Origin of the sequence: Dyella sp. S184, assembly GCF_009766065.1 — a bacterium.
Lineage (GTDB): Bacteria > Pseudomonadota > Gammaproteobacteria > Xanthomonadales > Rhodanobacteraceae > Rhodanobacter.
The window spans coordinates 556,514-787,199 of sequence record NZ_LMUE01000002.1 but is presented as its reverse complement, the minus strand read 5'-3'; the positions used below and the strand labels follow the sequence as shown (position 1 = coordinate 787,199).

Genomic DNA, 230,686 nt, shown 5'->3' with positions numbered 1-230,686 from the left:
ACCCGCGCCCAGCGCACCGATCGCCGCACCGAGCATCATCGAGCTGACGATCCACTCGATCATGTGATCGGAGATCTGGAACTCTTTCTGGATGAACTGGGTGGCACCGGAAATCACACCGATGTCCAGGCCGAACATCAGCCCGGCCAGCGCGGCCAGCATGCAGGTGAACAAGGCCGTGGTGCGGGACGGATGGAGCGGGGATGTCGCGACAGTAGTCATGAGGGAAATCCTGCAGGCCGCGGACGGCGATGAGCGGTTGGGTGAGCAGCGGTTTTCATGGGGTGATTCTCACGCCGGCATGCCGGCGAAACGTGGCTCGGGCAGGCCGCGCACGCCGACCCGGGAACGGAACAGCGCACCGGCGTGGGTGTCGGCATCCAGCTGCGCCGCGGACAATCCATCACGCGCGCTGGTGACATAGAGCGTGTCGAGATCGGGGCCGCCAAAGGCGGGCCGGGTCGGCTGGCGCGCCGGTACCGGCAGCAGCTGGCGCACCGAACCGTCGGCGGCATAGCAGACCACGCGAGCCAGGCCCCATTGCGCGTTCCACAGCGAACCATCGGCGTCGATACACGAACCGTCTGGTTCGCCGGCAAGCTCGCCCAGGTCCGCGAATAGTTGCGGGGTGTCCAGCACGTCGCCGTATTCGCAGCGCTGGATGCAGCGTGCCAGCGAGTCGCAGTAGTACATCGTGGTGCCGTCGGGACTGAAGGCGATGCTGTTGCTGATGGCTACATCAGGCAGCCCAAGCTGTTCCAGACTGAGGTCGGCATTGAGCCGCCAGAAACTGCCGAGCGCCTGCTTGCTGCCCTCGGCGGGCTCGTGCATCGTGCCGAATACGAAGCGGCCCTGGCGATCGCAGGCGCCGTCGTTGCAGCGCGTGGGCAGCCCGGGTTCGATCTCGTGCCGCGTTTGAAGGTGGCCATCGGCAAGACGGAAAAACGCCAGCCGCGAGGCCAGTGCCAGCAGCAGCCAGCCGTCGGCTTCGCATAGCGCGAACGAGGCGAGTCGTTCGGGCATCGGCCAGTGTTCCAGCGCGCCGCTGGCGGGGTGAAGGCGGTAAAGGGTGGCGCGCTGGATGTCAGTCCAGTAAAGCGCCTGCGCTCGCTCGCACCAGACGATGCCTTCGCCCAGGGTATTGCCGGCGTCCAGCGCGAGGTCCATCGGCGCCAGTACGGTCGGAGTGGTCATACCCAGCCGCCGTCCACGATGAAGTCCTGCCCGGTACACATGCGGCTGTCGTCGGCGGCGAGGAACAGGGCGGCGCGTGCGAGATCCTCTGCCATCAGGAAGCCGGGCATGCATTGCGTACGAGCAATTTCCTCACGGCCGGCGTCGTCCAGCCACAAGCGTGCTTGCTTGTCGGTGATCGCCCAGCCCGGTACCAGGCTGTTGATGCGAATATGCTGCTGGCCGAGTTCGCGCGCCATGCCGTTGACGAAGCCGCGTACCGCTGCTTTGGCCATCGCGTAGAGTGGGTAGCCCGCATTTTTTTTCATCCAGCCGGTAGAGCCCAGGCAAATGATCGAGCCGCCACCGAGCTGGCGCATGTCGGGAATCACCGCCTGGGTGGCGAAGATCTGGTGACGCAGGTTCACTGCCACGTTGCGCTCGAAATCGGCCGAATCAATTTCCGCCAATACATGGCGCGCGTCGTTGGCCGCGTTGTTGACCAGCACGGCGATGGGTCCGATCCGCGCGCGGACTGCGATGATCGCAGCCTGCAGCGCGTCCAGGTCGGTGAGATCACAATGCAGATAATGCGGTGCATGCGGCACGTCGGCTAGCGATGCACATAACGACGAGGCGCTGGCATCGTCCACGTCGAGAAGCGCCACCCGTGCACCCTGGCGAGCGAAGCCTTCGACGAAGGCCGCACCGATGCCGCTGGCGCCGCCAGTGATCAGCACGCTGCGGTCGACCAGGCTGGGGTAGGTGGCGAACGAGGGCATCAACAGACTCCGGGGTTACGAGTAGGCGCGGTCACGATGCTCACCACTCGGCGACGCTGCCATCGTCGTGGCGCCACAGCGGATTGCGCCAGCGATGACCGACCTCGGCGCGCTCGGCGACGTAGGCTTCGTTGACCTCGATACCGAGGCCGGGGCCACCGGGAATCGTGACGTAGCCATCCGCGTAGGCGAATACATTGCGGTCGACGACATAGTCGAGCAGGTCGTTGGCGGCGTTGTAATGGATGCCCAGGCTCTGTTCCTGGATAAAGGCGTTGTGGCACACCGCATCGAGCTGCAGATTTGCCGCCAGCGCAATCGGGCCGAGCGGGCAGTGCAGCGCCAGCGCCACGTCGTAGGCTTCCGCCATCGCCGCGATCTTGCGGGTTTCGGTGATGCCGCCGGCATGCGAGGGGTCGGGCTGGATGATGTCGACGCCGCCCATTTGCAGCACGCGCTTGAAGTCATAGCGCGTATACAGGCGCTCGCCCAGCGCGATCGGTGCCGGCGCGATGCTGGCGAGCTCCGGGATCGCATCCAGATGCTCGGACAGCACCGGCTCCTCGATGAACATCAGCTTGTACGCCGCCAGCTCGCGCATCAGCACCTTGGCCATCGGCTTGTGCACGCGGCCGTGGAAGTCGATGGCCAGCCCGATGTGCGGGCCGACCGCCTCGCGCACCGCCTGCACGTTCTCCAGCACGCGCTCGACCTTGGCGTGACTGTCGACGAAGTGCATCTCCTCGGTGCCATTCATCTTGACCGCAGTGAAGCCGCGTTCGACCGCGGCCCTGGCTGCCTTGGCCGCATCCGCCGGACGGTCGCCGCCGATCCACGAGTACACGCGAATGCGCTCGCGTACCGGGCCACCGAGCAGCTCGTGTACCGGCACACCGAGATGCTTGCCCTTGATGTCCCATAGCGCCTGGTCAACGCCGGCGATGGCGCTCATGAGGATCGGGCCGCCGCGGTAGAAGCTGCCGCGGTACATCACGTTCCACAGATCCTCGATGTGGCGCGGGTCCTTGCCGATCAGGTAATCGGAAAGTTCATCGACCGCGGCGGCCACGGTATGTGCGCGACCTTCCACCACGGGCTCGCCCCAGCCGCAGATACCGGCATCGGTGTCGATGCGCAGGAAACACCAGCGTGGTGGCACCAGGAAGGTGGTGAGTTTGGTGATCTTCATGCACGGTGTTCCTGAGACATTGGAGAGACGGCTGCCCACGCTTGCGCGAAGGCGTGGGCACGACTGGCGACTTCATTGGCATCGAGGCCGGGCGCATACAGCGCGGAACCGATGCCGAACCCCTGTGCGCCGGCGGCGAGCCATGCCGCCATGTTGTCGGGCGTGATGCCGCCGACCGGCAGCACAGGCAGTTCCTTGGGCAGGACGGCACGCCAAGCTTTGAGTGCTGCGGGCGACAGCTGGTCGGCAGGAAACAGCTTCAGCCCATCGGCTCCGGCTGCCAGCGCCGCGAAGGCTTCGGTGGGCGTGGCGACGCCAGGCACACAGACCATGCCGGCTTCCTTTGCGGCGCGGATCACGCTGGTATCTGCATGCGGCATCACGATCAGTCGGCCACCGGCGGTAGCGATATCTTTCACTTGGGCCGCAGTCATCACGGTACCGGCGCCAATGAGGTAATTGTCGCCCAGGGAACGGCTGAGACGGCGGATGCTTTCCATCGGCTGCGGCGAATTGAGCGGCACTTCCAGCACGCGAAAGCCGGCGTTGGCGAGCACGTGGCCGATGGCAACCGCCTCGTCGGGACAGATACCGCGCAGGATCGCGACGAGGGGCAGGGGATTGAGCCATGAGCTCAGCATGAAGAAGTTTCCTTGGATGCCGTGGACGAGCCGGCGCTGACCAGACCGATATGGGATGCGATCTGCCACAGCCCGTACGCGGCGGCGTCTGCCAGGGGTTCGGCAAGATCGATGTCAAAGTGGGATGCGGCCAGCCGATAACGTGTGCACAGCGCAGCATCACCAATCAGCTGGATCGGTGCGTCGTGGCGGAAACGATTTGAGGCAAGGCTGGAGCGCAGCTCCTCTCCGATCAGCAGGCCCGAGAGATACTCGGGTACGGAGTCCGACGCGAGCGCACCGTCGAGCATCAATGCGCGGGCGGAGAATAACCGGCTGAATGCTCCTGCGTTGCCGCTATCGCGCGCTGCGATGACGCCACGCGCGAACGCGTCAGTATCCACCGTGGCATCGCCTGAGCCGGCGCAAAGCATCGAATGCTGCCGCAGCAATGCAAATAGTTCGCCCGTCATCACGGTGCAGAAATCGATTACAGCGCCATCGCGCACGCGGGTCCACTTGCTGTGCGTGCCCGGCAGGAGCCAGGTGGAATCGGCGGCCAGTGCAGGACGTAGTGCAAGGGCGCCAAGCAACTGAGTTTCCTCGCCGCGCATCACGTCGGGGCCCTGCGGGTTGCGCAGACCGGGAACGATATGGACGTCCGAACCATCCTTTGCGCGCAAGCTACGGACGGCACTGCCAAGCTCCGTGGTGTCGGCGGGAAGGTTCATATATGGAACCTCGAGCCAGCCCTGACGGCTGCCGACCATGCCGCAGGCCAGACGGGGCAACCGCGGCCAGCCCGCGATGATCTCGGTCAGTGCGGTATCGAAGCCGCCGTCCGGCAGATGGCGAATGCCCCATGGGCGCGCCCGTGTCTCGCGGATGGCACCAGCCTCATCGAGCCAGTAGGCGCGCAGGCCGGACGTACCCCAGTCGAGTCCGATCAAGCCGTTCATGGATTCAGGCTTTCCCCATAGGACACCGATACGGATGTTATGCGCATCACGGCGTGGTGTCCTTCCAGATCAGCGTCTGCGCGGGTGCCAGCGGCACCTGGCCGTGCACGATCCTCGCGGTTGCCGGAAGCACGGGGGCAAACGGCTGCGGGTTGTAGTTCACCATGAAATCAAATCCGCCGCGCCAGTCGATGAACACGCCCTTCGGCAGGTCCTCGATCGCCACGCCCGCACGTCGATAGACGCTACGCACGATCTCGCGTTCCAGTTCGCCGTCATCGGTCGATACGCCGATCATGGTGACGCTGCCCTTGCCCAGCTTGCGGGTGGTCGCCGCTGCCTTGCCGGCATAGTAGTGATCGGCATACGTGGCGAGCACCTGGGTGCCTGGGCGTGGTGTGAGTATGTCGGCCCAGCGATGCCAGTCATGCGTCTTGCCGTCCGCGGTGACATGCCCGCTGGCACTCGGCGGCAGCATGTCAAAGCCATCGACATCGTCGCCGATCAGATCGAGTATCGGTGCATACCACGGACCTTCATGGAACTGGCCGAGCTCGTTTTTCTGTCCGGTGCGGCTGGTCAGGATCAGATGGCCACCCTGTTCCACATAGCGCCGCCATTTGTCCGCCAGCTGCTTGCTGACCATCTGGTAGGCCGGCGCGATCAGGAACGGATAGCGGCTGAAGTCATCGTCTTCCGCAATGAAATCCATCGGCGCGCCGGTGCTCTTGACGGCCAGCGTGTAGCCGTTCCGGTAGGCCCAGCTGTTCCACAGCGTGGTTTGCGGCTGGATTTCCAGATCCCAGAAAACATCCTGGCTCCACAGATAAGCGGTGTAGCGCGCCGCCAGTTCTTGCGGCAGCCGCGCCTTGCTGTCGAGTTGCGATTCGAGCGCCTTGATCTGATGCAGGGTGTCGACGAATTCACGCCCGGTGCGCGAGAGCGTCACGCCATCGGTGCTGACGATGCCCTCGTGATACATCTCGCTGCCGCGCAGCGGATGGCGGTAACGATAGGTGCTCAGCAAGGAAGCGCCGGAAGCGAAGGCATGCCACATCCACATGCTGACAGCGCCGGGCATCGGTTGCGGATTGATCTCGCCCCAGTTGACCTGCCCCGGCTGCAATTCCATCACGCCAAACGTGCCGTTGATGGAGCGGAAATACGCCGCGGCTTCCATCAGGTTGGCGGGTTTGCCGATTTCGTAGCTATCGCCCCCCAGCACGTTTGCGCCGGCGACCGGATAGAGCGTGAAGGTCGGGAAATCCAGATCTTGTGTCCGCCGCGGATCGGTGGCGGTGGAGACATTGGTGTAGTTGGTGGTCACCCATTGCCCCGAGCGGGCGTACTTCTTGATGATCAGCGCCTGGGTATCGAGAAAGTGAGCGGTGGTGTCGGCCTGGAAGCGGGCGAAGTCGAGCTGTGCATGCGGGCTGAGCTTGTCTTCGGCCGCGAGCGTGGCATTCGGGAGGTGCACCTGCTTGAAGCTGCCGTAGCGGGTGCTCCAGAACGAACCGGCCCATGCGGTATTCATCGCATCGATGCTGCCGTATTTCTTCTGCAGCCAATCCTGGAACGCGGCCCGCGCGCTGTCGCTGTAATCGAGGAAGCTGCCGGGCTCGTTGTCGACCTGCCAACCCCAGACGCGCGGATCGTGGCCGTAATGCTGGGCCATGGCGGTGACCAGTCGCGTCACAAAGGCTTCGTACTTCGGATTGGCTAGGGATACTTCCGCGCGGATGCCGTGTTCATGGCGCTGGCCGTGCTCGTCCACCCGGTATACCTCGGGGTAGCGCTCGTCCATCCAGCTCGGCGGAGCCCCCGAGGGCGTGCCGAGGATGACGCGCAATCCGGCCTTGTTGGCCAGGTCAATCGCATGATCGAGCCATTCGAAATCGAAGTGGCCTTCTTCCGGTTCCAGGTAGGTCCAGTCGAATTCGGCCATGTGTGTGAAGTCGAAGCCGAGCTTGGCCATGCCGCCGAAGTCACGTTGCCATTGGCTGCGTGGCCATTGCGTCGGGTAATAGAACACGCCAAAGCTCATCGGCTCGCGCTGGTGCAGCAACGCCGCGCCTTGCAGCGGGGCCGGAGACGGGCCGCCGGCATCGACCGGGTTCGCATTGGCGGCGGTGATCATCATGGCAGCGGCCAGTACCGCCGCCAGCAAGGGCCGAAACATGGGATGCGCCTGTGTGAGATTCAAATGTCAACTTATACTACAATTAAGACTCCCGCAATATTTGTGCGCGACCCTATGGACATACTGACTCCTGACGCGGCGCTGGTGCTGGCTGACCGGCATTGGCGCATCCACGGTGATATTTGCGCACTGCCATCCTATGCCGATCAGAACTTTCGCATCCGCACCGATGATGGCGAGTATGTGCTGAAGGTGGCGCACCCGTCATGGTCGCGCATGGACCTGGATCTCGAGAACCAGGCCATGATGACGCTGGCCGAGCGCGAGCCGGCATTGCAATGGCCGCGGGTGCAGCTCGCCGTGGGCGGCGAGCACCTGCTGACCTTGCCGATTGCGGGGCAGCCATGCCAGGTGCGCATGTTGAGCTTCGTGCCCGGCACGACGTATGCGGATGCCATCGGGGCAGTCCCACAGACCCAGTGCGCGGCGTTGCACGAGAGTCTCGGTAGTGCGGTCGGTCGGCTGACACGTGGGTTGCAAGACTTTCATCATCCGGCGGCCGATCGCCAGCACGACTGGAATCTGCTGCGTTTGCAGACCCTGTGTGGCGAAATCGTGCATATCGAAGATGCCGAGCTGCGCGCCATGGTGCAGACGCACGTCGAGACATTTTGCGCGCGCCTGCCGTCATGGCGAACGCAGCTGCCAATCACGGTGCTGCACAACGATGCGAACGATCTGAATGTGATCGTGGCCGATGATGGCGACGGCCAGCGCGTCTGCGCGGTGATTGATTTCGGCGACATGTGCACCAGTTTCCGGCTGGCTGACCTGGCGATCGCCTGCACCTATGCGATGCAGCATGAAGCCGATCCGGTGGCGTGCGCGCGTACCATCGTTCGCGGCTATCTGGCGCAGTGCCCGTTGCTGCGCTTCGAGCTCGAGCAACTGCATGCCTTCATACTCGCGCGCCTTTGCCACAGCGTGCTGATGGCGACGCGCGCGCATCGGGAAGAGCCCGACAACCCGTTCATCCTCGTGTCGCAGCAAGGCGTGCGTGCGCTGTTGCGCGAACTCGCCGAAGTCGACCACGATGCCATCGTCGGCCCCTTTCTGGAACCAAGCCATGACTGACCCCACCGCTTCCGGCCCGACCGCCGGCGCCACCTTCAGCAACGTGCCGCAACGTAGCAATGCCGACATTCTGCTCTTGCGCAAACGACTGCTGAATCCGACCCTCAGCGTGTCGTACAACGAGCCGCTCAAGATCGTTCGCGGTGAAGGTGTCTGGTTGTACGACCAGCACGGCCAAGCCTACCTGGACATGGTCAACAACGTTTGCCATGTCGGGCATTGCCATCCGTGCGTGGTCGCAGCCGGGCAGGCGCAGATGGCGCAACTCAACACCAACACCCGCTATCTGCATGACAACATCGTCGAGTATGCGCTGCGCCTGACGGCCACCTTGCCCGAACCGTTGTCAGTCGTGTTTCTTACCAACTCAGGCACCGAAGCGAATGATCTGGCCTTGCGCCTGGCGCGGGCACATACCAGGGCGCTAGGTGTGGTTGTTGTTGATCACGCCTACCACGGCCATTCACCGTCGATGGTCGAACTGAGCCCGTACAAGTTCAACGGCAAGGGTGGAGCCGGGCAGAGTTCGCACGTGGGTGTGGTGGCGATGCCCGACACTTATCGCGGGCCTTTCCGTGAAGCTTCCGCGGCCGGTCGGCAATATGGCCAGCTGTTGCCAGTGGCCATCAAAAGTCTGCTTCAGCGTGGTATCGCGCCTGCAGCGTTCTATTGCGAGTCGCTGCTGGGTTGCGGCGGCCAAGTCGTGCTACCGGAAGGCTACTTGCCTGAAGCCTACGCGGCGATGCGCGCGGCCGGGGGCGTGTGCCTGGCCGATGAAGTACAGGTTGGCTTCGGCCGGGTCGGCGACCATTTCTGGGCGTTCGAATCCCAGGGCGTCGTGCCGGATATCGTCACCATCGGCAAGCCGATCGGCAACGGCCATCCGATGGGTGCCGTGGTGACCACGCCGGAGATCGCCGCCAGCTTTGTCAGCGGCATGGAGTACTTCAATACGTTCGGCGGCAATCCGGTGTCCTGCGCGATCGCGCTGGCCGTGCTGGATGTGATTGCGGACGAACAGTTGGAGGAGAACGCGCGTCGCGTCGGTCTGTTCCTGATGGACGGACTGCGCGAATTGCAGCAGCGCCACGATTGCATTGGGGATGTGCGTGGGCGCGGCCTGTTTGTGGGTGCCGAGCTGGTGCGTGATCGCGAGTCGAGAACTCCCGACCAGCCGAAAGCCAAGGCCGTGGCGGAAGCGATGAAGGCACGTCACGTGCTGCTTTCCACCGAAGGCCCGGACGACAACGTGCTGAAGATCAAGCCGCCGATCGTGTTCAGTCAGGCCAACGCCGAAGAATTTCTGGACAAGCTCGATCAGGTGTTGCGCGGGTCGTAGCCCGGTTGGGTGGACTGGGCGTTGCTGACGCCTGGTCCAATACCAGATGCAGCTCAGGAAGCTTTTTTGGAGCCTCCCTTGCGCTTTTTGTGAAGATTGGCCAGCGAGTCCTCAATCATGCTTTGCATCGCCTTGCGAGCGACCTCGGGCTGTTTGCGGCGGATCGCTTCAAGCACTTTCAGATGGTGTGGCAGTGAATAGCTGAAGTTTCCGGCCGTTTTCGCCGACAACACGAAGAACATCCCGAGCGCGCTTTCGACCACCGAGAAAAGCGAGATCATCAACTCGTTGCCGGTCGCCTGAAGCACGGCATCGTGAAAGCTGAGATCCGCTGCCGCCCACTCTTCAGGGTCTCGGGCCGCCTCCATTTTTCGGTAGGCGAGTTCCACGTTGGACAGCTGGGTCGCGGTGCGTCGGCGCGCAGCTGCGGCCGCGGCCGCCGGCTCGATGATTTCGCGCATCTCGACGAGCTTTTCGATGAAGTCGTCGGTCGGCATCGAGGCGCAGCGCCATGAAAGGACATCCGCATCAAGCTGGTTCCAGAAGTGCGTCGCACGTACGCGCGTGCCCACTCGCGGGCGAGACTCGATCAAGCCCTTGGCGGACAACACCTTCAATGCCTCGCGCAGGGCCGTGCGGCTCACATCCATGCTTTCGGCCAGCACCTCTTCACGCGGCAATATATCGCCCGGACGCAAGTCGCCGACAACGATCCGCTTGCCCAATTCACGGATCACATGGCCGTGCAGATTGCGTGAGTCCGTAGCCTTCATTATCAACTTCTCTCCGCAGTAAGGGCGCTTTCCGGATGGTCACGCAGTCATTGCGTGAAGCCGTATGGATCGGGTGTCGTTGGATGCTGCGGTGCGGTAACGCTCGAAATTTATCATACAAATGCACCGTGTGAATTCTGCACGGTACTCAGAAAAATATTCGGCGGCATGGAGTAGAAGATCTGCTGCAGCGGCGCACGGCCATTACCACCAGCACCTTGCTGCTGGGCTACGTCCGCGCACTGCGTTGAACCGGCCATCCGCCGTGTAGCCAATGCATGCCGGCAGGCGATGACCTCGCCGATGACTCGTCCCCGCATGCTTGTCGAACTATCACCCTGCGGACAACTTTCTGCAGCGCGTGATCAGGCGCGTCTTCATCGCGCTAGTTCGTATTTTATACTATGGTAGTACAAATGGAGTTTTCTGGGCTACGATGTGTCCTCGCCGCGCCCTGCCTGGTGCAGGGATAGCGGAGAAAGGACGAAACGGTTTCAAGCAGCGGATGGGCCTGACCACGCGCAGGCGCAACGGCATCGAATCCAGCCAAAAAACAATGATTCATATGTCTCGGGGAGGAGAATTCATCATGAGAAGTTGCACGCAGATCAATCGACGGGCTCTAAGCGTTGCCATCGGCGTCATGCTGGCGACCGGTGCAGTTCAGGCCCAGGACGCGGCGTCCCAGGTCACATCGCCGCAAGCCACATCGCCCCAAGCTGCGCCATCCACAGACCACAGCAAGCAGAAACCCGCTGAGTCGGCATCGGTGCAGACACTCAACCAGGTCGTGGTTACCGGCAACTCCGCCTTCGGCGGCATCAAGAAGATCGATGCCAGCTATTCGATCACCACAGCCACGAGCGAGCAGATCAGGGAGCTCAACCCGGTCAGCACGGCCGACCTGCTGAAGTTGTCGCCCGGCGTGTATCCGGAATCGTCCGGTGGCGAGACCGGCGCGAACATCGAGGTCGCCGGCTTCCCGTCGGACAGCGGCGCGCCCTTCGTGACGCTGCAGATGAACGGCTCGCCGCTGTTCCCGAAGTGGGACTACTTCACCGACGCGATGTTCCGCCTCGACGACACCATCGATCGCGTCGAGGCCGTGCAGGGCGGCACCTCGGTGCTCTACGGCAACGGCCAGCCCGGCCTGATCGCCAATTTCATTCTGAAGGAAGGTTCCTCGACGCCTGGCGGCGACATCGGCGTGACCTACGGCTCGGAAGGCATGGAGCGGCTGGACGGCTTCTACGGCTTCCCGATCGGCGGCAAGGATAGCGGCTGGTATGGCAGCGTGGGCGGCTTCTGGCGCAAGTCCGACGGCGTGCGCGATCCGCAGTTCGCCTCGGACAAGGGTGGCCAGCTCACCGCCACGCTCAGCCACGACCTGGAACATGGATCGCTGATGTTCTACGCGCGTGACCTGAAAGACAAGAACCAGTGGGTCACCGACACGCCGATCTACAACCCGTCTGCGGGCAAGTTCTCGCCCTATCCGGGCTTCAGCCCGCTCACCGGCACCTTCGGCAGCAACGCCGACCGCTATCAGTTCCTGCAGACCACGCCCTGCTTCACCAGCGGCTGTACGCCTGGCGGGCAAAACATCGACATGGCCAACGGCCAGGGCGGTGACATGCACGTGGTCGGCGCCAACCTCGACCTGCAATTCGACAATGGCTGGTCGCTCTCCGACAAGGCCATCCTTGTCGGCGGCGACATGGACACCACGGCGTTCTTCAGCACCGGCGCCAACCCGACCTCGCTGGGCGAGTTCATCACCAGTTCCGTCTCCGGCTTCGGCCTGCCGTCCGGCGGCACCGCCACGGCGGTCTATACCAACAACGGCAAGCCGGCGGACTTGAACCAGAACGTCTCGGTACAGAACCCCGAGTACATCCACAAGCGCATCCACTCGCTCAGCAACGAGTTCCGGCTGAGCAAGGAACTCTTCGACGGCAACACGCTGACCTTCGGCAACTACACCGCGGTGTACGGCATGGACCACTCCGAAGACGATGGCCTCAACATGCTGTTGCAGGCGCAGAACAACCCGACCCCGATCGCGGTGGACTACAGCGTCGGCGGCAACGTCTACCAGCTGACCGACAAGCAGGGCCTGTTCTGGGCTCCCGGTCCGCAGTCATGGATGGCGTTCAACGAGGATTGGCACGCCACCACCACGGCGTTATACCTCGCCGACGAGTGGACGGTGGGCAAGTGGCGCTTCGACGGCGGCGTGCGCTGGCAGCACGACAACATCGGCGGCAACTTCCAGAACACTTCGTCGGGCGACCTCGACGCCAACCCGAACACCGTCTACAACAACAACGCCGAGTACCTGATCGACAGCTGGACCCATTACGGCCAGAACCGCGGCGCGGCGTCGTGGACATTGGGCGCCAACTATTTGCTGGCCGACAACATGAGCATGTACGGTCGCGTCAACAATGGCGCGTTCCTGCCCAGCTTCGACGACATCGTTAACCTCGGCGATCCGCCGACCGAGCACATCCACAACTACGAGATAGGCTTCAAGTATCAGGCCTCGTGGATCTACGCGGATATCGGTGCGTACCATCGCCAGTTCATCGGCGTGCCGTACTCCATCCAGCTGAGCACGGGGCTGGTCAGCCTCGTCTACGGTTCGATGACCAATGGCGTCAACGCACAGGTGATGCTCAAGCCGTTCGAGCGCTTCTCCGTTGCGCTCAGCGGCAACTACATGCACGGCCATTACAACCGTTACGCGGGCTGCGTGACGTATCAGGCGCAGGACGGCAGTTACCAGTGCAGCAGCATCTCCGGCATGACGGTGGATCGCCAGCCCGAAATCCAGTACCGCGTGACGCCGGCCTACGAAGTGCCGACCAGCTGGGGCAGCCTGAAGTTCTGGGCCACCTACGAGCACATCGGCAACCGCTTCAGCGACCAGCTGATGCAGCAGCCGATGGGCAGTTATTACGACGTGAGCTTCGGTACCAACGCCAACATCGGCGAGAAGTGGGTGCTGAGTCTGCGCGGTACCAACGTCACCAACCAGATTGGCATCACCGAAGGCAATGCCCGCCTGTTCGGCTTTGCCAGCAGCGGCGGGGTGATTCTCGCCCGTTCGATCGAGGGGCGTGAAGTCAACTTCCAGGTCAAGTACAAGTTCTAAAATCCAAGGGAACGAAACCGTTGCCATCCGGGAACCTGCGTCGCGTCGGCTGCTTCCGTGGCCGACGCGACCCCCTCACCAGCGGTCCGTACCAAGGAACGATACGTCATGCGCCCACCCGTCAAACTCCTGATCATCGCTGCGAGTATCGCGGTCTTTAGTCTCGACGGCGTGGGCGCATGGGCTGAGCCAGTCACCCATCAGGCCGATGCTGCTACCAGCTATCTCGATGTACTCGACCTGCATGGTGCGCCGCAGACGGCGACGGATCGAAGCTTCAATATCTTTTTTGACGCTGGCTCGTGGCATGGTTACAGCCTGCCTGTTGCCGGTGATCTGGCGACCGGATTTTCCGGCCCCTTCGTGCACAGTCTTGGCGATGGCCAATGGGTCGGTGCGCGCTTCGCCCAGGTGGCTTTAAGGGATGTTACCAATAACCAGAACATCACCCTGAACCCGGTCGATAGCCACGCTGCACCGGGCTATCTGGTACGCCAGTTTTCCGGCCCGGACCTGACGGTGCGTCAGACCTTGTTCTTTGCCGATTCCTGGCATGCACTGGTGCGCATCGAACTGACCGCGACGACCTCGCATGACGTAGATTTTTCCGTCGCAGGGCGCGTGATGCCCCAGCAGCAGGCCGGGCTGGTCAAGAACGGCGATACAGTGGCGCAAACCTTCGCCAACTCGAACTCGAAGCTGACCACGCGGCTTCATGCTGACGGCACTCCAACTTACCGGGTCACGCTGTCGGGAGCCGACTATCGCATCGCGTTGAACCAACCTCTGCATCTGAAGCGGAATCAGACGGCGACAATCTTTGTCGAGCAAACACTGATTTACGACGTCCATGCTGATAAGCCAACGCCGGTCGATGTCGCTACGGCCTGGACGCAAAATCGCGCACGCTGGGACAACTATCTGCGGTCCGTGAAATCGAGTCATCTCGCGGGCCTGCCCGACGCGACCGCACAGCGCGTTTCCGTCAAGGCCATGCTGACCTTGCTGGGCAACTGGCGAGCAGCGCGTGGCGACCTGCATCACGACGGTGTCATCCCCTCGTATTCCAACCCCGACTTCAACGGATTCTGGGCCTGGGATTCGTGGAAGCATGCAGCGGCACTGGCGCAGTTCGCGCCGGAGCTCGCGCGCGATCAAATGCGCGCGATGTTCGACTATCAGGCCGCCGGCGGCATGGTTCCGGATTGCATCTATCTCGACAAAGCGGGCAACAACTGGCGCGACACCAAGCCTCCGCTGGCGGTGTGGGCAGCGCTGAAAATCTACCGAGCCACCGGCGACAAAGCCTTTCTGGCCGAGATGTACGACAAGCTGGTGCGCTATCACCGCTGGTGGTTCACCGCGCGTGATCACGATCGCAACGGTCTGGCCGAATATGGTTCGACCGACGGCACCAAGGTCGCCGCCAAGTGGGAAAGCGGCATGGACAACGGCGTCCGCTTCGACGCCATCACCATGCTCAAGAACGGCAACAGCGCCTGGTCGATGGACCAAGCATCGGCCGATCTCAATGCTTACCTGTACAAGGAAAAACTGGATCTGGCGCAGGTCGCGGCCATCCTCGGCAAGACCCAGGATCACGCGCAGTGGCTGAAAGAGGCTGCGACGATGAAGACCATCGTTCAGACACAGATGTTCGACAAGAAGCGCGGTTACTTCTTCGATGCCAAACTGGGCAGCGGCGATCCCGTTCGCGTTTATGGCTCGGAAGGCTGGACGCCGCTGTGGGCTGGTGTGGCAAGTCCCGATCAGGCCAAGTCCGTGATCCGGATCATGCTTGATCCGAGCAAGTTCGCCACCTTCATGCCATTCCCAACCCTCGCTGCCGACGACCCGCACTTTTCACCGATCAAGGGTTACTGGCGTGGCCCGGTATGGCTCGATCAAGCCTATTTCGGCGTGGAAGCTCTCCGGCATTACGGCTATGACCGGCAGGCCGATGAGATGGCGCGCCGTCTGGTACTCAACGCCAAGGGGCTGACGCAGCAGGCGCCCATGTACGAAAACTACGATCCGTTGACCGGCCAGGGCTATCAGTCGCCCAATTTCAGCTGGGCTGCCGCCAGCTATCTATTGCTGTTGCAGAACAGGACGGGTGAGCAGAGCGCACGGTGATCGAGCACGCCCTGATCTTGGTCGTGAGCGCCGCCCTATCAGCGGGATAGCTGCAGCCAACACAGGAACCGTTCCGATACGGATTTGATGGGTAGTTAAACGAAAGGCGGCAGTCGCAGGATCGCCGCCTTTTTCGTTCACGCGCGCATGCTTACGGCATCACGAAAGTATTATTGCTGCGGTCGTGGTCAGGCAGTGCATGGGCCGGATCAATGGTGGCGGACTTCACCCTGTGCGTGCCGTCCACATGGATCACGTAGCCGTGGTGCTGCTGCCAGGTTTCCCACGGCACGCGCACGTCCTGCTTGCTGCCGTCGTCGTAGACCACCTCGAGCGTGGCGGGCAGCACCAGCTGGTCGAGATTGGCCACGGTGACATCGACACCCTTGCGGTAATCGCCATCGGTATAGGCGACCTTCTGCACGGCCAGGTCGAGCTGCCAGTTGTGCTGGTACCAGCCGCGCCAGAACCAGCCCAAATCCTCGCCGGTTTCGCTTTCCATGAAGCGGAAGAAATCCGATGGGCTGGGATGCTTGTACGCCCAGGTGGCGATGAAGCGGCGGAACGCCGGATCGAAGCGTTCCGGGCCGATGATCTGCTCGCGCAGCAGCACCAGGCCGTAGGCGCTCTTGAAGTAGGTAATCGGATGGCGGTACTTCTCCGGCACCATGTCGGCACCGATCAGCATCGGCGGTGCGGCGGCATCCGCCAGCACCTTCGCCATCTGGTCGCCCGGGCTGCCATTGCCGGGTGCATATTCGTTGTCGCGCTTGGGCGCGTATTCACCATGATTGAAGTGATCCGCTTCGTAGACGTCGATGAAGGTGTTGAAGCCTTCGTCGATCCAGGCATCGCGACGCTCGTTGCTGCCCACGATCATCGGGAACCAGCTGTGGCCGATCTCATGCGCGATCAGTGCATGCAGTTCGCTGCCACGGGAGGTCTTGTCATCGAAGGTGATGGCCGGGTACTCCATGCCGCCGGCGGTGCCGGCCTCGTTGATCGCCACCGGCCACGGGTAGGGATACCACTGCTTCGAGAAGTACTCGGTCGAGGCCTTGAGGTATTCGGTGGCGCGTCCCCACGCCTCCTTGCCGGCGCTTTCGACCGGATACGCCGACATCGCCAGCGCGATTTTTCCTGCTGGAAGATTCATTCGGGCGGCGTCCCACACGTATGCCTTGGAAGCGCCGAAGGCGACGTCACGACTGTTCTGGATACGGAAGTGCCAGGTCAGCGTGCCACCCTGCTTCGGACGGCTGGACGACTGGGTGACTTCCTCTGCCGTGCGGATCATCACGGTGGTGTCGCTGTGGCGTGCCTGCTCCAGTCGCTGCTGCTCGGTCTTCGTCAGCACCTCGGCGGGATTCAGCAATTCGCCCGAGCCGACCACGATCATGTCCGATGGTACGGTGACCGAATAATCGAAATCGCCGTATTCCAGATAGAACTCCTGGTTTAGGTAGGGTGCTGTATCCCATCCACGCAGGTCGTCGTAGACGCACACGCGTGGGTACCACTGCGCGATCTCGAAGATGTCGCCGTTCTTGCTCGAATTCACGTCGGTGCGGCCGCCGAATTCGCCGGGTACCGTGTAGCTCCATGCGATATGCACGCGCAGGCTGCCGCCGTTGCCCTTCAGCGCCTCGGGCAGCTGCACTTGCATGCGGGTATCGGATACCAGCCATTTCACGGCCTGCTGATGGCCATGGGCGTCTTCCACTTCGACCGAGGCGATGGTGTAGCCGTCGGTGAACTCCTTCGGGAAGCTTTCAGTGAATGCGCCGCGCGCATCCTTGCGATAGCGGTTCTGATCCAGTTGCAACCACAGCACATCGAGTGGGTCCGGGCTGTGGTTGGTATAGCTGATCACTTCGCTGCCGCTGAGTTTTCGGCTGACGGGATCGAGCGTAGCCTTGATCTGGTAATCGGCATGGTTCTGCCAGAACAGCGGATCCGGCTTGCCGCTTGCCGAGCGGTACGCCGTCGCCGGCTGCGGATAAGCGAACGGGGCGAACGTCTGCCGCGGATCGAAACGCGCAGAGGTGCCGGTGTCCGTCGCATGGGATGGCAGGGCCGCTGCGGACAGTAACGAGAGGCAGGTGGCGAGACATGGGAGCGTGAGGTTTTTCATGCATCATTTCCAGGGGATGGGGCTTGGGGCATCAGGCGTGTAATAGGGGAAATGATCGCAGCGCGCCGCCGGGAGTATCAGCGTGACGGCATCACGTGCAGCAGTTCGTAGCATGCGCCCATGGTGTGGTAGTCGGTCTTGCCGGCCGGGCTTTTCTCGTCATCGACCTTGCCGTTTTCACGCGTGAGGATGCGGTACCACGCGCCGTACTGGTGATCGACGAAATGCTGCCACGCGTACGCCCACAGTTTCCCGTACCAGTCGTCATAGACGGGCAGGCCGGTACGCGCATGTAGCAAGGCAGCGGTGACCAGCGATTCGGCTTGCACCCAGAAATACTTGTCGCCGTCGCACACGCTGCCGTCGGGTGCGAAGCCGTAGCAGATGCCGCCGTATTCCTTGTCCCAGGCGCGTGCGAGCGCGGTGTCGAAGAGTCGCTTCGCGGTCGGCAGCAGCCAGTCTTCCTCGCGGCCGCGTTCGAGCAGCAGCGGCTCCAGGATCAGCAGCAGTTTGGCCCATTCGGTCTGGTGGCCCGGCTGGAAACCCCACGGGCGGAACAGGTGCTTCGGATCGTCGCGGTGGTAATTCCAGTCGATGTTCCAGTCGCGGTCATAGTGCTCCCACACCAGGCCGCCAGTCTGGGCGGTCTGGCGGCGGGTCATGTGATCGGCAAGCGTGAGCGCGCGTTCCAGGTAGCGTGGCTCGTCGCTGGCCTGGTAGGCCGCCAGCATCGCCTCGCACATGTGCATGTTCGCGTTCTGCCCACGGTAGTCGCTGAACTGCCAGTTGGCATCGGCTTCATCGCGGTACAGCCCCGCAGCGGCATCCCAGTATCGCTGTTCCAGCAGCCGCCAGGTTTCGTCCATCCAGGCTGCGGCCTCGACGATGCCGGCCCGGTAAGCGGTGGCATAGGCGAGCAGCACGAAAGCGACGCCGTAGGCGTGGTTGGTACGATCCTCCGGCTGGTTATCCAGCAGCGTCCAGGCATAGCCGCCGCTGCGCGGATCGCGATGCACCTCGCGCAGATAGCGCAGGCCATGCCGCGCGGCATCGAGGTACTCGCTGCGGAGGGAGGCCGACGCATTGAGTTCGGTCGCCGCCATCGCGTAGTTGAAGATGAAACGCGTGCTGCTGACCAGATGACGATGGCGGCGGTTGTAGATCGTGCCATCGTCCTTGAAGTAGTGGAAGAAGCCGCCAGTCGGATCGATCGCGCGCGGGTGATAGAACGCCATCGTCTGTGCGATGTGGTTGCGCAGGAACGCGACAGAGCGGAAATCGGGTGCGGTGGTGTTCATGCCTGCTGCTCCATGAAGGCCAGCACTTCGTCGCCGCGCGGCATCGCGGCGAACGAGCCCTGGCGGGTCACGGTCAGCGCGCCGCAGGCGGCGGCGAAGCGCAGCATGGCGTGCAGGCGCGGCAGTTCGGTCACCAGTCGCTCGATCCGGTCAGGAGTGGCCGCAAGCTCGGCCAGACAGCACAACAGGCCGCCAACGAACGCGTCGCCGGCCGCCGTGGTGTCGACGACTTCGGTGGAATAGCACGGCAACTCGCCCTCGGCATCGGGATGGAACCAGCGCAGCGGCTTCGCGCCATCGGTCACCACCACCAGCTTGGTGCGGCCTAGCCACAGCCGGTCGAGCGCGGCCTGCTCGCCATCCACCGCCAGCCAGGCGAATTCCTCGGCGCACATTTTCACCACGTCGGCCAGATGCAGGGCCGGCCACAACAGCGGCCGTGGATCGACTCCGGCAGGCCACAGCGCCGGGCGCAGGTTGACGTCGAAACTGACCAGCGCACCGGTGCCATGCGCGCGTTGCATGCCTTCACGGGTGGTCGCGGCCAGCGTCGGATCGGTCATGCTGTTGGAGCAGACGTGGAACACCGCGATATCGCGGAACGTGTCGGCGCGAAAGTGCGCCGGCCGGAACAGCAGGTCGGCCGTATGCTCACGGTAGAAACTGAAGCTGCGCTCGCCATGCGCATCCAGCGTGACGAAGGCAAGCGCAGTATTCGCCGCCTCGGTTCGTGCGATGTCGTCGGTGCCGACGCCGGCCTGCTGCAGGCTGTGCAGCAGGAAGTCGCCGAAGCGGTCACGCGACAACATGCCGGCGAAACGTGCCAAGCCACCGAGTCGCGCCGCCGCCACGGCGACGTTTGCAGGCGCGCCGCCGGCAAACGGCGCGAAGTGCTGCGCAAAGCCGGAGCTGTCGCCGCCCTCGGCATGGAAGTCGATCAGTGCTTCACCGAAGCACAGGATGGGTCGCGTGGACATGGTCTGGATTTCTTGGGTGAGGAGTGAATCGCCATAGCAGCAACGCTTTCGATGGCGACTTACGGGATGGTGCGAAACCGGGAGCCGCTGACGCCGTAGAACAGGATGTACAGGTAGCAGAGCAATGGCAGAAAGAAGGCATGCTGCAGGCCGATGTGGTCGGCGAACTTGCCTTCAGCCCAGGGAATCAGCGCACCACCCACGATCGCCATGATCAGCAGGCTGGAGGCCTTGCTGGTCATCGGCCCCAGCCGCTCGATGCCGAGCGCGAAGATGGTCGGGAACATGATCGAGTTGAACAGGCCGATCGCGATGATGCTGTACATCGCCACATCACCGCTGCTGAGCATGGTGGTCAGCACCAGCAGCGCATTGATAGCGGCAAAAGTCGCCAGCAGCTTGCGCGGCGAAAATTTCGCCATCAGCGCGGAGCCTAGGAAGCGGCCGATCATGGCGCCACCCCAGTAAAAGGAAACGTAGTGCGCAGCCTGCTGCTCGCTCATGTGGCCGATATCGGGCATCGACAGGTAGTTGACCATGAAGCTGCCGATCGATACTTCCGCACCGACATAGAAGAAGATGCCCAGTACGCCGAACAGCACATGCGGATGGCGCAGAACCTCGATGAAGCCATGCTTGTCGTGGTCGTCCTTGTCGGTGGTTCCGGTCAAGGCGGGCAGGCGGAACAGCCACACGAAGAGCGCCAGCAGGAACAACACGACGGCCAGTCCGATGTACGGGAATTGCACGGCCTGCGCCTGCTGGGTTTCGTAAAGCAGTCGCTGGGCCGGCGCCAGCGCGGTTAGTTCGGTCGGATCCTTCACCACGTTGGACAGGATCAGCAGGCCGCCGAACAGGGGAGCAAGCGTGGTGCCGAGGGAGTTCAATGCCTGCGCCAGGGTCAATCGACTGGAGCTGGTTTTCTCAGGACCCAGCAAGGCCACATAGGGATTGGCAGCTACCTGGAGCACGGTGATGCCGGTGGCCAGCACAAACAAGGCGCCGAGGAAGGCCGGGTACAGATGCAGGCTTGCAGCTGGCCAGAAGCCCAGCGCACCCAGTCCGGCAATCGCAAGCCCGGCGACGATACCTTTCTTGTAGCCGAGAGCTGCGATCAGCCGGCCAGCCGGCATCCCCATCAGGAAGTACGCGCCGAAGAAAGTGAACTGCACCAGGATCGCCTGGGCGTAGTTGAGCTGGAAGATCGACTTCAGATGCGGAATCAGGATGTCGTTGAGGCAGGTCAGGAAGCCCCACATGAAGAAGATCGTGGTGAGCACGCCCATCGCCATCGGGTAATCGGTGTAGCGCTCTTTGCCACTGCCGGAGGTGGTCGCGAGAGGTGCTTGCGGTGGAGTAGCAAAGGCCATGCGGATTCCCCGGGAAAGGATCAGGTGGTGGGAGGTGGACAGCTGCTTTCACGCACGATCAGTTGCACCGACGCGATGGTCTTGCGGCTATCGGCCTGAGGCTCATGCAGCCGCTGCAGGATCAACTGCGCCGCCTGCTGCCCGCGCTCGCGCGGTGCGGCCGACAGAGTGGTCAGCGGTGGCATGCCCAGTGCGGCTTCGGCGATGTCGTCGAAGCCGGTCAGCGCGAAATCCTTGCCTGGACGCAACCCGCGCTGGTTCAAGCCAAGCATCAATCCGAGTGCCACCGCATCGTTGTAGCAGACGGCTGCGGTGGGCGCGGGTGTGCTGCTGAACAAGGCGCTGGTCTGGTGGGCAGCTTCCAGTCGGGTCGGCGCACACTCGATTCGCCAGTGCGGCTCGATCGTCAGTCTGGCGGCCTGCATCGCCTGCACATAGCCGGCATGGCGCTGGCGGCACGAGCTGGAATCAAGATGACCGCCGAAGAACGCGATGCGCCGATGGCCGCGCGCGATCAGGTGTTCGGTGGCCAGACGGGCGCCATGCTGGTTGTCCAGCATCAGTTGGTCCCAGTGGGCGAACTCGGGCATGGTGCCGCCCAGTTCGCGATTGAACAGCAGCAAAGGCGCCTGCGTGCCGACCGCGGCCAGCACATCATGGGCGTTGCTGTGCTCGGCCGGCGACAGGATGATGCCGCCGGGGCCGTGTTCCAGCAGCGAACTCAGCACGGCCTGCTCGCGCGTGGCCGATTCGCTGGTGCAGCCGAGCAGGGTGACGAAGCCGGCTTCGCCCAGCGTCTGATCCACGCCGGCGGCGAATTCGGCGAAGAACGGATTGGTCAGATCGTTCAGGACCAGCGCAATGCTGGATGAGGTGCGACGGCGCAGGTTGGCGGCGGCACGGTTGTAGACGTAGCCTTGCCGACGCAGTTCCTCTTCGACCCGTGCGCGGGTGTGCTTGTTGACCAGCGGACTGCCCCGCAACACCAGCGAAACGGTGGCTCGCGATACCGAGCAGCCGGCGGCGATGTCATTCAAGGTCACCTTGCGGCCGATCGGGGTATGGCTGGACATCAGGTTATACCGAATTAGAACGATCCAAAGGTAGCTTATCGATGCAGATGCGCACGTCGCGGCGCAGCATGCGTTAGCTTGTCGTGGATGTTAGCGTGCCGACCTAGATCGATCCAAATCCGAGGTTCACAATGACCGTCCGCTTGCGTCATGTACTCCCCTGGCTGGTTGGTGCCACGTTCGGCATCGCTACGGTGACCCCGGGGTTTGCCCATGCGGCGAATCCCTTGAACGACCATGCCGCGGAGGTTGATCCACGCATTGGTACTGGTGGCGATGGTCATGTCTTTCCCGGGGCCACGGTACCGTTTGGAATGATCCAGTTGTCGCCCGACACCGCGGTGCCGGACTTCAAGCACGCTTACAAGTGGGCCGCCGGCTACCAGTACGGCGATCCCACCATCATGGGCTTCTCGCATACGCACTTCTCCGGTTCGGGCCATTCGGATCTGGGCGACGTGCTGGTGATGCCGATCGCCGGCGACGTGCGACTGGAACCGGGTGATGCGACCAAGCCCGGCAGCGGCTACCGCTCGCGCTTCAGTCACGACAGCGAAGTGGTGCAGGCCGGCTACTACGCGGTGACGTTGAGCGATTACGGCGTGCGCGCCGAACTCACCGCCGGGCGTCGGGTGGGCTGGCATCGCTATACCTTCCCGGTCGGTAAGCCAGCGCATGTGCTACTGGACCTGCGCCCGAGCATCTATGACTACCCGGGCAAGGTGCTGTGGGCCAACCTGCGCGTGCAGCCGGATGGCACTGTCACCGGATGCCGCACCACCCGCGGCTGGGCGCCGGGACGCGAGCTGTGTTTCGCGATGCGGTTCTCGCAGCCGATGACTTCGCGCGAGCTGTACAACCGCGAGACGGACGTCGTCTACAAGGGTTTCGCAGGGCCAGGCAATCAGCCGGAAGACCAGCATGCGCAGAACGGTCGTGCGCTGGTTGGCGTGTTTGATTTCGGCGAGCTGAAGCGGCCGCTGGAAGTAAAGGTGGCGATTTCCCCGGTGAGCCAGGGGAACGCGATCGCCAATCTCGATCAGGACGGCGCCGGCTGGGACTTCGATGCGCACCATGCCGAAGCGACAGCGGCCTGGAACAAGGCGTTGTCGGTGATCGACGTCGCGGGGTCGCCGGCGCAACGCACCGGCTTCTACACCTCGCTGTACCACGCGATGCTGGCGCCGACGCTGAGCATGGACGTCAATGGCGACTACCGCGGCCCGGATCATCAGGTGCATCACGCCGATGGTTTCGAGTTCTATTCCAGCTGGTCGATGTGGGATGTCTATCGCGCCGAGGAACCGTTGATGGTGCTGCTGCGTCCGGATCTCAGCACGCAGTTCATCCGTTCGCTGATCGCCGCGCAGCAGGCCAGTCCGTTCGGCATGCTGCCGGTATGGGCTTATCAGGGGCTGGAGACCTGGTGCATGACCGGCTATCACGCGGTGGCGATCATCGCCGATGCCTACGTCAAGGGCGTGCGCGGCTTCGATCCCGACCAGGCGCTGAAGGCGATGGTGTCCACCGCCACCTATGGCAATTACGGTGACCTCGCCGATTACATGAAGCTCGGCTATGTGCCGATCGACAAGGAAGTGGAGGGTGGCTCCAAGACCCAGGAGTACGCCTATGACGATTGGACGATCGCGCAGATGGCCAAGGCGATGGGTAAGCGCGATATCTACGCCACCTTCGAGAAGCGCTCCACCAATTGGCGCAACGTGTGGGATCCGAAGACCGACTTCATGCGCGCGAAGTTGAGCAACGGCCAGTTCCGCGAGCCGTTCGATCCGGCCTCGGCCGCTTATGGCAGCGATTACACCGAGGCCAATGCCTGGCAGTATTCCTGGTACGTGCCGCAGGATGTGGCGGGGCTGATCAGCGCCTATGGCGGTGACGCGAAGTTCGTCACCAAACTCGACCAGATGTTCGACGCCAAGGTTGATCCGGCCATCTTCAAGAACGTGGAGGACATCACCGGCCTGATCGGCTGGTATGCGCACGGCAACGAACCCAGTCACCACATCGCCTATTTGTACGACTATGCCGGCGCGGCATGGAAGACACAGCAGCGGCTGAAGCAGATCATTGACAGCCAGTACGACACGCGGCCGGACGGCCTCGTCGGCAATGACGACCTCGGCCAGATGTCGGCGTGGTACATCTTCACGGCGCTGGGCTTCTATCCGGTGACGCCGGCCAGCGACGAGTACGCGATCGGGCGCCCGTTCGTGCCGAAGGCTGCGATCCATCTTCCGAATGGCCACACCTTCACCGTGGTGGCCGATCATATGGACGATGCCCATCCCTATGTCGGTGCGGTGACCCTCAACGGCAAGCCGCTGGATCGCGTGTATCTGCATCACGCCGAGATCCTCGCCGGCGGCGAACTGCATTTCACCATGCAGGCTGCGCCGAACAAGCAATGGGGAGAGGCTGATTCGGCGCGACCGACCGCGATGAGCCGCTACCGCCAGTGAGCAGCTGCCAGCGGAGGCCCGGTTGCAGAAAACCTGGCCTCCGCAATGGGCCCGATGATCCGTACGAAGCCCCATCACGGGCCTGACTGACGACCCGTCAAAACATGCCAGAATGCGACCTGTGCTTCACCACCCATCAGGTTCGCGGATGCGCTTTTCCACATGAAAGTCGGGGCTGTCACGAACTGGCGCGTAGCCGGCTTGCTGCTTGCGATGCTGATCATCGTCGGCTTGCCGTATGTGGTCACCCTTGCCAATACGCGCGATACACAGCTGGCCACTACATGGGTGGCCCATTCGAACTCGGTGAAAGCGGTGACCTATCAGGTCGCCTATGTGATGCGCGACAGTGAAGCGGCCGCCTATCGGTTGCTGACCGGCGATGGCAATGAGCTGACGCGCAAGCGCGCGGGCCGTGCCGGCAGTGAAGTGCCGCCATTGCTGCAGCAATTGCGCGTGATGACGATAGACAATCCCGATCAGCAGATCCAGATCGGGGCGCTCGAAAGCGACATCAATGGCCGCCTGACCATGATGAACCAGGCACTGTCACGCGTGCAGCAAGCCGATTTGGCCGGTGCCCGGCAGTCGCTGCGGGACGCCGGTGACTTGTTCAAGATGAACACGCAGATCGCGACCATGATTCAGAACGAGGACAACCTGCTGCGGGGTCGCCAGGAGGCAGCGGCACGGGAGGCGCTGGACGGCCGTATCGTGCTGAGCATTACCGCGCTGGCGCAGTTGCTGCTGCTGACCATCATCGTGATCACGTCCGAACGGCAGATTGGCCGGCGCGAAGTGGCCGAGACCCGCGAGAGCCGTGCGGTGCAGCGTTCGCAATTGATCCTGCAGGCGGTGCGCGAGCCGATCGCGTTGTTCGACGAAAATCTTCATGGACTGCTGGTGAATGCAGCCTTCAGCGAAATGTACGGGCTGGATCCGCAGCGGCGTACACAGCCGCTTGCACAGATGGGCGAAGGTGCCTGGAGCGACAGCGTGCTGCTGCAGCGGCTCAACGACGTGTTGCTGCGCGATCGGGAACTGTGGGATTACGACATGATCCAGCGCACGGTCGACGGAGTCGATCGGCATGTGGTGATCAATGCGCGTCGCCTGCAGCAGAGGGAAACCGATGCGCCCGCGTTGCTGCTGACGGTGAGCGACGTCACCGTGCGTGCGCTGGCCGAGCAAAAGGTGAACGAGCTCAATCGCCAGCTCGAGGGCAAGGTGACCCAGATTTCCGACGTCAACCGCGAGCTCGAGGCATTCAGCTATTCGGTGTCGCACGATCTGCGCGCACCGCTGCGTCATATCGCGGGATTTTCGCGCAAGCTCGAGCATCATCTGGGCGAGCGCGTTGATGACAAGGCTGCTCACTATCTTGAGGTGATCTCTGGTTCCGCGCAGCGAATGGCGTTGCTGATTGATGATCTGCTGGTGTTCTCGCGACTCGGTCGGGGCGCGCTGCGCCTGCAGGCGGTGGACATGCAGTCGCTGGTCGATGAAGCGTGTGCTTTGGCCGAATCGGGGTTGCAGGAGCGACGCATCGTGTGGGCTGTTGCGCCGTTGCCGATGGTCATCGGCGACGAGAACATGCTGCGCACGGTATGGCAAAACCTGCTCAGCAATGCGGTCAAGTACACCGGCCACTGCGAGGTAGCCCGCATCGAGGTGAGCACGCAGAAGGGCAGCAATGGCGATTACGAATTCACCGTGGCCGACAATGGCGCGGGCTTTGACATGCAATATGCCGACAAGTTGTTCGGTGTTTTCCAGCGGTTGCATCGCGCCTCGGAGTTTCCCGGCAACGGCATCGGTCTGGCCAATGTTCGGCGGATCATAGTGCGTCACGGTGGGCGCGTCTGGGCTGATGCCGAGCTCGGAAAGGGTGCCCGCTTCCATTTTTCGCTGCCGGCCACCGATCTGGCCGGGGCACGTACCTGAGACCGACATGATCAAGAAAGAGCTACGCACCATTTTACTGGTTGAAGACAGCCACGCTGATGCCGAGATGGCGATCGATGCGCTTAACGAGGCTCATCTGGCCAATCCGGTCGTGCACGTGGAAGACGGCGTGGAATGTCTGGACTATCTTTACTCGCGTGGGGCGTGGGCCACGCGCGAGCCAGGCGATCCTGCCGTGGTATTGCTGGACATCAAGATGCCGCGCATGAACGGACTCGACGTGTTGACCCACATGCGTGATGACGAGCGGATGCGACGGATTCCGGTAGTGATCCTGTCCTCCTCGCGCGAGGAGAGCGATTTGGCGCGCAGTTGGGACCTGGGCGCCAATGCGTATGTGATCAAGCCTGTTGACGTAGATCAGTTCTTCGAAGCGGTGCGCACATTGGGACAGTTCTGGGCGGTGCTGAATCAGGCACCCGAGAAGGATTGAAAGGGTTACGATGTTACAGGGGACGTGAGCAGCGAAGGTGCGGCTCGCGAGAGGCGCATAGCGCCGATACAGGCAAGTGAAGTCGTGAGAATTACCATGCCAAACCGGCAGCTTCGTACCATGCCGACCATCCGGGTGTTGCAGGTCGAGGATAGCCAGCTCGATGCCGAGCTGGTGCTGGCTGAGCTCGATAACGATGGCATCGCCTACGAAGTGCAGCTGGTCGACGATGAGGCGCGCTTCGTCGCTGCGCTGGATGAGTTCAAGCCGCATATCGTGTTGTCCGATCTCAGCATGCCCGGCTTTTCCGGCGAGCATGCGCTCGAGCTGTTGCGTCAGCGCGACGAGGAGCTTCCATTCATTTTCGTCTCCGCAACCCTGGGCGAAGAGGCGGCGATCGCGGCGTTGCGCAAGGGTGCCACCGACTACATTCTCAAGCAGAATCCGGCCCGACTGGCCAGTGCGGTGCGTCGTGCGCTCACCGAAGTCGAGGCACGCAAGGCCAATCGTCGCGCCGAGGGGGAACTGATCCGCGCGCAACGCTTCGAGAGTCTGGCGATGCTGGCTGGTGGCCTCAGTCACGATCTGCGCAACCTGCTGCAACCGCTGCTGCTGGCTGGCGACAGCCTGCAGGATTATCAGGACGATCCCCGCTTGGCGCGGCTGGGCAAACTGGTGCGTGATTGTGGCAAGCGCGGTCTGGACATGGTGCAGTCGATGCTGTCGTTCGCACGTGGTGCGCGACGCGCGGAGCAAGTGCGGCTGGGTGCGCTGTTCAGTGCGTTCGACCTGCTGATGCAGGGCAGCGTGCCACGTACGGTGGCCATGGAAATGGTGATCGAGGATCCGGAACTGTCGTTCGAGGGAAACCATACCGAGCTGCAGCAATGCCTGCTCAACCTGTGCCTGAATGCGATCCAGGCGATGCCGGATGGCGGCAACCTGCGCATAGAGACCTCGCAGACGCAGCTGGCAGCAGACTTCTTTATGCCGGAAGAGCAACCGCGACTGGGTCACTACCTGCGGATCAGCGTGATCGACAGCGGCCCAGGCATGGATCAGTCCGTGCTGGAGCATCTGTTCGAGCCATTCTTCACCACCAAGGAGGCCGGTACTGGACTGGGCCTGCTTTCATGCAAGCGCATCGTCAGCAGCCACGGTGGCGTGATGCGGGTAGACAGCGGCCCAGGCCGTGGTACCCGTTTCGACCTGTATATCCCGTTGGAGGAACTGGTCACCGATGCCGACCAGTTGGATGAACAGGACGGCCTCGAAGGCGCGGCTGAGCGCGTACTAGTGGTAGTGGAGGAAGCGGGCCAGCTGTCACTGTTGACCGATACGCTGGATGCCTACGGTTACCAGACGCACGCCAGCCAGAGTGGCACGGCCGCGCTGCAATGGATCGAGGCCGGTGGTCTGCCCGACCTGGTGGTGCTGGATGCGGACATGAACCTGTTCACTGGCGTGCGCACGCTGGCTGCGTTGATCGAACAGGGCTACAGCGGTGCCGTGATACTGCTGGCGCGTCCCGGCGAGCCACCCGACCTGCACGAACTGCCGCCACTGGAACATCTCTATGTGATGGACAAGCCGGTTACCACCTTGGTGTTGTTGCGTACACTGCGCAAGGCACTGCGGGCGGCCAACAGCGGTAGCTAGACCGGCCGTCTCGTACGTGCGCAGACGAGTCATCCAGGGAGCTGTGCTTGTTGACCTACTACTTCGATCTGGCCCTGCGCAGTTGTCGGCGCAGCAAGGCCCTGACGGCACTCGTGGTGGTGCTGATGGGTCTAGGCGTAGCCATCTGCATGGTCACTTACGCGGTCTTTCGGGCGACCGCGGGTGACCCGATCCCTTGGAAATCGAGCCAGCTGTTCGTGCCGCAGGTCGACAGTTTCGGCCCCGTACACGACTGGAAGGGCGAGCCTCCCATGCTGCTGAGCTACACGGATGCCGTGGCGTTCCTGCAGGCACGGCAGGCGCGGCGACAGACGCTGATCTATCCGGCCAGATGGACCGTATTGCCGGATGACGTCCAGCGACAGCCGTTCTCGCAAGAGGGTGATGCGATAAGCAGCGATTTCTTCGCGATGTTCGATGTACCGTTCCGTTTCGGCGGCAGTTGGGCAGCGACGGATGACGATCATCGCGCCGCGGTGGCGGTCATCAGTGCGGCACTCAATCAAAAGTTGTTCGGGGGCGTCAACAGCGTGGGTCGCGAGATCAACCTGGACATGCATAACTATCGCATCGTCGGTGTGCTGGACGAGTGGAACCCGCTCCCGCGGTTTTTTGATGTGAGCAGCGCCTTCTATCCCTTCAGCCATCCCAGGCAGATCTACATCCCGTTCAGTCGTGCCATCGACCTGCAGAAAGACACCAGCGGCAACTTCTATTGCAGTGCGGATACCAGTAATCCTGATTTTGCGGATTGGAACAGCAAGCTGCACAGCGAATGTGCGTGGATCGACGCATGGGTAGAACTGCCCACGCGTGCTGACGCCGAGCGTTATCGCGAGTATCTGCACAACTATGCCGCCGAGCAGCAACGCATTGGCCGCTTCACTTGGGCGCCCAACGTGCGGCTGAGCAACGTCAGGCAGTGGCTGGGCTTGTATCTCAATCATGTGGTGCCGCAGGCGTCCTGGTTGTCGTTGATCGTCTCTGTAAGTTTTCTGCTGATCTGCCTTGTCAACGTGGTGGGGTTGATGTTGGCCAGATTCATGCGCTGCGCGCCGGAAATCGGTGTGCGTCGTGCCCTGGGTGCATCGCGAGGGGCAATCTATCGCCAGTTTCTGACGGAGGCGGCGGCGATAGGGTTCGTTGGCGGCCTACTGGGATTGCTGCTGACGGCGCTGGGCATGGCCGGCATCGGTCTGGTGTTCGAGCCGCAGATTGCCAGGCTGGCGCATCTGGATGCGTCATTGCTGCTGTTGACGGTGCTGGTCGCGGTGGCCACCACGTTGATCGCGGCGCTTTATCCCACCTGGCGCGCCGCACAGGTACAGCCGGCGTGGCAGCTGAAGTCCAATGGATGACCGCGCCTCGACGAGCCTGCTTCGATCCCGCCTGCAGATCCGGCCAATTCTTGCCGCGCTGCGCCGGCACAAAATGGCTACCGCGCTTATCGTGCTGCAGATCGCCCTGACCCTTGCGGTCGTCAGCAACGCGCTGTTTATCGTCAAGACACGAGTGGTGCACCTGTCACGACCGACAGGTACCGACGAAGCACATCTGCTAGTCATCAAGAACGAATGGATCGGTCACCCGGACGGAGCGCATATCGATGCGCAGATGCGTGCCGACCTGGCCACGTTGCGTAACCTGCCGGGCGTGCGCGATGCGTTTGCCAGTCAGGCTTACCCGTTCGGTGGCTGGGGTGGACTGGTTCGCATCAAGCATCAAGTGGACCAGACGAGAAAACCACAGTTCGCAATCTCTTATTTTGCGGATCAACATGCACTGGATACTTTCGGTATAGCCGTGGTGGCCGGCCGCAATTTTCGCGCCGACGAGATCAGCAGCCTCGGGCCTTACGACAAGTTGATTCCTGCGGTGATCATCATTACGCGCGATCTGGCCTACAAGCTTTTTCCGGATGGATCGGCCTTGGGCAGAACGATCTATCTGAGCGACGATGGGCCGAGTACGATTGTCGGCATCGTCGATCGACTGGAAGGTGCCTACGTTGGCAGTACCACGCGTTCGATCGACGAAGATACGGTCCTGCTGCCCTCGCGTTACGACAATCCCGATGGGGTGATTTATCTTGTGCGCACGCAACCGGAGCAGCTACCTGCGGTGATGCATGCGGCGCCCACGGCTTTGTTTGCACAGAATCGCCTGCGTCTGATCAGCACCGATGACGGAGTGATCGCACTGGCCGTGGCCCGCGCGCAGGGTTATGCCACCGATCGTGGCGTGGCGATCATGATGGGCATTGTCTGTGTGCTGCTGCTGTTGGCGACAGCCGGTGGCATCGTCGGGTTGAGCAGCTTCTGGGTGGGCCAGCGCCGTCGTTCGATCGGTGTCCGACGGGCACTCGGCGCGACGCGCGGCGACATCCTGCGCTATTTCCAGGCCGAGAACTTCCTGATCGTCAGTGGTGGTATCGCGCTGGGTACGCTACTTGGCGTGGCGGCCAACCTGTCGTTGATGACGTATTGGGAGCTGCCTCGGATGCCGCTGTGGTTGCTCGGGATCGGGGCGGTGCTGCTATGGCTGCTCGGCCAGTTGGCGGTGCTTGGTCCGGCGCGGCGTGCGGCCGCCGTAGCGCCGGTGGAGGCGACACGTTCGATGTGAGCAAGGGTGGTTCGGACAGAACCGGGAACAACCTGCTGCGCATCAGTCGATGCCGAGCTTCTTCAGCTTGTAGCGTAGCGCGCGGAAGGTGATGCCGAGTTTTCGTGCGGCGGCGGTCTTGTTGTAGCGCGATTCTTCCAGTGCCTTGACGATGGCGGTGCGCTCGATATTGCTGATGTAGTCGTCGAGGCCGCCATCGGCACCGGCGGCGGGTGGTGCGACCGGAGCCTCACGGCTGGCGCCATGCACTTCCGCAATCGACGGCTGGCGTGCGCCACGTTGCGGCAGCATCAGGTCGACAGCATCGATGTTGCTGCCGTCGCACATCGCCATCGCGCGCTCGAGGATGTTTTCCAACTCACGCACGTTGCCGGGGAATTCATACGCGTCCAGTGCTTCGCGTGCCGCCGGCGACAGCTGGCCGATGCCTTCGCCGCTCTTGCCGGCCAGCGCCTGCAGGATGAAGGCGGACAGCTGCGGCACATCGCCGCGACGCTCGCGCAGCGGCGGCACGCGCAGCTCGATCACGTTGATGCGATAGAACAGATCCTGGCGGAACTGGCCCTGCTCGACCAACTGTCCGAGGTTCTTGTGGGTGGCGGACAGGATGCGCACATCGACCGGAATTTCGTCGCGGCCGCCGATCGGGCGCACGGCTTTTTCCTGGATGGCGCGCAGCAGTTTCACCTGCATGTGCAGCGGCAGTTCGGCGACCTCGTCAAGGAACAGCGTACCGCCCTGGGCGGCCTGGAACAGACCTTCCTTGTCGGCGCCGGCGCCGGTGAAGCTGCCCTTGCGATGGCCGAAGAATTCGCTTTCCATCAGCTCGGAGGGGATCGCGCCGCAGTTGACCGGCACGAACGGACCGCTTGCGCGTGGGCCTTGCTCGTGGATCAGCCGGGCTACCAGTTCCTTGCCCACGCCGGATTCGCCCGCGATATAGACCGGTGCCTGGTTGCGCGCCAGCTTGGCGATGGTGGCGCGCACCTGCTGCATCGCCGCCGAGTTGCCGATCAGGCGCTCACTGGAATCGCCGGTCTTGGCCGCGCCGCCACCGTTGCGCTTCTCCTCGGCCAGCCGCAGCGCGGTTCGCACCAGTCCGCGTAGCATCTGGATATCGACCGGCTTGGAGACGAAGTCGAACGCGCCGGCCTTCAGGGCATTCACTGCGGCATCGACATTGCCGTAAGCGGTGATCATCGCCACCGGGGTATCCGGACAGGTCTCAGCGATCAGTTCGATCACCTCCTGACCGTTGCCGTCGGGCAGTCGCATGTCGGTGAAGCACAGATCGTAGCTGCGTTCGGCCAGTGCGCGGCGTGCTTCGGTCACGGTGCCTACGGCGTCAACCTTCAGGTCCATCCGGCCCAGCGTGATGGTCAGCAGCTCGCGGATATCGCGTTCGTCATCAATGACCAGGACAGTCTGTGGGTTCATGGCACTGCGCGTGGCTGTCGATACACCAGAGAATACCCGGCCACACGCCGCGGGGCAAAGGCTGTCGTCGTTGGCCTGGTGCCCTAATGCTCCAGCTCGCGGTCGAAGAATCTCGCCGTCACGGCATAGGCTTCGCGGGATTCAGGCAGCTCCGGGTCCGAGAAGAACGAGTGCCACATGCCTTCCCACACATGCAGCTCGGTCTGAACCCCGGCACGGTCGAGCAGCTGCTGGCTATGGACCACCGAGCTCATCGCCATGTCGCGGGTGCCGGTGATCAGCAAGGTGGGAGGGAATTTCGCCAGCAACGCCGGAGAAAGGCCCGGCTGCACCAGCGGGTCCCTGGGATTGGCACCATGGAAATAGGGCAGATCAATCAGGCCGAGTGGGTGCGCCGGGACGCCTTGGCCGTTCAACAGTGGAGCGATGTAGGAGGAATCGCCGCCCAGGTCGGTCAGCGATCCGCAGAAGGTACCGATGGCGCCCGGCACCGGCAGCTTGTCGGTGATGAAGCGGGCGACTGCTTCGGCGGTGAGCACGCCGCCGGCGGAGCATCCGTAGATGCCGATCTCGGCCGGCTTGTACTGTTTGAGCAGCGCGCGATAGACCGCCTCCACGTCGTCACTGGCGGCGGGGAAGGTGTACTCCGGGCCTTGCCGATAGTCGACACCGATGACCTTGATGCGGCCGATGCTGGCGATCGGGATGGATTCGACCAAGGCGCCACTGTGCGCACCCCACAGGAAGGCACCGCCATGCAGATTGATCAGCACACGGTGCGCATTCTCCGGGGCCACGCCTTGCACGGGAAGCACGACATCGGTGCCGACGCCGGCGATGACTTCGGCATGGATCTTCACCGGGTACAGCTTTTCCATGCGCGCGGCCCGATCGCTGTTCATGCGGTCGTAGAACGCGCGGCTCTGCGCGATCGGCGCCGTCAGCGGCGGCGCCTTGCTGCCGGCGGCAAGCATCTTCGGAAAGAACGCCCGCGCTTGCGGGGATGCGAGATCCGAATAAGGCACGGTTCCCGTGGGCGAGGTCACACTACCGTCGGCCTGCACCCCAGGCGGCGAAGTCTGTGCGAGCGCTGCCGTACCCGACATGCCTGCGCACAGCATGATGCCGGACAGGATGCGTGGAAGACGTGGTGCATGCATGGTGTTTCCTCCCGTGTCGCTGGTTCGATGTAGTCGCGCCGGATGATGAGTAGTTGTCGCGGGTGGATCGGGTGAGTGTCACTTCATCGCGTTGTCTGCCGGTACGGAAGGCGTGGGTGTGGCGTCGCCATGCAGGAGCTCCTGCAGCTTCAGGTACACACCATTTGTCCAGCCGAAGCCGACGACGTTTTGGGTATAGCCGGCGCTGATATGGACGTCCGCATTGCCGAGCACCATGTTGTACTTCTCGCGAATTGTGCCGTCCGCGGCAACGCCACGATCGATGGTTGCGCAGAACTTGCTGGCGATGCGGCGCGCGTCGTCGTGGAAGCCATAGGCATCGAGGCCGGCGACAGCGAGCCAGTTGGTGGGTGCCCAGCCGAAGGGTTCGTCCCATTGCGCGCCGCTCGGCTGATCGTCCATGGAGAGGCCGCCTGATCGCTCGAAGATCGAAAGATGGTCGCGCACCGCGCTGGCCTGCTGAGCGGAAGCCGTGTGTGCCCAGAGCGGATAGAAAGTCGTGATGTAAGGGTGGGCCGCCGGTTTCCCGGCAACGAAGTCGTAGTCCATGTAGATGCCCGCATCGGGGTGCCACAGGTAGCGATCCATGGCCTGCTTGCGCGCCTGTGCGACGTTTGCCCAGTGCGCGGCCTCGGCCGGCTTGCCGAGTTGCAGCGCAAAGTCGTGCAGATCCGTTTCATAGCGATAGAGCAGGCTGTTCAGGCCCACCGCCGCGTAGTGATGAGTGGATCCGGCAAATGGGCCGAAGTGGAAATTGACGTCGAAGCCCGATTCGCGCATGGCGCGATCACCCAGGTAGTAATCGGCGCTCAACCGAAAGCCGCTCAGCCACGCATCGGCGCATACCTTCGAAGTACGCACATCACAGCTCTCCGATTTCAGCTGCGCGGCTTCGGCGTCATCGGGATGTTGCGATGCTTTCACCAGGTAGCTGGGATTATCCGAAGGATGCGCCAGCAGCCACTTGATCACGCCACGGTAATAGTCGGCGTCGCGTGCTTCAAGCACCGGGCCACTGCCCAGGTCGAAGTAGCGTGCCAGGCCGGTATCGCCGGCACGGTGATCCGCGCGCGTCCAGATATCGTGGTTGCGCACGGCCAGGGGGTACGCCTGCGCCAGCCATGCCTGCCCATCCGCTTTGCTGTGAAAGCTGGCCGGATCGCCGAGTACCGCGGACATCATGGCGCCAAGAAAAGGTGGCTGCGAACGACTGAGGTAGTAGGTGCGGTTCGCATTCAGGACTCCGCCGTAGTACTCGACCTCGAACAAGGCGTTGTCGACCATGTCGCGGGCGAGTTCGGTGCGGTGGTCGGCGACCAGTCCCAGCACGATGAAATAGCTGTCCCAGCCGTACATCTCATTGAAGAAGCCACCGGGCACGACGTAAGGATGGGGCAGATAGAGCAACCCCTGTACAGGCAGTTGCGCGGGGTCGATGTCGCCGAGCTTGTCGATGACGCGTGGCAAGGTACGCAGGGCGACACCGCAGCGCTTCACGATTCCGCGCAGCTGCTCCGGCACCGGCATCTGCGCGGGCAGATAGAGCACCGAGTGCGTGCCCACCTTGCTGTCGGCCAGCGCCGAGCAATCATCCAGCGAGCGCGTCAGGGTGTCCCACGCGTGATCGATATAGGCGCGGGTCTTGACCGCATCGGGGCCGGTTGCTGCGGCTGCGCTGGTCGCGAATGCGACTGCCACCAGCAGCACGAAGATGCGCAGCCCACCCCACGCTGACCGACAGAGCGTGCGGATACGCGTATGGGCTGCTTGGCTGTGCTTCCGGGACGAGGCTTGTGTGTTGGTCATGTCTTGCGTCCGGTTCGTCAAATGCGAAGTGTCCAGGATGCCGGGGTAGCATCGGTGTGTCGGGTGGCGAAGCATCAAAGTGCTTTCCGCGTCAGGCGGGTCTTCCCGCTGGCATCGCGATCAAGGGTGATGTCGTAATGCTTGCCGCGGAACGTGATGTCCTTCAGCGTCATCGATTTCCATGTCGGCGGCAGCACTGGCGGATAGGTTTCGAGCAGGCCGTTCGGTTCGATGCGCAGCCCGGTCAAACCGTAGAGCAGGCCCTGTACGAAGCCACCCGAGCCGGTGAGGAAGTAGCCGGTGTTGTTGGTGGCGGTCTCGGGGCGCACGTTGAACGGCGGCTTGAACATGTCATCGGCGGCATTGCGCGCGATCCAGCGCGCCGCTTCGGCTGCGTTGCCATTGGCTGCCGCAGCGATCGGCGCCGGGCCAAGTCCCATCGTGGTGGGGATCCGCTCCGATGTTTCCATCGGCTTCATCGCGATCGCGTAGTCGTTGCGTCGTACCTGCTCGCTCATCGGCAGGTCGAGGGAGGGGAACGCAAGGAAGGTAAGATCGCTGCCGCCGAGGTCGTGTTGCACCGTCTCATCCATGTCGAGGTAGTGCTGCCCGCTGGCGGAAAACGGCAGGTAGAGTTTCGCGGCGATATCGGCCCAGCGTGGATCGGGCTGCTCGCCGACCACGGCCGCGGCGGCAGTCGCGATCCGCAAGGCCTTCGCTGCATCGGCATTGGTGAAGGTGTCGTTGGGCACGTCGTTGTAGTTCTCCTCGACCGAGGTGACATGGAGGATGTCGTAGCGCTGCTTGCCCGGGTTCCAGTTCACCCGGCTGGTCCAGTAGCGCGCGACGTCGCGAATCACCGGCCAGCCATCCGACTTCAGCCAGGCCTGGTCGCCGCTGGCGAGGTAGTACTGCCATTGCGCGATCGCCACGTCGGCATTGACATGGATCTCGCGCTCGCCCAGCACCCAGGCGGCATGCACGACCTGCTCGGTGCCGTTTTCAGGATCTGCTTCCCATGGGTACATCGCACCTTGCAGGCCACGCGCACGTGCGCGCTGCTGCGCGGCGGGCAAGGTACGGTCACGGAACATCACCAGCGACTTGGCGTAGCGTGGATGCAGCAGCACCAGGGCCGGGAAGATCCACGAATCGCTGTCCCAGAAGATGTGACCGACATAGCCGGTGGTCAGGCCGCAGGCACCGATCGCCCACGCGGTGTCGGGTGCCGCGTTGGCAAGCAGGTAGTACAGGTCCGAATGCACGACCCGTTGCGTGTTCGGATCGCCGTCGATGCGGATGTCGGTCTTCCACAGATTGGCCCATGCCGCCTTGTGCGCATCGAGCAGGGCGTCGAAGCCTGCAGTGCGGGCAGCCTTGGCCAATGCGAGATCGGCCTTGGCATCGCCGCCCCAGTCTTCACGTGATGTCGCGACGTATTTGGTGAAGGTATAGGTCTGGCCCTTGCGCACCTGCACGCGAAGATCGAGCGAGAGTCGATAGATACCCTTGTTCAGCGTGACCTCGACCGGCGTGAGTCCCGCCGGCAGGCTGATCGCGGCCGCCTCGGCCATGCCGAGACCCTGCTCGGCGCGACCATCGAGCCACAGGGTCAGGTTCTTGCTGTCACCGTCATCGGCCAGCACATGGGTATCGCCGTGATACCACACGGCAGCCCGATCCGGCGTGGCTGGCGGAACCGCCTGCAGGGTCAGGTTGTGCGCGGCCACGGCGATCTGCATTTCGTCGCCGCTCAACTTCGCCAGCGGCAACCTGGGCTGGTACTGTGCCCACAGGTTGAACGCGAACGACAGTTGCACCACGCCGTCGAAGTCGGGTGTGATCGAGATCTGGCTGGCGGCCAGATGCGGTGACGCCTCGCTGACCAGGGTCACCACCTTGATCCGCGTGGCTTTGCCGTGATCGAGGTAGCGATAGCTGGTGGTCAGGGTTGCGTCGTGCAGATCCAGCACCTGCTGGTAATCCTGGAACACCGAAGAGTCCAGGTCGACCTGGTTCATCCAGAAATGACCCGCGTCGGACTGACCGGTGCTGTAGTCGATCTCGGTCCAGCCGGGAATGGCGGCGGGCCGGGACATGTCGTCCTTGGCATAGTCCATGAAGGCGACCAGGTAGGCCAGGTTGCCCTCGGTGCCGCGCGGCGCGGTCATGGTGGACAAATAGCCGTTGGCCAGCTGGCCGGGGAAGTAGTTGGCGAAATCCTTCGAGGTCGCGGTCAGCAGAAAGCTTGGGTCGGTGGCCGCCTGCGCGATCGTTGCAAAGCAACCGATCACTGCCGCGAGCAGCAGGACGAAGTTCGGGATCGGATGTTTCATCTGACCTCTCCAGGGCGCCGCGCCGGGATGCCCGACGCGACCTCTATTTCGCTATTCCGCGTGACGGGTGAGCGTGACCTTGCCGCTGGCATCGCGTCCGATCGCGACATCGAAGTGCTTGCCGCGGAAGCTGACATGCTTGAGGGTCAGCGACTTCCAGGATGGCGGAAGTACCGGGGCATAGGCCTCGACCAGCCCCTGGTCCTCGATGCGCAAACCAGACAGGCCGTAGATGAAGCTCTGCACGAAACCGGCCGAGGTGGCCAGGATGTAGCCCGCGTTGTTGGCGACGGTCTCGGTGCGCACGTTGAACGGCGGCTTCAGGAAACCGACCAGGTTGCGCTGGATCCAGTCGCCCGCGGCCTTGCCATCGCCCAGCTCGGCCTCGCCGACGGCGAGCATCACCATCATCATCTCGTTCGGGTCGTCGCCGTGGGTCTTCAGCTCCTGCAGCTGGAATGAAAAATCGTTGCGGCGAATCTGCGCCGACATCGGCAGATCGAGGTTCGGATACATCAGCCAGACCAGCGATGAGCCCATCCAGGTGATCTTGTCGTGTGGCACCGAGGCATCGAAATCGAGATGCCGCTGATTCGCGTTGTCGAACGGGATGTACATCTTCGCCGCGATCGCTGCCCACTTCGGGTCGGCCTCAGCGCCGACGACCTTGGCCGCCTTGCTGGCAATCTCCAGCGCCTTGCGCGCCGCGGCGTTGGTGAACGAGTCGTTCGGCACGTCATCGTAGGCTTCGTCGGGCGACGTGACGTGCATGACCTCGTAACGATCCTCGGCCTTGTTGTAGGTCACCCGGCTGGTCCAGAACTCGGCGATCGCCTGGATCACCGGCCAGCCATCCTTTTTCAGCCATGCGTCATCGCCGCTGGCGAGGTAGTACTGCCATTGCGCGATCGCGATGTCCGCGTTGACGTGGATCTCGCGGAATACGCCGTAGGCGAAATGGGGTGTGTTGTCGACCCCGGTCTGCGGGTCGGCCTCCCACGGGTACATGGTGCCGCCGGCTCCGTATTGCTTCGCGCGGGCGCGCGCCGGCTCCATCGTGCGGTCGCGGAACATCGCGATCGGCTTGGCCCGTTCCGGATGCAGCAGCAGCAGCGCGGGGAACACCCACGAATCACTGTCCCAGAACGCATGCCCGGCGTAGCCCGGGGTCAGCGCGCAGGCGCCCATCGGCCAAGCGGTGCCGACGGTGGTGTTGGACAGCAGGTAGTACAGGTCCGAATGCACGGCTGACTGCACCTGCGGGTCACCCTCGACCACGATGTCGGACTTCCACAGCTCGTTCCACGCGGCGACATGGCGGGCGAGCAGGCTGTCGAAACCGGTCTTGCGCGCTGCCTCGGCGAGTGTCACGTCGGCCTTGGCGTCGCCACCCCAGTCCTGCCGCGACGCGGCGATGTACTTGGTGAAGGTGTAGGTCTTGCCCTTCTGTACGCTGACGATCAGGTTCAGCGACAGCTTGTCGGGCCCCTTTTCGAGCTTCACTTCGTCGACCTGGATCCCGGCCGGCAGGCTGATCGCGGCGGCCTCGGCCATGCTCAGTCCCTGTTCGGCCTTGCCATCGAGCCACAGGGTCAGTTCGCGGGTGTCGCCATCGCTGGACATCACCTTGGTATAGCCGGGATACCAGACCGCCGCCCGATCCGGTGTCGGTACTGGCTTGTTCTGCAGGTTCTGGCCGCTGGCGATCACAGCGTCGATCATCTCGTCACCGGTCATGCTCGCGATCGGGAAGCGCGGCTGGTGTTCGGACCAGAGTCTGATCGGGAAGGTCAGCTGTACCTTGCCGTCGAATTGCGGGGTGATCGAGAGCTGGCTGGCGGCGAGGTGCGGATCGGCCTGGCTGACGAAGGTGGTCACCTTCACGTCCGTGGCCTTGTTCGCGTAGACGAAGCGGTAGCGGGTGGTCAGCGTGCCGTCGTGCATGTCCAGCGTCTGCGCGTAGTCGACGAAGATCTTCGGATCGAGGCGGATCGCATTGAGCCAGCCGCCGCCCGGGTTGTAGTCGATCTCGCTCCAACCGGGGATTGCTGCGGGTCGCGAGATATCGCCCTTCGCATAGTCCATGAACGCGACCATGTAGCCCATGTTGGGTTCCGTCCCGCGCGGCGAGGTCATCGTCGAGAAGTAGCCATTGGCCAGGTAGCTGGGGAAATAGCTGTCGAAATTCTTCGCTGTGGCGGTGAGCAGGAAGCTCGGATCGGTCTGGCCGAATGCGGGCGCCGCGACCATGGCGGCGATCACGGAAAGACAGACAAGCTTGATGAGACGAAATGTCATGGTGGCTCCATCGTGGCGACGTGCGCGTTCCCCCTCCGGGAGGACGCCTATTTGGCGGCAAGACCGACCTTGACCGGGGTGACGGCGGTCGAGCGATCGGTCTCGCGCTTGAACAGGAACAGCAGGATCAACAACAAGGTCATCGGGACCAGCGAGAAGTAGAAGGCATGGATGCCGTCGAAGCGCGCGAACACGATCGCGGTGATGCGCGAGCCCAGCGTGCCGCCGAGCGCGGAGAAGATCACGATCAGCCCGGTCATCGCTGCATGCGAGGGTTTCGGTAGGGAACTGAGCGCCACCGAATTGATCACCGGATAGATCGGCGCCATCAGCAGGCCGATCAGCGGAATCAGGTAGGCCGCTGCCGGTGCGTTGAACCAGTCGATGTCAGCACGTGCCACCACGTTCCTGGCCAGCGGCAGGACCACAATGACCAGCAGGCCCATGCCGATCACGCAGATGTTCAGCAGCACATGCCAGGGCATCCGCCGCAGCACCTGACCGGCGAGCAGGCGACCGATCGCGGTGGTCCCGGCGAGGATGCTGGCGACCTGGATGCTCATCGCGTTGGGCAGTTTGAGCACCTCGTTGTTGAACGTCGGCAGCCAGGTGCCGAAGCTCTGTTCGATCAGCACATACAGGAAGGCGGAGATCAGGAACACGTAGACCAGCGGGCGCAGGAACAGCTGCAGCATCTCCTGCAGTGAGCCGCGCATCGAGTTGGTCTTCTCGCTGTGTGCCGCCGATTCGTCCAGTTGCGAGCTCGCCAGCAGCACGATCACCAGCGCGCAGATCCCAGCGAGCAACCAGTAGACATGCAGCCAGGACGGGTTCGACGGGTCGGCATGGTCGATGAAGGCACTGAAGATCCAGCCGCCGGCGAGTACGCCGACCATGAAAAGGCCCTCGATGGTGTTGGTCAGCCGGCCATGTTCCGCCTTGTCGCGAGTCAGCAGTCCGATCGACGAATAGACCGCGACCTTGGTCAGCGCAAACGAAATGCCGATGCAGGTGAACAGCAATTCGGTGGTATGAAAACCGGGATACAGCGGCATCAGCATGCACGCCGCGCCGACGATCACCAGCGCAAGCATCATCGCTCGTCGGTAGCCCAGCAGGGGCAGGAACGAGGCGACCAGCAACGAGGTCACCGCGATGGTCAGATCCTTGAACAGTTCCAGCAGGCTGGCCTGTGGCTTGTCCACGCCGAACGTGTGGATCGCCTGCAGGATCACCGTGCCGACGCTGTTGAGCAGGATCGCGAACACCATGTAGATCAGTGCCAGTGCCGCGATCATGCGCAATCGGTTCATGGACGCCTGCTTCGTGTGAGTTCGCGGATTTCGCGGATGAAGAACGATCTGCGTCGTCTCCGGATGTACTTCAGCTCATTTATGCGTATCGAATCGGGGTGTGTAATCACAGTGTGCCGAAAAATGATATCGGTATCAATCCGTGCTGACGGTATCGTTCAGGGCAGGGCATCCTGCGGTAAATCGCAGTGACGGCATGCCGCAGTCATGCTCGGGCCATTGATCGGCGGACTCACCTCGTGATCCTATGCAGGCTTGGTGATCGGGGCTTCCCCGGACGGGCAAATCCTGGAGGCGTGCAGGTTTGCAGCCTGAAAGTCGCGGCCGCCCAGCCGCCGGCTCGACGGCATCAAGGAAGCGGTCACAGGCCGATGAGGATGGGTCTGCGATCTGACGTTGCCAACAAGAGGGTCGGGAATTGAGTCGGACTGGCAAGAAGCAGGTAGACAAATTGCACTCGACCGGACCGACCATGGCCGACCTGGCCGAGCTGGCCGGCCTGTCGAAGATCACCGTGTCGAGGGCCTTGAGCGACAGTCCGCTGGTCAATCCGGAAACGCGTGAGCGGATTCGCGAGCTGGCACGGGAGCACGGCTACAAGCTCAATATCAGCGCCCGCAACCTGCGTCTGCGCCGTAGTCACACGGTAGCGGTGATCGTCGAGATGAAGCCGTCCTCGGATCGCACGATGTTCGATCCTTACCCCTTGGGATTGCTCGGCGGCATTTCGCAGGAGTTGACGGCGGCAGGCTATAGCGTGCTGCTGACTACGCGACAAGGCGCCAACGCCGCCGCCGTGCAGGCAGCCGACGGGCTGATCCTGCTCGGTCAGGGTGTGCATCAGGATGCGGTGCACCGGTTCGACAAGCTGGGCGTGCCGATGGTCGTGTGGGGAGCTGGCCTGAAGGACGACTCGCATGTGGTGGTCGGTAGCGACAACCGACTTGGCGGCGCGGTGGTGGCTGATCATTTCTTTGGCCTGGGCCGACGGCGACCGGTATTCATCGGCAATCCCAGTCACCCCGAGATCTATGACCGCCTGAATGGTTTCGTGGATGCGCTGGGGGTGCATGGCATCAAGCCCCTGCTGATGCGGCGCGATGAGTTCACCCCGGACTCCGGGACCGATGCGGTGCGCTCCCTGCATGCGCGCTGGGTCGATTTCGATGCCATCTTCGCCTGCAGTGACTTGCTGGCGATGGGTGCCATCCGCGGCATCCAGGAAATGGGTCGTTCCGTGCCGGGCGATGTCTCGGTCGTGGGTTACGACGACATGCCGCTGGGGGCCAGCTTTCTGCCGCCGCTCAGTTCGGTACGGCAGGACTGGCAGGAGGGCGGCATCCTGCTGGCGCGCAAGGTGCTGGCGTTGATTCGGGATGAGCCGACCGAGTCGGAGATCCTGCCCGTGAGCCTGATCGTCCGCGCGACCTAGACTTCGGCGGCAGGTTGTCCTGATGCGGGCTGGGCATTCTGTCGCGCAGGCGAAACGGCCGTAACAACGCGTCTTCATCGATCAGGGCTGCCGCAGCGACTGCGGTCTGGTCGCTGTGCCTTAGTGTCAATCCTGCCCCGAAAGCGCCTCGTACTTTAAGTGTGCTCGGTGAGCTCGCGGGTCATCGCGACACGACATTTGTCCCGACTGTTTCTGCCTGATCGTGCGCCGGGCAGCGCGCATGTCGTGGCGACGACGGCTGCCTGCGGAGAGGAATGGATGTGCATCCGCAGCAAATGTTATCGGTATCTTGATACCGATAACATTTGCTGTTAGGTTCGCGCCAAGATCTGTCAGGGGGCGGGTCGAAACACTGCGATCCATGCGTGTGCCAGTTGGGAGGGGATGCTTGTCACTGGGGAAATCCATCATTCGAGATCAAGCATGGCCATGCCGACCCAAGGCGTTGTCACGGGCGGCTAACGGCCGGGTTCACCGGTTCCCATGAGCGGCGATCATCCACACACGAGCCCGAAGGCTGCACGACGTGTCGACTTCGCGGGGGAAGCGGCGCATCCCGACGGGTTCGATAGGCCAATGGCAGATGCCGATACATGGCGGCTGAGCCAGTCGCATTGGCAGCCTGCCCACGCCGCGCGCGACGAGACCCTGTTCGCGCTCGCCAATGGGGTGCTCGGCATACGCGGCGGTTTTGAGGAATCCTCCAGCCCCACCCAGGGGAGCTTTCTCGCTGGCTTATGGGAACGCACGCCCATTCACCATCACGAACGCCACTTCGGTTTTGCACGTAACACGGACACGCGCCTGCCCGTCGCCGAGGCGACGGCTATACGCATCCGTCTGGGTGATCTAAACATCGACCCGGCGCAAGGCGAAATACTCGCGTTCAAGCGAGAGCTCGATCTGCGTGCAGGAAGGCTGTCCCGCCTTCTGCGCTGGCGCACCACCCAAGGGCATACGTTCGAACTCGAGACAGAGCGCGTGGTGCCGATCGCGCACCCGGGTCTGCTCTGCATCCGCATGCGCCTGCGCTCGGTCGACTATGCCGGCCCGGTGGCCTTTGAGTCATCGATATCCGGCGATCGGGCGGCGGCGGCGCAGGGTGACGATCCACGCTTTGGCGCCGGCAGCGGTCTGGCCTTGCACGTATCGCATACATTCGCCACGGAAGACGAGGCATGGCTTGCGCAACACACCGGTGAAATTGCGATTGGCGTGGTCTGCATGCAGCGCCATCGGGTCAGCGGGCTCGCTTTCTCCAGTGCCGCAGCGGACGCTGGATGCGTGCAGCAGAGCTATACCGGGCATCTCGCTGCAGGCGATGCGGTGGTGATCGAGAAATTTGTCGCGTATGCGTGGAGCCAGCCGCAACAGGATATCTCCGCCGCCGCCCTGCATGTGCGTGCCGCGAGCGAGCTTGCCAGCGCCGTCGACGACGGTTTCGACGCGTTGCTGCAGGCGCAGGCGCGCGATTGTGCCGTGTTCTGGGAAAGCGCCAGCCTTTCGATCGACAACGACCGGCGTAGCGAACAGGCGCTGAAGTTCAATCTGTTTCACATCTTTCAGTCCGCGGCGCGCGACGGACATGGCGGCATCGCCGCGAAGGGCCTGACTGGCGAGGGCTACGAAGGCCATGTGTTCTGGGATTCGGAGACCTTCGTGCTGCCTGCGCTCGCGCTCACCGCGCCGGCGCTGGTAAAGCCGAGCCTGCTCTTTCGCCTGCACACGCTCGATCGCGCGCGCGCCCACGCTCGCGAGATGAATCATGTGCGTGGCGCGCTGTATCCATGGCGCACGATCGGCGGTGACGAATGCTCGGCACATTACCCGAGCGGGTCGGCGCAATATCACATCAATGCCGCGATCGCTTTCGCGATCAAGCTCTATGTTGAGGCGAGTGACGATCGGGCTTTCCTCGCCGAGGGCGGTGCGGAAATGCTGATCGAGACCGCACGCATCTGGCTGCAGGTCGGGCATTTCAATCAGCGCCGTGCTGGTGCGTTCTGCATCAACGACGTGACCGGGCCGGACGAATACACCGCGCTGGTCGACAACAACTACTACACCAACCGGATGGCGCAGGAGCATCTGCGCTATGCGGTCGACGTGGTGCGCGAGCTGGCCGAGAGCTCGCCGGCGACTTTTGCCGCGCTCCAGGAGAAACTCGAGTTGTCAGAACATGAAATTGCCGACTGGACGCGCGCGGCCGATGCAATGTATCTGCCGCATGACGAGCGTCTGGGCATCGTCGCGCAGGACGACACCTTTCTGGACAAGCCGCGATGGGATTTCGCCGGCACTCCGCCGGAAAAATATCCCCTGCTGATGCACCATCATCCACTGACGCTATATCGGCACCAGGTGTGCAAGCAGGCGGATGCGGTGCTGGCGCTGGTACTCGCGGGCGGCAACGTCGATCGTGCCACCAAGCGGCGCAGCTTCGACTATTACGAGGCGATCACGGTTCACGATTCGACGCTGTCGGCGTCCACCTTCGCGGTACTCGCCGCTGAAATCGGTTACGCCGAAAAGGCGCGTGACTATTTCATGGAAGCCTTGCGTGTCGATCTCGACGATCTGCACGCGAACACCAGCCATGGTGCACACATGGCCGCCATGGCAGGAAGCTGGCTGGCCCTTGCGTGGGGATTCGGCGGCCTTCGCATCACGGCTGGCTGCATCGGGTTCGATCCGATCCTGCCACCGGGATGGCGTGGCTACCGCTACGGCGTGGTCTGGAAGAGCCGAAACATCACCGTTGCCGTGGACGCGCAAACGGTCCGTTACACCCTGACCAGGGGCGCACCGTTGAGCATTCTGCATGCCGGCAAACTACTGCCGCTGACGGAAGGCGTCACGCAGTTGCAGGCGCTGGACAGGCGACAGCCACTCGTCGATGCGCCGCAACCTCCCGCGGTGGTGTTTCCGCGCGCATTCCAGGCGTTGATCTTCGATCTTGACGGCGTACTCGCCGATACCGCACATCTGCATCATGCCGCCTGGAAACGGCTGACGCAGGAGATCGGTCTGCCGTGGAACGAGGGTATCGGCGAGCAGCTCAAGGGCGTCGATCGCGCCGCCTCGCTTGAAATCGTGCTCGGTGAAGCCGCTGCCGGATACACGCGCGAGCAAAAGCAGCAACTTGCCGATCGAAAGAACACGTATTACCGCAAGGCCATCGAGACCTTTTCGGCCCGAGATCTTCTCCCGGGCGCGCTGGCAACGCTGAAGGCCGCGCGCACGGCCGGTTTGAAGATCGCCCTGGCGTCGGCCAGCCGCAGCGCGGGCGAGCTCGTCGAGCGCATGGGTATCGGTGAATTCTTCGATCACATCGTCGACGCCTCGACGATTGCGCGTGCGAAGCCCGATCCGGAAATTTTCCAGCGCGCCGCCGCGGCGCTGGGTGTCAACGCTGCCGACTGTCTCGGTATCGAAGATGCGCAAGCTGGCATAGCGGCAATCAAGTCTGCGGGCATGGCTGCCCTGGGCATCGGCGATGTACGGATATTGGGGGAGGCGGATGCAGTACTGCCCGATCTGGCGTCATTCAGGCTGGAGCACTTTGTCGAGCCGGGCTGAGATCAGCGCTATCGCGGTGTCATCAATCGATAAATCAGAACGAAAACAACTTTGAGATGAAAACCGGTGTTCGAACACCACCTTGAGGAGGGAGTACCATGAATCACCCCGAACTAGTCAGACTGGCACTTGTGACCGCGATCACGGCGGCGCTCCCGCAGATGGTCTGGGCAGCCGGTCAGGATGCATCTGCGCCGACGGCGCAGGCCGATACCCAGACCAATACGGCGCCTGCCGCAAAGAAACAGCCCACTACTGGACTCAAAGACACCAAGTCCCTGCAGACGGTCGTCGTGACCGCCAATGCGGGCGGCGTCAAGAAAATTGACGCGAGCTACAACGTCGTCACCGCCGATCTTCAGCAGATCACGGACGCCAATCCGAAGAGCACCGCCGACCTGCTGAAGATCTCGCCGGGAATCTGGCCGGAATCCAGCGGCGGCCAGACCGGCGCCAACATCGAAATCGCCGGCTTCCCGGGTGGCGGCGATGCTCCGTTTTTCACCATGATGGTCAACGGCACCCCGCTGTATGGTTTGCCATCGCTGTCTTTCATGGACAGCAGCTCGCTGTTCCGTCTCGATGACACGATCCAGCGCGTCGAGATCGTGCAGGGTGGCCCCGGTGCCATCTTCGGTCCTGGCCAGATGGGTGCCACGGCGAACTTCATCCTGCGTCAGGGTACGGAGGTGCCGTCGGGTGACATCGGTGTGACTTACGGCAACGAAGGCTTGTATCGCGTGGATGGCTTTTACGGCTTCCCCATCGCGGAAAACTGGTACGGCAGCATCGGCGGCTTCTACCGCAAGTCCGATGGCGTACGCGATCCGCAATACACCGCCGACGATGGCGGTCAGTTGACTGCGACCCTGACCCACGACCTGGACAACGGTACGCTCATGTTCTGGGCGCGCGCGCTCGACGACAAGAACCAGTACATCACCCCGACGGCGTTGATCCAGGGCAGTGGTTCGAGCTACACCAGCTTTCCTGGCATCAATGCGCTGACCGGCACCTACTACAGCGATGCGATTCAGCACGTCCAGGTGCCAGGGCCTTACGGCAACATGTTGAACGCGAATCTTGCCAACGGCCGCGGCGGCAAGCTCAATTACTTCGGTGGCACCTACAGCGCCGATTTTGGCAACGGCTGGACGGTGGACGATCACTTTGTCGTGGGCGGCGGCCAGCTCAATACGAATGCCCTGTTTTCAGGTCCCAACCCGAAGCCGCTGAGTTACTACCTCTACGGCTGCAACATTGCGCAGCCTGCCGGTTTCTGCAATGGCGGCAAAGCGGTGGATAGCGACAACCTGGGTCTGCCGGCCGGCACCAACGTCCAGGCCAATTATGTCGGCGGCGGGGCGGTACCGCTCAATCAAAGCGTCATCCACCAGGGCTGGTGGTACATCCAGAAGGAGCTGCATACCTTCAACAACGATTTCCGGCTGAGCAAGGAACTGTTCGACGGTAATACCCTGACCATCGGATACTACTTCGCGCGTTCGACCGACAACGACAACTGGTCGCTCGGCAATCAGATGCTGATGACCAACACGAACAACGCCAAGCCGATCACGGTGAGCTATGTCCAGAATGGGCATACCTACTACGTCACCAACCCGCAGGGCTTCACCGACTTCAACGACAATTTCGATATTTCCGAAAATGGCGTGGCGACCAACAATGCGTTCTACCTTTCGGACTCCTGGAAAACCGGTCCTTGGCTGCTGGATGCTTCCGCGCGGTTGGAAAACATTCATGCGGTCCAGAACACCTGCAATTTCATGACCGTCGATCTGGATGGCAACCCGTACACCCTGTATGACAACAAGGTCTCGGTCTGCAACGGCACGTTTACGCATCTTGACTACAACAAGACCCATCCGTCGTTCACGGTCGGTGCGAACTACGAGCTGGCCGACAACATGAGTCTCTACGGGCGCGCCAACACCGGCGGTCATTTCGACGATTTCGACAATGGTATTCGTGGGACCAACGGCAATTTCTCGCCCATGGAGAAAATCCGTAACCTGGAATCTGGTTTCAAATACCAGTCGCCGGTTCTTTACGTTGATGCCAGCGTTTACTTCAGGAAGTTCACCGGGCTGCAGTACCAGGAAACCAATGGGGCTGGCGTTCCGATCGGCGGGATCTCAAATTACGGATCATCGACCAAGGGTCTGAATCTTAATGCCACCTGGTCGCCGATTGAAAACCTGAAATTTGCGTTGGTTGGCGATTATATGGATGGCCATTACACGAATTACAACGGCTGTGCGCAATACACCGATATCAATGGCGGTGTGGAATGTGTCGGCCTTGACGGTGAGCCTCTGCAGCGGCAACCCAAAGTGCGTTACATGTTTACGCCGAGCTACCGGATCGTGACGAGTTGGGGAGACATTACCCCATACGTTACCTATACCCATATTGGTCAGCGTTATGAAGATCAATCCGGACTGCAGCCGTTGGGTACGTACTACACCCTGGACGCCGGCATCGTCGCCAATTATCAGCGTAGCTGGCAGTTCACTCTGCGCGGAACCAATCTGACCAATCAGATTGGCCTTACCGAAGGCAACTCGCGGATCTTTGGTGTCAATACCGGTATCGGCGGCGTCATCATGGCCCGCTCCATCGAAGGGCGTGAAGTGAATTTGCAGGCAAAATATAGTTTCTAGGTCTCTTTACCTGCCTCGCTTGCAGTACTGGGTGGCCCGGATCGTTTCCCTCGACGATCCGGGCCATTTCGTTTGGCAACCTGGCGCGCTAAATTGGTACTTCATTATCGCCTTTTCGGCAGTGGCGCATTCCGCGCATCAACCCTCAATGAGCGGGAAACCTGCAGGCAAATGTCGATCTCGAACGAGTCGTTTTGACGATGAATCAATCAAGCCAGTTTGCCGATGGATACCCATGATTTCGTCCGCTGTCATTGAATCCCTGCGGCGCATCAGCCTGCTGTTGCAGGCGGGGGATTTCCGGGTTGCGCATGAGCAACTCGAAGCGGTGGTAAGCCAGAACCCCCAGTTCGCCGAAGCACGACGACTGCTCGCCGGTACCAAGCAGGCGCTTGGGGACGCCGCCGGTGCGGAAGCGACCTTGCGTGAAGCGCTTGCGCTCGATCCTGGTTGGACTCCCACGCTGGCAACCCTCGGCGAGCTTCTACTGAACAGCGGTCGGGCCGGCGAAGCCGAGCCCTTGCTGCAGCGAGCCTGTGCGGGATCGCCGCCGTATCCACGCGCGGCATTGGTGCTTGCTCGTTACTACAACGACACGCAGCGCCCGGCCCTGGCGGTTGAGGTGACTTCCCGCTTTTGCGCGAGCGGTCATGCAGATGCGGAGTTGGTTGCGCAGCATGTAGCCGGTCTGGCCACGCTCGGGCGTCAGGGCGAAGCCGTGGCCACGTTCCGCCAGGCGCTGGCGGCCGCGCCGGGGCATCCTCTCGCTGCTCATGCCTTGGCGATGGCCCTGGATGCAGCGAACCAGCCTGCCGAAGCGGAGCGCGTCGCCCGCCAGGCACTGGCACAGGGACAACCGAACGCGATGCTGCATTACACCCATGCCCGCAGCTTGACTGCGCTCGGCGATTTCGATGAGGCCGAGACCGCGTTGCGTGCCTGCCTGCGGCTCGATCCACGCATGCTGGACGCGCACAACCATCTTGCGCGGCTCGTATGGATGCGTACCGGCGACAGCGTTCAGGCTACCGCCTCGATGGATCAGGCCTTGCAGACGTTTGGCAATGACGATGCCCTGTGGGCAGCGAAGGCGGCCATCCTGCAGGGTGCCGGGGATGCGCGCAGCGCATACGCCTGTCTCGCTGTGCAGGCTTCACGTTCGGGTGCTTCGCCGGCGTTGCTGGTGCGGGCTGGCCTGGCGGCACTGGAATTCGATCCCGCAGCCGCGTTGGGCCTGGCCGAGCGCGCCTTGCGTGCCACGCCGAGCGACATGGGGGCACGCAAACTCCTGCTCGCCGCTCAGCTCGGTATCGGCGACGCTGCCGGCGCGTTACCTCATTGTGATGCGTTACTGGCCAGCACTCCTGATGACCAGTACCTCATCGCATTGCAGACAACGGCCTGGCGTTTGCTGGGCGATGCGCGTTACCACGAGCTTTGCGATTACCAGCGATTGGTCGTGCCGCAGCAACTCGAAGTGCCATCGGCATGGTCGGATCTGAGCAGTTTTTTCGCCGACGTGAAAAACAGTCTCGATCGTCTGCACCGCGCCCACACCCATCCGCTGCTGTTTCAATCCTTGCGCCATGGCACCGAGACCACCGAAGAACTGACGCGCAGTACGGATCCGGTGATCCAGGCCTTGTTCGAGGCTTTCGAGGCGCCCATCCGGCACTATCTGGAGCAGATCGGTCACGGCAGCGATCCGCTGCGTCGACGCAATAAGGGGGGCTGGCGCTTCAATGGCAGCTGGTCAGTACGGCTGCGCAACTCCGGCTTTCACACCAACCACGTGCATCCGCGCGGATGGATTTCCTCGGCCTGCTATATCGAATTGCCTGACAGCATGGTTGATAAGCGTAGCCAGGACGGTGTACTCACGTTCGGCGAACCCAGCATCGCTACAGCGCCGAGCTTGCCGGCAGAGCATGTGATACGTCCCGAGACCGGCATGCTGGTGCTGTTTCCGTCTTATTTCTGGCACGGTACCGTGCCTTTTTCAGGTGACCAGACGCGTCTTACGGTGGCCTTCGATGTGGTGCCCGATCGCCAATAGCTTGGTGCATCCAAGTGGATCGGCGTATCCGGTCTACGCCGTCACAGCATTGAAGGAGATCGAGATGCGCGGCTCATCGCTGTCGTGGGGTTCCACGAAGTGTTCCATCCAGCTTGGGAACAGCACCAGCAAGCCGGCATCGGGTGTCAGCTGGATGTCGCTGTAGCCGTTCGGTACCGCGCCTTTCACGTAGCCATGAATGACCCCGGGTCGCGGATCGCGAAACACCAGCTTGCCGGAACCCGCAGGCACTTTCAGGTAGAAGCATCCCGACAGCAAACAACCCTCGTGCACATGCAGAAAGTTGAAGCCACCGCGGTCATGCATGTTGATCCATGATTGGAGCTGGAACGGGATATCGCGCACGCCCATTTCGCCCAGCGCGCTGGTGCAACCCGAAAGTATCGCTTGCCGTAGCGGCGCAAACACGGCTTGCTCCAGTACCGCCATATCCTCGCTGTTCCAGCCCTGGCGGTTGGTACGCCCTGCCGGTCGGGGGCTGGCAGCGCGCAGCGCCAGCACGGCAGCTACCCATTCCTGCAGCTGCGCTGTCGGCGCGGGCATCTGCGCCTGCCAGATGCGGGTCGGGAAGAGATCGAACGAGCGCAGTGCCGGCGCCACGGGAGGCAGCACCGTCGAATGGCTGGCCGACACGCCGGAGGTCACCGCGAAACCCGTCTGACTACTGCTGTGCGGTCCCCTGAAGGTGAAGCTGGAATTGCCCGCCATCCGTCGATTTCCTGTCTTGCCCGATGATTCCCATACTGCGCGCGAGTCCGCGTGGCCCGCAAGATTTGCCTGCGCGGTCAGCGTGCAGGCCCCACGTCAAAGTGCAGGCCTGCGGTACTCGGTATCGGATGCGCTGCGGCTCCATGCAGCTTCGCGATGTATTCGGTGAAGAACGCATTGGGCCAGCCGAAATCCGCACGGGTGAATTTCGTGGGATCGTGAGGATCGAAGGATTCGTGCAACCGGTGGTCTCCCGGATCGCTGGCCAGCAGCATGGTCAGCACGCGTTGTTGCTCGGTTGGGTCATTCGTGGTGAATCCTTCGGCGAGAAGCCCCAGTGGCCAGATCATGCCCGGCGGCGTGTGCGGGCTGCCGAGTCCCGCGGCCAGCGGGCCCGAGTAGTAAAACGGGTTGGCGGGCGAAAGTACGAAATGCCGCGTGTTCTGGTAGATCGGATCGTCGATACGGACATAGCCGAAATACGGCGCGGCCAGCAGGTTCGGGATGTTTGCATCGTCCATCAGGTTCGCGTGATCGAGCCCGTCGACCTCATAGGCATAAATCGGCTTGCCGTCAGGGCCCTGCACGATGCCGTATTTCTGGATGCCCGCATGCACTTGCTGGCGCAGCTTCTCGGCGCGGGTCGCCATCGCCGGATCGTGATAGACCGCGGCAATATCCTTCAGCGCCGACAAGGCCTGTACCGCCATCATTTCGTCGGGGATCATGTAGTTGTAGATGCAGGGATCGTCCGAGGGACGAAAGCCGGTCCAGATCATGCCGGTATAGGCCACCGGATTGACGCCCGCCTCCTCGGTATCGGACTTGAAGCGGTAGCCGCTTCGATGTCGGTGATGCTGCTCGATCTTCATGACGTCGAGCACGCGCAGAAAGGCCTTTTTGACCTCGGGAGTGAACACCGATGCATCGCCGGTCACCCGGTAGTACTTCCATGCAAGCAGGATCGGATAGCACAGCGAGTCGAGTTCGAACTTGCGTTCCCACACCGTGTAGTCCTGCTTGAACGCGTTCGCATACGGATCGACGATCAGATATTTGGCCTGACGCTGGATCACGGCCTTGAACAGCGCACGGATCTGCGGATCGTGGGCGTAGTCCAGATAGGTTGCCTCGACCTGGACGCTGGAGTCGCGCAGCCATTCGGCGGGGATATCGCCGGTCCTCACGTAGGCGGTGCCGTCATCCGCCGCCACAATCTGGGTGCCGGTGTTGAGCAGGGCCGACCGCACCATCGCCTGCAAGGCCGGGTTCGGACTCTGGTACACGGCCGCCGCTGCGACGATCACCGCGGGCTGAACCACCAGCTTGCCGGACTGGCGCTGCTGCACCGCAGAGGCGCTCGTTTCGACCTGTGTCGCGACGGCTTGCCGCGGCACATACGCGGCGCAGGCGCACGCCAGGACCAGCGCTAGGCGATGCCCGATGATCATCGCAACGCCTCGATCGTCACCAGTTCGGACGAATCCGCCATCGGCAGGGCCACGGCAACGCCGGACTGCATCAACTCGCGCCCGTCGGCTTCGCGGTCGGGTGAGGAGTGATCCCTGAAATGCAGCCGATACCTGCGGTCGCTGTGCAAGCCGCGCAAGTTGAAGCGGAATTCGCCCGGTGTGGCCGCGCTGCCATGGAATGCGTAGAGCACGCCCCGGTCGTGGCTGGCATCGAAATATTCCAGTCCATCCCAGCCCTTGCCGTCCGGCCGCGGTCCCACGTGATACAGGTCGGCGTCGCGGATCAGCGGGCGCAGGGTCGACTTGTAGAACGCGATCTCCCTGGCCGCGGCGGCATGCTGCTGCGGACTCCAGCTGTTGCTGTCGATCATCACCGTAAGCCAGCCCATCATCCCGCTACGCAGCATGTAGCGGAAATTCTCGATGTGCGGCGTCGGCCATGCCTTCACATAGGCCTCGAGCATCGCCGGGGGCAATACATGGCTGGCATCGTAGAAAGCCTGCCGGTTGGATAGCGGGTCGTAGGAATCCACCATGGAAAAGTAATCGCCGTGCGCGGCGCTACCGAAGTCGACCATGCGGCCGCCGTCATTGCAGATTTCGAGCATCAGGCCCGGGTGCGCAAATCGCAGACTCGTCTGAATCTCGTAGTACGCACGCGTGGCGTGCAGGCTGACATCGGTCGAATTGGAACCGTCGACCCAGAGGAAATCATCGTCGCTGTAGCGCCGGGTCCTGGTGGGATCGGTTGGCGCGTGCGGATGATCGCTGCGCGCGCAGCCCTGGGCGACGACGTAACCATCGTGCTCAAGCACATCGACGTGATAGTCGCGCACGATGCGATTGACCTCGTGCGTCGCCCAGGCTTGTGCAGCAGGTACTCCCAGGTCGATGGTGATGCCCTTGAACTCCGCAGGTTTCCAGCCCGCTGGCGGATCGGTGGTCAGCCAGTCGCGTACACGTGGATCGGCGACGCTGAGTGCGCCATGCTGCGTGCTCGTGCCCGCCTGCGCCCAATCGACCCAGAGGCCGAACTTCAGGCCGCGGCTGTGTGCATAGTCTGAAATCGCCGCAACGCCGTGCGGAAATTTCCGCGGATCCGGATACCAGTCGCCGACCGCGCGAAACCAGCCGGCATCGAGGTGAAACATCTCGAAACCCAGGCTGCTTGCATCGTCGATCATGTGCCGGGCCTGTACGTCGGTAATCGCCATCGCGCTGCCCCAGCTGTTGATGGTCACCGTCGGATAGGCGCGATCGCGTAAGGTGGCGGGATCGTTCAATACCTCGCGCACCCAGCGCCGCAGCGTGTTGCCGGTATCGTCCACGTCGCCATTGCTGGTGCCGACGAACATGGTCGGCGTGCTGAAGGTTTCACCGGGTGCCAGGCGTGTGCGAAAAGGGCCAGGTTCGGGATTGAGGCCCGCCACGCCTTCAAGCACATCGCCGTGCCGTTTCAGCTCCATCGCGATGCGACCGCTGAATTCCACTCCGACATACCATCCACGATTCGTGGAGCTCGCATCGCGGACCAGGAAGTACGGGATGATTTCGCGCGGCTCGCCCGCAGGCGGATGCGCGTACGTACTCGATGCGCCATGCCAGTGATAACCCTCGGTGATCGGCACGAGATGTGTCCCGACGGGCGGCGCTTCGCCAGCGCCCTTGTCGATCCACAGTTGCTCCAGCGGCTGGTTCGCAGCGATCTTCCATGCAAAGCGAAAGCTGTCCTGCAACGGGATCCAGACCTCGTGCGTGCCGGGGTTTTCGATACGGATCACGTGCTCGATCGGACCATGCCGCGCTGCTGCGCGCCATTCCCAATAAAGCCGCAAGCCGGTAGACCGATCTCCATAGGCGAGGCTGGCGGAATCGTTGCGGATACGACTGGCATCAGGGTCGAATCGCCAGTGCAGCGGAACCGCCACGCCATCAACCGTCGCGCTGGCGATAAAGGTTTCGGCATCCATGCCTTGCCAGATTGCACCGTCGGTGCCGGTCAGGCGCAGCACCTGCGGGACAGACGCCGCGGATTGCAGCGTGATCTGATTGTCCGCATTCCCGATCAGGATCGGTGTGGACGCATTATCGGCGGCAACGTGCTGCGTAAAGATCAGGCCGAGCGACACGCAGATCCATGCAACGGGCTTCATCGTGCGACCTGTCCTCGGGGCTCTCCGGCAAGGTTGCAGCGGTTCATGCCCGAGACGTCAACGCGTGGCAATCTGGGCGGGTTCGGTCGCCTCAGCGGGACTGCGCGCCGGTGGCGTCAGTACCAGTCGGAAGCAGCTGCCACCGCCCGCCACGCGGACATACTCCAGCGCTGCCTGATTGGCTTCGCTCATCTGCCGCGCCAGGTACAGGCCCAGTCCGGTGCCGTATTCGTGGGTGGTGTAGAACGGTTCGAAGATCTGCGCGGCCACCTTCGGCGCGATGCCGGGGCCGCGATCGATCACTTCCAGGATCGGCACGCCGTGTTCGCCTTGACGGGTCACTACCATCACCCGCGCCGGTTCACCCGGCAGCCGGCCGTAGCGCAGTGCGTTCTGCACCAGGTTCCACAGTACCTGCTGCAGTTGCTGTGGATCGGCCACAGCTGCCACTGGGGCGCCGCTGCTGGCGATTGCCCGCAGTGAGTCGATGCCCAGGTCGTTGCCCTGGCTGTATTCCTCGACGAAGGCCTGCGCCCAGTGACCGAGATCCAGCGTCTCTGGTCGCGAGCGTTCGCGCCGGGACAGCTGCAGGATGTTCTCGATGATTTCGTTGAGGCGGATGCAGTGGTTGTTGATGATCTCGACCATGCGCTGGTCGGTGGCATCCATGCTTTGCGATTCGGCCAGCAATTGCGCCGAGTAGCGGATCGCCGCCAGCGGATTGCGGATCTCGTGGGCGATCGAGGCGGACAACCGCCCCAGCGAGCTCAGCGTGAGTTCTTCCGCCCGGCGCGACAGCAGCGAGGTATCGTCGAGGAAGATCAGCACGTGCGAGTCGTCGTTCGGTGCCAGCCGGGTGAAGCGCGGCACTACCTCGGGTACGCCATCGGCGAGCTGGGTGGCGGTCTCGTCCAGTTTTCCGGAAGTCATCCAGTGGTACAGCCGGCGCGACAGTTCCGGTGCCAGTTGACCCAGGTCGCGTTGGTCGGCGCCCGGGTTGCCCAGCAGCATCCACGCGGATTCATTGATCTGGTGGATGCGGTTGGCATCGTCCACCAGAAGCACGCCGGTCTTCATACGGCGGATGATCAGCTCGTTGATCTGCGACAGGTTGGCCAGGTCGGTGCTGCGCTGCTCGGCCAATGCCTCGGTGGCACGCAGCTGCCGTCCCAGCACATGGCACAGCGTGGTGCTGGCGAAATAGGCCAGTCCGAACAGTGCCGCTTCCAGCAAGTCGCGATCGCCGGAATTGTTTGGGGTGCCAAAGAAGGTATGGCCAAGAATGCCCAGCGTTGCCAGCGCGGCGAAGAAACTGGACAGCCGCAACGGCAGGATCAGCGCGCCGGCGCTCAGGTTCACCGCCAGCATCATCGTGATGCCGATGCGCGCATCGTGCATGGCGGCAATCGCCAGCACGGCGGCGATGATGTCTACCGTCAAGGTCACCGACACGGCCATGTTGACGTAGACCATGCTGCGCCGGTTGAACAGCAGCGCGACCAGTGCAAACACCAGGTAGCCGGCGGCTACGCCCCGGGCAAGCACGGGAGTTGCCAGTTCGGGCCAGCCCATCCAGCCCGGGCTGAAGGCCAGGGCTGAATAGACCAGCGCCTGCACCAGCCTGAATGTGTTGAGGAAGGTCAGCTCATGGCGAATCGTCGCGGTACCCGCGCGGGTAGCGGTGAAGGGTGGCGCGCTGGACACGTGGCGGGCACTCCATGGCGGTTCCGAGCGAGTATAGACGGGCTGATCGGCATTGGAATGGTGTGTCAGGGCGCCTGGAACCGGTCTGCGGAGCGGGTTGGACACGTCGCCCTTTCCATTGCCGCCCGCTTCCGCGAAAATAGGCGGCCGTATTACGCGGTTTTACTGGTTCGCAGGGCATGCGCACTGCCTTCGGCAGCGCATCACTCCGCCGTCCGACCTTCCTGACCCACGTTGTGTTCAAGCGTGCGGCCGCCATGTTTTTCCGTTCGCTCGAGGTATCGAATGAATTTCCACGAATACCAGGCCAAAGAACTGTTCGCGCAGTACGGCATCGCCGTACCGCCGGGCAAGGTTGCCAATTCCCCCGACGCCGCCGTCGACGCCGCCAAGCACCTTGGTGGCACGCAATGGATGGTCAAGGCGCAGATCCATGCCGGTGGCCGCGGCAAGTCCGGTGGCGTCAAGTTCTGCCGCAGCTTTGATGACGTGCGCGCCGCTGCCAAGGGCATGCTCGGCACCCACATGGAGACCTACCAGTCCGCCGGCCGTGCGTTGCCGGTGAACCTGGTGCTGGTCACCGACGCCACCAATATCGCCAAGGAGCTGTATCTGTCGATCCTGGTCGACCGCGACAGCAAGGCGATCTCGTTCATCGCCTCCAAGCATGGCGGTGTGGACATCGAGCAGGTCGCTAAAGAGACGCCGGAAGACATCCACACCATCGTGATCGATTTCGTCGAGGGCTTGCAGCCGTACCAGTGCCGCCAGCTCGGTTTCGCGATGGATCTGAATGGCAAGCAGGTCAACCAGCTGACCAAGATCATGCTGGGCCTGTACAAGCTCTTCAACGAGAAGGACCTGGCCCTGGTCGAGCTGAACCCGCTCGCCGTGCTGGAAGACGGCAACCTCGCTGCGCTCGACGGCAAGGTCAACTCCGATGACAACGCCGAGTTCCGTCATCCGGATCTGGCCGCGATGCGCGATCTGAGCCAGGAAGACGCCGCCGAAGCCGCCGCGGTGCAGTACAACCTCAACTACGTGACGATGGACGGCTCGATCGGCTGCATGGTCAACGGCGCCGGCCTGGCGATGGCCACGATGGACGTGATCAAGCTGGCGGGCGGCGAGCCGGCCAACTTCCTCGACGTTGGCGGCGGTGCCACCAAGGAGCGCGTCACCGAGGCGTTCAAGCTGATCCTGTCCTCGGACAAGGTGCGCTGCATCCTGGTCAACATCTTCGGCGGCATCGTGCGCTGCGACCTGATCGCCGAGGGCATCATCGCCGCGGTCAAGGAAGTGGGCCTGAAGATCCCCGTGGTGGTGCGCCTGCAGGGCACCAATGTCGATCAGGGCCGCGAACTGCTGGCCAATTCCGGCCTGGCGATCACGCCGGCCGACGATCTCAACGACGCGGCGCAGAAAGCCGTGGCTGCGGCCAAGGTTTAAGGAGCAATCGAATGAGCGTTCTCGTCAATAAAAACACCAAGGTGCTGGTGCAGGGCTTCACCGGCCAGCAGGGTACCTTCCACGCACAGCAGTGCCTCGACTACGGCACCAAGATCGTCGGTGGCGTGACCCCGGGCAAGGGCGGTTCCGAGCACATCGGTCTGCCGGTCTTCAATTCGATGGATGAAGCGGTTCTCGAGACCGGCGCCGACGCGTCGGTGATCTTCGTGCCGCCGCCGTTCGCGGCCGACTCGATCCTGGAGGCGATCGACGCCGGCATCAAGGTCATCGTGGCGATCACCGAAGGCATCCCGGTGCTCGACATGCTGCGCGTCAAGAACGTGCTGCAGCAGCATCCGGAGATCGTGCTGATCGGGCCGAACTGCCCCGGCATCATCACTCCGGGCGAGTGCAAGATCGGCATCATGCCGGGTCACATCCACATGCCGGGCAAGGTCGGCATCGTCTCGCGCTCCGGCACGCTGACCTATGAAGCGGTGTTCCAGACCACCAATGAAGGCCTGGGCCAGAGCACGGTCATCGGCATCGGCGGTGACCCGATCAACGGCCTGAACTTCATCGACTGCCTGAAACTGTTCCAGGACGATGCACAGACCCAGGGCATCATCATGGTCGGTGAGATCGGTGGCTCGGCCGAGGAAGACGCGGCTGAGTTCATCGCCGAGTATGTGACCAAGCCGGTGGTGTCATTCATCGCCGGTGCCTCGGCACCTCCGGGCAAGCGCATGGGCCACGCCGGCGCGATCATCTCCGGCGGCAAGGGCACGGCGGAAGCCAAGTTCGCCGCACTGGAGAAGGCTGGCGTCACCACGGTGAAATCACCGGCCGATCTGGGCAAGGCACTCGCGAAGCTGATGAAGTAAGTCGGCGCTGGCGCGCTAAAATACGAAGGCCGCGACTCTCAGGGTTGCGGCCTTCGTCATTTCTGGAGCAGGACCATGGCAAGGCTGCGGCTGGCGCTGGCCCAACACGATTTTCCGGTGGGTGCGGTAGCGGCGAATGCCGCGAAGGTGGGTGACCTGATCGCGCAGGCGTGCAGCGGTGGCGCCACGCTCGTGGTGTTTCCGGAGCTGACCCTGAGCGGTTATCCGCCAGAGGATCTGCTGCTGCGCCCGAGTTTTCTGGCTGCCTGCGACAGCGAACTGAATGCACTGGCGGCTGCGACCAATGGCGTTGCGGCACTGGTCGGCCATCCGCACAGCGAGGGCGAGGTGTACAACGCCGCCAGCCTGTTGCGCGGCGGCCGGGTCGAGGTCACCGCGCACAAGCAGGCGTTGCCCAATTACGGCGTATTCGATGACAAGCGCTATTTCCGCCCGGGTCATGCGACGGTCACCACGGTGATCGACGGCGTCTGCATCGGGCTATTGATCTGCGAGGATATCTGGCGCCCCGAACCGGCAGAGCAGGCCGTGAAAGCCGGCGCCGAGCTGATCGTGGTGATCAACGCCTCGCCGTGGGACGACGCCAAGCAGGCTGAGCGTGAAGCTGTGCTGGTCGCGCGTGCGCGTGAAACCGGTTGCGCGATCGTCTATCTCAACCTGATCGGCGGGCAGGACGAGGTGGTCTACGACGGTGCTTCGCTGCTGGTCAACGGCGACGGTTCGATCGCCGCGCGCGCACCGGCTTTCGTCGATGCGCTGCTATGGGCTGAATTTGACCCGGTGACGCGAACCTTGCGCGCCGAGGACTGGCCAGTGTCTGCGGATGCATGCATCGAGGCGACGCTGTACGCGGCCTTGGTGCGTGGCACCCGCGACTACATCGACAAGAATGGCTTCGGCGGCGTGCTGCTTGGTTTGTCCGGTGGCATCGACTCGGCGCTGACGCTCGCGCTGGCAGTCGATGCACTGGGCGCCGAGCGCGTCACCGCAGTGATGATGCCCACGCGCTATACCTCGCAGCTGTCGCTGGATGGTGCGCGCGCGCAGGCCGAAAAGCTCGGCGTGGATTACCACGTGATCTCGATCGAGGCGACCTACGAGTCGTTCGTCGACGCGTTGACTCCCGCATTTGCCGGAAAGGCCGCCGATACCACCGAAGAAAATCTGCAGTCGCGCACCCGCGGCGTGATGTTGATGGCGCTCAGCAACAAGCACGGCCGCCTGTTGCTGGCGACCGGCAACAAGAGCGAGATGGCGGTGGGTTATGCCACGCTGTACGGCGACATGTGTGGTGCCTACGCACCGTTGAAGGACGTCTACAAGACCGTGGTGTACAAGCTGTCGCGCTGGCGCAATGCGCAAGCTGCGCGTGCCGGCGAGGGCGACATGATTCCCGCTGCGGTGATCGAGCGTCCACCGTCCGCCGAGCTGCGCGACAACCAGACCGACCAGGATTCGCTGCCACCATACGACGAACTGGACGCAATCCTCGCGCGCTTCATCGAAGGCGAGCAGTCGCAGGCAGAGATCACCGCGCAGGGTTTCCATGCCGACACCGTGCGGCGGGTGGTGCGGCTGGTGCTGCTGAACGAGTTCAAGCGCCGGCAATCGGCGCCGGGGCCGCGCGTGACCACGCGTGCGTTCGGTCGCGAGCGGCGTTACCCGATCACGTCCGGCTGGCGCTGAGACAATCTTCGTGAAACGAGGAACGGGCGACGTCAGTGCGCCCGTTTCTGTTTTGCCAGGGTGATCACCAGCACACCAAGCAGGATGATCGCCATGCCGGCGAGGTCATACGGGCCGACGTGCTCACCAGCCAGCAACACGCCGAACAGCACGGCCACCGGCGGGTTCACGTAGGCGTAGCTGGTGGCCAGCGCCGGTCGCGCATGCTTCAGTGCATACAGATACGCGCTGAATGCGATGAGTGAGCCGAACACGGCCAGATAGACCACCGCCAGGGTTGCGCGTGTGGCTGGATGCGCGGGCAGGTGCTCGCCGCTGGCAATGCCGAAGATCAACAGGGCGACGCTGGCGCAGAGCATCTGCGCGGCGGTGTTCATCGGCCCCGGCGGCATTTCCCGGCGACGGCTCCAGGCCGAGCCAAACGCCCAGCACATCGCGGCCACCAGCAGGGCCATCGCGCCAAACCGTGAACCGGACAGGCTGCTGCCGAGGTTCAGCACGATCACGCCGGCGAAGCCGATCGCCAGGCCGACGCTCTCGCGCCGGTTCGGCCACTCGCCATACATGCCGGAGAACAACGCGGCGAACAGCGGCATGCTGGCCACCGCCACGGCGGCGATTCCGGAGCTCACCCGCTCTTCGGCAAAACAGACCAGGCCGTTGCCGAAGCCGAGCAGCAGCAGGCCGCTGAACGCCGCATTGCGCCATTGCAGCCGTGTCGGCGGCGCCATCCCGCGCAGCCGCAGGAAGCCGTACAACGCCACGCCGGCGCACAGGAAACGCACGCCGGCGAGCAGGAATGGCGGATAGCTTTCCAGTGCGTAGCGGATGCCCAGATAGGTCGAGCCCCAGATCACGTACAGCGCGAACAGCGCCAGCGGAATCAGTACGCGAGGATCGCTAAGGCGATGCGGCGTGCTTGCCGCAGGGTGGTTGGACATGGAGGGCGGATCATGTGGGGACGGCGCATTATCCGTGAGGTCGGCGGATTTTGTGAGCGCGACTTCGGCCGCCGTGCTGCCCGAATCGTGACGGCTCGTTCAGTGCGCGACCGGTCGACCCTGCTGGATCACCACGAACTCGCCTTCGAGCACATCAGGTTGATGTGTGGTGCGCGTCGCTGCGGGTTGCCGTGCCAGTACGCGGCCATGCTTCCACTGACGCCAAGCCAGCAGCAGGGCTCCACCCACCAGCAGCACGCCAGCGACCATCAGACCGAACACCAGCAGCACACCGATCAGCGCCACGCCGACCAGCAACGACAGGGCACGCACCAGTGGATGGCGGGAACGACGCATGGAGAGCATGGAGAAGTGCATGTGTTAAAAATCCGTATGGTAAAATCAACGACTTACGCTTGAAATCATGCGTGCAACCATGGGGCCATCCGGCCCCCGAGGCAAGTGCCGATGGATACAGTGACCTCCGTTCCGCCGCTGTGCCAGCTGGATGATATTCCGGACGGCGGAGCCACCGCCGTCGATGCGTTGCTGTCCAGTGGCGAAGAGAGCCTGATCCTGTTGCGGCAAGGTGACCAAGTCCGCGGTTACCTCAACATCTGCCCGCACACGGGACGCCGGCTGGACTACGCGCCAGGCAAGTTCCTGCTGAAGAACGACACGCTGATCTGCGCGGTACACGGTGCCACCTTCAATCAAGGCGATGGACTGTGCATCGCCGGCCCCTGCCGGGGCGAGCATCTGCGCGAAGTGAGCGTGCAGGTGGAGGGCGATGCCGTTCACCTGACTGCCGGCGCGTAGCCACCTATGTCATCGGCATGCAGGGTGTCGTGGGCGTGCCCAGCCAGTTGCCGCATATGGATAAATCCGCTGGTCATTACGCAAATGGCACGACCCCGACTAGAATCCGAACGGATATCAACGGCAGCAACATGACCAACATCGACGCGCTTGCATACACATCGCATCTGAAGCAGCTGGAATCGGAAAGCATCCACATCCTGCGTGAGGTGGCGGCCGAGTTCCGCAACCCGGTGATGATGTATTCGATCGGCAAGGACTCCTCGGTATTGCTGCATTTGCTGCAGAAGGCGTTCTATCCGGCGCAGCCGCCGATCCCGTTGCTGCACGTGGACACGACCTGGAAATTCCGCGAGATGATCGCGTTCCGCGATCGCCGTGCGCAGGAAGCCGGCTGCCGGTTGATCGTGCATATCAATCAGGATGGCGTGGCGCAGGGCATCGGCCCGTTCAGTCATGGTGCGACCGTGCATACCGATGTGATGAAGACCCAGGCGCTGAAGCAGGCGCTGGACAAGTATCAGTTCGATGCCGCGATCGGCGGCGCCCGCCGCGACGAGGAGAAGTCGCGTGCGAAGGAGCGTGTGTTTTCGTTCCGCAATGCACAGCATCGCTGGGATCCGAAGAGCCAGCGACCGGAGCTGTGGAACCTCTACAACGCGCGTATCGCCAAGGGCGAGAGCGTGCGCGTGTTCCCGCTGTCGAACTGGACCGAGCTGGATATCTGGTTGTACATCTACCGCGAGAAGATCGAGGTGCCAGCGCTATACCTTGCCGCCGAGCGTCCGGTGGTCGAACGTGATGGCGCGCTGATCATGGTCGACGACGAGCGCATGCCGTTGCGCCCGGGCGAGATTCCGCAAATGCGCAAGGTGCGTTTCCGCACGCTGGGTTGCTATCCGCTGACCGGTGCAATCGAGTCCGAGGCCGATACCTTGCCGGCAGTCATCCAGGAAATGCTGGTGGCGCGCACCTCCGAGCGCCAGGGCCGGGTGATCGACCATGATCCGTCCGCGTCGATGGAGAAGAAGAAGCAGGAGGGTTATTTCTGATGCGCACGGAGCATGACGCGAGCACGGCGATCGACGCCTACCTGCAGCAACACGAAACCAAGAGCCTGCTGCGTTTCATCACCTGCGGCAGCGTGGACGACGGCAAGAGCACCCTGCTTGGACGCCTGCTGTACGACAGCAAGCTGCTGTTCGACGACCAGTTGGCGGCGCTGAAAGGCGACAGCCTGCGCCATGGCACGCAGAACGGCGAGCTGGATTTCGCCTTGCTGGTCGACGGCCTCTCCGCCGAGCGCGAACAGGGCATCACCATCGATGTCGCCTACCGCTTCTTCAGCACCGAACGGCGCAAGTTCATCGTGGCGGATTGTCCCGGGCATGAGCAGTACACGCGCAATATGGCCACCGGTGCCTCCACCGCCGACCTTGCCGTGGTGCTGGTCGACGCGCGCAAGGGCCTGCTGACGCAGACGCGCCGGCATACCTATATCTGCGCGTTGCTCGGCATCCGCCATGTGCTGCTGGCGGTGAACAAGATGGACCTGATCGATTATTCCGAGGACGTGTTCCGTTCGATCGAGGCGGATTATCGCGAGCTGGCTGACTCGATGGGCATCGCGCAGGTCAGCGCGGTGCCGCTGTCGGCGTTGCGCGGCGAGAATGTCAGCAGCCGTTCGGATCGCATCGGCTGGTACGACGGTCCCAGCCTGCTGGAGCGTCTGGAGACGGTGCAGGTCGCGCATGTGGTCGACGATGTCGGCTTCCGCCTGCCGGTACAATGGGTATGCCGGCCCGATCAGAACTTCCGCGGCTATGCAGGCCACGTCGTCGCTGGTTGCATTGCGCCGGGCGATGAAGTGGTGGTGCTGCCGAGTGGCGCCCGTTCGCGGGTGGCGCGCATCGTCACGGCCGATGGCGATCTGCCGCGTGCCAGCCTTGGCGATGCGATCACGCTGACGCTGACCGACGAGCGCGACATCAGCCGTGGCGATGTCATCGTCGCGGCCGCGCAACCACCGCAGGTGGCCGACCAGTTCGCCGCACATCTGCTGTGGATGGGTGAGGCACCGTTGTTGCCGGGCAGATCCTACTGGCTGAAGATCGGTACACGCACCGTGAGTGCCCAGGTCACCGAGATCAAGCACAAGGTCGACGTCAACACGCAGGAGCCGCTGGCTGCCAAGCGGCTGGAACTGAATGAGGTCGGTTACTGCAACCTCAGCCTCGATCACGCGATCGCGTTCGAGTCGTATGAACACTGCCGCGAGATGGGTGCGTTCATCCTGATCGATCGACAGAGCAACAACACGGTGGCTGCCGGCACGCTGAACTTCGCTCTGCGTCGCGCCGACAACATCCACTGGCAGCATATGGATGTCGATCGCATGGCACGTGCGCGGATCAAGGGCCAGGCACCGGCCTGCCTCTGGTTCACCGGCCTGTCCGGCTCCGGCAAGTCGACCGTGGCGAACCTGGTGGAAAAGCGCCTGCACGCGCTGGGCTATCACACCTACATGCTGGATGGCGACAACGTGCGGCATGGGCTCAACCGCGATCTGGGCTTCACCGCCGAGGATCGCGTCGAGAACATCCGCCGCGTGGCCGAGGTGGCCAAGTTGATGGTGGAAGCCGGTCTGATCGTGCTGGTCTCGTTCATCAGCCCGTTCCGCAGTGAACGGCGCATGGCGCGCGAACTGTTTGCCGAAGGCGAGTTCAAGGAAGTTTTCGTGGACACGCCGCTGGCGATCTGCGAGCAGCGCGATGTGAAAGGGCTTTACGCGAAGGCGCGCGCTGGCGAGATCAAGAACTTCACCGGCATCGATTCACCCTACGAGCAGCCGGAGCATTCGGAAGTGCACCTTGAAACGGCTGGGCGCAGCGTCGATGCCCTGGCCCAGCAGGTGGTCGAGGCCCTCATAGGGCACACCTGAGCGGTTCGGTGCGCGCGGATGGGTGTTCTTAAGTACGCATCCGGGCGTGATTAAAGTCGTGCGTCGACGGCGCTGCCTGGCAACATGCTCTTGATATCGAATACGGCGCAGTTTTCGCGGCCATAGCGACGAATTTTTTCGTCGCCGAGGTCCAGGAAAATATGGTGCGCCACCGCCAGTATGATGGCGTCGTAGCTGTGGGCATCGGGTTCCCCGAGCACGGCGATGCCGAACTTATGCTGTGCTTCGGCGGCGTCGGCCCATGGGTCGTACACGTCGACCTGGGCATGTGCGGCCTCGAGTTCGCGCACGATGTCGATCACGCGCGTGTTGCGCAGATCCGGGCAGTTTTCCTTGAAGGTCAGGCCCAGCACCAGGATGCGTGAACCGACCACATGGATCCGCTTGTTGGCCATCAGGCGGATGACCTGGTGCGCCACGTACAGTCCCATGCGGCTGTTGATGCGGCGGGCGGCGAGAATCAGCTCGGGGTGATAGCCGAGCACGGTGGCCTTGTGCGTGAGGTAGTACGGGTCCACGCCGATGCAGTGACCGCCAACCAGGCCCGGCTTGAACGGCAGGAAGTTCCATTTGGTGCCGGCGGCGGCGAGTACGTCCTGGGTATCGATGCCCATGGTGTTGAAGATCATCGCCAACTCGTTGACTAGCGCGATATTGACGTCGCGCTGGGTGTTCTCGATGACCTTGGCGGCCTCGGCAACCTTGATGCTGGATGCCTTGTGCGTACCGGCAGTGATGATGCGCTGGTACAGCGCATCCACGAAGTCGGCGGTCTCGGGAGTGGAGCCGGAGGTGATCTTGATGATCGTGGGCAGCCGGTGTTGCCGATCGCCCGGATTGATGCGCTCGGGGCTGTAACCGCAATAGAAATCGGCGTTGAAGCGCAGTCCCGAGACCCGCTCCAGCACCGGCACGCAGATTTCCTCGGTGGTGCCGGGATAGACCGTGGATTCGTAGATCACGACGTCGCCGCGCTTGAGTACCTTGCCGATGCTGGCGCTGGCGCTTTCCAGTGGACTCAGGTCGGGTTGGTTAGCCTCGTCGACCGGCGTGGGCACGGTGACGATGAAGACATTGCAGTCGCCGAGGTCGCTGACCTCGGTAGAGAAGCGCAGGCGAACCGCAGCGGCGAGTTCCTCGGGCGAGGTTTCCTGCGTATGGTCACGTTGCTCGCGCAGCTCATGGACGCGTCCAGCGTTGATGTCGAAGCCGATGGTGTCGAACTGCTTGCCGAATTCCACCGCCAGCGGCAGACCCACATAGCCGAGACCGACGATGGCGATTTTTACTTGGGTCAGCTTGGAATTCTGCATGGGCCTGATCGGTTCTTGTCGCGGCGGTTGAGGCGCTCGCCAGTCTAAACCAACCGCAGAGTTCTTCCGCTACTGACGCCATCGAGGTCCGGAAACGCAGAAGCCCCGCGGGCATGCCGTGGGGCTTCTGGTCAACCGAAGAGGCCGGTTTACTTCAGCTTGGCATCTGCGCGCAATGCCTCGGCGCGATCGGTCTGCTCCCACGAGAACGTGGTGTAGCTATTGCCATTGGCGTCCTTGATCTTCTGCGGGGTACGACCGAAGTGGCCGTAGCTGGCGGTCTGCTGGTACATCGGGTGGATCAGGTCGAGCATCTGCAGGATGCCGTACGGGCGCAGGTCGAAATGCTTGCGGATCAGCTTCTCGATCTTCTCGTCACTGATCTTGCCGGTGCCGAACGTGGTCACCGAGATCGAGGTCGGATGCGCCACGCCGATCGCATAGCTGACCTGCACTTCGCAGCGGTCGGCAATGCCGGCGGCGACGATGTTCTTGGCCACGTAACGCGCGGCATAGGCGGCCGAACGGTCGACCTTGGACGGATCCTTGCCGGAGAACGCACCGCCACCGTGACGGGCCCAGCCGCCGTAGGTGTCGACGATGATCTTGCGGCCGGTCAGGCCGCAGTCGCCCACCGGTCCGCCGATGACGAACTTGCCGGTCGGATTGATGTGGAACTTGGTGCCTTTGTGCAGCCACTTGGCCGGCAATACAGGCTTGAGGATCAGCTCGCGCACGCCCTCGATCAGATCCTTCTGCTTCACGCTCGGATCGTGCTGGGTCGACAGCACCACGGCGTCGATGGCGGTAGCCACGCCGTTCTCGTAGCGCAGGGTAACCTGGCTCTTGGCGTCCGGGCGCAGCCATGGCAGCGGCGAGTTCTTCTTCTTGCGCACCTTGGCCTGCTGCTCGACCAGGCGGTGCGAGTAGTAGATCGCCGCCGGCATCATGTCCTTGGTCTCGTTCGTCGCATAGCCGAACATCAGGCCCTGGTCGCCGGCGCCCTGGTCTTCCGGGTTCTTGCGGTCCACGCCCTGGTTGATGTCAGGCGACTGCTTGCCGATCAGGTTCAGTACGCCACAGGTCTCGCCGTCGAAGCCGACTTCGCTGGAGTTGTAGCCGATGTCGATGATGACCTTGCGGGTCAACGCCTCGAGATCGATCCACGCGCTGGTGGTGACTTCGCCGGCGACAATCGCCACGCCGGTCTTGACCATGGTTTCGCAGGCGACGCGGGCGCGCGGATCCTGCGCGATGATCGCGTCGAGCACGGCATCGGAGATCTGGTCGGCGACTTTGTCCGGATGGCCTTCGGAGACCGATTCGGAGGTGAACAGGTAGTTGGACATCGCGGTATATATCCTTTCGTGCGGATAGAGAGATACAAGAAGCCCGACATGATACATCGACGCTCCAGGTTTTGCAGCCTGGGTTTATTTTGGGGTCATCCGGGTTAGGCGCATGTTCAGCCGTTTGGACGGCTGTCAGGGTGCCTTATCTATGTGACAGTGCGGTTTTCGGGGGCAGCAGCTTTGACGGCTATTGGTGTAAACACGCGGATACGCGTGGCCAGGTGGCGTTGCCTGCTGACGCCTCCCTGTTACGACAGGGAGGCGTTCCGATCGGCTATGCGAGGAGCGCCAGTTCGTTGCGTAACTGCTGCGCGGCGCCAACCATATGGCGCAGCGCCAGTTCCACTTCGGGCCAGCCACGGGTCTTCAGCCCGCAATCGGGATTGATCCACAGCTGATCCGGTTGCAGCACATCGAGCGCCTTGTGCAGCAGATCGAGCATTTCCGCTGGTTCGGGCACGCGCGGCGAATGAATGTCGTAGACGCCCGGACCGATGCCGTTGGGATAACGGAAGCGCACGAATGCATCGAGCAGTTCCATCCGTGAGCGGCTGGTTTCGATCGAAATCACGTCGGCATCCATCGCCGCGATTGCCTCGATGATGTCGTTGAACTCCGAATAGCACATGTGAGTGTGGATCTGGGTGGCATCGCGTACGCCGCCGGCGGTGATGCGGAAACATTCCACGGCCCACGCCAGATAGGTCGGCCACTCGCTGCGCCGTAGCGGCAGGCCTTCGCGCAGCGCGGGTTCATCGATCTGGATCACGCTTATGCCAGCGGCTTCCAGGTCATGCACCTCGTCGCGCAAGGCCAGCGCGATCTGCCGGCAGACGGTCTCGCGCGGCAGGTCATCGCGCACGAACGACCACTGCAACATGGTCACCGGACCGGTCAGCATGCCCTTCATCGGTTTCTCGGTCAGCGATTGCGCAAAACTCGACCAACGCACGGTCATCGGCGCGCGACGGGCGATGTCGCCATAGATGACCGGTGGTTTCACGCAGCGCGAACCATAGCTTTGTACCCAGCCGAGTTTGGTGAACAGATAGCCGTCCAGCTGCTCGCCGAAGTATTCAACCATGTCGTTGCGTTCGGGCTCGCCGTGTACCAGTACGTCCAGGCCGATATGTTCCTGGAAGCGCACGACGCGCTCGATCTCGGCCTCCAGCAATGCATCGTATGCGCCATCGCCCAGACGACTGGCGCGATGGGCGGCACGTGCCTTGCGCAACTCGTCGGTCTGCGGAAACGAACCGATCGTGGTGGTCGGCAATGGCGGCAAGGTCAGCGTTTCGGACTGCGTTACCCGGCGTATCGCGTAGGCGGATCGGCGCAATGGTGCTTGTGGGCCAAGCATGCGCAAACGGCCACGGACTTCCGTGTCGACCACGCCGGGTACCTGTGCCTGCGCGGTCAGCAGCGCCTGTTGTGCAGCGAGAGCAGCGTCGGCTTCCGGTATGCCGGCGAGTGCATCGGCATACACCCGCAGTTCCTCGATTTTCTGCCGGGCAAATGCCATCGGTGCGAGGCGTTGCGGATCGAGCGTGATTTCCGCCTCGAGATCGATCGGCACGTGCAGCAGCGAGCAGGATGGGGCGAGCCACAGGCGCTCGCTGCCGATGCGTGCCTGCGCCTTGTGCAGTAGCGGCAGTACGCGTTCGGGTCGGCTACGCCAGATGTTGCGGCCATCGACCACGCCGACACTGAGGACGTGGCTGGCGGGCAGAGCGTCCAGCACGGCATCGAGCTGTTCCGGTGCGCGCACCAGGTCGATGTGCAAGCCATCCACTGGCAGGGTAGTTGCCAACATCAGGTTGTCGCTCAAAGCACCAAAGTAGCTTGCAAGCAGCAGCCTTGGCGTATGCGCTGCGGCCAGCACCGCATAGGCATGGCGATAAGCCGCGTGGTCATCGCCATCCTGATCCAGCACCAGGCACGGTTCATCCAATTGCACCCAGTCGGCGCCGGCGTCAGCCAGTTGCCCGAGTAGTTCGACATAGGGCGCCAGCAGCGCGTCGAGCAGTGCCAGACGATCGCTGCCGTCCACGCTCTTGGACAGCAGCAGGAATGACACGGGCCCGAGCAGCACCGGGCGTGCCCGATGACCTTGTGCCTGAGCTTCTCGGAATTCCGCCAGCGGCTTGTCGCCGGCGAGCGCGAAGCGCTGGTCGGCGGCCAGTTCCGGCACCAGATAGTGGTAATTGGTATCGAACCACTTGGTCATTTCCAGCGCATGCAGGTCATGGCCGTCTCGCTTGTGACCGCGTGCCATCGCGAAATAACCCTCCAGAGGGTTTTCGGTGAACAGCGGTCGATAACGCGAGGGGATCGCATCGAACAGCACGGCCGTGTCGAGTACGTGGTCGTACAGGCTGAAGTCGTTGCATGGCACGACATCGGCGCCGGCATCCACCGCCAGCTGCCAATGCCGTCGACGCAGCGTGTGAGCGGTGTCCAGCAGTGCCTGTGCGCTGGTTTCGCCGCGCCAGTGCGACTCGAGGGAGCGCTTGAGTTCGCGCTTGAGGCCGATGCGCGGAAAGCCTGAATAGGTAACGAGTGACATGGAAATTCCTCTTGCAATGGGCAAAGAGGAACGAAGGATGACCAGCATGATCGCTGTGCCTTTGACCTTCGCCCCCGCGGGCGATCCGGCACTGCCGCAGGGCAAGCGAAACCAGCGCGTCTGCCGCACATGGCGACAGGCAGCGCACTGGCTCCGGTGTTCCCCCGCGGAAACGCCAAGTCGGACAGAAGCGCAAACACACGCTTCCGGCTGAGGCAGGTATTCGGGCTCGTGGACGTACGGCTCGGCCTACTGTCCGTCGCTTCCCGGGCGCCTTGCGTCCAGTGCATGTAACGGAGGTCGTTTCCACATACCGCTGCGGGGCAGCGCCGGATTCACACCGGCTTCCCTTGAGTTATCTCTTTATTCGCATGAAGAGATAATTACCATCAGCGTGGCGAAAATTAGCCGTATGGACGTCCGAAGTCAAACCACGGTCGGGTGACACAGGAACGGCGAGCCGGAGTGTTGCCCATCGACCGATCGCTATCGTCGAATCGATCGGGTGGCACAAGGCGATCAGGGTTCAGGCTGCCAGACGTTCGCCGGCGGCGAGTGCGGCGAAATACTCACGGGTCAGATGCAGCTGCATATCGGCGGATTCGGCGCGATTGACCACCTGCCGGAACGCTGCATTCTCAGGCCGGTCCTTGGCGTACCAGCCCAGGTGCTTGCGCGCGATACGGACGCCGGCCAGTTCACCGTAGAACGCGTAGAGCTGTTCGAGATGGCCGAGCAGGATCATGGCGACTTCGGCCGGCTCGGGCTCGGGCAGCAGTTCACCGGTGGCCAAGTAGTGCGCGATCTCGCGGAAGATCCACGGCCGTCCTTGCGCGCCGCGGCCGATCATCAGCGCATCGGCGCCGGTGACGTCGAGTACATGGCGCGCCTGCTGCGGTGTATTCACATCGCCATTGGCCAATACTGGGATGCGCACGGCGGCTTTCACCGCGGTGATGGTGTCGTACTCGGCGTCGCCTTCATATTTGTCGGCGCGGGTGCGGCCATGCACCGCGAGCGCGGCGATGCCGTTGTCTTCGGCGATGCGCGCGATGTTCAGCGCGTTCTTGTTCTGCCGGTCCCAGCCGGTGCGGATCTTCAGCGTTACAGGCACCTCGACGGCATCGACCACGGTCTTGACGATGCGCGCCACCAGCGGTTCGTCCTGCAGCAGGGCGGAACCCGACCACACGTTGCAGACCTTCTTGGCGGGACAGCCCATGTTGATATCGATCAGCTGCGCGCCGTTGGCGACGTTGAAACGTGCCGCTTCAGCAAGCATGGCCGGGTCGTAGCCGGCGATCTGCACGCTAATGGGCTCGGGTTCGCCGACGTGATCCATCCGCTGCAACGACTTGCGCGTATGCCACAGGCGCGGATCGGCATTGGTCATTTCCGATACGGCCAGACCCGCGCCGAGCCGCTTGCACAGCAGGCGGAATGGCTTGTCGGTGACACCCGCCATCGGGGCGAGCACCACCGGCGGGTCGATGAGGTAAGGGCCGATGCGCATCTGCGCATTGTAGCCGGCTCGGCCGCTGCTGGCCCGGCGATGTCAGTGCGTTGGCAGAACTCGCAGCGGCTGTGCCCAGTGCTTGTGCCTGAACAGCGGCACGAACAGGAGCGCCATGATCAGTGAATAGCCGGCAAAGGCCAGCCAGATGCCGTGCCAGTCCTTGCAGATGGCGACGGTGTCGTCGCAGGCATGGTTGGTGAAGAAGCGGTCGATCATCCAGCCCGCGATCAGGCTGCCCAGCACCGCGCCCACGCCGTTGGTCATCAGCATGAACAGGCCCTGCGCGCTGGCGCGGATCTTCGGGTCGGCCTGGCTCTCCACGAACAGCGAGCCGGAGATGTTGAAGAAGTCGAACGCCATGCCATAGATGATGCACGACAGTACGATCATCCACAGGCCGTCGGCCGGGTTGCCGAAGCCGAACAGGCCGAAGCGCAGCACCCAGGCCAGCATGCTCATCGTCATCACCGCCTTGATGCCGAAGCGCTTGAGGAAGAACGGGATGGTGAGGATGAACGCGGTTTCGGAGAACTGCGAGATGGAAATGATGATGGTGGAGTACTTCACCGTCAGCAGGTTGGCGTAGGCTGGCACCTTGACGAAGTCGCTGAGGAAGGCGTCGCCGTAGGCGTTGGTGAGTTGCAGCGCCGCGCCCAGCAGCATCGCGAAGATGAAGAACACAGCCATGTTGCGGTTCTTGAACAGCACGAACGAGGTGAGGCCGAGCCGATCCATCACGCTGCGGCTGTGCGCGGCATCGAGCTTGGGCGGGCACTTGGGCAGGCTGAAGGCGTACAGGCCCAGCAGCAGCGAAGCGCCCGCGGCCACGTGGAACTGCGCGGCGGAGGCCTTGAAGCCCAGCAGGCTGGTTGTCCACGTAGCGGCGATGAAACCGACGGTGCCCCACACGCGGATCGGCGGATAGGTGCTCACAACGTCCAGCCCCTCCTGCTTCAGCGCGTTGTACGCCACCGCGATGGCGAGCGAGATGGTGGGCATGTAGAAACACATGTACAGCAGCACTACCCAGAACATCTGCTGCGGATTGCCCGCATGCGGAATCGCGAGCAGCACTGCCGCACCAAGGATATGGAACAGGCCGTACAGACGTTCGGCGTTGACCCACTTGTCCGCCACGATGCCTGCCAGCGAAGGCATGAACAGCGAGGCGATGCCCATCGTCGAGAAGATCGCGCCGAAACTGGTGCCCGACCAGTGCAAGGTCTGGAACCACCACGTGCCGATGGTCAGAAGCCAGGCGCCCCAGATGTAGTACTGGAGAAAATTCATGACGACAAGGCGGAGCTTCAAATTCACGGGCGGGTATCCGGCATGTATGTCCCCTGACGCAGCCGAGGGAACTGTCCCGTGGCCACCAGCCGGGGCAGGTTAGAGGAAGCTGCGGGGAACCGGCAAGGCGCGCTGCAGCGACCGCGCGGAGCCGATGAAAAGCAGCGACTCGCGAAAATTGTTGGTCATCCCAATCATGAGCTTCCCGAATTTGGTGAGAGCGCACCCTGTGCGCGATGCTCTGGTGCTGATCGAGCGAAGGGCATCGCGCACAGGGCGCGCTCCTACAGGCGGCCTTTCAGGCTGCCGCATGTAGAGCAGCAGCCACGCGTTCGCGCAGCAGCGGCAGCAACTCGGTCTCGAACCATGGATTGCGCACCAGCCACAACCGGTTGCGCGGACTGGGATGCGGCAGCGGCAGGCGGCCATGCGCGAGATGCTCGCGCCATGCCTGCACGGTGTCGGTGAGGCGCGTGCCGCGCGGCACACCAAGGATGCCGGCCTGCGCATACTGGCCGATCACCAGGGTCAGCTGGACCTGCTTCAGCAGCGGCAGCAGTCGCGGATGCCAGGTCGGCGCGCATTCGGGCAGCGGCGGCAGATCGCCGCCGCGGCCGGTGCCGGGGAAGCAGCAGCCCATCGGCACGATCGCGACGCGGCTGGCGTCGTAGAACATGTCGTGGTCGATGCCCAGCCAGTCGCGCAGGCGTTCGCCGCTGACATCATTGAACGGGATGCCGGTGTTGTGCACCTTGCGTCCCGGCGCCTGACTGACGATCAGCAATCGTGCTGTCGACGAGGCTTGCAGCACTGGTCGCGGACCCAGCGGCAAATGTGCCACGCACAATCGGCAGGCGCGGATCTCGATGAGCAGTTTGTCCAGTTGGTCAGGCATGCTGATTCCTGGTGATCGGCTCAGGGCAGCAGCTTGCCCGGATTGAGGATGCCGTCGGGATCGAACGCGGTCTTGATGTTGCGCATCAGTCCCAGCGTGTTCGGCGACAGCGCGAGTGGCATGAATTCGCGCTTGATCATGCCGATGCCGTGCTCGCCGGACAACGTACCCTCCAGCCGGATCACCAGTGCGAACACCTCGGCGAGGCAGGCGTGCGCGCGCTCGCGCTCGGCCTCATCGCGTGGCAACAGGTTCACGTGGAGGTTGCCATTGCCTGCATGGCCGAAGGTGACGATCAGTACATCGTGCTTGGCCGAAAGCTGCTTGATGCCGTCGACCAGTTCGGGCAGATGGCTGACTGGCACCACCACGTCCTCGTTGATCTTGTTCGGCGAGATCGTGCGCTGCGCTGGCGACAGCGCTTTGCGCGCCGACCACAGCGCGCGGGTTTCCTCGGCGGTTTCGGCGAGGCGCAGTTCCTCCAGCCCGTCACAGCGCGCGGCGCGCGAAACCGCTTCCACGGCGGAGGGCAGCGTCGCCGGCTCGCCATCGACCTCGATCATCAGCATCGCGCCGGCCAGCGGCACGCTGTCACCGCCATGCGCATGCGCCAGCTTCAGCGCCACGTCGTCGATGAATTCCAGCGCACACGGCGTCACCGGCTGCGCCATGATCCGTGCCACCGCACGCGCGGCTGCACCGACATCGCGGTAGGTGGCGCGCAAGGTGCGCACCGCTGACGGTTTCGGGGTGAGTTTCAAGGTGGCCTCGGTGATCAGGGCTAGCGTGCCTTCCGAGCCGATCAGCAATCGGGTCAGGTCGTAACCGGTGGCGCCCTTGCTGGTGTAGGTACCGCAACGGAAGCCCTCGCCGTTGCCGGCAACCGCGCGCAGACCCAGCGTGTTCTCGCGTGGGCTGCCGTATTTCACGGTGCGCGGACCGGCCGAGTTGCAGGCGAGATTGCCGCCGATGCTGCACCAGGGTGCAGAGGAGGGATCGGGCGGCCAGAAGAAACCGTATGCCAATAGAGCCTGCTGCAAATCGCCATTCAACACGCCGGGTTCGACCACTGCGAGGCGGTTGTCCGGATCGATGCGCAGGATCCGGTTCATCCGCTCGAAGCTCACCACGATGCCACCGTCCACCGGCACCGTGGCGCCGGTGGTATTGCTGCCGCGCCCACGTGCAATCACCGGGATCTTGTGCGAGCGACATGCCTGCACCAGTGCTTCGACTTGCGCGTGCTCGGTCGGAAACACCACGACGTCGGGCAGCGCATGCAGGCGCGAGTTGTCGTACGAATAGGCGATCCGTTCGGCTTCGCCGCTGGCGAGCGCGTCGGCGGGGAAAATTTCGCGAAGCTGGGCGAGCAAGGTGGCTGGCAGGTGCATCGCCAAAGCCTATCCCACTTGATCACTGCACGGAATTTAAGTTGCCTCGAATGCACCGCGCAGCCAGTCGCGCCGGATGGCGTCGACCGGGCCGTCGTAGCTGATCACATCGAAACGACAGGTACGCCGTGCGTGTTGCGGATGCGCCGCCAGCCAGTGCTGGGCAGCGAGGATCAAGCGGGCTTGCTTGCTGGCGGTAACCGAAGCTGTGGCGTCACCGTGGCTGGCGCTCTTGCGATAGCGCACCTCGACAAACACCACGGTGTCGCCATCTCGCATCACCAAGTCCAGCTCGCCATGGCGGGTGCTGTAGTTGCGCACCAGCAGCTTCAGCCCGGCGCGCTCGAGTTCGGCGCAGGCGCGTTGCTCGAAGGAATTGCCAGCAGCGCGCATCAGCTCGGGATGAGTGGTGTGGCCCCCGTTGACGAGGAGCTGGCTGGCGAGAAGCTGGTCGGTGCTGGTGTGCTGTCGGCAGGTGGCGCGCCGGAGGGGACGTCATCCGTCTGCAGGCTGCCGCTCAATGGCCGTGCCAGCCCATCCTGGAATTGCGCCCAGATCAGCACGCGACGGATGCGGCCGAACTGGTCGGCCGTCAGCTGGCCACTGGCACCTGGCATGTAACTGCCCGGGTGTGTGCGTAGCCAGTCGAGATACGGCACCAGATTCCACGCATCCATGCCGAACGCGAACAATCGTGCGGCACTCCCCTGCGCAGCCGGCAACTGTGTGGCGATATCGGCATGGCTTGGCAGGCCTGGTTGGGCATCGAACAGCCACGGTGCGTCGCAGAACTCCACGCCATCCAGATCGCGGTTCGCGGTGGCATCGTCGCTGCCATCGTAAATGTGCGAGGTGGCAAACACCGGCAGGTGGATGTTGGCGATCAGCAGTTGCGGGATCAGCATGCGGGCCTGATTCGGCCGCATGCTGATGAAGATGCCGGTGTCGTTGCCGGCGCTGCTCCCGTTGTCGGTCGCTGCCGATGCGGCGTCGGTGCTGCTCGCGCTGGCAGGCGCGGCCGGGCTGCCATGCGGGATATTCAGACCACTGACCGCATTGGTGAAGCTGGTCAGGGTCAGCATGCCGTCAAGCTGGCCACCACGGGCGGCCAGTTCGGCCTTGAACGCTCCGGCGGCGCGCTGGGCGAAGTCATCGTTGGAGACCAGCACATAGGCGTGATGCAGGCCGCGCTCGATCATGTGATCGGCGGCCTGGGCGCCTTCGGTCTCCGGTAGCAGGCCGAATTCGCTGGTGTCACCCGCCGGCAACTGGCGGTCGTCGGGATGGTTGAGCGCGAGCAGCGGCACTGGCAGTTGCGCCTGGCCGAACACGGCGGCGACTTCGCCGCGGGTCAGCGGGCCAACCACCAGGTTGGCGCCGTCGCTGACCGCCTGCTGGTAGGCCTTGATGGCGCCGTCGGCGGTGCCGTGGCTGTCGTACACGCGTATGACCGGGCGAGGTGCATGGTTGCGCCCGGCATCCAGGTAGGCGGCGAAGAAACCTTCCCGGATCGGCGTGCTTGCCGCCGCGTAATTGCCATCGGCGGGCAGCAGCAAGGCCACCTGGGCAGGTACTTTGTAGCCTTCGCGCACAGTCGCATTGGCACCGGGCAGCAGGGTGCCGACCGGTTGCTGCAGTTCCGGCTGCGGACGTGCCACCGCAACGCCTTGCCGTGTCAGCGCCTCATTGACCCATGGCAGCATGCGGTCACCCGGTTTCATCGCGGCGGCGCGCTGCTTGAGCGAATCGACGTTCACGCTGGCGAGCAGATCGAGAATCTGTCGACGGTTCTGGGTGTGATCGAAGCCGCTCAGCTGGTCGTCCATCTGCACGCGGGTGCGTGCCGCGCCCCAACTGTCGCCACCGGCTTGCATGGCGCGGGCACGCAGTTCCAGCAGGCGCAGTTGCAGCGCGGCCGGGACCGTGACATTCGGCTGGGTGGTGAGTTGCAATGCGGTGTTGGCGTCATGCTGGTTGAGCGCCAGTTCGGCGCGCAGCAGGTCGAAACGCAGTGGTTCGTCATCGCTCAGGTGCTGACGATTGATCTGGGCAAGCGTCGGTGCGGCACGCTCGATCTGACCCTCCTGGCGCCACGCCTCGGCGGCCAGCAGGCGATAGCTGTCAGCGTGGCCGGAAGACTGTGCGGCCAGGGCCAGATAGGCCTGCGCGGCCTGCTCGAACTGGCCCTGCTGTGCCAGCGCGGCGGCGTTCTGCGCGGCGGCGATTTCCGCCGGCGAGCGCTGGACGTTGCCCGGCACACAGGCGGTCAGGGCGAGTGAAAGCACCAGTCCGATCGCGGCGACGCGCGAGAGGCGCATGAAGCGCATGGGAGATCCCTTGGTCGTCATGGTCATCAATGCGCGATCATAGCCGATTGGATTGCCGGCCCGCGGCGCAGGAGTATGACGATGTCATCAGTTCAGCCAGGTTGTCTGTGGGTGGTCGCCACCCCGATCGGTCACCGCGATGATCTGTCCGCCCGCGCCATCGTGACCTTGCGTGAAGTCGCGGTCATTGCCGCCGAAGACACCCGCCACAGTCGCCCGTTGCTGGTACATCACAACATCGACACGCCGCTGATCGCCTTGCATGAGCACAACGAGCGCGACGCGGTGGAGGCGATCGTGCGGCGGCTGCAGGGTGGCGACTCGGTGGCGCTGATTTCCGATGCCGGCACGCCGCTGATCAGCGATCCGGGCTTCCGCCTGGTGCGTGCGGCGCGTGCGGCCGGTGTTCGCTGCATTCCGGTGCCCGGCGCCTGCGCGGCGATTGCTGCGCTGTCGGTAGCGGGGCTGCCCAGCGATCGCTTCGTGTTCGAGGGTTTCCTGCCGCCGAAGGCGGCGGCACGGCGCAGCCGTCTGCAGGAGCTGGCCGGTGATGCACGCACGGTCATCTTCTATGAGTCGTCGCATCGCGTGGCTGAGAGTCTGGCCGATATGCGCGATGTCTTCGGTGCCGAGCGTGAAGCCGTGCTGGCGCGCGAACTGACCAAGATGTTCGAGACGGTGCTGGGCGAGCCGCTGGCGGAACTGGCGGCAAGGGTCGCGGCCGATCCTGATCAGCAGCGCGGCGAATGCGTGATCCTGGTCGCCGGGCGCGGCGAGGAGGCCGATGCCAAGCTTGCCGAAGGTCAGCGTATCTTCGCGATCCTGCGCGAGGAACTGCCGCCGGCGAAGGCGGCCAAGATGGCGGCAGCGATCACTGGCGCGCCACGCAAGCTGCTCTACGAGGGCTGAGGCCCTCGCGTGGGGTACAATCGTCAGTGGAGTCGGCCGGGCAGTCGCGTCGCACGCAAGTGCATCGAGGAAAGTCCGGGCTCCATAGGGCAGAGTGCCAGGTAACTCCTGGGCAGCGTGAGCTGACGGCCAGTGCAACAGAGAGCAGACCGCCGAACGGCATCTTCGGATGTGCGTGGTAAGGGTGAAAGGGTGCGGTAAGAGCGCACCGCGTACGGGGCTAACGTCGTACGGCACGGTAAACCCCACTCGGAGCAAGACCAAATAGGGGAACGATAACGCGGCCCGCGTTGTTCCCGGGTAGGTTGCTGGAGCTAGACGGCGACGTCTGGCCGAGAGGAATGACTGTCGCGTCGCAAGACGTACAGAACCCGGCTTACAGGCCGACTCCACCTAATTCCCGAGCAAGGCATTCCCGACGCGGTGACAAACGTGTCGGGAATGCGGTGCGGGGGCGTGCGTGATGAACGCCGATTCATCCCCGGGACGCCCGAAAACCCCGAATTGACCCGGTTTGGCGCCTTGGTAGTACAGGTGCTGAAATAAAAAATCCCTTGCTTTCAAACACCTTGAAGAGGTTCGTGAGAAAGCGCTGGAATTACCGTCACAACTTCGCCTTTCTCCTTGATTCACAAGCGATTTCCCCTTGACAGTCTCATGGTGCGAGATTATCGTGGGTACCAGTGTGAAATCGTGGGTTTTAGTGGAGTTACCTGACTGTGTTCCAGGGCGAAACCGCCATCACTGTAGACGACAAGGGCCGCCTGGCCATCCCGACCGCGTATCGCGATCTGGTGACGGGCGAGTGCGGCAACCGTCTGGTGATCACCTACAACCCGTTCGAGCCGGGGTGCCTGTGGCTGTTTCCGCATGCGGAGTGGGAGCAGGTGCGCGATCAGGTGAATGCGCTGCCCAAGGTCAAGGCCGCGCATCGCGACATGCAGATGAAGCTGGTCGGCGCTGCTGCCGTGGTCGAGCCCGATGGCGCGGCGCGGGTGTTGCTGCCGGCCAGTCAACGCGCGGCAGCGGGCATCGAGAAGAAGGCGGTGCTGCTGGGCATGGGCAACAAGTTCGAACTTTGGAGCGAACAGGCGCATCTGGCCAAGATCCGCCAGAGCATCGGCGAAGACGACATCACAAACGAAATGGCAGTTCTGCGCCTGTAACAGCCGGCAACGGGGGCGTAGTGGAATCGGGTTGGACGGGCGGGAGTGCGGCATGGCCGAGCAGTTGCGGCATATCCCGGTGATGCTGGGTGAGGCGGTGGAGGGTCTGTCCGTGCAGTCTGACGGGCGCTATCTCGATGGTACGTTTGGACGCGGTGGTCATGCTCGCGCCGTACTGTCGCGCCTCGGCCCCACCGGCCGGCTGCTGCTGATGGATCGCGACCCCACGGCGATCGCCGCCGCGCAGGCCGAGTTCGCCGACGATCCGCGCGTGACGATCCGGCATGCCAATTTCTCAGGTCTGGCCGAGTGGGACGAAACCGCGGCCGGTCTCGATGGCGTGCTGCTCGATCTGGGCGTGTCTTCGCCGCAGCTGGACGAGGCTGCACGCGGTTTCAGCTTCATGGCGGATGCGCCGCTGGATATGCGCATGGACACCACGCAAGGCGAAAGCGCTGCGGATTTTCTGGCGCATGCCGACGAGCGCGAAATTGCCGACGTGCTGTGGACCTACGGCGAAGAGCGCCACAGCCGTCGCATCGCCCGCGCGATCGTCGAGGATCGCGCGGCCACGCCATTCACCCGCACGGGCCAGCTGGCCGCGCTGATGGAGCGCGTGGTGGGTCGTCGCGAACCGGGCAAGCATCCGGCGACACGCAGCTTCCAGGCTTTGCGCATTCGTGTGAACGGTGAGCTCGATGCGTTGCAGCGGGGCCTGAATGCTGCGCTGGAGCGGCTCAAGCCGGGCGGCCGACTTTCGGTGATCAGCTTCCATTCGCTGGAGGACCGCGCGGTGAAACTGTTCATTCGCGATCATTCCGGTCGCGTGCAGAACAGCCGGCGCGGTCCGCCGGTGCTGGCGGTGGCGGCGCGTCTGGCGGCGGTCGGCAAGGCGCAGTTTCCGTCGGATGCGGAGATTGCGGTGAATCCGCGCTCGCGTTCGGCCGTGCTGCGCGTGGCGGAGAAGTTACCCGTCCAGGACCAGCTTCAGGAAGGGGGCGCATGAAGATGATTGGCGCCCTTTTCATGCTGATCCTGCTGGCAGCAACGCTGGCCAGTGCGATCGGCGTGGTGTGGACGCGCCACGAGAGTCGCGTGCTGTTCGTCAACCTGACGGCGCTGCAGAACCAGCGTGACGACCTGAATATCGAATACGGCAAGCTCGAACTGGAGCAAGCTACCTATGCGGAGCCGCGGCGCATCGACGACCAGGCACGGCAGAAGCTGGGCATGGTCGACCCGCGCCCACAAGACATCAGGTTGCTGCGTTGATGGCCTGGCGCAACCACACCACGTCCCCCAGGCAAGGTCACCGTCACGGTGCAGGTCCCAGTGCGCGCAAGCGCATGACGATCGTTATCGGGCTGCTGGGTCTGGCCTCGGCCGGGCTGGTCGCACGCGCGTTCGACCTGCAGGTCGTGCGCAAGCAGTTCTACCAGAGCCAGGGCGATGCGCGTTTCCTGCGTGAGATGAAGATCCCGGTGTCGCGCGGCACCATCTTCGACCGCAACGGCGAGCCGCTGGCGGTGTCGACGCCGGTGATGTCGATCTGGGCGAATCCATCCGAGGTGCTGGACAGCGCGGACCGCATTCCTGCATTGGCCAAGGCGCTGAATGATGATCCGGACACCATCAAGCAGTATCTCGAGCAACGTGCGGATCGCGAGTTCGTCTATCTGCGTCGCCAGATGTCGCCGACGGCGGCACAGGCCGTACTCGATCTGGACATCCCTGGCATCAATGGTCAGCGCGAGTTCAAGCGTTACTACCCATCCGGTGAAGTGACCGCGCACGTACTCGGCTTCACCAATATCGACGACCACGGCCAGGAAGGCCTGGAACTGGCCTACGACGACTGGCTGTCCGGCAAGCCGGGCATCAAGCGTGTGATCAAGGATGGCAAGGGCCACATCGTCGAGGATCTGGAGCAGGTGCGTGCACCGCAGCCCGGGCGTGATCTCACCCTGAGCATCGACCGGCGCATCCAGTTCCTTGCCTACAGCGAACTGAAGAGCACGCTGGAAAAGTCCCAGGCCGATTCCGGTTCGATCGTGATACTCGACGTGAAAACCGGCGAAGTGCTGGCGATGGTCAACCTGCCGACCTACAACCCGAATGCCGTAGGCAGCACGTCGCCGTCGAATCGTCGCAATCGCGCCATGACCGACGTGCTCGAGCCGGGCTCGACGATCAAGCCGGTGCTGATGGCCGCGGCGTTGTCCAGTGGCAAATTCACGCCGACCGGCCCGGCGATCGACACCACCGGCGGACACTGGTATTTCCAGGGCCATGACATCCACGACACGCACAATTACGGACTGCTGACGCCGACCGGCGTGATCACCAAGTCGAGCAACGTCGGCGCTGCGCATATCGCCATGCAGCTCGATACCGGGCTGATGTACGACACCTATCGCGCGTTCGGTTTTGGCAACAGCACCAACAGCGGGTTTCCCGGTGAAGCATCCGGCTACCTGAAGATCGGGCATGAGTGGCGGCCGCTGGAAAAAGCCATCCTGGGCTACGGCTACGGTCTCAACGTGACCGTGCTGCAACTGGCGAATGCCTACGCGACGATCGCCGATGGCGGCGTCATGCACTTGCCGACCTTCATCAAAGGCAACGACAGTGACGCCAAGGCGATCATAGAGCCGCAGATAGCCCAAGAGCTGGTGGGCATGCTGGAGACCACCACCCAGCCGGGTGGTACCGCAGCGCCGTATGCGTGGATTGCCAATTACACCGTGGCCGGCAAGACCGGCACAGCGCACAAGGCGGTGGCGGGCGGATACTCGAAGGACAACTACAGTGCTGCGTTCGCCGGGATGGTGCCGGCGACCAACCCGCGGCTGGTTGCGGCCGTGGTCGTCGACAATCCCAGGAAGGGCAGTTACTACGGTGGTTTGGTCTCGGCTCCGGTGTTTGCTGAGGTCATGGCCGGCGCGTTGCGACTGCTCGACATCCCACCCGACAATATCGGCCGCTGGTACGTCGGCGGCCCATTGCAGGCCGAGAACGGGCTGACTGGCAACAAGCCGCCGGTCGCACCAAACATCGAAGAAGCGCCGGCCGAAGAGGCGACGCCATGAGCACCGGTCACCTCGATCAGCTGCTGATGGGGATCGCCGACGCGCAGGTTGCCGCGGCGCCGGGTGCTGGCCGTATCGTGGTGTCCGGGCTGGCGCTCGACTCGCGCCGGGTGCGTCGCGGCGATGCATTCTTCGCCCTGCGCGGTACCCAGGGACACGGCATCGAATTTGCCGCCAGCGCGGTGCAGCGCGGCGCCCAGGTCGTGCTGGCCGAAGCGCCGGCGGTCGAGGTGGCGCCGCTCAACGTGCCGCTGCTGTGGATCGATGGTCTGCACGATCAGGTCAGTGAAATCGCTGCGCGCTTCTACGACCGTCCGGCCGAGGCGATGCGCGTGATCGGCATCACCGGTACCAACGGCAAGACCTCCTGTGTACAGCTGCTGGCGCAGGCACTGACTCTCCTTGATCATCGCACCGCCACCATCGGCACGCTTGGTGCGGGCGTGCATGGTCAGCTGCGCGAAGGCGAGCGCACCACGCCCGACGCGATCAGTGTGCAGGGCCTGCTGGCGGATTTTCGCGAAGCCGGCGTCAGCCACGTGGCGATGGAAGTGTCGTCGCATGCGCTGGAGCAGGGGCGTGTGGCAGCGGTGGACTTCGAGGTGGCGGCCTTCACCAATCTGACCCGCGACCATCTGGATTATCACGGCAGCATGGAAGCCTACGGCGCGGCCAAGGCGAAGCTGTTCGCATGGTCTGGGCTGCAGAGTGCTGTGATCAACATCGACGATGCATTCGGTCGTGAACTGGTAGCGCAGTTGCCAGCCGACGTGAAGCCGCTGCGTGTGAGCATGACTGGCGAGGCGGATGCCGAGATCGCCGCCAGCGCCATCACCACCTCGGCCGAAGGGTTGGCGTTCCACCTGCGCACGCCATGGGGCACGCGTGCGCTGAATAGTCAGCTGCTGGGCCGCTTCAACGTGGCGAACCTGCTCACCGTGGTGGCCTGTCTTGGCGCGCTCGGCGAGCCGCTCGAGCGCATCGTGGCAGCAGTCGAGAAGTTGCAGCCGGTCAATGGCCGCATGAGCCGGCTGGGTGGACTGCATGGCTTGCCGCTGGTCGTGGTCGATTACGCGCATACCCCGGACGCGCTGGAGCAGGCGTTGACCGCCGTACGCGCACATTGCGCCGGTCGGCTGATCTGTGTGTTCGGTTGCGGCGGAGAACGTGACGCCGGCAAGCGTCCGCTGATGGGCGCGATCGCCGCACGATTGGCCGATATCGCGATCGTGACTGATGACAATCCGCGTGGCGAAGATGGTGACGCGATCGTGGCGCAGATCGTCGCTGGCATGGCCTCGGCGCGTTCGATGACGGTAGAGCGCGATCGCGCATCGGCGATCAGCCATGCATTGCGACTCGTGCAGTCCGGTGATGTGGTGCTGATCGCCGGCAAGGGGCATGAGACCTACCAGGAAGGCGCCACCGGCAAGCGTCCATTCGACGATCTGGCGGTGGCGCATGCGGCGCTGGAACGGATCAGCCGGGAGCCGCGCGCATGATGCCGTTGAGCACCATCGCCGTGTGGACCCACGGGCAGTTGTTCGGCGCCGATGCCGAGATTACCGGTGTTGTGATCGATACCCGCAAGCTGAAGCCCGGCGACCTGTTCGTCGCGATCAGGGGCGAACGGGTGGATGGTCACGATTATCTGGCCGAAGCGGCCGAGCGTGGTGCGGTGGCGGCGCTGGTGACACACAAGGTCGACAGCGTACTGCCGCAGGTCGTGGTCGATGACAGTGCGTTGGCGCTGGGCGATCTGGCCAGTGCAGTGCGTGCTCAACGCAACGTGCGCGTGGTTGGCATCACCGGCTCCAACGGTAAGACCACGGTGAAGACGTTGATCGCCTCGATCCTGTCCCGGCATGGCCGCACGCATGTCAGCTCCGGCAACTACAACAACGAGTTGGGCCTGCCACTGAGCCTGCTGGCGATGCCGGAAGACACCGAGTACGCCGTCTTCGAGATGGGTGCCGGCAAGCCGGGCGACATAGCCTATCTGGCTGCCATCGCGCGGCCCGATATCGGCCTCGTCACGCTCATTGCGCCGGCGCATCTTGCGCGGATGGGCAGTGTTGAAGGCGTGGCCGAAACCAAGGGTGCGCTGTATCAGGCGCTGCCGGTAGACGGCAGCGCGATCATCAATGCCGATGACAGCTTCGCCAGTTTCTTCGGCGGCCTGGCCGGTTCGCGCAAGCAGCTGCGTTTTGGCCTCGATCATCCAGCGAATGTCGGCGCGGACATCGTGGAGCAGCGCGTGGACGGTTCACGTTTCGTGCTCAGCACACCGCTCGGCGATGCCGAGGTGGCGCTGCCATTGCCCGGTCGCCACAACATCGCCAATGCGCTGGCCGCAGCGGCGATCGCGATCGCACTCGAGGTGCCGCTCGACATCATCGTCGCCGGACTGGAACAGGCACCAGGTGTACCAGGCCGGCTGCGCCGCGAAGTGATGGAGGGCGGCTGGACACTTATCGACGACAGCTACAACGCGAACCCGAGCTCGATGGCGGCGGCGATCGACACACTGATGCTGGCCACCGGCGAACGCTGGCTGGTGCTGGGTGACATGGCCGAGCTGGGTCCGGATGCGCTTGCACTGCATGCCGGTATCGGCACGCATGCGCGCGAGCGCGGTGTCGAGCGACTGTTTGCCGTTGGTCCGCTCGGCGCGGCCACCGTCGAGGCCTTCGGCGCGCGCGGCGAACATTTCAACGACAAGGCGGCACTGATTGCCGCGCTGCAGACACAACTGCATGGCGGCGTTACCTGCCTGGTGAAGGGCTCGCGCTCAGCCGGCATGGAGCAGGTCGTTGCTGCGCTCGGCAGCCATCGGGTGCATGCAGACAAGAACCAGGGAGGTGCTTCCCATGCTGCTTGAACTGGCGGACTGGATGGCACGGCATTTCACCGCGTTGCATCTGTTCCAGTACATCACCTTCCGCACGATCATGGCCGCGCTCACGGCGCTGGCGATGTCGCTGCTGTGCGGGCCGTGGCTGATCAATCGGCTGGCTGCACTGAAGGCCGGCCAGGTGGTGCGCAGCGACGGTCCGCAGACGCATCTGGTCAAGGCCGGCACGCCGACCATGGGCGGCGTGATGATCCTGCTCTCGGTCAGCGTGGCCACCCTGCTGTGGGCCGACCTGCACAACCGTTATGTGTGGGTGGTGCTGGCGGTGATGCTGGCGTACGGCGCGATCGGTTTCTACGACGACTACCGCAAGCTGGTGTTGAAGGACAGCCGTGGGCTGGCCAGCCGCTGGAAATATTTCTGGCAGTCGGTGTTCGGCCTCGGTGCGGCGCTGTTCCTTTACTACAGCGCGCCGGCGGCTGTCGCCGGGCTGCCGGTGGCGGAGACCGCGCTGTATGTGCCGCTGTTCAAGCACGTGGTGCTCCCGCTGGGGCTGCTGTTCGTGGTGGTGGCCTATTTCATGATCGTCGGTTTCTCCAACGCGGTGAATCTCACCGACGGTCTGGATGGGCTGGCGATCATGCCGACCGTGCTGGTCTCTGGCGCGTTGGGCGTGTTCGCGTACCTCGCCGGCAACAAGGTGTTTTCCGAATACCTCGGCATTCCGTCGATTCCCGGCGCGGGCGAGCTGTCGATCTTCTGCGGCGCGCTGGCCGGCGCGGGACTGGGCTTCCTGTGGTTCAACACCTATCCGGCACAGGTATTCATGGGGGATGTCGGTGCGCTGGCGATGGGCGCCGCACTCGGCTGCGTCGCGGTGATCGTGCGCCAGGAAATCGTGTTGCTGGTGATGGGTGGCGTGTTCGTGATGGAAACCGCCTCGGTGATGATCCAGGTCGCAAGCTTCAAGCTCACTGGCAAGCGCGTGTTCCGGATGGCGCCGATCCATCACCACTTCGAATTGAAGGGTTGGCCGGAGCCGCGGGTGATCGTGCGTTTCTGGATCATCAGCGTGGTGCTGGTGCTGGTCGGTCTTGCCACGTTGAAGGTGCGCTGATGTTCGGCTTCGACACCACCCAGGCAAAACGTCGACAGGGCCCACGCGGCAGCTTCGACCTGTGGCTCCTGGTCGCCTTGATCGGACTGGTCAGCATCGGCGTGGTGATGGTGACCTCCAGCTCGATCGCGGTGGCCGACAGCCAGAACTTGGGCGCGTTCTACTTCCTGAAGAAACACTTGCTGTTTCTCAGTCTGGGCATGATCGCCGCCGGCATGGCGATGCGTACCGAGCTGAAGCTGCTGGAAAAGCATGCGTTCCCACTGCTGGCAGTGGCTTTTGTCCTGCTGCTGGCGGTGTTCGTGCCGCATTTCGGCATGCGCATCAATGGCGCGCGGCGCTGGCTGAACCTGCTGGTGACCAGCTTCCAGCCGGTGGAAGCGGTCAAGCTCATTCTGGTGGTGTACCTCGCCAGTTACCTGGTGCGCCATCGCGAGAACGTCGAGACACGCTTTCTTGGCTTGATCAAGCCGATCATGGTCGCTGGCGTGATCGTGCTGCTGCTGCTGGCGCAGCCGGATTTTGGCTCGGCCACGCTGGTGATCGCGGTGACCATCGCGATGGTCTGGCTCGGTGGGGCGCGGCCGATCTTCCTGTTCATCATGGGCCTGCCGCTGATGCCGCTGTTGTACATCGCGGCGACCGGCGAAAGCTATCGCATGAAGCGATTGACGACCTTCCTGCATCCGTGGGATCACCCGTTCGATGATGGGTTCCAGTTGACCCAGTCGCTGATGGCGATCGGACGCGGTGAGTGGGGCGGTGTGGGGCTTGGCTCCAGCGTGTTGAAGCTGTCTTATCTGCCAGAGGCGCACACCGACTTCATTTTCGCGGTGATCGGTGAGGAACTCGGCCTGGCCGGTGTGGTGCTGGTGATGGGGCTGTTCGCACTGGCGGTAGGACGCGGCCTGTATCTGGGTCTGAAGGGCGTCGAGGTCGGCCAGCGCTTTGCCGGTTACGTGGCGTTCGGTGTTTCGCTGATGCTGGCGATGCAGGCGATCGTGTCGGTCGGCGTGAATCTCGGTGCGCTGCCGACCAAGGGCCTGACCCTGCCGTTGATCAGCTATGGCGGTTCGTCGATGGTGCTGACCTGCGCGATGGCTGGCGTGCTGTTGCGCGCCACGTTTGAAATCAACCGCGCGCTGGATGCGCGGCAGATGACGACGCGCGTGCCGGCAGCGGTTGCAGCCGTCGATGCAAATGTCGTGGTCAAGCCGCGCGAAGCGGTGATTGCATGACCGCGTCGGCGCCCGTGCTGATCATGGCCGGTGGTACCGGTGGCCATATCTTTCCCGGTCTGGCCGTGGCCGATTGCCTGCGCGCGCAAGGCGTGCCCGTGGTGTGGCTGGGCGCGGCCGGCGGCATGGAAACCAAGGTGGTGCCGGCGCACCGGATCGAGTTGCACACGGTGGTGGTCGGTGGCCTGCGCGGCAAGGGCCTCAAGACCCGCCTGCTGGCGCCGTTGATGCTGCTGCGCGCGCTGATTGCATCGCTGGCCGTGCTGCGCAAGGTGAAGCCGCGCAGCGTGTTGTCGATGGGTGGCTATGTGGCTGGCCCCGGCGGCCTCGCCGCGTGGTTGCTGCGCTGCCCATTGCTGGTGCATGAGCAGAACCGCGTGGCCGGATTCACCAACCGCAAGCTGGCCGGATTCGCGAAGCGCGTGCTGGCCGGCTTTGCCGATGCATTGCCGCAGGCCGAATGGGTTGGCAACCCGGTGCGCGCCGTCATTGCCGCGTTGCCTGAGCCGATGCAACGCATGACCGCGCGCAATGGCAAGCCGCGCTTGCTCGTGCTTGGTGGCAGCCTCGGTGCGCGCGCCCTGAATCTGGCCGTGCCACAGGCACTCGCGCAGCTGACACCCGAACAGCGCCCGGACGTGCTGCATCAATCCGGCAATCGCGGTCTCGACGAAGCGCGCGAGGCGTATGCGAAAGCCGGTGTCGAGGCACAAGTAGTGCCATTCATCGATGACATGGCTGCCAGCTATGGCTGGGCCGATCTGGCCGTCTGTCGCGCGGGCGCGCTGACCCTGGCTGAGCTGACCGCCGCGGGACTCGGTGCGGTGCTGGTGCCGTTCCCGCATGCGGTGGACGACCACCAGACGCGCAATGCAGAAGTGTTGGTGGCCGCAGGCGCCGCCGTTGTAATTCAGGAGCGGGATCTGGACGTACAGAATTTGGCGCAGCGGCTGGAATCGCTGCTGGGCAACCGCACGCAGCTGCTGGCCATGGCTGAAGCCGCACGTACGCTGGCCAAGCCGGACGCGGCCGACGTGATTGCCCGCGCATGCCTGGAGGTCGCCGTATGACGCCGCGTCGCTTGCATGCGCACGAGGATCTGATGAGCACGTTCCGTCGCGTGCACTTCATCGGCATTGGTGGTGTCGGCATGAGCGGCATCGCCGAGGTGCTGCACAACCTCGGTTATGCGGTGTCCGGTTCCGACCGCGCGAATTCGTCGACGGCACAGCGTCTGCAGCAGCTGGGCATCACGGTGCATGTCGGGCATGCCGCCGAGCACATCGGCGATGCCGACGTGGTGGTGACCTCAAGTGCGATCAAACAGGGCAACCCGGAACTGGTTGCCGCGCGTACCGCGCGCATCCCGGTGATCCCGCGTGCGGAGATGCTCGGCGAACTGATGCGCTTTCGCCGTGGCGTGGCGATCGCTGGCACCCACGGCAAGACCACCACCACCAGCCTCACCGCGAGCGTACTGGCCGAGGCCGGCTACGACCCGACCTTCGTGATCGGTGGCCAGCTGAATGCTGCCGGCGCGAATGCGCGGCTGGGCACTGGCCAGTATCTGGTGGCGGAAGCCGATGAATCCGATGGCTCGTTCCTGCTGCTGTCGCCGGTGATCGCCGCGGTCACCAATATCGACGCCGATCACCTGGAGAACTACGGCGGTGATTTCGCCCAGGTGAAGAAGGCGTTCGCCGATTTCCTGCACCGGTTGCCGTTCTACGGCCTGGCCGTGTTGTGCATGGACGACCCGGAAGTCGCCGAACTGGCGAAATCCACCACGCGTCGCGTGATGACGTATGGCATCGATACGGTGGATGCCGACGTGCGCGCAGTGAACCTCACCCAGCACGGCTTCGAGATGCATTTCGATCTGCTGCTGCCGAACCGTAGCGACGCGTTGCCGGTGAAGTTGAATCTGCCGGGTCGGCACAATGTGCTGAATGCTTTGGCCGCCGCCACGATCGGCTGGCAGCTCGGCGTGGAAGCCGACGCGCTGGCGCATGCACTGGAATACTTCCAGGGTGTCGGTCGGCGCTTCCATCGCCGTGGCGAGATCGCGCTCGATCACGGCAGTGTATTGCTGGTCGATGACTACGGCCATCACCCGCGCGAGCTTGCGGCGGTGTTCGACGCCGCGCGTGGCGGTTGGCCGGAGCGTCGGCTGGTGGTCGGCTTCCAGCCGCACCGTTACAGCCGCACGCGTGACCTGCTCGACGACTTTGCCAACGTGCTGGCCGAGGCCGATGTGCTGGTGCTGACCGATGTCTACCCAGCAGGTGAGGCGCCGATCGCCGGTGCCGACGGCCGCGCGCTGGCGCGCGCGGTGCGTGCGCGCGGCAAGGTCGATCCGGTGCTGGTCGAGCATCCGCGCGATCTGAAGGAAACGCTGCCGGCGCTGCTGCGCGACGGCGATCTGCTGCTGCTGCTTGGTGCTGGCGACATCGGCACGGCGGCAGTGGAGCTGGCCCACGCAGGCCATCTGAGGACAGGCAAGTGAACGACAAGTACATCAACAAGATCACGGATCCCGCCCAGTTCGGTCGCGTCGCCGTGGTGATGGGCGGCAGCTCGGCCGAGCGCGAGGTCTCGCTCGATTCCGGCCGCAACGTGCTGGCCGCGCTGCAGGCACGCGGTATCGACGCGCACGCCATTGACGGCATCCCGGCGCTGCTCGACGCACTGCGCGCCGGCCATTTCGCGCGCGTATTCAACATCCTGCACGGCCAGCACGGCGGTGGCGAGGATGGTGTGCTGCAGGGAGCGCTGGAGTCGCTCAACGTGCCGTATACCGGTTCGGGTGTACTCGGTTCCGCGCTGTCGATGGACAAGACGCGCTCCAAGCGCGTGTGGCAGTCGCTGGGCTTGCCGACGCCGAAGTTCGTCGCGCTGCCACGCGGTGCCGATGTGTACGCGGCGGCGAAGCAGGTCGGCTTTCCGCTGATCGTCAAGCCGGCCTGCGAAGGTTCGAGTGTTGGTGTGACGCGGGTGTTCGCGGAGAAGGATCTGGATGCGGCGGTTGTGCTGGCCGAAAAGTATCCGGGCGACCTGCTGATGGAAACCCTGATCGAGGGCGATGAACTCACCGTCGCGATCCTCGGTCGTCAGGTGTTGCCGAGCATCCATATCGTGCCGAAGGCTGCGTTCTACGACTACAACGCGAAATACGTGGCCGAAGATACTCAGTACATCTGTCCGGGTCTTGAAGGCGTAGCGGGTGAAGAACTGCGCGCATTGTCGCTGGTGGCGTTCGATGCGCTGGGCTGCGCCGGCTGGGGCCGCGTCGATGTGATGCGCGACCAAGCTGGTCGCAACTGGCTGCTGGAAGTGAACACCGCACCGGGCATGACCTCGCACTCGCTGGTGCCGAAGGCCGCTGCGGTGGCCGGCATCGATTATCAGGAACTCTGCTGGCGCGTACTCGAAACCAGCATCCGGGAGGGCGCGTGAAGGGAACCATCCGCCTCGTTGCCTGGTGTCTGGCCATTGCGCTGGTCGCGCTGCCGATTGTCGGCGTGCTGCGCGGATGGTTTGCGGCCAACCGCTGGCCGGTGACCCAGTTGACGGTGCAGGCCGAGTTCAAGCACGTCAGCCCGGACGAGATCCGTGCGGCCGTGCTGCCGCGCCTGGGCAAGGGCTTTTTCGCGCTGGACCTCGATACCGTGCAGAAGGCAGTGGCGGCGTTGCCGTGGGTGGAATCGGCCGAGGCGCGCAAGCGCTGGCCGGATACCTTGCTGCTGCGCATCTACGAGCGTCAGCCGTTTGCGCGCTGGAACGACAAGCAGCTGATCAGCCGGCAGGGCCTCGTATTCGACGCGCCCGGTGCGGACGGCATCAGCACCTTGCCCGATCTGCACGGTCCGGATGCACGACTGGCCGAGGTAGTGAGTTTCTACGCCGAGACGCAGAAGGCATTCGCCGGTACCCACCTGCAGATCACGGGTGTTGCGCTGACTGAGCGCGGCAGCTGGAGCGTCACCACGGCCACTGGCGCGCAGATCGTGATTGGCGACCGTGACCAGGCCGGGCGCCGGCTGCGTCGCTTCCTCGACGTTTATCCGCAGCTGATGGCTGGCCATACCGACACCTTTGCCTACGCCGATCTTCGCTACACCAATGGATTTGCCGTGCGCTGGCCGCAAGCGGCCGCCGCCAACGCTGGAGGTTCGCCCCGCACATGAAGACGATCTGCCTATTGAAGGCCGCCCAATGAAGCCTCGCAACGACAAGCAACTGGTAGTCGGCCTCGATATCGGCACCTCGAAGGTGGTGGCGATCGTCGGCGAGTACGAGCCGGGCGAGCCGATCACCGTGATCGGCATCGGCACCCATGTATCGCGCGGCATGAAGCGCGGCTCGGTGGTCGACATCGAATCGACCGTGCACTCGATCCAGCGCGCCGTGGAAGAGGCCGAGCTGATGGCTGGCTGCGATATCCGCTCGGTCTACGCGTCGATCTCCGGCAGCCATCTGGAAACCCGCAACTCTCACGGCAACGCGGCCATTCGCGACCGTGAGGTGACCGCAGGCGACCTGGAGCAGGTGCTGGAGGCAGCCAGCGCGGTGGCGATCCCGGCCGACCGCAAGGTGCTCTACAAGGAGTCGCAGGAATACCGCATCGACGGGCAGGACGGCATCCGCTCGCCGGTCGGTATGAGTGGCGTACGGCTGGAAGCGAACGTGCATCTGGTCACCGGTGCAGCGGCTGCGGTGCAGAACATCACCAAGTGCATCCAGCGCTGCGGCCTTTCGGTGGACGAGCTGGTGCCATCCGCCCTGGCCAGCGCCAAGGCCGTACTGACCGACGACGAGCGAGAGCTGGGCGTGTGCCTGGTCGACATCGGCGCCGGTACCACCGACATCGCGATCTACACCCAGGGCTCGATCCGCTACACCGCTTCGCTGCCGGTGGGTGGCGACCAGGTCACCAGCGACATCGCCTATGGCGTGCATACGCCGACCGCGCATGCCGAGGAAATCAAGATCAAGTACGCCTGCGCGCAGACCGGGCTGGCGCATGCCGAGGAAACCATCCAGGTGCCCAGCGTCGGCGATCGCCCGCCGCGCCGGCTCGCGCGGCAGTCGCTCGCGCAGAGCGTGCAGGCGCGCTACGAGGAAATCTTCGAGATGGTGCAGGACCAGCTGCGTCGTTCCGGCTACGAGAGCTTGGTCGCCGCCGGCGTGGTGCTTACCGGCGGCGCCTCGAAGATGGAAGGCGCGCTGGAGCTGGCCGAGGAGATCTTCCACAAGATGGTGCGCATCGGCGTGCCGCAGCAGATCGATGGTCTCGGCGAGGTCGTCTCCAGTCCGCTGCATGCCACCGGCGTCGGCCTGCTGCTGCATGGCGCACGCGCCGGCGGCATGCGCGCCATGGGACCGGCTGGCGGCAGCGTCGGCGGCCTGGTCGGCAAGTTGCGTGGCTGGATTACCAAGAATTTCTGATCGCTGGTTATCGATTTTTGGGTGAAGCAGGAAGCGTCGCCCGGGGCAGAAGGATTAAGCCCACCACCATGGACCGACAGGAGTCGCGATCCCTGGTTACAACGACAACAACTCTACGGAGGACGGGAAATGTTTGAACTGATTGATAAACTCGCACCCAATGCAGTAATCAAAGTGATCGGCGTGGGCGGTGGCGGCGGCAATGCCGTGGCGCACATGCTCAACTCCAACATCGAAGGCGTCGAGTTCATCGTCGCCAATACCGATGCCCAGGCGATGACCAGCTGCAGCTCGCGCACCCACCTGCAGCTGGGTGGTAACGTGACCAAGGGTCTCGGTGCCGGCGCCAATCCGGAAGTCGGCCGTCAGGCGGCACTGGAAGATCGTGAGCGCATCGAGGCGATGCTCGAAGGCGCCGACATGGTGTTCATCACCGCCGGCATGGGTGGTGGTACCGGCACCGGCGCAGCACCGGTGGTGGCCCAGTTGGCCAAGGAAAAGGGCATCCTCACCGTGGCGGTGGTCACCAAGCCGTTCCCGTTCGAGGGTCGTCGACGCATGCAGGTCGCCCTGAAGGGTATCGAGGACCTGTCGCAGCATGTCGATTCACTGATCACCGTGCCGAACGAGAAGCTGCTCAGCGTGCTCGGCCGCGACGTCACCCTGCTGAATGCGTTCAAGGCTGCCAACGACGTGCTGCAGGGCGCCGTGCAGGGTATCGCCGACCTGATCACCGCGCCGGGCCTGATCAACGTCGACTTTGCCGACGTGCGTACCGTGATGTCGGAAATGGGCTTGGCGATGATGGGCTCGGGCACCGCCCGTGGCGACGACCGCGCACAGGCAGCAGCCGAGGCGGCGATCAAGAACCCGCTGCTCGAAGACGTCAACCTCAATGGCGCCTGCGGCATCCTGGTCAACGTCACTGCCGGTCCGAACCTGACCATGCGTGAATTCGACGAAATCGGTCGTATCATTCATGACTTCGCCAGCGAAGACGCCACCGTGGTGATCGGTACCTCGCTCGATCCGGAAATGAAGGACGACGTGCGCGTGACCGTAGTGGCCACCGGTCTCAACCGTGCCGCCGCCTCGCGTCAGCAGCCGCCGATCCGGATGGTCGAGACGCAGCAGATGCAGATGCGCCCGCGCCCGGTGGTGCTGCGTACCGGCACCGGCAACGAAGTGGTCGACTACGCACAGCCGGAGATGACGATCGGCAGCTCCAGCCGTGCGGAAGCTTCCGCGCAGGTCAAGGCAGATCCGGGCTTCGATTACCTGGATATTCCAGCGTTTTTGCGGCGTCAGGCCGACTGAGGCTGAGCCACTAAGTTAAGGAGACGCGAAATAATTGAACAAAAGCCCGTTATGCGGGTCAGTCCTCAAGCGTGGCCATTCCGGCTGTCACAGTCGGATCGGTGTCGCCCCGGTTGATTCCGGCGGGGCGGCAGGTAACTGAGGGTTGACTGCGATCGGATCGATGTTCGCTGGTGTATGCAGCAAGACTGTGCGTCCGGAGGACGCATGACCAGTCGCACGGGCTTGACTCGTGCCGGCCGGTTCGCCGCCCCATGCCGGATTCCCGTCCCTGGCATGGGGCGACGTGTCGATCCGTCAGTTACGGGAGGAGCAGCCCTGAAAGTCCCCGCGGGTCAAGGATGAAGGAAACATGAAGATTTAATCAGACTGTACGGTCCGGTTTGCTTTTGCCACAGGTTAAAACTGTGTTAGCATCCGTCCCTGATTGGCTGCTGCCTCCACGGGTACCAACAAAAATGATCAAGCAGCGTACGCTCAAAAACATCATCCGAGCCACCGGTGTAGGACTACACACAGGTGACAAGGTGTACATGACGTTGCGTCCTGCGGCGCCCAATACCGGCATCGTGTTCCGTCGCACGGATCTCAATCCGCCGGTGGACATTCGTGCACGCCAGGACAATGTCGGCGACACGCGTCTGTCGACCACGCTGGTCAATGGCGAGGCACGCGTCTCCACGGTCGAGCATCTGCTCTCGGCGATGGCCGGTCTGGGTATCGACAATGCCTATGTCGACCTGTCTGCGCCGGAAGTGCCGATCATGGATGGCAGTGCCGGTCCGTTCGTCTTCTTGCTGCAATCTGCCGGCATCGAAGAACAGAACGTCGCCAAGCGCTTCATCCGCATCAAGAAGGCGGTGAAGGTGCAGGATGGTGACAAGTGGGCCAGCTTCGATCCGTTCGAAGGTTTCAAGGTCGGCTTCTCGATTGATTTCAACCATCCGATCATCAGCAAGCGCACTTCGCGCGCCGAGATCGATTTCTCGACCACGTCCTTCGTCAAGGAAGTGAGCCGGGCCCGCACGTTCGGTTTCATGCGTGACATCGAGGCGATGCGCGAGCAGAACCTGGCGCTGGGTGGCTCGATGGACAATGCGGTGGTGCTGGACGATTACCGCGTGTTGAATGAGGACGGCCTCCGCTACGAGGACGAGTTCGTCAAGCACAAGATCCTCGACGCGATCGGCGACCTGTACCTGCTTGGCCACAGCCTGATTGGCGCTTACCACGCGCACAAGTCCGGTCACGAACTCAACAACAAGCTGCTGCGCACACTGATGGCCGATGCCACGGCGTGGGAAGAGGTCAGCTACCAGGACGATCCGGCGACCTCGCCGATCTCCTATGCACATCCCGCCCAGGCGATCTGAGTCAGCTCGCTACCGCCTGGTGCATGATCCAAATGAACGGCCGCGTCGCGAGACGCGGCCGTTCATTTTTGTGAAATGGGTCACTCATGGATGTCCCTCCATCACGCCCTGTCGACACGCCAGGGTGTTCGGAGGCGGAAGTGCATGGTATAAGTCCAGACTGCACAATCCACTGGTGACGGGTCTGGTATCTGGTCACCTGTGGGAGATGGGGTAGTGCATGGCACTCAATGTGCCCCATCGGCTCCGGAATCAGCGGTTTCGGCGAGGGACGCCAGCTCAAGGAACAGTACCCGCAGTTCGGGGTCTGAGATTGAAGCGGCAGCGGCCCGGAGATGGCTGGCTGCTGCAAGCGAAAGCGGTTTTGACCGATCCGGCTCTGTTGCGACCGGTGGTTGGGGGGCCACTTTCACGGTGACTGAACTGGCGCAGGTGCCGATGGCGCGTGCGGTGGCAAGGATCTGTGTTTGCATCAAACGCAGGCGCGATGCCCAAGCCGGTGAGGACGCCAGAAAGACGAGGCGGTCGTTGCGCAGGTCGGCGAATCTCACCTGCTCGCGCAACGGCGACGGCAACGTCTGGCGCAGTGCGCGATCCAGCGCCTCCAGCGCGCCGGCCTTTCTGGCCAGTGTCGCGAAGGAGCCGCATTCGACCAAGGACTTCGGTCCGTTGCCGATGCGGCGGGAAATGGCTGGAGAAGGGTGCTGCATGGTGCCGGAATTCGATGTTGGAAAGACATGCAAATCATACTCGTATCACGCTCCAGGAAATTGCCGAAAACCTTTGATCTGACTGACCGGCGCCTGCGCTGGAAGCTGCTTTCGGTGCTGGCCGTGGCGGTGATCGGTTGTGTCGGCGTCGGAGTAACGCTGGCATTGACGGTGGCCAGCCCGCGTGATCGGGCATTGGCGGAAATTCAAGATCTTCAACAACAGATCAAGCAGCAGAACGCACAGTTGGGTGGCGTACGCCAGGATTCCCAGCGCGGACTCGATGCGCTGGCGGTGAAGCTTGGCCAACTGCAAGCCCAGTCGACCCGGTTGAACGCACTCGGCGAGCGGCTGGTTCAGGTCGGCAAGCTTGATGACGGCGAGTTCAATTTCGATCAGCCACCGGCGGTGGGTGGCGTCGAGGATGTCAGTGGCAGCGCCTATGCACTGCCCCCGGCGCTGGACAGCAGCATCAGCCAGCTGGCCAGCCAGCTCGACACCCAGCAGGCGCAGTTGTCGGCACTGCAGAGCCTGTTGCTCGATGCCAGGATCGAATCGAATCTGAAGCCGACCGGGATGCCGGTGCAGGGCTATATCTCATCCTATTTTGGCGTGCGTGCGGACCCGTTCGACGGTCGTTCCGCGCGGCATACCGGGATCGATATCGCCGCCCCGATCGGCACCCCGGTACATGCCGTCGCCGAAGGCATGGTCACTTATGCCGGTGTGCGCAGCGGCTATGGCAACGTGATCGAAATCGACCACGGCAATGGCTACATGACCCGCTATGCGCACAATAGCGCGCTGGACGTACACCCGGGCCAGCACGTGCAGGTCGGCGACGTGATCGCCCAGGCCGGTTCCACCGGGCGCTCGACCGGGTCGCATGTGCATTTCGAGGTCTGGTACGACGGCCGCGTGGTCAATCCGCTGGCCTTTGTACGCAATCATCGGTAGGCATCGTCTCGCGGCCACCTGTCCCTTGAATCCGGCCATGGTCGGCGCCATTCACGATGGCTGAGGCCCGCGGCACTTCTGCAACGAGCCAGTGGGGCGGTGCAACGACAGGCATGGCTTGATGGGCCCGGGTTGATAGGCCTGCCTTGATAGCCATGTAGTAATATGCCCGATTGGCTCGCGATTCTAGCGGGCATCCTGTTTCCCAATTCGGAAGATCCATGTTCAACCGTGCCCTGACGAGCCTGTTCGGTAGCCGCAATGATCGTGTATTGCGCCAGCTTTCCCGGACCGTTACCCGTATCAACGCGCTGGAACCCGAGTTCGAGAAGCTCAGTGACGAAGCCCTGCGTGGCAAGACCGCCGAATTCAAGCAACGGGTTGCCGAAGGTGAATCGCTGGACAAGCTGTTGCCGGAGGCGTTTGCAGTAGTACGCGAGGCAGCCAAGCGGACGCTGGGCATGCGCCACTACGACGTGCAGATGATCGGTGGCATGGTGCTGCATTCAGGCAAGATCGCCGAGATGCGCACCGGTGAGGGCAAGACCCTGGTCGGCACCTTGCCGGTGTACCTCAACGCACTCGCCGGCAAGGGCGTGCACGTGGTCACCGTCAACGACTATCTGGCCCGGCGTGACTCCGCGCAGATGGGCAAGCTGTACAACTTCCTCGGCATGAATGTGGGCGTGGTGTACCCGGGCATGGAGCATGCCGACAAGCACGAGGCGTACGCCACCGACATCACCTACGGCACCAACAACGAATTCGGTTTCGACTACCTGCGCGACAACATGGCGTTGAGCAAGGAACAGCGCTACCAGCGCGGCCTGCACTACGCAATCGTCGATGAGGTCGACTCGATCCTGATCGATGAGGCGCGCACACCGCTGATCATTTCCGGACCGGCCGAGGACTCCCCGCAGTTGTATCTCGCGGTAAACAAGATCGTGCCGAAAATGGTCCGGCAGACAGAGGAGGAAGGCGCCGGCGACTATTGGGTCGACGAGAAGCAGAAGCAAGTACACCTGTCCGAAGCGGGCATGCAGCACGCCGACGAGTTGCTGCGCGAAGTCGGGGTGATCGAGCAGGACAGCGGCCTGTACGATTCGAAGAACCTGGCGGTGGTGCATCACCTCAATGCCGCATTGCGGGCCAATGGCATCTACCAGCGCGATGTGGATTACATCGTGCGCGATGGCGAAGTGATCATCGTCGATGAGTTCACCGGTCGCACCCTGCCGGGCCGTCGCTGGTCCGACGGCCTGCACCAGGCGGTCGAGGCGAAGGAAGGCGTGCCGATCCAGCGCGAGAATCAGACGCTGGCCACGGTGACGTTCCAGAACCTCTTCCGCATGTACAAGAAGCTGGCCGGCATGACCGGTACGGCCGACACCGAGGCGTTCGAGTTCCAGAGCATCTATGGCTTGGAGGTGGTGGTGATCCCCACCCACATGCCGATGATCCGCAAGGACAACTCGGACATGATCTTCCTCTCGCAGGATCCGAAATACCGCTCGGTGATCGAGGACATCAAGGATTGCCACAAGCGTGGCCAGCCGGTGCTGGTCGGTACCACCTCGATCGAGGTGTCCGAGCTGCTGTCCGGCATGCTGACCAAGGCCAAGGTGGTGCACGAGGTCCTCAACGCCAAGCAGCATGAGCGCGAGGCGCACATCGTGGCGCAGGCCGGTGCGCCCGGCCAGGTAACCATTGCCACCAACATGGCCGGTCGTGGTACCGACATCGTGCTTGGTGGCAGTCTGGAAGTCGCTCTGGCGGCGTTGCCGGCAGATGCCAGCGAGATGGATCGCCAGCGCGCCAAGGCCGAATGGAAGAAGTTGCACGAACAGGTGCTGGCGGCCGGCGGCCTGCATATCATCGGCACCGAGCGGCACGAGTCGCGGCGTATCGACAACCAGCTGCGCGGTCGTTCCGGCCGTCAGGGCGATCCCGGTTCGTCGCGCTTCTATCTGTCGCTGGAAGACAACCTGCTGCGCATCTTCGGTGGCGAAGGCCTGGTCCGCTGGATGAAGCGCTTCGGCATGAAGGACGACGATGCGCTGGAAGATCGCATGATCAGCCGGCAGATCGAGAAGGCGCAGCGCAAGGTCGAGCAGCACAACTTCGACATCCGCAAGCACCTGCTGGAATTCGACGACGTCGCCAACGATCAGCGCAAGGTGATCTACCGCCAGCGCGACGAGCTGCTCGAGGGCGAGGATGTGTCGGCTACTGTTGCCGATATTCGCGAGGATGTGACGCAGTCCTTGGTGCGCGCGCACGTGCCGGCCGAGAGCATCGATGAGCAGTGGGATCTGGCCGGCCTGAACCGCGAGCTGGAAGCCACGTTCGGCCTTTCGCTTGACCTCAAACACTGGGTCGAGCAGCAGCATGAAGTGGATGCCGAGATGATCCACGAGCATGTGCAGGGCGCTGTGAACGAACTGTTCCAGGCGAAAGAGGCGCAGATCGGTGTGGATACCATGCGTCAGCTGGAAAAGCACATCATGCTGACCGTGGTCGACAACGCGTGGAAGGAGCACCTGTCCAACATGGATTACCTGCGCCAGGGCATCTACCTGGTCGGCTATGCCCAGCAGGATCCGAAGCAGGCGTTCAAACGCGAGTCGTTCAGGCTGTTCTCCGAAATGCTCGACCGGATCAAGGCCGAGGTAGTGCAGATGCTGGCGCGGATCCGCATTCGCAGCGAGGAAGAAGTCGCTGAAATGGAAGCCGAACAGCAGCGCCTGGCTGAGCGCCTGCAGAAGCAGATGCTGGCGACTGGCGGTGGTGCACCAGTGGATGCGTTTGGTGGTGGAGAAGCGCTGGAGGGGCAGGCTGGCGCGCCGCGGCCTACGCAGCAAGACGGCCCCAAGATTGGTCGCAACGACCCATGCCCGTGTGGTTCGGGCAAGAAATACAAACACTGCCATGGCCAGCTGGCCTGAGTCAGCGTGATATCCATGAAAAACCCCGCCTTGGCGGGGTTTTTCATGGATGGAAGAATCAATCCTCGACGCCCGGTGGTCGCTTGCGATGCGGTTCGGCGTTGACCGTGATGTATCGCGGCTCCTCGCCGTCCAGCCGCAGCGCAGTGAGCTGACCACCCCAGACGCAGCCGGTGTCGATCGCATGCACGCCGAGCCCGGCGAAACGGCCGAGCGCTGACCAGTGGCCGCAGACGATGCGGGTGTCACGGCGACGCATGCCGGGCACCTCGAACCATGGGTACAGGCCTGGCTTCTGCGTGCCGGGAATGTCCTTGGCCTCGAAATCGATACGGCCATTGACGTCGCAGTAGCGCATCCGGGTCATCGTGTTGATGGTCGCGCGTTGGCGATCCAGACCCTGCAGCCGGCTTGACCACACCGCCGGCCGGTTGCCAAACAGGTTGCGCAGCAGCCGCGGATGACGCGGGCTGGACAGTTCGCGCTCAACGTCCTGAGCGCAGCGCTGGGCCTGGCGCAGGGTCCACATCGGTGCAAGGCCGGCATGCACCATGGTCCAGTTGAGTTGTTCGTCGTGGTGCAACAGCTTTTGCGAGCGCAGCCATTCGAACAGCACGGGCGCATCCTCGGCGAACAATACTTCGCGCAGTTCGGGGTTCACTCGTGCCTGTGCATCCGGGCGCCGCTGGGCGATCGCCAGCAGGCTCAGGTCGTGGTTGCCAAGCGTGACCACGCAGTGCTCGCGCAAGCCGTGGATCAGTCGCAACGTCTCCAGCGACTGCCCGCCGCGATTGACCAGGTCACCGCAGAACCACAGTTGATCCTGTGCCGTGTCAAAGCGCAGCTTGTCCAGTAGTCGTTGCAGTTCGGGATAACAGCCCTGCACGTCGCCTATCGCATATGTGGCCATCTCAGAGCTGGGCCATCAGTGCAGCGTACGCGGGATGGACAGGGTGAAGGTCGGGATCGGCGCATCGAACTGCGTACCGTCGTCGGCCAGCATCTGGTAACTGCCACCCATCGTGCCCACCGGAGTCTCCAGTACCGCGCCGGACGTGTATTCGAAATCATCGCCCGGGCGCATCCACGGCTGTTCGCCTACTACGCCATCGCCGCGCACTTCCTCCACCTTGCCGTTGGCATCGGTGATCAGCCAGTGGCGCGTGAGCAGGCGTGCCGGCATGTCGCCGGCATTGCGCAGGGTGATGGTGTAGGCGAAAACGTAGCGATTGTCACCGGGCTTCGATTGGTCGGGGACGAAGCGGGTTTCGACCTGCACGTCGATCGTGTAGGAAGATTTTTCAGTCATGTCCGGATTGTAAGGCCTGACGTCGCGAATGGGGTGACGTGACCATCATCCGTAGCAGATCAGGCGTGAGTTCCAAGATTGCCGTAAATCTTGGCCAATCGCACGAAGTCGGCCGGAGCGAGCGTTTCGGCGCGGGCCTTGGGGTCAACGTCGGCGCGACGGATCGCGTCGCTGTCCAACAATTGCTTTAGCGCGTTGGCGAGCGTCTTGCGTCGTTGCCCGAAGGCGGCCTTGACCACCGCATACACATGCTCGGGCCTGGCGTCATGCAGCTCCTCCGCCGGTAGTGGCAGCAACCGCACCACGGCGGACTCCACTTTCGGTGGTGGACGAAATGCTTCCGGCGGCACATTGAACAGCGGCTCGACCCGGCAGGCCAGCTGTAGCATCACGGACAGCCGGCCGTAGACTTTGCTGCCCGGCTCGGCAGCCATCCGGTCGACTACTTCCTTCTGCAGCATGAAGTGCATGTCCTGGATCGCCGCGGCATGCTCGACGCAGTGAAACAGGATCGGGCTGGAGATGTAGTAGGGCAGGTTGCCGGCGATGCGCAGGCGCGGCACGCCGTGGCTGTGCGCCAGCGCGGTGAAGTTCACCTTCAGTACGTCCGCGTGGATGATGTGCAGTTCGCCCGCAGCGGCAGCGCGTGCCTGCAGGCCGGGAATCAGGTCGGTATCCAGCTCGATCGCGGTGAGCTTGCCGGCCGCTGCCAGCAGCGGCAACGTTAGCGCGCCTTCGCCTGGGCCGATCTCGACCACGAAGTCCTCGGCCTTCGGTGCGACCGCGCTAACGATGCGGTCGATGTAACGGCGGTCGTTCAGGAAGTGCTGGCCGAAGCTTTTCTTGGGGCGGGCGTTCATAGGGTCAGGAGTGAGTGGAGAGGAGTGAGAAGTGAGTAAAGACCGGGGCGGTTCACTCGTTTCTCACTCCTCTCCACTCGTTTCTACGGCGTATTAGGTCGATGGCCATGGTAGCTGCGGCGATCAAGCTGGCCGGATCGGCCCGGCCCGTGCCGGCCAGATCCAGTGCGGTGCCGTGATCGACCGAGGTACGGATGAACGGCAGGCCGAGCGTGAGGTTCACGGTGCGGTCGAACGCTTCGCTTTTCAATACGGGTAGCGCCTGGTCGTGGTACATCGCCAGCACCGCATCGTAGTGCTGACGCTGCGCTGGCACGAACGCAGTGTCGGCGGGCAGCGGGCCGAGCAGGCGCATGCCTTCGCCGCGCAGCATGTCCAGCACCGGGATCAGCGTATCGATTTCCTCGCGGCCGAGGTGGCCGCCCTCACCTGCGTGCGGATTGAGTCCGAGTACGGCAATGCGCGGTGCGGCGATACCGAACTTGTTTTGCAGCTCGGCGTGCATGATGCGCAGTGTGCGGGTCAGTACGGCGCGCGTGATCGCGGCGGAGACTGCCGCCAGCGGCAGGTGCGTGGTTGCGAGTGCCACCCGTAGCTCCGGGCTGGCCAGCATCATGACTACGTCGGCGTGCGCGCGTTCGGCGAAGAATTCGGTATGCCCGCTGAAAGGGATGCCGGCCTCGTTGATCGACGATTTCTGCAACGGTGCGGTGACCACCGCCGCATAGCGACCGGCCATGCAGCCATCGGCTGCCTCGGCCAGCGTGGCCAGCACATGCCGGGCATTGCGCGGGTCGGGTTGGCCAGGCACCTCGGCGACTGCCAGCGGCACCGGACACAGGCGCAGCGTGCCCGCGCGGCGGGTGGTCTGCCTGCTGCCGTCATCATCGACAAGCTTGATGCTCGTGCCACAGCGTGCGGCTGCACGCTCCAGCAAGGCGCGATCGGTGATGGCCACAAGGTCGGCCGCCAGTGGACTGGCGGCCAGACGGATCAGCAGCTCTGCACCGATGCCCGCCGGCTCGCCGGCAGTGACCGCGAGCCGGGGGAGATCAGCGTTCAAGCAGGCTTACGGCGATGTGCCGGCAGCAGCCTGGTTGTCTGTATCACGCAGCTCGGGTACCAGGATGTTGATGTAGGCGTTTGCACGCAGGTCGCGCAGGAAGTCGTCATAGGCCTGATCCGCCTTGCGGTTGCCGATAGCTAAGCGCGCCTGGTCGCGTCCGAGCTGCACAGTCTGGTCGCTCTGGCGGGTGCCGAGGCGTTGCAGGATGTGCCAGCCGGCTTCGCTCTGGAACGGTTGCGAGATCTGGTTATCCTTCAGTCCATCAAGCTGCTTGGCGATGATCGAGCCCCACTGATCCTGTGCGAACCAGTTCATGTCACCGCCGGCATTGGCGGTGGTGGGATCCTTGGAATATTCCTTCGCCAGAGCGGCGAAGTCCTCATGCTTGTTGACAATGCGGTTATACAGGTCATGCGCCTGCTGCTCGGCCTGCGCCGGGGTCACCAGATCGCTCGGTGCGATCAGGATCTGCCGTGCATGGAACTCGGTGACCATCTTGCGGCCGGCTTGGCGCTGGTCGATCAGCTTGAGGATGTGGAAGCCGGTCGGGCCCCGCAGTGCCCCACTGACATCGCCGGGTTTCATCGACTCGAGCGTGTCGGCAAAGGCTGGCGGTACCTCGTCCATCCGTCGCCAGCCGAGGTCGCCACCATCCAGCGCATCGGGAGCATCGGAGTAGCGGATCGCCGCGGCATTGAAATCCATGCCACCCTTGATCGCCGCGAGCGCCTGCTCGGCCTTGGCCTGGCTGGCCTGAATCGCGGAAGCGTCGGCGCCGCCGGGAATGCTGATCTGGATATGCGCCAGATGCACCTCGCCGGCCTTGTAGGTCGGGCTGCTCAACAGGTTGTCGATCTCGCTGTCGGTAACCGAGACCGAGTCGTGCACCACGCTCTGATGCAGGCGCTGCACGGTGATCTGGTCGGCCAGTTGCTCGCGAAATGCCGCAAAGCTGCTGCCGGACTGCTCCACTTCGGCGCGCAATTGGTCGGGCGTGAGCTTGTTCTGCTGGGCTACGCTGGCAACGGCCTGGTCGACGTCCTCGTTGGAGATGCGAACGCCCTGATCCTCTGCCTTCTCGAGCTGCAACCGCATCAGCACCAGTCGATCGAGTACCTGCTGCTGCAGCACGTTCATCGGCGGCAACTGCCCGGGCTGGCTGGCGTATTGCTGCTGGATCGAGCGCACGGCGTCATTCAGCTCGCTCTGCAGGATCACACTGTCGTTGACAACGGCCACGATGCGATCCAGTGGCTGCCTGGCTGCTGCCGCTGGAGCGGCCGGTGTCAGGAGTTGAGCATGAAGGGGAAGGATGCTCGCAAGTGCGAACAGGAGAAATGCAATGGGTTGCTTCATCTGTTAAAGCCGGTGACTGCTGCGATTATTGATAGCCGAGAATATCACGGTGTAGCAGGGGATCGATCTCGCCGCCTGACGAGCCGAGTCCCTTGAAGACCACCTCGAACATGATGGCATTGTCGCGAAGGTTGATGCTGGTGCCGGTGGGAACCGGGCCTACCCCGTAGTAACCCTCGTTTACGTAATTGCGGTCGACCAATCGCAAGGTGACGCAACAGCTGTCGTATTCCACGCCAGCCATTGCCTCGGTCGTTCCCGTCGGTGCCGGGATCATGTTTTTTACAGCAACGGAATAGGTCCAGGATCCGAGCAGGCGCCAGCGCTCGGACAGCGGGTAGACCGTGGAAACGCTGTATTGTTCCATCAGGCCACGGCGGTAGTGGTACGAGAAATTGAGGATGCCGTCGTTGCCCAGCCGGTGCTGTAGCTCCAGTGAAGCCATGTCGGTCACCCGGGTGTTAGGGCTCCACTGGTATTCACTGTTCAGGCGCCACCGGTCGCTGAGCTGCAGGTCGAGCTCGGCCACGTAGTCCGAACCCGACCAGTCGGTGGCAGGGGTGACCGTGTTCGCCCCGACGGGCAGCTGTACAAGCTGCGGTGTGAAATAGTGGATCTGCCCGAAACTAGCCGACAACCGCTCGACGCCGTCGTCGTCGAGCAGGCGGGTGGTGAGTGCTCCGGTAAGGTTGTTCGCGTTCATCTGGCGATCCGCGCCGGAATATTGGTTTGGCGAGAACAGCTGCCAATAGTCGAATGACATCAGGGCGGTATCGAATAGTGGCAGATTGTTCTGGTTGCGGTATGGCACGTACAGGTAGTACACGCGCGGCTCCAGAGTCTGTGTAAAGTTCTGGCCAAACAGCGTGGTGCTGCGGTCGAACACCAGGCCACTGTCGATGCTGACGATCGGCAGAGAGCGGCTGGGCGACTGCTGGGTGAACGGCGTGGTGGTGCCACTGCCAAGCAGTCCGTAGTAACCATAGTTCTGATAACCAGCATTCAACTGGTAGTCGGTGTAGCGGTAGGCCAGTTTGGGCCGTATAAACCATGCTGAGGAACCGAAGTCGGCAGCAAGGTAGGGGTAAAGATCCAGCCGCTGGCCCTCGACGTAACCGTCCTTGCGGAACGCACCGGCAGTGTCGTTCATGCCGAATTGCAGCCAGCGCGTCAGCGGCAAGTCCACGTTGAAATTCGCGTATGGCAGCTGTTGATAAGGCAGCACATAGTCGGTCACGAATGGGTTGGTGTTCTGGTAGTACAAGCCGCCGAACGAGGCATTCCACCATTTGCCGTACCCGACGATCGCGACATTGGAGGTCAGGGTATAGATCACGGTCTTCGTCAGCGCGTTGCCGTAGTCGTAAAGGAAACTGCTGTCCGATGCATGGTTGTATGAGCCGACCAAGGACCAGCCCGACCAAAGCTTGGTGTTGTCGGTGTAGTCGATCAGGTAGCGGGACGTGCCTTGGGTATTGGCCAGGCCGTCACTCTCGCCAGAGTCGTGCGGCACGTATTCCACATTGAGCTGGCCGGTGCTGCTTGGCGCTGTGCCGGCGCTGTTTGGCACGATATAGCGGAACTCACCGGCGAGCAGCGGACCACGCGAGCTGTAGATGCGTGGATCCAGCGTAGCATCGTAGTTCGGCGCCAGGTTCAGGTAGTACGGTGCGCTGATCTCAAAACCGGAGCGGCTGGTTCTGGAGAAGGTGGGGTACAGGAATCCGCTCTTGCGCCTGTGGTCGACGGGGAAGCTGAAGTACGGCAGATACAGGAACGGCACCTTGCCGATCCGCATCGTGGCGTCGCGCGCCACACCGACGCCGGTATCCTTGTCGATCGTGATCGTCTTGCCGCGGAACTCCCACACATGGTTGCCGAGGTCGCAGGTGGAATAGGTGGCCAGCGTATAGCGGCTGTGCATGGTATCCAGCATCTGTCCCTGCTTCGCCACACCATTGCCGCGCGAATCGAGCATCTGATAGCGCACATCGTCCGCGATGCCTCGGCCATCATTGGAATTGCCGCGCATATGGGTGCCGGCCATCAGCTGGCCCGCCTCCTGGTAGCGGACGTTCCCGCGGGCGTCGTAGTCGGTGGTGTTGTCGTTGTAATCGATCGTGTCGGCCTGTATTCGCTGGTCGTCGCGAGTCAGCCAGGCATCCCCGGACAAGTGGTAAAGCACCTGGTCGGTACTTTCAAAGTACTTTGACCTGACAAACGCAGTGCTGGTATCGCGCAGGTTGGAATCCGCCGGCAGGGTCGGGTCGTAGAACTCCAGCATGGCGTTGGGTCGGCACATGGCGAAGTTGTACGGTCGCGGCTCGCAGTGAAACGATCCCAGCGGGCACACTTGTTCCGACCCGTCCAGCGAGGTTTTGGGATTCTGGCCCTTGGCTTCGGCTTGTCCACCGATCAGGGCAAGGGCTGCGGCAACCGCCAACAGGCGGCGTGGAGGGAACTTGGACGTCACAATGGAAGTCTGCCGGCTTTGAAGGCTGGTTAAGCTAGCAGAAACATCTCCTGCACGGCAGGCAAACTTTATCCGGCCAGTGCGAGGATTCAGCATGAATGGGCATAAGTTGAGCAAGACCAACTTCGAATGACGGTTCGGGCAAGCGCCGGCACCAGGTAGGTCAGGTCATCAGCATGCTGACGTGGGCCGCCACGCTGGCGGCCAGCGCTGCCAGGTCGTAGCCGCCTTCGAGGGTGGACACTATCCGGCCGGCTGCGTGCGTGCGTGCCACTCCCGTCAGTCGTTCGGTGATCCAGGCATAGTCTTCCTGGCCAAGCCGGATGTCCGCCAGCGGGTCGTTGCGGTGTGCGTCGAAGCCGGCCGAAACCAGCACCAACTGCGGTTTGAAGGCATGCAGGCGTGGCAGCAGCAGGCCATCCCACAGCTCGCGGAACTCGTGCGAGCCGGCCCCTGGCGACAGCGTACCGTTGACGATGTTGCCGACGCCGCGTTCGTCCTCGCGACCACTGTCCGGATACAACGGCGATTGATGGCTGGAAACGAACAGCACACGCGGCTCGCGTTCGAAGATGGCTTGCGTGCCATTGCCGTGGTGTACGTCGAAATCGGCGATCGCGACCCGTTTCAGCCCATGTGTCACCAGCGCATGCGCGGCACCTATGGCGATGTTGTTGAACAAGCAGAAGCCCATCGCCTGATCGCGGGTGGCATGGTGGCCGGGCGGCCGCACCGCGCAGAACGCCCGCTGGGTCGCGCCGGTCAGCACGGCATCAACGGCCGCCACCACGGCGCCAGCGGCGCGCAGGCCCGCCTCGACCGAGCCCGGCGACATCAGGGTGTCCTCGTCCAGCCGATACATACCATCCAGCGGGGCATTGGCCAGGATGTGTTCGACATGGGTGACGCTATGCACCCGCAGCAGCTGTTCACGGGTGGCCAGCGGCGCCTCGATCCGGTCGAGCGTGGCATAGCGGTCGTGATCCAGCGCCTGCAGTACTGCGCGCAATCGTGCGGGGCGCTCGGCATGATCCGGGCCGGGATCGTGCTGCAGACAGGCGGGATGGGTGTACAGCCGCAGCATGCTGCGGTTTATCCGGCAGGCTGGGGCTTGCGCCGGCGCTCGTGCTGCCACAGCACTTCGCCATGGCCGCTGGCGCGTGCCAGCACGCGTGAGATCACGAACAGCAGGTCCGACAGCCGGTTGAGGTAGCGCTGTGGCTGGGTGCGGATATCTTCCACCCGTGCCAGCGCGATCACCTCGCGTTCGGCGCGACGGCACACCGTGCGTGCCAGATGGCAGCAGGCGGCGGCCATGCCGCCACCGGGCAGGATGAAATCCTTCAGCGGCGGCAACGGATCGTTGAAGCCGTCCAGCACCTGTTCCAGCCGCAGGATGTCAGCGTCCTCGATCATCGCCATGCCAGGGATGCACAACTCGCCGCCGAGATCGAACAAGGCGTGCTGTACCTGGCCGAGCACATCGGCCACCGCGGCATCGACGCCATCGGCGGCGAGCACCATGCCGATGGTGCTGTTGAGTTCATCGACCGTGCCGTAGGCGGCCACGCGCAGCGAATCCTTGGCTACCCGTGAACCGTCACCCAGGCCGGTACTGCCATCGTCGCCGGTGCGGGTGTAGATCTTCGAGAGACGGTTACCCATCGCGCTTTAACGCGGCAGATTGGGCTGGTCGGCATGCTTGAGCGCACGCGCCATCTGGATGACCAGCACGTGCAGCACGGCGCCAATACCGACATACAGGACGGTGGTCTGCAGGAAGGGCAGGTACCAGTCGCCCAGATTGGCAAACCAGCTGGCGAAGCTGCGTGGCAGCGGTACGCTGTTGCTGAGCCAGTAGAAACTGCCGTTGGAGACCAGATAGCACGCGGCCCAACTGACCAGCAGTGCCACCAGGGCGAGCCCCAAGGTGGGCAGGCGCAGGCCGAGCTGATGCTTGGCCAGCCAGCTGCCACCCAGCCACAGGCTGAAATACGACGGGATCAGGAACCAGTAGGCCACCGATACGCAGTAGTGGCTCCAGAAATCGATGCCTTGGCCACTGATCACCAGGTAGTCGACCAACACCGCTTCGGCCATCAGCAACGGGAACGCCCAGCGGCCGGTGCCGCGCAGCCAGAAACCGGCGAGGAAGAAAATGCCCCAGGAGGCATCCGGCAGCGCATCGAAATGATGAAGCAGCGAGTGATGCGTGCGGGTGGCCGCCATCAGCAGCGCGAGTGCAAGCAAGATGCCGAGGCGTTGGGTCAGCGTCTTGACCATGAGGGGTTCCATGTGGGCGTCTGAAATAGACCGCTAGTCTAGCCGAATGCGAGGGCCGCCAGATCAACATCGGTGCGGTCAACGCGTATTATCGACGCTATGAATGCCTCCGAATCCCCTGCCTTGAACAGCCCCGGTGTACTGATCATCGGCGGTGGCCTGGTTGGCGCCAGCCTGGCGATCGCGCTGGATGCGGCCGGTATCGCCGCGACCCTGGTCGAAACCGCCGCGCCGCGTGCCGACGCCCAGCCCAGCTACGACGAACGCAACCTGGCGCTGGCACGGGCCACCGTCAACGGGCTCGACGCGATCGGCGTTTGGCGCCACGCCGTCACACGTGCTACCCCGATCCGGCATATCCATGTGAGCCGGGCCGGTGAATTCGGCAGTGCACGCATCGACGCCGACAAACACGGTGTCGACGCGCTGGGCTGGACGCTACCGGCACGTGAGCTTGGTGCGGCCCTGCTGCGCCGTCTGGATGAATGCACCCGGCTGACCCGGCTCGCACCCGCCACCCTGATGGCATTGGAACCAGTGGCCGACGGCTGGCGTGCGCAGGTCAGAACGGCGGCCGGTGTGCATAGCATCGATACGCCATTGCTGGTGGGTGCGGACGGAACCGGGTCGTTCGTGCGCGTGCAGCTCGGCATCGAGGCCGAACAGCATGATTACCGGCAGACTCTGTTCGTCTGCACGGTCACCCCGGAACGCGATCATGCCAATCGTGCCTACGAGCGCTTCGCCGATGACGGTCCGATCGCGGTGCTGCCGCTGGCCGAACGTCGTTGCGGGCTGGTGCTCACCGTGGCTGCCGACGAAGCGGCGGCGGTCGCCGCGCTGGACGATGCAGCCTTCGTCGAGCTGGCACAGCGCCGCTTTGGCTGGCGTCTGGGTCGCCTCAGTCGGCCGGGCAAACGCCATCCCTATGCGATTCAGCGCGTCGCAGCGGTGCAATTGACCGGGCCGCGCGCGGTGCTGGTTGGCAATGCCGCGCAGACCGTGCATCCGATCGGTGCGCAAGGCTTCAATCTCGGCCTGCGCGACGCGTTGACACTGGCCGAGCTGGTGGCTGACGCCCCCGATCCGGGCGCCGCGGAGCTGTTGGCACGCTACGCCGCGCGCCGCGCGCCGGATCGCGACGGCACCATGGCGATGAGCCATGGCCTGGTGCGGCTGGCCTGCCTGGCACAACCGCTGCTGGCGCCATTGAGATCACTCGCGCTGCTGGCCTGCGATCGTGTACCACCGCTGCAACGCGCATTCGCGCGACGCGGCATGGGCTTTCGCGGTGAACCGCCGCTGGCCGTGCTGGAGCGGTTGCCATGAGCACACCGCTGCAGGAAGCCTCGACCCGCCGGCGCGCACCGGCACTGGATGTTGCCGTGGTTGGCGGCGGCATGGTCGGCGCCGCTGCTGCATTGGCACTGGCGCGTGCCGGCTTCAGCACCGCCTTGCTGGAGGCGCGTGCGCCGACGGCGTGGAGCGCAGGCGACGAAGTGGACCTGCGCGTGGTCGGCCTGGCGCCGTCATCGCTGGCGTTGCTAGATGACCTGGGCGTCTGGCCGTCCATCCGCGCTGCGCGTGCGGGGCCGTATGCGCATATGCATGTATGGGATGCCGAGAGCGGCGCCGCGATCGATTTCGATGCGCCCAGCGAAGGCCGTGAACTGCTCGGCTATATCGTCGAGAACAACCTGGTGCAGTGGACGTTGTGGCAGGCGCTGGAAGCGGCCGGCGTGCGCCGCCTGTGCCCGGCGGAGGTGAAGGGTTTCGAGGCGCGCGAGGATCGTATCCAGCTGGAACTGGCGGACGGCGAAACACTGGCTGCCGGATTGCTGGTGGCCGCTGATGGCGCGGCGTCGCCGCTGCGCCAGTTGGCCGGCATCGGTACGCATGGCCGCGACTATGCGCAGCGCGCCGTGGTGGCACACGTGGCTACCGAGCGCTCGCACGAGAACACCGCCTGGCAACGCTTCCTGTCGAGCGGGCCGTTGGCCTTGCTGCCGCTGGCCGATGGCCGCAGCTCGATCGTATGGTCGCTGCCCGAAGCCGAGGCGCAGCGGGTGCTGGCACTGGACGACGCGACCTTCCTCAATGAACTCGGCATGGCCAGCGACTTCCGTCTGGGGCGCATCGTCGCCAGTACGCCGCGTGCAGCGTTTCCGTTGAAACTGCAACTGGCTGAACGCTATCAGGCGGATCGCTTCGTGCTGCTTGGCGATGCAGCGCACGCGGTACATCCGCTGGCCGGGCAGGGCGTCAACCTGGGACTGCGTGATGTGGCTGAGCTGCGCGATACCTTGCTCGCTGCGCGCGCGGCCGGTCGTGGCATCGGCGCCGAGCACGTACTGCGCCGTTACGCACGACGCCGGCGCAGTGCCGACACACTCGATGCGATGGGTTTCGACGCGCTTGCACGCATCTATGCATGGCAGTCGCCGGCGCTGGTCGCCGCGCGCGGACTCGGCGTGCGTCTGCTCGATCACCTTGCACCGCTGAAGCGGCGCATCGCCGGGCATGCTGCCGGACTTTGAGTTTCTTTTCCCGGCCGACCGGGACAAACCACAAGACTTAACTTAGGAGGAAGCCGTCATGCGCACCGCCCGACTTTGCTGCTTGCTGTTGCTGGCCGGTTCAAGCTTCGCCGCGCAGGCGAAGATGGTGCACCGTCCGGTCGAATGGACGCTGGATGGCACGCGTTTCCGCAGCGTGCTGGTTTACGACGATGCGAGCACCGCGAAACGGCCCGGTCTGGTGATGGTGCCGAACTGGTATGGCATCAACGATGCGGCCGTGCAGAAGGCCGAGATGATCGCCGGCAAGGATTACGTGATCCTGCTCACCGACATGTATGGCGCCAGCGTGCGCCCGCAGCAGGGCAAGGCAGACCAGGCGCAGGCGGCGGTGAAACCGCTGTACGGTAATCGTGCACTGATGCGCAAGCGGATAAACGAGGCGTTGGTCCAGCTCAAGGCGCAGGTGTCCAGTGCGCCGATCGATCCCGGCAAGCTGGCTGCGATCGGTTTCTGTTTCGGTGGGTCGGCCGTGTTGGATCTCGCGCGCAGTGGCGCGGATATTGCCGCGGTGGTGTCGTTCCACGGTGGCCTGACCACCGACGACCCGGCGCTGGGGAAAAACATCAAGGCACGCGTGTTGGCGATGAACGGCGCCGACGACAAGGGCACCATGCCGGACGCCGACAAGTTCCTGGACGAGATGCGCGGCAGTCCGGCTGACTGGCAGTTCGTGGTGATCGGCCACGCTGTGCACTGCTTCACCGAGGTGGGCGAGAACTCGGCCGGTTGCCGTTACGATGCGCGTGCTGCCGCACGCAGCTACCGGTTGATGCATGACTGGTTGCAGGCTGCGTTTGCCGGTACGCCGTAAGGCTCAGAGGCAGTCGTTTCTGTCCCGGCTGGATTTGCTTGTGCCCATCTAAGGGAGCGAGATCATTCCGGCTTGTCGCGCTCGCGTACCGCTTCCATCGTCAGTGTGGCGAGCTGACGCAGCCGTGTGCCGCCGGTATCGGCGAGTAGTTCCTTCAGGCGCGTGCCGGCGTCGTGCTGATCGAGTGTGTGGCGTTCGGCCAGCGACGCGGCCAGTGCGCGGCCCATCGAGTCGAAGATAAGTGCGTAGGCGAACGCGTGCAGCACGCCGCCGCCGAGTGTGCCGAGGCCGGGAAACGCCTTCAGCGCGTTGCCGGCGACGGCCAGTACGATCGAGCTGCCGGTGCGCAGCGTGAGCCTGGCCTGCTGTACGAAGTCCTCGATCTGCACGTCGCTGACTTTCACGCCGTACACCGCGGCGAGGGCGCGGGTGAGTCCGGCAGCGAGTACGCCCTGGATCACCAGGTCGCTACCTGGTGCGATGGCGGCGAGTGCGCCGACGATCGCGCGGCGTGTGTATTTGCGCACGATGCGTTGTGCTTCATCGGCGAGGGTTTGCGCTTCCAACGTGCCGGTGCGTTCGTGCAGGCCGGCCAGCACGGCGTTTTCGCGCAGATCCTCCAGCTCTCGGGCACTAGGTGCGGTGAGTCGCTCGAGTGCCTGCAACAGTGGCTCGATCACAGGCTTGCGCTGGCGTTCGACCGATTCGGTGCTGCCATCGGCAAGTTCGCGCTGGTAGCGCTCGCTGCCGCCGGCGCTGATCGCCAGGACTGCGCTGGCGATGCCGCGGGTGTGCTGACGCAGGCGTCCTAGCAATTGTTCGCGTTCGGTACTGTTCCACTGGTCGGCCTTGTTCAGCACCAGCAGCAGTGGCTTGCCGAAATCGGCAAGCCAGCGCAGTTCGTCCACCTGGCTTCGGTTGAGGTCGCCGGCGCACAAATAGATCACGGCATGCGCACGCAGGGCCTCGTCGCGGGCCAGCGTTTCGTGCGCCTCACCGCCGGCCTCGCGGCTGCCGGGCACATCCGCGATTACCAGCGTGCGGCCATCCGGCAACGCGCTGTCGTAGTGGCCGACTTCGTGGGTGGTGCCGCCGCGTGCGTCGCTGACGACATTCGCATGGGGTGCCAGCGCGCGGATCAGGCTGGACTTGCCGGTGGAGATTTCGCCGAACAACGCGACATAGATACGGGCGCTGGTGCGGCGGCGATCGAGCTCGCCGAGTTCCGAGGCGAGCGCGCCGGTATCCGCGCCGCGTTCGCGCAGTTGGTCGATGCGTTGTTCCAGACTGCCGCGATCGGGCGCCGGCAGTGGGCGCCGTCGGCGACGCGGGCGCAGCAGCCACCACAGCACCATCAGGCCGGCCGCCGCAAACAGCGTGAGCACGCCGCCCAGGGTCCATTGCAGCCACGTCGGTAGCGCCAGGAATCGCTGCGCCAGTGCCAGCGCACGCTCGGCGGCGGCAAACAGCAGCCACAGCAGGGCTGCTACAGCCAGTGCAGTGAACAGCAAGCGCAGGCGACGGGACATGCGGACAAGTGTAGCGGCTGCGACTTCGCGCTCGCCGTGGGCAGATGGTTTTGGCATCATCGGGAGAACGGGCCGGGATGAGGCTCGATTCCACTGGGCCGCCGCGCCTGGTCGGGGGCATGAAGGGGATTCATGAGAGCGGCTTTTCTGCTGTGTATGTTGATCTTGTTGGGTGCATCTGCGCCTGCGATGGGAGCGGCTGCAATTCCGGCGCTGGTTGCAACAGGTGCTCCGATGCCCGCGTTGCGGGCCGACCCGTTGCCGACACCGCAGTTTCGTCGCTACAGCACGGCCGATGGTCTGCCCAGCACCAATGTGTATGCGGTGGTGCAGGATCGCGACGGTGCAATCTGGTTCGGTACCAAGGGCGGCCTTGCGCGTTTCGATGGCGTCGACTTCGAGGTGTTCCGCCATGTCGAGAACGATCCGGGCTCGTTGTACAACAACGGTATCGCCACGCTGCAGATCGATCGACAGGGTCGCCTGTGGGCCGCCGGTCTGAATGCGGCATTGAACCGTTATGACGCATCTACCGGCCGGTTCCTGCACTGGGGGCATGACCCGGCCGATCCCGCCAGCCTCGCCAGCGACCGTGTATGGGCGGTCGCACAGACCGCCGACGACAGTCTGTGGGTCGGCAGCGCAGGTGGATTGGATCGCCTGCGACCCGACGAGCGTGGCTTCGAACACATGGTCAATCCGCTGCTGGGTACGCAGCCCGCGGATTTCGGTGCGGTCGCGGCGCTGTATGTCGATCCGCAGCAGCAGTTGTGGATCGGTAGCAGCCATGGTGTGTTCGTGCGCGCGGCCGACGGGCAGCTGCGGCGCGTGCAGTCGGACGATCCAAAGCAACGGATGGATGCGTGGCGCATCGATGGCGACGGCGACGAAGTGCGCATTGCGACCACCGATGGCCTGATGGTCGTCGGCAAGGATGGCATAGCCCATCGTTTCGCCGCATCGGTGATTCCCGCCATCGATGTGATGAGCAGCGTGCGCGACAACGCCGGTCGCCTGTGGGTCGGTACCAAGAAGGGGCTGTTCCTGCAGGCGCAGGCGGGTGGCCCGACGACCGCGATGAGCGATCGGCCGGTGCTCTATGGCAACCTGCCTGGCACTTGGGTGTGGCAGCTGATGGTCGACCGGGAGGGCGGCCTGTGGGCGGCCATGTACGATGGCGGAGTGGCCTATCTGGCACCGGGCTGGAGCCGGTTCAGCCGTTTCACCCATATTCCCGACGACGCGAGCAGCCTGCGTGATTCGGTTGCTACCACGATGGCGCGCGGCAGGGATGGCCGCCACGTCTGGGTCGGCGAGCGCAATGGCCGGATCGACCGACTCGATCCGGTGACTGGCGAGGTCGAGCATGTGCTGTCCGGCCTGCGTGGCGATGTGGTCGGCATGACTGAAGACGCCAAGCAGCGCCTGTGGGTGGCGGTGCACGGGGCGCTGTATCGGGTCACGGACGGCAAGGTCGACCAGGTCGATCCGCAGGGCAAGCAGATTGAAAGTCCGCTGGAAGTCGAGCCTGGCCCGGACGGCCAGATGTATGTGCGCACATTCGGCCGGGGTGTGTTCCGCGTCGATCCGGAGACGCTGGTGCTGACCTCGGTGCCGCTGGACGGCCCGAGCGACAAGGTGTTGTGGGGCAGCCAGATGACGCTGAAGGACGGAGTCTTCTGGTACGCCAGCGACGGCGGCATGTTGCGGTTGAACGCGGCGCATGACCGCTTCGAGATGGTGCCCGGCGCGCCGACCGGGCAATCCATTGATGCGTTCGATTTCGGCAAGGATGGCCTGTGGATGGCCAATGCCGACCAGCTCGCGTTCTACCGTTTTAGCGGGAAGGGTGTGGTACTGGATCGTCGGATTGACGCGGCACACGGCTGGCCCTCGGTCAACGTGACCGATCTGCGGGTGGATACGCTCGGCCGCGTGTGGGTCTTCGGTCATGACGGCTTGTGGTATTTCGATCCGCGCTCCGGACACTTCCGCTCGTTCGGCTTGCAGGACGGCCTGACCAATGGCGAGTTCTCGCGCGGTTACGCCTACATGCCCAGTGGCTATATCTATGCCGCCACCCTGGGTGGTGTGGCGGCCTTCGACCCGGACTGGGTGAGCCCGCAGGCCGACGAACCGCAGTTGTCGATCACCCAGGTCAGTGTGCGCCACCACGGCGTGACGCAGATGTTGCCGATCGGCGAGAAGCCGCTGGAGATCGGCTGGCAGGATAGCCAGCTCGAGGTCGAGGCGCGGGTGTTCTCCTATGTCAATCCATCGGCGAATCATTACCGGTTTCGGCTGCGCGGTTTCGACAGCAGCTGGGTCGACACCGGCGATCGCGGTGAGCGCGATTTCACCGGGCTCGGCGCCGGCGACTACACACTGGATGTGATGGCCTCCGGTGCGCGTGGCACCTGGACGCATCGCACCACGCAGCTGCGCATGCATGTGCAGGCGCCGCCATGGGCGCGCTGGTGGGCGTGGCTGATCTATGCCGTGCTGGTGGCGCTGCTGGCGTGGTTGCTGCTGCTGGCGTGGCGCCGCCGGCTGGCACACCGTCACCAGATCCAGCTGGCCGAGCAGCGCCGTAGCCTGGCCGAACAGGCCAGCGCAGCGAAAACCCAGTTCCTGGCCACGCTCAGCCACGAGATACGTACACCGATGACCGGTGTGATGGGCATGGCCGAATTGCTGCTGAGCACACCGCTCAACCAGCAACAGCACGAATACACCGATGCCATGCAGCGTTCCGGCAGCATGCTGTTGAAGCTGCTAAACGATGCGCTGGATCTGGCGCGCATCGAGGCCGGCAAGCTGGAGCTGGAGCCGGCGCCGTTTGATCCGCGCCAACTGGTGAAGGAGGTGGCGCAGCTGGAACGTGGCTTGGCGCAGTCAAGACATGTTCGCTTCGAGCTGGAGATTGCCGACGATCTGCCGATGCTGGTGGTCGGCGATGTGCTGCGGATCAAGCAGGTATTGCTGAACCTGGCGAACAATGCGTTGAAGTTTACCGAACGCGGCCGCGTGACGCTGCGCGTGCAGCGGATGGATGAGGATCTGCAGTTCAGCGTCAGCGATACCGGTCCCGGCATTTCCGAAGCGAGCCAGGCCCGGCTGTTTGAGCGTTTCGAGCAGGAGGATGGCCCGCAGCGACGCGCCGGCAGCGGCTTGGGGCTGGCAATCTGTCGCGAGCTGGTGGGCATGATGGGCGGCAGTATCGAGCTGCAGTCGCAGCTGGGGCATGGCAGCACGTTTCATGTGCGCCTGCCGCTGGCCGAGCCGATGCCGGTCGAGCCGTCGTCGTCGAAGGATGCAGGCGAAGACCGCAGTTACTGCCTGCTACTGGTGGAAGACGACACGATCGTGGCAGCGGTCATCAGTGGTCTGCTGGAACGACAGGGGCATGCGGTGGTGCATGTCATCAATGGACTGGCTGCATTGGCCGAACTGGCGCAGGTGCGTTTCGATGCGGTGCTGCTGGATCTGGACCTGCCAGGCGTGGATGGCTTCCAGATCGCCCGACTGATCCGCCAGCGCGAGCAGGCTGGACCGCACTTGCCGATCATTGCCGTGACTGCGCGTTCGGGCAGCGAGGATGAAACGCGCGCGCATGCGGCAGGCATGGATGGCTTTCTGCGCAAGCCACTCACCGGCGAACAGCTGGCTGCTGCGCTGGCACAGGTTCTGGTCGCCACAGTGCCGGTGGCAACCGACCTCGCCTGAGCCTACATGTCGTTCTTGTGCAGCTCGAAACCGCGTTGCTGGTATTCGCGCCAGCGCGTGCGCGAGCCGTCGCGCTCGGCCGGGTCGGCGGCGACCACTTCCAGCACGCGCTGGCAGTGTCCGTCAGGGCAGGTCTCGCGCAGGTTGATCACCAGAGGCCGGTCGGCGCTGTCGATGCCCGGCGGCACGATCAGTACGGCGGTCTGCGCATCGTCATCGTCGCCGGCCAGCTGATGCGGAATCAACGTGTCCTCGTCGAACGCCCACAGCAGTTCATCGAGCGCTTCGGCCTGGGCGTAATCGCGGGTCAGGATCAGCGTCGGCTGCTGCGTCGCAAACGCCTTCTTCGCCAGTTCGCACACCAGCAACAACGGCTGCTCGCGAAAGCGTGGCTTGTCGATCAGGTAGAAATCGGCACGGGGCATTGAGGGTCGGTTCCGGCGCGTCAGCCAGCGCGATCCAGCAGCCACTGCGCCAGCAGCGCTACCGGTCGCCCAGTGGCGAGGCCCTTGCGGCCTTCGTCCCAGGCGGTGCCGGCGATGTCCAGGTGCGCCCAGCGCTGGCCGTCCGTGAAGCGTGACAGGAAGCAGGCGGCAGTGATTGCACCAGCGCTCTTGCCGCCGATGTTGGCGACGTCGGCGAAGCCGGAATCGAGCTGCGCCTGGTAGTCGTCCCACAACGGCAGGCGCCAGGCGCGGTCAAGCGTCTCTTCGCCAGCGGCGAGCAGCTCGGCGGCGAGGTCGTCGTGTTTGCTCATCAGGCCGCTGGCATGCTTGCCGAGCGCGATCACACAGGCGCCAGTGAGGGTGGCAGCGTCGATCAGGGTGTGCGGATGGAAGGTCTGCGCGGTGTAGGTGAGCGCATCGCACAGGATCAGTCGGCCTTCGGCGTCGGTGTTCAACACCTCGATGGTCAAGCCGGACAAGCTGGTCAGCACATCGCTGGGGCGGTAGCTGTCGCCGTCGGGCATGTTCTCCACGCTCGGTACCACGCAGACCAGGTTGAGCTTGAGGCCCATCTTCACCGCAGCGACAAAGGCGCCGAGCACGCCGGCCGCGCCGCCCATGTCGAACTTCATTTCTTCCATGCCGGCGCCGGGCTTCAGACTGATGCCGCCGGAGTCGAAGGTGACGCCCTTGCCGACAAAAGCGTACGGCTTGTCACCCTCTTTACCACCCTTGTACTCCAGCACGATCAGCCGTGGCTTGTTGACCGAGCCGCGGCCTACTGCCAGCAGCGAGCCGAAGCCGAGCTTGCCCATCTCGACTTCGTCGAGCACGTTGCAGCTGACCTTGTCGCTGCCTTCGGCAAAGGCTTGTGCCTGCTCAGCGATATACGCAGGGGTGCAGATGTTCGGCGGCAGGTTGGCCAGGTCGCGGGCGAAGCGCACGCCTTCGGCAATCGCTCGGGCCTGGTCAAGGCCGTGTTGCGCATCGTCGCCGGCGGCAAAAGTAATGGCGTTGAGCTCTGGCTGCTTGCTCTTGTCGCGTGGCTTGAACGTAGCGGTGTAACGATAGGCGGCGTGATCACTCGCGAGCGCGGCAACGCGCACGCGCCAGGCATTGCTGCGGCCCGGCACTTCGACTTCGGTCAGATACGACACTGCATCCGTGAGCGGCAACTTGCCCATGGCACGCGCCGCCTCGATGCTGACCTTCTGGAAGCGGGCCGCGTCGAATGACTTCTGCGAACCCAGCCCGACCACCAGCACGCGCTTCGCGGTGATACCGGTCGGCGCGAACAGCAGGGTGGTGCTGCCGGCTTTGCCGCTGATGTCGCCACTTTCCACCTGGCGCTTGATCAGGCCATCAGTGGCGCTGTCCACTCGGGCGGCAGCGCTGGTCAGCATGCCGTGTTCGTACACGCCGACCAGCACGCAGGCGGCGTCAACGGTTTCGGGAGCGGCGGTGCCGAGGCTGAACTGGAGGGTCATCGGGGTGGTTCCTGCATGAGCCCGGCGATGGCCGGACAGGCTAGACTTATGGTTTGTCGGCCCGATCGGGTCAACGGGTAAGCGGACAAGTTTATCGCATGCTGAGCATTCTCGACCGCTATTTCCTGCGCGAGCTGGGGCAGACCATGCTTGCCACCGCGATTGTGCTGCTGGCGATCATGTCCGGCACCACCTTCGCGCAGGTGCTGAAGCAGGTGGCCAACGGCAGCTTCCCGGCCAGCGTGATGTTCCAGGTGCTGGGCCTGAACATGATCGAAGGGCTGCCCACCTTGCTGCCGCTCTCGGCCTTCCTTGGCGTGCTGTACGGTCTCGGCCGCATGTACCGCGAAAGCGAGATGCACGTGCTGGCTTCTTCCGGCATGGGGGCGGGTGGCCTGCTGCGGCCGATGACGCTGCTGGCGGTGCTGGTGTCGGTGCTGGTGGCGGTGGTATCGCTGTGGCTGGGACCATGGGCATACCGCACTTCCGACGCGCTGGTGTCTGCAGCGAACCGTTCGGTGATCGCCGCCGGCCTGGATGCCGGCCGCTTCACGCCGCTGCCGAGCAAGGGCGGCATCATCTTTGTCGATACCCTGAGCCGTGATGGCAGCGTACTCGGCAATACCTTCATTGCCGCCGAGCGCATCGACAAGGATGGTTCCCGCAAGATCAAGCTGATCACCGGCAAGCACGGTCAGATGTATCAGGAAAGCAGCGGTACCGATCGCTTCCTGGCGCTCTACAACGGCTGGCAGTACGAAATTCCATTGGGCGCCGACAACTGGCGCAAGATGCAGTACGAGCGCAACGACACCTCGCTGTCCAATGTGCAGTCCGACGCCACGACCGAGGATCCTGCGGCGAGCCTGGATACCTTGACGCTATGGGGTGCCGACAACGCCGATGCACGCGCGGAATTCGCCTGGCGCACCATTGCGCCGGCGATGAGCCTGGTATTGCTGATGCTGGCGCTGCCGTTGTCGCGGCAGACTCCGCGCGAACCGCGTTTCGGCCGCCTGCTGCTGGCGGTACTCAGCTTCTATGTGTATTACCTGCTGCTGGCGCTCTGTCGCGGGCAAATTGCCAAGGGCCACTGGCATCATGCCGGTCCGATGTGGTTCGTTAGCCTGTTGGTATTCGGGTTTGCCGCATGGATGTTCCGCGACCAGTACGTTGAGCGCAAACCGCGCAAGGCGGCGGCCCGATGAGTGTCATGCAGATCAAGCGGGTCGACTGGCTGGTCAGCATCACCGTGCTCAGTTCGTTGCTGATGGTCTGGCTGGTGCTGACCGGTTTCGACGCTGTGCTGCATTTTCTGCAGCAGCTCGGCAATATCGGCAAGAACGGCTACACCTTGACCGATGCCATCGTGTACGTGCTGGTGACCACCCCGCGCCGGCTATACGAAATGTTCGGCAATGCGGCGCTGATCGGCGGTCTGCTGGGACTGGGTGGCCTTGCTTCCACCGGCGAGCTGACTGCATTGCGTGCCACCGGCATGTCCAAGCTGCGTATCGCGACATCCGCCGTCGGCATCGTGGCGGTGCTGATGGTCGGAGTGGTGATTCTGGGCGAAACCGCTGCGCCATGGGGCGACCAGCAGGCGCAGGCGATGGACCTTCGGCTGAAATCGTCAGGCAGTATCGGTTCGACCAGCAGTGGCTTGTGGGCACGCGACGGCAATCGCTTCATCAATGCCAAGAGCAGCCTGCTGCGACCGGTGAATGGACATAGTTCGGTACAGCTGGCGGACGTTCGCGTGTTCACCCTGACGCCCGATGGGCAGTTGAGCCGTTTCGACTGGGCCAAGACGGCCGAACACGATGGCAAGCAATGGGTGTTCGATGAAGTGCGCAGCACCACGCTGGACAACCAGGGTACGCACACCACCACGGCAGTCAACGAGCGTTGGGAATCGCGGCTCGATCCGAATGTGCTGGAACAGTCATTGATCCAGCCGCAATATCTGGCCATGCGCGACCTGCGTCGCAACATGACCTATCTGGAGACCAATGGCGAAAGCCCGGGCGTTTATGCGATTGCGTTCTGGGGGCGTGCGCTGTACCCGCTGAACGTGCTGGTGCTGGTGCTCTGCGCGATGCCATTCGCGTTTGGTGCCTTGCGTTCGGGCGGCCTGGGCAAGCGCATGTTCCTGGGCATGCTGCTGGCGATCGGCTGGTATTTCCTGCAGAAGGCGATGGTCAGCTTCGGTACGGTCTACGGTATCCCGCCGCTGGTTGCCAATCTGCTGCCGGCCATGGTCCTGGCCCTGGCGGCGTGGCTGTATTTCCGCAAGCACGCCTGACGGTTCCGGGCGGGCTCGCTGCGGCAACCTAATCCAGCATCGCGAGTGATTCAGCGGTTTCGACGTCGATATCGGTGATCGCCTGCGCATCCGATGTGAACTTGCCGCCCTGGGCCAGTTGTGCGAACAGGCCACCCTGTGCGATCAGCTCATCGAAACGGCCCTGTTCCAACAATTGTCCCTGATCCAGCACCAGGATCAGGTCGGCATTGCGCACGGTGGACAGCCGATGCGCGATCACGAAGGTGGTGCGGCCCTGGGTCAGCGTGTCGAGTGCGCGCTGGATGCGTGCCTCGGTGGCGTTGTCCAGCGCGCTGGTGGCCTCGTCTAGTACCAGGATCGGCGCATCCTTCAGCATGGCGCGGGCGATCGCCAGACGCTGGCGCTCGCCGCCGGACAGTGAGCGGCCGCGTTCGGCGACCAGGGTCTCCAGTCCTTCGGGCTTGTTGGCGATGAACGTGGCTGCCTCGGCCGCGGCGACGGCCTTCTCGATCTCGATGAGGTCGGCGTCCGGCTTGCCGACACGCAGGTTGTCGAGGATCGAGCGGTAGAACATGCCAGGATCCTGGAACACCACGCCAATATTCTGGCGCAATGAATCGAGCGTGACGGCGCGGATATCGTGGCCGTCGATGCTGATGTATCCCTCGGATGGATCGTAGGCGCGATAGAGCAGGCTGAGCGCAGTGGTCTTGCCGGCGCCGGTCGGGCCGACCAGCGCAATCGTGCTGCCGGCGGCGGCGCGAAAGCTCAGCCCATGCAGTGCCGGCTGCACCGGGTCATAGCCGAAGCTGACCTGGTCGAATACCACCTCGCCACGCACGCGTGGCAGCACCATCGCGCCAGCCGCTTCAACGATCGCCGGATGCCGGTCGAGCACCGCGAAGTAGTCGTACAGCGACTGGGTCTGGAAGAACAGGCCGGAGATGAAGCTGGCGAACTGTTCGAGCCGACCGATCAGCATCATCGAGAAACCCACGAAGCTGACGATGCCACCCACCGTCACCTCGCCGCGCGCATGCAGTGAAGTGCCGAGCGCGAAGATCGCGACAATGGTCAGCGTGCTGGCTGCGCGGTTCAGCACCGACAGGATCGCCCAGCCGCGCAGCACCGGATACTGCGCCGCCAGCACGCGCATCATCATCTCCTTCAGTGCGGCGGCTTCGGCGCTGAGACGGGTGAAGCTCTGCACCACGGTGACGTTGCCGAATACGTCGCCGGCGCGGGTGGCGATCTCGTGATGCAGTTCTTCCACCTCGCCCTGTGCCTTGTGCGTACGCTGCACGGCGATCGCATTGGAGACCGCGAAGATGATCATCAGCGCGATCATCAGCAGCGCCAGCTTCCAGTTCATCACCAGTGCGACCGGGATCATCACGAAGATCGACAGCAGCGTGGCGAGGTGTTCGCGGAAGAAGCTCAGCCAGAGGTTGAACAGGTTGCTGACACCGTTGTTCATGATGCGCGCGAGCCGGCCGGTGTGATGCTCGCCGTGGAACGCCAGCGGCAGTGCCGCGGCATGTTCGAAGAACGCGGCGATCGCGGCCAGCCGGCGTCGGTGCGCGAGACGATCGGCATGCAGCGACACCCACACGCTCGCTATCACGCCGCCGAAGCCGGCCAGTGCCCACAGCGCGATCAGTCGCGGTGCGTGGCTCGGACCGGGTGCCGCCAGTGCGTCGACCACGCGGCCGAACAGCATCGGTTCGAGGAAGTACACGCCAGCCAGGGCGAGATTCGCCAGTGCCAGCGTGATCGCCAGTCGCCGTTCGGGCGCGAGCAGCCCGAGTACGCGCAGATAGAGACGCAGGATCGACACGACGACAGGAGCCCTTGGGTGCGTCACTGCGCACCATGAATTTGGTCATGCTACTACTGGAGCTCAGCTCACTGATCGGCTGCTTGCTGCGGCGATGGCTTGCTCGCATCCGCCTGACCGATCAAGCTGATGGGGTTTCCTGACAAGAGGGTATGCCGTGGATGTGATCGACCTGCGCAGTGACACCGTGACCCGCCCAACCGCTGCGATGCGTGAGGCGATGTTGGCTGCCGAGGTCGGTGACGACGTCTACGGCGAGGACCCCACGGTCAATGCGCTGCAGCAGCGGATGGCTGATGAGCTCGGTTTCGATGCTGGGTTGTTTGTGCCCAGCGGCACGCAGTCCAACCTGCTGGCATTGCTTGCACATTGCGAGCGTGGCGATGAATACCTGGTCGGCATGGATGCGCACACCTACAAGTTCGAGGGCGGTGGCGCGGCGGTGCTCGGCTCGATCCAGCCGCAGCCGATCGTGCAGTCGGCAGATGGCACGTTGCCGCTGCAGAGCATCGAGGCGGCGATCAAGCCGATCGACCCGCACTTCGCACGTACCCGCCTGCTGGCACTGGAAAATACCTGGCATGGCCGGCCGCTGCCGCTTGAGTACCTGACCGCTGTGCACGACGTGGCGCGTGCGCACGGACTCGGCCTGCACCTGGATGGCGCGCGCCTGTACAACGCCGCGGTGGCCTGCGGTGTGCCGGCGCGGGAGATCGCGCGGCATTTCGATACGGTATCCATCTGCCTGTCGAAGGGGCTTGGCGCACCGGTCGGTTCGGTGCTGGTTGGCTCGCATGCGCTGGTCGACAAGGCGCGGCGCTGGCGCAAGGTCACCGGCGGCGGCTGGCGCCAGGCCGGTATCCTTGCAGCAGCAGGCATGTATGCGCTGGATCATCATGTGGCGCGGCTGGCCGATGATCATCGTCGCGCGGCGTATCTGGCCGGTCGCCTGCGTGAGATTGCCGGCATCGACCTGCTCGGGCAGTACACCAACATGGTCTTCATCGACGTGCCAGCTGAACGGTTGCGCGAACTGGACGTCCATCTGCGCGCTGCCGGCATCCGCATCAGCATCGGTTATCTGCCCACGCTGCGACTGGTAATGCACCTTGATATTGACGACGATGGCGTGGCGCGCACGGTCGCGGCATTCGCAGCTTTCTTCCAGCGGAACTGAAGCAGTGGTGCAGTGTGTGGCGCGCGGTTAGCGCGCTCAGTGGAACATCAGGTTGATCGCGACCAGGGTGACGACGAGCACCAGCAGGGTCAGCGGTATGCCGACGCGCAAAAAGTCCTTGCTGCGATAACCGCCCGGGCCGGTGACCATCATCAGCGCGGGGTGACCGGAGCTGAGCAGGAAGGTGTTGGACGAGGACACCGCTACGATCAAGGCATACGCCGACGGGTTGCCGCCGGTGGCGACCGCCACGCTGATCGCGATCGGCACCATCATCACGGTGGCGCCGACATTCGACATCACCTGCGAGAACAGCAGGGTCAGGATTGCCAGCACCAGTTGCAGCAGCCAGTGCGAATGGCCACCCAGATGTTGCAACACCTCCTGCGCCACCCACGCAGCGGTGCCGGTGGAATCCATCGACCAGCCCAGCGGAATCAGGCAGGCGGTCACGAAAATCGTCTTCCAGTTGATCGCCCTGTACGCCTCGTCCATGTTCAACACGCCGGTCAGCAGCATGCCGATCGCGCCGGTCATCATCGCCACCGACAGGTCGAGGTTGGTAAACAGCGCCAGACACTTGGCCATTACGAAGAAGCCCACCGCCTGCCAGATCTTGCCGGGGCGCTGTTCCTCCTTCGGGATGTCGGTGACGACGACGAGATCCTTGTCTTCCGCTGCCAGCGACAGGTCGCGCCAGTTGCTGTGCAGCACCACCGTGTCGCCGGCGCGCAGAGTCACCCCGCGCACGTCGTCGCGGAATACATGCTCGCCACGGGTCACCGCCAGCACCGAAATACCGAAACGCTTGCGCAGACGCAGCTCGCCCACGGTCTGCTTGATGAAGCGCGAAACCGGCGGAATTACCACTTCGGAAATGCCGGCTCGGCTCGGGTTGAACAGCTCGCCGAGCTGGCGCATGCGGGTCGACAGCCGGCACAGCTGGTTGTTGGCGAACTGGGTCAGTTGATCGCGCGGGCCGAGCACGCCGAGCACCGAGCCGACCCAGATCACGTGATCAGCCGGTGGCGCCATGCGTGCGTCGTTGCCGCTCTTGATCGCCAGGATCATCGGCGCGCCGTGCAGTTGCTCGACCTCGCCGATGCTCATGCCGACCAGCGGACTTTCCGCGGTGACGGTGAGTTCGGCGGTCTCGCCGCCGATGCCGTAAGTCTCGGCGAAGTAGCTCTCGGTGCGCCCGGGCGTCACCTTTAGCCGTTCGTCCTCGTGACCGGGAAGCAGCTTGCGGCCGAAGAAATAGAAGTACGCCACGCCGAGGAGGGCCAGCGCCAGGCCGATCGGGGTGACGCTGAACAGGCCGAACTTCGGGATCGTGTGCGCGCCCGGTGGCAGGTTCACGTTGGCGCTGGCAATCAGGTCGTTCAGCACGATCAATGGCGAGTTCGCGATCAGCGTGGTGTTGGTTGCAGTGAGGATGCAGAACGCCATCGGCAGCAGCAGCCGCGACAGCGGCACGCCGGTACGCGCGGACAGGCGGCTGCTGACCGGGATCATCAACGCGGCCAGCGCCTGGCTGGGAATCACTGCGCTGAACAGGCTGGCGACCAGGTTGATCACCAGGCCGAGGCGCGATTCCACGCCACGTGCCATGCGCATCACGAAACGTGCGGTGAGGTTGAGTACGCCGGCGCGATCCAGTCCCTCGCCCATGATCATGATCGCCATGATCGCGATCACCGCGTTGCCGGCGAAACCGTTGAACACGCGGTCGGACGGGATCAGTCCGGTCAGACCGATCGCCACCACCACCAGCAGCGCCACCATGTCGGCGCGGATCCACTCCAGCACCAGCATCAGCATGGTGAAGCCCACCAGCCCGAGTACCAGGATCATTTCGGGGGTGAGCGAGAGTCCCACTAGCTGACGTCCGGCAGAGGCGGCTGGCTACGGTGGTTACGGCGGGGCAGTGGAAGCTTCACGCTGCGTCGATTCGTCCCTGGATGGATTGCCGCAGTATAAGCGTGCCGATGCGGCCGCTGGTGAACCTCCATTACATGGAGGCATGTACATGGAGGCATGCTCAGGTTCGGCGATAAAGCAGATCCCACACGCCATGACCAAGCTTCAGGCCGCGTCGCTCGAAGTGCGTCTCGATGCGCCACGCGGGCTTCTCGGCGTACTGGCCAGGGCCGATCGTGTTGCGCCAGCCCGGCGCGGCTTCCATCACCTCGAGCATGTGCTCGGCATACGGCTGCCAGTCGGTGGCCAGATGCAGCAGGCCATCCGGCGCCATGCGTGAGGCGAGCAGGGCGACGAACTCCGGCTGGATCAGCCGGCGCTTGTTGTGACGTTTCTTGTGCCAAGGGTCGGGGAACCAGATGCGCGCCTCGGCCAGCATGCCCGGTGCGATCTCGTGTTCGAGCACTTCCACCGCGTCGTGCTTGTACAGCCGCACATTGCCGGCGTCGCGTGCGGCCAGCGAATTCATCAGCCGCCCGACGCCGGGGCCATGCACCTCGATGCCGAGGAAGTCGCGCGCCAGGTCGTGCTCGCTGGCCCAAGCCAGTGCTTCGCCGTTACCGAAACCGATCTCCATCACCAGCGGCGCGTACCGGTCGAAGTTCGCGTGGAAGTCGTGCGGGGTGCCGTGATAGTCGATGCCGTAGCGCGACCACAACGTGTCGAACGCGCGCTGCTGCGCCGGCGTCATGCGGCCTTCGCGCAGCACGAAACTGCGGATGCGGCGCATGTATTCCGGCGCAGTGTCGTCGTGGTCGTGTTGTTCGCTCATGTCCGCTCAGCCAATGGTGCCGTCGATCGGGCTGGACGCCGAGGCATAGCGTTTGCGCGGGATGCGTCCGGCACGAAACGCGGCGCGGCCAGCCTGGATCGCCAGCTTCATCGCGTGCGCCATCAGCACCGGATCCTTCGCGCCGGCGATCGCGGTATTCATCAGCACGCCATCGCAGCCCAGTTCCATCGCGATCGCGGCGTCGGAGGCGGTGCCCACGCCGGCGTCGACGATGATCGGTACCTTGGCGTTCTCGATGATCTCCAGCAGGTTGTAGCGGTTCTGGATGCCCAGGCCCGAGCCGATCGGTGCGGCCAGCGGCATCACCGCGACGCAGCCGATCTCCTCGAGACGCTTGGCCAGGATCGGGTCATCACTGGTATAGACCATCACCTCGAAGCCGTCGGCGACCAGGATCTCGGCAGCCTTCAGCGTTTCCACCACGTCGGGGAACAGTGTGCGCTGGTCGCCCAGCACTTCGAGCTTCACCAGCTGGTGGCCGTCGAGCAGCTCGCGTGCCAGCTTGCAGGTGCGCACCGCATCGACTGCGTTGTAGCAGCCGGCGGTGTTCGGCAGCAGGGTGAACTGGTCCGGCGGCAGTGCATCGAGCAGGTTCGGCTGGCCGGCATCCTGGCCGATGTTCACGCGGCGGATCGCCACGGTAACGATCTCGGCGCCTGCGGCCAGTGAGGCCGCACGGGTCTCGTCGAAATCCTTGTACTTGCCGGTGCCGGTGAGCAGCCGTGAGCCGTAGCTCTTGCCAGCAATGATCAGTGGATCGGTGATATCGGTGGTCTTGCGATTCATGGCGATGCCTGGGGTGCGGGCGGGTGTGGCGATGGGCGGCGAAGCGACGGAAACTCAGCCGCCGCCGATGGCGTGGACGATTTCAAGTTGGTCGCCGTCGGCCAGGATGTGACTGGCGTGCAGGCTGCGCGGCACGATCTCGTGGTTGAGCTCCACCGCCACGCGGCGGCCGCCGTAACCGGCCTGTTCCAGCAGCTGGGCAACGGTGGTGGCAGGAGCGCAGTCGCGCGGTTGACCATTGAGCGTAATGTGCATCCGGCCATTGTAGCGGCTGTGACGGCGAGTACCGATTTGCGGCGGCATGGGCTGGCCTCAGTTACGGCCGCAGCCTTCGGTGATTCATGCGGCGTTGGGTTGGCACTCGTCGCACGGCCAGGTGCGGCGATGGGGAGGGCCGGTAGTTCCAACCGCAGGAGTCCCGGGTTACCATCCGCAGGCCCAGGCGGGTGTAGCTCAATGGTAGAGCTGTAGCTTCCCAAGCTACTGACGAGGGTTCGATTCCCTTCACCCGCTCCAATCCCCGATCCCCACCGAGCAATCCCGAATCCACATGGCAGATCTGATCAACACAGATCTGATCAACAGAGATCTGGTCACTCTGGGTTGGCGCGAGCGGCTGGCCTTGCCACAGCTTGGCATCAGCATGCTCAAGGCCAAGCTCGATACCGGTGCGCGCAGCAGTTCGCTGCATGTCGATACTCTCGAGGCTTTCCAGCGCGACGGCGTGACCTGGTTGCGCTTCACCATGCATGTCGGCCGGCGTCAGCCGGTGCCTGTGTGCTGCGAGGCGCCGGCACTGGATCGGCGCGCGGTGACTGACACGGGTGGTCGTCGCACCGAACGCTGGTTCATCCGCAGTGATGTACAACTGGCCGGCCAGCATTTCAGTGTCGACATCAACCTGACCGATCGGCGGCATATGCTGTTTCCGCTGTTGCTCGGCCGCACTGCCCTGAGCGGGCGTTTTGCGGTGGATCCGGCACGTTCCTATACCCAGTCACGGCCGCTGCTGGTCGCGGACCCTTCATGACGGCCCTTGTATGAAAATTGCGATCCTCTCGCGCAACACGCGCCTGTATTCGACCAAGCGGCTTGTCGAGGCGGGGCGCGAGCGTGGCCACGTGGTGCGCGTGCTCGACCCCTTGCGCTGCTATGTACGCATCGCGCCGGGCGCCGTGGCGATCCGCTACAAGGGGAGAGAGGTGCGCGACATCGATGCGGTGATCCCGCGCATCGGCACCACCAGCACGTTCTATGGCACTGCCGTGTTGCGTCAGCTGGAAATGATGGGTGTGTACACGCCCAATCCCTCCGATGCCGTGCTGCGCGCGCGCGACAAGCTGCGTTGCCTGCAGATACTCGCGGCTCAAGGCATCGACATGCCGATCACGGTGTTCGGCGACAACCCGGACGACACCGCCGACGTGCTGGCCCTGCTGGGCGATCCGCCGCACGTGATCAAGCTCAACGAAGGCAGCCAGGGCACCGGCGTGGTGCTGGCCGAGAAGCGCAGCGCGTCACAGAGCGTGATCGAGGCGTTCCGTGGCCTGTACGCGAACTTCCTGGTGCAGGAGTTCATCGCCGAGGCGAAGGGTAGCGACCTGCGTTGTTTCGTGGTCGGCAAGAAAGTGGTGGCGGCCATGCAGCGCGATGCCAGCCCGGGCGAGTTCCGCGCCAACCTGCATCGCGGCGGCACAGCGATGGCCGCGACGCTGAGCGCTGAGGAAAAGCGTATCGCGATACGTGCGGCAGGGGCGCTGGGGCTGGGTATCGCCGGTGTCGATTTGCTGCGCTCAAACCGCGGGCCGCTGCTGCTCGAGGTGAACTCCTCGCCCGGTTTGGAGGGTATCGAGGCCGCCACTGGCGTCGATGTGGCTGGTGCGATCATGGACCTGTTGCTTGCACAGGCGGGTGACACGGTGCGGGGCGCACGCATGCGCCGGAGTACATTACGAAGCGTTTAGTACGAACATCTTCGTTGACAGGGCTTGGCAGGCTGACCTAGCATCCATTGCAGGATGATCGGGTGTGGGGTGTTCCTTAGGAGCGCGGCCTGGTCTGGGGAGAGTGGGGCATGAAACAGAAGTTCTGGCTGGTGAGTGCGGTTGTGGGCGTGGCGCTGCTGCAGGCGAGTGCTGTTTACGCCTACAAGACGGAAGTCATTGTGAAGGCCGAGAACAAGGGTGACTTTACTGCCGTGGTTGCGGCCGTGCATCAACAGATGCAACCTGGCGGGCGCTATGAATTCGTGCAACAAGGTGAGCGCGACAAGCTCGAGACGAACTTCACCGAAATGCAATCGCTGTTCGACAAGTACGGGACTGTTGCGCAGATGGATCAGAGCAGCAAAGTCCAGCTGTTCAACGATCAGGAAGCGGTCAACGCGATCCTGACGCGCCGTGACGACAAGCGGCTGGTATGCGAGTCAGTGGAGCCGATAGGTTCCCACATACCGAGGACGACCTGCCGCACCTATCGCGAAATCGAGTTGGAGCAGCGTAATGCACAGGACTTTCAACACCAGCTGCTGCAGTCAAATCAGCCTTCGGGCAGTTCTCTCTCTCCTCATAGCGGGCACTAGCCGCATAATGCCAAGAACGGCAGAAATGCGTGCCTGGCCTCGAGTGAGGATTTGATATGAAACTGCCACCAGACAATGATCCGAAGCCGACCGGGGCGGAGCTGGAGATTCTCCACGTCCTTTGGCTGCGTGATGGATGCACCGTACGTGAAGTGCACGATGTACTCCGTCCCAGTGACAGCACCGGTTACACCACGACGCTGAAATTGATGCAGTTGATGCACGCCAAGGGGCTGGTTGAGCGTGACGATGCACAGCGTGCACATGTTTACCGGCCAACGGTGAGCAAGGAGCGCACCCAGAAACGGTTTCTGCTTGATCTGGTACAGCGGGTGTTCGACGGCTCATCTTCGCAACTGGTACTGCATGCGCTCGGCAGCCAGCATGCCAGCCGCGAGGAGTTGCGCGCGATCCGCGCCCTGTTGAACAAGCTTGACAAGGACGCATCCTGATGGACGTATTGCCGGTGGTGCTTGCGAGTGTCCGGGTGGTCGGCTGGGTATTGCTGCATTTTGTCTGGCAGGGGGTATTGCTGGGATTGCTGTATGCGGTGGCGCGTGCGGTGCTGCCTCGTGGCGAGGCGCGTTACCGATTTGGCATGGCCATCCTGGTGGCGCTTGCCCTGTGTCCTTTGCTGACCCTGTGGCGGTTGCTGGAAGCACTGCCACAGGTAATACCGGCAGACGCTGGGCTGGTGGCTCCGGTAACGACGGGTTACGGTGCGGCAGCCGTTGCGACGACCTGGGCATGGGATGCCGATCTGGACGCACTTTTGCCCTGGCTCGTGTTGACGTGGTCACTCGGTGTGTTGCTGTTGTCACTGCGGGCATGGCGACAATGGCGCGGACTGAAGGCCCTCGTGCGGATGGCCGGGCTGATCCCGGAATGGCAGGATCAAGTCGTCGCGATGGCTGATCGTTTCGGTTTGCGTCGACGCGTCACCGTACTGTGCAGCAAGGTCATTGCCGCACCGGCCGTGGTTGGCTGGATGCGGCCGGTAATCCTGCTGCCGATGGCGGTGGTGTGCAATTTCCCGGCGACACAGATCGAACTGATCCTTGCCCACGAGTTGGCGCATTTGCGGCGCTGGGATCCGCTCGCCAACCTATTCCAGGTCGTTCTCGAGACGCTGTGTTTCTATCATCCGGTGGTGCACTGGATTTCGCGCGATGTGCGCAATGAGCGCGAGATCTGCTGCGACGAACTGGCGCTTTCAATCAGTGGCGGCAGCCGGCATGCCTTCGTAACGGCGTTGGCCGAGCTCGGTGAATTGCGTGAACGGCATGGCTCGTTGCTGCTGGCGGCCAGTGGTGGTGTGCTGCTGGATCGCGTGCAGCAGATGATCACGCCGGAGCGTGAAGGTGCATTGCTGCGCACGCCGGCCCGCTTTGTGGCGGTGTTGCTCGGTGCTGCGCTGGTGGCGCTCACGTTGCGACTCGAATGGAAGCAGAACCATCTGCAGCAAAACCTGACGGGCGCGATCGCACAACTGCAGTCGGTGTGGATTCCATCGATATTGCCGTTGGCGTTGGCTGATGTGCCGTGGCACCCGGCCGATCTGGCCTTGAGGCATGTCGAGGCACTGCGGCCGATCAAGAGTGCGGCGCGGGTGCCGGACCATACCGACGACCCGGGTGTCGCTGTGTTGCCGGTTGAATCGACTGGTGTGATGCTGCCGCAGGTGGCTTCGTTGCGGGTTGCTGATCTGGCGCCGGTTCGTCATGACGAGCCGATAGTGGTTGTGGCCGAGCCGGCTGTTCCCGCTGCTTCATCCAGGGCGCTGGCGCCGACACCAATTCAGATTCGCCAGCCGGTCTATCCGCATGCAGCGCTTGTGCAAGGTGTGGAAGGACAAGTGGTGATCGAGTTTGGCTTGTCTGCCGGTGGTGGCGTGCGGGATCCGCGTGTCATCAGTGCCCAGCCTGCGGGTGTGTTCGACCAGGCGGCGATCGACGCGATGCGTGCATGGAAGTATGCATTGCCGGAAACGGGCGCAACTTCACAACGATATCGTCAGACGCTGGCTTTCACGTTGAATACGGGGCGCAGCGGAAATGTGACATCTCATTCGCAGGCCGATCAGAAAATCCGGGCTCGGGCCAGCTGTCAGATCGTCACGGGAACGCATATCTGTCGTGAACCGGATGATGCGCGTGCGGGTGGTTGATTCCATGGGCACGGTCTTGAGTTGATATCGTCGATATCTCATCGTGATGGTGGTGTGGAACTGCACGGCACGTTTAACGGCGAAGTGAGTACCGGTTAACTGCACCGTAACCCGGGACCCCCTATAAAGATGACACTGTTTTTGCATGGCACTCCAACCGCTGAGGGCGGGTGACGGCAGATGATGGTATCGGGGCAGTAGCTTGGGCCCAGGTGTGGCGACGGCGAGTCGCCCATCTGGGCCTTTTTATTGCCCGCACGAAGGCGCGTTCAGCTTTGCGTCGCAAGCGGCGCGCTTCGTTCACACAAGCTTTTGTTAAGCTTGCACCCTCAGCCGTCCCGTGTGTCGGCTGCGCAGGAGTAACACATGCGCGTTCTGGTGATTGAAGACAATAGCGATATCGCGACCAATATCGGCGACTATCTGGAAGATCGTGGCCACGTGGTGGATTTCGCCGGCGATGGCGTCACTGGCCTGCATCTGGCCGTGGTGCATGATTTCGACGTAATCGTGCTGGATCTCACGTTGCCGGGCATGGATGGTCTGGAAGTGGCGCGCAAGCTGCGTCACGAGGCGCACAAGCAGACGCCTATCCTGATGCTGACCGCGCGCGATGCGCTGGAGCAGAAGCTGACCGGCTTCGAATCCGGCGCCGACGACTACATGACCAAGCCGTTCGCGCTGCAGGAATTGTCCGCACGGCTGGAAGTGCTGGCGCGCCGCGGCAAGGGTCCGCAGAGCCGCGTGTTGAAGGTGGCCGACCTCACCTTCAATCTGGATACGCTCACGGTGAATCGCGAGGGCAAGTCGATCCAGTTGAACCCGATCGGCCTGAAGCTGCTGCAGGCACTGATGGAAGCAAGCCCGTCGGTGGTCACGCGGCAGGATCTGGAGCAGCGTGTATGGGGCGAAGAGCTGCCCGACAGCGATTCGCTGCGCGTGCATATTCACGGCCTGCGCGCGGCCATCGACAAACCGTTCGAGAAGCCGCTGATCCATACGCGGCATGGCATTGGCTATCGAATGGTCGAGCCGGATGCAGTCCAGGCGTAAGCTTCGGTTTCGATTGATCGTCTCTTTCGCGCTGTTCGGTTTCGGCCTCAGCGCGTTGTTTGCCGTGGCTGCGTTGAACATTCGCACCAAGGTTGAGGATCAGCTGGTCACGGCGAGCCTGCAGGATGAGGTCGACAACCTCAATGCGCAGGTTCGCGCCGACCCTTCGCAAATCCCGCATTTCAACATCGTCAAGGCGTGGACATGGAGTGACCGCACGATCTACAAGGCGCCGCTGAACTGGCAACAGCTGGCGACCGGTGTGCACGACATCACCGAAACCGATGCCGATGGCCATGTCAAACGCTACAAGCTGGCTGTGCGGCGGCAGGATGGCGTAATCAGTTTTCTGCGCTACGACATATCGCGCGATGAATTGGGCAAACAGCAGCTGTTGCTCAGCGTGATAGGGGCGGTCTTTCTGTTCGGGCTGCTTTCGCTGGCGCTTGGCATGTGGTTGTCACGCAAGGTACTCAAGCCGGTCAGCGATCTGGCCAATCGCTTGCGCGGTTTTCGCAAGGCTGGCAAGGCCGAGCCACTGGCGCCGCATTTCGCCGACGACGAAGTGGGTGAGCTTGCGCACGCACTGGACGAATATTCGGCACGGCTCACCGCGATGGTCGAGCGCGATCGCGAGTTCAATTCCGACGTCAGCCACGAGTTGCGCACGCCGCTGGCGGTGATCGCCAGTACCACCGAACTGCTGCAAGGCTCGCCCGATCTCACCGAAAAACTGAGCGAGCGGCTGAAGCGCATCGAGCGCGCCTCACGACAGGCCACCGAGCTGATCGAGGCGCTGCTGCTGCTGTCGCGCGCCGAACGCCGAGGCCCGACCCGCGGTGAAACCACCGAGGTCGGCAAGGTCGCTGCTGACGTCATCGAAAGCCAGCGCCCGCAGATGCGCGGCAAGCCATTGACGATTGAGCTGACCGTCAACGAGCCGGTCAACATCAACGCACCGGCCTCGGTGCTGTCAGTGGCGTTGACCAACCTGATCGGCAATGCGATCAAGTACACGCTCGAAGGCAGCGTGCGAGTCGAAGTGGGGCAGGGTCGTATTGAAGTCATCGACACCGGTCCTGGGATCAAGCCGGAGGATGCTGAGCGCCTGTTCCAGCGTGGAGTGCGTGGTGAAGGTGCTGGCGGCAGCGGTGCCGGTCTCGGTCTGGCAATCGTGCGACGCTTGTGCGAATTGTATGGCTGGGATGTTTCGATGCGTCCACGCAGCGATGCGAATGGCGCGATTGCCAGCATCGTATTCGGATGATGCGAATCCGACGTCCATAAAAAAGCCCCGTATTACGGGGCTTTTTTATGGACGTCCTTGATTCAGACCGATTCCAGCCAGCCCCATTTGTCGTGGGTGCGGCCGTCGAACAGGCCAAAGAACAGCTCCTGCAGGCGTCGCGTTACACGGCCGGCTTTACCGTTGCCGATCTGCTTGCCATCGACTTCGCGGATCGGGGTGACTTCAGCGGCAGTCCCGCACATCAGGATCTCTTCGGCCAGATACAGATATTCGCGCGGCAGGTCGCGCTCGACCACTTCGATGCCGTCTTCGCGTGCCAGCGTCTTCAGCGTATCGCGGGTGATGCCGGTGAGGATCGAGGCACTGGCCGGAGTGGTATGCAGTACACCGTCGAACACCAGGAACAGGTTCTCGCCGGCGCCCTCGCTGAGCAGGCCGCTGGATGCGAGCGCGATGCCTTCGCCGAAGCCGAGGCGGCGCGCTTCACGTGCGATCAATTGGCCGGACAGGTAGTTGCCGCCGGCCTTGGCGCCAGCCGGGATGGTATTGGGCGCGAAGCGCTGCCAGCTCGACACGCATGCGGTGATGCCGTTCTCGAGCGCCTCCGGTCCTAGGTACGGGCCCATCGGCCATGCCGCTACGGCAACATCGATCGGCGTCTCGGCGGACAACCCGAAACCGCCCAGGCCACGGTACGCGACCGGGCGCAGATAGGCGGCGCCGAGCCCATTCTTCTTGATCACTTCGCGGCAGGCTGCCGCCAGCTCATCGACCGAGTGCGGCAGCACCATGTCATAGATCTTGGCCGACTGGTACAGCCGGTTCAGGTGGTCGGTGAGCCGGAAGATCGCCGCACCGTCCGGCGTGGCGTAGCTGCGGATACCCTCGAATACCGACGAGCCGTAATGCAGCGCGTGCGACATCACGTGCGTGGTCGCTTCGGCCCACGGCTTGATGCGGCCGTTCTGCCAGATCCACTCGGGGTATTGCTGCGCCATGTCAGTTCTCCTGGGGACCGCCTATGATAACTGCTGGAAGTCTGTGTGGCGTCAATCCGCGTTGCGCAGCCATAGGCAGCCGGCGCGGCGCACGATGTCGAAGCGCAGCTCATGCGGGCTGCCGCTGCCATCCATGCCGGCCGTATGCAGCACCAGCTGATTGCCGGCGGCTGGTGCGCTAGCGGGTGGGTTTGGGTCAAACGGGTCGGCACTGCTGCTGCCTGGTGCCGGCGGATCGCTGCCAGCATGCGCCGGATCGTCAGTCGGGCTGAGATCAAGCAGCGGCTGCTTCATCAGCGAACTCAGCGAACGGATATCCGCAATCGCCACGCTGCGGCCGTAACCACCCCACAGCATCAGGCCGGCCATCCGGTTTGCGTCACGGCTGGCGAACGCATCGATTACGCTCTGCCGCAATGCACCGAGACTGGCGGCGCACAGCAGGTGTGCTGGCTCGGTGAGTTGGCCGTTGCCGCCAGCCGTGGCCGCGGATGCGGGGCTCACGGCGGTGCCCTGCAATGCCGCGCAGGGCTGATCCGTGAACAAGGGGCCGCCATCCGCGCCGATGCAGCGATGGATCGGGTTCTGCGCGATGGCAGGTACAGCCCAGGCGAGCAGGATGAGGCACAGCAGGGCAGCTAACCGGGGCATATTGCGCCAGCATACCCGCCCGCCCGCTCAGGAAAGTTGTTGCAGCACCAGTTGCGTCGCCTTGGCGCGGTTCAGCGTGTAGAAGTGCAGGCCTGGTGCACCACCATCGAGCAGGCGCCGGCACAGTTGCGCCACTACTTCGGCGCCGAGTGCGCGCACCGACTCGGCATCGTCACCGTGGGCCTGCATGCGCTTGGCTATCCAGCGCGGAATTTCGGCACCGCACATGTCCGAGAAGCGTTTCAGCTGGCTGTAGTTAGCGATCGGCATGATGCCCGGCACGATCGGCACGTTCACGCCGAGTTTGCGCACATCATCGATGAAGCGGAAGTACGCGTCGGGGTTGAAGAAATACTGGGTGATCGCGCCGTTCGCGCCGGCATCGATCTTTGCCTTGAAGTGCTGCAGGTCACGCAGCGCGTCGTCGGCTTGCGGATGGGTTTCAGGGTAAGCCGCCACCTCGATGTGGAAGTGGTCGCCGCTGTGCTCGCGGATGAAGCTGACCAGTTCGGCCGCATACCGAAAATCGCCCGGCGTGGCCATGCCCGAGGGCAGGTCGCCACGCAGTGCGACGATGCGCCGGTAGCCGGCGACGCGATAATCGTCCAACAGTGCACCCAGCTCGGCACGGGTACCGCCCACACAGGACAGATGCGGCGCCACGTTCAGGCCATGCTGCGCATGCAGCCGTGCCACGGTTTCACCGGTGTAGCTGAGCGTCGAACCACCGGCACCGAAGGTGACCGAGGCGTACTCCGGCTGATACGCCTTCAACGCTTGGGCGGCACGATCAAGCTGCGCGCGCTGCTCTTCGGTTTTAGGCGGGAAGAATTCGAAGCTGATGGATGGCATCGCAGAGTTTCCTTGTGGCGTCGCTGGCAAGTATATATCTCTCTTTCGCGATGAAGCGATGGATTGATGAGGACTGAAGATATACGGTTCCATGCCCTCTGCCAGCACGGGAGGGAGCAAAGCGAGTGGCAAGATCCCTAAAAGTGGCAAGATCCCTAAAGAAAAGGCCGCAATTTGCATTGCGGCCTTTCTTGAGTTCACACGAGTGGCGGTGCCTTGCCAGACCTCGGGATCAGTAGCGGTAATGATCCGGCTTGTACGGGCCTTCCACCGGCACGCCGAGGTAGCCGGCCTGCTCCTTGGTGAGCGTGGTCAGCTTCACGCCGATCTTCTCCAGGTGCAGGCGCGCGACTTCCTCGTCGAGCTTCTTCGGCAGGATGTAGACCTTCGGTTCGTACTTGTCCTTGTTCGCCCACAGGTCGATCTGTGCCAGCGTCTGGTTCGAGAACGAGTTGGACATCACGAAGCTCGGATGGCCGGTAGCGCAGCCAAGGTTCACCAGGCGGCCTTCGGCGAGCAGGAAGATCGCACGGCCATCGGCGAACACGTACTTGTCGACCTGTGGCTTGATGTTGATCTTCGTCACGCCGGCCATCGCGTTAAGTGCATCGACCTGGATCTCGTTGTCGAAGTGACCAATGTTGCAGACGATCGCCTGATCCTTCATCGACTTCAGATGTTCAAGCGTCAGCACGTCCTTGTTGCCGGTGGTGGTGACATAGATGTCGCCACGGCCCAACGTGCTCTCGACGGTGTTGACCTCGAAGCCTTCCATCGCCGCCTGCAGCGCGTTGATCGGATCGATCTCGGTGACCACCACGCGCGAACCGTAGGCACGCAAGCTATGGGCGCAACCCTTGCCGACGTCACCGTAGCCGCAGACCACGGCGACCTTGCCGGCCAGCATCACGTCCATCGCGCGCTTCAGGCCGTCGGCCAGCGACTCGCGGCAGCCGTACAGGTTGTCGAACTTCGACTTGGTGACCGAGTCGTTGACGTTGATCGCCGGGATCAGCAGCGAGCCGGCTTCGGCCAGCTGGTACAGGCGATGCACGCCGGTGGTGGTCTCTTCGGAGACGCCCTTCCAGTCCTTGACCACGGTGTGCCAGTAACCCGGACGCTCGGCATGCACGCGCTTGAGCAGGTTCTTGATGACCTGCTCCTCGTGCGAGGAAGCCTTCTCGTCGACCCACTTCGAGCCGTTCTCCAGCTCGTAGCCCTTGTGGATCAGCAACGTGACGTCACCGCCATCGTCGACGACCAGCTGCGGGCCAAGGAAGCCGCCCTTGCCATCGGGGAAGGACAGCGCGTCCATCGTGCAGTCCCAGTATTCCTCCAGCGTCTCGCCCTTCCAGGCAAATACCGGCGTGCCGGTGGCGGCGATCGCGGCGGCGGCGTGGTCCTGGGTCGAGAAGATGTTGCAAGAGGCCCAGCGCACGTCGGCGCCGATGTCCTTCAGCGTCTCGATCAGCACGGCGGTCTGGATCGTCATGTGCAGCGAACCGGTCACGCGCACACCCTTCAGCGGCAGGGTGGCGGCGTGCTTCTTGCGGATCGACATCAGGCCCGGCATCTCGTGCTCGGCGATGTCCAGTTCCTTGCGGCCCCAATCGGCGAGCGAGAGGTCGGCAACCTTGTAGTCGTGGTTCGTTTCTTTAGTAACGGCGTTCATGGATGTCTCCGGTTAGTGCGAGGCTCTAAGGACTCGCATACAAATCAACCGGGCGCCGTTGTGGAACGTGCCGCGCCGAGCCTGGCCGTCTATGACTACGGATGGACCCGCAGTCGAACGGTCGCAGCGCCCCTCGGCGGGCAGTACAAGCCTGTCATTGTAGCGGGAGATGCCGTTTGATGCCTCCTGTGTCCGAATTAGGTAGGCTGGCCGTTCACCCAAGCACTGGAGTCACCGCGTGGAAGAAAGCCGCGAATCCGAATTCCTGTCGCACGACGGCCCGCTGCGCGAGGATGTCAGCCGGCTTGGCGCGATGGTCGGGCGCATGCTGGCCGAGCAGGGCGGTGAAGCTTTCTTCGATCGGGTCGAACAGGTGCGCACCGCGGCGATCCGGCGGCGCCGCGAAGGCGCTTCGGTGGACGAACTGGCCGATTCATTGGCCGGCTTGGGCGCCGAAGATGCCGAAGCGCTGGCGCGCGCATTCGCCACTTATTTCCAGGCGGTGAATACCGCCGAACGGGTGCACCGCATCCGCCGGCGCCGCGATTACCAGCGCGAGGGCAGCGCACCGCAGCCGGAATCGCTGCTCGATGTGTTGGGTCGGCTGAAGGCGCAAGGTGTCGGCGCGGACGAGCTGCTGGGTTGGTTGGACCGGCTGTGGATCGAGCCGGTGTTCACCGCGCACCCGACCGAGGCGATGCGCCGTTCGCTGCTGGAAAAAGAGCAGGCGATCGTGCGCTCGCTGATCGACGGTTTCGACCAGGACCGTACGCCGCAGGAACGCAAAGAGGACGACGACCGCATCTACATGGCGCTGTCCTCCGGCTGGCAGACCGCCGAGGCCTCGCCAGTACGGCCCACCGTGCAGGACGAACACCACCATGTGGGTTTCTATCTGGCCAACCCGATCTATCGCATTGTGCCAGCGCTGTACGAATCGCTGGCCGAGGCGCTGCAGACGGTTTACGGCGTGGCCGCGAAACTGCCGCAGTTGCTCGGCTTCGCCACCTGGGTCGGTGGTGACATGGACGGCAATCCGAACGTTGGCGCGGACACCATCGCCGCCAGCCTGGCGACCCAGCGCACGCATGTGATCGAGCATTACGTGTCCGACGTCGCCTCACTGGCTCGCCTGCTCAGCCAGACCGAAGGCCGTGTGGCCATCGATGCGCGCCTGCAGCAGCGCCTGGACGATTACCGCACGCGCTTTCCCGTGGCCGCCAAAAAAGTGCGTCCGCGCCATGCCGACATGCCTTATCGCAGCCTGCTTACGGTGATCGGCGCACGCCTCGAAGCCACCCTTGAAGACAGCCATCCGGAAGGCTATACGACGGCGACCGAATTGCTCGACGACTTGCAGCTGATAGCCGGGAGCCTGGTCGATCATCACGGCCTGCATGCTGGCGCTTATGCGGTGCAGCGGTTGATCCGTCGTGTGCGCACGTTCGGCCTGCATCTGGCGCGGCTGGACGTACGGCAGGATTCACGCGTGCACGACGATGCGCTGGCGGCGCTGCTGGACAACGCGACATGGCCGCAGCTCGCACCCGACGAACGGACGCATCAACTGCGCGACTACGCCAGCGGCAGCGCGCGTTTCCCGATCAGCCATGCTGACGTGGTCACGTCGCTCTACGACGTGTTCGCCACCCTGGGTGATGCACGTCGCCGTTATGGCAGAGAGGCCGTTGGTCTGTACATCATCAGCATGGCGCGTTCGGCCGCCGATGTGCTCGCGGTTCTGGCGCTGGCGCGTTACGGCGGCCTGGTCGAGAACGACAGCGTGCCTCTCAACATCGCGCCATTGTTCGAGACCGTCGACGACCTGAAAAACGCGCCAGCCACCCTGCTTGCGCTGCTCGCTGACCCGGTCTACCGGCAGCATCTGGCCGCACGTAACAATCAGCAGTGGGTAATGCTCGGCTATTCCGACAGCGGCAAGGACGGCGGCACGCTGGCTTCACGCTGGGGCCTGCAGCGCGCCCAGGTGGAATTGCTCGAGGTGGCCAACGAAGCAGGCATCCAGCTGGCGTTCTTCCATGGTCGCGGTGGCTCGGCCAGCCGCGGCGGTGCGCGCATCACACCGGCGCTTATGTCGTCGCCGCGCGGTGCGGTGGCCGGCGTATTGCGGGTGACTGAGCAGGGCGAGGTGATCCATCGCAAGTACGGCATCCGTGCACTGGCGCTGCGCAACCTGGAGCAGACCGTCGGCGCGGTGTTGCGTGCCAGCCTGCGTCCACGCGAGATCGAGCCACGCGAGGAGTATTGGCGCGAACTGATGGATCAGTTGTCAGCGAGCAGCCGGCGCGCATACCGCGAGTTCGTCGATCGCGAACACTTTGTCGAATATTTCCGGCATGCCACGCCGATCGACGTGATTGAGCGGATGACCCTGGGGTCGCGTCCGGCCAGTCGTCGCAGCATGCGTGGCGTACAGGATCTGCGGGCGATCCCGTGGGTATTCGCCTGGACCCAGTGCCGCTCGATCATCACCGGTTGGTATGGGCTCGGCACGGCGCTGGAGCGTGGTGTGGCCGAGTTCGGCGAGGCTGCGCTGGTCGAGATGGCGCATGACTGGCCGTTCTTCAGCAACCTGCTGGATGACGTCGAGATGGTGCTGGCCAAGTGCGACCTGGATATCGCCGAGGCGTTCTCGAAACTGTCCGGCTCACTGCATGACGAGTTCTTCGGCCTGATCCGCAGCGAGTTCGAACGCACCCGGCATTGGCTGCTGCAGCTCAAGAAGAGCAGCGCCCTGCTGCAGGGCGACCCACGTCTTGCGTCGTCGATCCGACTGCGCAACCCCTATGTCGATCCGATGAGCCTCATGCAGGTCGACCTGTTGCAGCGCTGGCGCGCCGGTGATGGCGCGGATGATGCGCTGCTGCAGGCGCTGGTCGCCTGCGTCAACGGTGTGTCACAAGGCTTGCAGAACACCGGTTGAGCAGCGCACTGCTCAACCATTCAAGCGTCCAGTTCCGACCAGCGTGCATAGGCGACTTCCAGTTCCGCCTGCAGTTTTGCCACGGCTTCATTCGCCTTGGTGATGGTCGCGCTGTCCTGCTTGAAGAATTCCGGTGCGGTCATCGCTTCGCCGTGTGCCGCGATCGCAGTTTCGAGTTGCTCGATGCGTACGGGCAGTTGTTCGAGTTCGCGTTGGTCCTTGAAGCTCAGCTTGCGTTTGGGTGTCGCCGCTGCCGGTACGGGCTCGTTGCGGGTCAGCCCCGGCTTGGCTGCCGCTGCAGCAACCGCCGTGGCGGCGTTCGGTCGCTGACGCAGCCAGTCGGTGTAGCCGCCGATGTATTCGCCGATCTGACCATTGCCTTCCAGCACGAGGGTGCTGGAGACCACGTTGTCGAGGAAGGCACGATCGTGCGAGACCAGCAGCAGGGTGCCCTGGTAGTCGGTCAGCAGCTCTTCCAGCAGTTCGAGTGTTTCGACGTCGAGGTCGTTGGTCGGCTCATCCATCACCAGCAGGTTGGACGGCTGCGCAAACAGCTTGGCCAGCAGCAGGCGGTTGCGTTCGCCGCCGGAGAGGCGGGTGATCGGTGCGCGGGCGCGTTCGGGCGAGAACAGGAAGTCCTGCAGGTAACCCACGATGTGCTTGCGCTGCCCGTTGAGCTCGATGAACTCGCGGCCTTCGGCCACGTTGTCCAGCGCATTGAGTTCGTTGTTGAGCTGCAGGCGGTGCTGGTCGAAGTAGGCGACCTGGATGCTGGTGCCCATTTCCGCTTCGCCGCGCTGCGGCTGCAGTTCGCCCAGCATGATCTTGAGCAGGGTGCTCTTGCCCGCGCCGTTGGGGCCGATGATGCCGATGCGGTCGCCGCGCATGATGGTGGTCGACAGGTCATCGATCAGCACGCGGCCGCCGTAGGCCTGATGGACGTGCTTGAGGTCGATCACCTTCTTGCCCGACGCCTGTGCCGTGGCCAACGTCATCCTGGCGTTGCCGCCGAGATTGCGCCGCTCGGCACGCTCGTTGCGCAGCGCCTTCAGCGCGCGCACGCGGCCTTCGTTGCGGGTGCGCCGGGCCTTGATGCCCTGGCGGATCCACACTTCTTCCTGCGCCAGCTTCTTGTCGAACAACGCGTTTGCCTGCGACTCGGCGTGCAGCCGTTCCTCGCGCCGACGCAGGTAGTTGTCGTAGTCGCCCGGCCAGTCGGTCAACGAGCCGCGGTCGATCTCGACGATGCGGGTGGCCAGTGCGCGCAGAAAGCTGCGGTCATGGGTGACGAAGATGATGCTGCCGGCGAATTGCTTGAGGAAGTTCTCCAGCCAGCCGATCGCCTCGATGTCCAGGTGGTTGGTGGGCTCGTCGAGAAGCAATACATCGGGCTTGCGCACCAGCGCCTGCGCCAGCAGCACGCGGCGTTTCATGCCGCCGGACAGCGCGGCGAAATCGGTTTCGGCAGGCAGCTCCAGCTTGGTCAGCACCTCGGTGACCCGGCGATCCAGATCCCAGCCATGCTGCGCCTCGATCTGTGTCTGCACTTCGCCCAGTGCGTCGAAATCGGCCTGGGTGTGCAGTTCATGCAGCAGGTGGTGGTAACGCGCCAGCAGGTGGCCGAGATCGCCCAAACCTTCGGAGACCACGTCGAACACGTTGCCGGCTGTGTCCTGCGGCACCTCCTGCGCCATGCGTGCGATCACCACGCCGTTCTGTACCCGCACTTCGCCATCGTCGGCATGCAGCTCGCCGTCGATCAGCTTCATCAGGGTGGATTTGCCTTCGCCGTTACGGCCGACGATGCATACACGCTCGTTCGTTTCGATCGACAGATCAACGTGTTCGAGCAGGAGAGGACCGCCGATACTGAAGTCGACGCGTTGCAGTTGGATAAGAGACATCCGCCCATTGTAGCGGCTGGCTTGTTGAAAGCCGCCTCAGCTGGCGACTGTGCTTGGGATTGGCGGATAACGAAAGCGCCGCACTGCTCATGCCAGTCAAGGATATTCGTCGCGACAAGTACATCCACACCTAAAGTAACGTGAAATACACAAATCTAACAATCTATTTGAAAACATGTGGTTGATAAGGGAAGTTCGTGCATTACCTATGGATATTCCGGCGACTATGCATTATGGTCGCGCCCACGTGCAGCGATATTTCAGTTCAGGAACGGGGTGACAGGTTGGCTATCAAGTTCATAAAGCCAGGACGGTCGCTGCACCGGCTCCGGGGAATGTTCGCCGCGGTGATCCTGGCTGGCCTCAGCAGCTTCATGGGCGTGGCCCATGCAGGCTACGCCGCCATCGTCGTCAATCCGGCGACGGGGCAGGTTCTGAGCGCGGTCAACCCCGATCAACTGAACCATCCGGCCTCGCTGGCCAAGATGATGACGCTCTACCTCACCTTTCAGAAGCTGCAAAGCGGCCAGCTGAAGATCGATCAGCAGTTGCCGGTTTCGGCCTGGGCTGCGAATAAGGCGCCGACCAAGCTGGGTCTGCGCGCTGGCCAGACAATCTCGGTAAGTGATTGCATCCTCGGCATGGTCACGAAATCAGCGAATGACGCTGCGACCGTGGTGGCTGAAGGCCTCGGTGGCTCCGAAAGCCACTTCGTCGACATGATGAATGCACAAGCCCTACGCATCGGCATGACCGACACGCATTTCGGTAATGCGACCGGCCTGCCCAACTCGGATGATTCGACCACAACGCGCGACATGGCAAAGTTGGCGGTGGCGCTGTACCACGACTTCCCGCAGGACACGCACTACTTCGCGACCAAGGAATTTGTATTCCGTGGGCGGATCGTGCGTGGTCACAACCACCTGATGGACCACTACCCGGGCATGGATGGGCTGAAAACCGGCTTCACCGATGCGTCCGGCTTCAACCTCGCCTCGACCGCAGTCAGGGATGGCCAGCGCCTGTTCGCCGTGGTCATGGGCGGCCGTACCGCAGCAGCTCGCGACAATCTGATGGCCCGGTTGCTGGATGATGGTTTTGACAATCGCCAGACCCCCGCGATCCTCGTTGCCCAGGCCGGCGGCGCCGGCACCAGCATGACGCACCGCGTCTTGGCAGCGTTGTCGCCCATCGGAAATGCCGAGGCTGAACCGATGCCGGCACCGCAGCGCCACCATCGCCGCGGCAAATCGGAGCCTGTCGCGCGCAATGCCTGTACTCCGCATCGGGGTGTCAGCTGTCCCCGTCGCAACCTCGCAGCTCATCCGGCAGTTCATCCGAGACACGGCGCGACCAGGCTCGCCCACCGCAACACCAAGAAGCCGATCATGATGGCGTCGAGCCGCTGAAGGCAGCTGCATGGGTTGCCCTCGTGGGTGAAGGATGCGCAGGTTTGCCAGTAGCTGCTAGTAGCTATGCGTGCAAACAAAATCCAGCGGGATGCTGCTGACTAGAAGATCGACAGGCCGGTCTTGGCCGTGAAGCGTTCCAGTGCGGCGCTGCCGGCCAGCGAATTGCCCTTGGCGTTGAGTGCCGGTGACCACACCGCCACCGCCAGCTGGTTCGGAATGACTCCGACGATGCCGCCGCCAACGCCGCTCTTGCCCGGTATACCCACGTGGTAGGCGAAATCGCCGGCCGCATCATAGGTGCCGCAGGTCAGCATCAGCGCATTGATGCGCTTGGCCTGGTCAGGCGAAAGCACGCGGTCGCCGCTCCATGGGCAGCGGCCCTGATTGGCCAGGAACAGGAATCCGCGCGCCAGGTCCACGCAACTCATCGCCAGCGAACACTGGTAGAAGTAGAAATCCAGGACATCGTCGATCGCATGCTCGAGGTTGCCGAAACTGCGGATGAAATTGGCCAGCGCGGCATTACGGAAACCGTTCGCCTTCTCGGATAGCGCGACTTCCGGGTCGTCGCGTATGTCGGGATTGCCGCTGCAGCCGCGGATCGTGGCCAGCAATTGCGCGCGTGGATCTTCCCGCGTGGCGAGCACCACATCGGCGACGACCAGCGCGCCCGCATTGATGAAGGGATTGCGCGGCAGGCCGTTTTCCAGCTCCAGCTGAACCAGCGAGTTGAAGGCGTTGCCGGACGGCTCGCGGCCCACGCGCTGCCACAGTTCATCGCCGATGGACTGCAACGCCAGGGTCAGCGTGTATACCTTGGAGATGCTTTGTATCGAAAACGACTCGACCGCATCGCCGGTCTGGTAGAGGCCACCATCGAGCGTGACCACCGCCATGCCGAATTTCTCGCGCGGCACACCGGCCAGGCGCGGTATGTAATCCGCCACGCGGCCTTGCAGCAGCAGCGGCCGCACCTCGTCGCGGATCTCGTCCAGGATGGCTTGGTAGTCAGGCATGGCTTTGCGTACTTCCCGTGCGGGGCAGGGGAATCATGGCGGATTTGCGGGAAGTCAGCGCGCTGGGCGATCGAACTTGCGGATGAAGTCGCGCACCTGCGGGTAGACCGTCTCGCGCCAGCGACGGCCGCTGAAGATGCCGTAGTGCCCGGCGCCTTCGATGACCTTGTGTTCGCGTCGCTTGGCCGGAATGCTGCTGCACAGGTCATGTGCGGCCTGGGTCTGGCCAAGGCCGGAGATATCGTCCAGCTCGCCCTCGATGGTCAGCAGGGCACTCTGCTTGATCGCGGCCGGGTTCACCCGTTCGCCGGCGACGTCCCATAGCCCGCGTGGCAGCAGGAACTGCTGGAAAACCTTTGCGATGGTGTCGAGATAGAACTCGGCCGGCATGTCGAGCACGGCGTTGTATTCGTCGTAGAACTTGCGGTGCGATTCGGCATCATCGAGGTCGCCGCGCACCAGGTCCTGGTAGAAATCCCAGTGCGAGTTGAGGTGCCGATTGGGATTCATTGCGATGAATCCGGCGTGCTGCAGGAAGCCCGGATAGACCTCCCGGCCGCGACCGGGATAGTTCGGTGGCACGGTATGGATCACGTTGCCCTTGAACCACGACAGCGGCTGGTTGGTGGCCAGGTTGTCGACGCTGGTGGGGCTGCAGCGCGGATCGATCGGGCCGCCCATCATGGTCAGGCTGCGCGGGGTGGCTTCACCGCGCGCGGCCATTAGCGATACCGCCGCCAGCACCGGCACGGTTGGCTGGCACACCGAGATCACATGCAGCGAGCTGGCGCCGATATGGCGGATGAATTCCTCGACATAGGCGATGTAATCATCCAGGCCGAAGCTGCCGTCGGCCGTGGGCACCATGCGCGCGTCGACCCAGTCGGTGATGTAGACCTTGTGGTCGCGCAGCAGGGTACGCACAGTATCGCGCAGCAGCGTGGAGTGATGGCCGGACAGTGGCGCCACCACCAGCACGACCGGATCGGTCTTCATCTTCTCGATCGTGCCCTGATCGTCACTAAAGCGCTTGAAGCGCTTCAGCTGACAGAACGGCTTGGCCAGCGCGACACGTTCGATCACCGCGATCTCGTGATCGTGCGCGGTGGCAGTGTGCAGGTCGAATTCGGGCTTTTCGTAAGCTTTACCGAGCCGGTGGACCAGTTCGTAGCCGGCGGCCATGCGCTGGGAACCCGGCAGTTGCGCGAACGGACTGCTGTTGTCGTTGAGCATGCTCGCGTTGGCTTGCGCGAAGTAGCTCAGCGGGCCGAGGAAGGCGCGCTGCCATTCGTGGATTTGGTAAAGCATCGTAATAGGGTGACCGGGGACGAAAACGCTTCCATCTTAGCGCCGTTTGAGCCCGGTGTGGTGCGATGCCGCAAAACGCTAGTGCCAGATCAATCAGTGACTTGGCGATAACGGCAGTGCAGCAGCACCTCGTCGACCCCCTGCGTATCGCCAAGTCCGGCGCGCCATTGCAGCGATTTCTGGAAGTGCAGGCCGAGCGGCATGAACACCCGGTTGTACCACCACATCGCGCGCTGGCGTCGATGGGTCAGATACCACTGGCCGATATCGAGCAGGCGTGAGGACTTCGGCTGCATGCCGTAGACCGCGCTGTGCTCGATGGTGAAGCCGTGCTGCGCCAGTCGGGCGACGATCTGCGCCGGCTCATAGCGGCGGCAGTGGCCGACGAAATCATCGAATGCCGTCCACGCTTCCGGGTGCAGGGGTACCGACAGCAGCACGGTGGCGCCGGGCGTCGCCACCCGTGCCAGTTCGGCCAGCGCGCTGTCGTCGTCGGCCACGTGTTCCAGGATATCGAGTGCGCAGATCAGCTCGAAACTGGCATCCCGGCAGGGCAGCGCACCGATCATGCCGTGCACCGCATCGGCGCCACACGCATGCAGGCATTGCAAGGCGGCATGGCTGAGGTCGACGAAGCAGGTGCCATGCAGCGGCAGGCGTGGGCGCAGGCCAGGGGCCACTTCAAGTCGGCGCGACGCCGTACTCGTCAGTTCGTGTACCAGCGGCCAGGTGTTGAAGCGCTCCGGTCCGATCAGTCTGGCCTCGGCCCACAGCGATTCGTAGAAGCTGCGGTTGGCGCGGATCAGTTCGGCATCATTGCGGTTTTCGACAGTGCGAAGTTTGGGCATCATGGGATTGAATCTGGTACACGCTGAGCGAAATGTGAAACTCAGCCGAGCAGGCGGACCTCGGTATGCGCGGCAAGATCATGGAGGGCACGTCGGCGCGGATCGAACAGCCCCACCGCAAACCAGCAAGCCCAAACGATCAGCACGGTCCAAAGCGTCGCGCGCAGCCCGATTACCGGCGCCAGCATCAGCAGCACCAGCGGTGCCCCGGCCACCATTACGCGGATCAGCGCCTGCTGCAGCGACGGTGTACCGCCATCGTCGCGCGTCACCCGGGTGCGCCACGGCCGCATGCCGAGTGTCTGGCCACCCCGGCGCCACGAGCTGATGAAATACGCCGTTACGACCAGACCCTGCAGCGCCTGGTACCAGATCGGAATCGCCGTGGTGACGCCGGTGTGGATCAGCTGGCCACCGGTGGCCAGCTGGCACAGCAGGCCGACCACCATCACGATCGCCACCACGATCAGCAGGTCATAGACCAGTGCCAGCAGGCGACGCCACAGCGGGCACGGGATGTCGGTGGTGACAAGGTTGATCGGCATCGGTTGTTGATCGCTTGCGTAGTGCGCGCGCAATGCCCAGCATCGTGCGCATGAAGAAGGAAGAAAGCCGTACCAGTATCGCCGATGCCGATCGGCTGAGCATAAGCAGTTTCCTGGAACGGGTGTGGTCGGAGGACGGTCTGGCCGACCGTACGCTGGAGGCGTACCGATGCGATCTGGAAGCGCTTGCCAGCTGGCTGGCTGGCCGCGGCCAAAGCCTGCACACGGCGCGGCGCGAGGATATTTCCGCGTACCACGGTGCGCAAGCGGTAGCGGTCCGCTCGCTCGCGCGGCGGCAGTCGGCGTTCCGGCGTTATTACGCGTTTCTCGCGCGCAACGAGCCGGGTTTTGCCGATCCGACCTTGCTGATCGAGCGGCCGAAGATGCCGCGCAGCCTGCCCAAGGCGTTGGCCGAGCGCGAGATCGAAGGCCTGCTCAACGCCCCGGATGTAACCACCACTCTGGGCCTGCGTGATCGCGCGATGCTGGAGCTGATGTATGCATCAGGCCTGCGCGTATCCGAATTGGTCGAATTGTCGCTGGCTGCGCTGAATACGCGCCAGGGTGTGCTGCGAGTCACCGGCAAGGGCGGCAAGGATCGGCTGGTGCCGGTGGGCGAAGTGGCGCTCGAACATATCGCTGCCTATCTGGCCGGCGCACGGCCGGAGCTGGCGAAAGGGCGCCAGCCGGCCGCGTTATTCCTGAGTCGGCGTGGCGAGGGCATGACCCGGCAGATGTTCTGGACACTGGTGAAGCGCTACGCGGTGAAGGTCGGCATCAATTCGAAACGCATCTCGCCACATGTGCTGCGGCATTCGTTTGCCACCCATCTGTTGAATCACGGTGCCGACTTGCGCGCGCTGCAGATGTTGCTCGGCCACAGCTCGCTCAGCACCACCCAGATCTATACGCTGGTGGCGAAGGAAGGCCTGAAACGGTTGCATGCACAGCATCATCCGCGCGGCTGAGGGCGGTTCAGCCGGTTGTGCGAGAATGAGCGAACAGTGTCGGCCGTGTGCCTGCCGATCGGATTGATGAGGTTGGTGATGTTGAAGAAATTGTTGCTGGCGCTATGCGTCGGCGGATTTGCGTCAAATGTCAGCGCTGCTGATAGTGCCGCGACCGTAGTCAATAGCCCGGCGGTTACGCCAGCCGCTGCAAAGATTGTGCAGCAAGCGATCAAATCCCTGTCGGCGAAAGCCGAGATTGATTCGATCGAGCCGGCGCCGTTGCCGGGGTTCTACCAGGTGATTGCCTCGGGCCAGATCGTGTATGTCAGTGCCGACGGCAAGTACCTGCTGAACGGCGATCTGATTGATCTGGGCAAACACGAGAATGTCAACGATGCTGCATGGGCTGTCTTCCGCAAGGCTGAACTGGCCAAGGTGCCGGCTTCCGAGCGGATCGTGTTCGCGCCGCCGCATCCGAAGTACACGGTGACCGTTTTTACCGACGTCAATTGCGGTTTCTGCCGTGCATTGCATGAACAGATTGCCGCATTTAACAAGGCCGGGATCGCAGTGGAATATCTGGCGTGGCCGCGCGAGGGCGTGATCACTACTGCCGGTCGACCCACGCCAACCTATACCGAGATGGTGTCCGTGTGGTGTGCCGATGACCGCAAGGCCGCGTTTACCGCCGCGAAGGAAGGTCACGCGCCGAAGGTGGCCAGTTGCACCAATCCGGTCAAGGACGAGTTCAACCTGGGCGTGAAGCTGGGGGTCGAGGGTACGCCCACGATCTATGGCCCGGATGGCCGCACGCTGGGCGGTTACGTCACCCCGGATCAACTGCTGCAGGCGTTGCAGGCGGGCAGCTGAGGTCGTTCTGGCGCGGCTTTCGGGCCACGCTTATGCCGTAGTGCAGCATCAGTTAGAATAGGCGTTTCCATCGCATAGCGCCGTTCCCCGCATGATCGCACTCGACGGGCAGAGCGCCCTCTCGCCGTTCCGCCTCGAACGTCTCAATGCCCGCCTGGATGCCTTGCATCGTGGCGTGCGCGTGCAGGCGTCGTGGTTTGTTTATTTCATCGACGCCGATGCGACGCCGGAAGGCGCGCTGCGCCAGCGTCTGCTGAGCGTGCTGGAAGCAAAGGATGCCGCGCCGGAGCCGGCCACGCTGTGGGTGGTGCCGCGACTGGGCACGATTTCGCCGTGGTCGAGCAAGGCCACCGACATCCTGCATGGCGCCGGTTTCGACGTGCGTCGGGTCGAGCGCGGGCTGGCCTGGCAGGTCGCCGGTCTGCCAGCGGCCGAGGCGCCGGATCACGCCGCAATCATGGCGGTGCTGCACGATGCGATGACGCAGTCGGTGCTGGATCGCATCGAGGATGCACAGGGGCTGTTCCTGGCCGGATCGCCAGGCGATCTGGTGCATGTCGCGCTCGGCGCTGATCCGCGTGCGGCACTTGCCGAGGCGAACGCACGGCTGGGTCTGGCACTGGCCGACGACGAAATCGAGTACCTGGTCGAGCGCTACGCCGAACTCGGCCGCGATCCGACCGATGCCGAACTCTTCATGTTCGCGCAGGCGAATTCCGAGCATTGCCGGCACAAGGTGTTCAACGCCAGCTGGACGGTCGACGGCGCGGAACAGGACAAGAGCCTGTTCGGCATGATCAAGCACACCCACCAGCATTCGCCGGCACATACCCTGTCCGCCTATTCGGACAACGCCGCGGTGATCGAGGGCAGCGTTGGCAAGCGCTTCTTCGCCGACCCGGCCGATGGCGTGTGGCGCGGCCACGAGGAACGCATCGATTTCGCGATCAAGGTGGAGACGCACAACCACCCGACCGCGATCGCGCCATGGCCGGGCGCGGCTACTGGTGCTGGCGGCGAGATCCGCGACGAAGGTGCGACCGGCCGCGGCGGCAAGCCGAAGGCTGGCCTCACCGGTTTCTCGGTCTCCGACTTGCGCATCCCCGGTCATCCGCAGCCGTGGGAAGTCAATCGCCCGCTGCCGCCACGCATGGCCAGCGCATTCGAGATCATGCGCGACGGCCCGCTGGGTGCCGCCGCGTTCAACAACGAATTCGGGCGCCCGTGTCTGGGCGGCTATTTCCGCAGCTACGAGCACGAGACCGGTGAAGCGGGCCTGCGCCGCGGCTACGACAAGCCGATCATGCTCGCGGGCGGCCTGGCCAACCTGCGTGCCGGCGATGTGCTGAAACGCGCGGTGCAGCCGGGCAACAAGGTGATCGTGCTCGGTGGTCCGGCGATGCTGATCGGCCTCGGTGGTGGCGCGGCCTCGTCGGTCGCTTCCGGTGCGTCGAGTGAGGAATTCGATTTCGCCTCGGTGCAGCGCGACAACGCCGAGATGGAACGGCGTTGCCAGGAAGTCATCGACGCCTGCTGCGCGCGTGGCGAGAACAATCCGATCGTCAGCGTGCATGACGTTGGTGCGGGAGGCCTGTCCAACGCGATTCCCGAATTGCTCAACGACGCTGGCGTCGGTGGCGTGATCGACCTGTCGAAGCTTCCCTGCGATGACCCGTCGCTGTCGCCGATGCAGGTGTGGAGCAACGAGTCGCAGGAACGCTACGTATTGGCTATAGGCCCGGAAAATCTGGCCGAGTTCGAGGCGATGTGCGTGCGCGAGCGCTGCCCGTATGCGGTGGTCGGCGACGCCACCGTCGAGCGTCGGCTGCTGCTGACCGATCCGCGCCGCGAGCTGACGGTGATCGACCTGCCGATGGACGTGCTGTTCGGCAAGCCGCCGCGGATGCATCGCGATGCGAAGCGGATCAAGCCGCGCGTCGACCTGCTGCCGGATCTGTCCGGCATCGGCATGGACGAGGCGTTGCTGCGCGTGTTGCGTCTGCCCACCGTGGGCAGCAAGAATTTCCTGATCACGATTGGCGACCGCACCGTCGGCGGCCTGAATCATCGCGATCCGATGGTCGGTCCGTGGCAGGTGCCGGTGGCCGACTGTGCGGTGACCATCGCCGATTTCAATGGCTACGCTGGCGAAGCGATGGCGATGGCCGAGCGCGCGCCGGTGGCACTGCTCAACAGCGCGGATGCGGCACGCCTGGCAGTCGGCGAGGCGATCACCAACCTCGCCGCGGCGCCGATTGCCAGCCTCGGCGAGATCCGGCTGTCGGCGAACTGGATGGCGGCGGTGAATCATCCCGGCGAAGACGCTGCATTGTTCGATGCCGTGAAAGCCATCGGCATGGAACTGTGCCCGCAACTGGACATCTCGATCCCGGTCGGGAAGGACTCGCTGTCGATGCAGACCGTGTGGGAGGACGGCGGCAAGCCTCAGCGCACGGTATCGCCGGTATCGCTGGTGATCACCGGCTTCGCCCGTGTCACCGACGTACGCCGCACACTTACCCCGCAGTTGCGGCTTGATCGCGGCAACTCGGAGCTCTGGCTGATCGATCTTGGCGCTGGACGCGATCGCCTCGGCGGCTCCGCCTTGACCCAGGTGTTCAACCGCAGCGGCGGTGTGCCGCCGGATCTGGATGACGCCAAGCAGCTGAAGGCGTTGTTCGAACTGGTGCAGGAGGCAAATGCAGGCGGCCTGTTGCTGGCTTATCACGACCGCTCCGATGGCGGCGTCATCACCACCCTGCTGGAGATGGCATTCGCTGGTCACTGCGGTCTGGAGATCCATCTGGACGGCTGGGGCGAGGCCGCGTTGCGCGCGCTGTTCAACGAGGAACTCGGTGCAGTGATGCAGGTGGCCGAAGCGAATCGCGAGGCGTTCGAGGCGTTGCTGGTCAAGCATGGCTTGGCTGGCATCAGCTACCGTATCGGCCGGCCGAAGGAGAAGCTCGGCATCAAGCTTTTCCACGCGGGCGACACCTTGTTCAAGTGGAACTGGATCACATTGTTCAAGGCGTGGAACGAAACCAGCCACGCGATGCAGCGCCTGCGCGACAACCCGCAGAGCGCCGATGCCGAACAGGAATGGCGGCTCGATGATGCCGATCCGGGCATCACGCCGAAACTCAGCTTCAATCCGGCCGAGGACGTGGCCGCGGCGCTTGTCAACAGCGGCGCGCGTCCGCGCATTGCGGTGCTGCGCGAGCAGGGCGTCAACGGTCAGGCCGAGATGGCGGCCGCGTTCACCCGCGCCGGTTTCGATGCGGTCGATGTGCACATGTCCGATCTGGCCACCGGCCGTTACAAGCTGGCCGATTTCCGTGGCTTCGCTGCCTGCGGCGGTTTCTCCTACGGCGACGTGCTTGGTGCGGGTCGTGGTTGGGCTACTTCGATCCTGTATAACGAGATGCTGCGTGAGCAGTTCGCGGCGTTCTTCGCCGATCCGACGAAGTTCGCACTTGGCGTATGCAACGGCTGCCAGATGATGGCGCAGCTGAAGGAGATCATTCCCGGCGCGCAGCACTGGCCGAAGTTCCTGCGCAACGCATCGGAGCAGTACGAATCGCGCCTGGTCACGCTGGAAGTACTCGATTCGCCGAGCCTGTTCTTCAAGGGCATGGCCGGCTCGCGGATTCCGGTGGCAGTAGCGCACGGCGAAGGCCGGGTCAGCTTCCCGCAGGCGTGCAGCCCGTCCAAGTCGAACGGTGCGGTGCGTTTCGTCGACAACCGCGGCAAGCCAACCGAGAACTTCCCGCTCAACACCAACGGCTCGCCGGGTGGCTTGGCCGGCTTCACCGCCGCCGATGGCCGCGTGACGATCATGATGCCGCACCCCGAGCGCGTGTTCCGCAGCGTGCAACTGAGCTGGCATCCGGACAGCTGGGGTGAGGACTCACCGTGGATGCGCATGTTCCGCAACGCCCGCGTGTGGTGCGGCTGATCGCACATCGCGCGATGAAGCGCTGAGCCATGGCTCGGCGCCGCTGGCCGACATGGAACATCTGGCTGCCGGGACTGGCCTGGGTTGCATTGCTGGCGCTGCTGCCGTGGTGGCTGTGTTTGCCGCTGCTGCTCACCTTGGTGGCGGCGTTGCTGTTGCTGCAGCACCGGCTGGCTGTCGAGCATGCATCCTTGTGTCGGCAAGGACTGCGCTGGGGCATGCCTGGTATGTTGTTCGCATTGCAGCGGGGGCTTGGCGGTGATGCGTTCGCGTGGGGTGCGGCACTGCTTGGTGCGCTGGTGGGATACACGCTGTTGGCTGGACTGGAAGCATGGCTCGATCGGGATCTGCGCCGTGTGTCCCCACCGGTGGTGGCGATCTCGTCGGCATCGGCCGAGTGGCCCGAACTGGCGTTGGCACCGATCGGCCCGATTGCGCAAATCATCGAGCTGCAACCACCGGTCTGGCAATTGACCGGGACCGAGCTCATCGATCCGCGTGGTGGCGGCGCGATCCATCGCGACGGCAGTTATCGCTTTGCCGATGGCAGTGGACTCGATGGCGTTGGCGCAGATGCCGGTTTCAGTCCGGGTGGACGCTGGTTTGCGCTGCGCGCCGACAACGGTCACGGCATCGTGTTGTGGGATCGTGAGCGTGATCAGCGACATCACCTGCGTGGCTGGCAGTTGTGTGGCTGGTATCGCGAGCAGCCGTGGTTGTTCAGGCGTGATGGCGAGATGCCGCTGGCACTGTCGGCTGTTTTGGGTCACGACGACGAGGACTGATTTCGGTCCGACTGACCATTTTGCGTAGCGGATTTTTCCGATTATTTCGTGTCCGGTTGTTTTCCCAGTGCGTGTCACCGCGCATACTTGCGCGATGGATACTTCTGCCTACCCTCGCTCGCCATTTTCGGTGGCGCTCAGTGTGATCGTGGTATCCGCCGACAGCGGCCCGGCGCTACGCGAATGCGTGCGCCAGCTGTTGAGCAGCAGCCTGTCGCTGGAGCTGATCCTGATCGACAACGCCTCCCATGACGGCGTGCCTTCGGCGATCGAGCGGGCGTATGCGCACGATGCGCGGCTGAAGGTGGTCTATAACCATCGCAATCTCGGCTTCGGCCCGGCGGTGAACCTTGCTGCCAGGCAGGCCGGAGGGCAAGCCTTGCTGGTGCTCAATCCCGATTGTGTGCTGCAGGAAAATGAACTGTGCCAGCTGCTAGCGGTATTAGCCCGCAAGCCGAAGGCCGGCGTGATCGGCGCGGTGGTATGCGACGCCGAGGGCCATCCTGATCCAGCCTCGTGGCGGCGCGATCCGCTGTTGCATCGCGCACTCAACAGTATGCTTGGGCGCGCCGGAGAGCGCGTCAACATCGACGGGGAGATTCCCGCCGAAGTGATCGAGGCCGAGGCGGTGTCGGGTGCCGTGATGCTGCTGCCACGCGCCATGTTCGAGCGGCTCGGCGGTTTCGACGAGAAGTATTTCCTGCACTGCGAGGACCTCGACCTGTGCCGCCGTGTCCGTGACCTGGGTTACCAGGTATTGCTGGCTGGCGATGTCCGCGTGTTGCACGGCAAGGGTGGTTCCAGCCGCCACCGGCCGGTGTTCGTCAGTCGGCACAAGCACCGCGGCATGTGGCGCTGGTTCCGCAAGCACGATCCGGCCGCGCGCAACCCGCTGGTGACTGTTGCAGTGTGGATGGGCATCTGGGCACATTTCGTGCTGCAGATCCCGGGCCAGCTGTGGCGATTGCTGTCGCGCCGGTGACGACCTCACGGCGGATTGCCACCCTGGCGACCATCGGTCTGCTGGCGATGACCGCGGTATGGGGTTCGACCTTCGTGCTGATCAAGGACGTGGTCGCGCGCATGCCGGTGGCGGATTTTCTGGCCGTGCGTTTTGCCATCGCTGCACTGGTGATGCTGGCGTTGTTTGCTCGGCCGGTGTGGCGGCTTGGCCGCAAGCAGGTCATGCGCGGCCTGCTGCTCGGCGTGATCTACGGTGCGGGGCAGCTGCTGCAGACTTGGGGGCTGTCCCTGATCGCGCCCAGTGTCAGCGGTTTCGCCACCGGCATGTATGTGGTGTTCACGCCGATCCTGGCGATGCTGCTGTTGCGCCAGCGCATGGCCGGCGTGGTGTGGTTGGCGGTGCTGCTGTCCACCGCCGGACTGGCGCTGTTGTCGCTCAATGGCGTCTCGGTCGATCTCGGCGTGTGGCTGACGCTGGCTTCGGCCGCGCTGTACGGCCTGCATATCGTCGGGCTCGGTCAGTGGTCGCGCAAGGGTGAGGCATTCGGCATGTCGGCGGTGCAGATGATGGCGATCGCCGTGGTCTGCCTGCTTGCTACCGCACCACACGGACCGACGCTGCCACCTGATCGCAGTGCATGGTTTGCCGTGCTGTACATGGCCTTGGTCGCCGGTGCCGGTGCGATGCTGATGCAGACCTGGGCGCAGTCGCATCTGCCGGCGACACGTGCCGCGATCGTGATGACCACCGAGCCGGTGTTCGCCGCCGCGTTCGCGGTGCTGCTCGGCAGTGATGTGCTCACTTGGCGGATGCTGGTAGGCGGAGGCCTGATCCTGGCAGCGATGTACCTGGTCGAACTGATGCCGCGGCGCGGCGATGAACTGCCGGCCGAAGCAGTGCATCACGAGGTATGAGGCTTGCGCGATTGCAGGGCCACGCGCACCAGGTAAATGATGATGACCACGTTGCCCACCAGGGTGGCCAGTTTGAGCCAGCCGAAGTGGTGCAATGTCTCGTAGATCTCGAGCGGGATCAGCGAGCCGGTGGTGATCACCGTGAACCATTCCGCCCATGGCTTGCGCAGCCACAGGCCGACGCCTTCGACGGCGAAGATCACGGCATAGGCCAGCGCCACGATGCCGATCGCGACGAACTTGCTGGGACCCATCTCCTCCAGCACGTTGACCAGCCTCCAGCGCAGGCCATTGCTGTCGGCCAGGGACAGATGTTCGAGCCAGTGCACCAGATGTTCGAAGTTCTGTGTCCGGTTCAGATGAAATGCCGCGATCGCCACCAGGATCAGGCCAACCGTCTTGACCACCTCGTAGATCGCGATCACGCGCAGGCCAACGCTGTGCCGGGATTCGTGCTTCGGGGTTTGCTTCATGCAGGGAGTGCCGGGGTATCGGACATGCGGGGACTCAGGAGCTTAGCTGATCATTGTGGCGGTCTTGGCGTGATTGGTCGAGTCGGGGTGCTCGTGGCGTATGGTCGCGGATACTTGCCATAAGTCCCCAGCCCCGATCCTGCTTGACGCCATCGTGGGTGATCGGCACGCTGCACCGATGAATCTCATGCTTTTACGCAACGCGCAGGTCCATGCGCCCGAGCCGCTGGGGCAGCAGCATCTGCTGCTGGGCGGTGGTCGCATCCTGTGGATGGGAACGGGGCTGTTCGATCTGCCGGCCACACTGGCGGTGGAGACCATCGACCTGCAGGGACGCCGGCTGATTCCGGGGCTGATCGACGCGCACGTGCACGTAACCGGCGGTGGTGGCGAGGCGGGTTTCCGCACACGGGTGCCGCCGCTCGGCGTGTCGCGCTTTACCCGTGCCGGCATCACCACGGTAATCGGCCTGCTCGGCACGGACGATGTGGCGCGCGGCCCGCGCGACCTGCTGGCGACGGTCTATGCGTTGCGCGAGGAAGGATTGAGCGCGCTGGCCTTTACCGGCGGCTATCACGTGCCACCCCGAACGCTCACTGGCACGGTCCGCGGCGATCTGGTGCTGATCGAGGCGCTGATCGGCATCGGCGAAGTGGCGATCAGCGATCATCGCTCCAGCCAGCCAACGCTGGACGAGCTGCTGCGACTGGCCGCCGACGCGCATGTCGCCGGGTTGATGACGGGCAAGGCCGGCGTGCTGCACCTGCATCTGGGCGATGGTCCGCGCGGACTGGACCTGGTGCGCCGCGCGCTGGAGCAGAGCGAACTGCCGCCGCGCGTGTTCCATCCCACCCACGTGAACCGCCGCAAGGCGCTGTTCGACGAGGCGCTGGAACTGGCCGGGCGAGGCTGCACGATCGACCTCACCGCGTTTCCGGTCGAGGAGGGCGAGGATGCTTGGAGCGCGGCCGATGGCCTGATCCGTTTCCTGGACAGCGCCGCACCGGCTGAACGCATCACGATCAGCTCGGACGCCGGCGGCTGCCTGCCGGTATTCGATCACGAAGGTCACGTCTGTCGGATGGGCGTGGGCGAGTCCGGTGCGCTGCTGCAAACCCTGAATGAGGTACTGCAACGTGGCGTGCCGCTGGAGCGCGCGCTGCCGGCGTTCACCAGCAATCCGGCGCGGTTGTTGCGGCTGCCGGCCAAAGGTCGCATACAGGTCGGTGCCGATGCGGATCTGGTGGTGCTGGACGAGGCGGGAGCTGCGCACGAGGTGATCGCCGGCGGCATCGTGCATGTGCGCAATGGCCACATCGAACATCGTGGCACGTTTGAGAACGCTGTGTAGACGTTTGATGCGTCAGGATGGATCGGATGACCGTTATCGATCCAATAGACTCAGAGAACCGCATGAAACCGAAAACAGATGAGAACAAAATTGATGAGGGCAGGATGAGTCCCAGCAGGGTGTTGGAAGGGGAGCAGCGCGGATGGATCGTACCGATCGGCGGCGCGGAGGAGAAAGAGAACGACCCGCGCATTCTTGAACGATTCGTTCGCCTGTGTGGTGGCGCTGACGCGAATATCGTGGTGATTCCGACGGCGAGCCAGCTTGCCGATACCGGCTCGCGTTACGAAAGACTTTTCACTGGTCTCGGTGCCAGCGCAGTCAGCGTGCTTGATTTCGACATGCGCCGCGATACCGAGGAAAAGAACCGGTTGCAGAGGCTCGATCAGGCGACGGGCATCTTTTTCACCGGCGGCAACCAGTTGCGCTTGTCGACCATGCTCGGTGGCACGCCGGTGGCGCAGCGAATCCGTGCGTTGAATGCACGTGGCGTGCACGTCGGCGGTACCAGCGCGGGCGCCAGCATACTCAGTGAACACATGATCGCGTTCGGCAAGGAGGGATTGTCGCCCACCGCCGGCAGCGTAAGGCTGGCACCCGGACTGGGCCTGACCAATCGTTTCATCATCGACCAGCATTTCAGCCAGCGTGACCGGTTGGGTCGCCTGATGGCCGCGCTGGCGTATAACCCCTACGCGGTCGGCATCGGTCTGGACGAGGACACGGCGGCATTCATTCGCCCGGACAATACGCTTGAGGTCGAGGGCAGCGGCGCGGTCACCGTGCTTGACGCAGGCAATCTGCAGTTCTCGTCGATGGCCGATGCCGGCGAGCACGATACGGTGTGCATGCTGGGCATGACCATTCATGTACTGATTGCTGGTGCTACCTTCAACATGCAGACGCGCCACGCTTCGGCGGGTACGCTGGCGACATCGAAACAAATTGCCTGAAACGGGTCCGGTTCCAAACTCTCTGACGCGGGCCCTCGGCTCAAGGAAAAAGCCCATGCGCATTCTGGAACGTTCCGTTTTTGTAGGCCCGTCGCTGTATGCGCATTTCCCGGTGATCCGGCTCGAGCTGGATCTGGGTGAGCTGGAACAATGGCCAACCGGCCGCTTGGGACCGACCTTTGTCGACGGTTTGATCGCTGCATTGCCGGGGCTGGCCGAACACGGCTGCTCGTACCGCGAGCCTGGCGGCTTCATCCGCCGCATGCGCGAAGGCGACGGTACCTGGCTAGGCCATGTACTCGAACACGTGGCGATCGAATTGCAGAATGTCGCCGGCGAGGATGTCACCTTCGGCAAGACGCGCAGCGTCGACAAGCCAGGCGTGTATTCAGTGGTCTACGAGTACGTGCAGAAGGAGGAAGGCGTCGCCGCCGGCGAGCTGGCCCTGCGCCTGCTGTCCTCGTTGCTGCCGGTGGAACTTCAAGTGCGTGGCAACGTACCGGAAGGCTGGGAATGGCCGGCCGAACGCGACGAGTTCATCCGCTATGCGCAGCGCCGCGCGCTCGGCCCGTCCACCGCATCGCTGGTGCGCGCAGCGGAGGAACGCGACATTCCGTGGTTGCGCCTCAACGATCAGTCGCTGGTGCAGCTGGGCCACGGCAAATACCAGCAGCGCATTCAGGCCACGGTGACCGGGCGCACACCGCACATCGCGGTGGAGCTGGCCAGCGACAAGGAAGAAACCAACAAGATCCTCGCCTCGCTAGGCCTGCCGGTGCCCAAGCAGGAGCTGGTGCAAAACGAGGAAGGCGCGTTGCGCGCGGCACGCCGGCTCGGTGTGCCGGTGGTGACCAAGCCGTTCAACGGCAACCATGGTCGCGGCATCTCGATTCACCTGATGACCGATGAGGAAGTCATCGAAGGTTTCAAGGCCGCGCGCGAACACTCGCGCTCGGTGATCGTGGAGAACTTCCTCAGCGGCGACGATCATCGGTTGCTGGTAGTTAACGGCGAACTGGTCGCTGCCACGCGGCGCACGCCGGGTCATGTGATCGGCGATGGCAACCGCACGATCGCGCAGCTGGTCGAGGTCGTGAACGCCGATCCGCGTCGCGGCGTCGGCCATGAGAAGGTGCTGACCCGGATCGAGCTGGACGCGCAGGCGACCATGATGATGGAGCGCGTCGGCTACACCGCCACGTCGGTGCCGAAGGCGGACGAGATCGTCTACCTGCGTTCCACCGCGAACCTGTCCACCGGCGGCACCGCCACCGATGTCACCGACATCATCCATCCCGACAACCGCGACATGGCGGTGCGCGCGATCCGCGCGATCGGGCTGGATGTGGGCGGCGTGGATTTCCTCACGACCAATATCGCCGAGAGTTACAAGAGCATCGGTGGCGGCATTTGCGAGGTCAACGCTGCGCCGGGTTTCCGCATGCACGTGAGTCCGAGCGAGGGCACGCCGCGCGACGCGGCCGGACCGGTGATCGACATGCTGTTTCCGCCTGGCTCGCCGGCGCGGGTGCCGATCGCGGCGCTCACCGGCACCAACGGCAAGACCACCACCGCGCGCATGCTGGCGCACATCACCAAGATGGCTGGCTACACGCCGGGTCTCACCACCACCGATGGTGTCTACATCGACGGTCAGCGCACGGTCGAGGGCGACATGACCGGGCCGGTGTCGGCGCGCATGGTGCTGTCCGATCCGCAGATCGATATCGCCGTGCTGGAGACTGCGCGCGGCGGGCTGTTGCGTGCCGGCATGGGCGTGACCAAGGTCAACGTCGGTGCGGTGCTCAACGTGCAGTCCGATCATCTCGGCCTCAAGGGCATCGACACGCTGGAGCAGCTCGCCGAAGTCAAGCGCATCGTGATCGAGGTGGCCACCGATTGCGCAGTGTTGAATGCCGACGATCCGCTGGTGCTGAAGATGTCCGGCTACACCGACGCCAAGGTGATCTGCTACGTCACCATGAACCCGTCGCACGCGCTGGTGCGCGAGCATGTGCGTGCCGGTGGCCGCGCCTGTGCGCTCGAGGCCGGCGTCAACGGGGCGATGATCACGCTGTACGACAAGGGCAGTCACATCCCGCTGCTGTGGACGCACCTGATCCCGGCCACGCTGGAAGGGCGCGCGCTGCACAACGTGCAGAACGCGATGGTCGCCGCCTCGATGGCGTTCTCGCTGGGCATCAAGCTCGACGCGATTCGCCAGGGCTTGCGCACGTTCGACACCACGTTCTTCCAGGCGCCAGGGCGCATGAACGTGTACAGCGAGCATCCGTTCAAGGTGCTGTTCGATTACGGCCACAACGCGCACGCGGTCGCGGTGATGGCCGATCTGGCTGGGCGTCTCGACGTGACCGGCCGGCGCATCGTGGTGCTGGCTGGTCCCGGCGATCGTCGCGACGAGGATCTGGTGGCGATCGCCGAGGCGGTGGCGGGTCGCTTCGATCACTATATCTGCCGCCGTGACGATGCCCTGCGTGGCCGCGATGGTGATGAGGTGCCAGGCATCCTGGCGCGCGCGCTGCGCGCGACTGGTGTGCCCGACGCGGCGATTTCGATCATCCCGGACGAGCAGAAGGCGATCGATGCCGCACTGGCCATGGGCCGCTCCGGTGATCTGCTTCTGGTATTCGCCGATGCGCTGGTGCGCTCGTGGAAGCAGATCATCAAGTTCCGTCCCGAAGGCATGTCAGAGCTTCGCACGGAATCCAGTGCGGCGCCGATCACGCCACCGGTGACGGAGGCATCCTTCGACGAGTCGAGCTTTGCCGGATTGGGCGATGTGGTGCGCGATGAGCGCGGTGTGCGCTTCTCCCGCGAGAGTGACGACTGAGCACGATGCTTCCCTTGCCGTTTGACGACTCGCGCCGCCTCACCGGCACCAATCTGTATTTCGACGGTGCCGGCGCGGTGCTGGAAACCGTCGGTGTGTTGCCCGATGACTTGCTGCTTGGCGCATGGCGAAAGCACGTCGTTCGTGCACGACAGGCACTCGGCTGGGTGGATGCGCCACTGGTGGTACGTCGTCATGCCGGAGGCGCGGCGCTGGCGATCACGGCACCGATCGACCAACTGTTCAGCGCCACCGAAGTGAACGAATGGGCATGGCTGGTGGCACTGGCTGATGCCGCCGGACTCGACGTGGAGCTGCATGCACCGGGTCATCCGGCTGCCTGGGACGAAGACTCCGCACTGCATACCTTGCGTGCGTTCGCCGCGGCCGAACGCCGACCGGACCTGCTGGCACTGGTGCAGGCCGCCGAAGCACGTGGATTGACCGTGCTGATCGACGAGGATGCGTTGTCGATCGGCGAGGGCACGGGTGCATGCGCCTGGCCATTGTCGCAACTGCCTGCAGCTGACGCGGTGGATTGGTCGTCGTTGCACGACATCCCCGTCGCCCTGGTGACCGGCTCCAATGGCAAGACCACTACCGTGCGCCTGCTCGCCGCGATGGCACATGCACACGGCTGGCATACCGGACACAGCTGTACCGATGGCGTGTTTGTTGACGGCCATACAATCGACGCCGGTGACTTCTCCGGTCCTGCCGGTGCACGCGTCGTCCTGCGGCAACCGCAGGTCGAGGCGGCGGTGCTGGAAACTGCGCGCGGTGGCATGTTGCGTCGTGGCATCGCGGTGCAGCGTGCGAACGTAGCCGTGGTCACCAATGTCAGCGACGATCATTTCGGCGAATATGGCATCCACGATCTGGATGGCCTGGCTAAGGTCAAGCTCACTGTCTCGCGCGTACTCGGCACCGATGGCACCTTGGTGCTGAATGCCGATGATGGGGTGCTGGTCAGGCAGGCCGATGGGCTACCGGTTCCACTTGCCTGGTTCGCGCTCGACGACGCGCATCCGTTGCTGCGCGCGCGACGCGAGCAAGGTGGCAGTACGTGCGGTGTGCGTGAGGGTTATTTGCGCCTGTTCCATCAAGGCAGCCATCACGATCTCGGTTCGATTGTGCAGATGCCGCTGAGCTTCGCCGGGAGCGCCGGTTACAACATCTCGAATATCGCGGCGGCCACGCTGGCTGCTGCTGAACTGGGCATCCCGGCTGCGACCATTGCCGCCGTGCTGGCACGCTTCGGTGAGGCACACGCCGACAACCCGGGTCGTCTGCAACATTGGCGATACGGCTCGATGCAGGTATTCGTCGATTACGCGCATAACCCGGAAGGGCTGCGCGGGTTGCTGCAGGTAGCAACGCAAACCCTGGGTGCGGCGCGCCTTGGTCTGGTACTGGGACAGGCCGGCAACCGCGAGGACGCCGATATCCGCGAGCTGGCGATGGTGGCTGCCGCCTTTCATCCCCGGCGCGTGGTGCTGAAGGATATCGAAGGCTTCATGCGCGGTCGCGCGTCGGGTGAGGTTGCCGACATCCTGCGCGACGAACTGCTGCGCAAGAGCGTACCAGCGGATGCGCTGATCGAATGTCTCGACGAACTCGATGCCGTACGCGGCCTGCTCAACTGGGCGCATGACGGCGATGTGCTGGTGCTGCCTACACATGGCGCACAGGCACGGCAGGCCGTGGTCGCGCTGCTGGATGGTTTGCAATTGACAGACTGGCGCGCAGGCATGCCGTTGCCGTGACCGCATGCCATCTTGTGGGGCGGCTTCGGTCGCGAAGATTTGAAGAAAAAAGCATCACGACGAAGGCGCCTGAAATTACCTCGTCGTCATTCCGGCGAACGCCGGGATCGCATCATCAACAGCGTGGCGGTCGTCCATTTTCCCTTCGCGACAGCAAAGTGGAGCCTGGCTTTCGCGGGACGACGGCAGAGTGCCGCTTTTAGCAGCAGCGCCCGCCAGTCCCCTTGTAGCGCGCCACCTGTCGTTCGCGGAAGAACTCCTTGTAACTGGGTATCTCGCGTTCCGGATGATGTTCGCGCAGGTGCTTCACGTAGACTTCGTAATCGGGCACGCCGCAGCAGAGGCGGGCGGTTTGTACCGCCCACTTCCAGCCCGATTCAAGCATTTGCATCGACCTGTTCATGACGGTGTCCTCAACTGGCGACGCTGCTGAGTGCCACGTAAGGTTCTTCGTGCGCAGTCGGGTGATTGGTCTGCCATGCGCGGATCAGCGCGCGCAGCGAGAAGCCAAGCATAGCCACGATCAGCAGCATGAACAGCCCGGTAAGTGTCATGTCGACATAGTTGTTGGTGACGATCTGCTGCATCGCGGCTGGCGTCTTGGCCGGTGCCAGCAACTGGCCCTGCTGCATCGCCGTCGAGTACTTGTTGGCGGCGGCAGTGAAGCTGATCGGGCCGCTGAGTTTCTCCCAGCCGGCGGTGAGCGTGCACACGATCAGCCAGATCGCCGGGATGCCCGGCACCAGCACGTAGCGCTCGCGTTTCAGCTTCACCACCACCACGGTGCATAGCATCAGCGCGATCGCGGCGAGCATCTGGTTGGCGATGCCGAACAGCGGCCACAGTGTATTGATGCCGCCGAGCGGATCGACCGCGCCCTGATAGAGGAAATAGCCCCATAGGCCCACGCAGATCGCAGTGGCAAGCAGGTTGCCGGTCCACGATTCGGTGGCCTGCAGCGGCTTGTGAATCAGCCCGGCGATCTCCTGGATCATGAAGCGGCCGACGCGGGTGCCGGCATCGACCGTGGTGAGGATGAACAGCGCTTCGAACAGGATCGCGTAGTGGTACCAGAACGCCATCATGCTGCCGCCTGGGATGATGTTGTGCAGCAACTGCGCCATGCCCACGGCCAGGGTCGGGGCGCCGCCGGCGCGGCCGAGGATGCTGGATTCGCCGATGTTCTTCGCGGTCCGCAGCAACTCATCCGGGGTCACCACGAAGCCCCATTGGCTGATCGTGGTGGCGGCATCCTGAACGGTGCTGCCGACGATGGCGGCCGGTGAATTCATCGCGAAGTACACGCCCGGGTGCAGCGAGGAGGCAGCGATCAACGCCATGATCGCCACGAACGCTTCCATCAGCATGCCGCCGTAGCCGACCAGGCGTGCCTGACCTTCGTTGGCGAGCAGCTTGGGTGTGGTGCCGGAGGCGATGATCGAATGCCAGCCCGATACCGCGCCGCAGGCGATGGTGATGAACAGGAACGGGAACAGGCCCCCTTGGAACACCGGGCCGGTACCGTCGATGAACTTGGTTACCGCCGGCATCTGCAGGGTCGGTGCGGAGAGGAAGATCGCCAGCGCCAGCAGCGCGATGGTGCCGATCTTGAGGAAGGTGGACAGGTAATCGCGCGGTGCCAGCAGCAGCCATACCGGCAGTACCGAGGCGCAGAAGCCGTAGGCGATCAGCAGCCACGCCAGCGCCTTCGCGTCGAAGTCGAACAGCGGCGCCAGCGTGGCCGAGTCGGCCACGGTCTTGCCGAACCAGATCGAGGCCAGCAGCAGCACCAGGCCGATGATCGACACTTCCATAATCCGGCCTGGGCGAAACCAGCGCAGGTACACGCCCATCAGCAGCGCGATCGGGATCGTGGCGGCCACTGTGAAGGTGCCCCACGGGCTGTGCGTGAGCGCCTTGACCACCACCAGCGCCAGCACCGCCAGCACGATCATCATCAATACGAGTACGCCGAACATCGCTACCACACCGGCGACCGGCCCCAGTTCCTCGCGCAGCATGTGACCGAGCGAGCGAGCATCGCGGCGCAGCGAGAGTCCCAGGATCATGAAATCCTGCACCGCGCCAGCGAATACCACACCGAACAGGATCCACAGCGTGCCAGGCAGGTAGCCCATCTGCGCGGCCAGCACCGGCCCCACCAAGGGGCCGGCGCCGGCGATCGCGGCGAAGTGATGGCCAAACACCACCCACTTGTCGGTGGGCACGTAGTCGAGGCCGTCGTTGCGCAACACGGCTGGAGTCGCGCGGCTCGGATCCATCTGCAGCACGGCGTGTTCGATGAACTTGCCGTAGAAACGGTAGCCGATCACGAAGATCGAGATCGACGCGGCGACCAGCCAGATCGCATTGATCGGCTCGCCGCGGCGCAGAGCCACCACGCCGAGGCAGAACGCGCCCACGATCGCGATGGCGACCCACATGATCCGGGCCGCTGGACTGGGTTTGATTGCTGCACTGTGCATGTGGAAACTCTCCGGCTGTCCCTGCAAGAGTCTCCCCGGCGCCGATCGGGGTCAATGCCATGGGGATTAGCCATTGGTCGAATGCCCCTGGACCGCACCTGACGCCGCAGCGCGTCATGGCGCAAACACCTCAAATGCCTGTAATGCCTTGCGCCCCTGGTCATTGCGATATTCCAGACGCCGGATACGAACCTCGTCATCCCGCGGGAGCTCTGCTACTTTCGACGGATCCGGCCGTCGCTCGTCTGCGTGGGTGCGGGCTGCCGGACGGGTAGCTCCGCGCACAAGCCGCCGGGATGCGGAACCACCGCCACGGGAGAATTCGTTTGATCGCCGGCTGGCTGTTGCTGCTCGTCTCGTTGCTCTACGTAGGCCTGCTGTTCCTCGTGGCCTGGGCCGGTGACCGGCGGCCGCTGTATCCGCGCCAGCCGCGACTGCGACCGATCGTGTATGCGCTGGCGCTGGCGGTGTACTGCTCGTCGTGGACGTTCTATGGCGCGGTCGGTACCGCGGCGCGGTCCGGGTTGTCTTATCTGCCGATCTATCTGGGCCCGTTGCTGCTGTTTGTGTTCGGCTTCGGCCTGCTGCAACGACTGGTGCGGGTGGGCGGCCAGCGCAACATCACCTCGATCGCCGATTTCATCGGTGCGCGCTTCGGTAAGTCGCACGGTCTGGCCGCATTGGTGGCGGTGATCGCGGTCACCGCCGTGGTGCCGTACCTCGCGCTGCAGTTCAAGGCGGTGGCGATGTCGTACGACGTGCTGCGCGGCGTTGCCGCGTCGGCACCGATGTCGCCCGGCAGCGACACGGCATTGTGGTGTGCGCTGCTGCTGGCGTTGTTTGCGATCCTGTTCGGTACACGCAGCATCGATGCCAGCGAGCATCATCATGGCCTGATGCTGGCGCTCGCGCTCGAATCGCTGATCAAGCTGCTCGCCTTCGTGGCGCTGGCGGCGTACGCGTGGTGGCATGGACCGGGCTTGATCACCAGCCTGCAATTGCCGGTCGAACACACCGGCGATGTACTGGCGCCCGGTTTCATTGCGCAGACACTGCTCGGTTTCTGCGCGATGTTCTGCCTGCCGCGGCAGTTCCAGATCGGCGTGGTGGAATGCGAGGACGCGAACGATCTGCGGCATGCGCGCTGGATGATTCCGACCTACATGGTAATCGTCAGTCTGGCGGTATTGCCGATCGTGGCGGCCGGCGCGTTGTTTCCATCGGTACGCGATGGCGCGGCGGACGCATGGGTGCTGAACCTGCCGCTGGCACTCGGCAACCACGCTGTCGCGCTGCTGGCCTACATCGGCGGTTTTTCGGCAGCCACCGGTATGGTGATCATGTCGGCCGTGGCGTTGTCGATCATGATCAGCAACGACCTGGTGATGCCGGCCTTGCTGCGCATCCGCCGCCTGCGGCTGGAGCAGCGCAGCGATCTTTCGCAGGTGGTGCTGTACGTGCGTCGTTGCGCGATCGTGGTGTTGGCGTTGATCGCATACGCCTACTACCGTGCGGCCGCCGACGTGGAGAATCTGGCAGCTACCGGCCTGCTCTCGCTGGTTGCGGTGGCGCAGTTTGCGCCGGCGATCGTAGCGGCGCTGTACTGGCGTGGCGCCAGCCGACGTGGCGTGGCGATCGGCCTCGGTGCCGGCTTCCTGGTGTGGGTCTATACCTTGCTGCTGCCCGCCGTGGATCACACGGCGCCCTGGTTACACAGCGGTCCGCTGGGGTTGGCATGGCTGCGCCCGCAGGCGCTGTTCCATGGCGATGGCGGGGATCCTGTGTTGCACAGCGCAATCTGGTCGCTGCTGATCAACGTGGGCTGCCTGGTGTTCATCTCGCTGCGCTGGCGGCCAAGCCTGGAGGAGCGCCTGCACGCGGCGATGTTCATCGCCCCATTCGCCACGAACAGCCGCGACGTGGGTGACTGGCGCGGCCGCGTGGCGGTCGCGGACCTGCGCATGATCGCCGAGCGCATCGTCGGCGCACGCAGTACCCAGCGCGCGTTCGATGATTACGCCAAACTTCGCGACAGGCCGCTGCAGCCGGGCGAATCCGCCGACCGTGCGCTGGTCAGGCACACCGAACGTCTGCTCGCCGGCGCAGTCGGTGCTGCCAGCGCGCGGCACCTCCTGATGGGGGTGCTATCCGGCTCCGGACTCGATATCGCCGAGTCGATGGCGCTGATGGACGAGGCATCGCAGGAACTGCGCTTCAACCGCGAGTTGCTCTCCACCACGCTGGAGAACGTGTCGCAGGGCATCAGCGTGGTCGACGCGCAGATGCGCCTGGTGGCGTGGAACCGACGCTACCTGGAGCTGTTCGATTACCCCGACGGCATGGTCTACGTCGGCGTGCTGGTGGCCGACCTGATCCGCTGGAATGCCGAGCATGGCGAATGCGGGCCGGGCGAGGTGGAGGGGCACGTGGCCAAGCGCATCGGCCACATGCGCGCCGGCTCGGCGCATCTGTTCCAGCGCATCCGCCCGGATGGCAGCACCATCGAGATGCGTGGCAGCGCATTGCCCGGCGGCGGTTACGTCACCACCTATTCGGATGTCACCGCGTACAAGCGTGCCGAGCGCGCGCTGATCGAAGTGAACGAGACGCTGGAGCAACGCGTCGACCAGCGCACGGCCGAACTCAGCGAGGCGTTGGCCGCCACCGCACAGGCCCGGCGTATCGCCGAAACGGCGAATGTGTCCAAGACGCGCTTCCTCGCCGCCGCCAGTCACGACCTGCTGCAGCCACTGAACGCGGCGCGGCTGTTCACCTCCGCGCTGCGCCATCATCCGGGGCTGGATGTCGAAGCCGGCCAGCTGGCAGAGCGCATCGACGCCTCGTTCCGTGCAGCCGAGGATCTGCTCGACACGCTGCTCGATACCTCGCGTCTGGATACCGGCAGCTATCGTCCGGACATCACCCAGTTCGCGCTGGCCGATCTGTTCGATTCGCTGAAGGCGCAGTTTGTAGTGGTGGCCGAACAGCGTGGCCTGTGCCTTCGCGTGGTGCCGACCCGGCTGGCCGTAACCAGCGATCCGCAATTGCTGCGCCGCGTGCTGCAGAACTTCCTTTCCAATGCGCTGCGCTACACCCGCACCGGTGGCGTGCTGCTGGGTGCACGCCGCGACGGGACGCAGGTGCGCATCGAAGTGTGGGACAGCGGCCCCGGCATCGCGGCCGAGCAGCAGGCGCGCATCTTCGGCGAGTTCCAGCGGCTGGAACGACCGTCGCCGTGGGGCGAGAAAGGCCTGGGCCTGGGCCTGTCGATCTGCGACCGCATCGCCAACATCCTGGAGCACCCGCTCAGCCTGCATTCGCGCGAACAGCACGGCAGTTGTTTCGCGATCAGCGCGCCGCGTGGCATGGCCGAACCGCGCCCGATGCGGGCATCGCAGAGTGCCGGTTCGCTCGAACGGCTGCCGCTCACCGTGCTCTGCCTGGACGACGATGCAGCGATCCTCGACGGCATGCGCGCACTCTTGCAGCGCTGGGGCGTGGACTGCCGCACCGCCATCGACGTGGTGCAGGCCGAAGCCGAACTGCGCCACGGCCCGGTCGACCTGATCCTGGCCGACTACCACCTCGCCGATGACATCGATGGCCTGCAGGCACTGCAGCAACTAGGCGTGCTGTTCCCGCAACTGCCGCCCGCCGCGATGATCACCGCCGATGGCAGCGACGATTTGAAACAGCGTGCTCGTGCGTTGGGTTATCCGTTGCTGCACAAGCCGGTCAAGCCCGCTGCATTGCGTGCGCTGCTTACTTCGCTGTTGCGCAAGCAGGGGGACAAGAGTGCTAGCGGCTAACGCCGAAGATCAGCCGCCAGATTTAGAAGCGGTCGCTCGGCTGGAGCGCCTTGTTGGGGTTTTTTAAGCATGATCAGCGACGAAACAACATTGTCGAAAGCTGTAAGTTGCTCTTTGGTTGCCTCGTTTGTATGTGTGCTCATGGCCACTGAAAACATCAGGGGAGAGCTTGGGCCAGGATTAACGTACGTAACATACTCATAGAACTGGTTGGGAACGAAGAACAACTTTGGATAGGTGCGATATTTTGGATTTGACGCGACGAAATTTTTGAATTGAACGTTCGGGTAATCTTTCTTGTATCCGTCCATGTCTGCGGCTAGATCACTCTCTACGTGTTCATCCACTTTATCCGTAATACGAACGCGAATAAGCGAATCGGATTGTTTCCAAGTACTCGATTTTTCATACACGAGCACATTTGCCTGATAAGCAGCTGCATGCTGGGTATCTGCTACCCAACCAGCAGGCTCCTTGACCGAAAACATAAACCCTTCGCCATAAACTAGAAGCGAATCTAACTTCGCGACAGGCGCTGCTAAGACAGAGGCGCACAGCAGTACAAAACTCACGGAAACGAAAGCTTTCATTAAGTCCCCGCCACCTAGAAGACCCCGAATCCGGGAATAGCATTGGATGTTCAGGCTCAGGCCGCAGGTCGTCAAGCATGGAAATTTTGTGCTTACCAGATATCGGTCCTGCGCGAAGTAGTGCGACGCGCGTCATGTTGCGCGCGATACCTCATTCGGCAGCGAGGTCGGCATCGCGCCAAAACGCAAACAGCGCACTCAGCTGTCGACGCTCTCGTCATCCATTGGCAACGGCTGCATCTTGCCCGGTTCCAGCGCGAGCTGGCTGGCAGCGAGTGCTACCTGGGTACGGTTGTTGACGCCGAGCTTGCGCATGATCGCGGTCATGTGTGCTTTGACTGTCGCTTCGGAGACGCCGAGGTCGTAGGCGATCTGCTTGTTGAGCTGGCCTTCGGCGAGCATGGTGAGTACGCGGAACTGCTGCGGGGTAAGCGCGGCGATGCGGGCGGCGACGTCGGCTTCGTCGGGTTTCAGTTCGGTGTTGCCACCGAGCAGTTGGTGCGGCAACCACACGTCGCCGTCGAGCACGGCGCGGATCGCGCGCACGATGTCCTCGCCCGGGGTGGATTTGGGAATGTAGGCCGCGGCGCCGTGCGCGAGTGCGCGGCGCGCCACCCGTGCTTCCTCATGACCGGAGACGACGATGGTGGGCAGCCCCGGGTACTGGCCGCGGATATGCGCCAGCGCGGAATAGCCGCGCGCGCCGGGCATGTGCAGGTCGAGCAGCAGCAGGTCGGCGTCGGGATACTGCTCGATCAACGTCAGCAAGCTAAACACGCTGTCCGCACTGTGCACCTTCGCCGACGGCATCGCGTTGAGTACCGCGCGCTGCAGGGCATCGCGGAACAGCGGGTGGTCATCGGCGATCAGTACATCGGACATCAGGACATCCATGCTACATCGAGCCTTGCTACATCGAGCCTTGTTACATCAAGCAAGACCAGGTGCAACCCTGATCCAGTCCTGCCTGCAGAGGAAGGGGCTGCAAGCAGGACTGGCAGGGCTGCGTTACTTGATCAGTCGCTCGTCGACCAGACTCTTCACCACCCCCGGGTCAGCCAGTGTGGAGATGTCGCCAAGCTGGTCGGGCAGGTTCTCGCCGATCTTGCGCAGGATACGGCGCATGATTTTTCCGGAACGCGTCTTCGGCAGGCCGGGTGCCCACTGCAGATAATCCGGTGAGGCGATCGGACCGATTTCCTTGCGCACCCAGGCGATCAGTTCCTTGCGCAATTCGTCGCTGCCTTGTTCGCCGGCAATCAGGGTGACGAATGCGTAGATGCCCTGGCCCTTGATGTCATGCGGAGCACCGACCACCGCCGCCTCGGCCACCTTCGGATGCGACACCAGTGCGCTCTCCACTTCGGCCGTGCCGAGGCGATGGCCGCTGACGTTGATCACGTCATCGACGCGGCCGGTGATCCAGTAATAGCCATCCTCATCGCGACGTGCACCATCGCCGGTGAAGTAGTTGCCCGGATAGGCGCTGAAATAGGTCTCGATGAAGCGCTGGTGATCGCCATACACCGTGCGCATCTGGCCCGGCCAGGAATCGGTGATCAGCAGGTTGCCCTCGGCGGCGCCCTGCAGCACCTCGCCGTTCGCATCGACGATCGCGGGCTTGACGCCGAAGAACGGCAACGTGGCGGAGCCGGGCTTGGTGTCGATCGCGCCGGCCAGCGGCGTGATCAGGATGCCACCGGTCTCGGTCTGCCACCACGTATCGACAATCGGGCAGCGCTCGTCGCCGATCACGCGGTAATACCACTCCCATGCTTCCGGGTTGATCGGCTCGCCGACCGAGCCGAGCAGACGCAGCGACGCGCGCGAGGTCTTCTTTACCGGCGCCTCGCCCTCACGCATCAGCGCGCGGATCGCGGTGGGCGCGGTGTAGAACAGGCTTACCTTGTGCTTGTCCACCACCTGCCAGAAGCGGCTGTAATCCGGGTAGTTCGGTACGCCATCGAACATCACGGTGGTGGCGCCGTTCGCCAGTGGGCCGTACACCACGTAGCTGTGGCCGGTGACCCAGCCCACGTCGGCAGTACACCAGTAGACATCGTCCTCGCGCAGGTCGAACACCAGCTCGTGCGTATAGCTGGCGTAGACCAGATAACCGCCCGAGGTGTGCAGTACGCCCTTCGGCTTGCCGGTGGAGCCGGAGGTATACAGGATGAACAACGGGTGCTCCGCCTCCATCGGCTCGGCCGGGCAGTCGGCCGACTGGCCGTCCATCAGGTGATGCCAGTAACGGTCGCGCGGGGACTGCATCGGCACCGCGGCGCCGGTGCGACGTACCACCACCACGGTTTCCACGCTGTTGGTGCCGGGGCGTTCCAGCGCCGCGTCCACGTTCGCCTTCAGCGCGATGCGCTTGCCGCCGCGCACGCCTTCGTCGGCGGTCACCACCAGCTTGCAGGCCGAATCGGCGATGCGCCCGGCCAGCGAATCGGGCGAGAAGCCGCCGAACACCACCGAATGCACAGCACCGATGCGTGCGCAGGCCAGCATCGCCACCGCTGCCTCGGGAATCATCGGCAGGTAGATCGCCACGCGGTCGCCCTTGGCCACGCCGAGGTGCCTGAGCGTGTTGGCGAACTTGCACACTTCCGCATGCAGTTCGCGATAGCTGATGCGGCGCGAGTCGTTCGGATCGTCGCCCTCGAAGATGATCGCGGTCTTGTCGCCACGTTCGGCGAGGTGGCGGTCGAGGCAGTTCGCTGACACGTTGAGCTGGCCGTCCTCGTACCAGCGAATATGCAAATTCTTTGGATCGAACGAGACGTCCTTGATCTTCGTCGGTGCCTTGAGCCAGTCCAGCCGCTGGCCGACGCGACCCCAGAAGTCGTCCGGGTCCTGCACCGATTCGGCATACAGGCGCTCGTAGTCGGCCTTGCGGAGGCGTGCCTTGGCGGCGAACGCGGGGTTGACCGGGTAGAGCTTGGACATTGCATGTCTCCTGCGGAAGTCAGTGATGCGAAGCGGGTCGCCGCGCGCGGGTACGCTGGTATCAGATATTTGAGTGTAAGCGGTTGCCTGACGGAGCCTGCTTCGACTTTGGTCGAGTTTCGACCATTGGCCAATAGGCGCCGCCACGCGGCATGGCCATGCTCCAGTCGATCATTGACCCTGGGGAGAGGCAGACATGACTACGTCAAGCAACCGACGCTGCGGCAAACTGCTCGCGCTCAGCATAGCGTGTGCCCTGGGTTTGCCGCTGGCGGCGCAGGCGCAGACAACGACCAGCGCCGGCGAGAGCCAGCAGCAGCTCGAACAGCGCGTGGATCAGCTGGAACAGGAAGTGGCCGAGCTCAAGGGCATGATCCAGGCACAGAAAGCCGCGTCCGCGCAGCCGGCAGCAGCCCCGGCCGCGTCTGCGCAGAATGTGGCGGCCGCGCCTGCAGCCACGCAAGCTGCCCCGACCTTCACCAGCGCACCCGGCATATCGGTGGCCTTGCACGGATTCATCGATGCCACCGCCTTCAGCCAGAGCAAGAGCTTCACCTACGGCAACGGCCAGAATGCCGAATATCCGGCGGCAGGTGGTGCCAACGGTTCGCTCAGCGGCGTCGATGTGCGCAACACGCGCTTCTGGCTTGATTTCAGCGGCGCCAAGTTCGCCGGCGACTGGGTCGGCGGCGGCCGCATCGAGATGGATTTCTTCGGCGGCAATAACGGCACCGGTGCCTATAGCCAGCAGCAACCGATACCGCGCCTGCGCCAGGCCTACATGGATTTCAGCAATCCCGAAACCGGCAGCACGGTACAGGTCGGCCAGCAGTGGGATCTGATGTTCCCGCTGGACAATCTGGCGCCATCGCTTGCGCATATCGCGTTCCCGCTGGGCTACGGCACTGGCGTGGTCGGCTGGCGCTTCCCTGGCGTGATCTGGATGCAGGAGCTCAACCACGGTTCGTCGGGCCCGATCTGGCGGCTGGACCTGGGCGCATTCGAGGGTTCGTGGAACGGCCCGGATGGTGCCGTGAACAACACCAATTACCTGACGGCCGGCAACGTCGGTTTCCGCCCGCAGATCGAGGCGCGGCTGCACGTGCAGGACAAGAATTGGCTCGCCTATGCCGTGGCGCATTACAGCCAGGTCGACCTGCGCGGCGTGGGCAATACCGCGGCGGCACCGATCCAGTCCCAGGTGAAGAGCGTGGGTTACGAGGTCGGCGGCAGCTGGAAGCCCGGCCCCTGGGTGTTCAGGGCCTCGGCCTATTCGGGCAGGGGCCTTGGCGAGATCTTTGGCGACCTGTCGCAGTTCGGTGACATCAAGGACACCGGCGGCTATGTGCAGGCGGGCTACAACTTCACGCCGAATTGGAGCGCCAACGCGTTCTACGGCATGAGCAAGCCCAACACGAGCGACGTGATCCGCTGGATGGGTAACGGCGCGACCGGCCTGCTCGAGAACCGCCAGACGGCGGTGAATGTGGACTACGCCAGCGGCGCCTACGAGCTCGGTGTGGAGTGGCTGTACGGCAAGCTCGATTCCACGACCAATGGCAACAACCGCATCATGACCGAAGGCAACCAGGTCAGCGTCAGCGCGCTGTATCACTTCTGAGTTCGACGGCAAGCGCCTGGCTAATGGCCAGGTGCTTGTTCTGATCCATCCACTGGGGAGACGACGCATGAGCAATACAGGCACGCAACCGACATTCGCCAATCCGGCGCCGCTGGGCCTGGCCGGCTTCGCGCTGACCACATGGCTGCTCAGCATGATCAACGCTGGCTGGTTCACCGGCGATGCCATGAACATGGTGCTGGCCGTCGCGCTGGCCTATGGCGGCACGGTGCAGATGATTGCCGGAGTGATGGAGCTGCCACGCGGCAATACCTTTGGTTCCACCGCCTTCCTCAGCTACGGCGCGTTCTGGTGGTCGTTTGCGTTGTTCGTGCTGTTTTTGCACGACAAGGTTCCGGGCGCCTTCGTTGGCTGGTACCTCTTCATGTGGGGCGTATTCACGCTCTACATGTGGGTGGCCACATTTCCCGCCGCGCGAGCCCTGCAGCTTGTGTTCCTGGCTCTGTGGATCACCTTCTTCCTGCTGGCGGCCGGCGAATGGACCGGCATGAGCGCGCTGCATGTCGCCGGTGGCTACGGTGGCCTGATTACTGCGGTACTGGCGTTCTACCTGTCTGCAGCGGAAGTCATCAACGAGGCGCACAAGCGCACGGTGTTGCCGATCGGGGCGCCGACTGCCGCCGGTTAGCCCGACGGTTGACCCGCATCGTGTAGCAAAGCCAGCGGGGCTGCGGTACCAGCCGCTGGCCTGGGGACATGCTGGCGGCATGTTGCCCGCGTACACTCGGGTAACCATCGGCATACAGGAGTTCGTCGTGCGTGTTGCCGTTCGTCACGGCCTGCTTGGCCTCATCCTCGTTGTTGTCACGTTACCGGTGATGGCCGCTGGTGGTGGACAGTTGAGCGCACTGGGTACACTCGGTGGTGGGCACAAGTCGAGTAGCGGCGGCAGCCCGATCGATCTGGACAACTACGTGACCGGCAAGACGCTGGATGGCCTGTTCACCATGATCGGTGAAGAGGAGCAGTCGATCCGCCACAATCCCCCCGCGCAGCAACGATCTGCTGAAGAAAGTGTTCGGCGGCTGATCGCCGGATCGTTGCCATTCCCATCATTCCGCCCATGCCGGAGCGATGGGAATGCATGCATGGGCTTGTATTCACGCTGCGAAAGCCACAATCAGTGGGTGGACGCTATCTGATTGTGAGGTTTGCATGATCCGCGACATCCTGAAAATGGGCGACCCGCGCCTGCTGCGCATTGCCCCACCGGTACCTGACGCGATGCTGGGTAGCATGGAACTCGACGCGCTGATCGCGGACATGTTCGACACCATGCACGCCGCCGATGGCGTCGGCCTCGCCGCACCGCAGATCGGCATCGACCTGCAGCTGGTGATCTTCGGCTTCGACAGCAACGAGCGTTACCCCGATGCACCTGCGGTGCCGCGCACGATCCTGCTCAACCCGGTGATCACGCCACTGTCGCAGGACATGGAGGAAGGCTGGGAGGGCTGCCTCTCGGTACCTGGCCTGCGCGGTGCGGTGAGCCGCTACTCGCTGATCCGCTACGAGGGCGTCGACCCGCATGGTGCGCGTATCGATCGCACGGCCGAGGGCTTCCATGCCCGCGTGGTACAGCATGAATGCGATCACCTGATCGGCCGGCTCTATCCCACGCGCATTACCGACTTCAGCAAGTTCGGCTACACCGAGGTGCTGTTTCCGGGGCAGGACATAGGTGCGGATGAATGATGCCGCTCTGAGCGCTGGCCACACTCAAACCGGCTGTGGATGCAGCATGAACCAGCCGAGAAAGGCTGCGCCCGCGACAACACAGTAGACCCCGAACGACGCCAGCCGGCCACACCCTTCGAAGTAGTGCATCAGGAAACGGATGCTCAGCCATGCGGCGATCATCGTCAGCACGCCACCCAGGAGTGCGTCGGCGAGCTGGTCCGGAGCATGGAAGAGCTTGGGCACCTCGAGCAGGCCGGCAGCGAGGATGATCGGCGTACCGAGCAGGAACGAAAATTCGGCGGCCTTTTCTGTCGTGAGCCCGGCGGCATTGCCTGCAATCATGGTCAGACCGCTACGCGAAAAGCCTGGAATCAATGCGCCGATCTGCGCCAGTCCGACCAGGAACGCCTGTCGGAAGGTGAGCTTTTCCGGGGCGCGATGGACACGCGAGCGCTGCAACCGGTCGCCGAGCCACAGCAGTACGCCATTGACGATCAGCGCGATCGCAACGATGCGCAGGTCATGGAACAGGCGCTCGAGTCGTTTCTCCAGCAGCAGGCCGACCAGGCCTGCCGGAATCGTGCCGATGAGGAGCGCCCACATCATGTGGCCATCATCGTTGCGGCGCCCGCTGAGTGAGCCGAAGAAACCACGGATCAACGCAACCCAGCGCGTGCGGAAATACCACAGCAGCGCGAGGGCGGTCCCCAAATGCAGTGCGACGAGGAACGGCAGCAGTTGCGGCGCATGCTTGTCGATATGCATGCCGAACAAGGCGGGAACCAGCAGGGTATGGCCGAGGCTGCTGACCGGAAAGAGTTCGGTGACACCCTGCAGCACGCTCAGGAAGATCAAAAACCAAAGGCTCACGCGTCGATCCTTTCGTAGGGGGAAACAAGTATGACGGTGCCGTGCTGACCGCACCATTACGTTGCCAAGCCGCTTGCCTGGCACGCGGCACTCCAACCATTATCGCGATTCACGGCGAGGGATGGTGATTACATGGGGCGGATGACGGCTATGACTGGAACGGACGCCGGAACGGCTGGCCTGGCGCCTCGCAATCCCGGCATCGACCTGCTGCGTGGCCTGTCCATTCTCTTCGTCATCCTCAATCATCTCGGCCTGCGCATTCCGCTGAAGAAGACCGCGCTGGCCGATGTTCTGCCGACGTGGTTTCTGAGCCGGCTGAACTACAACGGCTACGAGGCCGTTTTCGTGTTCTTCGTCATCTCCGGTTTCCTGATTGCCGGCAATGCGCTGCAACGCTGGGGTGGACTGGAGCGGATCGACTTGCGTGCGTTCTATGCGCGTCGCTTCGCCCGCATCGTGCCCTGCCTGCTGGTGCTGGTTGCCGTACTCGCCGTATTGCATCTGCTGGGAGTACCGGATTACACGATCAGTCGCCCCGGCCAATCTTTGCCAGGTGCCATCTGGGCTGTCATCGGTCTGCATCTGAACTGGTATGAAGGGCATACCGGCTACCTGCCAGGCAACTGGGACGTGCTGTGGTCGCTATCGATCGAGGAAGTGTTCTACATCGGCTTTCCGCTGGTTTGTCTGCTGACGCGCCGGCGCTGGGTGTTGATACCTCTGCTGGCCTTGCTCGCGCTGTCGATGCCATGGACGCACGCCGCCTTGCGCGGCAACGAGATCTGGCAGGAAAAGGCCTATCTGCCTGGCATGTCGGCGATTGCGATCGGCGTGCTTGGTGCGTTGCTGGCATCGCGCACGCGCACGCTGGCATCACGCACGATCATCTTGCTGGGGTGGCTTGGTGCAATCGGTCTGGTGGCGGCGACGATCGACGGCGCGGTGATGTGGCACCTGCTGCGCGACGGCTACATGCTGCTGTTGGCGCTCTCTGCGCTGTGTCTGTTGCTGGCCTGCGAGCAACGTCGGCGCCGCGGAGACTGGCATCCATGGCGGGCGCTGGACTGGCTGCGATCGTGGGGACGGCTCAGCTATGAGATCTATCTCACGCACATGTTTGTGGTGACGCCGGTGGTGTGGCTGTTCAGGCTCAGCGGTGCGGAGTACCGGTATGGCTTTCTGTGGTATCTGCTGACGTTGCCACTGTGCTGGCTGCTGGGTGCGGCGGTGGAGCGCTGGCTATCGGTGCCGTGCGAGCGCTGGTTGCGCGGGCGGCTGATAACGCCGGCACGCAGCGACGCGACGGCCATCTCCGCGACTGGCTGAGTGTGCCGCATCCGACAACTCGCGGGCGGCGGCGATACGCGCAACAACCGTTGAACTCTCGGTAGCGTAAGCTGCAGGCAGGCGGATATCCGCCGGGAGAGGTTCGGTGAAGAAAGAAGACGAAACGCACATGCAGATTGTTTCCGCGGATATCAGCTCGGAATCGCTCACCGGCATGGTGATTTTCCGGCCGCATTGCGTGTCCCGTTCGGGTCGCAATGTGCCTGAAACCAGCAAGACCGGTAACTGGTACGCTTTGCGCCCGGCCGAGGTGCGCAGCTTTGCGCGTGCGCTGCTGGATGCGGCCGATTCGATGGATCTGAAGGCGAAGATGCTGCAGGCGGCCAAAACCGCGGCGGCCGGATAATCGAAATCTTGTGCTGGCTGGCGCGCAATGCGTTCAGCCGCGCCGGTACCGACGATTGATCGTGTCGCGCAATTGCTGTGTGGCGACGCGAGCCGTAGCGACGAACTCCTCGCCGTTGCCGGCATAGAGAGTCGCGCGTGAGGAACTGATCAACAGGCCGTTGCCGCTGCTGGTGCGGCCGCTGCGCACCACTTACTTCAGATTTCCAGCAGGTCGTGCCCCACGATCAGATGCCCCTTGAAGTGCGGCGCCACTGCATCGCGCCACACTTCATCTGGAATCGGCGGGTAACCGCCGGGGACGAAGTGCGAAAGCACCAGCGTCTTCACACCGGCCTCGGTGGCGATTCGCCCCACCTGATCGGTGGTGGTGTGGCTGGCCAGCAGGTGTTCGCGCAGGCGTTTGGCGTTCGGCTCGGTGGCGATCAGCTTGTCCAGTGCCGGCAGGTACATCACCTCGTGCACCAGCACGTCGGCGCCGTGCGCGAGCGCCACCAGGTTTTCGGAGGGTCGCGTGTCGCCGGAGAACACGATGGAGCGGTCGGGGCAATCGAAGCGATAGGCGAACGCAGGTGATACCGGTGGGTGCTGCACCAAGGCGGCGGTGACCTTTACCCGCGCGTCCTGCATCACGACGCCAGGTGCAGTCAGTTCGTGCGGCACGATCAACGGCGCCAGCGCTGGCCGACCCTCGTCGGCCATTCGAATGCGGATGTCGTAGTCGTTCATTTCCAGGAACAGCCGGGTCATCTCTTTGAGTGGCGGTGGTCCCCACGTATCGACCCGGGTGTGCAGCGGCCCAGCCCAGGCCAGCAGCAACAGGTTGCCGTAGTCGGCGTTGTGATCGGAATGCTGGTGCGTGATGAACACGTTGCGGATCGCGCCGAGATCGAGCCCGGCCTTCACCATCTGTCGCGCCACGCCGTTGCCGCAGTCGATCACGTAGATCATGCCATCGATCACGATGGCATTTGCTGGCGCGGAACGATCCGCCTTGGGCGTCGGGCCGCCGGCAGTGCCGAGCAGGATCAGGCGGGAGCGCGATGCGGGTGCGCCATCGCGTGCGAACAGTGGGAAAGGGCAGGCCATCGCTGCCAGCGACAGGCCAGCCGCCTGCAACAGGCGGCGACGCGCGTGATCGATGCGACGGTCGTTTTTGATCGGGGTGCGCATGCGTCGCCCTCAGAGAGGCTCTGGAGATCGACTATGTCGCGAGTGGTTTGGCGAGTAAAGCGGGCAACTATCAGCGATAACGATTGATCGTGTCGCGCAGTTCCTGCGTCGCGACACGTGCAGCCTGCGCGTAATCCTCGCCAATGCCGGCGTAGAGGATCGCGCGTGACGAACTGATAAGCAGGCCACGGCCATCGGCGCTGCGACCGTTGCGCACCACCGCTTCCACGTCGCCGCCCTGCGCACCGATGCCGGGCACCAGCAGCGGCATGTTACCGACCAGCGCGCGTACTTCGCCGAGCTGTTCCGGCCAGGTCGCGCCAGTGACCAGCGCGCAATTGCCGTTTGTATTCCAGTCGCGCGCGATGATCTGCGCCACGCGCTGATAGAGCGGTTTCCCGCCCACATCCAGATCCTGCAGATCGGCGGCGCCCGGATTGGAGGTGTGGCACAGCAGAATCACGCCTTTGTCGGCGCGATCGAGGAACGGCTGCACCGAGTCGCGACCGAGATACGGGTTCAACGTGACCGCATCGGCCTGATAGCGGTCGAACGCTTCGCTGACGTAATGCTGTGCGGTGCTGCCGATGTCGCCGCGCTTGGCGTCGAGGATCACCGGTACGCCCGGATGCTTGTCGTGGATATGCGCGATCAACCGCTCAAGCGCATCTTCCGCACGCAGCGCGGCGAAGTGGGCGATCTGCGGCTTGTACGTGCAGACCAGGTCGGCAGTGGCATCGACAATGGCGCTGCAGAATTCGAAGACCACATCCGGGTTGCCGCGCAGATGGGCGGGAAACTTCGATGGTTCCGGATCGAGGCCGACGCAGACCAGAGAATCATTGCGGGTCCAAGCCTGTTGCAGTGACTGCATGAAGTGCATCGTCGTCTCCGGTATTTGTTCGTCATTCCGGCGCAGGCCGGAATCCAGTGACCGTATCGCCCGAGATAAACGACACCGCCAAGGTGTGCTTCGCACGATTTGTCTGACTGGATTCCGGCCTGCGCCGGAATGACGGTCTTGGGTTGCCTTACGCCAGCTTCTTGTACTTCACCCGATGCGGCCGCGCGCCTTCCTCGCCGAGGCGACGCTTCTTGTCGGCCTCGTACTCGTTGTAGTTGCCGGGGAAGAATTCGACGTGCGAATCGCCTTCGAACGCGATGATGTGGGTGGCGATGCGGTCGAGGAACCAGCGGTCATGCGAGATCACCATCGCGCAGCCGGGGAATTCGAGCATCGCGTCTTCCAGCGCGCGCAGCGTCTCGACGTCCAGATCGTTGGACGGCTCATCGAGCAGCAACACGTTGCCGCCCTGCATCAGGGTCTTGGCCAGGTGCAGGCGGCCGCGCTCACCACCGGACAGGCTGCCCACCAGCTTCTGCTGATCGGTGCCCTTGAAGTTGAAGCGACCGATGTACGCGCGCGACTGCAGTTCGTAGCGACCGATGGTGATGATGTCGGCGCCGCCGGACACTTCCTGCCACACGTTCTTCTTCGCATCGAGGTTGTCGCGCGACTGGTCGACGTAGGCCAGTTGCACGGTGTGACCTAGCTTCACTTCGCCCTGGTCCGGTTTTTCCACGCCGGTGATCAGTTTCATCAGGGTGGACTTGCCGGCGCCGTTCGGGCCGATCACGCCGACGATCGCGCCCGGCGGCACCTTGAACGACAGGTCGTCGATCAGCAGGCGATTGCCGAACGACTTGCTGACGTTGGTGAACTCGATCACTTCCTGACCCAGGCGCTCGCCCGGCGGGATATACAGCTCGTTCGTCTCGTTGCGCTTCTGGTACTCGACCGAGTTCAGTTCCTCGAAACGGTTGATACGCGCCTTGCCCTTGGACTGGCGGCCCTTGGCGGCCGAACGTACCCATTCAAGTTCGCGTGCGAGTGCCTTCTGGCGACCCTTCTCGGCCGCTTCTTCGCGGGCCAGACGCTCGCCCTTTTGCTCCAGCCACTCGGTGTAGTTGCCCTTCCATGGAATGCCGCGGCCGCGATCGAGCTCGAGGATCCACTCGGCGGCGTTGTCGAGGAAGTAGCGGTCATGGGTAACCGCCACCACGGTGCCCGGGTAGTCGTGCAAGAACTGCTCCAACCAGTCGACCGACTCGGCATCCAGATGGTTGGTCGGTTCGTCGAGCAGCAGCATGTCCGGCTTGGACAGCAGCAGGCGGCACAGCGCCACGCGGCGCTTTTCACCACCGGACAGCGGACCGATCTTGGCATCCCACGGCGGCAGGCGCAGCGCGTCGGCGGCCACTTCCAGCTGGCGCTCCAGTGCATGCGCGTCGTTGGCGGCGAGCAGGTTTTCCAGCTTCTGCTGCTCGATCGCGAGCTTGTCGAAGTCGGCGCCTTCCTCGGCATAGGCGGCATAGACCTCTTCCAGCCGCTTCTGCGCATCGAGAATCTCCGACACGCCTTCCTCGACCGCTTCGCGCACGGTCTTTTCCGGATCGAGCTGCGGCTCCTGAGCCAGATAGCCGATCTTGGTGCCCGGTTGTGCGCGTGCCTCACCCTGGAAGTCGGTATCCACGCCGGCCATGATCTTCAGCACGGTGGACTTGCCCGCGCCGTTGACGCCGAGCAGGCCGATCTTGGCGCCGGGGAAGAAGGACAGCGAGATGTCCTTGATGATCTGGCGCTTCGGCGGGACGATCTTGCTGACCCCGTTCATGGTGTAGATGTATTGCATGCTGGCTCCGTGGCATGCGCGTGGCCGGCCCGGGTGGACGGGCGACGCGCAGGGCGTGGGTATCAAACCCAGCATTATAGCGGGTTAAGGCCGAGCCCCGGTGACGGCTTTCGGACGCCTGGTCGCATCATTGCGAGCCGATCGTCATGGGTTCGCCACTTTTGGCTCGCGGTTGGTCAGCCACAGCCGCCAGAGTGCCCATGCCATATGCATGGAGCCGGACAATGGAATTCTTCAGCCCTCTGACCTGGCCCGGCATCATCCGGCAACTGGATGATCGCGCCGCGGCCTGGACCCGCTTGCGTGGCGGTCATGCCGTGGCATTGCACGAGCTCATCTGTTTCGGCGCGAAGCAGGCCTCCGCTTGCCTGTTCGGTGGCTGCATGGTGGGTCTGCTGTGGCTTACCTGGATGTTTTATCCAAGCGGGGTCGTGCTGGCCCGCTACGACTTCCTGACGCTGGCGGCGTTGGCGATCCAGATCATGTTGATCGCCGCCCGGCTGGAAAGCCGCGAAGAAGCTGGGGTGATCCTGCTATTCCATCTGGTCGGCACTGCGATGGAAGTATTCAAGACGTCGATGGGCTCGTGGATCTATCCGGAGCCATCATTGCTGCGCATTGGCGGCGTGCCGTTGTTCAGCGGCTTCATGTATGCCTCGGTGGGCAGCTATATCGCGCGTGCCTGGCGGTTGTTCGACTTCCGCTTCACCCGACACCCTTCTTCCGTGGCGACGTTGGGACTGGCCGCGGCGATCTATGCGAATTTTTTCACTCATCATTTCTTGCCCGATGCGCGGCCTTTGTTGTTCGCCGCCGTGCTGCTGCTGTTCGGACGTACCTGGATCCATTTCCGCATCCGCCAGGCGCACCGGCGCATGCCCTTGCTGCTCGGATTCGTGCTGGTGGCAGCGTTCATCTGGATCGCCGAAAACGTGGGTACTTTTTCGGCGGCCTGGCGCTACCCGTCGCAGCGTAACGGCTGGAGCATGGTGCCGCCGTCCAAGCTCGGTGCCTGGTTGCTGCTGATGATCGTGAGCTATGCCCTGGTCCATGCTGTGGCGGGGCGTCGCCGATCCGGCCTCGAGCCGCCTTCCGGCGCCGGTTAATTTCCTGCGGCTCGCCGTATGCCGCGGGCATGGCTTTCGCTCAAGGCGTCTGCACGTCCAGCGTCTTGCGGAAAAATGCCAGCGCATCGGCCTGGATCTGCGCATGCACTGCCACGCGGTCGACGCCGGGAGGGTCGCTGCAGATGACCGGTGCGCCTTTCGTCAGCTCGGGCGAACACGGGCTGAGGAATACCCAATGATCCGCCTTCGGTACGACCCTGACGCCCACCAGCGCGGGGATCAGCGGGCGCAGGTGCGCGGCATTTTCCGGCGGTGGGAGTACGTGGTCGTCCTGTCCGTAGTAAAGGAACACCGGCCGGTCGATGGTCGCAGCGCCGGCCCGGTCGAAGACCAGGCCCAGCGGTGCCATCACGAAGGCCGCCTTGACGCGCGGGTCGGCGGTATTTCCCCAGCGGCTCAGGCTGTGCTGCAGCGCCGCCGCATACTGCTCGATGGTCTGGCCGTGGCTGGTGGCCTCGGCGGTGAGCTGCTTCAGGTTGCCGCAGTTGTCCCGGTCGTCCGGATGGCGATGGCAGTAGTCGAGGACGCGCTGGAACTGCGGCACCCCACCCACCACCAGCAGGCTTGTGTAGCCGCCCGCCGAGAAGCCGGCGACGCCGATGCGGTTCGCGTCGATCAGGCTTTTCCAGCGTGGGTCCGCCAGCAGGGTACTGATCGTGGCCTTCACCTGGATCGGCCGGCCGACCAGGACCGAGGCATGCCCGACGCCGCTGGTGTCGTGGAAATTGTCTTTGGGATGTTCGAGCGTGGCGACGACGAAGCCATGGCTCGCCAGGTAAGTCGCCAGGTCGTGGTGGCCCAGATCGGAACCGCCATTGCCATGCGAAATCACCACCAATGGCTTGGCGCCGGGAATGGCCGGCGCGCCGCGGCTGGCGGCGACGTGGTAGGGGCCGACGTCCGTCGTGCCTGTAGCCTGGGTCGATGGATAGAACACGTAGCCGGGCATCGAGCCGCCGCCGACCGGATCGTGGATGTGGATTGACTGGAACCCGACGCCGGGGACGGTTCCGGCGAGGAGGGCAAAGGGCAGGAGAAGCAGGGGCAGTGCGAGCCAGCGCCAGCGACGGCGGGTGGGGCGCGAATTAGCCAGCGTCATGCGGTCACCTCCTCGAAGATGGATCGCGTCAGCCACCCGTTGGACGGCCGCATAGAGCCGGCATCATAGCGACTGCGTCGAAACTCAGGCAGTCGGTTTGCGACGCTTGGCTGGCGCTGGCGCCAGGGCCAGGCCTGCCAGCAGCAGATCGAGCAGTTGCGCGAATGCTGCGTCCTCGCCTGGGCCGCTCCACAGGTGGGCCATGCCGGGATAGTGGAAGCGCGAGGTGGCGTCGAAGATCGCCAACGCGGTAGCCCTGGCATCGACCTTGCGAAAGTCGCCGCTGGCTACGCCCGCGGCGATGATCGAGGTGATCTGCTGCTGGAGGTGTTCGACGTGCTCGCCAATGACCTCGCGCGCATCGGCGGCCAGCGCACCGTAAGTGGCAAATAATTCGGGGTCGCCCAGCACCTTGTCGCGCTTGATCTCGCGCAGCGCGCCCAGCCACTGGCGCAGTCGCGCAGGCGCGGCCGCGCGGCTGGTGGCGATCGCCTGCAACGGCGCGGTGACCCGCTCCAGCCATCCGCGCAACACGGCATCGCGCAACGCGACCTTGCTGGCGAAATGGCGGTATACGCTGCCGTGGCTGACCCCCAATGCCTGCGCTACGTCGACCACGGTGGCCTTGCCAGGGCCGTAGCGGCGCAACACATCCTCGGCGGCGGCGAGAATGCGTTCAGGGGTCAGTGCGGAGTCGTTCATGCCACGGATTCAACCACGCCGCGGCTGGCGTTGACGAGTTCGTCGACCACGTAGCCCAGCGGGATATGGCCGTGCTTGTGCTCCACCGCGCCGCCTTCGAAGCCGATCCAGCCACTGTTGAAGCCATCCAGCATGGCGATGCGCGGACCCGTACGACCGGCCGGCATGCCTTCGGCCTCGAAGCGCGCCGCCCATTGCGCGCGCGGCAACGCGGTCGCCTCGACATCACGCTCGAACACCGCGGCCAGCGCCTGTGCCATGTCGAGCGGGCTGTAACGCCGCGGGCCTTCCAGCTCGATCACCCGACGACCACGCCATGTCTCGATGAGCGTGGTTGCGATGGTGCGGCCGATGTCGTCGGTGGCGACCATTGGTATCGCGCGATCGAGCGGGTGCAGGCAGCTGACGAGGCGTCCCTCGCGCTGCGCCAGTGCCACGTCCCAGCGCAGGTTTTCCATGAACCACGCGGCGCGCACATGCGCGTGTGGCATGGGCAGCGCGTCGAGTGCCTCCTCCAGCAGGTGCAGTTGGGTAATAAGGCCAAGATCACGCGGGTGCTGGGCGCCGACCGAAGACAGTGCGACGATCTTGGGCGGTTGCGCCCGGCGCAAGGCGGTGGTCAGTGTTTGCAGCAGGGCGCGCGACTCGGCGAAATCGGGGCTGGGCGCGAAGTTGGCCGGCAGCATGGCAAACACGCCGCCGACGTTACTGAATGCAGCAGCCAGTGCGCCCGCATCGGACCAGTCGGCAATGGCAACTTCAGCGCCCTGTGCTTCCCAAGCCGCCGCCTTCGCCCTGTCGCGCACGATCGCGCGGACGTGCTGGCCGCGGTCCAGCAGGTGCCTGGCGACGGCGCTGCCGACCTGGCCGCTGATGCCCATGATTGCGTACATGTCTTGTGATGCCATGACGTGCATGTGATGTTCCTCGGGTGGTGACGGAAAGGGTAGGCGTGCTTCAGCGCGCGTCGCGCTCGCTGTCGAGCATCGCCATCTGTGCGGCGGCGTAGCGGTCGCCCGCAGCAGAGCCGGGCGGCATGGCACGCTCGATCGCGGCGAGGTCGTCTGTGTCGAGCGTTACCTGCAGCGCGCCCAGCGCTTCGTTCAGGCGTTCGCGGCTGCGCGCGCCTACCAGCGGCACGATGTCTTCGCCGCGCGCCAGCACCCAGGCGATCGCGAGCTGGGCCACGCTGACGCCACGAGCCTCGGCCAGCCCACGCAGCACGTCGACCAGCTGCAGGTTGTGTTCCAGGTTCTCGCCCTGGAAGCGAGGTGAGTGCGTGCGGAAATCGCCGGCATGGGTGGAGCGTTCCTTCGACCAGTGGCCGCTGATCAGGCCGCGTGAGAGAACGCCATAGGCAGTGACGCCGATGCCCAATTCGCGGCAAGCGGGCAGGATGGTGTCCTCGATGCCGCGCGAGATCAGCGAGTACTCGATCTGCAGGTCGGCCACCGGCATGACAGCATGAGCGCGGCGGATGGTCGCGGCGCCCACCTCGGACAGGCCGAGCTGTCGCACGTAACCGGCCTGCACCAGTTCGGAGATGGCGCCGACGGTGTCCTCGATCGGTACGTTGGGATCGAGACGGGCCGGGCGATACACGTCGATGTAGTCAGTGCGCAGGCGCTTGAGCGTGTAGGCCAGCGCAGTCTTCGCCGCGGCGGGGCGGGCGTCGTAACCCAGCCATGCACCGTCCGGACCGCGTTGGGCGCCGAACTTCACGCTGAGCTGGTAGCTGTCGCGCGGCCGCCCGGCCAGCGCGTCGCCAAGCAGCATTTCGTTGTGACCCATGCCGTAGAAGTCGCCGGTATCGAGCAGGGTGATGCCCGCGTCGAATGCGGCGTGCACGGTGGCGATGCTTTCATTGCGATCGCTGATGCCATACATGTCCGACATGGCCATGCAGCCGAGGCCGAGGGCGGAAACGCGCGGGCCGTTGCGGCCAAGGGTGCGGTGCTTCATCGAAGTCGTCCTGGGGTGTGGGCCGGGGTGCGGGAGTCGACATACTAGAAATTGGAATGACAGATTTCAAATTATGTCATTCAATAATGACCGAGATTGCCGCCCTGGGTCGTGCCGGTGGCCGCAAACACCCGCCGGCGCTACACTTTCCGGCTCCATCCCGCTTGTTACCCGCAGAGGCCCGAATGTTTCCGAAGAACTGCACGATCGCCGGTTATGACGATGAACTGGCCAAGGCCATCGCCGATGAAGGTCAGCGCCAGGAAGACCACGTCGAACTGATTGCTTCGGAAAACTACGCCAGCCCGCGCGTGATGGAAGCGCAGGGTTCCAAGCTGACCAACAAGTACGCCGAGGGTTATCCGGGCAAGCGCTACTACGGTGGCTGCGAGTACGTCGACATCGCCGAGAAGCTGGCGATCGAGCGCCTGAAGCAGCTGTTTGGCGCCACCTACGCAAATGTGCAGCCGCATTCCGGCTCGCAGGCGAACCAGGCGGTGTACTTCGCGCTGCTCAATCCGGGCGACACGATCCTCGGCATGAGCCTCGCCCATGGCGGCCATCTCACCCACGGCGCCAAGGTCAATATCTCGGGCAAGCTGTTCAACGCGGTGCAGTACGGTGTCGATGCCGATGGCCTGATCGACTATGACGAGGTGCAGCGCCTCGCTACGGAGCACAAGCCGAAGATGCTGGTCGGCGGCTTCAGCGCGTACTCGCAGGTGGTCGACTGGGCGCGCATGCGCCAGATCGCCGATTCGGTCGGCGCGCTGTTCTTCGTCGACATGGCGCACGTCGCCGGTCTGATCGCCGCCGGCGTGTACCCGAACCCGCTGCCGCATGCGCACGTAGTCACCTCGACCACCCACAAGACCCTGCGCGGTCCGCGCGGCGGCATCATCGTGGCCAAGGACGCGGGCGAAGAGATCGAGAAGAAGCTGCAGTCGATCGTATTCCCTGGCATCCAGGGTGGCCCGCTGATGCACGTGATCGCCGCCAAGGCGGTGGCGTTCAAGGAAGCGCTCGAGCCCGAGTTCAAGGCTTACCAGACCCAGGTGGCGAAGAACGCCAAGGCGATGGCCAAGACCTTCATCGAGCGCGGCTACAAGATCGTCTCCGGTGGCACCGAAAACCACCTGATGCTGGTCGACATGATCGGCAAAGACGTCACCGGCAAGGACGCGGAAGAAGCGCTGGGCAAGGCGCATATCACGGTCAACAAGAACGCCGTGCCGAACGACCCGCGCAAGCCCTTCGTCACCTCCGGCCTGCGCGTGGGTACCCCGGCCGTCACCACTCGCGGCTACCAGGAAGCGGACTGCATCGAGCTGACGAACTGGATCTGCGACGTGCTGGATGCGCCGGGCGACGAAGCGGTGATCGCCAAGGTGCGCGCGAACGTCACGGCGCAGTGCAAGAAGTACCCGGTGTACGGCTGAGCCCACCGGCATGCATGCCTTGCAGATCGGACTGATCGGTGATCGCAATGATGATGTGGTCGCCCATCGCGCCATCCCGCTGGCCTTGGGGATGGCGGCCGATGCCTGTGGTGTGGAGATCGAGCCGGTCTGGGTGTCGACCGAGCAGGTGGGTGATGGTGCCGCGCTGGCCGAGTTCGATGGCATCTGGTGCGTGCCGGCCAGCCCGTATCGCAGCATGGAAGGCGCGCTCACCGCGATCCAAGTGGCACGCGAGCGGCACGTTCCGTTCCTGGGCACCTGCGGCGGCTTCCAGCATGCGGTGATCGAATACGCACGCAATGTGCTGGGCTGGATCGACGCCGAGCACGCTGAAACGGCACCGCAGGCACAGCGTCAGGTGATCGTGCCGCTGTTGTGCTCGCTGGTCGAGGTCACCGATGCGGTGCAGCTCGTCGCCGGTTCACGGCTGGCGCAAGCCTATGGAGCAACCTCGATCGTCGAGGGTTATCACTGCAACTACGGTTTGAGTCCGGATTTCCGCCAGGCACTAGCCAGTGGCCCGCTGCGTATCAACGCGGTGGACGATGCCGACGACGTACGCGGCATCGAACTGGATGACCATCCCTTCTTCATCGCCACCCTCTTCCAGCACGAGCGTGGCGCGTTGCAGGGCCGATTGCCGCCGCTGGTGCGTGCTTTCGTGCAGACGATGATCGACACTTACTGAGCATGCATTGCCCCTTCTGCCAGCACGAAGACACTCGCGTGATCGATTCGCGATTGACCGAGGATGGCAGCACCGTGCGTCGTCGGCGCGAGTGTCCGCAGTGCAGCGAGCGCTTCAACACGTTCGAGACGGCCGAGCTGAAGCTGCCGACGATCGTCAAGAGTGGCGAGCGGCGCGAGACGTTCGACGAGCGCAAGCTGCGCGTGAGTTTCGAACGCGCACTGCAGAAGCGGCCGGTGCCCAGCCATGATGTCGACAGTGCGGTGCGCACCATCATCAACGACCTGCGTCGCAGCGGCGAACGCGAAATATCGTCGCGCCAGCTCGGCGAGCTGGTGATGCGCGAGCTGAAGAACCTCGACCAGGTTGCCTATGTGCGCTTCGCCTCGGTCTACCGCAAATTCGAGGACGTGCACGCCTTCCGCGAGGAGATCGAGAAGCTGGAGCGCGACCTGCCGGGGCTGGACGAGATGCAGTTGCCGCTGCTGGGTGGCGGCAGGCGCGACAAGTGAGCGTAGGCTGACTTTGCATGGTGACGCTGGATCGCTTCCGCGAACTTGCCATGCAGCTGCCGCAGGCGGAGGAGGTCGATCACTTCGGCACGCCATCGTTCCGTGTGCGCGGCAAGATCTTCGCGCAGTTTTCCCGTCGCGATGATCGCGTCATTCTCAAGTTTTCCCTCGACGAACTCGACGTGCTGCGCATGTCGGCCGACGATCTGTTCGAACCCGATCCGAGCTGGGGCAAACATGGCTGGACGCATGTGCGCATTGCCGGGATGGAAGAGGTGTGGGTGAATCAGTTATTGCGGGATGCATGGCGGCGTGTCACACCTAAGAAGCTTCACATCGCGCTGGAATCCGACACATGAACGCGCCAGCCTTCTTGGCCATTGACCACGCACACATGGCGCACGCGCTGCGGCTGGCCGAGCGTGGCCTGTTCACAACGCAACCGAATCCGCGCGTAGGCTGCGTGATTGCGCATGGCGCCGATGTCGTCGGCACCGGCTGGCATCAGCGCGCGGGCGAGCCGCATGCGGAAGTGTTCGCGCTGCGCGAGGCCGGCACGCATGCGCACGGCGCGACCGCCTACGTGACACTGGAGCCGTGCGCGCATCACGGCCGCACACCGCCGTGCGCGGATGCGCTGATCGCTGCGGGGGTGGCACGCGTGGTGATCGCCGCGGAGGATCCGTTCCCGCAGGTCGACGGACGTGGCATTGGCAAACTGCGTGCGGCCGGTATCACGGTCGATTCGGGCCTTATGCGCGAAGCCTCACGTGAACTCAATATCGGTTTCTTCAGCCGGATCGAGTACAGCCGTCCGTTTGTGCGGGTGAAATTGGCGATAAGCCTGGATGGCCGCACCGCGCTGGCGAACGGCACATCGACATGGATCACTGGCGAAGCGGCACGCGCCGACGTGCAGCGCTGGCGCGCGCGCGGCTCAGCGATCCTCAGCGGCATCGGCACGGTATTGGCCGACGACCCGCGGTTGACGGTGCGCTTGCCGTCTGGCGAGGCATTCACCCCGCCGCTGCGGGTGGTGCTGGATCGCCAGCTGCGCACGCCAGCCGGCAGCCACGTGCTGGACGGTGCGGCGCCGAGTCTGCTGCTGCATGCGGCAAAGGTTGCACCGGATCATCGTTTCGAGCTGGTTGAGCATGCGGTTGTGCCGGAGCAGGGCGAAGCGCTCGATCTTGCTGCCGTACTCGCCCTGCTGGCCGGGCGCGGTTGTAACGAAGTGCATGTCGAAGCCGGCCCGACCCTGTGCGGCGCGTTGTTCATGGCCGGCTTGGTTGACGAGCTACTGCTCTATGTCGCGCCTGTGCTACTGGGCGACCGTGCGCGCTCGCTGCTGCAGCTGCCCACGCTTACCGACATGGCCGAGCGCTGGCAGCTGCGCCCGGTCGAGCAGCGTCAGGTCGGCAATGACTGGCGCCTGCGCCTGCGCCCGTTCTGAGCGCTGACTGTGCGTGGTGGCGAACACTGCATTCGCCGCTGCTGCAGGAGACGGTGCCGTGGCGGTGTTAGACTGCGTTAGTCGGCCCAGCCGGCAAAAACTCACATAGCGTCTTCAGGGCGGGGCGAAACTCCCCACCGGCGGTAGGTTGAAGGGTTCACCCCCTACAACAAGCCCGCGAGCGCCTTGGCCCGGTCCATGATGGATCAGCCAAGGGTCAGCAGATCCGGTCAGATGCCGGAGCCGACGGTTGGAAGCTGGCGACAGTTTCCTCACAGTCCGGATAAAGAGAAGACGGTCGGATGCGTGGCTTCGCGGCTGCGCGTCGGCCTCATGCCTTAGGGCGTTTTTCGCTTGTTGTCCAACGCGGGAAACGTTTCATGAAATCGATCCTGTTCATGCGGAACATCGCCCTCCTGCAGGAGGTGAGCTGATGTTCACCGGCATCATCCAGTCCGTTGGTCGCATCGCGCGGCTCGAGCCGCGCACCGGGAAAGGTGCAAGTGGCGGCGACGTGCGGCTGGCCGTCGATACGGCCGACCTTGATCTCACCGATGTTCAACTCGGCGATTCGATCGCCGTGTCCGGCGTCTGCCTCACCGCGGTCACGCTGGAGCCGCGTGGTTTCAGCGCGGATGTCTCCAACGAGACGCTGTCGCTGACCTCGCTGGGCAAGCTGAAGGCTGGTGACCCGGTGAACCTGGAGAAGGCGCTGCGCCTGGCTGATCGTCTCGGTGGCCATCTGGTGTCGGGTCATGTCGACGGTCTCGGCAAGGTGGTGTCGATCACCCCGGACGGCCGCTCGCAGCGCTGGACGTTCGAGGTGCCTGCGTCGATCTCACGCTATATCGCGGCGAAGGGCTCGGTCTGCATCGACGGCACCAGCCTCACCGTCAACGAAGTTGCGGGTCATCGCTTCGGCGTCAACCTGATTCCGCATACGGTCGAGCACACTGCGTTCCATGTGCGCCGCGTCGGTGATGCGGTGAATATCGAGGTGGATGTGGTGGCGCGCTATATCGAACGGCTGCTGTCCAGCGGCGAGACGCCGCGGCTGGACGAGGCATTTCTCAAGCAGCACGGATTTGCCTGATTCAGAAGTAAATTTAGAGGAGTGAGAAGTGAGTAAGAGCAGAAATCTGCTCTCCGCTTTCTCTCACGCCTCACTCCTCTCAACTATTTTTCCGGCCACATGCCCATGCCATTCAACACCATTCCCGAAATTCTCGAAGACATCCGCGCCGGTCGCATGGTGGTGATCCTCGACGACGAGGATCGCGAGAACGAGGGTGATCTGATCATGGCCGCACAGATGGTGCGGCCGGAAGACATCAACTTCATGGTGCGCGAGGCGCGCGGACTGGTCTGCCTCACGCTGACCGAGCAGCGCACGCGTCAGCTGGGGCTGCGCCCGATGGTCAGCGATAATACTTCGGCTTACCACACCAATTTTACCGTCTCGATCGAGGCCGCCGAGGGTGTCACCACCGGCATCTCGGCGCACGATCGCGCACGCACGATCCAGGTCGCGGTGAAGGCTGAAGCGAAGCCGCAGGATCTGTCCCAACCCGGGCACATCTTTCCGCTCACCGCGCAGCCGGGTGGTGTGCTGACCCGTGCCGGGCACACCGAAGCCGGTTGCGATCTGGCCGCGCTGGCCGGGCTGGAGCCGGCGGCGGTGCTGATCGAGGTGCTGCACGAGGATGGCTCAATGGCGCGCCGCCCTGAGCTCGAAATCTTTGCGGCGAAACATGGCCTGAAGATCGGCTCGATCGCCGACCTGATCCGCTATCGGCTGGAAACCGAGAAGACCGTGCAGCGCGTGCACGAGGAACAGGTGGAAACCGAGTTCGGCCCGTTCCGCCTGATCGCCTATCGCGACGCGATCCGCCATGGCCTGCATTACGCGCTGGTGCGCGGCAAGGTGAATGATGGTGCGCCGGTGCTGTCGCGCGTGCATGTGCGCAACACGCTGTCCGACGTGCTGCACCTCAAGCGCGATGACCTCGGCCTCACCGTGACCTCGGCGCTGCGCCGGATCGCTGACGAGGATCGCGGCGTGCTGCTGGTGCTGTCCGGCGAGGATACGTCGGAAGCCTTGCTGGCCCGGTTGAATCGCCAGCCCAGCACGCAGGCGCCGGAAGAGGTGCAGCAACAGGAATGGCGCCAACTCGGTCTCGGAGCGCAGATGCTGGCCGACCTGGGCGTGCACAAGCTGCGCGTGCTGGGTACGCCGCGCAAACTGGTGGGTCTGGCCGGGTTTGATCTGGAAGTGGTCGAGTACGTGTAGCCTCCTGTCGAACATGGTCTTGCCACGACCAAGCCACTACGGCCATCCATACTCAAGCTTTCCCATTATTGACGACGCCCATGTCCGATATCGCCATTCGCCTGATCGCTCCATCCGGCTACCCGCACGACCGCGCCGCGATGGCGCGCGGCGTCGAACGGCTGCAGGTAGCCGGTTGTGAAGTGAGTGGACTCGATGTGCTCGAACGCACCGAGCTGCGTTACGCCGGTGGTGACGTACAGCGTGTCGCCGACCTCAATGCACTGGCGACCTGTGAACAGCTGCCGGATATTGCGTTGTCGATCCGCGGCGGTTACGGCGCCACGCGGCTGCTGGAGTACATCGATTACGCCGCCTTGCATGAGCGCCTCATCGGCACGAATACCGTGCTGGTCGGTCATAGCGATTTCACGGCGCTGCAGATGGCGTTGCATGCACGGAGTGGGCTGATCACGTTCGGCGGCCCGATGCTGGGGCCGGACTTCGGTGCCACAGCCTTCAGCAATTTCACCTGGCAGCATTTCTGGCAAACAGTCACCGCGCCGCAGGCCACGGCGAGCTGGAACACGGGTGGCGAGACCGAGCTGGATGTCGAAGGGCCACTATGGGGCGGCAACCTCGCGATGCTGTGCAGCCTGCTTGGCACACCGTATTTTCCCGGCATCAATGGTCGCGGGATCGACGGCGGCATCCTGTTCGTCGAGGACGTCGGCGAACCGCCGTACCGGATCGAGCGGCTGCTGTACCAGCTGCACCTGTCCGGCGTGCTGGATCGGCAGCGCGCCCTGCTGCTGGGCGACTTCAGCGCGTGCCGGCCCAGTACCTATGACAACGGTTACGACCTCAGCGCCGGGTTTGCCCAGATCGGCCGGCTGACGCGCGTGCCGGTGATCGCCAACCTGCCGTTCGGCCACGAGCCGGACAAGTTCACCTTGCCGTTCGGTGTACCGGCACGGCTGCGTGTATCCGGTGGCCAGGCGCGACTGGATTTCGCTGGTTATCCCCATTTCGACCGACCGGTGCCGGCCAGTCCGCTCGAAAACCCGTAAAATGGCTGGCCCGCATGGGCTTATGCCCACAGGAACTGCAATCCATGAAGATCATCGAAGGCGATTTCGCCACGCCGAAAGGCCGTTTTGCCATCGTTGCTGGCCGTTTCAACGGCTTCGTCGTCGAGCCGCTGGTGGCTGGCGCACGTGATGTGCTGGTACGCCATGGCGTGAAGGACGACGCGATCGATCTGATCCGCGTGCCGGGCGCGTGGGAGATCGCGCTGGCCGCACACAAGCTGGCGAACTCCGGCAAGTACGCCGCGGTGATCGCGCTGGGCGCGGTGATTCGCGGTTCCACGCCGCACTTCGACTATGTCGCCGGCGAGTGCGCCAAGGGCCTGGCCCAGGCCGCGTACAGCTCCGGCGTGCCGGTGGCATTTGGCGTGCTGACCACCGACAGCATCGAGCAGGCGATCGAGCGCTCAGGCACCAAGGCCGGCAACAAGGGTGCCGACGCAGCGATCGCCGCGCTGGAAATGGTCAATCTGTACGGGAAGCTGTGATGAACCAGCGTCCGGAAGGCATCGACCTCGCCGCGCGTTCGCGCGCCCGTCGCCGCGCACTGCAGGCGCTGTATGCGTGGCAGATGAGTGGCAGCCACATGAATGCGGTGATCGATCAGTTCCGTCACGAGCAGGACATGGAAGTGGCCGACCTCGAGTACTTCGAGGATCTGCTGCACGGCGTGGAGACCAACGTCGACGCACTTGATGCGTGCCTGCGCCCGCATATCGACCGTGAGGTGGCGCAGATCGATCCGATCGAACGCGCCGCACTGCGCTTGGCCACGTATGAATTGAAGTTTCGCCCGGACGTGCCGTACCGGGTGGTGATCAACGAGGCGATCGAGGTCACCAAGCGTTTCGGCGCCGACCATGGCCACAGCTACGTCAACGGCGTGCTGGACAAGCTCGCTGCCGAGTTGCGTACTGTCGAGAAGCGGGGCTGATGACGGCGGCCATGGCAGGAGTGCCGTCGGCCGGACTGGTGCCGGTGCTCGAAACCGAACGGCTGCGGCTGCGTGCACACCGCGCGGAAGATCATGCTGCCTGTACGGCGATCTGGTCCGATCCCGAGGTCGTCCGGTACATCGGCGGTCGCCCGTTCACGGCCGAGGAAGTGTGGAAGCGCCTTCTGCAGTACGTCGGGCTGTGGAGTCTGCTCGGTTACGGCTACTGGGCGGTCGAGGAAAAGCACAGCGGCCGTTACATCGGCGATATCGGCTTTGCCGATTTCAAGCGCGACATGCAGCCGTCGCTGGAGGGCATGCTGGAATTCGGCTGGGTGCTGGCGCCGCAGGCGCACGGCAACGGCTATGCGAGCGAGGCGGTGGCGGCGATCACGGCCTGGAGCCAGGCGCATCGCCCCGAGCTGCGCGTGGTATGCATCATCTCGCCCGAGAATCTGCCCTCGATCCGGGTCGCCGAGAAAGCCGGATTTCGGCTGTGGCAGCAGACGGTCTACCACGACAGTCCCACCCTCGTTTTTACGCGCTAGCCAGCATCTCATCGGGCGATCCGTTGATGGAATTCGATCTGATTGAACTGATCCGCCGTCACACGGCGCAGCCGCGCGACGATGTGCGGCTGGGTATCGGCGACGATGCTGCGGTACTCGCGGTGCCTGCTGGACAGGAGCTGGCGGTGGCGATCGATACCCTGGTCGATGGCGTGCATTTTCCGCATGGCACGGCTGCGGCTGATATCGGCTGGAAAGCGCTCGCAGTGAACCTGTCCGATCTGGCCGCGATGGGCGCGAGCCCGGCCTGGGCGCTGCTGGCGCTGACGCTGCCGACGCCCGATGTCGCCTTCGTCGAAGGCTTTGCCGAAGGCTTCGCCCGACTGGCACAGCCGCACCGGCTTGCCCTGGTCGGCGGCGACACCACCCGCGGCCCCCTCTGCATCAGCGTGGCCGTGCACGGCTTTGTGCCGCCGGGCAAGGCACTCACGCGTGCGGGTGCGCGCGCTGGTGATGCAGTGCTGGTCACTGGCACATTGGGCGATGCTGCGGCCGGGCTGCACGCCCTGCAGCATCCCTGGCGCGATGACGACCCGCGCAGCAATCTGCGCGAGTTTCTGATCGAACGGCTCAATCGGCCCGTGCCGCGACTCACCGCTGGTGCTGCGTTGCGCGGACAGGCGAGCGCCTGCGCCGACATTTCCGATGGCCTGCTCGCCGATCTCGGCCATATCTGCACAGCCAGTGGCGTTGGTGCGGAAATCGAGGCGGCGCTGTTGCCACGCTCTTCGGCGTTGCTGGGCCTGCACGATGAGGCGGCGGCGCTGCACTTCGCACTCAGCGGCGGTGACGATTACGAGTTGTGTTTTACCGTGCCGGCGCAACGGCTGGTCGATGTGCAGTCGGATCTCTCGCGACTCGGCTGTGGCGTGACGCGGATCGGTCGCATCGTGGAAGGCGCCGGTGTGCGTGTGCGTGGCGCAGATAGTGAATGGATGAAGATGGATCGATCAGGTTGGGAGCATTTCGCTTGAGCGCCAAGAAGACCCTCAGCGCTGAACAACGTCGCGCCTTGCTGGCCACGCCCGCGGGCTGGCTGGCCTGCGGTTTCGGTTCGGGGCTGACGCCGGTGGCGCAGGGCACGTTCGGCTCTTTGGCAGCGCTGCTGCCATGGCTGCTGCTGCGCGAGTTGCAGCTCCCGATTTATCTGCTCGTGCTGCTGTTCGGTTTTGCCATCGGTGTGTGGGCGTGCAACGTGGCCGGGCGTGCGGTCGGCGTCGATGATCACCGCAGCCTGGTGTGGGACGAATTCATCGGCCAGTGGATTGCACTGATCCCGCTGATGCTGCCCGCGCTGCTGCCGGCCAACGGATTCGCGTGGTGGATGCTGCTGACCGGCTTCGTGCTGTTTCGCCTGTTCGACGTGTGGAAACCGTGGCCGATCAGCTGGCTGGACCGGCATCTCAAGGGTGGCATAGGCGTGATGGTCGACGACGTGGTCGCCGGTGTCTTTGCCGCTGTCGTGCTGGGCCTCACCCTGTCGTGGACACACTGAGGCGCATCGACTTTTTGTGATGTGCGTAGCGTCCTTGGCCTCTTATCTGGTGGTCGCTGTCCCTGTCTGCTGCAGCACCTTGATGACGGCCTCGGCGACCACCTGCGGTTGGTCCAACTGGATATCGTGGGAGGTGTTGTCCACCGACAGTCGTTCACCGCGTGTAGACGTGGCAACGATCTTCGCCTGGGTCAGGTTGCGGGCAACCTCCAGTGACTTGCGCACCGCCTGGGGAGCATCGGCGTAAGTGTTGGCTGCGGTCAGCACGACCAAGGGCAGCGAACCGTGCTTTTCATCGGGTGATACGGGTTGGCCGAACACCACCTCATTGTCTTGCAGCTCGGACAACAAGCTGCGCCAGAACGCCGGCTTGGACTTGTAGTCAGCGGTCGCGGCATTGACCTTGTCGCTGGCGAGCGGATTGCCACCGGCCACACAGCTTCTGAGTTCGGGTGGCGGTGACGTCAGAGCATGCTTCTCGGCGCTGGCCTCGCATTGACGGATGAAATCGAAGCGCCGCGCGTTCATGGCAGTTTCGTCCTTGGCCCAGCTGGGCGCGAACGCGGCGATGTTTTGCGCGGGCGGATCAATCAGTACCAGGCCACTGACGTCCGCCGGATACTGCTGGGCATAGCGGCGAGCGATATTGCTGCCCAGCGAGTGACCCACCAGGACCAGAGGCGTCTTCAGGCCCGCGTGGTGTACGAGGTTATGCAGGTCGGATACATCGGCGTCGAGATCGCGTGGTAGGGGGCCGGCGCTGCTGAAACCGTAACCGGCCCGATCGTATGAACACACTTTGGCGGAAGCCGCTAGCAGCGGTTGCAATCGGAACCAGGTGATCGAGTCGGTATGCGAGCCGGCCTCCAGCATCACCGTCTGCGGGCCACTGCCGGCGCAGCGAAGATTGAGCTGGCGCCCGTGGGCGAGCCTCACCAGTGTGCCTGGCTGCGCGTAGCTGTCGGGGATGCGCTGCGGAGGCGTCACGTCACCAGCGGCAGTCATCGAAACGATACTGGCCAATGCTGCGAACATGGCAGCACGACATGCGCTCCAGGACTTTCTGTTCAAGATCGTTCTCCCCTTGGTGGGCCCAGCTTGGCGAGAGCTACCGGGCATACGGTGTGAATCGACTCGAAAGTTCGTGGAAAGTTCTCGGTATGGGCGTAACGGGGGGTGACGTGGTCGCCGGCATTTTTGCGGCGATCACATTGGCGCGGTAGCTGCTGGATTGAAAATATCAGGATACGACATGGATCCGCTTCGCCTCGTGCGGAGCATCGGAGAGAGGCAGGCAGCGCAGTCCGCGCAGGGTCGTCTCGATGGCCGGGTCCAGTTCCGTATGCGGCTCGCTACCGAGCAGCTTGACCAGCTTGCGATTGTCCAGCTGCAACGGCTGCTGCCACAGATAGCGCATTTCACGCAATTCGCGGAATAGCGTCATGAACGGCGCGGCGAGTGTCGCCAGCCACCACGGGAAGGCGCGCATGGGTAGCTTCGGATTGTCCGCGACGCGGCGGATGGCATCGGCCATGGTGTTGCCATTTACCCAGTGGCCACCAAAGTGGAACCGCTCGAACACGGCCAGTTCGCTCTCGCGTTCCAGCAGGCGCGCCACGGTTTCGCCGACGTCGGGAAGGTAGGCCCAGGCATGGGGCAGCTCGCGCTGGCCTGGATAGCTCACCGAACGCACCGGTTGCCCCGGCTTCACTATCGCCGCAAACCAGTTGTTGCCGGCTTGTGGGCCGAAGAAGTCACCACAGCGCAGGATCAACGAGTGCACGCCATCTTTCGCCGCCTGTTCCAGGCGACGCTCCATCTCCACTCGGATCGCACCCTTGCGTGTAAGCGGCTGTTGCGGCGAGGTTTCGCCTAGCAGCGGCAGCGCGTCCGGTCCGTAGTTGTAGACGGTGCCAGGCAGCACGATGCGCGCGCCGGCTGCCCGTGCGGCTGCGATCGTGTTGTCGAGCATAGGCAGTACCAGTTGCTTCCAGTTGCGGTAGCCCGGCGGATTGACCGCGTGGACGATGACGTCGACGCCACGCGCTGCGCGGGCCACGTCGGTGGCGTTCATGGCGTCACCGGCGAGCCATTCGATATCCGCTGACAGTTGTGGCCTGGCGGTATCGCGAACCAGTCCGCGCACCATCCAGCCACGACGCAGCAGCGCCGCGGCTATCTCGCCACCGGCACCGCCGGTGGCGCCGAGTATCAGAGCCTTGCGTGATGTGTTCATGCCGTTCTCGTGCTGATGAAGATGGCTCAAGCATGGGCGTGGCATGAGCGAAAGAAAATCCACCAAGAACGAACTTCTGCTATACATAAATGCATGGGTATCGACGAACCTGGCTGGGAGCTGTACCGATCCTTCCTCGCGGTGATGCGCGAGGGCAGCCTGTCTGCTGCGGCGCGTGCGTTGGGCATGACCCAGCCCAGTCTCGGACGTCACATCCGGCAACTGGAGGTGGCGCTGGGCGTGGCGTTGTTCACCCGCTCGCCGCAGGGGCTGACGCCGACCGATCTCGGTCACGAGCTGGTCGCGCACGCGCAGGCGATGTCGGCGGCATCTGCCGCATTGCGCCGTGCCGCCTCGGGCAGCAATCACGAGGTGCGCGGGGTGGTGCGGGTCACCTGCAGCGAGGTGATCGGCGCCGAGGTGTTACCGCCGATGCTGGCCGACTTTCGCCAGCAGCATCCGGGTATCGTGATCGAGCTTTCGCTGTCCAATCAGACCGAGGATCTGCTGCGCAAGGATGCGGACATTGCCGTACGCATGTTGCGTCCAGCCCAGGGCGCGCTGGTGGCACGGCGGATCGGGCGGATTCCAGTGGGCCTTCATGCGCATCGGGGCTACCTGAAGGCGCATGGTCAGCCGCGCACGCTGGCGGATCTGTCGCAGCACGCGCTCATCGGGTTCGATCACGAGACGCCGGCGCTACGTGCGATACGGAGCAAGTTGCCATTCGATCGCGAGGATTTTGCACTTCGCAGCGACAGCGATCTGGCGCAGCTGGCGGCGATCCGCGCCAGTTACGGCATCGGAGTGTGCCAGTGCGCGATTGCCCGACGTGATCGCCGTCTGGTCCATCTGCTGCCGGAAGCTTTCGCGTTTGACCTCGACACCTGGCTCGTGATGCACGAGGATCTCAAGGCGAGCCGCCGGACGCGCCTGCTGTTCGATTATCTTGCGCGGGCGCTTGGAACGTATGCGGTAGCGTGAGCAGCGACCCGATCACAATTTCGATGGACGACGCCGCACGACCGTTGGCATGCTGGCGGTTCCTCTTTCCCGCAGGAGTCTTCCCCATGCTCTATCGCCGTCTTGGTAAATCCGGTTTACAGCTTTCCGCGTTGTCGTTCGGCGCATGGGTCACCTTCGGCAAGCAGGTGGGCCGAACCCAGGCACGTGACCTGCTTGCACTCGCGCACGACCGCGGCGTGAATTTCTTCGATAACGCGGAGGTCTACAACAAAGGCGTGGCCGAACAGGTGATGGGAGACGTGCTGGCCGACCTGCGCTTTCCGCGCGACAGCTTTTGCGTCTCCAGCAAGGTGTTCTTCGGCGCGGCGGAACACCCGCTGCCGACCCAATGCGGGCTGTCGCGCAAGCACGTGATGGAAGCCTGCCACCAGGCCTTGCAGCGCCTGCGCGTCGATTACCTGGACCTGTACTTTTGCCATCGCCCCGATCCTGATACGCCAATCGAGGAAACGGTGGCGGCGATGGATACGCTGATCCGCCAAGGCAAGGTGCTGTACTGGGGCACCAGCGAATGGCCGGCTGAAGCAATCCACGAAGCGCACCGGATCGCCAAGGACAACCACCTCTACGCACCCGTGATGGAGCAGCCGCAATACAACCTGCTGCATCGCGAACGGGTGGAGGTGGAGTACGCGCCGCTGTATGCCGCCTATGGCATGGGCACCACGATCTGGTCGCCGTTGGCATCCGGTTTGCTGAGCGGCAAGTACAACGACGGCGTGCCGGCCGATTCGCGGCTGACCCAGCCGGGTTACGAGTGGCTGCGCGAGAGCGTGCTCGGCCACGGCAACGAACGCATCGACAAGGTGCGCGCGCTGCAGCCGATCGCCGATGAGCTCGGCGTCAGCCTGGCGCAGCTGGCAATTGCCTGGTGCCTGCTCAATGAGCATGTTTCCACTGTGATGCTGGGCGCCAGCCGGCGCGAGCAGCTGGAACATAACCTCGATGCACTTGAGCTGTTGCCGCGAATGGATGCGGGGATTGCGCAGCAGATCCGGAAGGTCGTCGAGGCGGTTTGAGCGGTTGTGGCGGGAGGGTGCGCGCAGGGACAGTTGACAGTTAAATGAGAATCATTATTATTTGATTGCCACTGACTTCCTGCGGAATCTGCCATGTCGACGCCTGCCATCTCCTTGCCCTTGTCACTTCCACAACCACCGGCGGCGTTACGGCGGCCGTCGTCCGCAGCCGCGTCCACAGCGACACGGCATGTCTCCAGTCATGCGCTGCTGGCTGGGGCACGCGAACTGGTGATCCAGCATCAGGGCGGCGAGTACCACTTGCGGCTGACCCGCAACGACAAGCTGATCCTGACCAAGTAAACGCGCAATGCGGGCGGACTTACTTTAAAGAGGTCGCATGCGCGATAGATGTCCGCCTTGCTTGTGCTTTCCCCACTGCTTTTCGCCAGCGCCGCCTGACGGGCGCCAGCCGGGCTACGTCTCGGAGGTGTCTGTGTTTGGTTGGTTCACTTCAACTTCGTCGCCGATCTGCCATTCCTGTCGCGCTGTGCCAGTACAGCGCCGGTGGTTGCGCATTTCGCCAGAGCGGTTGGTATGCCAGTTGCCCTTGCTCGGTTGCGTGCTTTACGTGCCCGCGCGACCGACCGCACTGGCCACGGAGTCTTGCATCAGCGGTGTTCTGCTGGCACATCGTGAGTTGGCACCCTTGCTGCTAACCCAGTCGCTTGGCGCGGCCAGCGCGATTACCGAGGATGGGCCGCGCGAATGGCTGGAGTGTCTGGACGACCAAGGGCAACTGCATGCGCGCCTGCATTTGCTGCCGGACACGGACTACCTAGCATGGGACGCGTTGCTGCAAATGGCCGACATGAAAGCGCCGACTATGCAACTGCATGGTTATCGCAACTTCCAACCGGGCGAGGCACGTCTGGTTTCTTTCCGTCATCGTGAATTGGCTGGCTTGAGCGTGCTGGAAGCAGCGCAACCGCAGGCCATTTCAAATCTGGGACGGCAGATAGCGAAAAGGATTACTCAGGCCGAAGCCATCGTGTTGCAGGGGGTCGCGTGATGATGGCCCCTGCCTGATCCGGCATGGCGTCGGATCGGGCGAGACAGTAGCCATCGGCATGCCGCATCTTATCGCGTGGGGACAGGCAACGGCGTGCGCTCGAGTTCGATGAGTGCGGCAAGTTGCTCCAGTGCAGGCTTGTCCTTCATTTCCAGCAAAAACTGCCAGCTCGCCAATACCCGCCGGTACAGCAGCAGGCGCGCCGCCGCAATGTCATGGCTGGGTCCCAGCGGTTTTGGCAGTGGCTGCTTGTCAGCCTGTGTGGGCGCTGTTTCATCTTCATTGCTATCAGATGAGGAGTCTGGCATCAAACCCAGCACGACGATGGCGGCGGCTTTGACTTTTTCGTCGGCGGATTTTTTCGCCCAGGCCAGGATCGCCTGATAGCGACGGTCGTCCCAGCCGGCGATGACTTTTGCCCGCGCCGGATCGAAGGTCGCCGGGTCGGCATAACCGCTTTCGTAGTAGGCGAACAAATCCGGATCGATCGCGCTGGCCGGGTTGGTCGAGGACTCATCGCCCATGCTCTGCGCTGCTGTGGCGGCTTCCCGGAAATTCGCCAGGTCGCGTTCGTACGCCTGCACCGGCGCGGGCAGTTTCGACAACTCGCCTGTCCTGAGCGCGTGCTGCCATGCCGGCTCGATCGTCTTGCCCCAGAGACTGCTGATCAGCAGCTGATCGTTCATTTCCGCGTTGGCATCGTCGTCGGGATATCTACGTGCACGACTGCTGGATGAGCGCATCGGCTGAGGTCGTATCGCTGATTCGAGTTCACTCTGCGGGGCATGGAGCAGATCTTTCAGGTTCGGATTGGCCTGCATCATGCGTTCCGCGTAGTGGCGAAATTCCTCGGCACGCGCCTGCAGCGCCGCATCGGCGATCTGCGGCGCTACGCCGTCCATCGCCTGTCGGAAATGCGCCAGCGCGGGCTTGACCATGGCGGCAACGTCTGGAGCGCGCTCCATGTGCTCGATCGCCTGCGCCCAGTCCGCAAGGTATTGTTCCGAGGTCGAGCGCGGCTTGTCGATCGTCTGATCCACCTGTACGGCTTGCACGTGAGCGTCGTAAAACGATGCACGCATCGGCAACTTGCCGGGCTTGAGGGTGAATACGTCCAGGCCGGTCAGGTTTTCCGGCATATAACGCTCATAGCCCGCCCACCGATCCGCCGACACATCGGACGTACAGCCCGAGGCGAAGGATTGATCGTCCGTCGCGGTGAAGCCTACGGCGGATGGCAACCTGGAGGGATTGCTGGCCGGACGGGCCCAGGCGGGCGGCTTGGCGAACCACGCCGGGTCAGCTGCCTCTTCGCGTGGCAGACCCAGGTAGTGGAAGCCACCCGAGAAGCACTGACTCATGACGAACACCACCCGTCCGCTGCCGAGGCCCGCAGACAGCCAGCGGCGAAGTTCGGCGACGCCAAGGGTTTCCGAGTAGCGGTAGTCACGCCAGCCGTAGGGAATGGTCGGATCACGGTTCCAGCCCCACAGGCTGATGATGCTTTCGCCGGGCGAGTCTGCCGAGGGGCCGCCGTGGTCGCCGACGAACAGATAGAGCGTGCCGCCTTGCTTGACCGCTGGAAGAATCTCGTCGCGGAAAGCGCGTGCGATCTCATCGTGTCGGGCAGGCCGGTTGTCCGGTAGCGCGCCGGCAATCCAGGTGGTGATGGCGTGGCCTTTCTCGTCCTTGCCGGTCTGCTCGACATCAAACAGCACAGGTGGCTGCCCGCTCTGGTTGCCTGCGCCAAAGAACGTCCAGATCGACTTGTGCGGATAGTGCGCGCGCAGATAGGTCACGTAGGCGCGTGCCTGCAGATATTGCGAATAGTGGTTGCTGGCCGGATTGCCCCCGCCGGAAATCACCACGAAGGCATCCGTGGCCTGTGCGCTGCACGCGCCGCCGAGCAGGAGCGGCAAGGTAGTCAAAAGCAGCATCAGCGAGCGGCAGCGGGTGATCCATGGAGTGCGCACGATAGAGCGTCCAGTCATTGAACTTGCGGAACGTTAAGTGCGGATCTGTGTGGCTGGCAAGGGCGCCTGCTATGCGGCGATTTTCGGACGAGCCGCCGTGACCGCCTGCGGTGTCCTGTCCGTTTGTCCGTGGATTGTCCGCGGACACTCAACTTGCCTCGATGATTAATATTAAGTTATTGAAAATGTTGCGATATTTACGATAGTTCATGGCTGGCATACGGATTGCATTGATCCCTGCGCAACCGCGCTGTCCGCGGTCAGGAACGACATGATGATTCGCGACACTTCCGCGCAAGACCGCATGGTCGAAGTCAAACCCAACCGCAAACGCAGGTTGATCCTGGGAGGCATCGGCATAGCCGTAGTGGCTTTGCTGGTATGGCTGGCGCCCGGCATTGGCCGGCTGTTTTCAGCCTCCGCCTCAGTCAGCAGTTCACGGCTGGCGTTCGCCACCGTCGAGCGTGGCCAGTTCGTGCGCGACATCGCCGCCGAAGGCAAGGTGGTCGCGGCGGTCAGCCCCACCTTGTATGCCACCTACGGTGGCGCGGTGACGCTGCAGGTGCACGCCGGCGATACCGTGAAGAAGGGCCAAGTGCTCGCCGTGGTCGACAGTCCCGAGCTGCGCAACAAGCTGGCGCAGGAGCAGTCCAAGGCCGATGCCATGCAGGTCGACTATCTGCAGTCGCAGGCCGACGCGCGCAGCAAGCGCAGCGATCTGCAGAAGGCCTTCGACAACGCGCAGATCGACGAGAAGAGCGCGGAAACCAATCTGTCGCGCGAGCAGAAGGCGAGTGACGCCGGCGCGGCCACCGGAGCAGCGGTCGATCAGGCCAAGGATTTGCTGGAAAAGGCGCGCATCACGCTCGCGCATGCCAAGTCCGATCTGGGCATGAACAACGACAGCCTGAATCTCAACATCCAGTCGAAGAAGCTGGCTCACGAGAATCAGCTGCTGGTGGTGCAGGACCTGCAGCGCCAGGTGGACGACCTCAATGTGAAATCACCGGTCGACGGCCAGGTCGGCCAGCTGTTTATCGCCGAGCGCGCCACGGTAGCGAAAGACGCCCAGCTGCTCAGCGTGATCGACCTGTCCGCATTGCAGGTCGAGATGCAGGTGCCGGAAAGCTTCGCGCGTGATCTGGGCATCGGCATGTCCGGCGAGATCAGCGGCAACGGCAATACCTGGAAGGGCCTGGTCAGCGCGATCTCTCCCGAAGTGGTGAATGGCGAAGTCTCTGCACGCCTGCGCTTTGCCGGCGAGACACCGAAGCAGCTGCGCCAGAACCAGCGCCTGTCGGTACGCGTGCTGCTGGACAAGCGCGACAACGTACTCACTGTGCAGCGCGGTTCGTTCGTCGATGAATCCGGCGGCAGCTATGCCTACGTGGTGCGCGACGGCATCGCCACCAAGACCCCGATCCGCGTCGGTGCCTCAAGCATCGACAAGGTGGAGATCCTCGATGGCCTGAAGGAAGGCGACCGCATCGTGATCTCCGGCACCGACAGCTTCAAGAACGCGGCTCGCGTCGCGATCAGCAACTGATGATTTTCCCCTCCCCCGCGTCCGGAGGAAGGATCAGAACCACCCCTACCACCACCGAGGAACAACCATGCTGAAGATGACCCACCTGTCCAAGGTCTACCGCACCGAAGTGGTGGAGACCTATGCGTTGCGCGATTTCAACATCGATGTGAAAGAGGGCGAGTTCGTCGCCGTCACCGGTCCGTCCGGTTCCGGCAAGACCACCTTCCTGACCATCGCCGGCCTGCTGGAAACCTTCAGCGGTGGTGAGTACCACCTCGACGGCATCGAGGTGAGCAACCTCAACGACAACGCACGCTCGAAGATCCGCAACGAGAAGATCGGCTTCATCTTCCAGGCGTTCAACCTGATTCCCGACCTCAACGTGTTCGACAACATTGAAGTGCCGCTGCGCTACCGCGGCATGAAGGCGGCCGAGCGCAAGCAGCGAATCATGGATTCGCTCGAGCGCGTAGGTCTCGCGTCGCGCGCCAAGCATTATCCGGCCGAACTGTCCGGCGGTCAGCAACAGCGTGTGGCGATCGCACGAGCACTCGCCGGGTCGCCGCGCCTGCTGCTGGCGGATGAACCGACCGGCAACCTGGATACGCAGATGGCACGCAGCGTGCTCGAATTGCTCGAGGACATCCATCGCGAAGGCGCCACCATCGTGATGGTCACGCATGACCCGGAATTGGCCGCACGCGCGCAGCGCAACGTACACATCATCGATGGCCAGGTGGTGGATCTGTCGGAAGATCCGCGCTTCCACACCGCTGCGCACCTGCACGGCGAAGCCCATTCGGTCTGATGCCATCCATGTACATCGAGTCCTTCGTCGATTGCGAGAACCTTCCATGCGTGTGAAGTTGCTGCCCCTGTTGCTTTGCATGGTCCTGGCGCCGCTGCCAGGCCATGCCGAGGACTTGATGGATGCCTACCAGCAGGCCATCGCCAATGACCCGGTGCTGAGTACCGCTGACGCTGCGCGCCTGGTGGTAGCCGAGAACGTGCCACAGGCACGCTCGGCCCTGCTGCCGCAGTTGTCGGTCGGGCTGGGCCTGGAAGAGATCCACGGTGGTGGCAGCAATGGTTCCATCACTGGGCCCAATGGCAATATCGTGGATACCGGCGCGAGCGGCAACACGCGTGAGCGTGATCTCAGCGGCACGCTCAGCCAGCCCATCATCAACCTGGCGGCCATCGCCAGCCTCCAGGCGGCACGGGCTACCAGGGATTCGGGAGACCAGACCTATCGTGCGGCGCTGCAGAATCTCTACGTACGCGTTTGCACGGCCTACTTCAATGTGCTGATCGCGCAGGACAACCTGGACGTCTATCGTTCGTATGAGGATGCGTACAAACAGGAGTTCGACCAGTCCACCACGCGTTTCAAGAATGGCCTGGCGATGGCGTCCGATGTCAGCCAGTCGCAAGCTTATTACCTGTATATCAAGTCCGAGCGGATTACGGCGCAGGATGCCCTGAAGGACGCGCAGCGCGGACTGGAACAGATCACCGGCAAACCGACCGGCACGCTGAAGAAGCTGCGTGAGGATCTGCCGATGCAGGCGCCTGCACCGGCCGACTCGAAGGCCTGGGTGGATGCGGCGATGGAGAGCAATCCCGTCATTCTTGCCGCGGATTACACGGTGACGGCCGATGAGCATCGGGTGTCGGCGGCACGCGCGGGCCACCTGCCGACGCTCAGCGCCACACTGCAATATGGCAAGTTTGGAAGCTGGTCCAGCGCAGTACCGGGCGCCGCTTCCTACGGCCCCGGTGTGACCACGATCGGCCTGACCCTGAGTGTGCCGATCTTCAGTGGCGGCCTTACCCAGTCGCAGGTACGCCAGGCGATTGCCCAGCGCGACGAGGATCAAGGCACGTTGGAGAGCCAGCGCCGCCAGGCGGCACGCGATGCCAACAACTACTACAACCTGGTGGTGGATGGCATTGAACAGGTGGATGCGGCGCGCACTTCAGTGGAAGCAGGCCGCAAGTCCCTGGCGTCAATGCGCGCCGGCTACGAGATCGGCACGCAGAATCTCACCAACGTGGTGTTCGCAATCGAGCAGCTGGCGAATGTGCAGACCGAATACATCGTTGTGCGTCACCAGTTCATCCTCAACAAGCTGTTGCTGAAGCAGGTCGCGGGCAGCGTGGACATCCATGACCTGGAAGACATCAACCGGTTGCTGCAATGAACCTGACCGTCCCTGTCGCGCATTGCGCACGGAACACCAGTACCCACGCGGAGGCTTGATCAATGTTTGCCTACTATCTTGAACTTGCTCTGCGCAGCCTGAAGCGCAGCCCCGGACTGACTGCACTGATGGTGCTGACCATTGCCTTTGGCGTGGCGGCGTCGATGACTACCTATTCAGTGTTCCGTGCGGTGTCGGGCGATCCGATCCCGTGGAAGTCGTCGCAGCTGTTCGTGCCGCAGATCGACATGTGGGGGCCGAACGGACGCGGCAGCGACGGCGAGCCGCCGGATGCGATGGATTACAACGACGCGATCACCCTGATGCGTGATCACCGCGCCAAGCTGCAGTCGGCGATGTATCAGATTTCCCCGTCGGTGGTGCCGGCGGATGCCAGCAAGCATCCGATCAACGTTAGTGGCCACGCGGTGTACAGCGAGTTCTTCCCGATGCTGGACGTGCCGTTCCTGTACGGCAGTGGCTGGAGTGCCGACGACGATACGCAACGCGCTGCGGTGGTGGTGATCAGCAGCAAGCTCAACCAGAAGCTATTCGGCGGCAGCAACAGCGTGGGCAAGACGGTCAACGTCGAAGGCAAGGACTATCGCGTAGTTGGCGTGTTGAACGACTGGAATCCGCAGCCGCGTTTCTTCGATGTGGTCAACAGCGGTGGGTTCTCCACCGGTGTCGAGGATGTGTTCCTGCCGTTCCAGCGGGCCATCGCGGTGGGCTTGCCGAACGATGGCAATACCAATTGCAATGCGGTGCCTGCCGAGTCGGGCTTTGTCGGCCTGCAGCATTCCAACTGCGTGTGGATCGCCTATATGGCCGAGCTGGACGATGCGGCGGCGGTAACGGCTTACAAGCAGTACATTGATGGCTATGCGCATGACATGCAGCAATCCGGCCGCTTTGGCTGGGCGCCGAACAATCGCCTGCGTGACCTGCCGGCGTGGCTGGACAACCAGCATGTCGTACCCAGTGATACCAAGGTGTCGCTGCTGGTGGCGCTGGGTCTGCTGCTCGCATGCCTGGTCAATACCGCAGGCCTGCTGCTGGCGAAATTCCTGCGTCGCAGTAGCGAGATCGGCGTGCGTCGCGCGTTGGGTGCGCCGCGCCTGGCGATCTATGCGCAGTTCCTGACCGAGGCCGGCATCATCGGTCTAGCCGGGGGCGCGCTTGGCCTGCTGCTGACCGGCGTCGGCGTGGCCAGCGTGGGCTGGGTGCTGCCAAAGGACATCGCCGCGCTGGCGCGGGTCAACTTCTCGCTGCTCATGCTGACCCTGCTGGTGTCCGTCATCGCGACGACGCTGGCCGGTCTCTATCCCACCTTCCGTGCTTCACGCGTGCAGCCCGCATGGCAGCTCAAGTCGAACTGAGGATCGCATCATGACCTTGCATCCCATTCTTGCGGCATTGCGCAAGCACAAGGCCGGCGTGGTGCTGATCTCGCTGCAGATCGCACTGACCCTGGCGATCGTCTGCAATGCGGTGTTCATCATCGGCCAGCGTGTCGAGCGGGTGAACCGACCCACTGGCCTCGATGAGAACGATCTGTTCCTGGTCACCCAGCAATGGGTGGGCGCGCCCAGTTCGGACGATCCGGCCGGCGTGGAAAAACTCGATGTGATGCAGAAAGAAGATCTGGCTGCGCTGCGCAACCTGCCTGACGTCGCCTCGGTGGCGCCCAGCAATTCGGTGCCTCTGCTCAATTCCTCGTGGACGGGTTCGGTGTCGATCAAGCCCGGGCAGCAACTGGGCGACAAGAGCGGTACGCGTACGGCGTATTACTTCACCGACGATCAGGTGCTTCCCACGCTGGGTTTGCACCTGGTCGCCGGACGTGCGTTTACTGCCGCAGACGTGCAGCACCAGGGCGCCCGCGATCAGCGCGACCGTCCAGTCATCATCGTGAGCCAGGCGCTTGCCGACAAGCTGTTTCCGCAGGGCAGTGCGGTAGGCAAGGTGATCTATTCGGATGGCAGCAGTGCGCCGAGCACCATCATTGGCGTGGTTGCACGCCTGCAGACCCCAAGCACCGGAAGTTGGGGTAATGACTTTGCCTGGTACTCGACCCTGGTGCCGACCCGGCTGGATTCGAACTTCACACGCTATGTGGTGCGCGCCAAGCCGGGTCGGCGCGATGCGGCGATGAGTGCGGTGCCCGCAGCGCTGTATGCGGTCAATCCGATGCGCGTGCTGGACGCCGATGACAGCGTCAAGTCATTCGCCGATATCCGTACCAGCGCTTATCGCGCCGACGTTGGCATGGCGATCCTGATGGGCGTGGTCTGCCTGATCCTGCTGTGCGTCACGGCGGCGGGCATCGTCGGCCTTACCAGTTTCTGGGTCGGTCAGCGCCATCGACAGATCGGCGTACGTCGCGCGTTGGGTGCCCGCAAGATCGACATCCTGCATTACTTCCAGATCGAGAACCTGCTGATTGCCGGCGTGGGCGTGGCGCTCGGCGTGCTGCTGGCGGTGGGCCTCAACATGTGGCTGATGACACATTACGAGATGACGCGCATCCCGCTGGTGTACGTGGTGATCGGCGTGCTGGCGATGCTGGCAATCGGGCAGGCGGCGGTGTTCGTACCGGCACGCCGGGCCTCCAACGTACCGCCGGTGGTGGCGACGCGATCGGCCTGATGATTTTCCCTTCTCTCTTTTGTCGCTGACGAAAGTGGGTTTCATGTGCAGGAGTAATGGGTGCATGTTCGGCTATTACCTTAAAAAGGCTCCAGGGAGCGCAGAGTGACCGTGCATCCGATCATCGCGGCCTTGCGCAAACACAAGGCTGGCGTGGTGTTGATTGCGCTTCAGATCGCGCTGACCCTGGCGATCATCTGCAATGCGATCTTCATCATCGGCCAGCGCATCGAGCGAGTGAACCAGCCCACCGGCATGCACGAAGAGAACGACCTGTTCCTGATCACCCAACACTGGGTGGGTGCGCCCAGTGCAGATGATCCGGCCGGACTGGAAAAGCTGGACAGCATGCAGCAAGCGGATCTGGCCGCCTTGCGCAACCTGCCGGACGTAGCTTCGGCGGCGCCGATCCGATCGCTGCCATTGCTTCATTCCGGCTCGGTCGGAGGGATCGGGCTGAAGCCCTTGCAGCAAAAGAGCACGATCGACTCGAATTTCTACTATGGCGACGAGCAGGCGCTGTCGACCCTGGGCTTGCAGCTGATCGCGGGCCGTGCATTTACCGCCGCCGATGTCCAGCACAAGCCAATGCGCGACGAGAGTGAGCCGGTGCTTGCGATCATCACCAAGCCGATCGCAGACAAGCTGTTCCCGCAGGGCAACGCCGTAGGCAAGGTGATCTATCTCGACAGCAGCAGCACGCCGACCACCATAGTCGGCGTGGTCGCGCGACTGCAGAGCGCGGTCGATACGGAAGGTAGCAGCCTCACCTGGTATTCGGCCCTGTTCCCGGTTCGGCAGGATGCGAATTTCTCGCGCACCGTGGTGCGCGCAAAACCAGGGCGACTGGATGCTGCGATGCGCGCCGTAGGGCCCGCGCTGTATGCGGTCAATCCCATGCGTGTGATCGATGAAGAGCATGGCGTGCGCTCTTTCACGGATATTCGTGCCGATGCCTATCGAGCCGATCTGGGGATGGCGATACTGATGAGTGTGGTCTGCCTGATTCTGCTCAGCATCACTGCCGCCGGCATCGTCGGCCTGACCAGCTTCTGGGTCGGTCAGCGGCAACGGCAGATCGGTGTGCGGCGCGCATTGGGCGCCCGCAAGATCGACATTCTGCATTACTTCCAGCTTGAGAACCTGCTGATTGCCGGCATCGGCGCTGTGGTCGGCATCTTGCTGGCAGTCGGGCTCAACCTGTGGCTGATCACCCGCTTCGAGATGGACCGCATGCCGGTGATCTATGTGCTGGTCGGCGTGCTGGCGGTGCTGGCATTGGGGCAGGCCGCGGTGTACGTGCCGGCGCGGCGTGCGTCCAACGTACCGCCGGTGACGGCGACACGTGCAGCCTGATTCTTGACACATAGCCCGGGAGCGATTGATCGATGTTCGTCTACTACCTGACCCTTGGCCTTCGCAGCCTGCGCCGCAATCCGGCGTTGACCGTGCTGATGGTCATGTCGATCGGTCTGGGCGTGGCCGCGTCGATGACGACCTGGTCGGTATTCCGTGCGGTGTCGGGCAATCCGATACCGGACAAGGCGGCGCAGCTCTACACGCCGCAGATCGATAACTGGGGTCCGCAACAAAACGAAAAGGGTGAACCACCCAGCGCGCTTAGTTATACCGATGCAATCGCCTTGATGCACGCACACCAGGCCATGCAGCAGACCTTGCTGTATCCGGTGCAACTCTCGGTGTTGCCTGGTGGCAGCCGCAGCCTGCCGATCGCCGTGAACGGCTATGCGGTCTCTGGCGATTTCTTCCCAATGTTCGAGGTGCCGTTCCAATACGGCTCCGGCTGGAGCACGGCAGATGACGAAGGTCGCACCGCGATCGCGGTGCTGAGCGAGGAGTTCAACCAGAAGCTGTTCGGCGGTGCCAACAGCGTGGGGCGTGAGATCACCCTGGACGGGCATGACTACCGCATCGTCGGTGTAACCCGGCATTGGGATCCCAAACCACGCTTTTTCGCGCTGTTCGGCAGCAGTGGTTTCGAAGATCCCGCGGATTTCTATGTACCGTTCACGCGTGCGCTGGATCTGCAGATCGATACCGCAGGCAACAACAGCTGCCGTGGAAAATTGACTGCTACCGGCTGGGACGACTGGTTGCGCAGCAACTGTGTATGGGTCACGCCGTGGGTGGAGCTGGACAGTGCGTCGGAGGTTGCACGCTACCGCCAGTTTCTTGAAGGCTATGCCGCAGATCAGCAACGGGCCGGACGTTTTGCCTGGCCACCCAACGTGCGTCTGCGCAATGTGATGCAGTGGCTCGATTTCCAGCACGTGGTGCCATCGGAGAGCCGCATCTCGCTATTGGTGTCGCTGGGCTTTTTCGCGATCTGCCTGATCAACACGATCGGCCTGTTGCTGGCCAAGTTCATGCGCCGTGCGGCGGAGATCGGCGTACGCCGCGCCCTGGGCGCATCGCGCCGTGAGATCTACAAGCAATATCTGATGGAAGCGGCCACGGTCGGCGTGGCCGGCGGCGTGCTGGGTTTGTTGCTTACGGCCGTAGGTATCTCAGGCACCGGCCTGTTGTTCACGCCGGAGATCGCGCGCCTGGCGCATCTGGATCTTTCGCTGGTGGGGCTGACCTTGGTGGTTGCCATTCTCGCCACCGTGGCGGCGGCGTTCTATCCCGCCTGGCGCGCCGCGCAGGTGCAGCCAGCCTGGCAGCTGAAGTCGAACTGATATGAAGACACTGGGCAGGCCCTGATCATGCAGATCAAACCGATACTTGCCGCCATGCGCCACCACCGGGCGGGCACTGTGCTGATCGCCCTGCAGATCGCCTTGACCCTGGCGATCGTCTGCAACGCACTTTTCATCATCCAGCAGCGTATGGCCCATCTTTCCGAGCCGACCGGCATCGACGAAGCCAACCTGTTCGTGATCCGCAACCAATGGGCAGCCCAGTCGTCGACGCCGCAGATCGATGCGCAGATCCAGGCCGATCTGGCCGCGATGCGACAGTTGCCTGCCGTGCGCGATGCCTCGCCCAGCAACTCCTACCCACTGCGTGGTGGCGGCTGGGACAACTTCATCACGTTGATGCCCGAGCAGGTCCAGCCGACCACCGATGGGTCGGTTTATCTGGGCGACGAACATATGATCGACACGCTCGGCGTGAAGCTGGTGGCAGGACGCAATTTCCGCGCCGACGAGGTCGGCCGGATCGGCTTGCGCGAGGACGTTTTTCCACCTGCGGTGATCGTGACCAAGGCACTGGCCGAGCGGCTGTATCCGGATGGATCGGCGCTGGGCAAGCCGCTCTACGCGATGAGTCCGGCACCGAGCACCATCATCGGCATTGTCGACCTGTTGCAGCGGCAGGGTGTTTCGACATGGGATACGACGTATGCCTACCAGTCGCTGTTGTGGCCGATGCGCCTGGCCGACCCGCACGGTTTGTATTACATCGTGCGTGCCAAGCCGGGCCAGCTTGCAGCCGCCATGCGCGAGGTGCCCACGGCGCTGTACGCGCAAAATCGCATGCGTATTATCGATCCCAAAGACGGTGAGCTGAGCTTCGCCCAGGTACGCGAACGTGCCTATGACAGCGATCGCGGCATGGCAATCCTGATGGGCATCATCAGCATCGTGCTGCTGGCGATCACCGCGGCCGGCATTGTTGGCCTCACCAGTTTCTGGGTCGGCCAGCGGCGCAAGCAGATCGGCATCCGCCGTGCACTGGGTGCGACTCGGCGCGACATCCTCAGCTATTTCCTCACCGAGAACCTGCTGATCGGCTGCATCGGCGTCGTCATCGGCACGGTTCTGGCGATCGGCATCAATCTGTGGATGGTCACCCAGTTCGAGATGGCACGGCTGTCGCTGGGCTATGTGGTGATTGGCGTCATCGTGCTGTTGCTGCTCGGCCAGGCGTCGGTGCTGACGCCAGCGATGCGCGCATCGCGCGTATCACCGGTGGAAGCCACACGCTCGGTTTGATCCATTCATTCTGTAAAACCTGGGGGAACACCGATGTTTGGCTATTACATGGATCTGGCCCTGCGCAGCCTCCGGCGTAACAAGGTGCTTACGGCACTGATGGTGCTTGCCATCGCGGTTGGCATCGGCGCCAGCATGACCACGCTGACGGTGATGCATCTGCTGTCTGGTGACCCGCTGCCAGGCAAGAGCGGTACGTTGTTCTATCCACAGGTGGATGCGGATCCGACCAACGATTACAGCCACACCGATCCATTGGACGTGATGGACTATCGCTCGGCAGTGGATCTATGGAGTGCGCACCGCGCGGATCGGCAGGCACTGATCGTGGATAGCAAGCTCAAGGTGCAGGCGCCAGAAGTGAACTTGCCGTCGCTGATGGAGATGATGCTTTCCACCACATCGGATTTCTTCCCGATGTTCGACGTGCCATTTCAGTACGGCAGTGGCTGGAGCGCGGATGACGACGAGAAGCACGCGCGAGTGGCCGTGATCTCGGCCGATCTCAACAACAAATTGTTCGGTGGTACGAATAGTGTGGGACGCGCGCTGCGCCTGCGCGATACCGACGTGCGTATCGTCGGCGTACTGAAGCCATGGCGCCCCTCGCCGCAGTTCTACATGGTGGCGGGCGGACGCTTTGCAAACGGCCAGACGGACGATTTCTATACCAAGCCGGAGGATGTGTTTACGCCCTTCACCAGCGGCCTTGAGATCAACGATGGCAACTTCTGGCAATTCACCTGCTGGCATATGCCTGACACGCCTGGGCATCTGCAGAATGCGCCGTGCGTATGGATCAGACTGTGGGTTGAACTGGGTAGCGCCGCGAAGGTGGCTGACTACCGCAGTTTCCTGGCGGGTTATGCCGCACAGCAGAAGGCACTAGGCCGCATCACCCATGCAGATAACACCCGGCTGCGCTCGCTGATGCAATGGCTGGACCTCAACCATGTCGTGCCCAGTGATGTGCACCTGCAAACCTGGTTGGCATTCGCTTTTCTGGCCATCTGTTTGTTCAACACGGTCGGCCTGTTGCTGGCGAAATTTCTTCGTCGCAGCGGTGAGATTGGTGTGCGTCGGGCGCTGGGCGCCAGCCGCAGGGCGGTATTCGCTCAATGTCTGGTCGAAGCAGGCCTGATCGGCCTGCTCGGCGGTATCGGTGGGTGGTTACTCACGCTGATCGGGCTGTGGCTGGTACGGCGGCAACCCACCGTGTATGCGGATATGGCGTATCTGGATGCGTCGATGTTCTTCACCACGTTCGTGCTGGCAATCATGGTCAGCCTGTTGGCCGGTGCACTGCCGGCTCTGCGGGCGAGTCGCATCGCGCCAGCGCTGCAGTTAAAGACGCTGTAAGGGAGTACGAGCATGCAAATTCAACCCATTCTTGCCGCGCTGCGTCGCCATCGCCTGGCCACCATGCTGATTGCGCTGGAAATCGCGCTCGCCTGTGCGGTGCTATGCAACGCCTGCTTCCTGATTGCCAACAGGGTTGCACTGCTGCACGTTGTGAGCGGCGTGGACGAAAGCGCACTGGCAACGGTGCAGTTGACCGGTTACGAGGACAGTCACGCGGTCGATCTGAATGCGCGTGTGCTGACTGGCCTGCGCAGTATTCCCGGCATGCAGTCGGTCAGCGTGCTCAACTCCATACCCTTTGGCGCTCGCCGGGGTACCGCGGGCATCACGCTGGATATGGCGGGCCAGCATTTTGGCGGGGTGGTCGAGTTCTATGTCGGCGGCCCGGGCAGCATGCAGGCCTTGGGCCTGCACGTGACGTCGGGCCGTGGCCCTCAGCCGGATGATTTCCGAACCTTCGAAGGCCTCATGCCAACCGATGCCTCTGTGCAGATCACTCGTTCACTCGCCGAGCATCTGTGGGCGGGCACCGATCCACTGGGCAAGGACTTCTGGCTGGACAAGTGGCATTACCGCGTGGTCGGCGTCATCGACCATCTGGTCAGGCCAGACCCTTCCAACTGGCAGGGAGACAGCAAGGATTGGTCGATCTTCGTACCGGCACTCCCCGGCAAATTCCTGGCTGGCAGTTATCTATTGCGCGCTGATCCGCAGGACATATCCCGCGTATTGCGCGATGCCCGCGCCACCATTGCGAAGATCGCCCCGGATGCCGTGTTCGACGAGGAGGGCAGCAAGACCTTCGGCGATCTGCGCACAGACAGCTTTCGCCAGGATCGTGCCATGGTTGGCATGCTGGTGGGGGTGATCATCGCTTTGTTGCTGGTTACTGCACTTGGCATCGTCGGCCTGGTCAGCTTCTGGGTCGCACAGCGACGCAAGCAGATCGGCATCCGTCGCGCGATTGGCGCCACCCGTGGCGACATCCTGCATTACTTCCAGACCGAGAACTTCCTGATCGTCACCTTCGGCATCGTGCTGGGCATGGTGCTCGCGTTCGTGTTGAACATGGTGCTGATGAAGTTCTATGAGTTGCCCCGCCTGCCACTGGTCTACCTGCCTATCGGCTCAGTGGTGCTGTGGGGGCTGGGTCAGCTGGCGGTACTCGGACCCGCGTTGCGTGCGGCGGCGGTGTCGCCGGTGGTGGCGACGCGGTCGGTTTGATGTTTTTGATTTCCTCCCCGGTGAAGGGGGAGGGTTGCGGGAAGGAGACTTCCTGTTTGCAGGGGCGAGGAAGATCACGGATGCATATGTTCGGCTACTACCTTGAACTTGCCATGCGCAGCCTGAAGCGCAGTCCGGGCCTTACCACGCTGATGGTGCTGGCGATCGGCTTCGGCGTGGCGGCGTCGATGACCACGTATTCGGTCTTTCGCGCGGTGTCGGGCGATCCGATTCCGTGGAAATCATCGAAGCTGTTCGTGCCGCAGATCGATATGTGGGGTCCGGGGCAGCACGGCGGCGATCGCGAGCCGCCGGATGCCCTGGACTACGCCGATGCGATGGCGCTGATGCGCGACCACCGTGCCACACGGCAGTCGGCGATCTACCTGATTTCGCCGTCGGTGATTCCGGCAGGCGCGGGACGCAGTCCGGTCCAGGCCAATGGCTATGGGGTCTACGGCGAATTCTTCCCGATGCTGGATGTGCCATTTCAATACGGCAGCGGCTGGAGTGCGGACGACGATGCGCATCAGTCGGCGGTTGCCGTGATCAGCGACAAGCTCAATCAGCAAGTCTTCGGTGGCGGCAACAATGTCGGCAGGACGATCGATATCGAAGGCAAGGATTATCGGGTGGCAGGCGTCCTCGCGGACTGGAATCCGCAGCCGATTTTTTACGATGTGATGGATACCGGTGGCTACAGCAGCGACGGCCCCGATGTGTTCCTGCCGTTCCAGCGCGCGATTGCTGTGAACATGACCAACAGTGGCGTCAATGAATGCCGTGATTCGCCCGCGGAACCCGGCTTCGTTGGCCTGCAGCACTCGAATTGCGTATGGATTGCCTTCATGGCCGAACTGGATGGTGCTGGTGCCGTGCAGCGTTATCGGCAATACCTCGACGACTATGCGCGCGACCAGCAGGCGGCAGGTCGTTTCACCTGGTCGCCGAACAACCGCCTGCGTAATCTGCCAGCCTATCTGGATCATATGCATGTGGTGCCAGGCGATACCAAGGTGTCGCTGCTGGTGGCACTAGGCCTGCTGATCGTATGCCTGGTGAACACGGTGGGCCTGTTGCTGGCCAAGTTTCTGCGCCGCAGCGGTGAGATTGGCGTGCGCCGCGCGCTTGGTGCATCGCGCAGCGCGATCTATGCGCAGTTTCTCACTGAGGCTGGAGTGATTGGTGTGGGTGGTGGCGTGCTTGGTCTGCTGCTGACCGGCGTGGGAGTGCTCGGCGTCGATCTGGTCTTGCCCATACGACTTGTCGGCCTGGCGCGGATCGATCCGGCTCTGCTTTTGCTCACCGTACTGATAGCGGTGGTCGCCACCTTGCTGGCCGGCATCTATCCCACCTTTCGTGCCTCGCGCGTGCAGCCCGCGTGGCAGTTGAAATCGAATTGAGGATTGCGCCATGACCGTACATCCCATCCTGGCAGCGTTGCGACGGCACAAGGCCGGCGTGTCGCTGATCGTGTTGCAGATCGCACTGACCCTGGCGATCGTCTGCAATGCGGTCTTCATCATCGGCCAGCGCATCGAGCGTTTGAATCGTCCGACCGGGATCGACGAAAGCAATCTGATCAAGATCTCGCAGGCGTGGGTGGGTGCTCCCAGTGGCGACGATGCCGCCTCCATCGAAAAGCTCGATGCGTTGCAGCGCACGGATCTGGACACACTGCGCAGCCTGCCCGATGTAAAGGAAGTGGCGGCCTCAGAGAGCCTGCCGTTGTCGGGCATCATATGGAGCAGCGACATCTCCCTGTCGCCTGAGGACAAGGGTTTGACTGCCCAGTCCGCCTACTACTACGGGGACGAGCACCTGCGCTCTACACTCGGCCTGCATCTGATTGCAGGTCGCGATTTCAACGCCGGCGATATCCTGCATCACACCATCCGCAGCACTGATGTCTCGCCGGTGATCATCGTGGCCAAGCCGGTGGCGGACAAACTCTTCCCGCAGGGCGATGCACTCGGCAAGACGGTGTATCTGGATGGAAAGAAGCCCTCGACCATCGTTGGCATCGTCGAGCAGCTGCAGACGCCAACCACGGCCAGCTGGGGCAACCCGTTTGCCTACAACTCGGTGTTGTTGCCGGTTCGTCTGGATGGAACGTCCGCGAGTTACGCCATACGTACGCGGCCGGGGCGAGAGCAGGCGGTGATGCACGAGGCACGCAAGGCACTGCTTGCGGTCAACCCGATGCGCATCATGCCCGATGCGTGGGGTATCCAGTCGTTCTCCGATATCCGCGCCAAGGCCTATCGCGCTGATCGTGGCATGGCGATCCTGATGGGTACGGTTTGCCTGATCCTGCTCGGTGTCACCGCGGCAGGCATCGTCGGGTTGACCAGTTTCTGGGTCGGCCAGCGGCATCGGCAGATCGGCGTACGGCGTGCGCTGGGTGCGCGGCGCATCGACATCCTGCATTACTTCCAGATCGAGAACCTGATGATTGCCGGCATCGGTGTTGTGCTTGGTGTGCTGCTCGCAGTTGGGCTCAACCTGTGGCTGATGGCGCACTACGAGATGGCACGCATTCCACTGTTCTACATGACAGCGGCAGTGCTGGCGATGCTGGCGCTCGGACAGGCCGCGGTCTTCGTGCCGGCGCGACGTGCTTCCAACGTGCCGCCGGTGGTGGCGACGCGCGCGGCTTGACATTTTTTTGCCCCCGGAAGGGGCTCATGTGACGGAGCGACTGATTGATGTTCGCCTACTATCTTGATCTGGCCTTGCGCAGCCTCATGCGCAACAAGGCGCTCACCATCCTGATGGTGCTGGCGATCGCACTAGGTATTGGCGCCAGCATGACCACGCTGACCGTGCTGCACGTGCTGTCGGGTGATCCGCTGCCCGGCAAAAGCGCGCAACTGTATTACCCGCAGGTCGATCCGCAAGACATCAAGGGCATGCAGCCGAACAAGGAGCCGCCGGATCAGGTCACCTTGATCGATGGCCTGAACCTGCTGCATGCCGGACGTGCGGATCACCAGGCCTTGATGAGCGGCGGATCGGTGCCGCTCCAGCCAGAGCAGTCCTCGCTCGATCCGTTCTACGTGGAGGCGCGTTACACCACGGCGGATTTCTTCGCGATGTTCGACGCGCCGTTTCTGTATGGTCGCGGCTGGACCGAGGCGGATGGAGAGGCCAAGGCGCGTGAGGTGGTGATTGCGAAATCGCTCAACGACAAGCTGTTTGCCGGAGCGAATAGCGTGGGTCGTACGCTGCGCATGGCGGGTACCTCCTTCCGCGTCGTGGGCGTGCTGGACAGCTGGCAGCCGAATCCGCATTTCTATGATCTCAATACCGGCTCCTACGCCTATGGCGAGCAGGTGTTCCTGCCGTTGCAGACCATGCTGGAGCTGCGGCTGGATCGCAACGGATCGACCGATTGCTGGGGCAATGGTGGTGGTGGCGTCGGCAGCATCCTGCCTTCGGATTCCTGCGTGTGGCTGCAGTTCTGGGCGCAACTGGACAGCCCCGCGAAAGCAGCCGCATACAAGGAGTTTCTGGTGCACTACTCGCAGGATCAGAAGACGCTGGGCCGCTTCCAGCGCGCGCCCAACGTGCGCCTGCGCAACGTGATGCAGTGGCTTGACTACCAGATGGTGGTACCCGACGACGTGCGCCTGCAGAACGGATTGGCATTCGGCTTCCTGCTGGTATGCCTGGTCAATACGGTGGGGTTGATGCTGGCCAAGTTCATGCGCCGCTCGGCCGAGTTGGGCGTGCGCCGTGCACTGGGTGCATCGCGGCGCGCGTTGTTCGCGCAGCTGCTGATCGAATCCGGCGTGGTCGGTCTGGTCGGCGGCATCGGCGGCCTGCTGCTGGCGATGTTCGGACTGTGGCTGGTGCGGCAGCGGCCTTCGGATTACGCCGCGCTGGCGCACCTGGACATGAGCATGCTGTTCACCACCTTCGTGCTGGCGGTGTGCGCCACCCTGCTGGCCGGCCTGCTGCCCGCCTGGCGCGCCTGCCAGATCGCGCCCGCCCTGCAACTGAAGAGCAATTGAGGTGAGCATGGACATTCTTCCGATCCTTTCCACGCTGCGCCGGCACAAGCTCACGTCCTGGCTGCTGATCCTGGAAATCGCGCTGACCTGCGCCATCGTCTGCAACGCGGTGTTCCTGATCGGCCAGCGCCTGCAACGCATGGAGATGCCCAGTGGCGTGGCCGAACACGAGCTGCTGCAAATCCAGGTGGCCGACGTGACGACACCATCCAATCCATATGCCCGCCTCGCGGAAGATGTGGCGGTGCTCAGGCAAGTGCCTGGCGTGCTATCGGTGGCCTCATCCAACCAGGTGCCGTTCGGCAGCTCGTCGTCGAATGGCAATATCCGGCTCGACCCGGCGCAGCCCGAGCGCACACTCTTCGCCACCACCTACTTTGGCGAAAACCTGGTGCAGACGCTGGGTACACGGCTGGTGTCCGGGCGCGACCTGCAGTCCGATGATTTCGTCGACGTGGAGACGGCGATGAAGGGGCTTGGCAACGGCGACAGCAAGAGCCTGCCGCACGTGACCCTGATCACCCAGACCCTGGCCGAGCGGCTGTGGCCGGGGCAGAACCCGCTGGGTCGCATCATCTACCTCACGCCCGTCGTTGGCCTGCGCGTGGTCGGCGTGGTGGACAGCCTGGTGCGACCGAATGCCTACGACGAGGCCAAGGCGCAATACACCATGGTCGTGCCGCTGCGCATGGGGGCGAGCAAAGACCAGAGCTACCTGATCCGCACCCGGCCGGAAGATCGCGCGAGCGTCATGGCCGCCGCACTGGCCGCACTGAAAAAGGCCGATCCGCAACTTGTGGTGACCACCCAGCGCAGTTTCGACGAAGTGCGCCGGAAGTTTTTCCAGGACGACCGTGCGATGGCCGGCATGCTGGTCGGCGTGATCGCGGCGCTGCTGATCGTCACCGCGCTGGGCATCGTCGGGCTGGCCAGCTTCTGGGTGGCGCAGCGCCGTCGCACCATCGGTGTGCGCCGTGCGCTGGGCGCCACTCGCGGCAACATCCTGCACTACTTCCAGACCGAGAATTTCGTGCTGGCCACGTTCGGTATCGCGCTTGGCATGGTGCTGGCCTACGGCATCAACCTGTTCCTGATGAGCCACTACGAATTGCCGCGGCTTCCGGGCGTCTATTTCCCGGTGGGCGCCATTTTGCTGTGGCTGATCGGGCAGATCGCTGTACTCGGTCCGGCGCTGCGCGCGGCGGCGGTGCCACCGGTAGTGGCGACTAGATCGGTCTGATGAGAGCGAGAAACGAGAGATGAGTAATGACTGTGCCAAAACGATGCCGTCGAACAGGCGATGCGATGCGCTTTGCTACAACTGCTCAGGCTTGCACCTTCGTTGCTCGTCCGTTGCCCACAATCCAATGATCGGAGCTTGAACATGTTTGGCTACTACCTCGATCTGGCATTGCGCAGCCTGAAGCGGAATCCGGTACTGACGACCCTGATGGTGCTCGCGCTGGCACTGGGCATCGGCGCCACGATCACCACGCTGACCGTGCTGAAGCTGCTGTCGGGTGATCCGTTGCCGCAGAAGAGTGCGCAGTTGTTCTATCCGCAGCTCGATCCCTATCCCAGGGACCAGCCTTTCTCGCGCAGCGGGAAAAAGTTGCCGTGGCTCATGAGCTACGTCGATGCGATGAACCTGCTGCATGCCCGCAAGGCCGAGCGGCAGGCGGTGATGGCGATGTCGCAGGTCAAGGTGACGCCGCAGGCGCAGGACGGGAAACCGTTCTATGCCGACGGGGTGCTGACCACGTCTGACTTCTTTCCGATGTTCGACGCGCCATTCCAGTACGGTGCAGGGTGGGCTTCTTCGGACGACGAAAGCCGTGCACAGGTGGTGGTGATCGCGGGTTTCCTCAACGACAAGCTGTTCGGAGGCGCGAACAGCGTGGGGCGTACGATCCACATCGACGATCACGACTTCCGCATCATCGGCGTGCTGCGGTCCTGGGCGCCACAGCCGCGTTTCTACGCGGTACATCTAGGCGGTCGCGATTACGGCAAGGGCGAGGCGGTATTCATGCCCTTGCAGGGTGCGCGGGCCGATGGCATGACGCCGAATACGGTCATGTCGTACGGGTCGGAGCATACCGACATGCAGCATCTGGAGACTGCCCAAAGCATCTGGCTCGGCTTGTGGGTGCAGTTGTCCAGCGCCGACGAGGCCCCGGCCTACAAGCTGTTCCTGGGCAACTACGCGCAGCAGCAGGTTGCGCTGGGGCGGTTCCAGCTGTCCAGGGTGGCCTTGTGGGATCTCATGTCATGGCTGCGCAATGAACAGGTGGTGCCCGATGATGTGCGCCTGCAGGCCGGCCTGGCACTCGGCTTCCTGCTGATCTGCGTGGTGAATACGGTAGGCCTGCTGTTGGCCAAGTGCCTGCGCCGCTCGCGCGAGATCGGCGTCCGCCGTGCGCTGGGCGCCTCACGCGGCGCGATCTTTGCGCAGTTCATGGTCGAGGCCGGCATCGTCGGCCTCGCCGGTGGTGTGCTGGGTCTGTGTTTCGCCGAGCTGGGGTTGTGGGGCATCCGCCACCAGCCGGCGCAATACGCCAGCCTCGCGCATCTGGATCTGTCGATGTTCCTGTTCACGTTCGTGGTCGCGCTGGTTTCCAGCCTGCTCGCCGGCCTGTTGCCCGCGTGGCGGGCCTGCGTAGTCGCGCCTGCTCCGCAACTGAAAGCCGCCTGAGGGGAGTCATCATGGAAATCCGTCCGATACTCGCCAGCCTGCGCAAGCATCGCATCCCGGCCGTTCTGATCGTGCTGGAAATCGCACTGGCCTGCGCAGTGCTCTGCAATGCCGTCTTCATGATCGGCCAGCGCGTGGCCAGCATCCACTGGTCGAATGCGATCGACGAACAAGGCATCTCGGTGGTCACCGTGAATGGGGCCGATCCGAAACTCGCCGCTAGCGATATTCCACGCAATCTTGCAGCGTTGCGCGGCATCGCCGGCGTCACGGCGGCAGCTGCGGCAACCAGCATGCCGCTGGACCAGAATCCATCACTGTCGCCCTTCGTCGCCAAGCCGAATGCGAATAGCACGGTGAATACCTCGGTGTATTTCATCGGTAGCGACGGCGAGCAGGCCATGGGGCTGCGCTTGTTGCAAGGTCGGTGGTTCAATGCGGATGAATACGCAGGCAGTGGTTTCAAGAACTTCAGTTCCACCGGTCATGTCGCGCTGGTCACGCAGAGCGATGCGAACAGGTTGTGGCCAGACCAGAGCGCGCTGGGCAAGACCTTGTATACCAACGCCACGGGCTGGACGGTTGTAGGAGTGGTCGCCGATGTACTGGCACAGGATCCCAAGTACAGCGGTCCTGGGGGCATGTATTCCAGCGTGTTCTTTCCGTTGCAACCCGATGGGGTAATGGGCGATTACGTATTGCGCAGCACGCCGCAGGATCGCGAGCGCGCGGAGCGCGAGGCGGTGCAGGTGCTGGGCAAGCTGCAGCAGGGTGCCGTAGTGGAAGGGAAGACCTACGTCGGAATGCGTTCCGACTATTTCGCCGATACCAACAGCATGGTG

184 protein-coding genes, 1 tRNA gene, 1 other RNA gene and 3 riboswitches (1 of these 189 only partly in view) are annotated in these 230,686 nt (G+C 63.5%); of the genes, 107 read left to right on the top strand and 79 right to left on the bottom strand.

The annotated features are described in order from the left end of the window. The 7 genes from GSQ75_RS03330 to GSQ75_RS03300 form a co-directional block, all read right to left on the bottom strand. Positions 1–222, bottom strand: the beginning of a protein-coding gene (locus tag GSQ75_RS03330) for a sugar porter family MFS transporter (protein ID WP_158753089.1). The gene continues 1,224 nt to the left of window position 1, outside the view; 222 of the gene's 1,446 nt are visible here — the first part of the coding sequence; the start codon lies at positions 220–222; its stop codon lies beyond the left edge, outside the window. Positions 223–291: 69 nt separating this feature from the next. Further along, positions 292–1,194: an SMP-30/gluconolactonase/LRE family protein gene (locus GSQ75_RS03325; RefSeq protein ID WP_254058419.1), complete on the bottom strand. Its 903-nt coding sequence runs from the start codon at positions 1,192–1,194 to the stop codon at positions 292–294. Next, a complete protein-coding gene (locus GSQ75_RS03320; RefSeq protein WP_158753088.1) occupies positions 1,191–1,955 on the bottom strand; it encodes an SDR family oxidoreductase in 765 nt (254 codons plus the stop codon). Before GSQ75_RS03320 ends, GSQ75_RS03325 begins: the two co-directional genes overlap by 4 nt. 40 nt (positions 1,956–1,995) lie before the next feature. After that, positions 1,996–3,144 carry a galactonate dehydratase gene (gene dgoD / locus GSQ75_RS03315; RefSeq protein ID WP_158753087.1) on the bottom strand — a complete coding sequence of 383 codons (1,149 nt, stop codon included), beginning with the start codon at positions 3,142–3,144 and terminating at the stop codon, positions 1,996–1,998. After that, the gene (locus tag GSQ75_RS03310; RefSeq protein WP_158753086.1) at positions 3,141–3,785 is read right to left on the bottom strand and encodes a 2-dehydro-3-deoxy-6-phosphogalactonate aldolase; all 645 of its coding nucleotides are present in this window, start codon (positions 3,783–3,785) and stop codon (positions 3,141–3,143) included. Before GSQ75_RS03310 ends, dgoD begins: the two co-directional genes overlap by 4 nt. Then, positions 3,779–4,723, bottom strand: coding sequence for a 2-dehydro-3-deoxygalactonokinase (locus GSQ75_RS03305; RefSeq protein ID WP_158753085.1), 945 nt, complete (start codon positions 4,721–4,723; stop codon positions 3,779–3,781). Before GSQ75_RS03305 ends, GSQ75_RS03310 begins: the two co-directional genes overlap by 7 nt. 46 nt (positions 4,724–4,769) lie before the next feature. Beyond that, a complete protein-coding gene (locus GSQ75_RS03300) occupies positions 4,770–6,902 on the bottom strand; it encodes a beta-galactosidase (RefSeq protein ID WP_158753084.1) in 2,133 nt (710 codons plus the stop codon). Between the two features lie 75 nt (positions 6,903–6,977). On the opposite strand from GSQ75_RS03300, the gene GSQ75_RS03295 reads away from it, so the two are divergent. Both GSQ75_RS03295 and GSQ75_RS03290 read left to right on the top strand, forming a co-directional pair. Further along, entirely contained in the window at positions 6,978–7,997 is a 1,020-nt protein-coding gene (locus tag GSQ75_RS03295) for a phosphotransferase (protein WP_158753083.1), read from the top strand. Further along, complete coding sequence (locus GSQ75_RS03290) at positions 7,990–9,336, top strand: aminotransferase class III-fold pyridoxal phosphate-dependent enzyme (protein ID WP_158753082.1); 1,347 nt, start codon at positions 7,990–7,992, stop codon at positions 9,334–9,336. Before GSQ75_RS03295 ends, GSQ75_RS03290 begins: the two co-directional genes overlap by 8 nt. A gap of 53 nt (positions 9,337–9,389) precedes the next feature. Here the strand turns inward: GSQ75_RS03290 and GSQ75_RS03285 are convergent, their stop codons facing one another. Next, positions 9,390–10,109 carry a FadR/GntR family transcriptional regulator gene (locus GSQ75_RS03285; RefSeq protein ID WP_077442072.1) on the bottom strand — a complete coding sequence of 240 codons (720 nt, stop codon included), beginning with the start codon at positions 10,107–10,109 and terminating at the stop codon, positions 9,390–9,392. Between the two features lie 589 nt (positions 10,110–10,698). On the opposite strand from GSQ75_RS03285, the gene GSQ75_RS03280 reads away from it, so the two are divergent. After that, the gene (locus tag GSQ75_RS03280; protein WP_158753081.1) at positions 10,699–13,266 is read left to right on the top strand and encodes a TonB-dependent receptor; all 2,568 of its coding nucleotides are present in this window, start codon (positions 10,699–10,701) and stop codon (positions 13,264–13,266) included. 108 nt (positions 13,267–13,374) lie between these two features. Then, on the top strand, positions 13,375–15,402 hold the full coding sequence (locus GSQ75_RS03275) for a trehalase family glycosidase (protein WP_158753080.1): 2,028 nt from the start codon (positions 13,375–13,377) through the stop codon (positions 15,400–15,402). Between the two features lie 151 nt (positions 15,403–15,553). Here GSQ75_RS03275 and GSQ75_RS03270 read toward each other — a convergent pair whose 3' ends face one another. The 5 genes from GSQ75_RS03270 to GSQ75_RS03250 form a co-directional block, all read right to left on the bottom strand. Further along, entirely contained in the window at positions 15,554–17,536 is a 1,983-nt protein-coding gene (locus GSQ75_RS03270; protein ID WP_158753079.1) for a M1 family aminopeptidase, read from the bottom strand. A 77-nt stretch (positions 17,537–17,613) separates the two neighbouring features. Beyond that, positions 17,614–18,834, bottom strand: coding sequence for an AGE family epimerase/isomerase (locus GSQ75_RS03265; protein ID WP_158753078.1), 1,221 nt, complete (start codon positions 18,832–18,834; stop codon positions 17,614–17,616). After that, a complete protein-coding gene (locus GSQ75_RS03260) occupies positions 18,831–19,811 on the bottom strand; it encodes a carbohydrate kinase (protein WP_158753077.1) in 981 nt (326 codons plus the stop codon). The genes GSQ75_RS03265 and GSQ75_RS03260 overlap by 4 nt, the downstream gene beginning before the upstream one ends. Positions 19,812–19,870: 59 nt before the next feature. Beyond that, positions 19,871–21,103: a sugar MFS transporter gene (locus tag GSQ75_RS03255; protein WP_254058474.1), complete on the bottom strand. Its 1,233-nt coding sequence runs from the start codon at positions 21,101–21,103 to the stop codon at positions 19,871–19,873. Between the two features lie 98 nt (positions 21,104–21,201). After that, positions 21,202–22,254 carry a LacI family DNA-binding transcriptional regulator gene (locus tag GSQ75_RS03250; protein ID WP_158753075.1) on the bottom strand — a complete coding sequence of 351 codons (1,053 nt, stop codon included), beginning with the start codon at positions 22,252–22,254 and terminating at the stop codon, positions 21,202–21,204. A 131-nt stretch (positions 22,255–22,385) separates the two neighbouring features. Here GSQ75_RS03250 and GSQ75_RS03245 point away from each other — a divergent pair, with 131 nt between their 5' ends. The 6 genes from GSQ75_RS03245 to GSQ75_RS03220 all read left to right on the top strand — a co-directional run bounded on the left by GSQ75_RS03245 (position 22,386) and on the right by GSQ75_RS03220 (position 31,437). Further along, positions 22,386–24,737, top strand: a complete 2,352-nt coding sequence (locus tag GSQ75_RS03245) for a GH92 family glycosyl hydrolase (RefSeq protein ID WP_158753074.1) — start codon at positions 22,386–22,388, stop codon at positions 24,735–24,737. 162 nt (positions 24,738–24,899) lie between these two features. Continuing rightward, a complete protein-coding gene (locus GSQ75_RS03240; RefSeq protein WP_158753073.1) occupies positions 24,900–26,681 on the top strand; it encodes an ATP-binding protein in 1,782 nt (593 codons plus the stop codon). Positions 26,682–26,688: 7 nt separating this feature from the next. After that, the gene (locus GSQ75_RS03235; protein ID WP_158753072.1) at positions 26,689–27,135 is read left to right on the top strand and encodes a response regulator; all 447 of its coding nucleotides are present in this window, start codon (positions 26,689–26,691) and stop codon (positions 27,133–27,135) included. Positions 27,136–27,255: 120 nt separating this feature from the next. Beyond that, positions 27,256–28,794, top strand: a complete 1,539-nt coding sequence (locus GSQ75_RS03230; RefSeq protein ID WP_158753071.1) for a response regulator — start codon at positions 27,256–27,258, stop codon at positions 28,792–28,794. A 47-nt stretch (positions 28,795–28,841) separates the two neighbouring features. Next, positions 28,842–30,173, top strand: a complete 1,332-nt coding sequence (locus GSQ75_RS03225) for an ABC transporter permease (protein WP_158753070.1) — start codon at positions 28,842–28,844, stop codon at positions 30,171–30,173. Next, positions 30,166–31,437 (top strand): FtsX-like permease family protein, encoded by a 1,272-nt coding sequence (locus GSQ75_RS03220; protein WP_158753069.1) that lies wholly within the window; start codon positions 30,166–30,168, stop codon positions 31,435–31,437. The genes GSQ75_RS03225 and GSQ75_RS03220 overlap by 8 nt, the downstream gene beginning before the upstream one ends. A gap of 42 nt (positions 31,438–31,479) precedes the next feature. Here GSQ75_RS03220 and GSQ75_RS03215 read toward each other — a convergent pair whose 3' ends face one another. From GSQ75_RS03215 to GSQ75_RS03190, 6 genes are all read right to left on the bottom strand, one after another. Then, positions 31,480–32,874, bottom strand: coding sequence for a sigma-54 dependent transcriptional regulator (locus tag GSQ75_RS03215; RefSeq protein WP_158753068.1), 1,395 nt, complete (start codon positions 32,872–32,874; stop codon positions 31,480–31,482). 83 nt (positions 32,875–32,957) lie between these two features. Further along, a complete protein-coding gene (locus GSQ75_RS03210) occupies positions 32,958–34,034 on the bottom strand; it encodes an alpha/beta hydrolase fold domain-containing protein (protein ID WP_158753067.1) in 1,077 nt (358 codons plus the stop codon). A gap of 78 nt (positions 34,035–34,112) precedes the next feature. Next, a complete protein-coding gene (locus GSQ75_RS03205; RefSeq protein WP_158753066.1) occupies positions 34,113–35,861 on the bottom strand; it encodes a trehalase family glycosidase in 1,749 nt (582 codons plus the stop codon). Positions 35,862–35,935: 74 nt separating this feature from the next. Further along, on the bottom strand, positions 35,936–38,197 hold the full coding sequence (locus GSQ75_RS03200; RefSeq protein ID WP_158753065.1) for a glycoside hydrolase family 65 protein: 2,262 nt from the start codon (positions 38,195–38,197) through the stop codon (positions 35,936–35,938). Between the two features lie 51 nt (positions 38,198–38,248). Then, positions 38,249–40,495 carry a glycosyl hydrolase family 65 protein gene (locus GSQ75_RS03195; protein WP_158753064.1) on the bottom strand — a complete coding sequence of 749 codons (2,247 nt, stop codon included), beginning with the start codon at positions 40,493–40,495 and terminating at the stop codon, positions 38,249–38,251. A gap of 47 nt (positions 40,496–40,542) precedes the next feature. Continuing rightward, positions 40,543–41,808, bottom strand: a complete 1,266-nt coding sequence (locus GSQ75_RS03190) for an MFS transporter (RefSeq protein WP_254058418.1) — start codon at positions 41,806–41,808, stop codon at positions 40,543–40,545. 472 nt (positions 41,809–42,280) lie between these two features. Here GSQ75_RS03190 and GSQ75_RS03185 point away from each other — a divergent pair, with 472 nt between their 5' ends. The 4 genes from GSQ75_RS03185 (at position 42,281) to GSQ75_RS03170 (ending at position 51,580) form a co-directional block, all read left to right on the top strand. Then, positions 42,281–43,240 (top strand): LacI family DNA-binding transcriptional regulator, encoded by a 960-nt coding sequence (locus tag GSQ75_RS03185; RefSeq protein ID WP_158753063.1) that lies wholly within the window; start codon positions 42,281–42,283, stop codon positions 43,238–43,240. A gap of 597 nt (positions 43,241–43,837) precedes the next feature. After that, a complete protein-coding gene (gene pgmB / locus GSQ75_RS03180) occupies positions 43,838–46,840 on the top strand; it encodes a beta-phosphoglucomutase (protein ID WP_158753062.1) in 3,003 nt (1,000 codons plus the stop codon). A 98-nt stretch (positions 46,841–46,938) separates the two neighbouring features. Next, positions 46,939–49,524: a TonB-dependent receptor gene (locus GSQ75_RS03175; RefSeq protein WP_158753061.1), complete on the top strand. Its 2,586-nt coding sequence runs from the start codon at positions 46,939–46,941 to the stop codon at positions 49,522–49,524. A gap of 235 nt (positions 49,525–49,759) precedes the next feature. Further along, positions 49,760–51,580, top strand: coding sequence for a tetratricopeptide repeat protein (locus tag GSQ75_RS03170; protein ID WP_158753060.1), 1,821 nt, complete (start codon positions 49,760–49,762; stop codon positions 51,578–51,580). A 33-nt stretch (positions 51,581–51,613) separates the two neighbouring features. Here GSQ75_RS03170 and GSQ75_RS03165 read toward each other — a convergent pair whose 3' ends face one another. The 4 genes from GSQ75_RS03165 to GSQ75_RS03150 all read right to left on the bottom strand — a co-directional run bounded on the left by GSQ75_RS03165 (position 51,614) and on the right by GSQ75_RS03150 (position 57,638). Then, positions 51,614–52,309, bottom strand: a complete 696-nt coding sequence (locus GSQ75_RS03165; RefSeq protein ID WP_158753059.1) for a TIGR02466 family protein — start codon at positions 52,307–52,309, stop codon at positions 51,614–51,616. A gap of 77 nt (positions 52,310–52,386) precedes the next feature. After that, positions 52,387–53,760, bottom strand: a complete 1,374-nt coding sequence (locus GSQ75_RS03160) for a glycoside hydrolase family 125 protein (protein WP_158753058.1) — start codon at positions 53,758–53,760, stop codon at positions 52,387–52,389. Continuing rightward, positions 53,757–55,934: an alpha-galactosidase gene (locus GSQ75_RS03155; protein ID WP_158753057.1), complete on the bottom strand. Its 2,178-nt coding sequence runs from the start codon at positions 55,932–55,934 to the stop codon at positions 53,757–53,759. Before GSQ75_RS03155 ends, GSQ75_RS03160 begins: the two co-directional genes overlap by 4 nt. Positions 55,935–55,991: 57 nt before the next feature. Beyond that, positions 55,992–57,638 (bottom strand): HAMP domain-containing sensor histidine kinase, encoded by a 1,647-nt coding sequence (locus tag GSQ75_RS03150; RefSeq protein WP_158753056.1) that lies wholly within the window; start codon positions 57,636–57,638, stop codon positions 55,992–55,994. 246 nt (positions 57,639–57,884) lie between these two features. Here GSQ75_RS03150 and sucC point away from each other — a divergent pair, with 246 nt between their 5' ends. The 3 genes from sucC (at position 57,885) to GSQ75_RS03135 (ending at position 61,678) form a co-directional block, all read left to right on the top strand. Continuing rightward, complete coding sequence (gene sucC, locus GSQ75_RS03145; protein WP_256369779.1) at positions 57,885–59,087, top strand: ADP-forming succinate--CoA ligase subunit beta; 1,203 nt, start codon at positions 57,885–57,887, stop codon at positions 59,085–59,087. 11 nt (positions 59,088–59,098) lie between these two features. After that, complete coding sequence (sucD, locus tag GSQ75_RS03140) at positions 59,099–59,971, top strand: succinate--CoA ligase subunit alpha (protein ID WP_158753054.1); 873 nt, start codon at positions 59,099–59,101, stop codon at positions 59,969–59,971. A 75-nt stretch (positions 59,972–60,046) separates the two neighbouring features. Further along, positions 60,047–61,678, top strand: coding sequence for an NAD+ synthase (locus GSQ75_RS03135; RefSeq protein WP_158753053.1), 1,632 nt, complete (start codon positions 60,047–60,049; stop codon positions 61,676–61,678). Positions 61,679–61,710: 32 nt separating this feature from the next. Here GSQ75_RS03135 and yedA read toward each other — a convergent pair whose 3' ends face one another. After that, positions 61,711–62,619: a drug/metabolite exporter YedA gene (gene yedA, locus GSQ75_RS03130; protein WP_158753052.1), complete on the bottom strand. Its 909-nt coding sequence runs from the start codon at positions 62,617–62,619 to the stop codon at positions 61,711–61,713. A 99-nt stretch (positions 62,620–62,718) separates the two neighbouring features. Further along, on the bottom strand, positions 62,719–62,997 hold the full coding sequence (locus GSQ75_RS03125) for a hypothetical protein (RefSeq protein ID WP_158753051.1): 279 nt from the start codon (positions 62,995–62,997) through the stop codon (positions 62,719–62,721). 90 nt (positions 62,998–63,087) lie between these two features. Between GSQ75_RS03125 and GSQ75_RS03120 the strand changes: the two genes are divergently transcribed. From GSQ75_RS03120 to cysN, 3 genes are all read left to right on the top strand, one after another. Next, positions 63,088–63,438, top strand: coding sequence for a Rieske 2Fe-2S domain-containing protein (locus tag GSQ75_RS03120; RefSeq protein ID WP_158753050.1), 351 nt, complete (start codon positions 63,088–63,090; stop codon positions 63,436–63,438). 131 nt (positions 63,439–63,569) lie between these two features. After that, on the top strand, positions 63,570–64,490 hold the full coding sequence (cysD, locus tag GSQ75_RS03115; RefSeq protein ID WP_158753049.1) for a sulfate adenylyltransferase subunit CysD: 921 nt from the start codon (positions 63,570–63,572) through the stop codon (positions 64,488–64,490). Next, entirely contained in the window at positions 64,490–66,379 is a 1,890-nt protein-coding gene (gene cysN, locus GSQ75_RS03110; protein ID WP_158753048.1) for a sulfate adenylyltransferase subunit CysN, read from the top strand. Before cysD ends, cysN begins: the two co-directional genes overlap by 1 nt. Before the next feature lie 50 nt (positions 66,380–66,429). On the opposite strand, the gene tviB is transcribed toward cysN, so the two are convergent. The 9 genes from tviB to GSQ75_RS03065 form a co-directional block, all read right to left on the bottom strand. Next, a complete protein-coding gene (gene tviB, locus GSQ75_RS03105; RefSeq protein ID WP_174236688.1) occupies positions 66,430–67,713 on the bottom strand; it encodes a Vi polysaccharide biosynthesis UDP-N-acetylglucosamine C-6 dehydrogenase TviB in 1,284 nt (427 codons plus the stop codon). Positions 67,714–67,862: 149 nt separating this feature from the next. Then, positions 67,863–69,062 carry a methionine adenosyltransferase gene (gene metK / locus GSQ75_RS03100; RefSeq protein ID WP_158753047.1) on the bottom strand — a complete coding sequence of 400 codons (1,200 nt, stop codon included), beginning with the start codon at positions 69,060–69,062 and terminating at the stop codon, positions 67,863–67,865. 277 nt (positions 69,063–69,339) lie between these two features. Beyond that, positions 69,340–71,631: a 5-methyltetrahydropteroyltriglutamate--homocysteine S-methyltransferase gene (gene metE, locus GSQ75_RS03095; protein WP_158753046.1), complete on the bottom strand. Its 2,292-nt coding sequence runs from the start codon at positions 71,629–71,631 to the stop codon at positions 69,340–69,342. 196 nt (positions 71,632–71,827) lie between these two features. Continuing rightward, positions 71,828–72,037: riboswitch (cobalamin riboswitch) on the bottom strand. Positions 72,038–72,157: 120 nt separating this feature from the next. Continuing rightward, positions 72,158–73,144, bottom strand: a complete 987-nt coding sequence (gene dusB, locus GSQ75_RS03090) for a tRNA dihydrouridine synthase DusB (protein WP_158753045.1) — start codon at positions 73,142–73,144, stop codon at positions 72,158–72,160. A 42-nt stretch (positions 73,145–73,186) separates the two neighbouring features. Next, positions 73,187–74,464, bottom strand: coding sequence for a nucleoside permease (locus GSQ75_RS03085; RefSeq protein WP_158753044.1), 1,278 nt, complete (start codon positions 74,462–74,464; stop codon positions 73,187–73,189). 271 nt (positions 74,465–74,735) lie between these two features. Next, positions 74,736–75,332 carry a uracil-DNA glycosylase family protein gene (locus GSQ75_RS03080; protein ID WP_174236687.1) on the bottom strand — a complete coding sequence of 199 codons (597 nt, stop codon included), beginning with the start codon at positions 75,330–75,332 and terminating at the stop codon, positions 74,736–74,738. 20 nt (positions 75,333–75,352) lie between these two features. After that, positions 75,353–76,723 carry an FAD-linked oxidase C-terminal domain-containing protein gene (locus GSQ75_RS03075; protein WP_158753043.1) on the bottom strand — a complete coding sequence of 457 codons (1,371 nt, stop codon included), beginning with the start codon at positions 76,721–76,723 and terminating at the stop codon, positions 75,353–75,355. Between the two features lie 36 nt (positions 76,724–76,759). After that, complete coding sequence (locus GSQ75_RS03070; protein WP_158753042.1) at positions 76,760–77,116, bottom strand: YraN family protein; 357 nt, start codon at positions 77,114–77,116, stop codon at positions 76,760–76,762. Next, positions 77,116–79,050: a penicillin-binding protein activator gene (locus tag GSQ75_RS03065; RefSeq protein ID WP_158753041.1), complete on the bottom strand. Its 1,935-nt coding sequence runs from the start codon at positions 79,048–79,050 to the stop codon at positions 77,116–77,118. Before GSQ75_RS03065 ends, GSQ75_RS03070 begins: the two co-directional genes overlap by 1 nt. Positions 79,051–79,131: 81 nt before the next feature. On the opposite strand from GSQ75_RS03065, the gene rsmI reads away from it, so the two are divergent. The 17 genes from rsmI to lpxC all read left to right on the top strand — a co-directional run bounded on the left by rsmI (position 79,132) and on the right by lpxC (position 97,561). Further along, positions 79,132–79,959 (top strand): 16S rRNA (cytidine(1402)-2'-O)-methyltransferase, encoded by an 828-nt coding sequence (gene rsmI, locus GSQ75_RS03060; RefSeq protein ID WP_158753040.1) that lies wholly within the window; start codon positions 79,132–79,134, stop codon positions 79,957–79,959. A gap of 28 nt (positions 79,960–79,987) precedes the next feature. Continuing rightward, positions 79,988–80,354, top strand: an RNA gene (rnpB, locus tag GSQ75_RS03055) — RNase P RNA component class A. Positions 80,355–80,678: 324 nt separating this feature from the next. Next, positions 80,679–81,125, top strand: a complete 447-nt coding sequence (gene mraZ / locus GSQ75_RS03050) for a division/cell wall cluster transcriptional repressor MraZ (RefSeq protein ID WP_158753039.1) — start codon at positions 80,679–80,681, stop codon at positions 81,123–81,125. A gap of 52 nt (positions 81,126–81,177) precedes the next feature. Then, a complete protein-coding gene (gene rsmH / locus GSQ75_RS03045; RefSeq protein ID WP_158753038.1) occupies positions 81,178–82,131 on the top strand; it encodes a 16S rRNA (cytosine(1402)-N(4))-methyltransferase RsmH in 954 nt (317 codons plus the stop codon). A gap of 5 nt (positions 82,132–82,136) precedes the next feature. Next, positions 82,137–82,397: a cell division protein FtsL gene (ftsL, locus tag GSQ75_RS03040; protein ID WP_174236696.1), complete on the top strand. Its 261-nt coding sequence runs from the start codon at positions 82,137–82,139 to the stop codon at positions 82,395–82,397. Then, on the top strand, positions 82,397–84,214 hold the full coding sequence (locus GSQ75_RS03035; RefSeq protein WP_158753036.1) for a penicillin-binding protein 2: 1,818 nt from the start codon (positions 82,397–82,399) through the stop codon (positions 84,212–84,214). Before ftsL ends, GSQ75_RS03035 begins: the two co-directional genes overlap by 1 nt. Continuing rightward, the gene (locus GSQ75_RS03030) at positions 84,211–85,716 is read left to right on the top strand and encodes a UDP-N-acetylmuramoyl-L-alanyl-D-glutamate--2,6-diaminopimelate ligase (RefSeq protein ID WP_158753035.1); all 1,506 of its coding nucleotides are present in this window, start codon (positions 84,211–84,213) and stop codon (positions 85,714–85,716) included. Before GSQ75_RS03035 ends, GSQ75_RS03030 begins: the two co-directional genes overlap by 4 nt. Further along, positions 85,713–87,095, top strand: a complete 1,383-nt coding sequence (gene murF / locus GSQ75_RS03025) for a UDP-N-acetylmuramoyl-tripeptide--D-alanyl-D-alanine ligase (RefSeq protein WP_158753034.1) — start codon at positions 85,713–85,715, stop codon at positions 87,093–87,095. Before GSQ75_RS03030 ends, murF begins: the two co-directional genes overlap by 4 nt. Then, the gene (gene mraY / locus GSQ75_RS03020) at positions 87,085–88,185 is read left to right on the top strand and encodes a phospho-N-acetylmuramoyl-pentapeptide-transferase (protein WP_158753033.1); all 1,101 of its coding nucleotides are present in this window, start codon (positions 87,085–87,087) and stop codon (positions 88,183–88,185) included. The genes murF and mraY overlap by 11 nt, the downstream gene beginning before the upstream one ends. After that, entirely contained in the window at positions 88,185–89,423 is a 1,239-nt protein-coding gene (ftsW, locus tag GSQ75_RS03015) for a putative lipid II flippase FtsW (RefSeq protein ID WP_158753032.1), read from the top strand. The genes mraY and ftsW overlap by 1 nt, the downstream gene beginning before the upstream one ends. Further along, complete coding sequence (gene murG / locus GSQ75_RS03010) at positions 89,420–90,493, top strand: undecaprenyldiphospho-muramoylpentapeptide beta-N-acetylglucosaminyltransferase (protein WP_158753031.1); 1,074 nt, start codon at positions 89,420–89,422, stop codon at positions 90,491–90,493. The genes ftsW and murG overlap by 4 nt, the downstream gene beginning before the upstream one ends. Next, positions 90,490–91,929: a UDP-N-acetylmuramate--L-alanine ligase gene (murC, locus tag GSQ75_RS03005; protein ID WP_158753030.1), complete on the top strand. Its 1,440-nt coding sequence runs from the start codon at positions 90,490–90,492 to the stop codon at positions 91,927–91,929. The genes murG and murC overlap by 4 nt, the downstream gene beginning before the upstream one ends. An 11-nt stretch (positions 91,930–91,940) precedes the next feature. Then, positions 91,941–92,879, top strand: a complete 939-nt coding sequence (locus GSQ75_RS03000) for a D-alanine--D-alanine ligase (RefSeq protein ID WP_158753884.1) — start codon at positions 91,941–91,943, stop codon at positions 92,877–92,879. Next, the gene (locus GSQ75_RS02995) at positions 92,876–93,610 is read left to right on the top strand and encodes a cell division protein FtsQ/DivIB (RefSeq protein WP_158753029.1); all 735 of its coding nucleotides are present in this window, start codon (positions 92,876–92,878) and stop codon (positions 93,608–93,610) included. Before GSQ75_RS03000 ends, GSQ75_RS02995 begins: the two co-directional genes overlap by 4 nt. A 28-nt stretch (positions 93,611–93,638) precedes the next feature. Next, complete coding sequence (gene ftsA, locus GSQ75_RS02990; protein ID WP_158753028.1) at positions 93,639–94,871, top strand: cell division protein FtsA; 1,233 nt, start codon at positions 93,639–93,641, stop codon at positions 94,869–94,871. Between the two features lie 129 nt (positions 94,872–95,000). Continuing rightward, positions 95,001–96,188 (top strand): cell division protein FtsZ, encoded by a 1,188-nt coding sequence (ftsZ, locus tag GSQ75_RS02985; RefSeq protein WP_158753027.1) that lies wholly within the window; start codon positions 95,001–95,003, stop codon positions 96,186–96,188. A 458-nt stretch (positions 96,189–96,646) separates the two neighbouring features. Further along, positions 96,647–97,561: a UDP-3-O-acyl-N-acetylglucosamine deacetylase gene (lpxC, locus tag GSQ75_RS02980; RefSeq protein ID WP_158753026.1), complete on the top strand. Its 915-nt coding sequence runs from the start codon at positions 96,647–96,649 to the stop codon at positions 97,559–97,561. Positions 97,562–97,788: 227 nt separating this feature from the next. Here lpxC and GSQ75_RS02975 read toward each other — a convergent pair whose 3' ends face one another. Then, positions 97,789–98,271 (bottom strand): DUF721 domain-containing protein, encoded by a 483-nt coding sequence (locus GSQ75_RS02975; protein ID WP_158753883.1) that lies wholly within the window; start codon positions 98,269–98,271, stop codon positions 97,789–97,791. 27 nt (positions 98,272–98,298) lie between these two features. Here GSQ75_RS02975 and GSQ75_RS02970 point away from each other — a divergent pair, with 27 nt between their 5' ends. Together GSQ75_RS02970 and secA are read left to right on the top strand one after the other, a co-directional pair. Further along, positions 98,299–99,228, top strand: a complete 930-nt coding sequence (locus GSQ75_RS02970) for a M23 family metallopeptidase (protein ID WP_158753025.1) — start codon at positions 98,299–98,301, stop codon at positions 99,226–99,228. A 221-nt stretch (positions 99,229–99,449) separates the two neighbouring features. Next, a complete protein-coding gene (secA, locus tag GSQ75_RS02965) occupies positions 99,450–102,176 on the top strand; it encodes a preprotein translocase subunit SecA (protein ID WP_158753024.1) in 2,727 nt (908 codons plus the stop codon). A gap of 58 nt (positions 102,177–102,234) precedes the next feature. Here secA and GSQ75_RS02960 read toward each other — a convergent pair whose 3' ends face one another. From GSQ75_RS02960 to GSQ75_RS02920, 9 genes are all read right to left on the bottom strand, one after another. Continuing rightward, positions 102,235–103,086: a symmetrical bis(5'-nucleosyl)-tetraphosphatase gene (locus tag GSQ75_RS02960; protein ID WP_158753023.1), complete on the bottom strand. Its 852-nt coding sequence runs from the start codon at positions 103,084–103,086 to the stop codon at positions 102,235–102,237. 15 nt (positions 103,087–103,101) lie between these two features. Beyond that, on the bottom strand, positions 103,102–103,485 hold the full coding sequence (gene apaG, locus GSQ75_RS02955; RefSeq protein WP_158753022.1) for a Co2+/Mg2+ efflux protein ApaG: 384 nt from the start codon (positions 103,483–103,485) through the stop codon (positions 103,102–103,104). 59 nt (positions 103,486–103,544) lie between these two features. After that, positions 103,545–104,345 carry a 16S rRNA (adenine(1518)-N(6)/adenine(1519)-N(6))-dimethyltransferase RsmA gene (gene rsmA / locus GSQ75_RS02950; protein ID WP_158753021.1) on the bottom strand — a complete coding sequence of 267 codons (801 nt, stop codon included), beginning with the start codon at positions 104,343–104,345 and terminating at the stop codon, positions 103,545–103,547. 52 nt (positions 104,346–104,397) lie between these two features. Then, a complete protein-coding gene (pdxA, locus tag GSQ75_RS02945; protein WP_158753020.1) occupies positions 104,398–105,408 on the bottom strand; it encodes a 4-hydroxythreonine-4-phosphate dehydrogenase PdxA in 1,011 nt (336 codons plus the stop codon). 6 nt (positions 105,409–105,414) lie between these two features. Continuing rightward, positions 105,415–106,767: a peptidylprolyl isomerase gene (locus GSQ75_RS02940; RefSeq protein ID WP_158753019.1), complete on the bottom strand. Its 1,353-nt coding sequence runs from the start codon at positions 106,765–106,767 to the stop codon at positions 105,415–105,417. Between the two features lie 25 nt (positions 106,768–106,792). Beyond that, the gene (gene lptD, locus GSQ75_RS02935; protein WP_158753018.1) at positions 106,793–109,240 is read right to left on the bottom strand and encodes an LPS assembly protein LptD; all 2,448 of its coding nucleotides are present in this window, start codon (positions 109,238–109,240) and stop codon (positions 106,793–106,795) included. Positions 109,241–109,403: 163 nt separating this feature from the next. After that, on the bottom strand, positions 109,404–110,324 hold the full coding sequence (locus GSQ75_RS02930) for a histone deacetylase family protein (protein ID WP_158753017.1): 921 nt from the start codon (positions 110,322–110,324) through the stop codon (positions 109,404–109,406). 8 nt (positions 110,325–110,332) lie between these two features. Continuing rightward, the gene (locus GSQ75_RS02925; RefSeq protein WP_158753016.1) at positions 110,333–110,905 is read right to left on the bottom strand and encodes a cob(I)yrinic acid a,c-diamide adenosyltransferase; all 573 of its coding nucleotides are present in this window, start codon (positions 110,903–110,905) and stop codon (positions 110,333–110,335) included. 6 nt (positions 110,906–110,911) lie between these two features. Further along, positions 110,912–111,523, bottom strand: a complete 612-nt coding sequence (locus GSQ75_RS02920; RefSeq protein ID WP_158753015.1) for a hypothetical protein — start codon at positions 111,521–111,523, stop codon at positions 110,912–110,914. Between the two features lie 99 nt (positions 111,524–111,622). Here GSQ75_RS02920 and ubiH point away from each other — a divergent pair, with 99 nt between their 5' ends. The 3 genes from ubiH to GSQ75_RS02905 are packed head-to-tail and all read left to right on the top strand — an operon-like array spanning position 111,623 to position 114,913. After that, positions 111,623–112,852 carry a 2-octaprenyl-6-methoxyphenyl hydroxylase gene (ubiH, locus tag GSQ75_RS02915; protein ID WP_158753014.1) on the top strand — a complete coding sequence of 410 codons (1,230 nt, stop codon included), beginning with the start codon at positions 111,623–111,625 and terminating at the stop codon, positions 112,850–112,852. Next, positions 112,849–114,060, top strand: a complete 1,212-nt coding sequence (locus GSQ75_RS02910; RefSeq protein WP_158753013.1) for a UbiH/UbiF/VisC/COQ6 family ubiquinone biosynthesis hydroxylase — start codon at positions 112,849–112,851, stop codon at positions 114,058–114,060. The genes ubiH and GSQ75_RS02910 overlap by 4 nt, the downstream gene beginning before the upstream one ends. A 58-nt stretch (positions 114,061–114,118) precedes the next feature. Next, positions 114,119–114,913 (top strand): dienelactone hydrolase family protein, encoded by a 795-nt coding sequence (locus tag GSQ75_RS02905; protein ID WP_158753012.1) that lies wholly within the window; start codon positions 114,119–114,121, stop codon positions 114,911–114,913. Between the two features lie 62 nt (positions 114,914–114,975). Here the strand turns inward: GSQ75_RS02905 and GSQ75_RS02900 are convergent, their stop codons facing one another. Beyond that, positions 114,976–116,442: a GTPase domain-containing protein gene (locus GSQ75_RS02900; protein WP_158753011.1), complete on the bottom strand. Its 1,467-nt coding sequence runs from the start codon at positions 116,440–116,442 to the stop codon at positions 114,976–114,978. 234 nt (positions 116,443–116,676) lie between these two features. Here GSQ75_RS02900 and GSQ75_RS02895 point away from each other — a divergent pair, with 234 nt between their 5' ends. After that, a complete protein-coding gene (locus tag GSQ75_RS02895) occupies positions 116,677–120,168 on the top strand; it encodes an ATP-binding protein (protein WP_343160907.1) in 3,492 nt (1,163 codons plus the stop codon). A gap of 2 nt (positions 120,169–120,170) precedes the next feature. Here GSQ75_RS02895 and GSQ75_RS02890 read toward each other — a convergent pair whose 3' ends face one another. Then, on the bottom strand, positions 120,171–120,593 hold the full coding sequence (locus GSQ75_RS02890) for a DNA polymerase III subunit chi (protein ID WP_158753009.1): 423 nt from the start codon (positions 120,591–120,593) through the stop codon (positions 120,171–120,173). A 20-nt stretch (positions 120,594–120,613) separates the two neighbouring features. Beyond that, on the bottom strand, positions 120,614–122,101 hold the full coding sequence (locus GSQ75_RS02885) for a leucyl aminopeptidase (RefSeq protein ID WP_158753008.1): 1,488 nt from the start codon (positions 122,099–122,101) through the stop codon (positions 120,614–120,616). Between the two features lie 98 nt (positions 122,102–122,199). On the opposite strand from GSQ75_RS02885, the gene lptF reads away from it, so the two are divergent. Next, positions 122,200–123,309 (top strand): LPS export ABC transporter permease LptF, encoded by a 1,110-nt coding sequence (gene lptF / locus GSQ75_RS02880; protein WP_158753007.1) that lies wholly within the window; start codon positions 122,200–122,202, stop codon positions 123,307–123,309. Then, positions 123,306–124,406, top strand: a complete 1,101-nt coding sequence (gene lptG / locus GSQ75_RS02875) for an LPS export ABC transporter permease LptG (protein WP_158753006.1) — start codon at positions 123,306–123,308, stop codon at positions 124,404–124,406. Before lptF ends, lptG begins: the two co-directional genes overlap by 4 nt. A gap of 28 nt (positions 124,407–124,434) precedes the next feature. On the opposite strand, the gene GSQ75_RS02870 is transcribed toward lptG, so the two are convergent. After that, positions 124,435–126,225 carry a glucan ABC transporter ATP-binding protein/ permease gene (locus GSQ75_RS02870; RefSeq protein WP_158753005.1) on the bottom strand — a complete coding sequence of 597 codons (1,791 nt, stop codon included), beginning with the start codon at positions 126,223–126,225 and terminating at the stop codon, positions 124,435–124,437. Between the two features lie 157 nt (positions 126,226–126,382). Here GSQ75_RS02870 and ltaE point away from each other — a divergent pair, with 157 nt between their 5' ends. Beyond that, positions 126,383–127,402 (top strand): low-specificity L-threonine aldolase, encoded by a 1,020-nt coding sequence (gene ltaE, locus GSQ75_RS02865; RefSeq protein ID WP_158753004.1) that lies wholly within the window; start codon positions 126,383–126,385, stop codon positions 127,400–127,402. Between the two features lie 36 nt (positions 127,403–127,438). On the opposite strand, the gene GSQ75_RS02860 is transcribed toward ltaE, so the two are convergent. From GSQ75_RS02860 to thiS, 4 genes are all read right to left on the bottom strand, one after another. Then, positions 127,439–129,256 carry an SLC13 family permease gene (locus GSQ75_RS02860; protein ID WP_158753882.1) on the bottom strand — a complete coding sequence of 606 codons (1,818 nt, stop codon included), beginning with the start codon at positions 129,254–129,256 and terminating at the stop codon, positions 127,439–127,441. Between the two features lie 187 nt (positions 129,257–129,443). Next, positions 129,444–130,154 (bottom strand): tRNA (guanosine(46)-N7)-methyltransferase TrmB, encoded by a 711-nt coding sequence (gene trmB / locus GSQ75_RS02855; RefSeq protein ID WP_158753003.1) that lies wholly within the window; start codon positions 130,152–130,154, stop codon positions 129,444–129,446. 6 nt (positions 130,155–130,160) lie between these two features. Then, positions 130,161–130,961 carry a thiazole synthase gene (locus GSQ75_RS02850; protein ID WP_158753002.1) on the bottom strand — a complete coding sequence of 267 codons (801 nt, stop codon included), beginning with the start codon at positions 130,959–130,961 and terminating at the stop codon, positions 130,161–130,163. A gap of 54 nt (positions 130,962–131,015) precedes the next feature. Next, positions 131,016–131,216: a sulfur carrier protein ThiS gene (thiS, locus tag GSQ75_RS02845; protein WP_158753881.1), complete on the bottom strand. Its 201-nt coding sequence runs from the start codon at positions 131,214–131,216 to the stop codon at positions 131,016–131,018. A gap of 187 nt (positions 131,217–131,403) precedes the next feature. Between thiS and GSQ75_RS02840 the strand changes: the two genes are divergently transcribed. From GSQ75_RS02840 to GSQ75_RS02805, 8 genes are all read left to right on the top strand, one after another. Further along, a tRNA-Gly gene (locus GSQ75_RS02840) sits at positions 131,404–131,477 on the top strand. A gap of 34 nt (positions 131,478–131,511) precedes the next feature. Then, a complete protein-coding gene (locus GSQ75_RS02835) occupies positions 131,512–131,991 on the top strand; it encodes a RimK/LysX family protein (protein ID WP_158753001.1) in 480 nt (159 codons plus the stop codon). A 10-nt stretch (positions 131,992–132,001) separates the two neighbouring features. After that, on the top strand, positions 132,002–132,925 hold the full coding sequence (gene rimK / locus GSQ75_RS02830; RefSeq protein ID WP_158753000.1) for a 30S ribosomal protein S6--L-glutamate ligase: 924 nt from the start codon (positions 132,002–132,004) through the stop codon (positions 132,923–132,925). Between the two features lie 110 nt (positions 132,926–133,035). Continuing rightward, complete coding sequence (locus GSQ75_RS02825) at positions 133,036–133,542, top strand: hypothetical protein (RefSeq protein ID WP_158752999.1); 507 nt, start codon at positions 133,036–133,038, stop codon at positions 133,540–133,542. A gap of 56 nt (positions 133,543–133,598) precedes the next feature. Continuing rightward, positions 133,599–133,994 (top strand): BlaI/MecI/CopY family transcriptional regulator, encoded by a 396-nt coding sequence (locus GSQ75_RS02820; RefSeq protein WP_158752998.1) that lies wholly within the window; start codon positions 133,599–133,601, stop codon positions 133,992–133,994. Then, a complete protein-coding gene (locus GSQ75_RS02815; protein WP_158752997.1) occupies positions 133,994–135,709 on the top strand; it encodes a M56 family metallopeptidase in 1,716 nt (571 codons plus the stop codon). The genes GSQ75_RS02820 and GSQ75_RS02815 overlap by 1 nt, the downstream gene beginning before the upstream one ends. Before the next feature lie 366 nt (positions 135,710–136,075). Next, a complete protein-coding gene (locus tag GSQ75_RS02810) occupies positions 136,076–136,762 on the top strand; it encodes a response regulator transcription factor (protein ID WP_077441131.1) in 687 nt (228 codons plus the stop codon). Next, entirely contained in the window at positions 136,746–138,029 is a 1,284-nt protein-coding gene (locus tag GSQ75_RS02805; protein ID WP_158752996.1) for a HAMP domain-containing sensor histidine kinase, read from the top strand. Before GSQ75_RS02810 ends, GSQ75_RS02805 begins: the two co-directional genes overlap by 17 nt. A gap of 62 nt (positions 138,030–138,091) precedes the next feature. On the opposite strand, the gene GSQ75_RS02800 is transcribed toward GSQ75_RS02805, so the two are convergent. The 4 genes from GSQ75_RS02800 to ahcY form a co-directional block, all read right to left on the bottom strand. Beyond that, complete coding sequence (locus GSQ75_RS02800; RefSeq protein WP_158752995.1) at positions 138,092–139,009, bottom strand: branched-chain amino acid transaminase; 918 nt, start codon at positions 139,007–139,009, stop codon at positions 138,092–138,094. A 51-nt stretch (positions 139,010–139,060) separates the two neighbouring features. Beyond that, positions 139,061–139,660 carry a DUF4124 domain-containing protein gene (locus GSQ75_RS02795; protein WP_158752994.1) on the bottom strand — a complete coding sequence of 200 codons (600 nt, stop codon included), beginning with the start codon at positions 139,658–139,660 and terminating at the stop codon, positions 139,061–139,063. 27 nt (positions 139,661–139,687) lie between these two features. Then, entirely contained in the window at positions 139,688–140,512 is an 825-nt protein-coding gene (metF, locus tag GSQ75_RS02790; protein WP_158752993.1) for a methylenetetrahydrofolate reductase [NAD(P)H], read from the bottom strand. A gap of 232 nt (positions 140,513–140,744) precedes the next feature. Further along, on the bottom strand, positions 140,745–142,184 hold the full coding sequence (ahcY, locus tag GSQ75_RS02785; protein WP_158752992.1) for an adenosylhomocysteinase: 1,440 nt from the start codon (positions 142,182–142,184) through the stop codon (positions 140,745–140,747). A gap of 43 nt (positions 142,185–142,227) precedes the next feature. After that, positions 142,228–142,325: riboswitch (S-adenosyl-L-homocysteine riboswitch) on the bottom strand. 97 nt (positions 142,326–142,422) lie between these two features. Between ahcY and ppc the strand changes: the two genes are divergently transcribed. Continuing rightward, positions 142,423–145,128, top strand: coding sequence for a phosphoenolpyruvate carboxylase (ppc, locus tag GSQ75_RS02780; RefSeq protein ID WP_158752991.1), 2,706 nt, complete (start codon positions 142,423–142,425; stop codon positions 145,126–145,128). 20 nt (positions 145,129–145,148) lie between these two features. On the opposite strand, the gene GSQ75_RS02775 is transcribed toward ppc, so the two are convergent. Beyond that, the gene (locus GSQ75_RS02775) at positions 145,149–147,032 is read right to left on the bottom strand and encodes an ATP-binding cassette domain-containing protein (RefSeq protein WP_158752990.1); all 1,884 of its coding nucleotides are present in this window, start codon (positions 147,030–147,032) and stop codon (positions 145,149–145,151) included. A 233-nt stretch (positions 147,033–147,265) separates the two neighbouring features. Between GSQ75_RS02775 and GSQ75_RS02770 the strand changes: the two genes are divergently transcribed. Beyond that, positions 147,266–148,444 carry a D-alanyl-D-alanine carboxypeptidase family protein gene (locus tag GSQ75_RS02770; RefSeq protein ID WP_158752989.1) on the top strand — a complete coding sequence of 393 codons (1,179 nt, stop codon included), beginning with the start codon at positions 147,266–147,268 and terminating at the stop codon, positions 148,442–148,444. 101 nt (positions 148,445–148,545) lie between these two features. On the opposite strand, the gene GSQ75_RS02765 is transcribed toward GSQ75_RS02770, so the two are convergent. The 4 genes from GSQ75_RS02765 to GSQ75_RS02750 all read right to left on the bottom strand — a co-directional run bounded on the left by GSQ75_RS02765 (position 148,546) and on the right by GSQ75_RS02750 (position 152,164). After that, positions 148,546–149,463 (bottom strand): glutaminase, encoded by a 918-nt coding sequence (locus GSQ75_RS02765; protein WP_158752988.1) that lies wholly within the window; start codon positions 149,461–149,463, stop codon positions 148,546–148,548. Between the two features lie 54 nt (positions 149,464–149,517). Beyond that, entirely contained in the window at positions 149,518–150,771 is a 1,254-nt protein-coding gene (gene phaZ, locus GSQ75_RS02760) for a polyhydroxyalkanoate depolymerase (protein WP_158752987.1), read from the bottom strand. 89 nt (positions 150,772–150,860) lie between these two features. Beyond that, positions 150,861–151,619, bottom strand: a complete 759-nt coding sequence (locus GSQ75_RS02755) for a methyltransferase domain-containing protein (protein WP_158753880.1) — start codon at positions 151,617–151,619, stop codon at positions 150,861–150,863. 41 nt (positions 151,620–151,660) lie between these two features. Continuing rightward, complete coding sequence (locus tag GSQ75_RS02750; protein ID WP_158752986.1) at positions 151,661–152,164, bottom strand: RDD family protein; 504 nt, start codon at positions 152,162–152,164, stop codon at positions 151,661–151,663. A 50-nt stretch (positions 152,165–152,214) separates the two neighbouring features. On the opposite strand from GSQ75_RS02750, the gene xerD reads away from it, so the two are divergent. From xerD to GSQ75_RS02720, 6 genes are all read left to right on the top strand, one after another. Further along, entirely contained in the window at positions 152,215–153,132 is a 918-nt protein-coding gene (gene xerD / locus GSQ75_RS02745; protein ID WP_158752985.1) for a site-specific tyrosine recombinase XerD, read from the top strand. Positions 153,133–153,210: 78 nt separating this feature from the next. Next, positions 153,211–153,984, top strand: coding sequence for a thioredoxin fold domain-containing protein (locus GSQ75_RS02740; RefSeq protein WP_158752984.1), 774 nt, complete (start codon positions 153,211–153,213; stop codon positions 153,982–153,984). Positions 153,985–154,075: 91 nt separating this feature from the next. After that, positions 154,076–157,939 carry a phosphoribosylformylglycinamidine synthase gene (gene purL, locus GSQ75_RS02735; RefSeq protein ID WP_158752983.1) on the top strand — a complete coding sequence of 1,288 codons (3,864 nt, stop codon included), beginning with the start codon at positions 154,076–154,078 and terminating at the stop codon, positions 157,937–157,939. A gap of 29 nt (positions 157,940–157,968) precedes the next feature. Next, positions 157,969–158,724 carry a hypothetical protein gene (locus tag GSQ75_RS02730; RefSeq protein ID WP_158752982.1) on the top strand — a complete coding sequence of 252 codons (756 nt, stop codon included), beginning with the start codon at positions 157,969–157,971 and terminating at the stop codon, positions 158,722–158,724. A gap of 94 nt (positions 158,725–158,818) precedes the next feature. Then, positions 158,819–159,706 carry a glycosyltransferase family 2 protein gene (locus tag GSQ75_RS02725; protein ID WP_158752981.1) on the top strand — a complete coding sequence of 296 codons (888 nt, stop codon included), beginning with the start codon at positions 158,819–158,821 and terminating at the stop codon, positions 159,704–159,706. After that, positions 159,682–160,602, top strand: a complete 921-nt coding sequence (locus GSQ75_RS02720; RefSeq protein ID WP_256369776.1) for a DMT family transporter — start codon at positions 159,682–159,684, stop codon at positions 160,600–160,602. The genes GSQ75_RS02725 and GSQ75_RS02720 overlap by 25 nt, the downstream gene beginning before the upstream one ends. Here GSQ75_RS02720 and GSQ75_RS02715 read toward each other — a convergent pair. Continuing rightward, on the bottom strand, positions 160,590–161,075 hold the full coding sequence (locus GSQ75_RS02715; protein ID WP_158752980.1) for a DUF2127 domain-containing protein: 486 nt from the start codon (positions 161,073–161,075) through the stop codon (positions 160,590–160,592). The genes GSQ75_RS02720 and GSQ75_RS02715 overlap by 13 nt on opposite strands. A 187-nt stretch (positions 161,076–161,262) precedes the next feature. On the opposite strand from GSQ75_RS02715, the gene iadA reads away from it, so the two are divergent. The 4 genes from iadA to GSQ75_RS02695 all read left to right on the top strand — a co-directional run bounded on the left by iadA (position 161,263) and on the right by GSQ75_RS02695 (position 167,996). Beyond that, positions 161,263–162,426 carry a beta-aspartyl-peptidase gene (gene iadA, locus GSQ75_RS02710; RefSeq protein ID WP_216840593.1) on the top strand — a complete coding sequence of 388 codons (1,164 nt, stop codon included), beginning with the start codon at positions 161,263–161,265 and terminating at the stop codon, positions 162,424–162,426. Between the two features lie 104 nt (positions 162,427–162,530). Continuing rightward, entirely contained in the window at positions 162,531–163,379 is an 849-nt protein-coding gene (locus tag GSQ75_RS02705; RefSeq protein ID WP_158752978.1) for a cyanophycinase, read from the top strand. A gap of 55 nt (positions 163,380–163,434) precedes the next feature. Beyond that, a complete protein-coding gene (gene cphA, locus GSQ75_RS02700; protein ID WP_158752977.1) occupies positions 163,435–166,230 on the top strand; it encodes a cyanophycin synthetase in 2,796 nt (931 codons plus the stop codon). A gap of 5 nt (positions 166,231–166,235) precedes the next feature. Beyond that, complete coding sequence (locus tag GSQ75_RS02695) at positions 166,236–167,996, top strand: Mur ligase family protein (protein ID WP_158752976.1); 1,761 nt, start codon at positions 166,236–166,238, stop codon at positions 167,994–167,996. Positions 167,997–168,195: 199 nt separating this feature from the next. Here GSQ75_RS02695 and GSQ75_RS02690 read toward each other — a convergent pair whose 3' ends face one another. Further along, positions 168,196–168,399 (bottom strand): YbdD/YjiX family protein, encoded by a 204-nt coding sequence (locus tag GSQ75_RS02690; RefSeq protein ID WP_158752975.1) that lies wholly within the window; start codon positions 168,397–168,399, stop codon positions 168,196–168,198. A gap of 10 nt (positions 168,400–168,409) precedes the next feature. After that, positions 168,410–170,482 carry a carbon starvation CstA family protein gene (locus tag GSQ75_RS02685; protein WP_158752974.1) on the bottom strand — a complete coding sequence of 691 codons (2,073 nt, stop codon included), beginning with the start codon at positions 170,480–170,482 and terminating at the stop codon, positions 168,410–168,412. Positions 170,483–170,808: 326 nt separating this feature from the next. On the opposite strand from GSQ75_RS02685, the gene GSQ75_RS02680 reads away from it, so the two are divergent. Beyond that, positions 170,809–174,291 (top strand): NahK/ErcS family hybrid sensor histidine kinase/response regulator, encoded by a 3,483-nt coding sequence (locus tag GSQ75_RS02680; RefSeq protein ID WP_174236686.1) that lies wholly within the window; start codon positions 170,809–170,811, stop codon positions 174,289–174,291. Here GSQ75_RS02680 and GSQ75_RS02675 read toward each other — a convergent pair. The 3 genes from GSQ75_RS02675 to acs form a co-directional block, all read right to left on the bottom strand. Then, the gene (locus GSQ75_RS02675; RefSeq protein ID WP_158752973.1) at positions 174,288–174,881 is read right to left on the bottom strand and encodes a hypothetical protein; all 594 of its coding nucleotides are present in this window, start codon (positions 174,879–174,881) and stop codon (positions 174,288–174,290) included. The genes GSQ75_RS02680 and GSQ75_RS02675 overlap by 4 nt on opposite strands. A 198-nt stretch (positions 174,882–175,079) precedes the next feature. Further along, a complete protein-coding gene (locus GSQ75_RS02670) occupies positions 175,080–175,763 on the bottom strand; it encodes a response regulator transcription factor (RefSeq protein ID WP_158752972.1) in 684 nt (227 codons plus the stop codon). Positions 175,764–175,889: 126 nt separating this feature from the next. Continuing rightward, on the bottom strand, positions 175,890–177,830 hold the full coding sequence (gene acs, locus GSQ75_RS02665; RefSeq protein ID WP_158752971.1) for an acetate--CoA ligase: 1,941 nt from the start codon (positions 177,828–177,830) through the stop codon (positions 175,890–175,892). A 196-nt stretch (positions 177,831–178,026) separates the two neighbouring features. Here acs and GSQ75_RS02660 point away from each other — a divergent pair, with 196 nt between their 5' ends. From GSQ75_RS02660 to def, 4 genes are all read left to right on the top strand, one after another. Further along, positions 178,027–179,451, top strand: coding sequence for a hypothetical protein (locus tag GSQ75_RS02660; protein ID WP_158752970.1), 1,425 nt, complete (start codon positions 178,027–178,029; stop codon positions 179,449–179,451). Between the two features lie 67 nt (positions 179,452–179,518). Then, positions 179,519–180,100, top strand: coding sequence for an acetate uptake transporter family protein (locus GSQ75_RS02655; RefSeq protein ID WP_158752969.1), 582 nt, complete (start codon positions 179,519–179,521; stop codon positions 180,098–180,100). Between the two features lie 127 nt (positions 180,101–180,227). Continuing rightward, on the top strand, positions 180,228–180,614 hold the full coding sequence (locus tag GSQ75_RS02650) for a DUF4197 family protein (protein ID WP_254058417.1): 387 nt from the start codon (positions 180,228–180,230) through the stop codon (positions 180,612–180,614). 13 nt (positions 180,615–180,627) lie between these two features. Continuing rightward, complete coding sequence (def, locus tag GSQ75_RS02645) at positions 180,628–181,167, top strand: peptide deformylase (RefSeq protein ID WP_158752968.1); 540 nt, start codon at positions 180,628–180,630, stop codon at positions 181,165–181,167. A 24-nt stretch (positions 181,168–181,191) separates the two neighbouring features. Here def and GSQ75_RS02640 read toward each other — a convergent pair whose 3' ends face one another. Further along, positions 181,192–182,022, bottom strand: coding sequence for an undecaprenyl-diphosphate phosphatase (locus GSQ75_RS02640; protein ID WP_158752967.1), 831 nt, complete (start codon positions 182,020–182,022; stop codon positions 181,192–181,194). 150 nt (positions 182,023–182,172) lie between these two features. On the opposite strand from GSQ75_RS02640, the gene GSQ75_RS02635 reads away from it, so the two are divergent. Continuing rightward, positions 182,173–183,351, top strand: a complete 1,179-nt coding sequence (locus GSQ75_RS02635; protein ID WP_254058416.1) for an acyltransferase — start codon at positions 182,173–182,175, stop codon at positions 183,349–183,351. Positions 183,352–183,481: 130 nt separating this feature from the next. Next, a complete protein-coding gene (locus GSQ75_RS02630) occupies positions 183,482–183,718 on the top strand; it encodes a hypothetical protein (protein WP_158752966.1) in 237 nt (78 codons plus the stop codon). A 33-nt stretch (positions 183,719–183,751) separates the two neighbouring features. On the opposite strand, the gene GSQ75_RS02625 is transcribed toward GSQ75_RS02630, so the two are convergent. The 4 genes from GSQ75_RS02625 to ettA all read right to left on the bottom strand — a co-directional run bounded on the left by GSQ75_RS02625 (position 183,752) and on the right by ettA (position 187,583). Continuing rightward, positions 183,752–183,907, bottom strand: a complete 156-nt coding sequence (locus GSQ75_RS02625; protein WP_158752965.1) for a hypothetical protein — start codon at positions 183,905–183,907, stop codon at positions 183,752–183,754. 8 nt (positions 183,908–183,915) lie between these two features. After that, complete coding sequence (locus GSQ75_RS02620) at positions 183,916–184,890, bottom strand: MBL fold metallo-hydrolase (RefSeq protein ID WP_158752964.1); 975 nt, start codon at positions 184,888–184,890, stop codon at positions 183,916–183,918. A 70-nt stretch (positions 184,891–184,960) separates the two neighbouring features. Further along, positions 184,961–185,773, bottom strand: coding sequence for an orotidine-5'-phosphate decarboxylase (pyrF, locus tag GSQ75_RS02615; RefSeq protein WP_158752963.1), 813 nt, complete (start codon positions 185,771–185,773; stop codon positions 184,961–184,963). A 148-nt stretch (positions 185,774–185,921) separates the two neighbouring features. Beyond that, positions 185,922–187,583: an energy-dependent translational throttle protein EttA gene (gene ettA / locus GSQ75_RS02610; RefSeq protein WP_158752962.1), complete on the bottom strand. Its 1,662-nt coding sequence runs from the start codon at positions 187,581–187,583 to the stop codon at positions 185,922–185,924. A 224-nt stretch (positions 187,584–187,807) separates the two neighbouring features. Between ettA and GSQ75_RS02605 the strand changes: the two genes are divergently transcribed. Further along, positions 187,808–188,689: a DUF817 domain-containing protein gene (locus GSQ75_RS02605; protein ID WP_158752961.1), complete on the top strand. Its 882-nt coding sequence runs from the start codon at positions 187,808–187,810 to the stop codon at positions 188,687–188,689. Positions 188,690–188,729: 40 nt separating this feature from the next. Here the strand turns inward: GSQ75_RS02605 and GSQ75_RS02600 are convergent, their stop codons facing one another. The 4 genes from GSQ75_RS02600 to GSQ75_RS02585 form a co-directional block, all read right to left on the bottom strand. Continuing rightward, positions 188,730–189,809, bottom strand: a complete 1,080-nt coding sequence (locus GSQ75_RS02600) for a hypothetical protein (RefSeq protein ID WP_158752960.1) — start codon at positions 189,807–189,809, stop codon at positions 188,730–188,732. Between the two features lie 84 nt (positions 189,810–189,893). Further along, positions 189,894–190,511 (bottom strand): TetR family transcriptional regulator, encoded by a 618-nt coding sequence (locus tag GSQ75_RS02595; RefSeq protein ID WP_158752959.1) that lies wholly within the window; start codon positions 190,509–190,511, stop codon positions 189,894–189,896. Further along, on the bottom strand, positions 190,508–191,428 hold the full coding sequence (locus tag GSQ75_RS02590; RefSeq protein ID WP_254058415.1) for an NmrA family NAD(P)-binding protein: 921 nt from the start codon (positions 191,426–191,428) through the stop codon (positions 190,508–190,510). The genes GSQ75_RS02595 and GSQ75_RS02590 overlap by 4 nt, the downstream gene beginning before the upstream one ends. A gap of 40 nt (positions 191,429–191,468) precedes the next feature. Then, positions 191,469–192,473, bottom strand: a complete 1,005-nt coding sequence (locus tag GSQ75_RS02585; RefSeq protein WP_158752958.1) for an aldo/keto reductase — start codon at positions 192,471–192,473, stop codon at positions 191,469–191,471. A 185-nt stretch (positions 192,474–192,658) separates the two neighbouring features. Here GSQ75_RS02585 and glyA point away from each other — a divergent pair, with 185 nt between their 5' ends. From glyA to GSQ75_RS02520, 13 genes are all read left to right on the top strand, one after another. Next, complete coding sequence (gene glyA, locus GSQ75_RS02580) at positions 192,659–193,912, top strand: serine hydroxymethyltransferase (protein WP_158752957.1); 1,254 nt, start codon at positions 192,659–192,661, stop codon at positions 193,910–193,912. 10 nt (positions 193,913–193,922) lie between these two features. Continuing rightward, on the top strand, positions 193,923–194,621 hold the full coding sequence (locus tag GSQ75_RS02575) for a CTP synthase (RefSeq protein ID WP_158752956.1): 699 nt from the start codon (positions 193,923–193,925) through the stop codon (positions 194,619–194,621). A gap of 2 nt (positions 194,622–194,623) precedes the next feature. After that, a complete protein-coding gene (gene nrdR, locus GSQ75_RS02570; protein WP_077446368.1) occupies positions 194,624–195,133 on the top strand; it encodes a transcriptional regulator NrdR in 510 nt (169 codons plus the stop codon). A 50-nt stretch (positions 195,134–195,183) separates the two neighbouring features. Then, entirely contained in the window at positions 195,184–195,492 is a 309-nt protein-coding gene (locus GSQ75_RS02565; protein WP_158752955.1) for an MmcQ/YjbR family DNA-binding protein, read from the top strand. Then, positions 195,489–196,586 (top strand): bifunctional diaminohydroxyphosphoribosylaminopyrimidine deaminase/5-amino-6-(5-phosphoribosylamino)uracil reductase RibD, encoded by a 1,098-nt coding sequence (ribD, locus tag GSQ75_RS02560; RefSeq protein WP_254058414.1) that lies wholly within the window; start codon positions 195,489–195,491, stop codon positions 196,584–196,586. Before GSQ75_RS02565 ends, ribD begins: the two co-directional genes overlap by 4 nt. Before the next feature lie 106 nt (positions 196,587–196,692). Further along, positions 196,693–196,886: riboswitch (FMN riboswitch) on the top strand. Positions 196,887–197,019: 133 nt separating this feature from the next. Then, entirely contained in the window at positions 197,020–197,679 is a 660-nt protein-coding gene (locus GSQ75_RS02555; protein WP_158752954.1) for a riboflavin synthase, read from the top strand. A gap of 105 nt (positions 197,680–197,784) precedes the next feature. Beyond that, on the top strand, positions 197,785–198,876 hold the full coding sequence (gene ribBA, locus GSQ75_RS02550; RefSeq protein ID WP_158752953.1) for a bifunctional 3,4-dihydroxy-2-butanone-4-phosphate synthase/GTP cyclohydrolase II: 1,092 nt from the start codon (positions 197,785–197,787) through the stop codon (positions 198,874–198,876). Positions 198,877–198,956: 80 nt separating this feature from the next. Then, entirely contained in the window at positions 198,957–199,925 is a 969-nt protein-coding gene (gene ldcA, locus GSQ75_RS02545) for a muramoyltetrapeptide carboxypeptidase (RefSeq protein WP_158752952.1), read from the top strand. Between the two features lie 44 nt (positions 199,926–199,969). After that, positions 199,970–200,431: a 6,7-dimethyl-8-ribityllumazine synthase gene (gene ribE, locus GSQ75_RS02540; protein WP_158752951.1), complete on the top strand. Its 462-nt coding sequence runs from the start codon at positions 199,970–199,972 to the stop codon at positions 200,429–200,431. Beyond that, positions 200,431–200,877, top strand: a complete 447-nt coding sequence (gene nusB, locus GSQ75_RS02535; RefSeq protein ID WP_077515976.1) for a transcription antitermination factor NusB — start codon at positions 200,431–200,433, stop codon at positions 200,875–200,877. The genes ribE and nusB overlap by 1 nt, the downstream gene beginning before the upstream one ends. A gap of 11 nt (positions 200,878–200,888) precedes the next feature. Further along, a complete protein-coding gene (locus GSQ75_RS02530; protein WP_254058413.1) occupies positions 200,889–201,425 on the top strand; it encodes a GNAT family N-acetyltransferase in 537 nt (178 codons plus the stop codon). Between the two features lie 26 nt (positions 201,426–201,451). Continuing rightward, positions 201,452–202,420 carry a thiamine-phosphate kinase gene (gene thiL / locus GSQ75_RS02525; RefSeq protein ID WP_158752949.1) on the top strand — a complete coding sequence of 323 codons (969 nt, stop codon included), beginning with the start codon at positions 201,452–201,454 and terminating at the stop codon, positions 202,418–202,420. Beyond that, positions 202,417–202,941, top strand: coding sequence for a phosphatidylglycerophosphatase A (locus GSQ75_RS02520; protein ID WP_158752948.1), 525 nt, complete (start codon positions 202,417–202,419; stop codon positions 202,939–202,941). Before thiL ends, GSQ75_RS02520 begins: the two co-directional genes overlap by 4 nt. A 42-nt stretch (positions 202,942–202,983) precedes the next feature. Here the strand turns inward: GSQ75_RS02520 and GSQ75_RS02515 are convergent, their stop codons facing one another. Both GSQ75_RS02515 and GSQ75_RS02510 read right to left on the bottom strand, forming a co-directional pair. Next, entirely contained in the window at positions 202,984–204,012 is a 1,029-nt protein-coding gene (locus tag GSQ75_RS02515; protein WP_254058412.1) for an alpha/beta hydrolase, read from the bottom strand. 169 nt (positions 204,013–204,181) lie between these two features. Further along, positions 204,182–205,177 carry an NAD-dependent epimerase/dehydratase family protein gene (locus GSQ75_RS02510; protein ID WP_158752947.1) on the bottom strand — a complete coding sequence of 332 codons (996 nt, stop codon included), beginning with the start codon at positions 205,175–205,177 and terminating at the stop codon, positions 204,182–204,184. Between the two features lie 93 nt (positions 205,178–205,270). Here GSQ75_RS02510 and GSQ75_RS02505 point away from each other — a divergent pair, with 93 nt between their 5' ends. The 4 genes from GSQ75_RS02505 (at position 205,271) to GSQ75_RS02490 (ending at position 208,234) form a co-directional block, all read left to right on the top strand. Beyond that, positions 205,271–206,161 carry a LysR family transcriptional regulator gene (locus tag GSQ75_RS02505; protein ID WP_158752946.1) on the top strand — a complete coding sequence of 297 codons (891 nt, stop codon included), beginning with the start codon at positions 205,271–205,273 and terminating at the stop codon, positions 206,159–206,161. An 86-nt stretch (positions 206,162–206,247) separates the two neighbouring features. Beyond that, a complete protein-coding gene (locus GSQ75_RS02500) occupies positions 206,248–207,222 on the top strand; it encodes an aldo/keto reductase (RefSeq protein WP_158752945.1) in 975 nt (324 codons plus the stop codon). 93 nt (positions 207,223–207,315) lie between these two features. Next, complete coding sequence (locus GSQ75_RS02495; RefSeq protein ID WP_158752944.1) at positions 207,316–207,525, top strand: hemin uptake protein HemP; 210 nt, start codon at positions 207,316–207,318, stop codon at positions 207,523–207,525. A gap of 346 nt (positions 207,526–207,871) precedes the next feature. Next, entirely contained in the window at positions 207,872–208,234 is a 363-nt protein-coding gene (locus GSQ75_RS02490; RefSeq protein WP_158752943.1) for a hypothetical protein, read from the top strand. Between the two features lie 68 nt (positions 208,235–208,302). Here GSQ75_RS02490 and GSQ75_RS02485 read toward each other — a convergent pair whose 3' ends face one another. Beyond that, positions 208,303–210,225 (bottom strand): hypothetical protein, encoded by a 1,923-nt coding sequence (locus GSQ75_RS02485; RefSeq protein WP_158752942.1) that lies wholly within the window; start codon positions 210,223–210,225, stop codon positions 208,303–208,305. Positions 210,226–210,481: 256 nt separating this feature from the next. Between GSQ75_RS02485 and GSQ75_RS02480 the strand changes: the two genes are divergently transcribed. The 16 genes from GSQ75_RS02480 to GSQ75_RS02405 form a co-directional block, all read left to right on the top strand. Next, on the top strand, positions 210,482–211,753 hold the full coding sequence (locus tag GSQ75_RS02480) for an efflux RND transporter periplasmic adaptor subunit (protein ID WP_158753873.1): 1,272 nt from the start codon (positions 210,482–210,484) through the stop codon (positions 211,751–211,753). A 67-nt stretch (positions 211,754–211,820) separates the two neighbouring features. Further along, the gene (locus tag GSQ75_RS02475; RefSeq protein ID WP_158752941.1) at positions 211,821–212,543 is read left to right on the top strand and encodes an ABC transporter ATP-binding protein; all 723 of its coding nucleotides are present in this window, start codon (positions 211,821–211,823) and stop codon (positions 212,541–212,543) included. Positions 212,544–212,589: 46 nt separating this feature from the next. Then, positions 212,590–213,939, top strand: coding sequence for a TolC family outer membrane protein (locus GSQ75_RS02470; RefSeq protein WP_158752940.1), 1,350 nt, complete (start codon positions 212,590–212,592; stop codon positions 213,937–213,939). 62 nt (positions 213,940–214,001) lie between these two features. Beyond that, complete coding sequence (locus GSQ75_RS02465; RefSeq protein WP_158752939.1) at positions 214,002–215,318, top strand: ABC transporter permease; 1,317 nt, start codon at positions 214,002–214,004, stop codon at positions 215,316–215,318. Positions 215,319–215,328: 10 nt separating this feature from the next. Further along, positions 215,329–216,588, top strand: a complete 1,260-nt coding sequence (locus tag GSQ75_RS02460) for an ABC transporter permease (RefSeq protein WP_158752938.1) — start codon at positions 215,329–215,331, stop codon at positions 216,586–216,588. Positions 216,589–216,693: 105 nt separating this feature from the next. Next, positions 216,694–217,944: an ABC transporter permease gene (locus tag GSQ75_RS02455; RefSeq protein WP_158752937.1), complete on the top strand. Its 1,251-nt coding sequence runs from the start codon at positions 216,694–216,696 to the stop codon at positions 217,942–217,944. A 32-nt stretch (positions 217,945–217,976) separates the two neighbouring features. Beyond that, on the top strand, positions 217,977–219,287 hold the full coding sequence (locus GSQ75_RS02450) for an ABC transporter permease (protein WP_158752936.1): 1,311 nt from the start codon (positions 217,977–217,979) through the stop codon (positions 219,285–219,287). Positions 219,288–219,308: 21 nt separating this feature from the next. Further along, positions 219,309–220,547, top strand: a complete 1,239-nt coding sequence (locus GSQ75_RS02445) for an FtsX-like permease family protein (protein WP_158753872.1) — start codon at positions 219,309–219,311, stop codon at positions 220,545–220,547. A gap of 33 nt (positions 220,548–220,580) precedes the next feature. Then, positions 220,581–221,906, top strand: coding sequence for an ABC transporter permease (locus tag GSQ75_RS02440; protein ID WP_158752935.1), 1,326 nt, complete (start codon positions 220,581–220,583; stop codon positions 221,904–221,906). 12 nt (positions 221,907–221,918) lie between these two features. Then, the gene (locus tag GSQ75_RS02435) at positions 221,919–223,133 is read left to right on the top strand and encodes an FtsX-like permease family protein (RefSeq protein ID WP_158752934.1); all 1,215 of its coding nucleotides are present in this window, start codon (positions 221,919–221,921) and stop codon (positions 223,131–223,133) included. Positions 223,134–223,219: 86 nt separating this feature from the next. Further along, positions 223,220–224,536 (top strand): ABC transporter permease, encoded by a 1,317-nt coding sequence (locus GSQ75_RS02430; protein ID WP_158753871.1) that lies wholly within the window; start codon positions 223,220–223,222, stop codon positions 224,534–224,536. Between the two features lie 10 nt (positions 224,537–224,546). Further along, complete coding sequence (locus GSQ75_RS02425) at positions 224,547–225,794, top strand: FtsX-like permease family protein (protein WP_158752933.1); 1,248 nt, start codon at positions 224,547–224,549, stop codon at positions 225,792–225,794. 47 nt (positions 225,795–225,841) lie between these two features. Next, positions 225,842–227,149, top strand: coding sequence for an ABC transporter permease (locus tag GSQ75_RS02420; RefSeq protein ID WP_158752932.1), 1,308 nt, complete (start codon positions 225,842–225,844; stop codon positions 227,147–227,149). A gap of 7 nt (positions 227,150–227,156) precedes the next feature. Continuing rightward, entirely contained in the window at positions 227,157–228,389 is a 1,233-nt protein-coding gene (locus GSQ75_RS02415) for an FtsX-like permease family protein (protein ID WP_158752931.1), read from the top strand. Between the two features lie 144 nt (positions 228,390–228,533). Further along, positions 228,534–229,844, top strand: a complete 1,311-nt coding sequence (locus GSQ75_RS02410; protein WP_158752930.1) for an ABC transporter permease — start codon at positions 228,534–228,536, stop codon at positions 229,842–229,844. A gap of 11 nt (positions 229,845–229,855) precedes the next feature. Further along, positions 229,856–230,686 (top strand): ABC transporter permease (locus tag GSQ75_RS02405; protein ID WP_158753870.1); only part of this gene is annotated, 831 nt, incomplete at its 3' end.

Coding starts and splice junctions, on each gene's coding strand:
- GSQ75_RS03325 (WP_254058419.1), bottom strand. CDS start 1,194: ATGACCACTCCGACCGTACTGGCGCCGATGGACCTCGCGCTGGACGCC.
- GSQ75_RS03320 (WP_158753088.1), bottom strand. CDS start 1,955: ATGCCCTCGTTCGCCACCTACCCCAGCCTGGTCGACCGCAGCGTGCTG.
- dgoD (WP_158753087.1), bottom strand. CDS start 3,144: ATGAAGATCACCAAACTCACCACCTTCCTGGTGCCACCACGCTGGTGT.
- GSQ75_RS03310 (WP_158753086.1), bottom strand. CDS start 3,785: ATGCTGAGCTCATGGCTCAATCCCCTGCCCCTCGTCGCGATCCTGCGC.
- GSQ75_RS03305 (WP_158753085.1), bottom strand. CDS start 4,723: ATGAACGGCTTGATCGGACTCGACTGGGGTACGTCCGGCCTGCGCGCC.
- GSQ75_RS03300 (WP_158753084.1), bottom strand. CDS start 6,902: ATGTTTCGGCCCTTGCTGGCGGCGGTACTGGCCGCTGCCATGATGATC.
- GSQ75_RS03295 (WP_158753083.1), top strand. CDS start 6,978: ATGGACATACTGACTCCTGACGCGGCGCTGGTGCTGGCTGACCGGCAT.
- GSQ75_RS03290 (WP_158753082.1), top strand. CDS start 7,990: ATGACTGACCCCACCGCTTCCGGCCCGACCGCCGGCGCCACCTTCAGC.
- GSQ75_RS03285 (WP_077442072.1), bottom strand. CDS start 10,109: ATGAAGGCTACGGACTCACGCAATCTGCACGGCCATGTGATCCGTGAA.
- GSQ75_RS03280 (WP_158753081.1), top strand. CDS start 10,699: ATGAGAAGTTGCACGCAGATCAATCGACGGGCTCTAAGCGTTGCCATC.
- GSQ75_RS03275 (WP_158753080.1), top strand. CDS start 13,375: ATGCGCCCACCCGTCAAACTCCTGATCATCGCTGCGAGTATCGCGGTC.
- GSQ75_RS03270 (WP_158753079.1), bottom strand. CDS start 17,536: ATGAAAAACCTCACGCTCCCATGTCTCGCCACCTGCCTCTCGTTACTG.
- GSQ75_RS03265 (WP_158753078.1), bottom strand. CDS start 18,834: ATGAACACCACCGCACCCGATTTCCGCTCTGTCGCGTTCCTGCGCAAC.
- GSQ75_RS03260 (WP_158753077.1), bottom strand. CDS start 19,811: ATGTCCACGCGACCCATCCTGTGCTTCGGTGAAGCACTGATCGACTTC.
- GSQ75_RS03255 (WP_254058474.1), bottom strand. CDS start 21,103: ATGGCGATGGGCGTGCTCACCACGATCTTCTTCATGTGGGGCTTCCTG.
- GSQ75_RS03250 (WP_158753075.1), bottom strand. CDS start 22,254: ATGTCCAGCCATACCCCGATCGGCCGCAAGGTGACCTTGAATGACATC.
- GSQ75_RS03245 (WP_158753074.1), top strand. CDS start 22,386: ATGACCGTCCGCTTGCGTCATGTACTCCCCTGGCTGGTTGGTGCCACG.
- GSQ75_RS03240 (WP_158753073.1), top strand. CDS start 24,900: ATGAAAGTCGGGGCTGTCACGAACTGGCGCGTAGCCGGCTTGCTGCTT.
- GSQ75_RS03235 (WP_158753072.1), top strand. CDS start 26,689: ATGATCAAGAAAGAGCTACGCACCATTTTACTGGTTGAAGACAGCCAC.
- GSQ75_RS03230 (WP_158753071.1), top strand. CDS start 27,256: ATGCCGACCATCCGGGTGTTGCAGGTCGAGGATAGCCAGCTCGATGCC.
- GSQ75_RS03220 (WP_158753069.1), top strand. CDS start 30,166: ATGGATGACCGCGCCTCGACGAGCCTGCTTCGATCCCGCCTGCAGATC.
- GSQ75_RS03215 (WP_158753068.1), bottom strand. CDS start 32,874: ATGAACCCACAGACTGTCCTGGTCATTGATGACGAACGCGATATCCGC.
- GSQ75_RS03210 (WP_158753067.1), bottom strand. CDS start 34,034: ATGCATGCACCACGTCTTCCACGCATCCTGTCCGGCATCATGCTGTGC.
- GSQ75_RS03205 (WP_158753066.1), bottom strand. CDS start 35,861: ATGACCAACACACAAGCCTCGTCCCGGAAGCACAGCCAAGCAGCCCAT.
- GSQ75_RS03200 (WP_158753065.1), bottom strand. CDS start 38,197: ATGAAACATCCGATCCCGAACTTCGTCCTGCTGCTCGCGGCAGTGATC.
- GSQ75_RS03195 (WP_158753064.1), bottom strand. CDS start 40,495: ATGACATTTCGTCTCATCAAGCTTGTCTGTCTTTCCGTGATCGCCGCC.
- GSQ75_RS03190 (WP_254058418.1), bottom strand. CDS start 41,808: ATGAACCGATTGCGCATGATCGCGGCACTGGCACTGATCTACATGGTG.
- GSQ75_RS03185 (WP_158753063.1), top strand. CDS start 42,281: ATGGCCGACCTGGCCGAGCTGGCCGGCCTGTCGAAGATCACCGTGTCG.
- pgmB (WP_158753062.1), top strand. CDS start 43,838: ATGGCAGATGCCGATACATGGCGGCTGAGCCAGTCGCATTGGCAGCCT.
- GSQ75_RS03175 (WP_158753061.1), top strand. CDS start 46,939: ATGAATCACCCCGAACTAGTCAGACTGGCACTTGTGACCGCGATCACG.
- GSQ75_RS03170 (WP_158753060.1), top strand. CDS start 49,760: ATGATTTCGTCCGCTGTCATTGAATCCCTGCGGCGCATCAGCCTGCTG.
- GSQ75_RS03165 (WP_158753059.1), bottom strand. CDS start 52,309: ATGGCGGGCAATTCCAGCTTCACCTTCAGGGGACCGCACAGCAGTAGT.
- GSQ75_RS03160 (WP_158753058.1), bottom strand. CDS start 53,760: ATGATCATCGGGCATCGCCTAGCGCTGGTCCTGGCGTGCGCCTGCGCC.
- GSQ75_RS03155 (WP_158753057.1), bottom strand. CDS start 55,934: ATGAAGCCCGTTGCATGGATCTGCGTGTCGCTCGGCCTGATCTTTACG.
- sucD (WP_158753054.1), top strand. CDS start 59,099: ATGAGCGTTCTCGTCAATAAAAACACCAAGGTGCTGGTGCAGGGCTTC.
- GSQ75_RS03135 (WP_158753053.1), top strand. CDS start 60,047: ATGGCAAGGCTGCGGCTGGCGCTGGCCCAACACGATTTTCCGGTGGGT.
- yedA (WP_158753052.1), bottom strand. CDS start 62,619: ATGTCCAACCACCCTGCGGCAAGCACGCCGCATCGCCTTAGCGATCCT.
- GSQ75_RS03125 (WP_158753051.1), bottom strand. CDS start 62,997: ATGCACTTCTCCATGCTCTCCATGCGTCGTTCCCGCCATCCACTGGTG.
- GSQ75_RS03120 (WP_158753050.1), top strand. CDS start 63,088: ATGGATACAGTGACCTCCGTTCCGCCGCTGTGCCAGCTGGATGATATT.
- cysD (WP_158753049.1), top strand. CDS start 63,570: ATGACCAACATCGACGCGCTTGCATACACATCGCATCTGAAGCAGCTG.
- cysN (WP_158753048.1), top strand. CDS start 64,490: ATGCGCACGGAGCATGACGCGAGCACGGCGATCGACGCCTACCTGCAG.
- tviB (WP_174236688.1), bottom strand. CDS start 67,713: ATGCAGAATTCCAAGCTGACCCAAGTAAAAATCGCCATCGTCGGTCTC.
- metK (WP_158753047.1), bottom strand. CDS start 69,062: ATGTCCAACTACCTGTTCACCTCCGAATCGGTCTCCGAAGGCCATCCG.
- metE (WP_158753046.1), bottom strand. CDS start 71,631: ATGTCACTCGTTACCTATTCAGGCTTTCCGCGCATCGGCCTCAAGCGC.
- dusB (WP_158753045.1), bottom strand. CDS start 73,144: ATGCGCATCGGCCCTTACCTCATCGACCCGCCGGTGGTGCTCGCCCCG.
- GSQ75_RS03080 (WP_174236687.1), bottom strand. CDS start 75,332: ATGCCTGACCAACTGGACAAACTGCTCATCGAGATCCGCGCCTGCCGA.
- GSQ75_RS03075 (WP_158753043.1), bottom strand. CDS start 76,723: ATGCACCTGCCAGCCACCTTGCTCGCCCAGCTTCGCGAAATTTTCCCC.
- GSQ75_RS03070 (WP_158753042.1), bottom strand. CDS start 77,116: ATGCGCGCTGCTGGCAATTCCTTCGAGCAACGCGCCTGCGCCGAACTC.
- GSQ75_RS03065 (WP_158753041.1), bottom strand. CDS start 79,050: ATGCGCTTCATGCGCCTCTCGCGCGTCGCCGCGATCGGACTGGTGCTT.
- rsmI (WP_158753040.1), top strand. CDS start 79,132: ATGTCATCAGTTCAGCCAGGTTGTCTGTGGGTGGTCGCCACCCCGATC.
- rsmH (WP_158753038.1), top strand. CDS start 81,178: ATGGCCGAGCAGTTGCGGCATATCCCGGTGATGCTGGGTGAGGCGGTG.
- GSQ75_RS03035 (WP_158753036.1), top strand. CDS start 82,397: ATGGCCTGGCGCAACCACACCACGTCCCCCAGGCAAGGTCACCGTCAC.
- GSQ75_RS03030 (WP_158753035.1), top strand. CDS start 84,211: ATGAGCACCGGTCACCTCGATCAGCTGCTGATGGGGATCGCCGACGCG.
- murF (WP_158753034.1), top strand. CDS start 85,713: ATGATGCCGTTGAGCACCATCGCCGTGTGGACCCACGGGCAGTTGTTC.
- mraY (WP_158753033.1), top strand. CDS start 87,085: ATGCTGCTTGAACTGGCGGACTGGATGGCACGGCATTTCACCGCGTTG.
- ftsW (WP_158753032.1), top strand. CDS start 88,185: ATGTTCGGCTTCGACACCACCCAGGCAAAACGTCGACAGGGCCCACGC.
- murG (WP_158753031.1), top strand. CDS start 89,420: ATGACCGCGTCGGCGCCCGTGCTGATCATGGCCGGTGGTACCGGTGGC.
- murC (WP_158753030.1), top strand. CDS start 90,490: ATGACGCCGCGTCGCTTGCATGCGCACGAGGATCTGATGAGCACGTTC.
- ftsA (WP_158753028.1), top strand. CDS start 93,639: ATGAAGCCTCGCAACGACAAGCAACTGGTAGTCGGCCTCGATATCGGC.
- ftsZ (WP_158753027.1), top strand. CDS start 95,001: ATGTTTGAACTGATTGATAAACTCGCACCCAATGCAGTAATCAAAGTG.
- lpxC (WP_158753026.1), top strand. CDS start 96,647: ATGATCAAGCAGCGTACGCTCAAAAACATCATCCGAGCCACCGGTGTA.
- GSQ75_RS02975 (WP_158753883.1), bottom strand. CDS start 98,271: ATGCAGCACCCTTCTCCAGCCATTTCCCGCCGCATCGGCAACGGACCG.
- GSQ75_RS02970 (WP_158753025.1), top strand. CDS start 98,299: ATGCAAATCATACTCGTATCACGCTCCAGGAAATTGCCGAAAACCTTT.
- secA (WP_158753024.1), top strand. CDS start 99,450: ATGTTCAACCGTGCCCTGACGAGCCTGTTCGGTAGCCGCAATGATCGT.
- GSQ75_RS02960 (WP_158753023.1), bottom strand. CDS start 103,086: ATGGCCACATATGCGATAGGCGACGTGCAGGGCTGTTATCCCGAACTG.
- apaG (WP_158753022.1), bottom strand. CDS start 103,485: ATGACTGAAAAATCTTCCTACACGATCGACGTGCAGGTCGAAACCCGC.
- rsmA (WP_158753021.1), bottom strand. CDS start 104,345: ATGAACGCCCGCCCCAAGAAAAGCTTCGGCCAGCACTTCCTGAACGAC.
- GSQ75_RS02940 (WP_158753019.1), bottom strand. CDS start 106,767: ATGAAGCAACCCATTGCATTTCTCCTGTTCGCACTTGCGAGCATCCTT.
- GSQ75_RS02930 (WP_158753017.1), bottom strand. CDS start 110,324: ATGCTGCGGCTGTACACCCATCCCGCCTGTCTGCAGCACGATCCCGGC.
- GSQ75_RS02925 (WP_158753016.1), bottom strand. CDS start 110,905: ATGGGTAACCGTCTCTCGAAGATCTACACCCGCACCGGCGACGATGGC.
- GSQ75_RS02920 (WP_158753015.1), bottom strand. CDS start 111,523: ATGGTCAAGACGCTGACCCAACGCCTCGGCATCTTGCTTGCACTCGCG.
- ubiH (WP_158753014.1), top strand. CDS start 111,623: ATGAATGCCTCCGAATCCCCTGCCTTGAACAGCCCCGGTGTACTGATC.
- GSQ75_RS02910 (WP_158753013.1), top strand. CDS start 112,849: ATGAGCACACCGCTGCAGGAAGCCTCGACCCGCCGGCGCGCACCGGCA.
- GSQ75_RS02905 (WP_158753012.1), top strand. CDS start 114,119: ATGCGCACCGCCCGACTTTGCTGCTTGCTGTTGCTGGCCGGTTCAAGC.
- GSQ75_RS02900 (WP_158753011.1), bottom strand. CDS start 116,442: ATGTCCCGTCGCCTGCGCTTGCTGTTCACTGCACTGGCTGTAGCAGCC.
- GSQ75_RS02895 (WP_343160907.1), top strand. CDS start 116,677: ATGCCCGCGTTGCGGGCCGACCCGTTGCCGACACCGCAGTTTCGTCGC.
- GSQ75_RS02890 (WP_158753009.1), bottom strand. CDS start 120,593: ATGCCCCGTGCCGATTTCTACCTGATCGACAAGCCACGCTTTCGCGAG.
- GSQ75_RS02885 (WP_158753008.1), bottom strand. CDS start 122,101: ATGACCCTCCAGTTCAGCCTCGGCACCGCCGCTCCCGAAACCGTTGAC.
- lptF (WP_158753007.1), top strand. CDS start 122,200: ATGCTGAGCATTCTCGACCGCTATTTCCTGCGCGAGCTGGGGCAGACC.
- lptG (WP_158753006.1), top strand. CDS start 123,306: ATGAGTGTCATGCAGATCAAGCGGGTCGACTGGCTGGTCAGCATCACC.
- GSQ75_RS02860 (WP_158753882.1), bottom strand. CDS start 129,256: ATGATCCTGGTACTCGGGCTGGTGGGCTTCACCATGCTGATGCTGGTG.
- trmB (WP_158753003.1), bottom strand. CDS start 130,154: ATGAGCGAACAACACGACCACGACGACACTGCGCCGGAATACATGCGC.
- GSQ75_RS02850 (WP_158753002.1), bottom strand. CDS start 130,961: ATGAATCGCAAGACCACCGATATCACCGATCCACTGATCATTGCTGGC.
- thiS (WP_158753881.1), bottom strand. CDS start 131,216: ATGCACATTACGCTCAATGGTCAACCGCGCGACTGCGCTCCTGCCACC.
- GSQ75_RS02835 (WP_158753001.1), top strand. CDS start 131,512: ATGGCAGATCTGATCAACACAGATCTGATCAACAGAGATCTGGTCACT.
- rimK (WP_158753000.1), top strand. CDS start 132,002: ATGAAAATTGCGATCCTCTCGCGCAACACGCGCCTGTATTCGACCAAG.
- GSQ75_RS02825 (WP_158752999.1), top strand. CDS start 133,036: ATGAAACAGAAGTTCTGGCTGGTGAGTGCGGTTGTGGGCGTGGCGCTG.
- GSQ75_RS02820 (WP_158752998.1), top strand. CDS start 133,599: ATGAAACTGCCACCAGACAATGATCCGAAGCCGACCGGGGCGGAGCTG.
- GSQ75_RS02815 (WP_158752997.1), top strand. CDS start 133,994: ATGGACGTATTGCCGGTGGTGCTTGCGAGTGTCCGGGTGGTCGGCTGG.
- GSQ75_RS02810 (WP_077441131.1), top strand. CDS start 136,076: ATGCGCGTTCTGGTGATTGAAGACAATAGCGATATCGCGACCAATATC.
- GSQ75_RS02805 (WP_158752996.1), top strand. CDS start 136,746: ATGCAGTCCAGGCGTAAGCTTCGGTTTCGATTGATCGTCTCTTTCGCG.
- GSQ75_RS02800 (WP_158752995.1), bottom strand. CDS start 139,009: ATGGCGCAGCAATACCCCGAGTGGATCTGGCAGAACGGCCGCATCAAG.
- GSQ75_RS02795 (WP_158752994.1), bottom strand. CDS start 139,660: ATGCCCCGGTTAGCTGCCCTGCTGTGCCTCATCCTGCTCGCCTGGGCT.
- metF (WP_158752993.1), bottom strand. CDS start 140,512: ATGCCATCCATCAGCTTCGAATTCTTCCCGCCTAAAACCGAAGAGCAG.
- ahcY (WP_158752992.1), bottom strand. CDS start 142,184: ATGAACGCCGTTACTAAAGAAACGAACCACGACTACAAGGTTGCCGAC.
- GSQ75_RS02775 (WP_158752990.1), bottom strand. CDS start 147,032: ATGTCTCTTATCCAACTGCAACGCGTCGACTTCAGTATCGGCGGTCCT.
- GSQ75_RS02770 (WP_158752989.1), top strand. CDS start 147,266: ATGGTCGCGCCCACGTGCAGCGATATTTCAGTTCAGGAACGGGGTGAC.
- GSQ75_RS02765 (WP_158752988.1), bottom strand. CDS start 149,463: ATGCCTGACTACCAAGCCATCCTGGACGAGATCCGCGACGAGGTGCGG.
- phaZ (WP_158752987.1), bottom strand. CDS start 150,771: ATGCTTTACCAAATCCACGAATGGCAGCGCGCCTTCCTCGGCCCGCTG.
- GSQ75_RS02755 (WP_158753880.1), bottom strand. CDS start 151,619: ATGCCCAAACTTCGCACTGTCGAAAACCGCAATGATGCCGAACTGATC.
- GSQ75_RS02750 (WP_158752986.1), bottom strand. CDS start 152,164: ATGCCGATCAACCTTGTCACCACCGACATCCCGTGCCCGCTGTGGCGT.
- xerD (WP_158752985.1), top strand. CDS start 152,215: ATGAAGAAGGAAGAAAGCCGTACCAGTATCGCCGATGCCGATCGGCTG.
- GSQ75_RS02740 (WP_158752984.1), top strand. CDS start 153,211: ATGTTGAAGAAATTGTTGCTGGCGCTATGCGTCGGCGGATTTGCGTCA.
- purL (WP_158752983.1), top strand. CDS start 154,076: ATGATCGCACTCGACGGGCAGAGCGCCCTCTCGCCGTTCCGCCTCGAA.
- GSQ75_RS02730 (WP_158752982.1), top strand. CDS start 157,969: ATGGCTCGGCGCCGCTGGCCGACATGGAACATCTGGCTGCCGGGACTG.
- GSQ75_RS02725 (WP_158752981.1), top strand. CDS start 158,819: ATGGATACTTCTGCCTACCCTCGCTCGCCATTTTCGGTGGCGCTCAGT.
- GSQ75_RS02715 (WP_158752980.1), bottom strand. CDS start 161,075: ATGAAGCAAACCCCGAAGCACGAATCCCGGCACAGCGTTGGCCTGCGC.
- iadA (WP_216840593.1), top strand. CDS start 161,263: ATGCTTTTACGCAACGCGCAGGTCCATGCGCCCGAGCCGCTGGGGCAG.
- GSQ75_RS02705 (WP_158752978.1), top strand. CDS start 162,531: ATGAGTCCCAGCAGGGTGTTGGAAGGGGAGCAGCGCGGATGGATCGTA.
- cphA (WP_158752977.1), top strand. CDS start 163,435: ATGCGCATTCTGGAACGTTCCGTTTTTGTAGGCCCGTCGCTGTATGCG.
- GSQ75_RS02695 (WP_158752976.1), top strand. CDS start 166,236: ATGCTTCCCTTGCCGTTTGACGACTCGCGCCGCCTCACCGGCACCAAT.
- GSQ75_RS02690 (WP_158752975.1), bottom strand. CDS start 168,399: ATGAACAGGTCGATGCAAATGCTTGAATCGGGCTGGAAGTGGGCGGTA.
- GSQ75_RS02685 (WP_158752974.1), bottom strand. CDS start 170,482: ATGCACAGTGCAGCAATCAAACCCAGTCCAGCGGCCCGGATCATGTGG.
- GSQ75_RS02675 (WP_158752973.1), bottom strand. CDS start 174,881: ATGAAAGCTTTCGTTTCCGTGAGTTTTGTACTGCTGTGCGCCTCTGTC.
- GSQ75_RS02670 (WP_158752972.1), bottom strand. CDS start 175,763: ATGTCCGATGTACTGATCGCCGATGACCACCCGCTGTTCCGCGATGCC.
- acs (WP_158752971.1), bottom strand. CDS start 177,830: ATGTCCAAGCTCTACCCGGTCAACCCCGCGTTCGCCGCCAAGGCACGC.
- GSQ75_RS02660 (WP_158752970.1), top strand. CDS start 178,027: ATGACTACGTCAAGCAACCGACGCTGCGGCAAACTGCTCGCGCTCAGC.
- GSQ75_RS02655 (WP_158752969.1), top strand. CDS start 179,519: ATGAGCAATACAGGCACGCAACCGACATTCGCCAATCCGGCGCCGCTG.
- def (WP_158752968.1), top strand. CDS start 180,628: ATGATCCGCGACATCCTGAAAATGGGCGACCCGCGCCTGCTGCGCATT.
- GSQ75_RS02635 (WP_254058416.1), top strand. CDS start 182,173: ATGACTGGAACGGACGCCGGAACGGCTGGCCTGGCGCCTCGCAATCCC.
- GSQ75_RS02630 (WP_158752966.1), top strand. CDS start 183,482: ATGCAGATTGTTTCCGCGGATATCAGCTCGGAATCGCTCACCGGCATG.
- GSQ75_RS02620 (WP_158752964.1), bottom strand. CDS start 184,890: ATGCGCACCCCGATCAAAAACGACCGTCGCATCGATCACGCGCGTCGC.
- pyrF (WP_158752963.1), bottom strand. CDS start 185,773: ATGCACTTCATGCAGTCACTGCAACAGGCTTGGACCCGCAATGATTCT.
- ettA (WP_158752962.1), bottom strand. CDS start 187,583: ATGCAATACATCTACACCATGAACGGGGTCAGCAAGATCGTCCCGCCG.
- GSQ75_RS02605 (WP_158752961.1), top strand. CDS start 187,808: ATGGAATTCTTCAGCCCTCTGACCTGGCCCGGCATCATCCGGCAACTG.
- GSQ75_RS02600 (WP_158752960.1), bottom strand. CDS start 189,809: ATGACGCTGGCTAATTCGCGCCCCACCCGCCGTCGCTGGCGCTGGCTC.
- GSQ75_RS02595 (WP_158752959.1), bottom strand. CDS start 190,511: ATGAACGACTCCGCACTGACCCCTGAACGCATTCTCGCCGCCGCCGAG.
- GSQ75_RS02590 (WP_254058415.1), bottom strand. CDS start 191,428: ATGCACGTCATGGCATCACAAGACATGTACGCAATCATGGGCATCAGC.
- GSQ75_RS02585 (WP_158752958.1), bottom strand. CDS start 192,473: ATGAAGCACCGCACCCTTGGCCGCAACGGCCCGCGCGTTTCCGCCCTC.
- glyA (WP_158752957.1), top strand. CDS start 192,659: ATGTTTCCGAAGAACTGCACGATCGCCGGTTATGACGATGAACTGGCC.
- GSQ75_RS02575 (WP_158752956.1), top strand. CDS start 193,923: ATGCATGCCTTGCAGATCGGACTGATCGGTGATCGCAATGATGATGTG.
- nrdR (WP_077446368.1), top strand. CDS start 194,624: ATGCATTGCCCCTTCTGCCAGCACGAAGACACTCGCGTGATCGATTCG.
- GSQ75_RS02565 (WP_158752955.1), top strand. CDS start 195,184: ATGCAGCTGCCGCAGGCGGAGGAGGTCGATCACTTCGGCACGCCATCG.
- ribD (WP_254058414.1), top strand. CDS start 195,489: ATGAACGCGCCAGCCTTCTTGGCCATTGACCACGCACACATGGCGCAC.
- GSQ75_RS02555 (WP_158752954.1), top strand. CDS start 197,020: ATGTTCACCGGCATCATCCAGTCCGTTGGTCGCATCGCGCGGCTCGAG.
- ribBA (WP_158752953.1), top strand. CDS start 197,785: ATGCCATTCAACACCATTCCCGAAATTCTCGAAGACATCCGCGCCGGT.
- ldcA (WP_158752952.1), top strand. CDS start 198,957: ATGTCCGATATCGCCATTCGCCTGATCGCTCCATCCGGCTACCCGCAC.
- ribE (WP_158752951.1), top strand. CDS start 199,970: ATGAAGATCATCGAAGGCGATTTCGCCACGCCGAAAGGCCGTTTTGCC.
- nusB (WP_077515976.1), top strand. CDS start 200,431: ATGAACCAGCGTCCGGAAGGCATCGACCTCGCCGCGCGTTCGCGCGCC.
- GSQ75_RS02530 (WP_254058413.1), top strand. CDS start 200,889: ATGGCAGGAGTGCCGTCGGCCGGACTGGTGCCGGTGCTCGAAACCGAA.
- thiL (WP_158752949.1), top strand. CDS start 201,452: ATGGAATTCGATCTGATTGAACTGATCCGCCGTCACACGGCGCAGCCG.
- GSQ75_RS02510 (WP_158752947.1), bottom strand. CDS start 205,177: ATGAACACATCACGCAAGGCTCTGATACTCGGCGCCACCGGCGGTGCC.
- GSQ75_RS02505 (WP_158752946.1), top strand. CDS start 205,271: ATGGGTATCGACGAACCTGGCTGGGAGCTGTACCGATCCTTCCTCGCG.
- GSQ75_RS02500 (WP_158752945.1), top strand. CDS start 206,248: ATGCTCTATCGCCGTCTTGGTAAATCCGGTTTACAGCTTTCCGCGTTG.
- GSQ75_RS02495 (WP_158752944.1), top strand. CDS start 207,316: ATGTCGACGCCTGCCATCTCCTTGCCCTTGTCACTTCCACAACCACCG.
- GSQ75_RS02485 (WP_158752942.1), bottom strand. CDS start 210,225: ATGACTGGACGCTCTATCGTGCGCACTCCATGGATCACCCGCTGCCGC.
- GSQ75_RS02480 (WP_158753873.1), top strand. CDS start 210,482: ATGATTCGCGACACTTCCGCGCAAGACCGCATGGTCGAAGTCAAACCC.
- GSQ75_RS02475 (WP_158752941.1), top strand. CDS start 211,821: ATGCTGAAGATGACCCACCTGTCCAAGGTCTACCGCACCGAAGTGGTG.
- GSQ75_RS02470 (WP_158752940.1), top strand. CDS start 212,590: ATGCGTGTGAAGTTGCTGCCCCTGTTGCTTTGCATGGTCCTGGCGCCG.
- GSQ75_RS02465 (WP_158752939.1), top strand. CDS start 214,002: ATGTTTGCCTACTATCTTGAACTTGCTCTGCGCAGCCTGAAGCGCAGC.
- GSQ75_RS02460 (WP_158752938.1), top strand. CDS start 215,329: ATGACCTTGCATCCCATTCTTGCGGCATTGCGCAAGCACAAGGCCGGC.
- GSQ75_RS02450 (WP_158752936.1), top strand. CDS start 217,977: ATGTTCGTCTACTACCTGACCCTTGGCCTTCGCAGCCTGCGCCGCAAT.
- GSQ75_RS02440 (WP_158752935.1), top strand. CDS start 220,581: ATGTTTGGCTATTACATGGATCTGGCCCTGCGCAGCCTCCGGCGTAAC.
- GSQ75_RS02435 (WP_158752934.1), top strand. CDS start 221,919: ATGCAAATTCAACCCATTCTTGCCGCGCTGCGTCGCCATCGCCTGGCC.
- GSQ75_RS02430 (WP_158753871.1), top strand. CDS start 223,220: ATGTTCGGCTACTACCTTGAACTTGCCATGCGCAGCCTGAAGCGCAGT.
- GSQ75_RS02425 (WP_158752933.1), top strand. CDS start 224,547: ATGACCGTACATCCCATCCTGGCAGCGTTGCGACGGCACAAGGCCGGC.
- GSQ75_RS02420 (WP_158752932.1), top strand. CDS start 225,842: ATGTTCGCCTACTATCTTGATCTGGCCTTGCGCAGCCTCATGCGCAAC.
- GSQ75_RS02415 (WP_158752931.1), top strand. CDS start 227,157: ATGGACATTCTTCCGATCCTTTCCACGCTGCGCCGGCACAAGCTCACG.
- GSQ75_RS02410 (WP_158752930.1), top strand. CDS start 228,534: ATGTTTGGCTACTACCTCGATCTGGCATTGCGCAGCCTGAAGCGGAAT.